At 63.4% G+C, this 229,120-nt stretch carries 206 protein-coding genes, 1 tRNA gene, 10 pseudogenes and 1 riboswitch (1 of these 218 only partly in view); of the genes and pseudogenes, 108 read left to right on the forward strand and 109 right to left on the reverse strand.

Translation table 11 applies throughout. The features are described 5' to 3' along the window. From X738_RS45860 to X738_RS45910, 11 genes are all read right to left on the reverse strand, one after another. Positions 1-337, reverse strand: the 5' portion of a protein-coding gene (locus X738_RS45860) for a hypothetical protein (RefSeq protein WP_023796760.1). The gene continues 149 nt to the left of window position 1, outside the view; the window shows 337 of its 486 coding nt (coding positions 1-337); it begins with the start codon at positions 335-337; its stop codon lies beyond the left edge, outside the window. A 91-nt stretch (positions 338-428) separates the two neighbouring features. Further along, on the reverse strand, positions 429-3,155 hold the full coding sequence (locus tag X738_RS45865) for a nitrate reductase (RefSeq protein WP_023796761.1): 2,727 nt from the start codon (positions 3,153-3,155) through the stop codon (positions 429-431). A 3-nt stretch (positions 3,156-3,158) separates the two neighbouring features. Continuing rightward, on the reverse strand, positions 3,159-3,494 hold the full coding sequence (gene nirD, locus X738_RS45870) for a nitrite reductase small subunit NirD (RefSeq protein ID WP_031253998.1): 336 nt from the start codon (positions 3,492-3,494) through the stop codon (positions 3,159-3,161). Beyond that, on the reverse strand, positions 3,494-5,944 hold the full coding sequence (gene nirB, locus X738_RS45875) for a nitrite reductase large subunit NirB (RefSeq protein ID WP_023796763.1): 2,451 nt from the start codon (positions 5,942-5,944) through the stop codon (positions 3,494-3,496). Before nirB ends, nirD begins: the two co-directional genes overlap by 1 nt. A gap of 19 nt (positions 5,945-5,963) precedes the next feature. Then, a complete protein-coding gene (locus tag X738_RS45880) occupies positions 5,964-7,205 on the reverse strand; it encodes an MFS transporter (RefSeq protein WP_198032767.1) in 1,242 nt (413 codons plus the stop codon). A 115-nt stretch (positions 7,206-7,320) separates the two neighbouring features. Continuing rightward, positions 7,321-7,512, reverse strand: a complete 192-nt coding sequence (locus X738_RS45885) for a hypothetical protein (protein ID WP_023796765.1) — start codon at positions 7,510-7,512, stop codon at positions 7,321-7,323. A 398-nt stretch (positions 7,513-7,910) separates the two neighbouring features. Continuing rightward, a complete protein-coding gene (locus X738_RS45890; RefSeq protein WP_023796767.1) occupies positions 7,911-8,708 on the reverse strand; it encodes an ABC transporter ATP-binding protein in 798 nt (265 codons plus the stop codon). 11 nt (positions 8,709-8,719) lie between these two features. After that, positions 8,720-9,616: a nitrate ABC transporter permease gene (gene ntrB / locus X738_RS45895; protein ID WP_023796768.1), complete on the reverse strand. Its 897-nt coding sequence runs from the start codon at positions 9,614-9,616 to the stop codon at positions 8,720-8,722. A gap of 60 nt (positions 9,617-9,676) precedes the next feature. After that, entirely contained in the window at positions 9,677-10,993 is a 1,317-nt protein-coding gene (locus tag X738_RS45900) for a CmpA/NrtA family ABC transporter substrate-binding protein (protein WP_023796769.1), read from the reverse strand. 361 nt (positions 10,994-11,354) lie between these two features. Beyond that, positions 11,355-12,593 (reverse strand): CmpA/NrtA family ABC transporter substrate-binding protein, encoded by a 1,239-nt coding sequence (locus X738_RS45905; RefSeq protein ID WP_031254001.1) that lies wholly within the window; start codon positions 12,591-12,593, stop codon positions 11,355-11,357. Positions 12,594-12,595: 2 nt separating this feature from the next. Then, positions 12,596-13,195 (reverse strand): ANTAR domain-containing response regulator, encoded by a 600-nt coding sequence (locus X738_RS45910; RefSeq protein ID WP_023796771.1) that lies wholly within the window; start codon positions 13,193-13,195, stop codon positions 12,596-12,598. 422 nt (positions 13,196-13,617) lie between these two features. On the opposite strand from X738_RS45910, the gene X738_RS86655 reads away from it, so the two are divergent. Further along, positions 13,618-13,842 (forward strand): hypothetical protein, encoded by a 225-nt coding sequence (locus X738_RS86655; protein ID WP_210163887.1) that lies wholly within the window; start codon positions 13,618-13,620, stop codon positions 13,840-13,842. Between the two features lie 18 nt (positions 13,843-13,860). Here X738_RS86655 and X738_RS45920 read toward each other — a convergent pair. Both X738_RS45920 and X738_RS45925 read right to left on the reverse strand, forming a co-directional pair. After that, positions 13,861-13,936: transfer RNA gene (locus X738_RS45920), tRNA-Ala, on the reverse strand. Positions 13,937-14,106: 170 nt separating this feature from the next. After that, positions 14,107-14,493: a TIGR02300 family protein gene (locus tag X738_RS45925; RefSeq protein WP_023796772.1), complete on the reverse strand. Its 387-nt coding sequence runs from the start codon at positions 14,491-14,493 to the stop codon at positions 14,107-14,109. A gap of 196 nt (positions 14,494-14,689) precedes the next feature. Between X738_RS45925 and aroA the strand changes: the two genes are divergently transcribed. The 4 genes from aroA to rpsA all read left to right on the forward strand — a co-directional run bounded on the left by aroA (position 14,690) and on the right by rpsA (position 18,923). Next, entirely contained in the window at positions 14,690-16,048 is a 1,359-nt protein-coding gene (gene aroA / locus X738_RS45930) for a 3-phosphoshikimate 1-carboxyvinyltransferase (protein WP_023796773.1), read from the forward strand. After that, positions 16,048-16,374 carry a hypothetical protein gene (locus X738_RS45935; protein ID WP_023796774.1) on the forward strand — a complete coding sequence of 109 codons (327 nt, stop codon included), beginning with the start codon at positions 16,048-16,050 and terminating at the stop codon, positions 16,372-16,374. Before aroA ends, X738_RS45935 begins: the two co-directional genes overlap by 1 nt. Continuing rightward, the gene (gene cmk, locus X738_RS45940; protein WP_023796775.1) at positions 16,371-17,021 is read left to right on the forward strand and encodes a (d)CMP kinase; all 651 of its coding nucleotides are present in this window, start codon (positions 16,371-16,373) and stop codon (positions 17,019-17,021) included. The genes X738_RS45935 and cmk overlap by 4 nt, the downstream gene beginning before the upstream one ends. A gap of 204 nt (positions 17,022-17,225) precedes the next feature. After that, the gene (rpsA, locus tag X738_RS45945; protein ID WP_023796776.1) at positions 17,226-18,923 is read left to right on the forward strand and encodes a 30S ribosomal protein S1; all 1,698 of its coding nucleotides are present in this window, start codon (positions 17,226-17,228) and stop codon (positions 18,921-18,923) included. Between the two features lie 147 nt (positions 18,924-19,070). Here rpsA and X738_RS45950 read toward each other — a convergent pair whose 3' ends face one another. The 3 genes and pseudogenes from X738_RS45950 to X738_RS45960 all read right to left on the reverse strand — a co-directional run. Continuing rightward, positions 19,071-19,778 (reverse strand): SDR family NAD(P)-dependent oxidoreductase, encoded by a 708-nt coding sequence (locus X738_RS45950; protein ID WP_023796777.1) that lies wholly within the window; start codon positions 19,776-19,778, stop codon positions 19,071-19,073. Between the two features lie 161 nt (positions 19,779-19,939). Beyond that, complete coding sequence (locus X738_RS45955) at positions 19,940-21,520, reverse strand: 5-guanidino-2-oxopentanoate decarboxylase (protein WP_023796778.1); 1,581 nt, start codon at positions 21,518-21,520, stop codon at positions 19,940-19,942. Beyond that, positions 21,517-21,894, reverse strand: a pseudogene (locus X738_RS45960) (amidinotransferase); the annotation flags it as partial. The gene X738_RS45955 and the pseudogene X738_RS45960, both read right to left, overlap by 4 nt. A 263-nt stretch (positions 21,895-22,157) precedes the next feature. Here X738_RS45960 and X738_RS45965 point away from each other — a divergent pair. From X738_RS45965 to X738_RS45995, 7 genes are all read left to right on the forward strand, one after another. Next, positions 22,158-22,970, forward strand: a complete 813-nt coding sequence (locus tag X738_RS45965) for an ABC transporter ATP-binding protein (protein ID WP_036261459.1) — start codon at positions 22,158-22,160, stop codon at positions 22,968-22,970. A gap of 49 nt (positions 22,971-23,019) precedes the next feature. Then, positions 23,020-23,814, forward strand: coding sequence for a transporter substrate-binding domain-containing protein (locus X738_RS45970; protein ID WP_023796781.1), 795 nt, complete (start codon positions 23,020-23,022; stop codon positions 23,812-23,814). Positions 23,815-24,106: 292 nt separating this feature from the next. After that, on the forward strand, positions 24,107-24,772 hold the full coding sequence (locus tag X738_RS45975; protein ID WP_023796782.1) for an ABC transporter permease: 666 nt from the start codon (positions 24,107-24,109) through the stop codon (positions 24,770-24,772). After that, positions 24,772-25,581, forward strand: coding sequence for an ABC transporter permease (locus tag X738_RS45980; RefSeq protein ID WP_023796783.1), 810 nt, complete (start codon positions 24,772-24,774; stop codon positions 25,579-25,581). The genes X738_RS45975 and X738_RS45980 overlap by 1 nt, the downstream gene beginning before the upstream one ends. Positions 25,582-25,673: 92 nt before the next feature. Continuing rightward, the gene (locus X738_RS45985; RefSeq protein ID WP_023796784.1) at positions 25,674-26,675 is read left to right on the forward strand and encodes an Ldh family oxidoreductase; all 1,002 of its coding nucleotides are present in this window, start codon (positions 25,674-25,676) and stop codon (positions 26,673-26,675) included. A 214-nt stretch (positions 26,676-26,889) separates the two neighbouring features. Further along, complete coding sequence (locus X738_RS45990) at positions 26,890-27,342, forward strand: DoxX family protein (RefSeq protein ID WP_023796785.1); 453 nt, start codon at positions 26,890-26,892, stop codon at positions 27,340-27,342. Between the two features lie 117 nt (positions 27,343-27,459). Then, positions 27,460-28,434, forward strand: coding sequence for a complex I NDUFA9 subunit family protein (locus tag X738_RS45995; protein WP_023796786.1), 975 nt, complete (start codon positions 27,460-27,462; stop codon positions 28,432-28,434). Between the two features lie 144 nt (positions 28,435-28,578). Here the strand turns inward: X738_RS45995 and X738_RS46000 are convergent, their stop codons facing one another. Next, on the reverse strand, positions 28,579-29,949 hold the full coding sequence (locus tag X738_RS46000) for a cytochrome P450 (protein WP_023796787.1): 1,371 nt from the start codon (positions 29,947-29,949) through the stop codon (positions 28,579-28,581). A gap of 94 nt (positions 29,950-30,043) precedes the next feature. Then, a complete protein-coding gene (locus tag X738_RS84455; RefSeq protein ID WP_128172917.1) occupies positions 30,044-30,298 on the reverse strand; it encodes a hypothetical protein in 255 nt (84 codons plus the stop codon). Here X738_RS84455 and gyrB point away from each other — a divergent pair. Together gyrB and X738_RS46010 are read left to right on the forward strand one after the other, a co-directional pair. Then, positions 30,297-32,768: a DNA topoisomerase (ATP-hydrolyzing) subunit B gene (gyrB, locus tag X738_RS46005; protein WP_023796788.1), complete on the forward strand. Its 2,472-nt coding sequence runs from the start codon at positions 30,297-30,299 to the stop codon at positions 32,766-32,768. The genes X738_RS84455 and gyrB overlap by 2 nt on opposite strands. A gap of 246 nt (positions 32,769-33,014) precedes the next feature. After that, positions 33,015-33,932, forward strand: a complete 918-nt coding sequence (locus tag X738_RS46010) for a membrane protein (protein WP_023796789.1) — start codon at positions 33,015-33,017, stop codon at positions 33,930-33,932. A gap of 312 nt (positions 33,933-34,244) precedes the next feature. Here the strand turns inward: X738_RS46010 and X738_RS46015 are convergent, their stop codons facing one another. Continuing rightward, positions 34,245-35,900 (reverse strand): SDR family oxidoreductase, encoded by a 1,656-nt coding sequence (locus tag X738_RS46015; protein ID WP_023796791.1) that lies wholly within the window; start codon positions 35,898-35,900, stop codon positions 34,245-34,247. A gap of 193 nt (positions 35,901-36,093) precedes the next feature. After that, positions 36,094-37,593 carry a hypothetical protein gene (locus X738_RS46020; RefSeq protein ID WP_023796792.1) on the reverse strand — a complete coding sequence of 500 codons (1,500 nt, stop codon included), beginning with the start codon at positions 37,591-37,593 and terminating at the stop codon, positions 36,094-36,096. 349 nt (positions 37,594-37,942) lie between these two features. On the opposite strand from X738_RS46020, the gene X738_RS46025 reads away from it, so the two are divergent. Next, entirely contained in the window at positions 37,943-38,521 is a 579-nt protein-coding gene (locus X738_RS46025) for a biotin transporter BioY (protein ID WP_023796793.1), read from the forward strand. Further along, complete coding sequence (locus tag X738_RS46030; RefSeq protein ID WP_023796794.1) at positions 38,518-38,937, forward strand: DUF1284 domain-containing protein; 420 nt, start codon at positions 38,518-38,520, stop codon at positions 38,935-38,937. Before X738_RS46025 ends, X738_RS46030 begins: the two co-directional genes overlap by 4 nt. 46 nt (positions 38,938-38,983) lie before the next feature. Here the strand turns inward: X738_RS46030 and X738_RS46035 are convergent, their stop codons facing one another. The 10 genes from X738_RS46035 to X738_RS46075 all read right to left on the reverse strand — a co-directional run bounded on the left by X738_RS46035 (position 38,984) and on the right by X738_RS46075 (position 51,085). Further along, on the reverse strand, positions 38,984-40,381 hold the full coding sequence (locus X738_RS46035) for an NAD(P)(+) transhydrogenase (Re/Si-specific) subunit beta (RefSeq protein ID WP_023796795.1): 1,398 nt from the start codon (positions 40,379-40,381) through the stop codon (positions 38,984-38,986). Between the two features lie 6 nt (positions 40,382-40,387). Further along, on the reverse strand, positions 40,388-40,813 hold the full coding sequence (locus X738_RS46040) for an NAD(P) transhydrogenase subunit alpha (RefSeq protein WP_029347614.1): 426 nt from the start codon (positions 40,811-40,813) through the stop codon (positions 40,388-40,390). Next, on the reverse strand, positions 40,813-42,084 hold the full coding sequence (locus tag X738_RS46045) for a Re/Si-specific NAD(P)(+) transhydrogenase subunit alpha (RefSeq protein WP_023796797.1): 1,272 nt from the start codon (positions 42,082-42,084) through the stop codon (positions 40,813-40,815). The genes X738_RS46040 and X738_RS46045 overlap by 1 nt, the downstream gene beginning before the upstream one ends. An 86-nt stretch (positions 42,085-42,170) precedes the next feature. Then, a complete protein-coding gene (locus X738_RS46050) occupies positions 42,171-42,395 on the reverse strand; it encodes an aa3-type cytochrome c oxidase subunit IV (RefSeq protein ID WP_023796798.1) in 225 nt (74 codons plus the stop codon). 199 nt (positions 42,396-42,594) lie between these two features. Beyond that, positions 42,595-42,744 (reverse strand): DUF3096 domain-containing protein, encoded by a 150-nt coding sequence (locus X738_RS81970; protein ID WP_023796799.1) that lies wholly within the window; start codon positions 42,742-42,744, stop codon positions 42,595-42,597. A 125-nt stretch (positions 42,745-42,869) separates the two neighbouring features. Beyond that, positions 42,870-43,649 (reverse strand): N-acyl amino acid synthase FeeM domain-containing protein, encoded by a 780-nt coding sequence (locus X738_RS46055; RefSeq protein ID WP_023796800.1) that lies wholly within the window; start codon positions 43,647-43,649, stop codon positions 42,870-42,872. Between the two features lie 147 nt (positions 43,650-43,796). Beyond that, the gene (locus X738_RS46060) at positions 43,797-46,109 is read right to left on the reverse strand and encodes a putative bifunctional diguanylate cyclase/phosphodiesterase (protein ID WP_023796801.1); all 2,313 of its coding nucleotides are present in this window, start codon (positions 46,107-46,109) and stop codon (positions 43,797-43,799) included. A 134-nt stretch (positions 46,110-46,243) separates the two neighbouring features. Next, the gene (locus tag X738_RS46065; protein WP_023796802.1) at positions 46,244-49,723 is read right to left on the reverse strand and encodes an indolepyruvate ferredoxin oxidoreductase family protein; all 3,480 of its coding nucleotides are present in this window, start codon (positions 49,721-49,723) and stop codon (positions 46,244-46,246) included. Between the two features lie 221 nt (positions 49,724-49,944). Next, a complete protein-coding gene (locus tag X738_RS46070) occupies positions 49,945-50,484 on the reverse strand; it encodes a hypothetical protein (protein ID WP_023796803.1) in 540 nt (179 codons plus the stop codon). Continuing rightward, a complete protein-coding gene (locus tag X738_RS46075; RefSeq protein WP_023796804.1) occupies positions 50,477-51,085 on the reverse strand; it encodes a CGNR zinc finger domain-containing protein in 609 nt (202 codons plus the stop codon). The genes X738_RS46070 and X738_RS46075 overlap by 8 nt, the downstream gene beginning before the upstream one ends. A 100-nt stretch (positions 51,086-51,185) precedes the next feature. Here X738_RS46075 and X738_RS46080 point away from each other — a divergent pair, with 100 nt between their 5' ends. The 4 genes from X738_RS46080 (at position 51,186) to X738_RS46095 (ending at position 55,760) form a co-directional block, all read left to right on the forward strand. Then, positions 51,186-52,091, forward strand: coding sequence for a branched-chain amino acid ABC transporter permease (locus X738_RS46080; RefSeq protein ID WP_023796805.1), 906 nt, complete (start codon positions 51,186-51,188; stop codon positions 52,089-52,091). Between the two features lie 273 nt (positions 52,092-52,364). Next, complete coding sequence (locus tag X738_RS46085; protein ID WP_023796806.1) at positions 52,365-52,949, forward strand: TRAP transporter small permease subunit; 585 nt, start codon at positions 52,365-52,367, stop codon at positions 52,947-52,949. Continuing rightward, positions 52,946-54,718: a TRAP transporter large permease gene (locus tag X738_RS46090; RefSeq protein WP_023796807.1), complete on the forward strand. Its 1,773-nt coding sequence runs from the start codon at positions 52,946-52,948 to the stop codon at positions 54,716-54,718. The genes X738_RS46085 and X738_RS46090 overlap by 4 nt, the downstream gene beginning before the upstream one ends. 19 nt (positions 54,719-54,737) lie before the next feature. Next, positions 54,738-55,760, forward strand: a complete 1,023-nt coding sequence (locus X738_RS46095) for a zinc-dependent alcohol dehydrogenase family protein (protein ID WP_023796808.1) — start codon at positions 54,738-54,740, stop codon at positions 55,758-55,760. Between the two features lie 61 nt (positions 55,761-55,821). Here the strand turns inward: X738_RS46095 and X738_RS46100 are convergent, their stop codons facing one another. Then, the gene (locus X738_RS46100) at positions 55,822-56,931 is read right to left on the reverse strand and encodes a TRAP transporter substrate-binding protein (protein ID WP_023796809.1); all 1,110 of its coding nucleotides are present in this window, start codon (positions 56,929-56,931) and stop codon (positions 55,822-55,824) included. Positions 56,932-57,221: 290 nt separating this feature from the next. Between X738_RS46100 and X738_RS46105 the strand changes: the two genes are divergently transcribed. Then, positions 57,222-57,995, forward strand: a complete 774-nt coding sequence (locus X738_RS46105) for a gamma-glutamyl-gamma-aminobutyrate hydrolase family protein (protein ID WP_023796810.1) — start codon at positions 57,222-57,224, stop codon at positions 57,993-57,995. A gap of 17 nt (positions 57,996-58,012) precedes the next feature. On the opposite strand, the gene X738_RS0140325 is transcribed toward X738_RS46105, so the two are convergent. The 5 genes and pseudogenes from X738_RS0140325 to X738_RS46120 all read right to left on the reverse strand — a co-directional run bounded on the left by X738_RS0140325 (position 58,013) and on the right by X738_RS46120 (position 61,182). Further along, complete coding sequence (locus tag X738_RS0140325) at positions 58,013-58,408, reverse strand: hypothetical protein (protein ID WP_031254017.1); 396 nt, start codon at positions 58,406-58,408, stop codon at positions 58,013-58,015. Positions 58,409-58,490: 82 nt separating this feature from the next. Beyond that, positions 58,491-59,474 (reverse strand): 2-hydroxyacid dehydrogenase, encoded by a 984-nt coding sequence (locus tag X738_RS46110; protein WP_023796811.1) that lies wholly within the window; start codon positions 59,472-59,474, stop codon positions 58,491-58,493. After that, positions 59,471-60,493, reverse strand: coding sequence for a LacI family DNA-binding transcriptional regulator (locus tag X738_RS46115; protein ID WP_023796812.1), 1,023 nt, complete (start codon positions 60,491-60,493; stop codon positions 59,471-59,473). The genes X738_RS46110 and X738_RS46115 overlap by 4 nt, the downstream gene beginning before the upstream one ends. Before the next feature lie 122 nt (positions 60,494-60,615). Beyond that, a pseudogene (locus X738_RS86730) lies at positions 60,616-60,726 on the reverse strand (EamA/RhaT family transporter); the annotation flags it as partial. Positions 60,727-60,774: 48 nt separating this feature from the next. Beyond that, on the reverse strand, positions 60,775-61,182 hold the full coding sequence (locus tag X738_RS46120; protein WP_023796813.1) for a DUF2000 family protein: 408 nt from the start codon (positions 61,180-61,182) through the stop codon (positions 60,775-60,777). A gap of 35 nt (positions 61,183-61,217) precedes the next feature. On the opposite strand from X738_RS46120, the gene X738_RS46125 reads away from it, so the two are divergent. Further along, positions 61,218-62,096 (forward strand): AraC family transcriptional regulator, encoded by an 879-nt coding sequence (locus tag X738_RS46125; RefSeq protein ID WP_023796814.1) that lies wholly within the window; start codon positions 61,218-61,220, stop codon positions 62,094-62,096. 16 nt (positions 62,097-62,112) lie between these two features. Here X738_RS46125 and X738_RS46130 read toward each other — a convergent pair whose 3' ends face one another. Both X738_RS46130 and X738_RS46135 read right to left on the reverse strand, forming a co-directional pair. Further along, positions 62,113-62,583 (reverse strand): MarR family winged helix-turn-helix transcriptional regulator, encoded by a 471-nt coding sequence (locus X738_RS46130; protein WP_023796815.1) that lies wholly within the window; start codon positions 62,581-62,583, stop codon positions 62,113-62,115. Between the two features lie 220 nt (positions 62,584-62,803). Continuing rightward, positions 62,804-63,535: an intradiol ring-cleavage dioxygenase gene (locus X738_RS46135; RefSeq protein WP_023796816.1), complete on the reverse strand. Its 732-nt coding sequence runs from the start codon at positions 63,533-63,535 to the stop codon at positions 62,804-62,806. Between the two features lie 197 nt (positions 63,536-63,732). Here X738_RS46135 and X738_RS88275 point away from each other — a divergent pair. The 6 genes and pseudogenes from X738_RS88275 to X738_RS46155 all read left to right on the forward strand — a co-directional run. Continuing rightward, positions 63,733-64,194, forward strand: a pseudogene (locus X738_RS88275) (CobW family GTP-binding protein); the annotation flags it as partial. 14 nt (positions 64,195-64,208) lie between these two features. Further along, positions 64,209-64,937: pseudogene (locus X738_RS88280) on the forward strand (CobW family GTP-binding protein); the annotation flags it as partial. A 262-nt stretch (positions 64,938-65,199) separates the two neighbouring features. After that, positions 65,200-66,174: a WD40 repeat domain-containing protein gene (locus X738_RS46140; protein ID WP_023796817.1), complete on the forward strand. Its 975-nt coding sequence runs from the start codon at positions 65,200-65,202 to the stop codon at positions 66,172-66,174. A 126-nt stretch (positions 66,175-66,300) separates the two neighbouring features. Further along, positions 66,301-67,683: an aspartate aminotransferase family protein gene (locus X738_RS46145; protein ID WP_023796818.1), complete on the forward strand. Its 1,383-nt coding sequence runs from the start codon at positions 66,301-66,303 to the stop codon at positions 67,681-67,683. Between the two features lie 13 nt (positions 67,684-67,696). Beyond that, positions 67,697-69,118, forward strand: coding sequence for a glutamine synthetase family protein (locus X738_RS46150; protein ID WP_051407679.1), 1,422 nt, complete (start codon positions 67,697-67,699; stop codon positions 69,116-69,118). Between the two features lie 86 nt (positions 69,119-69,204). Then, positions 69,205-69,927 carry a UdgX family uracil-DNA binding protein gene (locus X738_RS46155; protein ID WP_280806757.1) on the forward strand — a complete coding sequence of 241 codons (723 nt, stop codon included), beginning with the start codon at positions 69,205-69,207 and terminating at the stop codon, positions 69,925-69,927. 3 nt (positions 69,928-69,930) lie between these two features. Here the strand turns inward: X738_RS46155 and X738_RS46160 are convergent, their stop codons facing one another. The 4 genes from X738_RS46160 to X738_RS46175 form a co-directional block, all read right to left on the reverse strand. Next, entirely contained in the window at positions 69,931-71,196 is a 1,266-nt protein-coding gene (locus X738_RS46160) for a glycerate kinase type-2 family protein (RefSeq protein ID WP_023796821.1), read from the reverse strand. Then, a complete protein-coding gene (locus X738_RS46165; RefSeq protein WP_023796822.1) occupies positions 71,193-71,696 on the reverse strand; it encodes a heme-degrading domain-containing protein in 504 nt (167 codons plus the stop codon). Before X738_RS46165 ends, X738_RS46160 begins: the two co-directional genes overlap by 4 nt. Before the next feature lie 74 nt (positions 71,697-71,770). Next, complete coding sequence (guaD, locus tag X738_RS46170) at positions 71,771-73,084, reverse strand: guanine deaminase (protein WP_023796823.1); 1,314 nt, start codon at positions 73,082-73,084, stop codon at positions 71,771-71,773. Positions 73,085-73,086: 2 nt separating this feature from the next. Continuing rightward, positions 73,087-74,304 carry a urate hydroxylase PuuD gene (locus X738_RS46175; RefSeq protein WP_023796824.1) on the reverse strand — a complete coding sequence of 406 codons (1,218 nt, stop codon included), beginning with the start codon at positions 74,302-74,304 and terminating at the stop codon, positions 73,087-73,089. A gap of 243 nt (positions 74,305-74,547) precedes the next feature. Here X738_RS46175 and X738_RS46180 point away from each other — a divergent pair, with 243 nt between their 5' ends. Further along, on the forward strand, positions 74,548-75,468 hold the full coding sequence (locus tag X738_RS46180) for a LysR family transcriptional regulator (RefSeq protein WP_023796825.1): 921 nt from the start codon (positions 74,548-74,550) through the stop codon (positions 75,466-75,468). A 21-nt stretch (positions 75,469-75,489) separates the two neighbouring features. On the opposite strand, the gene xdhC is transcribed toward X738_RS46180, so the two are convergent. The 4 genes from xdhC to uraH all read right to left on the reverse strand — a co-directional run bounded on the left by xdhC (position 75,490) and on the right by uraH (position 80,985). Continuing rightward, on the reverse strand, positions 75,490-76,485 hold the full coding sequence (gene xdhC, locus X738_RS46185; RefSeq protein ID WP_023796826.1) for a xanthine dehydrogenase accessory protein XdhC: 996 nt from the start codon (positions 76,483-76,485) through the stop codon (positions 75,490-75,492). 77 nt (positions 76,486-76,562) lie between these two features. Then, positions 76,563-78,911 carry a xanthine dehydrogenase molybdopterin binding subunit gene (gene xdhB / locus X738_RS46190; RefSeq protein WP_023796827.1) on the reverse strand — a complete coding sequence of 783 codons (2,349 nt, stop codon included), beginning with the start codon at positions 78,909-78,911 and terminating at the stop codon, positions 76,563-76,565. Between the two features lie 214 nt (positions 78,912-79,125). After that, entirely contained in the window at positions 79,126-80,607 is a 1,482-nt protein-coding gene (gene xdhA, locus X738_RS46195) for a xanthine dehydrogenase small subunit (protein ID WP_023796828.1), read from the reverse strand. A 3-nt stretch (positions 80,608-80,610) separates the two neighbouring features. Continuing rightward, positions 80,611-80,985, reverse strand: a complete 375-nt coding sequence (uraH, locus tag X738_RS46200; RefSeq protein ID WP_023796829.1) for a hydroxyisourate hydrolase — start codon at positions 80,983-80,985, stop codon at positions 80,611-80,613. A 175-nt stretch (positions 80,986-81,160) separates the two neighbouring features. Between uraH and puuE the strand changes: the two genes are divergently transcribed. The 13 genes from puuE to X738_RS46265 all read left to right on the forward strand — a co-directional run bounded on the left by puuE (position 81,161) and on the right by X738_RS46265 (position 95,734). Further along, entirely contained in the window at positions 81,161-82,594 is a 1,434-nt protein-coding gene (gene puuE / locus X738_RS46205; RefSeq protein WP_023796830.1) for an allantoinase PuuE, read from the forward strand. 44 nt (positions 82,595-82,638) lie between these two features. Continuing rightward, the gene (locus X738_RS46210; protein ID WP_023796831.1) at positions 82,639-83,487 is read left to right on the forward strand and encodes a bifunctional allantoicase/(S)-ureidoglycine aminohydrolase; all 849 of its coding nucleotides are present in this window, start codon (positions 82,639-82,641) and stop codon (positions 83,485-83,487) included. Continuing rightward, the gene (locus tag X738_RS46215; protein WP_023796832.1) at positions 83,484-83,987 is read left to right on the forward strand and encodes an ureidoglycolate lyase; all 504 of its coding nucleotides are present in this window, start codon (positions 83,484-83,486) and stop codon (positions 83,985-83,987) included. The genes X738_RS46210 and X738_RS46215 overlap by 4 nt, the downstream gene beginning before the upstream one ends. Continuing rightward, positions 83,987-84,580 carry a nucleoside deaminase gene (locus tag X738_RS46220; RefSeq protein WP_023796833.1) on the forward strand — a complete coding sequence of 198 codons (594 nt, stop codon included), beginning with the start codon at positions 83,987-83,989 and terminating at the stop codon, positions 84,578-84,580. Before X738_RS46215 ends, X738_RS46220 begins: the two co-directional genes overlap by 1 nt. 84 nt (positions 84,581-84,664) lie before the next feature. Then, a complete protein-coding gene (locus tag X738_RS46225) occupies positions 84,665-86,650 on the forward strand; it encodes a CocE/NonD family hydrolase (RefSeq protein WP_023796834.1) in 1,986 nt (661 codons plus the stop codon). A 156-nt stretch (positions 86,651-86,806) separates the two neighbouring features. Beyond that, a complete protein-coding gene (locus tag X738_RS46230) occupies positions 86,807-88,396 on the forward strand; it encodes an ABC transporter substrate-binding protein (RefSeq protein WP_023796835.1) in 1,590 nt (529 codons plus the stop codon). Between the two features lie 16 nt (positions 88,397-88,412). Further along, positions 88,413-89,372, forward strand: coding sequence for an ABC transporter permease (locus X738_RS46235; protein WP_023796836.1), 960 nt, complete (start codon positions 88,413-88,415; stop codon positions 89,370-89,372). 11 nt (positions 89,373-89,383) lie between these two features. Next, positions 89,384-90,208, forward strand: coding sequence for an ABC transporter permease (locus X738_RS46240; protein WP_023796837.1), 825 nt, complete (start codon positions 89,384-89,386; stop codon positions 90,206-90,208). Beyond that, positions 90,208-91,860, forward strand: a complete 1,653-nt coding sequence (locus X738_RS46245; protein ID WP_023796838.1) for an ABC transporter ATP-binding protein — start codon at positions 90,208-90,210, stop codon at positions 91,858-91,860. Before X738_RS46240 ends, X738_RS46245 begins: the two co-directional genes overlap by 1 nt. A gap of 8 nt (positions 91,861-91,868) precedes the next feature. Beyond that, complete coding sequence (locus tag X738_RS46250; RefSeq protein ID WP_023796839.1) at positions 91,869-92,708, forward strand: alkaline phosphatase family protein; 840 nt, start codon at positions 91,869-91,871, stop codon at positions 92,706-92,708. Between the two features lie 326 nt (positions 92,709-93,034). Then, positions 93,035-93,601, forward strand: coding sequence for a sigma-70 family RNA polymerase sigma factor (locus tag X738_RS46255; RefSeq protein ID WP_023796840.1), 567 nt, complete (start codon positions 93,035-93,037; stop codon positions 93,599-93,601). Then, positions 93,598-94,263, forward strand: coding sequence for a hypothetical protein (locus tag X738_RS46260; RefSeq protein ID WP_023796841.1), 666 nt, complete (start codon positions 93,598-93,600; stop codon positions 94,261-94,263). Before X738_RS46255 ends, X738_RS46260 begins: the two co-directional genes overlap by 4 nt. Then, positions 94,253-95,734: a S8 family serine peptidase gene (locus X738_RS46265; RefSeq protein WP_023796842.1), complete on the forward strand. Its 1,482-nt coding sequence runs from the start codon at positions 94,253-94,255 to the stop codon at positions 95,732-95,734. Before X738_RS46260 ends, X738_RS46265 begins: the two co-directional genes overlap by 11 nt. A gap of 85 nt (positions 95,735-95,819) precedes the next feature. On the opposite strand, the gene X738_RS46270 is transcribed toward X738_RS46265, so the two are convergent. The 3 genes from X738_RS46270 to X738_RS46280 all read right to left on the reverse strand — a co-directional run bounded on the left by X738_RS46270 (position 95,820) and on the right by X738_RS46280 (position 98,464). Next, a complete protein-coding gene (locus X738_RS46270) occupies positions 95,820-96,359 on the reverse strand; it encodes an imm11 family protein (protein ID WP_156942539.1) in 540 nt (179 codons plus the stop codon). A 307-nt stretch (positions 96,360-96,666) separates the two neighbouring features. Continuing rightward, the gene (locus X738_RS0140340) at positions 96,667-97,089 is read right to left on the reverse strand and encodes a GFA family protein (RefSeq protein ID WP_031254029.1); all 423 of its coding nucleotides are present in this window, start codon (positions 97,087-97,089) and stop codon (positions 96,667-96,669) included. 352 nt (positions 97,090-97,441) lie between these two features. Then, on the reverse strand, positions 97,442-98,464 hold the full coding sequence (locus X738_RS46280) for a substrate-binding domain-containing protein (RefSeq protein WP_023796846.1): 1,023 nt from the start codon (positions 98,462-98,464) through the stop codon (positions 97,442-97,444). A 361-nt stretch (positions 98,465-98,825) separates the two neighbouring features. Between X738_RS46280 and X738_RS46285 the strand changes: the two genes are divergently transcribed. The 5 genes from X738_RS46285 (at position 98,826) to X738_RS46305 (ending at position 105,380) form a co-directional block, all read left to right on the forward strand. Beyond that, positions 98,826-100,181, forward strand: coding sequence for an ABC transporter substrate-binding protein (locus X738_RS46285; RefSeq protein WP_023796847.1), 1,356 nt, complete (start codon positions 98,826-98,828; stop codon positions 100,179-100,181). A gap of 229 nt (positions 100,182-100,410) precedes the next feature. Next, complete coding sequence (locus X738_RS46290; RefSeq protein ID WP_023796848.1) at positions 100,411-101,424, forward strand: carbohydrate ABC transporter permease; 1,014 nt, start codon at positions 100,411-100,413, stop codon at positions 101,422-101,424. Position 101,425: 1 nt separating this feature from the next. Continuing rightward, positions 101,426-102,580, forward strand: a complete 1,155-nt coding sequence (locus X738_RS46295; protein WP_023796849.1) for a carbohydrate ABC transporter permease — start codon at positions 101,426-101,428, stop codon at positions 102,578-102,580. Between the two features lie 4 nt (positions 102,581-102,584). After that, a complete protein-coding gene (bglA, locus tag X738_RS46300) occupies positions 102,585-104,249 on the forward strand; it encodes a beta-galactosidase BglA (RefSeq protein WP_023796850.1) in 1,665 nt (554 codons plus the stop codon). Between the two features lie 18 nt (positions 104,250-104,267). Continuing rightward, positions 104,268-105,380 (forward strand): ABC transporter ATP-binding protein, encoded by a 1,113-nt coding sequence (locus X738_RS46305; protein ID WP_023796851.1) that lies wholly within the window; start codon positions 104,268-104,270, stop codon positions 105,378-105,380. Positions 105,381-105,570: 190 nt separating this feature from the next. Here X738_RS46305 and X738_RS46310 read toward each other — a convergent pair whose 3' ends face one another. From X738_RS46310 to X738_RS46320, 3 genes are all read right to left on the reverse strand, one after another. Continuing rightward, complete coding sequence (locus tag X738_RS46310; RefSeq protein ID WP_023796852.1) at positions 105,571-105,807, reverse strand: DUF680 domain-containing protein; 237 nt, start codon at positions 105,805-105,807, stop codon at positions 105,571-105,573. Positions 105,808-105,881: 74 nt separating this feature from the next. Beyond that, positions 105,882-106,106: a DUF680 domain-containing protein gene (locus X738_RS46315; RefSeq protein WP_023796853.1), complete on the reverse strand. Its 225-nt coding sequence runs from the start codon at positions 106,104-106,106 to the stop codon at positions 105,882-105,884. A 67-nt stretch (positions 106,107-106,173) separates the two neighbouring features. Next, entirely contained in the window at positions 106,174-106,380 is a 207-nt protein-coding gene (locus X738_RS46320; protein WP_023796854.1) for a DUF680 domain-containing protein, read from the reverse strand. Between the two features lie 507 nt (positions 106,381-106,887). After that, a riboswitch (cobalamin riboswitch) is annotated at positions 106,888-107,090 on the forward strand. 113 nt (positions 107,091-107,203) lie between these two features. On the opposite strand from X738_RS46320, the gene X738_RS46325 reads away from it, so the two are divergent. Then, positions 107,204-108,451, forward strand: coding sequence for an aromatic ring-hydroxylating oxygenase subunit alpha (locus X738_RS46325; protein WP_023796856.1), 1,248 nt, complete (start codon positions 107,204-107,206; stop codon positions 108,449-108,451). Between the two features lie 23 nt (positions 108,452-108,474). Further along, positions 108,475-109,605: a hybrid-cluster NAD(P)-dependent oxidoreductase gene (locus tag X738_RS46330; RefSeq protein WP_023796857.1), complete on the forward strand. Its 1,131-nt coding sequence runs from the start codon at positions 108,475-108,477 to the stop codon at positions 109,603-109,605. 116 nt (positions 109,606-109,721) lie between these two features. Here the strand turns inward: X738_RS46330 and X738_RS46335 are convergent, their stop codons facing one another. The 5 genes and pseudogenes from X738_RS46335 to X738_RS46355 all read right to left on the reverse strand — a co-directional run bounded on the left by X738_RS46335 (position 109,722) and on the right by X738_RS46355 (position 113,973). Beyond that, positions 109,722-110,468 (reverse strand): FAD-binding oxidoreductase, encoded by a 747-nt coding sequence (locus X738_RS46335; RefSeq protein WP_023796858.1) that lies wholly within the window; start codon positions 110,466-110,468, stop codon positions 109,722-109,724. Then, on the reverse strand, positions 110,465-111,076 hold the full coding sequence (locus X738_RS46340; protein ID WP_023796859.1) for a molybdopterin-dependent oxidoreductase: 612 nt from the start codon (positions 111,074-111,076) through the stop codon (positions 110,465-110,467). Before X738_RS46340 ends, X738_RS46335 begins: the two co-directional genes overlap by 4 nt. A gap of 84 nt (positions 111,077-111,160) precedes the next feature. Next, positions 111,161-111,880: an MBL fold metallo-hydrolase gene (locus X738_RS46345; protein WP_023796860.1), complete on the reverse strand. Its 720-nt coding sequence runs from the start codon at positions 111,878-111,880 to the stop codon at positions 111,161-111,163. Positions 111,881-111,912: 32 nt separating this feature from the next. After that, positions 111,913-113,086 (reverse strand): annotated as a pseudogene (locus X738_RS46350) (diphosphate--fructose-6-phosphate 1-phosphotransferase). Positions 113,087-113,205: 119 nt separating this feature from the next. Continuing rightward, positions 113,206-113,973 (reverse strand): L,D-transpeptidase, encoded by a 768-nt coding sequence (locus X738_RS46355; protein ID WP_023796861.1) that lies wholly within the window; start codon positions 113,971-113,973, stop codon positions 113,206-113,208. Between the two features lie 187 nt (positions 113,974-114,160). Here X738_RS46355 and X738_RS46360 point away from each other — a divergent pair, with 187 nt between their 5' ends. The 3 genes from X738_RS46360 to xylB all read left to right on the forward strand — a co-directional run bounded on the left by X738_RS46360 (position 114,161) and on the right by xylB (position 117,652). Continuing rightward, entirely contained in the window at positions 114,161-114,784 is a 624-nt protein-coding gene (locus X738_RS46360) for a LysE family translocator (RefSeq protein ID WP_023796862.1), read from the forward strand. Positions 114,785-114,793: 9 nt separating this feature from the next. Beyond that, positions 114,794-116,116: a tetratricopeptide repeat protein gene (locus tag X738_RS46365; RefSeq protein ID WP_023796863.1), complete on the forward strand. Its 1,323-nt coding sequence runs from the start codon at positions 114,794-114,796 to the stop codon at positions 116,114-116,116. Positions 116,117-116,197: 81 nt separating this feature from the next. Beyond that, positions 116,198-117,652: a xylulokinase gene (gene xylB, locus X738_RS46370; protein WP_023796864.1), complete on the forward strand. Its 1,455-nt coding sequence runs from the start codon at positions 116,198-116,200 to the stop codon at positions 117,650-117,652. A gap of 35 nt (positions 117,653-117,687) precedes the next feature. On the opposite strand, the gene X738_RS46375 is transcribed toward xylB, so the two are convergent. Then, complete coding sequence (locus X738_RS46375) at positions 117,688-118,050, reverse strand: nuclear transport factor 2 family protein (protein WP_023796865.1); 363 nt, start codon at positions 118,048-118,050, stop codon at positions 117,688-117,690. A gap of 113 nt (positions 118,051-118,163) precedes the next feature. Between X738_RS46375 and xylA the strand changes: the two genes are divergently transcribed. Beyond that, the gene (xylA, locus tag X738_RS46380; RefSeq protein WP_023796866.1) at positions 118,164-119,489 is read left to right on the forward strand and encodes a xylose isomerase; all 1,326 of its coding nucleotides are present in this window, start codon (positions 118,164-118,166) and stop codon (positions 119,487-119,489) included. Between the two features lie 185 nt (positions 119,490-119,674). Next, complete coding sequence (locus X738_RS46385) at positions 119,675-119,881, forward strand: hypothetical protein (protein ID WP_023796867.1); 207 nt, start codon at positions 119,675-119,677, stop codon at positions 119,879-119,881. A gap of 6 nt (positions 119,882-119,887) precedes the next feature. On the opposite strand, the gene X738_RS46390 is transcribed toward X738_RS46385, so the two are convergent. Next, positions 119,888-120,868 (reverse strand): GlxA family transcriptional regulator, encoded by a 981-nt coding sequence (locus X738_RS46390; RefSeq protein ID WP_023796868.1) that lies wholly within the window; start codon positions 120,866-120,868, stop codon positions 119,888-119,890. Between the two features lie 111 nt (positions 120,869-120,979). Between X738_RS46390 and X738_RS46395 the strand changes: the two genes are divergently transcribed. The 7 genes from X738_RS46395 (at position 120,980) to X738_RS46425 (ending at position 128,823) form a co-directional block, all read left to right on the forward strand. Beyond that, on the forward strand, positions 120,980-121,891 hold the full coding sequence (locus X738_RS46395; RefSeq protein WP_023796869.1) for a 3-keto-5-aminohexanoate cleavage protein: 912 nt from the start codon (positions 120,980-120,982) through the stop codon (positions 121,889-121,891). A 28-nt stretch (positions 121,892-121,919) separates the two neighbouring features. Continuing rightward, positions 121,920-122,549 carry an HD domain-containing protein gene (locus X738_RS46400; RefSeq protein WP_023796870.1) on the forward strand — a complete coding sequence of 210 codons (630 nt, stop codon included), beginning with the start codon at positions 121,920-121,922 and terminating at the stop codon, positions 122,547-122,549. Beyond that, positions 122,546-123,619 carry a carnitine 3-dehydrogenase gene (locus X738_RS46405; protein WP_023796871.1) on the forward strand — a complete coding sequence of 358 codons (1,074 nt, stop codon included), beginning with the start codon at positions 122,546-122,548 and terminating at the stop codon, positions 123,617-123,619. The genes X738_RS46400 and X738_RS46405 overlap by 4 nt, the downstream gene beginning before the upstream one ends. Positions 123,620-123,623: 4 nt before the next feature. Further along, complete coding sequence (locus X738_RS46410; protein WP_023796872.1) at positions 123,624-124,787, forward strand: acyl-CoA dehydrogenase family protein; 1,164 nt, start codon at positions 123,624-123,626, stop codon at positions 124,785-124,787. 3 nt (positions 124,788-124,790) lie between these two features. Then, positions 124,791-126,860, forward strand: coding sequence for an acetate--CoA ligase family protein (locus tag X738_RS46415; protein WP_023796873.1), 2,070 nt, complete (start codon positions 124,791-124,793; stop codon positions 126,858-126,860). A gap of 1 nt (position 126,861) precedes the next feature. Continuing rightward, complete coding sequence (locus tag X738_RS46420; protein WP_023796874.1) at positions 126,862-127,644, forward strand: carnitinyl-CoA dehydratase; 783 nt, start codon at positions 126,862-126,864, stop codon at positions 127,642-127,644. 237 nt (positions 127,645-127,881) lie between these two features. Continuing rightward, positions 127,882-128,823: an alpha/beta hydrolase gene (locus X738_RS46425; protein WP_023796875.1), complete on the forward strand. Its 942-nt coding sequence runs from the start codon at positions 127,882-127,884 to the stop codon at positions 128,821-128,823. A 5-nt stretch (positions 128,824-128,828) separates the two neighbouring features. Here X738_RS46425 and X738_RS46430 read toward each other — a convergent pair. The 3 genes and pseudogenes from X738_RS46430 to X738_RS46440 form a co-directional block, all read right to left on the reverse strand. After that, positions 128,829-130,486, reverse strand: a pseudogene (locus tag X738_RS46430) (FAD-binding dehydrogenase). Between the two features lie 36 nt (positions 130,487-130,522). Then, on the reverse strand, positions 130,523-131,509 hold the full coding sequence (locus tag X738_RS46435; RefSeq protein ID WP_023796876.1) for a Gfo/Idh/MocA family protein: 987 nt from the start codon (positions 131,507-131,509) through the stop codon (positions 130,523-130,525). Positions 131,510-131,717: 208 nt separating this feature from the next. Continuing rightward, entirely contained in the window at positions 131,718-132,638 is a 921-nt protein-coding gene (locus X738_RS46440; RefSeq protein WP_023796877.1) for a LysR family transcriptional regulator, read from the reverse strand. A gap of 96 nt (positions 132,639-132,734) precedes the next feature. On the opposite strand from X738_RS46440, the gene X738_RS46445 reads away from it, so the two are divergent. Continuing rightward, positions 132,735-133,730, forward strand: a complete 996-nt coding sequence (locus X738_RS46445) for an aldo/keto reductase (RefSeq protein WP_023796878.1) — start codon at positions 132,735-132,737, stop codon at positions 133,728-133,730. 312 nt (positions 133,731-134,042) lie between these two features. Here X738_RS46445 and pheT read toward each other — a convergent pair whose 3' ends face one another. From pheT to infC, 8 genes are all read right to left on the reverse strand, one after another. Continuing rightward, positions 134,043-136,451, reverse strand: coding sequence for a phenylalanine--tRNA ligase subunit beta (pheT, locus tag X738_RS46450; RefSeq protein WP_023796879.1), 2,409 nt, complete (start codon positions 136,449-136,451; stop codon positions 134,043-134,045). Next, a complete protein-coding gene (locus tag X738_RS46455) occupies positions 136,448-136,870 on the reverse strand; it encodes a GFA family protein (protein WP_023796880.1) in 423 nt (140 codons plus the stop codon). The genes pheT and X738_RS46455 overlap by 4 nt, the downstream gene beginning before the upstream one ends. After that, positions 136,867-137,952: a phenylalanine--tRNA ligase subunit alpha gene (gene pheS, locus X738_RS46460; protein WP_023796881.1), complete on the reverse strand. Its 1,086-nt coding sequence runs from the start codon at positions 137,950-137,952 to the stop codon at positions 136,867-136,869. Before pheS ends, X738_RS46455 begins: the two co-directional genes overlap by 4 nt. 95 nt (positions 137,953-138,047) lie before the next feature. Beyond that, positions 138,048-138,449, reverse strand: a complete 402-nt coding sequence (gene rplT, locus X738_RS46465; RefSeq protein WP_023796882.1) for a 50S ribosomal protein L20 — start codon at positions 138,447-138,449, stop codon at positions 138,048-138,050. Positions 138,450-138,486: 37 nt separating this feature from the next. Beyond that, on the reverse strand, positions 138,487-138,690 hold the full coding sequence (gene rpmI / locus X738_RS46470) for a 50S ribosomal protein L35 (RefSeq protein ID WP_006201248.1): 204 nt from the start codon (positions 138,688-138,690) through the stop codon (positions 138,487-138,489). Positions 138,691-138,880: 190 nt separating this feature from the next. Beyond that, positions 138,881-139,537: a methyltransferase family protein gene (locus X738_RS46475; RefSeq protein ID WP_023796883.1), complete on the reverse strand. Its 657-nt coding sequence runs from the start codon at positions 139,535-139,537 to the stop codon at positions 138,881-138,883. A gap of 51 nt (positions 139,538-139,588) precedes the next feature. Further along, a complete protein-coding gene (locus X738_RS46480) occupies positions 139,589-140,233 on the reverse strand; it encodes a methyltransferase family protein (RefSeq protein WP_023796884.1) in 645 nt (214 codons plus the stop codon). A gap of 139 nt (positions 140,234-140,372) precedes the next feature. Continuing rightward, positions 140,373-140,909 (reverse strand): translation initiation factor IF-3, encoded by a 537-nt coding sequence (infC, locus tag X738_RS46485; RefSeq protein WP_077374810.1) that lies wholly within the window; start codon positions 140,907-140,909, stop codon positions 140,373-140,375. A gap of 211 nt (positions 140,910-141,120) precedes the next feature. Between infC and X738_RS46490 the strand changes: the two genes are divergently transcribed. The 4 genes and pseudogenes from X738_RS46490 (at position 141,121) to X738_RS46505 (ending at position 144,570) form a co-directional block, all read left to right on the forward strand. Next, positions 141,121-141,897, forward strand: a complete 777-nt coding sequence (locus X738_RS46490; RefSeq protein WP_023796886.1) for an alpha/beta hydrolase — start codon at positions 141,121-141,123, stop codon at positions 141,895-141,897. 3 nt (positions 141,898-141,900) lie between these two features. Beyond that, positions 141,901-143,043, forward strand: coding sequence for a benzoate/H(+) symporter BenE family transporter (locus X738_RS46495; protein ID WP_023796887.1), 1,143 nt, complete (start codon positions 141,901-141,903; stop codon positions 143,041-143,043). Between the two features lie 117 nt (positions 143,044-143,160). Beyond that, positions 143,161-143,631 (forward strand): DUF2852 domain-containing protein, encoded by a 471-nt coding sequence (locus tag X738_RS46500; protein ID WP_023796888.1) that lies wholly within the window; start codon positions 143,161-143,163, stop codon positions 143,629-143,631. Positions 143,632-143,735: 104 nt separating this feature from the next. Next, positions 143,736-144,570: pseudogene (locus X738_RS46505) on the forward strand (M48 family metallopeptidase). A gap of 9 nt (positions 144,571-144,579) precedes the next feature. Here X738_RS46505 and X738_RS46510 read toward each other — a convergent pair. Continuing rightward, positions 144,580-144,798, reverse strand: coding sequence for a hypothetical protein (locus X738_RS46510; RefSeq protein ID WP_023796889.1), 219 nt, complete (start codon positions 144,796-144,798; stop codon positions 144,580-144,582). 140 nt (positions 144,799-144,938) lie between these two features. Here X738_RS46510 and X738_RS46515 point away from each other — a divergent pair, with 140 nt between their 5' ends. From X738_RS46515 to X738_RS46540, 6 genes are all read left to right on the forward strand, one after another. Then, positions 144,939-145,598, forward strand: a complete 660-nt coding sequence (locus tag X738_RS46515; protein ID WP_023796890.1) for a phosphoribosylanthranilate isomerase — start codon at positions 144,939-144,941, stop codon at positions 145,596-145,598. 33 nt (positions 145,599-145,631) lie between these two features. After that, complete coding sequence (gene trpB / locus X738_RS46520; protein ID WP_023796891.1) at positions 145,632-146,882, forward strand: tryptophan synthase subunit beta; 1,251 nt, start codon at positions 145,632-145,634, stop codon at positions 146,880-146,882. A gap of 2 nt (positions 146,883-146,884) precedes the next feature. Further along, the gene (gene trpA, locus X738_RS46525; RefSeq protein WP_023796892.1) at positions 146,885-147,724 is read left to right on the forward strand and encodes a tryptophan synthase subunit alpha; all 840 of its coding nucleotides are present in this window, start codon (positions 146,885-146,887) and stop codon (positions 147,722-147,724) included. 95 nt (positions 147,725-147,819) lie between these two features. After that, positions 147,820-148,746 (forward strand): acetyl-CoA carboxylase, carboxyltransferase subunit beta, encoded by a 927-nt coding sequence (gene accD / locus X738_RS46530; protein ID WP_023796893.1) that lies wholly within the window; start codon positions 147,820-147,822, stop codon positions 148,744-148,746. 125 nt (positions 148,747-148,871) lie between these two features. Further along, on the forward strand, positions 148,872-150,197 hold the full coding sequence (locus tag X738_RS46535) for a bifunctional folylpolyglutamate synthase/dihydrofolate synthase (RefSeq protein WP_023796894.1): 1,326 nt from the start codon (positions 148,872-148,874) through the stop codon (positions 150,195-150,197). 59 nt (positions 150,198-150,256) lie between these two features. After that, the gene (locus tag X738_RS46540; RefSeq protein WP_023796895.1) at positions 150,257-150,676 is read left to right on the forward strand and encodes a VOC family protein; all 420 of its coding nucleotides are present in this window, start codon (positions 150,257-150,259) and stop codon (positions 150,674-150,676) included. A gap of 38 nt (positions 150,677-150,714) precedes the next feature. Here X738_RS46540 and X738_RS46545 read toward each other — a convergent pair whose 3' ends face one another. The 13 genes from X738_RS46545 to X738_RS46605 form a co-directional block, all read right to left on the reverse strand. After that, complete coding sequence (locus X738_RS46545; RefSeq protein ID WP_023796896.1) at positions 150,715-150,996, reverse strand: cupin domain-containing protein; 282 nt, start codon at positions 150,994-150,996, stop codon at positions 150,715-150,717. A gap of 214 nt (positions 150,997-151,210) precedes the next feature. Further along, the gene (gene trxA, locus X738_RS46550; protein ID WP_023796897.1) at positions 151,211-151,534 is read right to left on the reverse strand and encodes a thioredoxin; all 324 of its coding nucleotides are present in this window, start codon (positions 151,532-151,534) and stop codon (positions 151,211-151,213) included. Between the two features lie 74 nt (positions 151,535-151,608). Next, the gene (gene addA, locus X738_RS46555; RefSeq protein WP_023796898.1) at positions 151,609-155,118 is read right to left on the reverse strand and encodes a double-strand break repair helicase AddA; all 3,510 of its coding nucleotides are present in this window, start codon (positions 155,116-155,118) and stop codon (positions 151,609-151,611) included. Beyond that, complete coding sequence (gene addB / locus X738_RS46560; RefSeq protein WP_023796899.1) at positions 155,115-158,243, reverse strand: double-strand break repair protein AddB; 3,129 nt, start codon at positions 158,241-158,243, stop codon at positions 155,115-155,117. The genes addA and addB overlap by 4 nt, the downstream gene beginning before the upstream one ends. Next, positions 158,240-159,010 carry a nucleotidyltransferase family protein gene (locus X738_RS46565; RefSeq protein ID WP_023796900.1) on the reverse strand — a complete coding sequence of 257 codons (771 nt, stop codon included), beginning with the start codon at positions 159,008-159,010 and terminating at the stop codon, positions 158,240-158,242. Before X738_RS46565 ends, addB begins: the two co-directional genes overlap by 4 nt. Next, a complete protein-coding gene (tsaE, locus tag X738_RS46570) occupies positions 159,007-160,518 on the reverse strand; it encodes a tRNA (adenosine(37)-N6)-threonylcarbamoyltransferase complex ATPase subunit type 1 TsaE (protein WP_023796901.1) in 1,512 nt (503 codons plus the stop codon). The genes X738_RS46565 and tsaE overlap by 4 nt, the downstream gene beginning before the upstream one ends. An 8-nt stretch (positions 160,519-160,526) precedes the next feature. Continuing rightward, positions 160,527-163,106 (reverse strand): sensor histidine kinase, encoded by a 2,580-nt coding sequence (locus tag X738_RS46575; RefSeq protein ID WP_023796902.1) that lies wholly within the window; start codon positions 163,104-163,106, stop codon positions 160,527-160,529. 187 nt (positions 163,107-163,293) lie between these two features. Further along, positions 163,294-164,694, reverse strand: a complete 1,401-nt coding sequence (gene ahcY, locus X738_RS46580; protein ID WP_023796903.1) for an adenosylhomocysteinase — start codon at positions 164,692-164,694, stop codon at positions 163,294-163,296. Positions 164,695-164,885: 191 nt separating this feature from the next. Next, on the reverse strand, positions 164,886-165,182 hold the full coding sequence (locus X738_RS46585; protein ID WP_023796904.1) for an HPr family phosphocarrier protein: 297 nt from the start codon (positions 165,180-165,182) through the stop codon (positions 164,886-164,888). Continuing rightward, complete coding sequence (locus tag X738_RS46590) at positions 165,179-165,580, reverse strand: PTS sugar transporter subunit IIA (protein ID WP_023796905.1); 402 nt, start codon at positions 165,578-165,580, stop codon at positions 165,179-165,181. The genes X738_RS46585 and X738_RS46590 overlap by 4 nt, the downstream gene beginning before the upstream one ends. Before the next feature lie 164 nt (positions 165,581-165,744). Further along, the gene (locus X738_RS46595) at positions 165,745-166,191 is read right to left on the reverse strand and encodes an HPr kinase/phosphorylase (RefSeq protein WP_023796907.1); all 447 of its coding nucleotides are present in this window, start codon (positions 166,189-166,191) and stop codon (positions 165,745-165,747) included. 3 nt (positions 166,192-166,194) lie between these two features. Next, the gene (locus X738_RS46600) at positions 166,195-167,976 is read right to left on the reverse strand and encodes a sensor histidine kinase (protein ID WP_023796908.1); all 1,782 of its coding nucleotides are present in this window, start codon (positions 167,974-167,976) and stop codon (positions 166,195-166,197) included. A gap of 141 nt (positions 167,977-168,117) precedes the next feature. Then, the gene (locus X738_RS46605) at positions 168,118-168,819 is read right to left on the reverse strand and encodes a response regulator transcription factor (protein WP_023796909.1); all 702 of its coding nucleotides are present in this window, start codon (positions 168,817-168,819) and stop codon (positions 168,118-168,120) included. A 344-nt stretch (positions 168,820-169,163) separates the two neighbouring features. On the opposite strand from X738_RS46605, the gene X738_RS46610 reads away from it, so the two are divergent. The 4 genes from X738_RS46610 to X738_RS46625 all read left to right on the forward strand — a co-directional run bounded on the left by X738_RS46610 (position 169,164) and on the right by X738_RS46625 (position 172,871). After that, complete coding sequence (locus X738_RS46610; RefSeq protein WP_023796910.1) at positions 169,164-170,774, forward strand: phosphoenolpyruvate carboxykinase; 1,611 nt, start codon at positions 169,164-169,166, stop codon at positions 170,772-170,774. 140 nt (positions 170,775-170,914) lie between these two features. Next, a complete protein-coding gene (gene arfB, locus X738_RS46615; RefSeq protein ID WP_023796911.1) occupies positions 170,915-171,352 on the forward strand; it encodes an alternative ribosome rescue aminoacyl-tRNA hydrolase ArfB in 438 nt (145 codons plus the stop codon). A 180-nt stretch (positions 171,353-171,532) separates the two neighbouring features. Then, complete coding sequence (lysM, locus tag X738_RS46620) at positions 171,533-172,006, forward strand: peptidoglycan-binding protein LysM (protein ID WP_023796912.1); 474 nt, start codon at positions 171,533-171,535, stop codon at positions 172,004-172,006. A 247-nt stretch (positions 172,007-172,253) separates the two neighbouring features. Beyond that, positions 172,254-172,871 carry an alpha-ketoglutarate-dependent dioxygenase AlkB gene (locus tag X738_RS46625; protein ID WP_023796913.1) on the forward strand — a complete coding sequence of 206 codons (618 nt, stop codon included), beginning with the start codon at positions 172,254-172,256 and terminating at the stop codon, positions 172,869-172,871. Positions 172,872-173,305: 434 nt separating this feature from the next. Here X738_RS46625 and coaA read toward each other — a convergent pair whose 3' ends face one another. From coaA to hisB, 9 genes are all read right to left on the reverse strand, one after another. Further along, entirely contained in the window at positions 173,306-174,265 is a 960-nt protein-coding gene (gene coaA, locus X738_RS46630; protein WP_023796914.1) for a type I pantothenate kinase, read from the reverse strand. Between the two features lie 24 nt (positions 174,266-174,289). Then, entirely contained in the window at positions 174,290-174,616 is a 327-nt protein-coding gene (locus X738_RS46635; protein ID WP_023796915.1) for a phosphoribosyl-ATP diphosphatase, read from the reverse strand. Positions 174,617-174,708: 92 nt separating this feature from the next. After that, positions 174,709-175,503 carry an imidazole glycerol phosphate synthase subunit HisF gene (gene hisF, locus X738_RS46640; protein ID WP_023796916.1) on the reverse strand — a complete coding sequence of 265 codons (795 nt, stop codon included), beginning with the start codon at positions 175,501-175,503 and terminating at the stop codon, positions 174,709-174,711. Then, positions 175,500-176,336 carry an arginase family protein gene (locus X738_RS46645; RefSeq protein ID WP_023796917.1) on the reverse strand — a complete coding sequence of 279 codons (837 nt, stop codon included), beginning with the start codon at positions 176,334-176,336 and terminating at the stop codon, positions 175,500-175,502. Before X738_RS46645 ends, hisF begins: the two co-directional genes overlap by 4 nt. Beyond that, positions 176,333-177,082: a 1-(5-phosphoribosyl)-5-[(5-phosphoribosylamino)methylideneamino]imidazole-4-carboxamide isomerase gene (gene hisA, locus X738_RS46650; RefSeq protein ID WP_023796918.1), complete on the reverse strand. Its 750-nt coding sequence runs from the start codon at positions 177,080-177,082 to the stop codon at positions 176,333-176,335. Before hisA ends, X738_RS46645 begins: the two co-directional genes overlap by 4 nt. A 3-nt stretch (positions 177,083-177,085) precedes the next feature. Beyond that, complete coding sequence (locus X738_RS46655) at positions 177,086-177,376, reverse strand: DUF1330 domain-containing protein (protein WP_023796919.1); 291 nt, start codon at positions 177,374-177,376, stop codon at positions 177,086-177,088. Positions 177,377-177,380: 4 nt separating this feature from the next. After that, the gene (hisH, locus tag X738_RS46660) at positions 177,381-178,031 is read right to left on the reverse strand and encodes an imidazole glycerol phosphate synthase subunit HisH (protein ID WP_023796920.1); all 651 of its coding nucleotides are present in this window, start codon (positions 178,029-178,031) and stop codon (positions 177,381-177,383) included. 1 nt (position 178,032) lies between these two features. Beyond that, the gene (locus X738_RS46665; protein WP_023796921.1) at positions 178,033-178,509 is read right to left on the reverse strand and encodes a DUF2628 domain-containing protein; all 477 of its coding nucleotides are present in this window, start codon (positions 178,507-178,509) and stop codon (positions 178,033-178,035) included. A gap of 3 nt (positions 178,510-178,512) precedes the next feature. Further along, positions 178,513-179,112 carry an imidazoleglycerol-phosphate dehydratase HisB gene (gene hisB / locus X738_RS46670; RefSeq protein WP_023796922.1) on the reverse strand — a complete coding sequence of 200 codons (600 nt, stop codon included), beginning with the start codon at positions 179,110-179,112 and terminating at the stop codon, positions 178,513-178,515. Positions 179,113-179,334: 222 nt separating this feature from the next. Between hisB and hslV the strand changes: the two genes are divergently transcribed. From hslV to X738_RS46695, 5 genes are all read left to right on the forward strand, one after another. Continuing rightward, positions 179,335-179,886, forward strand: a complete 552-nt coding sequence (gene hslV, locus X738_RS46675) for an ATP-dependent protease subunit HslV (protein WP_023796923.1) — start codon at positions 179,335-179,337, stop codon at positions 179,884-179,886. Between the two features lie 73 nt (positions 179,887-179,959). Continuing rightward, positions 179,960-180,490, forward strand: coding sequence for a GNAT family N-acetyltransferase (locus tag X738_RS46680; RefSeq protein WP_023796924.1), 531 nt, complete (start codon positions 179,960-179,962; stop codon positions 180,488-180,490). A 40-nt stretch (positions 180,491-180,530) separates the two neighbouring features. Further along, complete coding sequence (locus tag X738_RS46685; protein ID WP_023796925.1) at positions 180,531-181,130, forward strand: DUF2585 domain-containing protein; 600 nt, start codon at positions 180,531-180,533, stop codon at positions 181,128-181,130. Positions 181,131-181,134: 4 nt separating this feature from the next. After that, the gene (gene hslU, locus X738_RS46690) at positions 181,135-182,448 is read left to right on the forward strand and encodes an ATP-dependent protease ATPase subunit HslU (protein WP_023796926.1); all 1,314 of its coding nucleotides are present in this window, start codon (positions 181,135-181,137) and stop codon (positions 182,446-182,448) included. A 245-nt stretch (positions 182,449-182,693) separates the two neighbouring features. After that, the gene (locus X738_RS46695) at positions 182,694-183,653 is read left to right on the forward strand and encodes a DUF1402 family protein (protein WP_023796927.1); all 960 of its coding nucleotides are present in this window, start codon (positions 182,694-182,696) and stop codon (positions 183,651-183,653) included. A 261-nt stretch (positions 183,654-183,914) separates the two neighbouring features. On the opposite strand, the gene X738_RS46700 is transcribed toward X738_RS46695, so the two are convergent. The 3 genes and pseudogenes from X738_RS46700 to X738_RS46710 form a co-directional block, all read right to left on the reverse strand. Then, positions 183,915-185,144, reverse strand: a complete 1,230-nt coding sequence (locus X738_RS46700; RefSeq protein ID WP_023796928.1) for an NAD(P)/FAD-dependent oxidoreductase — start codon at positions 185,142-185,144, stop codon at positions 183,915-183,917. Between the two features lie 5 nt (positions 185,145-185,149). Next, positions 185,150-185,464, reverse strand: a complete 315-nt coding sequence (locus tag X738_RS46705) for a MocE family 2Fe-2S type ferredoxin (protein WP_023796929.1) — start codon at positions 185,462-185,464, stop codon at positions 185,150-185,152. Positions 185,465-185,519: 55 nt separating this feature from the next. Continuing rightward, a pseudogene (locus X738_RS46710) lies at positions 185,520-186,640 on the reverse strand (fatty acid desaturase family protein). Between the two features lie 165 nt (positions 186,641-186,805). Between X738_RS46710 and X738_RS46715 the strand changes: the two are divergent. The 7 genes and pseudogenes from X738_RS46715 to X738_RS46745 all read left to right on the forward strand — a co-directional run bounded on the left by X738_RS46715 (position 186,806) and on the right by X738_RS46745 (position 194,573). Continuing rightward, the gene (locus X738_RS46715; RefSeq protein ID WP_023796930.1) at positions 186,806-187,837 is read left to right on the forward strand and encodes a LacI family DNA-binding transcriptional regulator; all 1,032 of its coding nucleotides are present in this window, start codon (positions 186,806-186,808) and stop codon (positions 187,835-187,837) included. Positions 187,838-188,209: 372 nt separating this feature from the next. After that, positions 188,210-189,151 carry a sugar ABC transporter substrate-binding protein gene (locus X738_RS46720; protein WP_023796931.1) on the forward strand — a complete coding sequence of 314 codons (942 nt, stop codon included), beginning with the start codon at positions 188,210-188,212 and terminating at the stop codon, positions 189,149-189,151. A gap of 158 nt (positions 189,152-189,309) precedes the next feature. Continuing rightward, entirely contained in the window at positions 189,310-190,461 is a 1,152-nt protein-coding gene (locus X738_RS46725; RefSeq protein WP_023796932.1) for an ABC transporter permease, read from the forward strand. Positions 190,462-190,463: 2 nt separating this feature from the next. Beyond that, positions 190,464-191,231, forward strand: coding sequence for an ATP-binding cassette domain-containing protein (locus X738_RS46730; protein ID WP_023796933.1), 768 nt, complete (start codon positions 190,464-190,466; stop codon positions 191,229-191,231). A gap of 127 nt (positions 191,232-191,358) precedes the next feature. Continuing rightward, positions 191,359-192,436 (forward strand): annotated as a pseudogene (locus tag X738_RS46735) (inositol 2-dehydrogenase). 23 nt (positions 192,437-192,459) lie between these two features. Continuing rightward, the gene (locus X738_RS46740; RefSeq protein ID WP_023796934.1) at positions 192,460-193,254 is read left to right on the forward strand and encodes an SDR family oxidoreductase; all 795 of its coding nucleotides are present in this window, start codon (positions 192,460-192,462) and stop codon (positions 193,252-193,254) included. Positions 193,255-193,481: 227 nt separating this feature from the next. Further along, complete coding sequence (locus X738_RS46745; protein WP_023796935.1) at positions 193,482-194,573, forward strand: 3-deoxy-7-phosphoheptulonate synthase; 1,092 nt, start codon at positions 193,482-193,484, stop codon at positions 194,571-194,573. 56 nt (positions 194,574-194,629) lie between these two features. On the opposite strand, the gene X738_RS46750 is transcribed toward X738_RS46745, so the two are convergent. Next, entirely contained in the window at positions 194,630-195,739 is a 1,110-nt protein-coding gene (locus tag X738_RS46750) for a Gfo/Idh/MocA family protein (protein WP_023796936.1), read from the reverse strand. 154 nt (positions 195,740-195,893) lie between these two features. On the opposite strand from X738_RS46750, the gene X738_RS46755 reads away from it, so the two are divergent. The 9 genes from X738_RS46755 (at position 195,894) to phnN (ending at position 205,471) form a co-directional block, all read left to right on the forward strand. Further along, a complete protein-coding gene (locus X738_RS46755; protein ID WP_023796937.1) occupies positions 195,894-196,739 on the forward strand; it encodes a MurR/RpiR family transcriptional regulator in 846 nt (281 codons plus the stop codon). A 145-nt stretch (positions 196,740-196,884) separates the two neighbouring features. After that, positions 196,885-198,819 carry a bifunctional 5-dehydro-2-deoxygluconokinase/5-dehydro-2-deoxyphosphogluconate aldolase gene (locus tag X738_RS46760; RefSeq protein ID WP_023796938.1) on the forward strand — a complete coding sequence of 645 codons (1,935 nt, stop codon included), beginning with the start codon at positions 196,885-196,887 and terminating at the stop codon, positions 198,817-198,819. Between the two features lie 35 nt (positions 198,820-198,854). Then, positions 198,855-200,705: a 3D-(3,5/4)-trihydroxycyclohexane-1,2-dione acylhydrolase (decyclizing) gene (iolD, locus tag X738_RS46765; RefSeq protein WP_023796939.1), complete on the forward strand. Its 1,851-nt coding sequence runs from the start codon at positions 198,855-198,857 to the stop codon at positions 200,703-200,705. A 44-nt stretch (positions 200,706-200,749) separates the two neighbouring features. After that, positions 200,750-201,667 carry a myo-inosose-2 dehydratase gene (gene iolE / locus X738_RS46770; RefSeq protein ID WP_023796940.1) on the forward strand — a complete coding sequence of 306 codons (918 nt, stop codon included), beginning with the start codon at positions 200,750-200,752 and terminating at the stop codon, positions 201,665-201,667. Positions 201,668-201,715: 48 nt separating this feature from the next. After that, positions 201,716-201,934, forward strand: coding sequence for a DUF3329 domain-containing protein (locus X738_RS46775; protein WP_023796941.1), 219 nt, complete (start codon positions 201,716-201,718; stop codon positions 201,932-201,934). 6 nt (positions 201,935-201,940) lie between these two features. Further along, a complete protein-coding gene (gene iolB, locus X738_RS46780) occupies positions 201,941-202,753 on the forward strand; it encodes a 5-deoxy-glucuronate isomerase (protein ID WP_023796942.1) in 813 nt (270 codons plus the stop codon). 153 nt (positions 202,754-202,906) lie between these two features. Beyond that, positions 202,907-203,614, forward strand: coding sequence for a DUF1045 domain-containing protein (locus X738_RS46785; RefSeq protein WP_023796943.1), 708 nt, complete (start codon positions 202,907-202,909; stop codon positions 203,612-203,614). 91 nt (positions 203,615-203,705) lie between these two features. Further along, on the forward strand, positions 203,706-204,845 hold the full coding sequence (locus X738_RS46790) for an alpha-D-ribose 1-methylphosphonate 5-triphosphate diphosphatase (protein WP_023796944.1): 1,140 nt from the start codon (positions 203,706-203,708) through the stop codon (positions 204,843-204,845). Further along, positions 204,842-205,471 (forward strand): phosphonate metabolism protein/1,5-bisphosphokinase (PRPP-forming) PhnN, encoded by a 630-nt coding sequence (phnN, locus tag X738_RS46795; RefSeq protein ID WP_023796945.1) that lies wholly within the window; start codon positions 204,842-204,844, stop codon positions 205,469-205,471. The genes X738_RS46790 and phnN overlap by 4 nt, the downstream gene beginning before the upstream one ends. 48 nt (positions 205,472-205,519) lie before the next feature. On the opposite strand, the gene X738_RS46800 is transcribed toward phnN, so the two are convergent. The 3 genes from X738_RS46800 to X738_RS46810 all read right to left on the reverse strand — a co-directional run bounded on the left by X738_RS46800 (position 205,520) and on the right by X738_RS46810 (position 209,327). Further along, positions 205,520-206,515: an ABC transporter permease gene (locus X738_RS46800; RefSeq protein ID WP_023796946.1), complete on the reverse strand. Its 996-nt coding sequence runs from the start codon at positions 206,513-206,515 to the stop codon at positions 205,520-205,522. An 82-nt stretch (positions 206,516-206,597) separates the two neighbouring features. Continuing rightward, entirely contained in the window at positions 206,598-208,142 is a 1,545-nt protein-coding gene (locus tag X738_RS46805; protein ID WP_023796947.1) for a sugar ABC transporter ATP-binding protein, read from the reverse strand. 222 nt (positions 208,143-208,364) lie between these two features. Continuing rightward, complete coding sequence (locus tag X738_RS46810) at positions 208,365-209,327, reverse strand: sugar-binding protein (protein WP_023796948.1); 963 nt, start codon at positions 209,325-209,327, stop codon at positions 208,365-208,367. Between the two features lie 592 nt (positions 209,328-209,919). Between X738_RS46810 and X738_RS46815 the strand changes: the two genes are divergently transcribed. Continuing rightward, positions 209,920-211,059, forward strand: a complete 1,140-nt coding sequence (locus X738_RS46815) for a LacI family DNA-binding transcriptional regulator (RefSeq protein WP_023796950.1) — start codon at positions 209,920-209,922, stop codon at positions 211,057-211,059. A 426-nt stretch (positions 211,060-211,485) separates the two neighbouring features. On the opposite strand, the gene X738_RS46820 is transcribed toward X738_RS46815, so the two are convergent. Further along, complete coding sequence (locus X738_RS46820; protein ID WP_023796951.1) at positions 211,486-211,809, reverse strand: winged helix-turn-helix transcriptional regulator; 324 nt, start codon at positions 211,807-211,809, stop codon at positions 211,486-211,488. A gap of 94 nt (positions 211,810-211,903) precedes the next feature. Between X738_RS46820 and X738_RS46825 the strand changes: the two genes are divergently transcribed. Continuing rightward, entirely contained in the window at positions 211,904-212,707 is an 804-nt protein-coding gene (locus X738_RS46825; RefSeq protein ID WP_245277570.1) for an NAD(P)-dependent oxidoreductase, read from the forward strand. A 604-nt stretch (positions 212,708-213,311) separates the two neighbouring features. Here X738_RS46825 and X738_RS84475 read toward each other — a convergent pair. After that, positions 213,312-213,458: a hypothetical protein gene (locus tag X738_RS84475; protein WP_156942541.1), complete on the reverse strand. Its 147-nt coding sequence runs from the start codon at positions 213,456-213,458 to the stop codon at positions 213,312-213,314. Positions 213,459-213,503: 45 nt separating this feature from the next. On the opposite strand from X738_RS84475, the gene X738_RS46830 reads away from it, so the two are divergent. From X738_RS46830 to X738_RS46845, 3 genes and pseudogenes are all read left to right on the forward strand, one after another. Beyond that, positions 213,504-213,761, forward strand: a complete 258-nt coding sequence (locus X738_RS46830) for an SRPBCC domain-containing protein (protein ID WP_023796954.1) — start codon at positions 213,504-213,506, stop codon at positions 213,759-213,761. Between the two features lie 706 nt (positions 213,762-214,467). Continuing rightward, positions 214,468-217,097: pseudogene (gene secD, locus X738_RS46840) on the forward strand (protein translocase subunit SecD). A gap of 188 nt (positions 217,098-217,285) precedes the next feature. Then, a complete protein-coding gene (locus tag X738_RS46845; protein ID WP_023796956.1) occupies positions 217,286-218,242 on the forward strand; it encodes a LysR family transcriptional regulator in 957 nt (318 codons plus the stop codon). A 110-nt stretch (positions 218,243-218,352) separates the two neighbouring features. Here the strand turns inward: X738_RS46845 and X738_RS46850 are convergent, their stop codons facing one another. Continuing rightward, positions 218,353-218,961 carry an ArsR/SmtB family transcription factor gene (locus tag X738_RS46850; RefSeq protein WP_023796957.1) on the reverse strand — a complete coding sequence of 203 codons (609 nt, stop codon included), beginning with the start codon at positions 218,959-218,961 and terminating at the stop codon, positions 218,353-218,355. Between the two features lie 235 nt (positions 218,962-219,196). Between X738_RS46850 and X738_RS46855 the strand changes: the two genes are divergently transcribed. Further along, a complete protein-coding gene (locus X738_RS46855) occupies positions 219,197-219,589 on the forward strand; it encodes a GFA family protein (RefSeq protein ID WP_023796958.1) in 393 nt (130 codons plus the stop codon). 39 nt (positions 219,590-219,628) lie between these two features. Here the strand turns inward: X738_RS46855 and X738_RS46860 are convergent, their stop codons facing one another. Further along, positions 219,629-221,146, reverse strand: coding sequence for a winged helix-turn-helix domain-containing tetratricopeptide repeat protein (locus tag X738_RS46860; protein WP_023796959.1), 1,518 nt, complete (start codon positions 221,144-221,146; stop codon positions 219,629-219,631). Positions 221,147-221,280: 134 nt separating this feature from the next. Here X738_RS46860 and X738_RS0140385 point away from each other — a divergent pair, with 134 nt between their 5' ends. Beyond that, entirely contained in the window at positions 221,281-221,526 is a 246-nt protein-coding gene (locus tag X738_RS0140385; protein WP_023796960.1) for a DUF1127 domain-containing protein, read from the forward strand. A gap of 148 nt (positions 221,527-221,674) precedes the next feature. On the opposite strand, the gene X738_RS46865 is transcribed toward X738_RS0140385, so the two are convergent. Next, complete coding sequence (locus X738_RS46865; protein WP_245277571.1) at positions 221,675-221,941, reverse strand: hypothetical protein; 267 nt, start codon at positions 221,939-221,941, stop codon at positions 221,675-221,677. Positions 221,942-222,208: 267 nt separating this feature from the next. Then, entirely contained in the window at positions 222,209-222,601 is a 393-nt protein-coding gene (locus X738_RS46870) for a winged helix-turn-helix transcriptional regulator (protein ID WP_245277572.1), read from the reverse strand. A 116-nt stretch (positions 222,602-222,717) separates the two neighbouring features. On the opposite strand from X738_RS46870, the gene X738_RS85870 reads away from it, so the two are divergent. The 4 genes from X738_RS85870 (at position 222,718) to X738_RS46880 (ending at position 226,312) form a co-directional block, all read left to right on the forward strand. Then, the gene (locus X738_RS85870; RefSeq protein WP_198032765.1) at positions 222,718-223,509 is read left to right on the forward strand and encodes an NADP-dependent oxidoreductase; all 792 of its coding nucleotides are present in this window, start codon (positions 222,718-222,720) and stop codon (positions 223,507-223,509) included. A gap of 4 nt (positions 223,510-223,513) precedes the next feature. Next, positions 223,514-223,912, forward strand: a complete 399-nt coding sequence (locus X738_RS85875; RefSeq protein ID WP_198032766.1) for a zinc-binding dehydrogenase — start codon at positions 223,514-223,516, stop codon at positions 223,910-223,912. Positions 223,913-223,966: 54 nt separating this feature from the next. Beyond that, positions 223,967-224,095 carry a hypothetical protein gene (locus tag X738_RS88285; protein ID WP_023796963.1) on the forward strand — a complete coding sequence of 43 codons (129 nt, stop codon included), beginning with the start codon at positions 223,967-223,969 and terminating at the stop codon, positions 224,093-224,095. Positions 224,096-224,488: 393 nt separating this feature from the next. Beyond that, the gene (locus tag X738_RS46880; protein WP_280806759.1) at positions 224,489-226,312 is read left to right on the forward strand and encodes an adenylate/guanylate cyclase domain-containing protein; all 1,824 of its coding nucleotides are present in this window, start codon (positions 224,489-224,491) and stop codon (positions 226,310-226,312) included. Between the two features lie 339 nt (positions 226,313-226,651). On the opposite strand, the gene X738_RS46885 is transcribed toward X738_RS46880, so the two are convergent. The 3 genes from X738_RS46885 to X738_RS46895 all read right to left on the reverse strand — a co-directional run bounded on the left by X738_RS46885 (position 226,652) and on the right by X738_RS46895 (position 229,074). After that, the gene (locus X738_RS46885; protein WP_023796965.1) at positions 226,652-227,656 is read right to left on the reverse strand and encodes an S-adenosylmethionine:tRNA ribosyltransferase-isomerase; all 1,005 of its coding nucleotides are present in this window, start codon (positions 227,654-227,656) and stop codon (positions 226,652-226,654) included. Continuing rightward, positions 227,653-228,375, reverse strand: a complete 723-nt coding sequence (locus X738_RS46890) for an SDR family NAD(P)-dependent oxidoreductase (protein ID WP_023796966.1) — start codon at positions 228,373-228,375, stop codon at positions 227,653-227,655. The genes X738_RS46885 and X738_RS46890 overlap by 4 nt, the downstream gene beginning before the upstream one ends. 303 nt (positions 228,376-228,678) lie before the next feature. Then, positions 228,679-229,074: a (R)-mandelonitrile lyase gene (locus X738_RS46895; protein WP_023796967.1), complete on the reverse strand. Its 396-nt coding sequence runs from the start codon at positions 229,072-229,074 to the stop codon at positions 228,679-228,681. Positions 229,075-229,120: the final 46 nt, after the last annotated feature.

The following is a 229,120-nucleotide window of genomic DNA, read 5'->3' on the forward strand; positions in this document are numbered from 1 at the left end:
GCAGTGCCGGCAGGACATTGCTTCGATCGAAAGCCCATCTGGCGGCGAGGCCGCCAATGATGGCCGCGAACAACACGATGACTGTCCAGAAGATCGCATCCGCAGCATGTGTCAGGACGATGCCGGCGACCCTGATCGGCAGGATCATCATCAGCAGCGCGCTGAAGAAGTACACGCCCGCGAGTGGGATAAACGTCCCGGCATCGGCGACGTCGTCCAGGCGTTCTGCGCCAATCGCACCAAAGGGATAGCCATGCCTGGCCACCGCCAGGCTGAGAGCCATCAGCAAAGCCGTCAATATGGCCACCAATGCGAATGAAGTGAGGGCTTTGCTCATAATGGTCCTGCTCGGAACGAATCGGATAAGGACGTTGGTAGCCCACGGTTTGTAAATTGCTGGTAAGCGTCGCGACGCGCTTTGGACGCCCTCACTCCGCCGCGTGAAGGCGCCGCGCCTCGATGATGGTCCTGATCTCGGCGCGGCAGGAGCCGCAATTGGTGCCGGCATGCAAGGTTGCGCCGATCGCTTCGACGCTTACGCAGCCTCCGCGCACGGCTTCGGCGATCTGATTGACGCCGACCCCGAAACAGGAGCAGACGATGGCGCCGCGATCGACGCTGTTGCCGCCCGGCCGCCCCGCCACGATCGCCAGTCGCCCGCGCCGATCAGCATGGTCCGCGCTCAACTGCTCGACCGCCCAGCCGCGCGACACCGCGACCGGCCTGGGCGCAAGATAGAGCGCGCCAGTCAGCCGGCTGCCGGCAAAGCGGGCGAAGCGATAGTGCCCGCCGGCGACATCATGATAGGCGAGCGTCTCGCCTGGCGCGTCCGCCCCGAAAAGCGAGGCCGCGAAACCCGGCCAGTCCCGGTCGGCTTCCAGCGCAAGCTCGAGACGCCAGCCGGCGGCGCAGCGGGCGAGGCTCCAATAGTCGGCGTCGATCGAGGCTGGCCGTTCGGCAAGCACCGCGAAGCCGAACGCGACGGCAGCGAAGCGTTCCACCCGGGCGGCAACATTCTTCGAGGCCGGCTGTCCTGAAATCGGATCGGTGATGGGCGCCACCAGCGCATCGACACGAGCCCGCGCGGAAAACTGGTCCGTCCAATGCATCGGCACGAAGACCGAGCCTGGCCGCTGCCGCGCCGTCACCAGCGCACGAAGCAGCACCTCGCCATGCTCGGTTGAGACGCGGACGATGTCGGCATCGCCGATGCCGAAGTGCTGCGCGTCCGCCGGGTGGATTTCGGCGAACGGCTCGGCCAGGTGCTGCGACAGCCGCTGGCTTTTTCCCGTCCGCGTCATGGTGTGCCAGTGGTCGCGAACCCGCCCGGTGTTGAGCACCAGCGGGAATTTTTCGTTCGTGCGGGTTTGCGGAACTGGACGGATCGGGATGAAGCGCGCCTTGCCGTCGGGTGTGTAGAAGTTGCCGTTGGCGAAGAAGCGGGTGCTGGCTGAGCTATGTCCAGCTTGAACACCCCCCTCTGGCCTGCCGGCCTGGCCGGCAGGCCAGAGGGGGGTGCCTTGGCTCGGCGCTGGCCACTGGAAAGGCGCCAGCGCGTCGTAGTCTTCTCCATCGACCCCGGCATACGCACCGATGTCGAAATCGCGGGCGCCGTCATTCTCGAACGCCGACAGCGCGGCGTGCTCGGCGAAGATATCGGCTGGCGACGGATGCGAAAACGCTTCGTCAAAACCCATCTGCTTGGCGACTTCGGCGACGATCCACCAGTCGGCCCTTGCCTCTCCGGGCGTGGCCAAAAAGGCGCGCTGGCGCGAGATGCGGCGCTCCGAATTGGTGACCGAGCCGTCCTTCTCGCCCCATGCGGCGGCGGGCAGCCGGACGTGGGCGTGGCGGACCGTGTCGGTCTTGGCCAACACGTCCGACACCACGACAAACGGGCAGGCCTTGATCGCCGCCTCGACGGCATCTGCGTCCGGCATCGAGTCGACCGGGTTGGTAGCCATGATCCACAGCGCCTTGATGCGCCCATCGGCTACCGCCTGAAACATCTCGACCGCCTTCAGACCGGGCTTTTCGGCGACGGCCGGCGCACTCCAGAACCGCTGCACGCGGTCGCGGTGCTCGGGGTTTTCGATCTCCATATGGGCGGCCAGCATGTTGGCCAGGCCGCCGACCTCCCGACCGCCCATGGCGTTGGGCTGGCCGGTCACCGAAAACGGTCCGGCGCCGGGCTTGCCGATGCGGCCGGTAGCGAGATGACAGTTGATGATGGCGTTGACCTTGTCGGTGCCCGAGGACGACTGGTTAACGCCCTGGCTGTAGACGGTCACGGTATTCGCCGTCGCGGCGAACAGGCTGTAGAAGCGGACAAGCTCGTCCTCGCCGAGGTCCGTGGCAGCGGCGATGCCGGCAAGGTCGAGCGCGGAAGCGGCAAAAAGGGCTTGCCCGAAGCCGGTTGTGTGCGCCGTGATATAGGTGCGGTCCAGCGCGTTGTGCTGGCCGAGATAGGCGAGCAGCCCTGTGAACAGCGCGACGTCGCCATCGGGCGCGATCGCCAGATGCATGTCGGCAATGTCTGATGTCATCGTGCGGCGCGGGTCGACCAGTACCACCTTCATGTCGGGCCGTTTTTCCCGGGCAGCGGCAATGCGCTGGTAGAGCACCGGATGGCACCAGGCGAGATTGGAGCCGACCAGCACGATCAGATCGGCGAGTTCCAGATCCTCGTAGCTGCCCGGCACCGTGTCAGAGCCGAAGGCGCGGCGGTGGCCGGCAACCGACGAGGCCATGCACAGGCGCGAATTGGTGTCGATATTGGCCGAGCCGATGAAGCCTTTCATCAGCTTGTTGGCGACATAATAATCCTCGGTCAGCAACTGACCGGAGACGTAGAAGGCGACCGCGTCGCGACCGTGCTCGGCGATGGTCCGCGAAAAAGTCGAGGCGACGAGGTCGAGCGCTTCGTCCCAGTCGGTGTGGCGACCGTGGATCTCCGGATAGAGCAGCCGTCCGTCTAGGTCGATCGTCTCGGCCAGCGCCGAGCCCTTGGAACAGAGCCGGCCGAAATTCGCCGGATGGTCAGGGTCGCCGCGAACGGTTACCTCACCGTTCGCGGCGACCTTCGCCAGCACGCCGCAGCCCACCCCGCAGTAGGGGCAGGTGGTCCTCACCTCGCGCGCTTCGTCGATCTTCATAATTCAAGCCGCGCGACTGGCCAGCGCTTCCAGCGCAATGAACAGGCGCTCGCCCTCGATCCGCACCGGAATGGTGCGCACCGCACCTTCGTCGGCGCCGAGCGCCTTGCCGGTTTCCAGCGAGATCATCCAATTGTGCAGAGGACAGGTCACCGCCGCGCCATGGACGATCCCCTGCGAGAGCGGCCCGCCCTTGTGCGGGCAATGGTCCTCGATGGCGAAGACCTGATCGTCAGCGGTGCGGAAGACAGCAATCTTGCCTTGAGGCGCGGCGACGCAGCGCGCGCCGCGGCGCGGAATGTCTGAGAGCGTGCCGACAGCAATCCAATTCATCATCATCACTCCGCCGCCTGCGCGAAGCCGACCGAAGCCATCGGCCGGAATTCGTGCTTGTCCTTGCCGGAAACGCGTTCCGACCACGGGTCGACCTGGGCGAATTTCTGCGAAAAGACGAAGCGGTCGAAATAAGCCTTGCGCTTCTCGCCATCGTCCATGATCTGGCGCTTGATCTCGGCGATGCCGATGCGCTTGGCCCATTTGTAGATGCGCTCGAGATAGCGGCCCTGCTCGCGATACATCTGCGTCAGCGCCCCGATATGCTCCAGTGCCTCGTCCTCGGTCTTGACCAGGCCGAGTACCTCGGTGCCCTTGATGTCGAGGCCGGCTGCCCCGGCGAAATGGATCTCGTAGCCTGAATCGACGCAGATCACGCCGACATCCTTGCAGGTTGCCTCGGCGCAGTTCCGCGGGCAGCCCGACACCGCCATCTTGACCTTGGCCGGCGTCCACGAGCCCCACATGAATTTCTCGATGCGGACGCCGAACCCCGTCGAATCCTGCGTGCCGAAGCGGCACCAGTCCGAACCGACGCAGGTCTTTACGGTGCGCAGTCCCTTGGCATAGGCGTGGCCGGAGACGAAGCCGGCCTGGCCGAGATCGGCCCACACCGCCGGCAGATCCTCCTTGCGGATGCCGAGCATGTCGATGCGCTGGCCACCGGTGACCTTGACCATTGGAATTTCGAATTTGTCGACGACGTCGGCAATGGCGCGCAGTTCGGCGGCATTGGTGACGCCGCCCCACATGCGCGGCACCACCGAATAGGTGCCGTCCTTCTGGATGTTGGCGTGTACGCGTTCGTTGATGAAGCGCGACTGGTAGTCGTCTGCATACTCGTCCGGCCAGTCGCAGACGAGATAGTAATTGAGCGCCGGCCGGCATTTGGCGCAGCCGCAGGAGGTGGTCCATTCCAGTTCCTGCATGACGGCGGGAATGGTCTTCAGGCCCTTGGCCTTGATCAGCCGGCGGACCTCATCATGGCCGAGCGTGGTGCAGCCGCACATCGGCTGCACCGCCGCCGGATTATATTTGTCGCCGATGGTAAGTACCATCAGCTTCTCGACCAGCCCGGTGCAGGAGCCGCAGGAGGCGGACGCCTTGGTGTGAGCGCGCACGTCGTCGAGCGAGGTCAGGCTTTTGGCCGTGATCGCGCCAGTGATCTTTCCCTTGCAAACGCCGTTGCAGCCGCAGATTTCCGCATCATCCGGCAAGGCTGCAACGGCCGCCATAGGGTCCAAGGAGGCGCCTCCCTGGTATGACTGGCCGAAGATAAGCGTGTCGCGCATTTCCGATATGTCGGTCTGCTTCTTCTTGAGGTCGTTGAACCAGGCGCCGTCCGCCGTCTCGCCGTAAAGCACGGTGCCGATGATGCGGTCATCCCTGAGCACCAGGCGCTTGTAGACGCCGGCCGCGGCATCGCGCAGCACGATCTCCTGGCGGTCCTCGCCCTCGGCAAAGTCGCCAAGCGAGAACAGCTCGATGCCGGTAACCTTGAGCTTGGTCGGCGTGTCCGAATGGACGAAGGCGGCGGCCTCGTCGCCGGCCAACTGGCTGGCGGCGACACGCGCCATCTCATAGAGCGGTGCGACCAGGCCGTAGACCATGCCGTTGACCTCGGCGCATTCGCCGAGCGCGAAGATGTCGGGGTCGTTGCTGCGCATGCCGGCATCGACAACGATGCCGCGATTGACGGCAATACCGGCCTCTTTGGCGAGAGCGGCGTTCGGCCTGATGCCGACCGCCATCACCACCAGCGTCGCCGGGATGATGGTTCCGTCGGCGAGTTCCACCTGCTCGACCTTACCCTTGCCTGTGATCGCCTGGGTGTTGGCCTTGGTGATGACCTTGATGCCGCGCTGCTCGACGGCCCGCTGCAGGAGATAGCCGGCGGCCGGATCGAGCTGTCGTTCCATCAGCGTCGGCATGACATGCAGCACGGTGACGTCCATGCCCTGCGCGTTCAGGCCCGCAGCCGCCTCCAGCCCTAGCAGGCCGCCGCCGATGACCACGGCCTTGGCCCGTGACTGCGCGGCCAGCATCATCGCCCGAACGTCGTCGAGATCGCGATAGGTCAGCACGCCCGGCAGATCGTGGCCGGGCACCGGGATGATGAACGGCACCGAGCCGGTGGCGATGACGAGCTTGTCGTAGGGCTCGGTGACGCCGTGGTCGGAGGTGACGGTCTTCGCCTGCCGGTCGATGGCGACGATCTTGTGGCCCTTGTAGAGGGTGATCCCGTGCTTGATGTACCAGCCATCGCCATGAATGATGATCTCTTCATAATCCTTTTCGCCGGACAGAACCGGCGACAGCATGATGCGGTCGTAGTTCACGCGCGGCTCGGCATTGAAGATCGTGACCTGGTAGAGGTCCGGCGCCTTTTCCAGCAGGTGCTCCAGCATGCGCCCAGGGGCCATGCCGTTGCCGATGATGACGAGTTTTTCGGTCATGTCCTGATTCACTCCGGTCTCACTCAGCCGCGTAGGAAAGGCCTGAAGCTTCGGCGGCGGCCGCGCGCTCCATCCGCCGGATGCTGAAGTGCATCCAGGCAAAGCAGGTGGCGACGATGACGAAGAGCAGCATGAAGCAGCTCGACCAGACGCCGGTGAGGTCGTTGAGTGCGCCGAAGGCGATTGGCAGGACAAAGCCGCCGAGCCCGCCAATCATGCCGACGACGCCGCCGACCGCGCCGACACTCTGCGGGTAGTAAGCCGGGATGTGCTTGTAGACGGCGGCCTTGCCAAGGCTCATGAAGAAGCCGAGCACGCAGGCAACGGCTATGAAGGCGAGCGGGCCGATCTCGAAATGGAAGGCGATCGGCCCGCTGATGCCGTGCACGACGTAGTCTGCCGAGGGGAGAGACAGAACGAGAGTCGCGACGGCACTGACCGCGAAGGTCCAGTAGAGCACGGTGCGGGCGCCGATCCGGTCGGAAAGCACGCCGCCATAGGCGCGGAAGATACTTGCAGGGATCGAATAGGCCGCGCCGATCATGCCGGCGGTCGCGATGCCAAAGCCGTAGACGCCGATCAGGTAGCGCGGCAACCACAGCGACAGCGCCACGAATGCTCCGAAGGCGAAGAAATAATAGAAGGCGAAGCGCCAGACCTGCAGGTTCTTGAGCGGCGCGAATTCCTGCAAGAAGCTTCTCGCAGGCGCTGCCTTGCCGGCGCGGCGCTCGCGGATGACCGGATCGTCGCCGGTCGTGAACCAGAAGACGGCGGCCATGACGACGAGTGCTGCCGCCCAGATCAGCGCGACCGACTGCCAGCCCCAGGAGAGAAGCACGAACGGTGCCAGGAACTTGGTGACCGCGGCGCCGACATTGCCGACACCGAAAATGCCAAGCGCCGTGCCCTGCTTGCCGGCCGGGAAGAAGCGCGAGACATAGGCGACACCGACGGCGAAGGAACCACCGGCGAGCCCAACGCCTAACGCGGCGACCAGCATCTGTCCGTAGGTATGCGCAAAAGCGAGCAGGAAGGTCGCGACCGCCGCCGCAAGCATGGTCGCGGTGTATACCAGCCGCCCGCCAAAACGGTCGGTCCAGACACCGAGCACCATGCGCACGAGCGAACCGGTGAGGATCGGCGTGCCGACCAGCAGGCCGAACTCCGTCTCGTTCAGCCCAAGGTCCTGCTTTATGCGCACGCCGATGATTGAAAATATCGTCCACACCGCGAAGCAGACGGTGAAGGCGATGGTGGACATCACAAGCGCCTGGCGGGGAGCATTGTCCTGGCTGGGCGCGGCTGGGAGATTTGCGGTCAACGTCTGGCTCCGGTTTGCGGCGTGGGAGGCACCGCGGATGTTTGTGGGTGAATGATCAGCGGCGCGGCATCAGTGCGTGCAACGAGACCGGGCTCGCCACGGCCAGGTCCTTGTTTTCCGTCTTGGCGCCGACGGGAAACAGCAGGAGCGCGGCGGTGAACAGTGCCGCCGTCAGCGCGCTGCTGGCCAGAAAATCGCGGCGCGTGTAGTCCGCGAGGGACGCGCCAGTTCCGATCCGTTTCGTCATCGTCGTCTCCGGTTGGGCGCCGCTTGGGACCAGCGCCGTCGATCGCGTAAAAACAAAAAAGCCGCCGGTCAGGTCTTTGCGCGTCCGTCCATCCGGGATCGCGTATTGACCTGAGCGGCAGCTTTGCCTGTGGCGCCCGCCATTGGACGCCGTGTCACTTGGCCCTTTCGGACCTACAATCTGAAAAGCAGGAAGCGTGCCAATTTGACAGCGCTCCAGATTATCGAATTAAATCAATGTGAACCGCAGCCGCGCGATTTTTGACCAAGCCCGGCAGCGGATCAAAGATTAGTCAGAATGCCTTGCACAGCAGCATAATATTTGTGCAATGCGGTAGATTGCCCATTGCCGATGCAGATTGCCAATTGTAGATGATGACGCGTTTTTCGCTCATGGCCTTACTCCGCGGCTTCCACGAAGCGGTGGCGTTCGTAGAGGAACTTCAGCACCGCCTCGCGGCAGCGCAGGAAGGTCCGGTCGGAGGAAAGCTCGATGCGCCGGCGCGGCCGGGCCAGCGGCACCGCAAGCACCTCGCCGATGGTCGCCGCTGGACCGTTGGTCATCATGACGATGCGATCGGACAACAGCACCGCCTCGTCGACATCGTGCGTGATCATGATCGTCGTCGAGCCAAGCCTCGAATGGATATCCATCACCGCATCCTGCAGATGGGCGCGCGTCAGAGCGTCCAGCGCACCGAAGGGCTCGTCGAGCAGCAGGATCTTCGGCTCCATGGCCAGCGCGCGGGCGATGCCGACGCGCTGCTTCATGCCGCCCGATATCTCGGCGGGCCGCTTGTCCCTGGCATGCGCCATCTGCACGAGGTCGAGATTGCGCATGATCCAGTCATGCCGCTCGGCCTTGGTCCTGGTCGAACCGAACACCTTCGACACCGCCAGATTGATGTTCTCGTAGACGGTGAGCCACGGCAAAAGGCTGTGGTTCTGGAATACCACGGCGCGCTCGGGTCCGGGGCTGTCGACCTCCTTGTCCTCGAGCAGGACCGCGCCGGCGGAGACTCTGGTCAGCCCGGCGATCAGGTTGAGCAAGGTCGACTTGCCGCAGCCGGAATGGCCGATGATGGAGACGAATTCACCTTTGTCGATGGTCAGCCGGATGTCTTTCAGCACCTCGCTGACCTGGCCGCCGCGGGCAAAGGATTTGTCGATATGGTCGAGTTTCAGATAGGCCGTCATCGCCCCTCTCCTCACTTTGCCGTTGTGCCGCGGGTGACGAAGGCGCCGACCGCCGCGACCAAGCGGTCGAGGCAGAAGCCGGTGACGCCGATATAGGCGAGCGCGACGATGATGTCGGGCAGCCGCGACGAGTTCCAGGCGTCCCAGATGAAGAAGCCGATGCCGACGCCGCCTGTCAGCATTTCGGCGGCGACGATGGCGAGCCAGGACAGGCCGATGCCGATGCGCAGGCCGGTGAAGATGTAAGGTGCCGCGGCCGGCACCATGATCTTTACGAAGAATTCGAGCTGGTTGAGCCTGAGGATGCGGGAGACGTTTCGATAATCCTCTGGAATGTTGCGGACGCCGACGGCAGTGTTGATGATCACCGGCCAGATCGAGGTGATGAAGATGACGAAGATCGCCGACGGGCTGGAATCGCGGAAGGCAGCCAGCGACAGCGGCAGCCAGGCGAGCGGCGGCACGGTGCGCAGAATCTGGAACACCGGATCGAGGCCGCGCATCGCCCAGATCGACTGGCCGACCAGCGCACCGAGCGCGACGCCGACGATGGCAGCCAGGCCGAAGCCGATGGCGACCCGCTGCAGCGAGATCAGCACCCGCCAGGCCAGTCCGATATCCTGCGGACCATAGTCGAAGAACGGATGGGCGATCAGATCGTAGGCCTCGTTCCATACCTGGCTAGGTGGCGGCAAGCTGGCATTGGGCGACGAGCAGGCGACCTGCCAGACGACGAGCATGACGATGATGACTACGGCCGGCGGCACCAGCGTGCTCGCCAGCTTGCCGGCGATCGCGGCGGGATCGAAGCGGCGCCTCACCTTGGCGGTGAAAGCTAGGACCTCTGCAGGCTTGGCAGGCGCGGGGAACGCCTTCACCTTGGTGTCCTCGATGGCTTGAATAGACATTTTCGCAAAAAGCTCCTTGAGCACTGGCAAGCGGCGCAGCGGCGGCGCTTGCCGTCGACGTCAGGCCGATGCCTTGATCTTGAGGCTGTCGAGATAGGCGGACGGGTTGGCCGGATCGAAAATCTTGCCGTCAAAGAAGGTCTCGACGCCGCGCGATGGAGACGCCGGGATATCGGCCGCAGCAACGCCAAGATCCTTGGCCGCCTCGCGCCACAGATCTTCGCGGTTGACTTGATCGACCAGCGCCTTGATGTCGGTGGTCGCCGCGAATTTGCCCCAGCGGATGTTTTCGGCGAGAAACCAGCTGTCGTGGCTCTTGAACGGATAGGACACACCGCCCTTCCAGAACTTCATGTAGAGGTCGGTGCCGGTGGCGACGCGGTCATTGCCGTAATTGATGTCGCCCTTGAGGCGGCCGATGATGTCGGCTGTCGGCACGTTCATCCATTGCCGCTTGCCGATGATGGCCGCCATCTCGTCCTTGTTTTCCATGGCTTCGCACCATTGCTGGGCTTCCATGACGGCCATCAGGATCGCCTTGGTGGCGTTCGGGTTCTTGTCGATGAAGGCGGCGCGCAGGCCGAGCGCCTTTTCCGGATGGCCTTTCCACAACTCGCCCGTGGTGGCGGCGGTAAAGCCGACGCCCTGATGGACGAGTTGCTCGTTCCATGGCTCGCCGACGCAGAACACGTCCATGTTGCCGACCTTCATGTTGGCGACCATCTGCGGTGGCGGCACGACGATGGTCGAGACATCCTTGTCGGGATCGATGCCGCCAGCGGCCAGCCAATAGCGCAACCAGAGATCATGAGTGCCGCCAGGGAAGGTCATGGCGGCCTTCACCTCCTTGCCTTCGGCCTTCTTGGCCGCGAAGGCGTCCTTCAGCTTGGAGGCGTCGAGGCCGACGCCGGTGCCGGCATATTCCTGCGCGACGGAAATCGCCTGGCAGTCGTAATTCAGCCGCGCGACGATCGCCATCGGCATCGGCTGGTTGTTCTGCGTCACCTTGCCGGTATGCATCAGGTAAGGCATCGGCGTCAGGATATGGGCGCCGTCGATGCCGTTGGCTTCGCCGCCGAGCATCAGATTGTCGCGCGTCGCGCCCCAGGAGGCCTGCTTGAGCACCTCGACATCGGGCATGCCGAATTTTTCGAACAGGCCCTTCTCCTTGGCGATCATCAGCGGCGCCGCGTCGGTCAGCGCGATGAAGCCGAGCTTGGCGCCGGTGACTTCCGGTGCCGCGGGCGCCGCATAGGCGCCAGCCGGCAACAGCGCGCGCGCCGCTGCCAGGGTTGCCGCGGTGGCAGCACTTGCCATCAGAAAATTGCGGCGGGTCATGCCCTCGAGAGGGGCTTCAGTCTTGATGCGTTTCGTCATCGTCGTCTCCCGTTGGGCACTGCTTGGGATCAGCGCCGTCGATTGCCGTGCTCGGTCAAAACAAAAAAAGCCGCCGGCCAGGCCGCGCGCGTTCCGTCCATCCGGGATCGCGTGTTGACCTGAGCGGCAGCTTTGCCTGTAGCGCCCGCCATTGGACGCCTGTTCCGTGACCCGAAAAGAGTCTGCTTATTGCGATGCAGGAACCGTGCCAGTTTCGGAATGGATGACAAACATCAATGAGATCAACGGCATACCACAATCATCGGCGCGCTGGCCCGTTGGGCGAGCAAGCCAAAGATTGTTCATTAGCGCCGTTGCACGCATAATTTTTGTGCAATGCACAAGAATGGCGCGAAAATGATCAGGCTTCGGCGCGCGCCAATTTCTGCCCGGCAATGTAGGCGTCGACCTCGTCGGGATCGAATATCTGGCCATCGAAGAAACCATCGGGGCCGAGCACCAGACTGGCGCCGGCGGAGCCGACAGGTGTGGCAGACGCCAGCGCGCCCTCCACCTTAGAATTGGCGCCGGGAAGTGCGACGCCGAGCGGCTTCAGCGCTGCGCGATAGAGGTCGGGCCGGTAGGTGTCCCGCGCGAGCGCCATGTGGGCAGCGCTGTGCTTGACCTGCCCCCAACGGACCATCTGCGTGTAGAACCACAGCGCGTGGCTTTTCCACGGAAAATTTGCCGCCTTGCCGAAAGCCAGAAAGAAGTCCTCGACGGTCAGTTCCGCGCCGCCGCCCAGCGCAAGATGTCCGGTCAGGATCGGCATCTGTAGCGCCGGCGAAAGGCCGAGGAAGGAAGGCTGCGCCATCAGGGCGGCCAGTTCGCCGCGGTTTGCCGGATCCTGGCACCAGCGCGCGGCGTGATGGAGCGCGCGCAGCAGCGCCGAAAGCGCTTGCGGGTGTTTTTCGGCCCAGGCCTTGCGCACGCCGACGACTTTCTCGGGGCTGGTCTTCCAGATGGTGGCCTTGACCGTGGCGATATGGCCGGTGCCGGCGACGACCGAGGCGCTGTTCCACGGTTCGCCGGCGCAGTAGCCGTCGATCCTGCCGGCGGCGAGTGCGTCGGCCATGAAGGGCGGCGGCACGATGACGATTTCTATTTCGCGCGACGGATCGATGCCGCAGGCGGCGAGCCAGTAGCGCAGTTCGTAATTGTGTCCGGAGTGCGGATGCACGACCGCAAAGCGCAGGGGGTCGAGACCGGCATTTGCCCGTTCACGGATCAGCGCTCCCAAGGCCTTGCCGGCCCGCGCCGGATTGAGATCGGGCAAGGCGCCATGCGCGGCCATGCCCGCCCAGAGCGTGTTCGAAACCGTTACGCAGTTACCGCCCAGTCCAAGCGAGAACGGCACGATCGTGTCGGAGGCGAGCGGGGTGAGCCCCAGATTGCAGGCGATCGGCATCGGCCCCAGCATATGCGCCAAATCGAAATGCCCGATCGCGATGCGGTCGCGGATGTTGGCCCAAGAGGTTTCGCGGCTGAGCGTCAGGTCGACGCCTTCGCGTGCGGCAAAGCCGATCTCCCTCGCTGCGACAAGGACGGCGCTGTCGAAGAGCGGTATGAAACCTGCGTTGATCTGGTGTTCGGCCGCCATGCTCAACTCTCTCCGGGATCCAGAAGGCCTGCCGCCGTCACCAGGCTCTGCGCGATTTCGCTGATCTTGCGGTTCTGGTTCATGGCGGTCTTGCGCAGAAGCGTATAGGCCGCGTCCTCCGACAGGCCGCGTGATCGCATCAGGATGCCCTTGGCGCGGTCGATGACCTTGCGGTCCTCCAATTCACTGCGGGCTTCCTCAAGTTCGCGCGCCATCCGCGAGAACGCGTTGAAGCGGCTGATCGCCATGTCGAGGATCGGCTTGACGCGCTCCTGGCGCAGCCCGTCGACGACATAGGCGGAGACCCCCGCTTCCACCGCAGCTTCGATTGAAGCCTGATCCGACCGGTCCACGAACATGGCGATCGGCCGCTTCACCACGCGCGAAAGCTGGAACATGTTTTCAAGCATATCGCGGTTGGGATTTTCGAGATCGATGACGATTACGTCCGGTTCGATCTCGGCAATGCGCCGCGCTATTCCCGCAACATCGTGAACGACCGTGACCTGCTCATGCCCGGCCTCCCGCAATCCCGCCTCGATGATGGAGGCGCGGATGTGGTTTTCGTCGATCACCAGGACGGTGAGGGATTTCCGGATCATGCCGCATTTTGCGCACGCAGCGTGATTGTGCAATGCGGCATGGCGAGAATTGACGAAGTCATCGCTTCGGGCACCGTAACATGTTCGCGGAACCGACCGTTAAGCCTCTCTAAACGCATCTGACTTTGCTTTTGTATCCACCGCGCTATTTCCCAATTGCGACCTTGTCTCGCTGGCTTTGAAATTGGAGGTTCCATGGATCGGCGATTATTTTTGACAGGAGTGTTGGGCGTTGCTGGGGCAGCAGCCCTTGCAAGCGCAGTTCGGCCAATCAACGCGGTGGCCGGCGTACCGAGCGCCAGAAGTGGCATCCTCGATGAACTCGACGCGCTGGAGACAGAGCCGTTCGAAGATGAGGATACTCAGGCGGAGCCGGTCCGACATCGGAGCTGGCACCGCAGGCGGCGGCGCCGGCGGCGGGCTTGGAGAAGGGCCTGTCGTCGTGCCTGGCGATATGGCCGTCTGCGCAGACGGTGTTTTCGCAGGCGTGTTTGGGTCTGGGGCTGGTATTATTAGCAGTTAGTGTGCTGAAAACCCCGGTGGTTGCCGGGGTTTTCAGTCTCGGACTAGCCGAATACGGCGAATTTTTCAGGGATCTGCGCGAGTTGTCGGGCCTGCCAGTTATAGGCAGGCCAAAATCAGACTGATTTTCCCAAAGAGAAAACTGGTGGAGCCAATCGGAATCGAACCGACGACCTCTTGAATGCCATTCAAGCGCTCTCCCAACTGAGCTATGGCCCCACTCCGGCAGTCAACCGGCGCCGTTGCCGGCGAAGAGATCCGGCGCGGGTTGAGACCGCGCCGTTAGTGCAGGCGGCTTCTAACCCCGCCTTCCGTCAATATCAAGCCTTTAAGAGCCGCTTTTTATCAAGACCCCGCGAAAGTCGGCGGGCGCTGTGTGAGAGGCCGGATCAGACTTCGTCGTCGTCATCGCCGACGCCGATCATGTCGGCGACATCGTCGTCCTCTTCCTCTTCGTCGGCGAGGAAGGTATCGTCGTCGTCGCCGAGGTCCACATCGTCCTCGTCATCGCCGAGATCGGGAAGATCGTCGGGCTTCGTATCCTCGTCCGCCTCTTCGAGCGAGACGACCTCGACGCCCTCTTCCTCCTCGGCGTCGACTTCCTTCTCGGCAACTTCCTCTTCCTCCTCAAGGGCGGCAATCTTGCCTTCCTCGAAATAAGAGCGGGGATAGTTCTTGCCGGTATAGGGCGAGACGATCGGATCCTTGTTCAGATCGTAGAATTTTTGACCCGTCTCGGGGTCGATGCGTTTGGTGCCAAGTTCGGGTTTTGCCACAGCAAGCCTCGTCGATGAAAGTTTGGTCCCCATAACCACAGTTTACGGCGCTGTCAAAGCCTAAAGCCAGCGTCACAAATCCCCGCGTTGAGCGACCTCTTGCAAGGGGATGACCATTTCCGCCCGCCGTGATACGAGACCGCGCAAACCAGAAGAAAAAGGCCAGCCACCGGCTTTTTTCACCCAAGGAAAACCCATGTCGCATACTGCCGCCCCGAAACCGGCCACCGCCCGCAAATCGCCAGCGCTTTCAGGCACAGCACGGGTGCCCGGCGACAAGTCGATCTCGCACCGCTCGTTCATGTTCGGCGGCCTCGCCTCCGGCGAAACCCGCATCACCGGCCTGCTGGAAGGCGAGGACGTGATGCGCACGGGCGCCGCGATGAAGGCAATGGGCGCGCATATAGAGAAGCGCGGCGCTGAATGGGTGATCCGCGGCACCGGCAACGGCGCGCTGCTGCAGCCGGAAGGCCCGCTCGATTTCGGCAACGCCGGCACCGGCTCGCGCCTCACCATGGGCCTGGTCGGCACCTACGACATGGAGACGACCTTCATCGGCGACGCCTCGCTGTCCGGCCGGCCGATGGGCCGCGTGCTCGAGCCGCTGCGCCAGATGGGCGTGCAGGTGCTGAAGGCGACGCCCGGCGACCGCATGCCGATCACGCTGCGCGGCCCCAAACACGCCGCGCCGATCACCTACCGCGTGCCGATGGCCTCGGCCCAGGTGAAGTCGGCGGTGCTGCTCGCCGGGCTGAACACGCCCGGCATCACCACCGTCATCGAGCCAGTGATGACGCGCGACCACACCGAAAAGATGCTGCAGGGATTCGGCGCCAATCTGTCGGTCGAGACCGACGAGCGCGGCGTGCGCCACATCTTCATCGAGGGCCAGGGCAAGCTCACCGGCCAGACAATCGCTGTGCCGGGCGACCCGTCATCGGCCGGATTCCCGCTGGTGGCGGCGCTGATCGTGCCGGGCTCGGACATTACAATCGAAAACGTGCTGATGAACCCGACCCGCACCGGTCTTTTGTTGACGCTACAGGAAATGGGCGCCCGGATCGACGTTCTCGAGCCGCGCAATGAAGGCGGCGAGGATGTCGCCGATCTGCGGGTGCGCTACTCCGAGCTGAAGGGCGTCACCGTGCCGCCCGAACGGGCGCCGACGATGATCGATGAATATCCGGTGCTTGCTGTCGCGGCGAGCTTTGCCGAGGGCGAGACGCTGATGCAGGGACTGGAAGAGCTGCGGGTGAAGGAATCGGACCGGCTGTCGGCGGTCGCCGAAGGGCTGAAGCTCAACGGCGTCGACTGTACCGAGGGCGAAGCCACACTGGCGGTGCGTGGAAAACCCGGCGGCAAGGGGCTTGGCCAACATCCGAACGGAAAGAGCACCATCGTCCAGACCCATCTCGACCACCGCATTGCTATGAGCTTTCTCGTCATGGGACTGGCAACGGAAAAGCCTGTCACCATCGACGACCAGGCGATGATCGCGACCAGCTTTCCGGAGTTCATGGGGTTGATGAAGGGGCTGGGCGCGGAGATTGATTGATGCTGCGAGACTGGCCAGTGTTAGCGGGCTGTCTTGGGGCCGCGTTGATCCATTATCTGATCGAACGCGTCGTTTTCAAAAAGCGTGTCGGCATTTTTGCTGTTCTTTTTTGGCTTTTGGCCCTGCAATTTTTGACCATGTACCTGTTCGCCTATGCAGGCGAGTTTCTAGAGAATAACGACTGGGTCTTTCTTGCAGTAATTTTCAAAGCGTTTGGAGCAATGGCCTTTATGACAATTGGCGTAATACCTTTCATTGCGTTGCCATTATCGGTTTTGATCGCCTTGGCGGTACTGGCGTTCCGTCTGTTTAAGCAAGCTAGATGAGTCCAACCTTCACCATCGCCATCGACGGCCCAGCAGGCGCGGGCAAAGGCACCCTTGCCCGCCGACTGGCCGACCATTACCGGCTGAACCTGCTCGACACCGGCCTCACCTATCGCGCGGTGGCGCATGCGCTGCTTCGGCTCGGCCTGCCGCTCGACAATGTCTCGGCCGCCGAGACCGCTGCCCGGCAGGTCGACCTGGCCAAGCTCGACCGGTCGGTGCTGACGGCGCATGCGGTCGGCGAAGCGGCTTCGAAAGTGGCTGTCATCCCTTCGGTGCGGCGCATACTGGTCGAAAAGCAGCGCGAATTCGCCAAGGCGCCGCCGGGCGCCGTGCTCGACGGCCGCGACATCGGCACCGTGGTCTGTCCCGACGCCGACATAAAACTTTATGTGACGGCGAGCGCCGAGGTGCGGGCACAACGCAGGCTGGCCGAGATCGAGAGCATCGGCGGCACCGCCGATTTCGACGATATCCTCGCCGATATCCTGCGCCGCGACGAGCGCGACATGGGTCGCGCCGACTCGCCGCTGAGGCCGGCCGCCGACGCGCACTTGCTCGACACGTCGGAAATGGCTATAGAAGCCGCGTTCCTGGCGGCCAAGGCGATCATCGACGACGTTCTGGCCAAGAGAAACAAAGCCTGAGCCGGGTTTCCTGCCGTTGCCGATTGCCGGCGGCGAAAAGATACCCATATCGGGCACGAACCAGCCTGCCAGCATTCTTCATGCGCCGGAATTGCCGCTTAGGCGGCCAAGGGCTTTTTTGAGGCCCGGAACGCCGGCAGGCCAACGCAACGCTAACCCACGGCGCCCGCCCCGCTTGAGATGCGGGGCATTCCAGGAGAAACTATGTCAGTTGCAAATCCCACTCGCGATGATTTCGCGAGCCTGCTCGAAGAATCTTTTTCCGCCGGCCATTCCGGCGAAGGCCAAGTCGTCAAGGGCACGATCACTGCGATCGAAAAGGACATGGCAATCATCGACGTCGGCCTCAAGGTCGAAGGTCGCGTGCCGCTGAAGGAATTCGGCGTCAAGGGCAAGGATTCGACGCTCAAGGTCGGCGACACGGTCGAAGTCTATGTCGAGCGCATCGAGAACGCGCTTGGCGAAGCGATGCTTTCGCGTGAGAAGGCCCGCCGCGAAGAGAGCTGGGTCCGTCTCGAAGAGAAGTTCACCAAGGGCGAGCGCGTCGAAGGCGTCATCTTCAACCAGGTCAAGGGCGGCTTCACCGTCGATCTCGACGGCGCCGTGGCCTTCCTGCCGCGCAGCCAGGTCGACATCCGTCCGATCCGCGACGTCTCGCCGCTGATGCACAATCCGCAGCCTTTCGAGATCCTCAAGATGGATCGCCGCCGCGGCAACATCGTGGTGTCGCGCCGCACCGTGCTCGAGGAGAGCCGCGCCGAACAGCGTTCGGAAATCGTGCAGAACCTCGAAGAGGGCCAGGTGGTCGAAGGCGTCGTCAAGAACATCACCGACTATGGTGCGTTCGTCGACCTCGGCGGCATCGACGGCCTGTTGCATGTCACCGATATGGCATGGCGCCGCGTCAACCATCCGACCGAAATCCTCAACATCGGCCAGACGGTCAAGGTGCAGATCATCCGCATCAACCAGGAAACCCACCGCATCTCGCTCGGCATGAAGCAGCTCGAGAGCGATCCGTGGTCCGAGATCGGAACGAAATTCCCGATCGGCAAGAAGATCAAGGGCACCGTCACCAACATCACTGACTACGGCGCGTTCGTCGAGCTGGAGCCGGGCATCGAGGGTCTCATCCACGTTTCGGAAATGTCGTGGACGAAGAAGAATGTACATCCCGGCAAGATCCTGTCGACGACGCAGGAAGTCGACGTGGTGGTGCTCGAGGTCGATCCGGCCAAGCGCCGCATCTCGCTCGGCCTCAAGCAGACGCTCGAGAACCCGTGGCAGGCTTTCGCCAGCAGCCATCCGGTCGGCAGCCAGGTCGAGGGCGAGGTCAAGAACAAGACCGAGTTCGGCTTGTTCATCGGCCTCGAAGGCGATGTCGACGGCATGGTCCATCTTTCCGACCTCGACTGGACCCGTCCGGGCGAGCAGGTGATCGAGGAGTACAATCGCGGCGACATCGTCAAGGCGCAGGTGCTCGACGTCGACATCGACAAGGAGCGCATCTCGCTCGGCATCAAGCAGCTGGCCAAGGATACGGCCGGCGAGGCGGCGACTTCAGGCGAACTGCGCAAGAACGCGGTCGTCACCTGCGAGGTTACCGGCGTCAAGGATGGCGGCCTGGAAGTGCGGCTGGTCGACAGCGGCATCGAGTCCTTCATCAAGCGCTCCGACCTCAGCCGTGACCGCGACGAGCAGCGCCCCGAGCGCTTCACGGTCGGCCAGAAGGTCGATGCCCGCGTCATCGCCTTCGACAAGAAGACCCGCAAGCTGCAGGTCTCGATCAAGGCGCTGGAAATCGCCGAAGAGAAGGAAGCGGTCGCCCAGTACGGCTCGACCGACTCCGGCGCTTCGCTGGGCGACATCCTGGGCGCCGCGCTGAAGAAGCAGGGTAGCTAGGTCCACTAACGCCGCGCCTCGCGCGGCCTGTTAAAAAACCCCGCCGGAGCGATCCGGCGGGGTTTTTGTTTGACCATGGTCAGAGCATCGTAACCCCAAACGTGGCAAACCGATTTTGGGAAATCCGCGCTCAAACAAAGAGATAGATCAGGCCCTGCCGTAGAGCGGCACCAGTGTGCCGCTCATCGCCAGATTGGCCGGCGAAGCGAGGTAGGCGATCGCTTCCGCCGCCGCTTCGAGGCTGACCCATTTGCCGAAATCGGCGGCCGGCATGTCAGCCCGGTTGGCCGGCGTATCGAGGGTCGAGGGCGCGACCGCATTGACCAGGATGCCCTTGCCCTTGAGTTCTTCCGCCATCGCCACCGTCATTGCCGCGACCGCTGCCTTGCTGGCGGCATAGGCGATCATGCCGGAACCGCGCCGCAGGTCGAGCCCGGCACGCGCCGTGATATTGACGATGCGGCCCGACACGGAAGATTCCAGCATTGAGCGGATCGCCGCGCGGCAGCACAGGAAGGTGGTGCGGGCGTTGGTGTCCATCATTTCGGCAAAAGACGCGGGCTCGATCTTCTCGACCGGCGCGGCGGTGAAGCCGCCGGCCAGATGGATGGATGCCCACAAATCCGTAACACTGACGAAGAACGCATCGACCTTGGCGGGATCGGCGAGATCGACATTGTGCGCCAGCCTGACGCGCTCATGTGCCGGGAAGGGAAAATGCGCGGGCGCGGCGGCATGGGCGTTCGGCACATGGCAGATCGCGCCCTGCTCCAGCAGTTTGCCGACAACCGCGCCACCGAGCGCTCCGGTGCCGCCGGTCACCACAACATGCCTGCCGTCCAGTGTATCCGTCATCTACGACCGCTCCTGTCACTCTTATGCCGCACCGCCGCCGAAGGTCGCGCCTTTCGCGCAATCACTCAACCGAAATCTTGATGACGCAGCGCCGCTTGTGCGCGTCGGAACGTCGGCCATCCGACGCGGATCGCATCCCCAGGCAGACGCTGCCACAGCACTCAATCGATGGTGATCTCGATGACATACGGCAGTCCGGTCGCCCGCGCGCGCTTGAGTGCGTCTGCCAGATGACCGATGCCGGCGAGCCGCTCGGCGGCAATGCCGTAGGCCTCGGCCAGCTTGCAGAAATCAGGCGGCGCCGGCGAGACGCCGACCGGCTCGACGCCGACATCGAGCATCGAGGTTTCGATTTCGCGATAGCCGAGATTGTTCCAGACGACGAAGATCACCGGCGCCGCAGCGTCGAGCGCGGCGCCCAGTTCCGGCAGCGTGAACTGGAAACCGCCGTCGCCGGTGAGACAAACGACCGGCGCATCAGGCACGGCAAGGGCTGCGCCGATCGCCGCCGGCGGACCATAGCCCAGCGCGCCGAAGCCGGTGGCGGCGTTGAACCAGCCGCCCGGACGGTCGTGATCGTAATAGAGGTTGGCGGCATAGACCGGCTGGGTCGAATCGCCGACGATGATCGAGCCCGGCAATGCATCGCGGATCATCTCGACGGCGCGGGTTTGCGCCTGGAGGGCCGGGGCCATTTCGGCAAAGGCTGCTTGCCTTGTCGCAGCGGCGCGAGACTGGCCGTCGCCCGATGGCGGCTGGTCCGTACCAATCTCGACAAGCAGCGCCTCGAGTGCTGCGCCGCAATCGGCATGGATCGAAATCCGGGCGGGCCGGCGGGCAAGCTGGTCGGCGCCGATGTCGACGCGGATCAGATTGGACGGCAGGACAAAGCCACCGTCGCTATATCCGTCGTAGTCGGTCGGGCCGAATTCGGTGCCGGCGGCAATGACCAGATCGGCCTCGGCCATCAATGCACGCACCGCCTTCAGACTGGGGCTGGCCGGCACGCCGAGCGGATGGCGGTGCAGCAGGCCGCGGGCATTGGCCGTCTGGACAACCGGCGCTCCCAGCCTTTCGGCAAGGCGCTGTAACGGCGCTTCGGCTCTCTTGGCGCCGCCGCCGGCAAGGACCAGCGGGCGGCGGGCAGCCGCGCAAAGTTTTGCCGCCTCTGCTATCGCCGCCGGATTCGGCTCGGGCGGCGCGACATTCGTCAGCAAAGCGGCGATGCCGCCGGCCGGCTTGACCATGATATCGGTCGGGATCTCGATGTGCACCGGGCCCGGACGCGACGACGAAAACAGGGCGAAGGCGCGGGCAAGAACGCCCGGCAGTTCGTCGGCGTCGGTAACACGGTGCGAAAACAGCGCGACCTTTTCCATCATGCCGCGCTGGTCGGGCAGTTCGTGCAGATGGCCAAGGCCCTTGCCCAGTGTCGGCGTGGCGTTGACGCCCGAGATCACCAGCATCGGAACCGAATCGGCACGGGCCTGGCCCATGGCGGTGATGGTGTTGGTCAGCCCCGGTCCGGTAATGACGAAGGCGATGCCGGGCCTGCCGCCGGCGCGCGCATAGCCGTCGGCCATGAACCCGGCGCCCTGTTCATGACGCGGGGTGACGTGGCGAATCTTCGAGCGCGCCAAGCCGCGATAGAGTTCGACCGTATGCACACCCGGAATGCCGAAGACCGTATCGACATCATGGGCTTCGAGCAAAGTGATGAGCGCTTCGCCGACTGTCGTCATTGCCTGAGCACCGGACGTGTGAGGCAGGTCGGTCCGCCCTCGCAGGCGATGCACAGTGCGTCCGCCTCGAAGGTTGAAACCCTGCAGCCGGCGGCCGCCATGGCCGCCGCCGTCTTCGGGAAGCCGGCAACGGCGATCACCTCGCGCGGCGCGGTCGGCAGCACATTGAGGCTGAGGCCGTTGGAGGCGAAGAACTCCCCGGCGTCGCCTTCGACCAGGCGAATGCTTCGCGCCCGCAGCATCTGGTAGAAGGCAGCCGGCAAAAGCGGTGCATAGACCAGCGCCAGATCGTCGGCCAGCGGACTGATCACCGACATCAGATGCAGGCAGGCGTCCTCGCCATGCCAGAGCGGCAGGTCGTAGCCGTAGACCTCGCTTGCGGCGGACCGCATCAGCACGCGCTGCAGGGGCCCGGCCATGGACTGCGACCCGTATGCTTTACCCACCAAGTGCTCCTGAACCATCCCATCCAGCCAATAGCCACTCAGCGAGCAGTGATCAATGGTCCAAAAAGCATGGTTGACGGAGGCAAGCGGAACGGTACATCTTGAGAATGAGAAGTCTGTCCAGTGATGGTAATGGGTAAAAAATTCCAGCAGCGACGGGTCCGGCCATTTCGTGAGGCACCGCAAAGGTGATAGCGCAAGGCACCGCCCCCGCCCTGAAGTACACGGCGCAGAACGACGCCGCCGAAGCCATCCATGTCGAGAACCTGCATAAACGATTCGGCGAACTGCATGTGCTGAAAGGCGTTTCGCTGTCGGCGCGCGACGGCGAGGTCATCGCCATCATTGGCGGCAGCGGCTCGGGAAAATCGACCCTGCTGCGCTGCATCAATTGCCTGGAGAACCCGACCAGCGGGATCGTTCGCGTCAATGGCGAGGAGATCCGGATGAAGGCCGACAGTCACGGCCACACCGTTCCCGCCGACCGCAAGCAGATCGAGCGCATCCGCTCCAAGCTCGGCATGGTTTTCCAGAATTTCAATCTGTGGAGCCACATGACACTGATCGAGAACGTCATCGAGGTTCCCGTGCATGTTCTGGGCGTCAAGCGCGATGTGGCCATCGCCGAGGCGGAAAAGCTGCTTGCCCGCGTCGGCCTGGCCGAAAAGCGCGATGTCTATCCGGCCTATCTGTCAGGCGGCCAGCAGCAGCGTGCGGCCATCGCCCGGGCGCTGGCCATCAATCCGCGCGTCATGCTGTTTGACGAGCCGACCTCGGCGCTCGACCCGGAACTGATCGGCGAGGTGCTGAAGGTGATCGGCGACCTGGCACGCGAAGGCCGCACCATGGTGCTGGTCACCCATGAGATGAAGTTCGCCCGCGAGGTCGCGACGCATGTCGTCTACCTCTACAACGGACTGGTCGAGGAAGAAGGGCCGCCGGAGCAGATCTTCGGCGCACCGAAATCCGAAAGGCTGAAGCAATTCATCCGCAACATCGGTTAAGCCGAGGCGGACGAAAAACGGGAACAACAACAAACTGGGAGTTTTTGGCATGAAGACCGTTCTGAAAACATTTGCCGCAGCACTTCTGCTCGGCGTCGCCGCGATGAGCATGGCAAAGGCCGAGCCGGTCAAGATCGGCGTCGCTGCCGAACCCTATCCGCCGTTCACCTCGCCGGATGCTTCCGGCAAATGGGTTGGCTGGGAGATCGAATTCATCGACGCGGTCTGCGCCGAGCAGAAACTCGATTGCGTCATCACCCCCGTCGCCTGGGACGGAATCATCCCGGCGCTGACGACCAAGAAGATCGACGTCATCGCCAGTTCCATGTCGATCACCGACGAGCGCAAGAAGACGATCGACTTCTCCGACAAATATTACAACACCCCGACAGCCATCATCGGACCGAAGGACCAGAAGTTCGGCGCTAGCCCGGAAGATCTCAAGGGCAAGGTCATCGGCGTGCAAGTTTCGACCGTGCATGCCGACTACGTCAAGAAGCACTTCACCGAAGCCGCGGAAATCAAGGAATATCAGACCCAGGACGAAGCCAATCAGGATCTTGCCGCCGGCCGTGTCGATGCCGTGCAGGCCGATTCCATCGCGCTCGATGCCTTCCTGAAATCGGATCAGGGCAAGCAATGCTGCGATCTGAAGGGCACGGTCGCGCCGGATCTGGCGATCCTCGGGCCCGGCGTCGGCGCCGGTGTCCGCAAGGAGGACACCGAGTTGAAGGAGAAGATCAACGCCGGCATCAAGGCGATCCGCGCCAACGGCAAATATGACGAGATTTCGAAGAAATACTTCGATTTCGACATCTATGGCGCCGACCCACAGTCGAATTGACGGCGTGCATCCCCGAGCGAACAACCACGCGGCGCAGCCAGCGTGCCGTGTGGCTTCGTCGAACTCTACCTATGCAAGCTTTCCGCTGACGGCATCGCCGGTGGTTTTGGCGCCAGCAATTCGGGGGCGACGCTGATCGACGCATTTCTTCCGGCCTCTGTGGCCCGCATCATCGAACTGCTTTCGCCGACGCCACCCGGTTGGGGCGGAACGCTTCTGGTCGGACTGCTCCACTCGGTCGAGATCGCTGCCGGTGCGTTCGGTCTCGGCCTCGTCATCGGNCGGAACGCTTCTGGTCGGACTGCTCCACTCGGTCGAGATCGCTGCCGGTGCGTTCGGTCTCGGCCTCGTCATCGGCATTTGCGGTGCGTATGGCAAGCTCTATGGCGGGCCTGTGGTGCGCGATCTGCTGGCAGTCTATACGACGATCGTCCGCGCCGTGCCGGAGCTAGTGCTGATCCTGCTGCTCTATTATGCCGGCACCGATTTGATCAACCAGTTGCTGACGGCAATGGGATATCAGCGCATCGATATCAGCGGGCTGGTGGCCGGCATTGCCGTGCTCGGCTTCGTCCAGGGCGCATATTCGACCGAGGTGATGCGCGGCGCGATCCTTGCCATCCCGCAGGGACAGATCGAAGCCGCGCGCGCCTATGGCATGTCTCCCGGCCTGCTGCTGCGACGCATCACCCTGCCGGCGATGCTGCCTTTCGCCATACCGGGCCTTGCCAATCTCTGGCTGATCGCCACCAAGGACACCGCCCTGCTGGCGGTCGTCGGCTTCTTCGAACTGACATTGGCGACGCGGCAAGCAGCGGGCGTAACCAAAGCCTATCTTACCTTCTTCCTCGCCGCGGGCGTGATCTATCTTCTGTTGACGCTGGTCTCCAATCTAATCATCGGCCGCATCGAGGTCTGGGCTCGGCGCGGCATGCCCTCGCTCAAGGAGGCGCGTTGATGGCTGTCGAAACGACCATCGTCAACGTAGCCGCCCGCGCGTCGCTGTGGTTGCAGCCGCACCGCATCGTGCTGATTGTGACTGGACTGGCGCTGGTTTTCGCGGCCGCTTTTTTCATGCGCTGGGACTGGCTGCCGCAATATTACGAAATGGCGCTTGTCGGCCTCTGGCGTACGCTCTGGATCCTCGCCGTCACCTGCACACTGGGCTTCCTGCTCGCCGTGCCGCTCGGATTGGCGCAGGCTGCCGGCCCGTTCTGGCTCGCGGCGCCTGCAAAGGCCTTCTGCACCGTCATCAGGGGAACGCCACTGCTGCTGCAGCTCTGGCTGCTCTACTATGGGCTCGGCTCGCTGTTTCCACAGTACCCATGGGTACGCGAGTCCTGGATGTGGCCGTATCTCAGGCAAGCATGGCCCTACGGCGTCCTGGCGCTGACCTTGTCCTTCGCCGGTTACGAGGGGGAAGTGATGCGGGGTGCCTTCGCCGGGGTGCCGAAAGGACAGTTGGAAGCGGCGCGCGCCTTCGGCATGAGCCGCTGGAAGATCCTGCGGCGGATCTGGCTGCCACAAGCCTTCTACCGGGCGCTGCCGACGCTGACCGGCGAAACCGTGCTGCAACTGAAATCGACGCCGCTGGTGGCGACCATCAGCGTGATCGACATATTCGCCGTCTCGTCAAAGGTGCGGCAGAGCACGTTCCTCACCTATGAACCCTTGCTGCTCCTGGCGTTGATCTATATGGCGATCACCGGCATCCTGGTCTTCGCCCTCGGCAAGATCGAGGCGCGGATCCCGAACAAAATTGGTTAGGGAGGAGCGAATAGGAGTAGCGAATAGCGAATAGTTCGCTGATTTCCTCTACTCCCTATTCGCTACTCGCTAGAGCTTCAGGGCAGCTAAAGATGCAACTCAGTCTCGACCAGGCGACAGGGCTGTGCCGGATGGCGGCGCTCGGCGCCGGCGCCAATGAGGAAGCGGCGCAGTCGCTTGCAGCCTCCGTCGTGGCGGCCGAGGCAGAAGGTCTGTCGACGGTCGGACTGTCGCATTTCATCGACTATCTCGAAGCGCTGGAGGCCGGCCGCATCGATGGCAAGGCCGAGCCGGTCATCACCAGGCCGGCTTTGGCGATCTATCTCTCCGACGCGCGCGGCGGTCTGGCGCATACCGGCTTCGACCGCACCATCGACGATCTCGCCAAGGCGGCGCGCCTGTTCGGCGTTGCCATCCTTTCGCAGAAGAACGCCTATACATGCGGCGCGCTCGGCTATTTCACAGGACGGCTGGCCGCGCAGGGGCTGGTATCCTTCGCCGCGACCAATGGACCGGCCGTGCTTGCCGGCTCCGGCTCGGTCAAGCCGGTCTATTGCACCAACCCGATGTCCTTCGCTGCGCCCGCCGCCGACGGTGCGCCGCTGGTGATCGACCAGTCGTCGAGCGCCACTGCCTTTGTCAACATCCGCAAGGCGGCTGACGACGGCAAGAGAATTCCAGAAGGCTGGGCCTTGGACGCGAGCGGCAACCCGACCACCGATCCCGCCGCCGCCATGAAAGGCGCGATGCTTGCATTCGGCGGCCAGCGTGGCGCCAACATCGCGCTGATGGTCGAAGTGCTGGCGGCGGGCCTGTCGGGCGCCAACTGGTCACTCGATGCGCCATGGTTCACCGACGGACCGGACAGTCCCGGAACCGGCCTCTTCGTGCTGGCCGTCGAGCCCAAGCTGCTCGATCCAAATTTCGAGAAGCGCATGAAAGATCAACTCGACCGGTTGCACCGCCGCTACGGCGTGCATGTCCCCGGCCGTGCCCGGGCCGAAGCGGCGGAGAAGGCAGCGGCACGGGGCATAACGGCTCCGAAAGCCGTGGTGCAGCGCATCTCCGAATTCGCCGCCCGGTATTCTTCCTGAAGACGTCCACACCTTCGGATAGTTGATCGCGCGACAGCGGGCGTACTTGCTCGTCGAACCACGTTTCGGAAACAGCCGGAAACCCTCGCGTCGGCTGGGTTTATCCGGGCTCTCCGCATCTGACCCGTAACATGCATTTCCCGGTCAACTTTTGTTCATTTGACTTTGACTGGGGTGGCGGCTGTTTGCGTGGATCAGCAGAAGAGGAACCCCAATGGCCGCAAGCACCCACAATCCCAGCACCAATCTTGTCGTTCCGGCCCTTGGCAGCCTCTATGCGGCGCTGAACACTACCTCTGAAACCATCCTGCGCGCCGTGGCCGGCATCTTCCTCACCATCCATGGCTCTGGCAAGATCATCGACCCGCTCGGCGCCGCCGAGATGGTCGAAGGCCTCGGCTTCTATCCTGGCGCGTTCTGGTCGGTGCTGCTGGCCTGCACCGAGTTCTTCGGCGGCATTTTCATCGCCATCGGTCTCTTGACCCGCCCGGCCGCCTTCGCCGGAATGTTCGTGCTCCTGGTCACCGTCTGGTTCCACTGGGTCACCCTGGGCGAGGGCTTTTCGGGTGCCGAAAAATCGCTGCTGTGGGCGGCGATACTGTTCTTCTTCGTCATCCGCGGCGGCAACCGCCAATCGGTCGACGCGCGCATCGGCAGGGCGTTCTGAACCAGCCGACACCGCGGCAAACGGCGACAAAGGATCGCCCTTTGCCTTCGGCGCGAAACGGATTATGAACGGCTTCAGCCAAGCCCAGTAGATCTGGAAAGCGCGCCGGAGCCAGCCATGACCGAAATCCTGCAGACCCCAAAGCTCGTTGTCGTGTTCGGCGGCTCCGGCTTTGTCGGCCGCCATGTGGTGCGGGCGCTGGCCCGGCGTGGCTATCGCATCAGGGTCGCCTGCCGCCGGCCCGATCTCGCCGGCCATCTGCAACCGCTCGGCAATGTCGGCCAGATCCAGCCGGTGCAGGCCAATATTCGCGTGCGCTGGTCGGTCGACCGCGCCGTGCAGGGCGCCGACCATGTCGTCAATTTGGTAGCCATCCTGCATGAGAGCGGCCGGCAGAAGTTCACGCCCGTCCACGAGTTCGGCGCCCACGCGATCGCCGAAGCGGCGCGCGCCGTCGACGCCGGGCTCACCCATATCTCGGCGCTGGGCGCCGATCTGAACGCGCAATCCGAGTATGCGCGCACCAAGGCGCTCGGTGAAAAAGCGGTCCTGGAGACGATCGAGGATGCGGTCATCTTGCGGCCCTCGATCAATTTCGGCCCCGAGGACAGCTTCTTCAACCGCTTCGCCGGCATGGCGCGCTATTCGCCGGTCCTGCCTCTGATCGGCGGCGGGCGGACCAAATTCCAGCCGGTCTATGTCGGCGATGTCGCCGAAGCGGTGGCGCGCTCGGTCGACGGCAAAGTCCAGGGTGGCCGGATCTACGAGCTAGGCGGACCTCAGGTGCTCACCTTCAAGCAATGCATGCAGGAAATGCTTGCCATGATCGACCGCAAGCGGTTGCTGGTGTCGGTGCCGTGGTGGGTGGCGAACATACAGGCATCGATCCTTGGGCTTTTGCCCAATCCGCTGCTGACCAAGGATCAGGTCCTGCAGTTGCGCGGGGACAACATCGTCTCGGAAGCGGCCATCAGGGAAAACCGGACGCTCGCCGGTCTCGATATCCAGCCACAGTCGATCGGCAGCATCCTGCCGAGCTATCTCTGGCGCTACCGGCCCGCCGGCCAGTTCCAGCGCAAGACGGCGGAATAGCCAATCAGGCGGCTCGCTAAAGCGCGTCGCGTTTGACCGGCCTCATGCGACGCGCTTTAGGTTATTGTCTCATGCATGTCGTTTTCGCAAAACCGCTGCACACCCTCGGTTCAAGCCCGAGGGCATGCTTTTGCGCGACATGCATTAAAGCCGCCGCGTGACCTGCATCGGCAAGCCGCCCTGTGGTTGCGTCGTCAGTTTCTGCACCGGCCACGGTTTGGTCTCGGCGGTGGTATCGAAGCGGAAGCGCGACAGCATGATCGCCAGAGCGATGATCGCCTCCTGCATGGCAAAGCTGGCGCCGATGCAGACGCGAGGACCGGCGCCGAACGGTAAATACTGAAAACGGTCGATCTTCTCGCGATTTCCCGGATGGAAACGTTCGGGCATGAAGGCGTCGGGCCTGTCCCACAACTTGCGATGGCGGTGGACGACCCAGGGCATGACCAGCACCGCGGCACGCCTCGGTATGTAGAGGCCGTTCCAGGTTTCGGGCTCGATCGGCTCGCGGTTGATCGACGGCGCCGGCGGATAGAGCCTGAGCGCCTCGTCGAAGGCGGCGCGGGTGAACGGCATGGCGTCGAGCCACTTTGTCGGGTCGGGCTCGCGCGCCAGCACGGCGTCGATCTCGCGCTCGACCTTTTCGCGCTCCCAATGTGCTTCGGCCAGGCAATAGAGCGTCCAGACGAGCGCACGCGCGGTGGTCTCGTGACCGGCGCCGATGAAGGTGATGATGTTGTCCTCGACCTCGGCGCGCGTCAGCCCGTCCGGTCCCTCCGCCTTGAGCAAAAGCGTGAGGAAATCCTGCGGCACCTTGTCCGGATCGTGCTTGACCCGCTCTTCGCGCATCTTGACGGTGTCGGTGACGATCTTGCGGAAGTAGGCCATGGTTTTGCGGCCGCGAATGCGGGTCAGGCGCGGCAGCCAGTGTGGCGCCCGCAACAGGTCGAGCGGATCGACGCGGCCCATGGTTTCGAACAGCCGGTCGATCTCCTTGGCGAAGCTGCCCGGCTCACCCGATATCTCACCGGAAAACAGTGTCTCGGCCAGGATGTCAAAGGTAAGCAGCGTCATGTCGTGGGCGATGTCCGACGTGCCGCCGCCCTCGTAGCGGGTGACGAACTCCCGCGTACGCCTCAGCATCGGCTCGGCAAAACCGAAGATGTGGCGCGGCGTGAACACCGGCGCCATCGCCTTGCGTGAACGCCGCCAGACCTCACCCTCGGCGGTCAGCAGGCCGTCGCGCAGGATCGGCCGCAGGATCATCTGGCGCACCGTCGCCATCTTGTAGTTTTTGGCATTGTCGACCAGCACGTGGCGAATGAGGCCGGGATCGTTGGCGATGACCAGCGGCCCGCCGATGCCGGTCACCGAAATCCAAGGCTGGTTGTAGGTCGGCTCGCCCCACAGTTCGAGCGGATTGCGATAGACGATGCGGATCATCTCCAGCGTCGAAGGCGGCGACGTGCGCGGCTTCGGCGCCGGTGGGACAAAGGGGGCGGGCTGACTGTCCATGGCGTGCTCCGCTGGTGAACTTAATGTAGTGGCTGGCAAGCCAAGCGTCCATGTTGCTGAACGGCAAGGGCGAAGGGCCCGCTCTCCGGAAATGTCACCGGGGCACAGGAGAGTAGATGATCGTCGGGAACAGGTCGGCCCGCTCTTGTGCGGCCGCTCTGTTCCCAAAACCGGTTCCACTTTTTGGGTCCGATGCCGTGGCCCGCCAGGCGTGCTCTTCTTCCATTCGGAAATGCTTGCAAACCTTGGAAAAACCGCCTTTTGCACCTATATCTGGGCCATCAAGGACGCGCGATTCGGAGCCGATTTTTTGCGCTGGATGTGCGGCATCAATCAGACAGGTTTTCATGAGCGATCAGATCGACAACGCCAGCGGCGCTGAGGCCGAGTACGGCGCCGATTCCATCAAGGTTTTGAAGGGCTTGGACGCCGTCCGCAAGCGGCCCGGCATGTATATCGGCGATACCGACGACGGCTCGGGCCTGCATCACATGGTCTATGAGGTCGTCGACAACGCTATCGACGAGGCGCTGGCCGGCCATGCCGACCTCGTCACGGTGACGCTTAATCCCGACGGTTCGGTGACGGTCATCGACAATGGCCGTGGCATTCCGACCGATATCCACACCGGCGAAGGCATTTCGGCGGCCGAAGTGATCATGACGCAGCTGCATGCCGGCGGCAAGTTCGACCAGAACTCCTACAAGGTGTCCGGTGGCCTCCACGGCGTCGGCGTCTCGGTCGTCAACGCGCTGTCGGCCTGGCTGAAGCTGAAAATCCGCCGCAACGGCCAGATCTACGAGATGAGCTTCTCGCATGGCAATGCCGACGGACCGCTGAGGGTCACCGGCAGCTATGAGCAGCGCAAGGTTGCCGGCACCTATGAGGGGCGCAGCGGCAGCGAGATCACCTTCTTTCCGTCGACCGAGACCTTCACCATGGTCGAGTTCGACTTCGGCACGCTGGAGCACCGGCTGCGCGAACTCGCCTTCCTGAATTCTGGCGTGCGCATCATTTTGACCGATGCCCGCCATGCCGACGTCGTGCGCCATGAGCTGCACTATGATGGCGGGCTCGAGGAGTTCGTCAGATATCTCGACCGCGTCAAGAAGCCGCTGATCGACAAGCCGATTGCGATCAAGGCCGAGCGCGACGGTATCACCGTCGAAGTCGCCATGTGGTGGAACGACAGCTACCACGAGAACGTGCTGGCCTTCACCAACAACATTCCGCAGCGCGACGGCGGCACGCATCTTGCCGGTTTCCGCGGCGCGCTGACGCGCCAGATTACCGGCTATGGCGAATCCACGGGCCTCACCAAAAAGGAGAAGGTGACGCTGATCGGCGACGATTGCCGCGAAGGACTGACGGCCGTGCTGTCGGTCAAGGTTCCCGACCCGAAATTCTCCTCGCAGACCAAGGACAAGCTGGTCTCGTCCGAAGTCCGTCCGGTGGTGGAAGGGCTCGTCAACGAGGCGCTCGGCACCTGGCTCGAAGAGCACCCGACCGAGGGCAAGGTGGTCATCGAGAAGGTCATCCAGGCGGCAGCGGCGCGCGAAGCCGCGCGCAAGGCGCGCGACATCACCCGCAAGAGCTCGCTCGGCGTCACTTCGCTGCCCGGCAAACTGGCCGACTGCCAGGAACGCGACCCGGCGAAGTCCGAAATCTTCATCGTCGAGGGCGACAGCGCCGGCGGCTCGGCCAAGGGCGGCCGTTCGCGCCAGAACCAGGCCATTCTTCCGCTGCGCGGCAAGATCCTCAACGTCGAGCGGGCCCGATTCGACCGTATGCTCGGCTCCGACATGATCGGCACGCTGATCACCGCGCTCGGCACCTCGATCGGCAAGGACGAGTTCAACGCAGACAAATTGCGCTACCACAAGATCATCCTGATGACCGACGCCGACGTCGACGGCGCCCACATCCGCACCTTGCTGCTGACCTTCTTCTTCCGGCAGATGCCAGAGCTGATCGAGCGCGGGCATCTCTACATCGCCCAGCCGCCGCTCTACAAAGTGACGCGCGGCAAGAGCTCGCAATACATCAAGGACGAAAGCGCCTTCGAGGAATTCCTGATCGGCTCAGGGCTGGAAGAGGCGTCGCTTGCGCTCAGCACCGGCGAGGTGCGGGCCGGGCAGGACCTGCGCAGCGCCATCGACGATGCACTGGCGGTGCGCCAGCTCATCAACGGGCTGCACACCCGCTATAACAGAGGCGTGGTCGAGCAGGCGGCGATCGCCGGCGCGCTCAATCCGGATGTCTTCGTCGATCTCGGCCGGGCCAACGCGATGGCCGAGCGTGTCGCCCGGCGCCTCGACATCATCGCCGAGGACACCGAACGCGGCTGGACCGGCCGCATGTCGACCTCAAACGAAGGGGTCGGCGGTTATGTGTTCGAGCGCACGGTGCGCAGCGTCAAGGAGTTCGCGCATCTCGATCTGGCGCTGATCAATTCGGCCGACGCCCGCCAACTCGACCGCTATGCGCCGCGCCTCGCAGAAGTCTACGGCGAGCCGCCGGTGCTGCGCCGCAAGGATGTATCGGAAACTATCTCTGGACCGCTGGCGCTGCTCAATGCCGTGTTTGCCACCGGCCGCAAGGGCCTGACCATGCAGCGCTACAAGGGCCTTGGCGAAATGAACGCCGAGCAGCTCTGGGAGACCACGCTCGACCCGAATGTGCGCTCGCTGCTGCAGGTCAAGGTCAATGACGCAACGGACGCCGACTCCCTGTTTTCGCGGCTGATGGGCGACGAAGTCGAGCCCAGGCGCGAGTTCATCCAGGAAAACGCGCTGTCGGTCGCCAACCTGGACATTTAAAGCCCAAGCAGCTGCTCAGCTTCGGACACTTAAGGCATTGGTAGGCCCAGGCCCACCAACGATCCCTGCTGCGTCGCAACAAAAGGATCATGAGGACCGGTCGGAACGGAAGAGCATCCAAGGCATTGTAATCGATCACAATCGCCGCAGGAGGCACTCATGGGACGTGGCATTTTGCTCTGGCTTCTCGGAGTCCCGATTCCGATCATTATTCTCATCATGCTTTTCGCACGTTAGGGGGCTGACATGCAGTCAACCTTAACAGCTGTCGACGTTTCCGCACCGACGGAATCCTCTTCTACCGCTGTCAGCTGGGGGCCAATCGTGGCCGGCGCCTTTGCTGCCTCGGCGCTAACATTGATCCTGATGCTGCTCGGCTCCGGGCTCGGGCTGACGATGGTTTCGCCGTGGTCCGGCTTGAGCACCTCAGTCACAACTTTCGCGGCCTCCACGGCTGCGTGGCTGATCATCGTGCAGTGGCTGTCGTCGGCCGTAGGCGGTTATCTTGCCGGGCGCCTACGCACCAAATGGGTCGGCGTCCACACCGATGAGGTCTTTTTCCGCGATACCGCACACGGCTTCCTCGCCTGGGCGCTTGCAACGTTGCTCGTCGCCGGTGTGCTCGGCTCGGCGCTCTCCGCAGCTGTCGGAACCGGCGTCCACGCCGCTTCGACAGTCGCGTCGGGCGCGGCAATGGGCGCTTCGGCAGGTGCTACTGCAAACGCCGGAGACGCCGCGACCGACACCGCAACGTCGTACTTCGTCGATGCGTTGTTCCGCCCGGCCGATGCGGCCAGGCTTGCGGCCGCCAACCCGGAGAGCGATGCGGCGGCGACGGCGCAGGCCTCGCGCATTTTGATCGCGAGCGCAGCAGCAGGCGAAGTGTCAGCCGACGACAAGACCTATCTGTCGCAGTTGGTAGCCGCCCGCACCGGGCTGTCGGAACCCGATGCCAGGGCCCGTGTCGATGCCGTGCTTGCCAGGGTCGAAGAGGCGAAGGTCCAGGCCCAGCAGGCTGCCGATACCGCCAGGAAAGCCGGTGCCACCTTCGCGCTGCTTGGCGCGCTGTCCCTGGTCGTCGGCGCTTTCATCGCAAGCGCCGCGGCAGCACTTGGGGGCAGGCAGCGCGACGATGAGGAGGCGGTCTTCCTGACCAACCGTTGATCGGTGCTTGAGGGGTTCCATCGACGCCGAGACTTTCCCCGGCATCGACCGGTTGTTTTGACGACGTCATCGCCATGAACTGCGCGCTGATTCGCCCAAACGAGCGTGCCCTATCTTCCGGCAGAAGTCGTCGGTGCCGGCTGGCTTGGCTCCAGTTTGCGGCCGAGATCGACGGTGTCACGCAGCACGTCGATATGCGAGCGCCGCGGGGTGCCGGCGGCAGGCTGCTGGTCCTCCACACCGAATCCAGGATTTTTTTGCCCAGGTGCGGGTGGCACACCGTTACCGTTACCTGTCTTTGGCTCAACCTATTCAGGTTGGGCTGAGCCTCCCCCGATACGCCACGATCAGGCCGATCAACGGCATCGAAATTTCCACATCGAAGCAGAATTGCCCGTCCCGTTCCGTTTCGAAGCTCGAGCCTTTGGGAAGGAGGAAGCCGGGCATTGGAATACCCAGCAGCGACCATCGTCTCGGAACCAGGGTCAGACAATCGCCGTCCACCACCACAGCCAACGCGAAGGACGCGATCCCAAACCGTTCCACCAGAAGATGCTGGTCCCTCCCAGTGCCGGCCGACTGAATCGAAGAAAAACACTTGCCGTCGAAACTACGGATCCAGTGTTCAGAGCGGTTCTCGGGCGAAAATGTCACCGTGACCGGCACCCGTGGCGCAGCTTTCGGGAAGCCGACAAGCGCCGCCACGAACGCGGCCGCCGGGCGGCGACCGCGTCGTACCTCGGCGAAGCCCGTCCATTGGCGGGTGGCGGTGCTGCCATGCAGATCCTGAAGGCGCGGAGCAAGTGAGGAGAAGGCGGATCCGAGAATCCCGCAGTACAGGGGCGCAACGATCTCGTGTCCCCGAAACCCGGTGAATATCTTCCGGCTTTGGAACAGCGCCTCATAGTCTGCAAGCTCAAGGGCGCGAACCCCGGACCGTGCTCCGGCCTCCGGACGAGTGCCCGCCAGCAATTTACGGATGATCGCTTCGATGGCCATCGATGGGATGTATGGTCCGTCATCCCCTTCGGCCAAAAGATGCCAGCTCCGTTCGGCGTTCTGCCCATCCGTGGTGCCGTACGCGCTGACGAACATACCGCCGCGATGCTCGCCAAAACGCATTCGGTTGAGCACCGCGTAGAAGAGACGCGAGAAAGGTTCCAGCGACGAGAGCCTGAACCTCGCGCGCGCCTTCGCCAGGAGGTTGAGTGTCCGGTGCAAGATTTCCGGGACTGGCCCGGCTCCCATCCAGATATCGGTCATTGAGGGATGCTCGGGCGGGATGACCTGCAAGTCCGGTACGTCCACCAGCGAGAAACGGATGTTCCGGAGCGGCAGCCGGCCCGGCACCGCGATGGTGAAGCGCATGCTTTCAGCCAGAGCGATGCCATGCGATTGCACCCCATGTCGTCGCAGCTTCACCGGAGCGCCGGCATAGCCCACCACCGCACGCATGACGTTGAGGCCGATTCCGGCATAGGGCGAAGGGGCGATGCCGCCTTTCACAGAGACGATGTCCATCGTCTTCGCCATCTCGCGCAGGACGGCGGCGGTCAGCACAGGAAAGCTGCTGATGCCCGATAGAATGAATATGCCTGCGTCCTTTGCTTGCGCGTCGAACTGAGGCACGCCGAACACAAAGTCGGCGGCGTCGGCAAAGTCGAGATAGTCGATGCCAGCGTCGATGCAGGCCGAAATCACACGATAGCGATTGGTCCCATAATGTTGGAACGGCCCGGACGCGTCGACGACCAGATTGGGCCGTTGCGCGCGCAGGCCGGCCACAATTTCTGCGCGATCAAGCGCAAGCGGCCGAACCCGGGCCCGCCCTCTGTAACGCGCGCAGAACGCCTCGGCGCGAGAGAAGTCGCGGCCGCAGATGATGAGTTCAATCTCCGGTATGTCGGATAGGAGCTCCACCAGGCGCCCGCCGAAAACGCCGTATCCGCCCAGGATCAGGATCCTCATGCGTGCTTTCAAACGTTTCCGCTTTTCAGCGACAGAACCGTCGCAATTTTCGGTTTGCGGTAGGGCAATTTTCGAAAGCCGCTTGACATTGATCGCACCAGCTTATCGAGGTTATTGAGAACTCTTTCGGTTTTTTGTGAGACTGCGCACCGGATATTTGCGGTATTGGCATGCTCCGGCGCGCCAATCCGCTTTATGCTTCGGGTCGTTCCAGTTTTCGGCCGAGATCGACGGCGTCACGCAGCACGCCGATATGCGAGCGCGGCGGGGTGCCGGCGGCTGCCGCGACCTCGACGCCGGTCGCCTCCAGCGACCAGTAGAGCCTGTGCGTGAAGATGCGGCCAAGCGAACTGCGCAGTTCGACCTGAATGTTCTCCACGCCGGGGCCGAAATTTTCGGCCATCGGTCCTGAGATCGGGTCGCCGGTCAGCCAGCCATTACCCCTGTCGAAGATGTTGGTCCAGCGCGTCGCGGCAAACACCGCACCATGATGCACCGCCCGCTGCGGCTTGCCCGAACGGCTGCGCCCTTCCTGATAGAGGACGGTTCCACCGGCCGCCGTCTCGGCGATCGGCGGGCATGCCGAGAACAGCCGCTCAGCGATGCCGCGCCTGAATTCGGCGAGATTGTAGGTCACCAGAAATTCGCTGTGGGTCAGCGGACTGCCGAGCGTGACGAAATCGCTGATCTTCCAAGGCAATGGATGATCGGCGTCGCCGGCGCGGAGGTGGCGGTAGAGCTCCCATTGGGCGCGCCGGAATCCGGCAAAATCATCCAATTTGTCGGGCCACGCAGAACCATCTGACTTGAGCGTAGCCTTGTCGACGGCGCGGATCGCTTTCAGTCTCGCCTTGTCGCGGAGGGCTTCCAGCTTTCGTGGCCTGAAATCGGCCCACAATATCTGCAGCAGATCATAGGCGATGATTGACCCCAGGCTGTGCGAGACCAGCACGATGCGGTCGTAGCCGTCGTCCACCATGAGGCGCCTCAACAGTGTCAGGCCACGGTCGCGGACAAGCGCGCGCTTCTCGACCGTTGCCGCTTCAGCCCGCACATAGGCGGCCACATCACCGAAATAAGGAAGACCAAACCGGTCAACCGCCCAGACGACGAACGAGGCCAGGATCGTGGCGAGCATGCCCGTGATCCAGGAAATATACCCTTGCAAGGCCGACGTCGCGAGCACGAACGCCGCGACCAAGACTGTTATGACTGCCAGAAGCGTAACGACATAGAGCCCGCGGGCGTCGCGCGGAATGTCGGCGGGCTTGCGCCAGAGCAGATTTGTCACCCAGGCCGCAAGCCGGCCCCGCGTCGTGCCTTGCGTGATGTCGGCCCAGTAAAGCTCGTAGAAATCAGTGCGGCGGCCATCGACATCATAAGGGGTGGTGATCCGGCGAAGTTCGTGCGAGTTCGTCCGGCTGTCAGGCGTGATCCAGCTCTGGTTGATCTTGTCGCCGCCTGGGTTGGCCGGATCCGCGACATGGGCATAAAACGGCGCGCGGGCGGAATCATGGCTCCAAACAGCCTGAACAAATTCCCTCAGCGTGCCCATCGGTCGCTGTTCGCCCATGCCATGCACGATGACCACGGCCTGGCTGAGCTTGCGCGGCGCCTTTCCGGGGGCAGGCAGGTTGGCCTTCGCGGGCGAGCCGGACTTGGTCGGCGAAGCGACAGGCTGGGGGCCAGACACCGGTGCCTCCGTTGGTGACAAATCCGTCCATCGGAACAGAACTTGCCCATCGTAGTGCTGAATCCGAAGCAAGTGCAAAAAGCGTCGCAGATATCTGTCGCAAATCGCCGACTTTTTGCGGGAGGGTTTTGCGACAGGAATTTGTTGAAGAGTTCAACGCTGGCGATTTTGTCGCGAAACTTAGGACTGTGACATCCGGCGCCGTTTGTCGCGCCGCCATGAAGCATCGGCAAGCCGCCGTTGCCGACAGCCGCCTGATCCGCTACTCCGTCCTCCCGGGCAGCACGTCGTTCAATCCCGCAAGTCAGGTATAGCGCCTGCTTCACAGCCAGTACGAAAGAGAACACATATGCCTCATAACCCCACCTCCGCCAGCCACGCGGCTTCAAGCGCGCCGCGCATCCGCGACTGGTCGCTGTCCTGGCAGATCGGGGCGGTCGGCCTGGGAACCGTATTTCTGGCATTGGCGTCTTACATCGAAGTGCCTATGGTTCCGGTGCCCGTGACCATGCAGACCTTTGCGGTCACCCTGATCGGCGCGGTCTATGGCTGGAGACTCGGCGCGGCCACGATCGTTGCATGGTTGGTCGAAGGCGCGATCGGGTTGCCGGTTCTATCTGGGGGCGCTGCCGGTGCGCATCACTTTGTCGGCCCGACCGCCGGATACCTCTTTGCTTTCCCCGTGGTCGGCGCGCTCACGGGATGGCTGGCGGAGCGCGGCTGGAACGGCAACCGCCCCTGGCTGGCGTTCGTCTCCATGCTCCTGGGCAACGCGCTTTGCCTCGTGCTGGGCGCAGCATGGCTTTCCATCGCCATTGGCATCGAACAGGCAATTGTCCACGGCGTCACGCCGTTCCTGATCGGCGGGGCGCTCAAGTCGGCATTGGCCGCGGTGACGCTCAAGCTCATGACCCGCGCGCAAAAATGACCGTCCGGCTGCGGCCGCACCATCTCCTTTGCCTGCTGACTTACGCAGGCAAGGGTTACAGCGCTGCGTTCGTCGCCAATTTCGACGCGATCGCGGCTCGGCTCTCCGCAGGCGAACACATCCTGATCGTCTCCGGGCCTGACGATATTTGCGCGCCCCTGCTCGGTGAGGCGGAGCCGCACTGCCTTCGCGACAGCGTGACGGAGCGCGACCGTCAGGCGGCGGCCAGTGTTGGTACGCTTCTGGGGTACTCGATTGCCGAGGACATGGAACTTCAGCTCCATCCCTCGCTTCTGCGAACTATGCGCGATGCGTTCTCTTCGGGCCGCACCCGGGGTGCTTGCGGCGGGTGCGAGTGGTTTGACCTTTGCAGTTCAATCGCCGCTTCAGACTATGGAACGGTGGCACTCCGGTGAAAGGCAACGCTCGCAGTGCGACGATTGTCGGGGTCGCCAACCCGGATCAGTGATCCATCGCCTTGACGATCTCTTCGGTCATCTTCTTGGCGTCGCCGAGCAGCATCATGGTGCCGTCCTTGTAGAACAGCGTGTTGTCAATGCCGGCATAGCCGGAGCCGAGCGAGCGCTTGACGAACAGACAGGTGCGAGCCTTGTCGACATCGAGGATCGGCATGCCGTAGATCGGCGACGACTTGTCGTCGCGGGCGGACGGGTTGGTGACGTCGTTGGCGCCGATGACATAGGCGACGTCGGCCTGCGCGAATTCGGAGTTGATGTCCTCGAGCTCAAACACTTCGTCGTAAGGCACGTTGGCTTCGGCCAGGAGCACGTTCATGTGGCCGGGCATGCGGCCGGCGACCGGATGAATGGCGTATTTCACGTCGACGCCATTGGCCTTGAGCTTGTCGGCCATCTCGCGCAGCGCGTGCTGCGCCTGGGCGACCGCCATGCCGTAACCAGGCACGATGACGACCTTCTGCGCGTTCATCATCAGATAGGCGGCATCGTCGGCCGAACCCTGCTTGACCGTGCGCTCGATGCCATCGTCGGCAGTGGCGGACGTCTCGCCGCCGAAGCCGCCGAGGATGACCGAGATGAACGACCGGTTCATGCCCTTGCACATGATGTAGGACAGGATCGCTCCGGACGAGCCGACCAGCGCGCCGGTGATGATCAGCGCCAGATTGCCGAGCGTGAAGCCGAGTGCCGCAGCCGCCCAGCCCGAATAGGAATTCAGCATCGAGACGACCACCGGCATGTCGGCGCCGCCGATCGGGATGATGAGAAGGACGCCAAGGACAAGAGATGCCGCCACGATCAGCCAGAACACCAGCTTGGACTCGGTGGTGACCAGCAGCACGATCAGCACGATCAGTCCGATGCCGAGGGCGGCGTTGATGAAATGACGGCCGCCGATCATGATCGGCTTGCCCGACATGCGGCCGTCGAGCTTGAGGAAGGCGATGACCGAGCCGGTGAAGGTGATGGCGCCGATGGCGACGCCGAGGCTCATCTCGATCAGCGCCTGGGCGTGGATGTCGGCGACCGTGCCGATGTCAAAACTTTCCGGCGCATAGACGGCGGCAGCCGCCACCATGACGGCGGCAAGGCCAACCAGCGAATGGAAGGCGGCGACCAGCTGCGGCATCGAGGTCATGGCGATGCGCCGTGCGGTGACCGCGCCGACCGAGCCGCCGATCAAAAGGCCGAGCACGATGAGGCCGAAGCCTCCCGCCGAAGGGGTCGCCAGCGCCAGCGTGGTGGCAATGGCGATGCCCATGCCGATCATGCCGTACATGTTGCCCTGGCGGCTCGTGGTCGGGTGCGACAGGCCGCGCAATGCCAGGATGAACAGGATGCCGGAGACCAGATAGAGGAAGGAGGCGAAGTTGGCGTTCATGGCGCTCTACTTGTCCTTCTTCTTGTACATCGCCAGCATGCGCTGGGTGACGAGAAAGCCGCCGAAGATGTTGACCGAGACCAGCATCAGCGCGACGAAACCGAAGCCGGTGGCGATGCCGGACGCCGAGATGCCGACGGCAAGCAGCGCGCCGACGACGATGACCGAGGAAATGGCGTTGGTGACGGCCATCAGCGGCGTGTGCAGCGCCGGCGTCACCGACCAGACGACGTAATAGCCGACAAAGATCGCCAGCACGAAAATGGCGAAGCGGAAGACGAACGGATCGATTGCCCCGCCGGACAGCGCGTGCGCGGCGTCGCCCGCCGCATCGGTGCCGCCTGGAGCGGTGGCCAGATCCTGCACAGCGAGCCGGACGGCGGCGGTGGCCTGGTCGAGCTGGTCGAGGGCTTTCTGCAAGGTCTGGTCCATCACGCGATCCCTTTCGACTTATTAGCGGGCGATTTGGGTGCGGCAGCTTTCCTGGATGCGGCAGCTTTCTTTGGCAGGGCTGGATCTTTTGCAGCGGCGGGCTTCGCAGGCTCAGCCGAGGCGATCATCACCGCCGGCTTGCCGGCGAAAGCCGGATGCACGACCTGGCCACCATCGGTCAGCATCGTCGCCTTGACCAATTCGTCGTCGCGGTTGATGGCAAGCGTCTTCGCGGTCTTGTCGACCAGCGTCTCGAGGAACGCAAACAGGTTCCTGGCATAGAGCAGCGAGGCGGAGGCAGCGACGCGGCCCGGCACGTTGAGATGGCCGACGATTTTCACGCCGTTGGCCGTGGTCACCACCTGCCCGGGCACGGCGCCCTCGACATTGCCGCCGCGCTCGACCGCTAGGTCTACGATCACCGAGCCCGGCTTCATCGAGGCGACCATCGCGGCCGAAACCAGCTTCGGCGCCGGACGGCCCGGAATCAGCGCCGTGGTGATGACGATGTCCTGCTTGGCGATGTGCTCGGCAGTCAGCGCGGCCTGCTTGGCCTGGTATTCCCTGGACATTTCCTTGGCGTAGCCGCCAGCCGTCTCGGCCGCCTTGAACTCCTCATCCTCGACCGCCAGGAACTTTGCCCCCAGCGAGGCGACCTGTTCCTTGGCGGCGGGACGCACGTCGGTGGCGGTGACCACGGCACCGAGACGACGCGCAGTAGCGATCGCCTGCAGGCCGGCGACGCCGACGCCCATGACGAAAGCTTTCGCCGCCGGCACCGTGCCCGCCGCCGTCATCATCATCGGCAGCGCCCGGTCATATTCGGCAGCCGCGTCGATCACCGCCTGATAGCCGGCGAGGTTGGCCTGGCTGGACAGGACATCCATCGATTGGGCGCGCGTGATGCGCGGCATGAACTCCATCGAGAAGGCGGTGACGCCGGCCCTTGCCAGAGCATCGACCGCAGCATCGTTGCCATAGGGATCGATGATGGCGATGACGGCACTGCCCGGGCGATAGGCCTTCAGCTCCGCCTCATCAGGCCGGCGCACCTTCAGCACCACATCAGCCTTGGCGACATCGCCGGCCTTACCGATCGCAGCGCCGGCCTTGGCGAACTCCTCGTCGGGAATGCGCGATGCCGTGCCGGCGCCGCTTTCGACGATGACGTCAAACCCCAGCCCCGCCAGCCGCTTCACCGTGTCGGGCGAGGCAGCAACGCGCGGCTCGTTCGCATCGAGCTCACGAGGGATGAAAACCGTCTGTCCCACCGCATGATCCTTTCGGCTGGAACCTGTCTGCGCAGGACGCCGACCGAACTTCCGGCGATGTCGCGGGCAAGGGAGTTTTGAAGAATTTACCGGAGAATGAAAGCGCCGACGGCGAGGATCAGAACGAACAGGACAAAGCCCGAGAAGAAGCCGCCCGCAAAGAAACCGAAAGCCATTGCCAGAAGCACGGCGGCGCAAAACAGCGACCCGTATTTGGCGAGCATGATAAAGCCGGCATAGGTGCGGTCGTGCTCGGCATAGTCCATCTTCGCGCCTAGTTCGACAGGACCGGTCGGCGAGTGATCAGCCATAGGAATACCCCTTCGAAGACATCTTTCAGGCACATAGCGAAAAGCCAGGCCGAGGGCAATGGCGCTATTGCCGCATCGCTGAAGACAACAGCCTCAAAAGAAAATTGGAGCCGCCAGATGCACGATGTCGTTTCGGAGGCGCTCGCGGCTGCCGCCTCGCGCTTGCTTTCCGGCTAACGCGCCGCGCCTGCCGACATTTTCAGCCGGCGAGTTGCGGAAACAGCCCAAGCAGCCCGACGACGATCAGGTAGAGCGCGACGATGTAGTTGAGGAGTCGCGGCATCACCAGGATCAGCACGCCGGCAATCAGCGAGATCAACGGAGTGAGTGCGAGCGTGGGAATGGTCATGTCGGGTTCCTTTCGGTAGAATTTCCGCCGAAGCGATCCAGATTGACGTCGTCCGCGCCACCGGCGCGCCTCCAGAACGCCGAAGCGGCCTGAAAGCTCCAGCCGCGCTCTAAATTTGCCATTTGTCAGGCGGCTTCGCGGTAGTATTTGGCGGTCGGCAGAATGGTCAGCGGCGCGAGTTCACCGGCACTGGGTGTCTCAAACAGCATGCGCTGCTCCATCGGCGTCGACCGAAAGAATGGGAACCGGGAGAAAGACCGTTCGCGAATGGCGCTGACGTCGGCTCGGTAGAGCACGACCTTGTAATTCAGGCCCGGATAATTGCGTAACTCGCCAATTTGTTCGGAACAGTAAATGCGACGATAGAAGCCTGCATGTTCCGGGCGGATGGTGGAGAGACAATAAGGCGCGTCGAAGTAGAAGCATGCCATGCCAGCGAGGCGCAGCGTCAGATACGGAATTTGCGGATAGACCCGCGACCAGTCCGGATCGGCGGCAAAGCGGCTGGGATCGGCAAAATGCAGACCAGACGCCAGCATAGGGCGCAATATGTCGCCATAAACCGTCGTGGAAGGCGACTGCGGCGTGGCGCTGCAGGCATGGTGAATACGCAGCGTACTGACCAGAACGCCGTCGATATAGATTCCGAACTTGGAGCAATTGGCCGCTTCGTCGAGCTCGTCATGCACAATATGGTCGGGATTCTCCGGGACCATATCGCTCAGACGGTAAGATTTGTAGCGCAACCTGTAAATGTCTTCGAGATCTTCGCCCTTGTCGCAGCGGCGATATTCCGTCCGCTCGAGCATCGCCGAGACGTTCCTGGCAAAGCCTGACATATCGTCAGACGCATTAGTCCCGTCCGCACCCGCCGCCTGGCGAGGCGAAGTCAACTCGACAATCATCAACTCGTTCCCCGCAACTGCCGCCGCGATCAACACTACGGCAGGGCCGTATGATGTAAAGATGAAAATAAGATAGAGATCATTTACCAGCTATTAAGGTTAACAATTGGCGTAATTATACTAAAGTACCAGTTTTTTCGGTAGAATTCAGCGATGCGTCGCCTTGCTGGCCGTCTTGATGTCCTTGGCGAAGGGCCAGACCGTGCTCGCCATCGTTTCGATGCCGGATGCGCTGAGCGCCGAGCCGAACAGGAATCCCTGAACCAGGTCCGGCTTGACCTGCAAGGCCAGGATCTTGAGCTGCTCGAAAGTCTCGACGCCCTCGACAGTCACCGAAAGCCCCAGCGGCCGTGACAGATTGACGATGCCCTTGAGCAGTTCGAGCGAACGGCTGTTCTGGGTGACGTCCATCAGGAATGAACGGTCGATCTTGATCTTGTCGAGCGGCAGCTTGTGGAGATAGCTCAGGCTCGAATAGCCGGTGCCGAAATCGTCGAGCGCGATGCGCACGCCAAGCCGCTTCAATTCCTCGATATACTGACGCGTCAGCGACTTGTCGTCGAGCAGCGCCGTCTCGGTGACCTCGATCTCCAGGCGGCCGGCGGCGAGGCCGGAGCTGGCGAGCGCATCGCGAACCTTTTGCACAACGTCGCGGTTGCGAAAGTCCTTGGCCGAGAGATTGACCGAGACACTGGTCCGTGCTGGCCATTTGGCGCATTCGACGCACGCCGCATGCAGGACGAAGGTGCTGATCTCGGAGATGATGCCCATTTCCTCCGCCAGCGGAATGAAGATGCTGGGCGAGATCGGTCCGAGATCGGGGTGGTCCCAACGGCACAGCGCCTCGCAACTGGCTATGCGCATCGTACTCATCGCCACGATCGGCTGGTAAACCACCCGCAACCCCTTGCTTTCCACCGCAGTGCGCAGATCCGCCTTCATCAGCTGACGGTTGCGGAAAGCGGCATCCATCGATGCCTCGAACAGCCGCCAGGTGTTCTTGCCGAGTTCCTTGGCTTTGTAGAGCGCCAGGTCCGCCTTGACGATCATGGCGTCGACATCGGTATCCCTGACCCGCGACAGCACCGCGCCACCGCTGGCCTGGATACGCAGTCCGTGGCCGGCCACGTCGACCTCGCCCTGCAGTTCAATGAAAATCCCGTCGATTTGGCTGGTCAGGTGGCTCTCGTCCTCAACGCGGTCGAAGAAGGCCATGAACTCGTCGCCGCCGAAACGGCTGATGGTGACGCCTGGTCCGGCGATCGCTGCCAGCCGCTCCGCGACGGCGTAGATCAATCCGTCGCCGACCGGGTGGCCAAGCGTGTCGTTGACGCTCTTGAAGTCGTCGAGGTCGAGCACGGCGAGCCCGCAGAGACGCTCGAGGTCACCGGATGCCATGGCCTCTTCGATCAGCTCGTGGAAATAGGCGCGGTTGGGCAGGCCGGTGAGGCTGTCGTAGCGCGCCATGAAGCGGATCTTGCCTTCTGCCTCGACGCGGGCCGTCACATCCTCGAAGGTGATGACGCCCAGTTCCTGGCTGCCCTCACGCGCCGAGAACTCATAGTGCTGCCCGTTCGCGAGCGAGACGAGAACCTTGCGGTCGCGGCCCTCGCGCAGGGCGCGCGTAAGCTGGGCTTCGATGTAGCGGCAGTCCTTCGGCGCCAGCATGCCGCCGGCAACGCCGCGCATCAGCAGGCCGTGGATCGATCGCCCGAGCAGCGCGTCGGGCGACTTGAGCGACATCAGATGCGCGGCTTCGGCGTTGGCCACCACCACCCGGCCGTCAGGGCCGAGCATGACAAGCCCGTGAGACATGGTGTTCAGCGCCCGATTGAAGCGCTGGGCGAGGCGGTTCGCCTTCTTCTCTTCGGACAAAGCGGCGAAAAGCACTTCCCTGACCACATCGGCGAAGCGTTTGATCGCGAATAGGAAGGGAGCCGACATCAGACCGAGGATCACATGGTAGACATCGCCACGCAGGATAAAGCCCAGCGAGATCGACCACGTCATGGTCATGATGAAGATCATGACCATCCTCGGGGAGCCGTAATTGCGGCCGGCGATCGCCGTGGCGGACGCCAGCGTAACGCAGACAGCGGCGATTTCGGCATAGTTGTCATGCGCCAAGTAGATGCCGGCGAAACAGAAGGCGCCCAGCATGAAACCATGCATGGAGCCGTAGAAAATGTAATCATTTTCGCGGCGGCGCGCCTCCTCCCAATTCCTGGGTGACGGGGCGTGGCGGTATTTTCTGATGTTACGCAGGCGCAGAAATGCGACGATCAGAAATCCGGCGACCACCGCAATGTAGATCGGATCCCTGGTCTTCCAGTAGACCAGGGCGACCAGCAGGGTTTGGGCAAAGAATCCAATCGAAAGCGTCAGGCTGTCGCGGAACAGAGTTTCCACGAACGGAATGTAGACGTCGACCGGGATCTCGTTTTTTCTTTTCAGATTCACGCCTGAGTCCCACCCTGGGGAGGCAAGCTGTGTCACATCAGCCTTAAGAAAGATTTAGAGAGGCGGTTCCGGGCCTCACCATCAGGTCGGCTAACGCCAGGGAAGCTACCCTTCAGGTAAACAAGACATATCGATCACTCGGCGGCCTGGAGTTCCGGCCGAGCCGGTGTCTTCGCCAGGCGATCGAGCAGCCTCAGGCGCTCGCCGGCGGCCTTTTCGGCGCTGGCCCGCCTGACGTGACCATAGCCGCGAATGAGTCCCGGCACCGAGGCAAGCGCTGCCGCGGCCTCGACCTTGCCTGGCGCCAGCGCGCCGGCGACAAGCTCCAGGTCGGCCTCGTACTGCGCAAGAAGCTGCCGTTCCATACGCCTTTCGGAGCTGTAGCCGAACACATCAAAGACCGTGCCGCGCAAGCCTTTCATCGCTGCCAGCAGGCGGAATCCCTTCATCATCCAGGGACCGAAGTTCGACTTCCTCGGCTTGCCGTCCTTGCCGCGCCTGGCCATGATCGGCGGCGCGAGATGGAATTCGAGTTTGTCGTAGCTCTGGAACTGCTTGCCCAGTTCAGCGGCAAAGGAGCCATCGGTGTAGAGCCTTGCCACCTCGTATTCGTCCTTGATCGCCATCAGCTTGAACAGGTTCCTCGCGGCGGCTTCGGTCACATCAGTCGAACCGGGCGCCACGCTGGCTTCGGCCTTGCGCAGCACGGCCACTCTGTCGGCATAGCGCTTGCCATAAGCGGCGTTCTGATAGGCGGTGAGGAAGGCGACGCGGCGGGCGATGACGTCATCGAGCGTCTCGGCGACAGCGGTGTTCTGTGCAGCCGTGCCCGGCTGAACGACGAGGGCGCGCACGAAATCCGGCTGGTGGGAGGCGCGGCGGCCCCAGCGGAAGGCTGAGACGTTCATCGCCACCGACTGGCCGTTGAGCTCGATCGCCTTTTCGACTGCCTCGGCAGACAGCGGCAAGCCACCATGCTGAAAGGCGAAGCCGAGCATGAACATGTTGGCGCCGAGCGAGCTGCCGAACAGCGCGGTGGCGGTGCGGGTGGCATCGAAAAAATGCGTCTTGTCGTCGCCGGCGGCAGTGCGGATCGCCTTTTTCAGCCGCTCAACGGGCAGCGAGAAATCGGCCGACCGGGTAAACTCGCCGGGCATGATCTCCGCGGTGTTGGCGAGGAAGATCGTGTGGCCTTCGCGCACCGCGGCGAGCACCTTTTGGGCGCCCGACACGACGAGGTCGCAGCCAAGCACAAGGTCTGCCTTGCCGGCCGAAACGCGGATGGCATGGATATCGTCCGGGCTGCGCGCGATGCGGACGTGGGTGAACACCGAGCCGCCCTTCTGGGCAAGGCCGGCCATGTCGATCATGCCGCAGCCCTTGTCTTCGAGATGAGCCGCCATGCCAAGCACCGCGCCGATGGTGACGACGCCGGTGCCGCCGACGCCGTCGATGATCGCCGCCCAGCCTTGGTCGCCGAGCGGGAATTCCGCGGGCGCGGGCACGCCGTCGAGCGGATCGGTGGTGCCGGCCATACCCTCGGCCTTCCTGATCTTGGCGCCATGCACGGTGACGAAGGACGGACAGAAGCCGTTGATGCAGGAGAAATCCTTGTTGCAGCTCGACTGATCGATCTTGCGCTTGCGGCCGAATTCGGTCTCGACCGGCTGGATCGACACACAATTCGACTGCACCCCACAATCGCCGCAGCCTTCGCAGACCAGTTCGTTAATGAAGACGCGCTTGTCGGGATCGGGGAAAGTGCCGCGCTTGCGGCGGCGGCGCTTTTCGGCGGCGCAGGTCTGGTCGTAGATCAGCACGGATGTGCCCCTGACCGCGCGCAACTCGCGCTGCACGAGGTCGAGGTCGTCGCGATGATGGATGGTGGCGACTGCAGGGAATTCGACCTTGCCGGTATATTTGGCCGGCTCGTCGGTGACGATGGCGATCCGCTCGACGCCCTCGGCCCGCACCTGCCTGGCGATCATGTCCACGGTCAGGCCACCCTCGTGCGGCTGGCCGCCGGTCATGGCGACGGCGTCGTTGTAGAGGATCTTGTAGGTGATGTTGGCGTCGGTCGACAGCGCGAAGCGGATCGCCAGCGCGCCGGAGTGGTTGTAGGTGCCGTCGCCGAGATTCTGAAAGATGTGGTCGCGCTTCGAGAACGGCGCCTGGCCGACCCATTGCGCGCCCTCACCGCCCATGGCGGTGAAACCTACGGTGTTGCGATCCATCCACAGCGCCATGAAATGGCAACCGATGCCAGCGGCGGCGAGCGAGCCGTCGGGCACCTTGGTCGAGGAATTGTGCGGACAGCCGGAGCAGAAGAAGGGCGTGCGCGAGGCAATGTCTGTTGTCTCGGCGAGCATCGCCTGGAACTGGCGAAGTTTCGCCACCCGCGCGGCGATCTCGTCCGACGGACCAATCGTCCGCAAGATTCTCTCCCCGAGCGCGATGGCGATGTCGTTGGGATCGAGCGCGCCCTTGGCCGGGAACAGCCCGTCGCCGCGCTCGTCCTTCTTGCCGACGATGATCGGCTGCATGGCGGTGCCGTAAAGGTTCTCGCGCAGTTGCACCTCGATCAGCGAGCGTTTCTCCTCGACGACGACGATGGTGTCGAGGCCGCGAGCGAAGTCGGCGATGTGCTGCAGGTCGAGCGGCCACGGGCAGCCAACCTTGAACAGCCTGATGCCGATGCGGTTGGCGGCGGCTTCGTCGACGCCGATGTCTTCCAGCGCCTGGCGAACGTCAAGATAGCTCTTGCCGACGGTGACGATGCCAAGCTTCGGGCCACTGCCGCCGGAATAGACGATCCGATTCAGCCCGTTGGCGTGGATAAAGGCCGAAGCGGCGGCGCGTTTGTATTCATGCAGTCGCTCCTCCTGGCCGAGCATATCGATCTCGTTGCGGATGTTGAGGCCGCCGGGCGGCATGTCGAAGTCCGGGACGACGATATCAAGCCGTTCGAGCGCGGCATCGACCGAAGCCGTCGATTCGATGTTGTCCTTGACGCATTTGATCGCCGCCCAGGTGCCGGCGAAGCGCGACATGGCAATGCCATAGAGCCCATAGTCGATGATCTCCTGGACCCCGGCCGGATTGAGGATCGGCACCATGGTGTCGACAAACAGGAACTCGGTCGCGTGCGCGTTGGTCGAGGATTCGGCCATGTGGTCGTCGCCCATCAGGGCGAGCACGCCGCCATGTCTTGACGAGCCGGCAAGATTGGCATGGCGGAAGACGTCGCCGGAGCGGTCGACGCCCGGTCCCTTGCCGTACCAGACCGAAAAGACGCCGTCATGCGTGCCCTCGCCCAGCAATTCGGCCTGCTGCGATCCCCAGCAGGCGGTGGCCGCGAGTTCCTCGTTGAGGCCGGGCTGGAAGACGATGTCCGACTGGGCGAGCTGCTTCCTGGCCTTCCAAAGCTGCATGTCGAGGCCGCCGAGCGGCGAGCCGCGATAGCCGGAGACGAAGCCAGCGGTATTCAGGCCAACCCGGCGGTCGCGCTCGCGCTGCATCAAAAGCATGCGGATGACCGCCTGCGCGCCGGAAAGGAAGATGCGCTCCTTTCGCAGGTCGAACTTGTCGTCGAGCGCGACATCATGCAGCGTCATCAGGCATTTCCTCTGCGGAGGCCGCAGTTCGAGCGCAGCCAACGTCGGAGTTGGAGGCTGCAGTGTTTCTCCCCTTGCCGGGCAGGTCAAACAAAATCGAAGATGCCAGGCGAGGCGCAACAAACGATCCGTTCCACGCCCGATTCTGTATGAAACGCGCGCCAATTGGTCCGTCAGCGCCAAGAAAATTCCGGCCGCGACCGATACCGGCGATGTTTGCGTCAGCCGGCCTTCGAACAGTCGGGCTTCGGCGCGCCCGGCAGCTTGCCGTCCGGATGACCGAGAAGCTCTGGATTGGGCGTATAGAGCTGATCGATGACCAGCGGCCGGTCGGGCAGGACCGATTGGTCCTGCGTCGACATCAGCGTGGTGTCGATCTTCTGGAGGATTGCACCGTTGGCATCCTTGATGCTGATCGAGATCGCATAGGGCTTGTCCTTGACGATGCAGGAAAGCGCCGGGCTCTCCAGCGACACCTTGCCGAGCTTCGGCCAGATTTTCTGTTCGACGATCAGTGGCTCGCCGCCTGCTGGGTTCTGGAAGCTGGCGACCCCAACCTGTCCTTCCTCCATAGGCTGCAGCGGCCTCAGCGTGACGACAAAGGTTGCCCTTGCGAGGCGATAATTGAAGACGACCAGCCTGCCGGAAATCTCGAACAATCTGCCTTCGCCGTCCTTGCCGGTATCGCGGCAGGCGCCGAGCGTTGCCGCGGCCACGAGCATGGCGCCGACAACGATCAGGCGCAAGATTTTCCTAGACATTGGCGGTCCCTCTGGCTGCCGTTCGGCGGCGATAGTGGCGACTTGCCTTCTGGCGGTTGCCGCACACCGCCATGTCGCACCAACGACGGCTGGAATTGCGGCTTCGGTCGAGAAACAACCAACTGCAATTGGGGCAGATCCTCAGCCTTGCGACGGTGTCAGCGTGCAGCAGCGACAGTGCGGAAACCGCCAGTGCCGCCTCGAAGGCGATGGGCGTCGCCGGCTCGCCGAACGGCCGTCCCGGCGCACCGATCTCGGTGCGGCCGTCCGCGAGACCGTCGGCGCAGGCCTTCAGGAAGCCCGGTAGATCGCCTGTAGTGACCGCGCCCTTCGACACCGCACGACGAAACAGCCGGTCGGTCGTCTCGCGGATCGCCAGCACGACCGGCGCGATCTTGTCCGGGAACGGCGCTTCGAGCCGCCTGCCGCCAAGCTCGGCGGCGCGAAAGACGCTCGCCGTGTCGGCGAAACGGGCGATCTCCGCCGGATCTTTGAACCGGTCGAAGGTTTTCCGGGGATCGCCGCGCAGCACGACGGTGTTCGCCGTGTCGAGCGCAAGAAGGCCGCCAGTGAAGCGGTGCGGGGTCCAGGAAACCGTCATGGGCGCCATTTCTAACCGATAAGCTGCGTTTGACAAGTTAGATTGCCGATGCAAATCTGCTCCGCACGGACGCGGTTCTCCGCGATCCAAGGACATTGGCATGCTCTATTTCTTCCAGCAGGTGCTGAACGGGCTGCATTCCGGCGCGCTCTATGCCCTGCTCGCCTTCGGCTATGTGCTGACCAACGGCATCCTGCACCGGACGAACCTCGCCTATGGGGCGCTGTTCGCCTTTTGCGGACAGACGATGATCCTCACCGCGGCCTTCGGCTATCAGGCCCTGTGGCTGACCCTGTTCGCGGCCGTCGCGCTCGGTATTGTCGCGGCGTTCCTGTATGCGGGGCTGATCAGCCATGTCCTGTCGCGCAGCATCTTCGAGCCGCTGGCCGACCGCACGCCCAATGCGATCGTGGTGACGACGCTGGGCATATTGCTGCTGCTGTCGGAGGCAAGCCGCATCGCCGCTGACACGCATGATCTGTGGCTGCCGCCAATGCTGGCCCAGCCCATCATTTTTGCGAACGGGGCCAACTTCAATGCCACCCTGACGCTTATCCAATTGCTCGACTGCGGGATCGTCGTGGCAACCATTGTGCTCGCCTCCTGGGCGTTCGCCCGCTCGAGTTTCGGCCGGCGCTGGCGCGCCGTGTCCGACGACCCCAAAGCCGCCGCCATGTGCGGCGTCGACGTGCGCGCGGTGTTTCGGCACGCGGTGCTCGCCGGCGGCCTTTGCGCGGCGCTGGCCGGTGTCCTCGCCGGCCTCTACTATGGCAACATCAGCTTCGGCTCCGGCCTGGTCTACGGGCTGAAAATCCTGTTCGTGACGGCGGTGGGCGGCTATCTCTCGCCGTTGCGGGCAGCACTTGGCGCTGCCGCTTTCGGCATGGCCGAATCGCTGTGGGCCGGCTATTTTCCGGTCGAGTGGCGCGACGCCTGGATGTATCTGTTCCTCGTCGCCATGCTGGTGCTGATCGGCGCCGGGCGAGACCAGAGCAAGATCGTCTGACTGCGCCAACCTGGGTAGCGTTGGCTGCAGACGTCACTTTGATTTTTGCGCATGATCCCTTCCGCGGCTGTTTCGCCCCTTCCCCATCCCACAAGATTGTTTTACTCGGTCTGCCCTCTGTTGACCCGCCGGGCCACGCACGGCATACCGTTGGGCCACATTGAAGCGGCAGAAAACAAGCGGGAATCGGCGCGCCCGTAATTCTTTGAGTCACGCACCGTGCTTTCCGAAATCGACACCGATTTTCGGGCCGATGCGTAAAGGGAGGAATGTATGGCAGGGCTTCTCACTCTATCCAGAACCATTGACCGTGTGAACGAGTTCATCGGCAAATGGGTGTCGTGGCTGATCCTGCTGGCAGTCCTGGTCAGTGCCGCCAATGCGGTCATCCGAAAGACGTTCGACATGTCGTCGAACGCCTGGCTGGAACTGCAGTGGTATTTGTTCGGCGCCGCCTTCATGCTGGCCGCCGCCTACACGCTCAAGCAGAACGACCATATCCGCATCGACGTCGTCTACGGCATGTTCTCGCGCCGCGTGCAGCACTGGATCGACCTCTTCGGTCACCTCTTTTTCCTGATGCCGTTCGTCACGCTGATGGTGATCTATTTCGTTCCCTATGTGTCGCTGTCGTTTCGCAGCGGCGAAATGTCGAACAATTCGGGCGGGCTGATCATCTGGCCGGCGAAGGCGATCCTGCTGGCCGGCTTTTTCCTGCTCGCGCTGCAGGGCGTCTCGGAGATCATCAAGAAGATCGCCATCATGCGCGGCGACATGGACGATCCCACCCCGTTCATATCGGTGCATGAGCAGGCCGAACTCGAAGCCAAGGCGCTTGCCGAAGAGGTGCGCTCGTGATCGAGTTCATCGCCCAGAACATGGCGCCGATCATGTTCGCCTCGCTGGTCATCTTCCTGCTGATCGGCTACCCGGTCGCCTTCTCACTCGCCGCCAACGGCCTGCTGTTCTTCTTCATCGGTGTTGTGCTGTCACCCTATTCGGGCGGATCGATCAATCTCGCCTGGCCGCTGCTGCACGCGCTGCCGGACAATTTCTACGGCAGCCGGGTAATGTCGAACGACACGCTGCTGGCCATCCCGTTCTTCACCTTCATGGGCATCGTGCTCGAACGATCGGGCATGGCCGAGGACCTGCTCGATACGATCGGCCAATTGTTCGGGCCGATCCGCGGCGGCCTCGCCTATGCCGTGATCTTCGTCGGCGCGCTGCTTGCCGCAACCACGGGGGTGGTGGCTGCCTCCGTCATCGCCATGGGCCTGATCTCGCTGCCGATCATGCTGCGCTACGGCTATGACCGCCGTGTGGCATCCGGCGTCATCGCCGCGTCGGGCACGCTCGCCCAGATCATTCCGCCGTCGCTGGTGCTGATCGTTCTGGCCGACCAGCTCGGCCGCTCGGTCGGCGACATGTATGCGGGTGCGCTGATCCCGGGGATGGTGCTGACCGGCCTTTATATGATGTATATCGTGATCATGTCGATCATTCGGCCGAACTCGATGCCGGCGCTGCCACTTGAGGCCCGCACCCTCGGCCACGGTGTCCTGTCGCTGCTGGTCGCGGTGCTGGCGGCAATCGTGGTTTCCTACGCGGCCTATCGCTATCTGGCGCCCTCGCAGGGCCAAAACGCCGACATCCTTGGCGCCACCATCGGCGTGATCTCCATCTATGTCGTGGCAATCGCCGACCAGCGCCTGAAGATCAACATGATGTCGCGGCTGGCTCAGCAGGTGATCATCGTGCTGATCCCGCCACTGGCGCTCATCTTCCTGGTGTTGGGCACCATCTTCCTCGGCATCGCCACGCCGACCGAAGGCGGCGCCATGGGCGCTGTCGGCGCGCTGATCATGGCAGCGATGAAGGGGCGGCTGTCGCTGGACGTGATCAAGCAGGCGCTGGCGTCGACGACGCGGCTATCCTCCTTCGTGCTGTTCATCCTGATCGGCGCGCGAGTGTTCTCGCTCACTTTCTACGGTGTCAACGGCCATATCTGGGTCGAACACCTCCTGACATCGCTGCCGGGCGGCGAGATCGGTTTCCTGATCGGCGTCAACATCCTCGTCTTCCTGCTCGCCTTCTTCCTCGATTTCTTCGAGCTCGCCTTCATCATCGTGCCGCTTTTGGCGCCGGCCGCCGACAAGCTCGGAATCGACCTGATCTGGTTCGGCGTGCTGCTCGGCGTCAACATGCAGACCAGCTTCATGCACCCGCCATTCGGCTTCGCGCTGTTCTACCTGCGTTCGGTCGCCGCCCGGGTGCCCTATCTCGATCGCCTCACCGGCAAAAAGATCGCGCCGGTAACCACCGGTCAGATCTATTGGGGGGCGGTGCCCTTCGTTTGCATCCAGGTGATCATGATCGGCTTGACCATCGCCTTCCCGCAAATGGTGATGCACTACAAGGGCACGGCAGCGGACCCGGGCACGATCGACTACCAGGTGCCGGAAACGCCGAGCCTGTCGCCGCTCGGCGTTCCGCCTGCGGATGGCGGCACGGCGCCGACTGCGCCTGCACCGGATCTGTCGCAGCCGCCGAATTTCGGTGAAACGCCGGCTGCCAAGCCGGCAGCGCCAGCGCCCAATCTGTCCCAACCACCGAGTTTCAATTGACGCCGGAGGCTCTACAGACATGAAAGCGGTGCGGCTGGAGGGCGTCGGCAGCATCGCCCTTCGGGAGGTCGACAAGCCCGTGGCCGGGCCGGACGATCTCCTGGTACGGATCGAGGCCTGCGGCGTCTGCGGCACCGACCGGCATCTTTCCCATGGCGAATTTCCCTGTACGCCGCCGGTGACGCTCGGACATGAATTCTCCGGGATCGTCGAGGCGATTGGAACCGCCGTGTCCGGCTTTTCGGTCGGCGATCGCGTCACCGGCGATCCCAACATCGCCTGCGGGCACTGTCCGCACTGCCACGCCGGTCGCATCAATCTGTGCCATAATCTGGTTGCCATCGGCATCCGCCGCGACGGTGGCTTCGCCGAATATGTCGTGCTGCCTCACAAGCAGGCCTTCCTCCTCCCGAAAGACCTGAGGCCGACGCATGGCGCGTTCTGCGAGCCGCTTGGCTGCTGCCTGCATGGCGTGGACCTGGCGCAGATCAGACCCGGCTCCTCGGTCGCCGTGCTTGGCGGCGGCGTGATCGGCCTGCTCACCGTGCAACTGGCGAGGCTTGCCGGCGCGACGACAATCATCGTGTCGACGCGCCAGGCCTCGCGGCGTGCCCTTGCAGAAGAATTGGGCGCAACAGCGACGGTCGATCCAACCGCTTGCGACATCATCGACACGGTCGTCGGTCCGTCGGGCCTCCTGCCGGGTGGTGTCGATGTGGTGTTCGAATGTGCCGGCGTAAGGGACACGGTCGAGCAATCGATGCGGCTCGCCAGGGCCGGTGGCACGGTTGTCGTCGTCGGCGTGATGCCTCAAGGCATGAAGGCCGAATTCGAGCCTTTCGACCTGTTGTTCCGGGAATTGAGGGTGCTGGGGTCGTTCCTCAATCCGTTTACGCATCGCCGGGCTGCCAATCTCATCGCCTCGGGTGCGATCGAGATCGACAAGCTCATCTCCCGGCAGGTGACGCTTGAGGATGCGGCTGCGGTGATCGCCAATCCGCCTGCGCCAGGCGAGGTCAAGGTGCTGGTGGTACCGGGCTGATCAGCAAATAGAATCGCTTCGGCGCCACGCGTCCGAAGAACGCGTGGCGCCGAAACTGTTGTCAGAGTTTGCCGCTGCGCTGCTGGACCATCATGAAGGTGTCGTAGTTGTACTCGGCCACCTGCGCCCAGAGATAGTGCTCCTTGCGGAACGCCTTGATCGAGTCCCATATCTTCTTGAACGGCGCGTTCGAGGCTTCCATCTCGGCATAGACCTCGTTTGCCTTTTCGGAGCAAGCTGCCAGGATTTCCGGGCTGAACGGGCGCAATTTGGCGCCCGCGGACACCAGTCGCCTCACGGCCGCCGGATTCAGAAAGTCGTATTTCTGCAGCATGTTGGCGTCGGCGGCCTGCGCGGCGGTGCGCACCAGCGCCTTGTAGGCCGGCGAAAGCTCCTCGTATTTCGCCTTGTTGAACATCAGATGGACGGTCGGCCCGCCTTCCCACCAGCCGGGATAATAGTAATTGGGCGCGACCTTGTAGAAGCCGAGCTTCTCATCGTCATAAGGGCCGACCCATTCGGCAGCGTCGATGGTGCCTTTTTCCAGCGCCGGATAGATGTCGCCGCCGGCGATCTGCTGCGGCACGACGCCGAGCCTTTCCACCACTTTGCCGGCAAAGCCACCGATGCGCATCTTGAGGCCCGAAAGGTCGGCGACGGTGTTGATCTCCTTGCGGAACCAGCCGCCCATCTGCACGCCCGTATTGCCGCCAGGCAGGCCAAAAAGGCCCTGCGTGGCGAGAAACTCGTTGAACAGGTCGATGCCGCCGCCATGATAATGCCAGGCATTGATGCCGCGCGCATTGAGCGAGAACGGAACCGCGGCACCCAGCGCCCATGTCGGGTCCTTGCCCCAATAATAATATGCCACCGTATGGCAGGCCTCGACGGTGCCGGCGGTGGTGGCGTCCGCGGCCTGCAGGCCGGGCACCAGTTCACCGGCAGCGAAGACCTGCACCTGGAAGTTGCCGTCGGTCGCCTCCGAGAGCATCCTGGAAAAGACCTCGGCGCCGCCATAGATCGTATCGAGAGACTTCGGGAAGGACGACGCCAGGCGCCATGTCACTTTCGGGTTGGTTTGGGCGATAGCCGGCGCGGCAAGCGCCGCCGTAGCCGCCGCAGCGCCGACACTGGTGACGCCGGCCTTGCGGATGAATGATCGACGATCCATGAAGTCCTCCCTATTGGATCAACAGACCGACGTTCGGGAGATGCTCTGTGCCCCGGATCGGCTTCGCGGCAAACAATACACGGGCAAGAAGTCGAGTCCAGCCATGGGAGCCGGTTTTGCCGGCGGCGTTTTCGCGAAATACGCGGGCGCGAACACGCCTCCTGCAACTTAAGTCTAACGCCCTTTCCGTGGCTCATGCGAGATGCCGAACTTGTCATGGCAAAGCGCCGTCGGATCGCCTATTTTAAAAGGCAGAACATATCCTTGCACTGAATGGACCCGGATCAAAAATGCAGCAGCCGCTAGTCGCCATATCGACCGATGTCCGCCAGTTCGACAACTACACCTGGCATGCCGCTCCGCAGCAATATCTGGAGGCGGCGCTTTCGGCGGCCGGCGTGTTCCCGGTGCTGGTGCCGTCCTTCGGCGACCGGCTCGATTTCGATGAACTCCTGTCATCGGTCGACGGCGTCATGATCACTGGCTCGAAGTCCAATGTTCATCCCTCGCTCTATGGCGGCGATGCCAGCGAAGCCAACGGCCCCTACGATCCTGCCCGCGACGCCACGACGCTGCCGCTGATCCGCAAGGCAGTGGAGCGCGGCGTGCCGCTGCTCGCCATCTGCCGCGGCATCCAGGAGATGAATGTGGCGCTGGGCGGCACGCTGGCCACAGAAATCCAGGAGCGCGAGGGATCGCTGGATCATCGCGCACCGGCGAGCGACAATCAAGACGAACGCTTCGCCATCCGCCAGACCATTTCGATCAAGCCCGGAAGCTGCCTCGCCGACGTGTTCGGGGCAGGCGACATCATGGTCAATTCGGTGCACCGCCAGGCCATCGACCGGCTCGGCCCGAAGCTGCAGATAGAGGCGGTAGCCAGCGACGGCACGGTCGAGGCGGTTTCGGTGCGCGACGCCCGCGCTTTCGCCGTCGGCGTCCAGTGGCATCCCGAATACTGGGTCAAGTCGGACAGCGTCTCAGCAAGGATATTCCGCGCCTTCGGCGACGCGGTGCGCCTGCACGCCGCGGCGAAATCCGGCGCGTGGGCCGCCGCGGAATAGTTCGTCGGACGTCAACGTCAATCGCTGCCGGCCGCCAGCGACAGCAGCGGCAGGGCTGGTGCGTAGGATTCATAACCGTCGCCGTCGGCGACGCCGAAAGTGACGATCGGGTCGATGCCGTTCGCGCTGAAGGTGACCGTGCCGTCATCCTGCTCACGCCAGAATTTCGCGCGCTCGATGCCGGGCAAGACACGGTGGCAATTCGCAGTGACCGTCAACAGCGACAGGCCATGCGCAACCTCAGTGCCGCGCTTGACCGCGCAGGACGCTTCGTCGCCATTGGCCACCAGCCGGTAGTCGCCGGGCGACTGCGCTGACTCATCGGCTGTGCGGCCTTCGCCTCCGCCACTGTGAAACAGCTGAACGCTGCCGAACAGCGCGACCACCGCTATCAATGCAGCAAGTGCTTTCATCTGCGTTCTCCGGGTGTTTGGCGATAGATAAAGATGATTTCAAAGCGTTAAACCGTGGTTAACAAATAGGAAAGCGTGCCGCTCAGCTGCGCGCCTTGAGCTTTTCCGTTTCCGGCACCGGCGTCAACGCCCTCCCCTTCGAAAACCAGGAAATCAGATTGTCGACGCACAGATCGGCCATGGCGCGGCGGGTATGTTCCGAAGCCGAGCCGACATGCGGCAAAAGTGAAGTGTTGGGGGCGGCGAGCAGCGCCAGCGGCACGTTCGGCTCGTCAGCGAAGACGTCGAGCCCGGCAGCGGCGATGGTGCCGCCGGCAAGCGCCGCGGCAAGAGCTGCCTCGTCGACCGTGCTGCCGCGACCGATGTTGACGAAGACGCCATTCGGGCCGAGCGCCGACAGGATCTCGGCGTTGACCGCCTTTTCCGTCGAGGCGCCGCCGGGCGCCACCGAGATCAGCGTATCGACCGCCTCGGCAAGGCCTTTCAGCGTGCCGTGGTATTCGTAGGGCAAGCCTTCGACCTGGCGCCGGTTATGGTAGGCGATCGGCAGCCCAAAGGCCTCCAGCCGGCGCGCAATGGCGAGACCGATGCGGCCCATGCCGAAAATACCGACACGACGGCCGCGCAAGGTCAGCCGGCTTAGCGGATAGTTGCCATTGCGTACCCAACTGCCGTCGCGCAGCCAGGTCTCGGCGCGCGGCAGCTCGCGGACGGTGTTGATCAAAAGCCCGATCGCCGTATCGGCGACCTCCTCGGTCAGCACATCCGGCGTGTTGGTGACCATGACGCCGCGCTGCGCTGCGTGACGGGCATCGACCGAATCATAGCCGACGCCGAAATTGGCGACGATCTCGAGATTCGGCAGCGCGTCGATGAGGGCTGCGTTGATCCCGCCAAAGGCGGCAATGCCGCGCACCGTCCGGCGCATCTCGTCGGTGACCAGCGACGCATCAGGCCGTTCGATCCAGGCACGGCTGAACGTCCGGTCGATGCGGCCGACCGCGTGGTCGTTGAATTGGCCCGGCACCAGAATGGCGACTGCTTGCTGCTGTTCGGCTTTTGTCATGCACGTTCCACTGGTTTGCCGGTCGACTGGCGCACATGCAGTTCCGGCTTGATCAGTTCCTGCGACGGTCGCACCATCTGCCCATTGAGCTTGTCGAGCAGCGCGCTGGCGGCGCGGCGGCCAACTTCACGCTGGCCATTCCACACGGTGGTCAGCGCCGGCGTCGCGATCGCTGCTTCCTCGAGATCGTCGTAGCCGGTCACGGATATGTCAATGCCCGGCACGAGTCCGGCGCGTGCAATGCCGTTCATCAGGCCGATGGCGACGAGGTCGTTCCAGCAGCAGGCCGCGGTCGGCTTGTCCTTCAGCGCCAGGAACTGCCCGGCGGCCTCGAAGCCAGCCTGTTTGGTGCGCGGGCCGGGAATGCGCCAGGACGGCCTGACCTCCAGCCCTGCCGCCTCCATGGCGTTGAGATAGCCTTGGTAGCGGTCGCGGCCGGTCGAGGTCTGGTCGGTGCCGCCGATCATGGCGATGCGTTTATGGCCGAGCGAGATCAGATGGTTGGTGGCTAGCCCGGTGCCATAGGCATCGTCGCCACGAAACACCGGCACGTCAGCGCCTTCGACGGTGCGTGCGATCAGCACCGCCGGCAGGCCGTTTTCCTCGGCCATGAAGATGTCTTCGGGCGGCGTGCCGATGGCCGGCGACATGATGACGCCGTCGGCGCCAAGCTGCAGCAGCGTGTCGATGAAGGTGCGCTGCTTTTCGAGCTGGTCGTAATGGTTCGACAGGATGAAGGTCTGCCGGCTGCGGTCGAGCTCGCTTTCGATCGAGCGCAGGATCTCGGCGAAGAAAGGATTCATGATGTCGTGGACGACGACGCCGACGATGCCCGAACGCGAGGTGCGCAGGCTGGCGGCGCGGCGATTGTAGATATAGCCGATGGCGCGGGCATGTTCCTTGATGCGATCGCGGGTGTTTCCAGCAACCAGCGGGCTGTCGCGCAGGGCCAGCGAGACCGTGGCCGTGGACACACCGAGCGCATCCGCGATCGTCGAAAGCTTGATCTTCTGTGCCAGCGCCTTGCGCTCCCCCGACGATCCAGAGCTGATCCATGATCTCCAGCGAAACCGGATGCCCGTTTTCGGGATCATGGTCTAAACAGTTTAAACGCGGCCTTATGCCACCCTTCCGAAACAAATCAAAGTTTTTTTGCCAGCGCATCCACCTCGACGTCGAGGGCAGCGCGGTTGCGCACGCGAAGCCGGTGCTCGCGATGAATGATATAAAAGCCGCTGGCGACGATGACCGAGCACCTAGGACACCGAGCGTCAACAGGATGAACCAGTGTCGATATGCATCAGGGATGCATGCGGGCACCTTTGGTGATCTTGTCGACAAGCTTCTTTTCGGCGTGCAGCGCGATTCCGACGACCTTGGCATCGTCGGGTGCGAATTCGGCAAAGACGGCGCGGTTCGCCGCGTCGTGGCCGGTCGAAAACATTTCGTCGACGTAGAGCGAGGTCGTCACACCGCGCTCCAGCGCCCGCCGGTGGATCGCAGTGAGCGTCGAGCGTTCGGCCGAAAGCACGATGATCGGCTGGATCGAGAGCGGATTATAGATATTGCCGGCGCGGTCGCGATAGGGTTCGCCGATGATGTCGCTATACTGCGCGACGATACCGCTGGTCAGGAACGCGGTTACGTTGAGCTTTTGCCAGACGGGAAGGTTATCCTGCAGCACGATTGCAAATTTCGTGTCGAACATGAGACATTTGCCATTCGAGGTTTGTGAATGAAGCGATGTCACACGGTCTAGATGGCGAGGCCTTTCAGGGTCTTGGACGTTTGTGCGTTGACGCGGCTGAGAACTGCGTCATCTCGGCGCCCGATTGCGTCGGAATGGAGCGTATCGAGGCCCGGTTCCACGGCAGCGCGTTCGATCTCCATCGTCACGATACCTACGCCATCGGCGTGACGCTGCATGGCGTCCAGACTTTCCGGTATCGCGGCGCCACGCATCACAGCCTGCCCGGCCAGATTATCGTGCTCCATCCGGACGAATTGCACGATGGCGGCGCCGGCACTGAAGACGGTTTGCGTTACAGGATGCTTTATCTGGAGCCGTCCATCGTGCTGGACTGCCTCGATCAAACAGGCGCATCGCTGCCTTTCGTCAGGAATGCCGTGGTGACGGATCCTGTTTTCCGCACGCGGCTGCTTTCGGCGCTGGGGCCGTTGGACCAGAAGCTGGACGATCTGTTTGTCGCCGACTTCGTTGCGCAATTGATGCAAAGCCTGGCACGGCATTCAGGCCTGCCGGCGAAACCGATCCCAAGGACAGCGTGGCGGGCTGTCAGCCTGGCACGCGACTATCTGGAAGAAAATGTTTTCCGTACCGTCCGTTCCGAGGAGCTGGAAGCGATCACCGGGCTCGATCGCTGTGCCCTGTCGCGGCATTTCCGTGCCGCTTTCTCCACCAGTCCGCACCGCTTTCTCTTGATGCGCCGGCTTCAGCGAGCACGCCGCATGATCGAGGCGAGCGAGTCATTGGCGCAGATCGCAATAGCGGCCGGTTTCAACGACCAAAGTCATTTCAGCAGGCACTTCAAGAAGGCGTTCGGTGTCACGCCGGGCCGCTGGTCGGCATTGGTGCATGGATTGTCAGCAGCCGCTGCCTGATGGCGTCAGCCGCGGATCATTCGTCGGCGTCGATCTCGTCATCGACGAGAACCATCTCTCCGTTCGAGAGGTTCGCCTCGACGCGGGCGAGCAGCTTGAACAGCGCCTTCTGGTCCTTTTTATCGAGCCCCTTCAGCGCCTGCTTCTCGGTCTTCTTCACCGATTTCTCGATGGCGTGAATGATTTCGCGGCCAGTATCAGTCAGAAAGATATGGGCCTGGCGGGCATCGGCGGAAGAAGCGCGCTTTTCCAGAAAGCCCTGCGCCTGCAGCCGGTTGATGGTCTTGGTGATGGTCGGCGGGCGAACACCGAGGCGACCGGCAAGATTGCCGGGCGTCTGCCCGTCCTCACGGTCGAGCGCCAGCATGATCTGGTCCTGGCCGGCATAGAAGCCGTGCGCCAAAAGCCGCGCGGCGAGTGCCGTACGCGCCAGCCGCGCCGCCGAATGCAGCCGGCTCATTGTCGCAGTCTTGTCCGCCTTGGCCATGGCTATCCCTCTTCGGCCGAACCGGTGTGGACAGCATAGAGGCAGCCGCCCGGTTGGCAATGGACGATCAAAAAGATCCGGCTTTGCAAAACAGCTTTGCCGGCAAGCAATGCGGTGTCCGCCGTGGCTAATGCCAGATGTTTATTTCAGTTAGATGACAAACGACTTTTCAGCGCAGGTGGTCGCGTTGGGCAGGAACGCCACACACCCGGTGCGGGACTCAATCAGCCCTCACCGCGACGATCATCAAGGCCTGGTAGGCGTCCGCCACCTCGCGCAGCGCCGCCTGCGAAAGCGGCCCGGCGCGCCGCGCGATACCGTCCCTGGCGTTCGACGTATCCCGCTTGCCGGACCGGTCGGTATAGGGCGCGACAGTGGTGAATATCTGTTCGCTCAGGCCGTCTGGGAAAAACAGCTGGCCGGTCATCACCGAATTGTCGTTGGGGAAGACTTTGAAATGGATGTGGGTGGTGCGGCCGCGATACCAGCCGGGATAGATGGTGGCGAACGAGACGATACCGCTGTCATCGGTCTTTTGCCAACCGCGCAGAAAACTCTGGCCTGACGTATCGACATCCTGGCCGTCGCCTTGTCCCGGATAGCCTGAATAATGGCCTTGCGCGTCGCAATGCCAGATATCGACCCGCGCGCCGGCAAGCGGCCGGCAGCCTGCGTCGATGACCTGCAGCCGCAGATTGAGGGCAATGCCCGCTTTGCCTTCGGTGATATCGGCGCGTTCGAGCTTCGGGTCAAAATAGAACGGCCCCTCGGTCGCTTCCGGTGTGATCGCGCAGACGCCGGCGCCGCTATCGAACAGGGCAAGCCCGGCATAGGGCGAGGCCTGCTGCGCCAGCGCGATGCCCGTCAGAAAGACACCGCCGCCCGCGCTAACGGCAATGAGGCCAAGCGCCTGGCGCCGGCTCAACGGCAAGGAGGACGGTTTGTCGGACATCCGGCGCCTCTTTTTGGTTTCTGTCGAGCAAGCTGGCTTGGTCTTATCTAGTCAGTGAGGCCAGCCAACGCCAATGAAAACCCAGCAATGTTGGGAAAACCCGGCAATGTTGGCGAACTGTTTGGCCCATCGGTTGCCACGTGCAAAAGCACGGCGTGCATCCTATATGGAGCCAACAATCCTTTTCGAGGCCCAACATGAGCGATGCACAGACGATACAAATCCCCGTAACCGTTCTCACCGGCTATCTTGGCGCCGGCAAAACGACGCTGCTAAACCGCATCCTTTCGGAAAGCCACGGCAAGCGCTACGCCGTCATCGTCAATGAGTTCGGTGAGATCGGCATCGACAACGAGTTGATCGTGGAATCCGACGAGGAAATCTACGAGATGAACAATGGTTGCGTCTGCTGCACGGTGCGCGGCGACCTGATCCGCGTCGTCGAGGGCCTGATGCGCCGGCCAGGCCGCTTCGACGCCATCGTGATCGAGACGACCGGCCTCGCCGATCCGGTGCCGGTGGCGCAGACCTTCTTCATGGACGACGACGTGCGCTCCAAGACCAGGCTCGACGCGGTGGTGGCGCTGGTCGACGCCAAGCACCTGCCGTTGCGGCTGAAGGATTCCCGCGAAGCCGAGGACCAGATCGCCTTTGCCGATGTCGTCGTGCTCNCTTCTTCATGGACGACGACGTGCGCTCCAAGACCAGGCTCGACGCGGTGGTGGCGCTGGTCGACGCCAAGCCCCTGCCGTTGCGGCTGAAGGATTCCCGCGAAGCCGAGGACCAGATCGCCTTTGCCGATGTCGTCGTGCTCAACAAGACCGATCTCGTCACGCCGGACGAACTGAGCAAGGTCGAGGCGACGATCCGCGCGATCAACCCGGCGGCCCGGATCCATCGCACCACGCGCGCCGGCGTGGCGCTGTCCGAGGTGCTCGACCGCGGCGCCTTCGACCTTTCCCGCGCGCTGGAGAACGATCCGCACTTCCTCGAGGCGCGTGACGACCACGACCATCATGACCATGGCCATGACCATGACCATGATCATCACGATCATGACGGGCATCATCACCATGATCACGCGCACCCGTCCGATATCCATGACGTGACGGTGCAGTCGGTGTCGTTGCGGGGCGGCGAGATGGACCCGAAAAAATTCTTCCCGTGGATCGAGAAGATCACCCAGATGGAAGGCCCGAACATCCTGCGCCTGAAAGGGATCATCGCGCTTAAAGGCGATGACGAGCGCTACGTCATCCAGGGCGTGCACATGATCATCGAGGGCGACCATCAGCGCGCCTGGAAGGACGGCGAGAAGCACGAGAGCCGGCTGGTGTTCATCGGCCGCGAGCTCGACGCCGAGCGGCTGAAGAAGAGTTTTGATGCCTGCCAGGCGGCTTGATTTCTAGGCCTTATAACGCTAGCGCTGCCGCTTCTCTCCTTCTCCCCTTGTGGGAGAGGGTGGCCGAGCGAAGCTCGGTCGGATGAGGGGTGTTGGACGGATCGCGACGTCATTCCGGTTTCCTCCNCAGCACCCCTCAACCGTCTTGGCGCTGCGCGCCAATCCACCTTCTCCCACAAGGGGAGAGGGAGAGCTGCACATACCGGCGCTGGCCGCTCCCGCGCGGGTAGACCACCAGCCGAAATCTCGAATGGAATCTCCCATGCCGACAGTCGCCCCGCTTGATCTCCAGGGACATTGCATCGCCGCCGTCTTCCTTGGCGACGTGCCGCATTTCGCGCTGGCCGACGGCACGATCCATCGGCTGGACCATGGCCACAAGACGGCGCTGGCCAATGACGGGCTTCTCGCCGCCTTCCACGATGCGGCCAACGACAGGCTGATCACCGGCGGCGAGGACGGCAAGATTTTTTCCGTTACCGCCGGCGGCAATGCGGCAGAATTGGCAAGCGCCGGGAAGAAATGGATCACCAGCGTCGCCGCCGGACCACAAGGCGCTGTCGCCTATGCCTCGGGCAAGATCGCCTTCGTGCGTTTCTCCGACGGCAAGACCAAGGAATTCCTGCATCCGCGTTCGGTCGAGGGGCTGGCGTTCTCGCCCAAGGGGATGCGCTTCGGCCTCGCCCGCTACAATGGCGCGACGCTGCATTTCCCGGCGGCGAACGGCAAGCCGGTCGAGCTGGAATGGGCCGGCGCCCATACCGGCATCACCTTCTCGCCGGATGGCGCCTTCCTCGTCACCACCATGCAGGAGAACGCGCTGCATGGCTGGAAGCTCGCCGATGGCAAGCACATGCGGATGAGCGGCTATCCCGGCAAAGTTAAAAGCCTGTCGTGGAGCGCCAAGGGAAAATGGCTGGCCAGTTCCGGAGCCCCGGCGGCGATCGTCTGGCCGTTTTCGGGCAAGGACGGGCCGATGGGCAAGGCGCCGCTGGAACTCGGCACGCGCGGCAACGCCATGGTGACCTCGGTCGCCTGCCATCCGAGCCAGGATGTCGTCGCCGTCGGCTATGACGACGGCATGGTGATGGCGGTGCGTTTCGCGGACGCCAAGGAGGTGCTTCTGCGCCGACCGGGCAAGGGCGCCATTACCTCGATGATGTGGGACAAGGAGGAACGCCGCGTCGCCTTCGGCAGCGCCGCCGGCGACTGCGGCGTCATCGATATTTCGGCCTAGGGCCGTAGGGGAGTAGGGCAGTAAGGGAGTAGGAACACATTCCCCTATTGCCCTCTGTCACTGAACCGCGCGGCCAATTGCGGTTCCGGCCGCCGATTGGCTAGAGTGACGCATGAGGGGGCATTCATGCATACAATCGACCATTCAAAGATGGCGATCGGTGGCATCAGCACTGCTCGCATCGCGGATCTGCGCGAGACCGAGGCCGAAGCCTTCCGCACGGGAAGGCCGAAATCGGCAGCCAAGGTCGGCAACGGCCTGCCGGGTTTCTTCGGCGGCGTGCCGATGCACTGGATGAACGACTGGCCGACGCCGTTCGCGATAATGGTCGACAGCGCCAGAGGCGCCACTATCACTGACATCGACGGCAATCGGCTCGATGATTTCTGCCTCGGCGACACCGGCTCGATGTTCGGCCACTCGCCGCCGCCGGTCGCCCACGCCATCCGTAGGCAGGCCGGACGCGGCCTGACCTACATGCTGCCTTCGGAAGATGCATTCGCCATCGGCCCGCTGCTGCAACAGCACTTCGGCCTGCCGTTCTGGCAGATTGCGACAACGGCGACCGATGCCAACCGCTTCGCGCTGCGCGTCGCCCGCGCCATCACCGGCCGGGGCAAGATCCTGGTCTTCAACGGCTGCTATCACGGCTCGGTCGACGAGACGATGGTGCGCCTGGTCGACGGCAGACCGGCCAACCGGCCAGGACTGGCCGGCGAATTCCGCGACCTGACCGGGGCGACCCATGTCGTCGAGTTCAACGATGTGCCGGCGCTTGAGACAGCACTCCGGGACCAGCAAATCGCCTGTGTCGTCACCGAGCCGGTGCTGACCAATTCCTGCATGGTGCTGCCCGATCCCGGCTTCCACAACGCGCTGCGGCGTCTCACCCGCGCCGCTGGCACCCTGCTTCTGATCGACGAGACGCACACGATCTCGACCCGTCCCGGCGGCTACACCAGGAAACACGGCCTGGAGCCGGACCTGTTCGTGCTTGGCAAGCCAATCGCCGGCGGCGTTCCAGCCAGCGTCTGGGGCATGAGCGATGGCGTCGCCACCCGCTATGCCGACTATGTCAGGACCAAGGAACCAGGCTGTTCCGGCATGGGCACGACGCTCTCGGCCAATCCGCTGCAGTTCGCAGCGATGCGCGCCACGCTCGAAGAGGTGATGACCGACGAGAACTATAGCCATATGGACCATCTGGCGCGGCGGCTCGACGCCGGGCTGACCGCCGTCATCGACCGTTACCGCCTGCCTTGGCATGTTGCCCGAGTCGGCGCCCGCGTCGAGTTCATCTGCGCACCCGGCCCGCTGAGGAATGGCGGCGAGGCGGAAGCAGCGCACGCACCGGCGCTCGAAGCGGCTGTCCATGTCGCGCTGGTCAATCGCGGCGTGCTGATCGCGCCGTTCCACAACATGATGCTGATCTCGCCGGCGACCAGCGCTGCCCAAGTGAACCGCCTGATCACCGCCTTCGGCGCGGTTGCGGCAAGGCTCGCGGCATGAGACAAGCTTGCACATGAGAGAAGCGCACAAGCAAACTTTGAACGCCATCATCGCCTCCCCTTCGGGCTCAACGCCCGCCGAGGCGCATACCTTTCTCGACGCCCATCCCGAGATCGAAGCGTTCGACATCGTGCTGACCGATGCCAATGGCGTCGGGCGTGGCAAGATCGTGCGCCGGCACGAGTTGATGAGCATCTTCGAGGGCGGCAGGCATATGCCGATCTCGATCCTCGGCCTCGACATCACCGGCGAGGACGTGCACGAGACCGGACTGATCTGGACGACGGGCGACGGCGACCTGCGGGCATGGCCGATCCCCGGCACGCTGGTGCCGCTGTTCGGCACACAGCCGCCGCGCGGCCAGGTGCTGATGGCGATGTACCATCTCGATGGCCAGCCGATGTCCTCCGACCCGCGCCTGGCGTTGGGCCGTCAGGTGGAGATACTGGCGGCCAAGGGCCTGCATCCGGCCGGCGCCTTCGAGCTCGAATTCTTCCTGCTTGCCAACGAGCGCGACGCCGACGGCAAGGTGCAGCCGGCGCACGCGGTGCTCGACGGCCGCCGCTCGGCCAAGACAGAGGTCTATTCCGTCGACCATCTGCACGGCATGGAGCCGCTGTTTTCCGATATCTATGCCGCGGCCAGGGTGCAAGGCATCCCGGCCGAGACGGTCATTTCCGAATATGCGCCCGGCCAGTACGAACTGACGCTTAACTATCGCAAGGACGTGATGCGGGCCGCCGACGACCTCGTCATGCTGAAGCGGCTGGTGCGGGCGCAGGCGCGCCGCCACGGCGTCACTGCCTGCTTCATGGCCAAGCCGATCGAGAAATACGCCGGCTCCGGCATGCATTTCCATGTCTCGCTGCAGGACAAGGCCGGCAACAACGTCTTTGCCGAAGCCAGCGGCGAGACCTGGTCCTTGCCGCTGCTGCGCGGACTGGGCGGCCTCATCCAGACCATGGCCGAATCGATGCTGGTGTTTGCACCGCACGCCAATTCATGGCGGCGTTTCGTTTCGCAATCCTATGCGCCGGTGGCGCCGACCTGGGGCGTCAACAACCGCTCGGTGGCATTGCGCGTGCCGGCTGGCGACGCGAAAAACCGGCGCATCGAGCACCGGCCGTCGGGCGTCGACGCCAACCCCTATCTGGTGGCGGCAACCGTGCTGGCCGGCATCGTCAAGGGTCTCGATGAGGGCCTCGATCCAGGCCCCGAAACCACCGGCAATGGCTACGAATCAGCAATCACGCGCACCACCATGCCGGTGGACTGGCGCGCCGCGATCGAGGCGGCAAGGGCCTCGACATTCCTCAAAGGGGCGCTGGGGGAAGACCTGCACCGAACATTCGTGGCGATCAAGCAATCCGAATATCTGCGGGTGGCGCGCACGGTCAGCGAACTGGATTATCATCTCTATCTGCACGAGGTGTGAGGCATCGCATCGCCGGTCATTCGCCCAGCGAAAGCCGGGTCCCGGCTATTTGAAGGAACCTTTCTGGGGCTTCGCTCATTCCGCATCTGATCGCAGCAGCGGGCAAGGCCGCATCAGCCATGATCGCCAGGATGCAGACAAATTCTCCACACCACGCCAAGGTGCAGGCAAGACGCTGGCCCAAGCCTGAATTGCCTGAGACGGCAGAAGACGATGGCGCAAGCACCATTCCCGAACTCAGCGAAGTGGCGAAGGCCTGTCGCCGCTGCCCGCTGTGGCGCAACGCAACGCAGACCGTGTTCGGCGAAGGGCCTGACAAGGCCAAGGTGGTTTTCGTCGGTGAACAGCCAGGCGACCAGGAGGATCTGGCCGGCAAACCTTTCGTCGGTCCGGCGGGAAAAGTCTTCGACGCCATCCTGGACGATGCCGGCGTCGACCGGCTGAAAGTCTATGTCACCAATGCGGTCAAGCATTTCAAGTTCGAGCCGCGCGGCAAGCGGCGCATCCACTCGAAGCCGAATACCGGCGAGGTACAGGCCTGCCGCTGGTGGCTCGACAGGGAGCTCGATCTGATCAAGCCCAATCTGGCGGTGGCGCTCGGCGCAACGGCGGCGCAGTCACTGCTCGGCAAGGTCGTGCCGATCATGAAGATGCGCGGCGCGGTCGTGGATCGGGACGATGGCTTGCCTGTGTTCGTCACCATCCACCCGTCCTTCATCCTGCGTATTCGCGAGCCGGCGGACAAGCAGGCCGAACGCGAGCGGTTCCTGCAGGACATGAAGGCAGTGAAAAAGCTGATGGCCGCCTGACCCCTATCTGATCAGGATTGCCCTCAAATCATTGACGTTCGTCCCGGTCGGGCCGGGCACGAAGAGATCGCCGACGGCGTTGAATGCCGTCCAGGCATTGTTGCCGGCAAGCATCGCCTTGGCATCGACGCCTGCCGCCCGCATCCGCGACACCGTCGAGCCGTCGGCAAAGGCGCCGGCATTGTCCTGCGAACCGTCGATGCCATCGGTGTCAGCGGCCAGTGCATGGGCGCCCTCCATGCCGCTGATGCCGATGGCGAAGGCAAGCAGAAACTCGGTGTTACGACCGCCCTTGCCCTTCGCCCGCACGGTCACCGTCGTCTCGCCGCCTGATAGAATCAGCACGGGCTTCGGGAAAGGCCGGTTGCGCGTCGCGACTTCACGGGCGATTGCCGCATGGACACCCCCAACTTCGCGCGCTTCGCCCTCGATGGAATCGGAGAGGATGGCCGCCTCAATACCATGGCGCCTGGCTTCGGCCGCAGCCGCTTCCAGCGAGACGCCGGCCGAGGCGATCAGATGCACTTCGTTGCGCGAAAAACGCGGATCATCGACGCGCGGCGCATCGGCGGCCGGCGAATTGATATGCGCCATCACGGCAGCCGGCAGTTTCATGCCATAGGCGGCGATCGATGCCAGCGCCTCTTGGCGGTTGCCGGAATCGGGAACGGTCGGGCCGGAAGCGACAAGCGCCGGATTGTCGCCGGGAATGTCGGAGACTACCAAAGATACCAGCTTTGCCGGATAGGCAGCTGCCGCCAGCCTGCCGCCCTTGATGGTGGAAACATGCTTACGGATGGTGTTCATGGCGGCGATCGGCGCGCCGCAGGCGAGCAGCGCCTCGTTGACGGCGATCTCGTCGGCCAGCGTCAGACCTTCGGCGGGCGCCGGCAGCAGCGCCGAGCCACCGCCGGAGATGAGCGCCACGACCAGATCGTCCGCGGTCAGCCCCTGCACCTTTTCGAGCAGCCGGCGCGACGCTTCGAGCCCTGCGGCATCCGGCACCGGATGCGCCGCCTCGATGATCTCGATGCGCTGGCATGCCGCGCCATAGCCGTAGCGGGTGACGACCAGCCCTTCGATCGGCCCGTCCCACACTTCTTCGAAAGCCGCCGCCATCTGCGCCGAGCCTTTTCCTGCACCAATGACGATGGTGCGCCCCTTCGGCATTGCCGGCAGATGATCCCTAATCGTCCTCTGCGGATCAGCGGCGGCAACGGCGGCATTGAAGATGGCGGCGAGGAAGGATTTGGGATCGAGCGCCGTCATTTTGCTTCCGGCGGCAGTGCCAGCTCGCGCCCGTCGACGCCGAGGTGGCCGCACAGCGCATCGACGACGACGCCGTGATCCTCACGCTCCGGCAGGCCCGAGACCGCGATCACACCGATGACGCCGGCACCTTTGACCGTTATGGGAAAGCCACCACCGGCCAGCACATAGTCCGATATGTCGAGCCCCTCGCCCGGCTTGAAGCTGCGGTCGGGACGCTGCTGCTCCAGCACCATGCGGTAGGTGCTTTTCAGGAACCGCTGCACCACGTTGATCTTGCGCCGCGCCCAATCCGGATTGGAGGCGTTCGAGCCCGGCATTGCCGCGTAGAACAGCGGCCGGTCGAAGGTCCTGATGTCGACGATGATCGGCAAGCCCTGGGCCAGTGCCCGGTCGCGGATCGTCGAGCCGATCTTGAAGGCGACAGCTTCATCGAAGACCGAGAAGACAAGCTCGGCTTCCTGTTTCTGGATCAGAGCGATATCGTCTGCAACGGCCATGTCGTTCCCCTATCAACGTCGCGGCACGCTTTGACCGATGGCTGCCGCTGGGTCAAGCGGGACGTGTGGGATAGCTAAACCGCCATATCGGTCTTCATCGCCCGCCCGGCTACGTAGACCTCGCGCACGGCGCGGTCGTCGCCCAGCGTCTGCAGCAGAAACAGCTCCTCCGCCAGCGTGTCCGCCGTCTCCATCCGCAGCCGCATGGCCGGCGTGGCGCGGGCATCGAGGACGACGATGTCGGCATCGCTGCCTTGGTCGAGCGTGCCGATCTTTTCCCCGATCGACAGCGCCTCGGCATTGCCGCGGGTGAGCTGCCAGAACGACTGGAACGGATTGAGCTTCTCGCCGTTCAGCGCGATCACCTTGTAGCCCTCATCCATGGTGCGCAGCATCGAATAGTTAGTGCCGCCGCCGACATCGGTGGCGGTGGCGATGCGGAGTGCTTTTTCGCGGCGGCGGTAACGCTGATAGTCGAACAGGCCCGAGCCGAGGAACAGGTTCGAGGTCGGACAGAACACGGCGACCGAGCCCGTTTCCGAAAGCGCATCCGCCTCGCGTTCCGAAAGATGGATGCAGTGGCCGAACAGACTTTTGCGCCCGAGCAGCCCATGGTGCTCGTAGACATCGGTATAGTCGCGTGCCCGCGGGTAGAGTTGCAGCGTAAAGGCAATCTCGGCGTGGTTTTCCGACAGATGCGTCTGCATGTGCAGATCAGGATGTTCGCGGCAGAGCGCGCCCGCCATTTCCAACTGTTCGGGCGAGGAGGTGATGGCGAAGCGCGGCGTGATGGCATAGTGCTGGCGCCCCTTGCCATGCCACTCCTTAATCAGCGCCTTGCTGTCGTCATAGGCCGATTGCGGCGTGTCGAGCACGCCCTCCGGTGCGTTGCGATCCATCATCACCTTGCCGGCGATGTTGAGCATGTTGCGGTGATGCGACTCGGCGAAGAACGCCTCGGCCGATTCCTTGTGCACCGAGCAATAGGCGGCGACGGTCGTCGTGCCGTGGCGCAGCATCTCGTCGAGGAACAGCCTGGCGATGCGGCGGCCATGCTGGGCGTTCTGGAATTTGGTTTCCTCGGGAAAGGTGTAAGTATTCAGCCAGTCGAGCAGTTCGGCGCCGTAGGAGGCGATGACCTGCATCTGCGGAAAATGCGCATGCGGGTCGATGAAACCAGGCAGCAGCAAATGCGGACGGTGGTCGATCTTTTTTGCGCCTTCATCAGCCTTTTTCTCGACGTCGGCATAGGCGCCCGCGGCAACGATCCTGCCGTTGCGAAGCAGCAGGCCGCCGTCGTCCTCGTAGCGCCAGGCGGAATGGTCGTCGACGGTCTCAGGCCAGCGCAGGAAGGACAGCGTGCGGCCGCGCAGGAGGGTGCCGGTCATGCTTATTTCCCCGCCTCCTCGAACCATGCCACCAGCAGCGTCCGCTCCTTGTCGGTGATATGGGTGACGTTGGCGGGCGGCATCGCGTGGCTGCGGCCGGCCTGCAGGTAGATCTCGCGGGCCTGCCCGGCGATACCGGCGTCCGTGTCGAGCATCACACCTTTCGGCGCGTGATAGATGCCCTCGTAGGACGGCTCCTGCGCATGGCACATCGAGCAACGGCCAAGCACCGTATCGCGCACTGCGGGAAAATGCGCCGAGGCGATATAGACCTGTGCCGTCGAGGACGCCTTGACGTCGCCGGTCAGCACTTTCGGCGCCGTTGACAGCCAGATAATGACGACGAACAGGACGGCGGCAGCCAGCCAGATCCAGGTCGGGTTGCCCTTGCGCGCATGCATGGTGTTGAAATAGTGCCGGATCAGCACGCCGATGATGAAAACCAACGAGGCGATCACCCAGTTGAACTGGGTAGCAAACGCCAGCGGGTAGTGGTTCGACAGCATCAGGAAGAGAACGGGCAGCGTCAGGTAATTGTTGTGCAGCGAGCGCTGCTTGGCGATCTTGCCGTATTTCGGATCTGGCTTCCTGCCGGCGATCAGGTCGGCGACGACGATCTTCTGGTTCGGAATGATGACCATGAAGACATTGGCCGACATGATCGTCGCGGTGATGGCGCCAAGATGCAGGAAAGCGGCGCGGCCGGTGAACAGATGGGTAAGACCCCAGGCGATGAACACCAGCACGCCATAGAGCACCAGCATCAGGCCGGTGTCGCTCCTGCCAAGCGGCGAACGGCATAAGAGATCGTAGACCACCCAGCCGACGCCGATCGTCGCCAGCGACAGCAAGATGCCTGTAGGCACCGACATGGCCAGCACGTTGGGATCGATCAGGAAGAGGTCCGCGCCGGCATAGTAGACGACGCACAGCATGGCAAAGCCCGACAGCCAGGTAGCGTAGGATTCCCATTTGAACCAGGTCAGGTGCTCAGGCATTTCGGTCGGCGCCACGAGATATTTCTGGATGTGGTAGAAGCCGCCGCCATGCACCTGCCATTCTTCGCCGAAGGCGCCGACAGGCATGCCCGGACGCTGGCGCAAGCCGAGATCGAGCGCGACGAAATAGAAGGACGAGCCGATCCAGGCTATGCTGGTGACGACATGCAGCCAGCGCACGGCGAAACTCAGCCAGTCCCAGAAAATCGCAAAATCGATCATTGAAAAGTCGTCCCTGCCGATTGGGTGACTTTACGGACTGGAGCGCAAACGGAAAGGGCCGAGCGGCACGATGACTTTCAAAAAAAAATGGAAAATACTACAGCGCCGCGCGTCCCTTCGACGCGCAAAGGACGCTGTAGAACTTTTATCTGGTGCATGATCCTTTCCGAAAATCGATTCCGATTTTTCGGGGTCATGCACTAGGGTTATCCCTGCGCAGCCGCATGAGAGCCCCAAAGCCGCATGGCCTATCTCGACAACATCTCCGTCTTCGTTCGCGTCGTCGAGCTCGGCAATCTGTCGGCGGCGGGGCGCGACATGCGCATTTCGCCAGCGGTCGCCTCCAACCGCATCAAGGAGCTCGAAAAACATCTCGGTGTCAGGCTGTTCAATCGCACGACGCGGCAATTGATGCCGACCGAGCACGGCACGGTGTTCTACTCCGGCGCCAAGCAGGTGCTTGAGGCGGTCACCGAGGCGGAAGCCGCTGTCAGCGCTTTGTCCGGCCAGCCGCGTGGCACCATCAAGGTGACAGCGCCGCTTGGCCTCGGCCGGCGGCTGGTGGCGTCGGGAATCCCCGATTTCCACGACAAATATCCTGACATCGAGGTTCGGCTGAGGCTTTCGGACCACAATGTCGACATCATGAAGGAAGGCATCGACGTCGCGTTCAGACTGGGTATCATCGAGGATTCCAGCCTGAGAATGCGCGGCATCATGGAGTGCGAGCGGGTGCTGGTGGCGGCGCCGAAATATCTGGAGACGCGCGGCGAACCGACCGAGCCGCAGGAACTGATCGCCAGCAAACACGACTGCCTGATGCTGCGCTACGCCGGCGCGCGCGAATATGTGTGGACGCTGCAGACGGCCGACGGTCCGCGGAAATTCGAGGTGCACGGACCCTATGACACCGACGATGGCGACGTGCTGACCGGCTGGGCGCTGTCGGGCCGCGGCATCATCAACAAGCCGCGCTTCGAGGTCGAGCCATTCATCCGCGACCGGCGTCTGAAGGTGATCCTGCCCGACACTCCACCGACGCCGGTGCAGTTCGCCGCCGTCTACCCGCACAAGAAGCTGCAGGACCCGAAGGTGCGGCTGCTGCTCGATTTCATGGCCGAGCGCTGCCAACGGCTGATCAAGGAAATTCTGGCCGGCAAATGAGCGTTGCTCGAATTCTGGCCGTCAGCCGGCCATTGCCTTGCCACGAGAGACGGGGTGCGGCGCGGCTCGCGCGCCAGCATGGGCGGCCAGTGCCATCATGATCTCGGCCGCCGCCAAGGCCGCAATGACTTGCGGACGCTTGTCCTTGACCGCATCGCCGCCGATCGGCGAGACGAGGCCGGCAAATTGCGCCTCGCTGCCGTCCGCCGCCTTCAGGAACCAGTTCCTGAATGTCGCCTTCTTGGTCTTCGAGCCGATCATGCCGACATAGGCGGCATCCCGGCGTTTCAGTGCCTCGGCGACGATCAGGAAATCCAGTGCGTGGTCGTGAGTGAGGACGACGAATGCGGCGCCAGCCGGAGCCTTGCGCACCATTGCCTCGGGCATTGGCGTCAGGCTGGTTTCGACCGTGTCCGGCATGCCCTCCAGCGCCTCGGCCCTCGTCTCGACAACGACGACACGGACCGGCAGCAAGGCCACCGCCGAGGCCAGCGCCTGGCCGACATGGCCGCCGCCGAAGATGTAGACATGCGGCAGCTGCGCCTGCTCGGCGTCCGCCGCCGCGACCAGCTCTTGCGCCAACGCCGTGTCGACCAGCCGGATCAGCACCTCGACCCTGCCGCCGCAGCACTGCCCGATCGCGGGCCCGAGCGGGACATCGAGGGTAGCGCGGACATCCCTCCCCCTTAAGGGGAGGGTGGCGGCGAAGCCGTCGGGTGGGGTCGCCGCGCCAGTGCTCGACATTTTCTTAGGTCGCGTGCTTCCTCTACCGACCCCCTCTGGCCGCTCCGCGGCCATCTCCCCCTCAAGGGGGGAGAAAAGCAGCTGCCGTGCCTTATCGATCGCGATGAATTCGAGCTGGCCGCCGCCGATCGTGCCAAAAATCGCCGCGCCCGAGACGAGCATGAAGGCGCCCTTCTCGCGGGGCGTCGAGCCTTTGGTCCCGGCCACCTCGACCAGCGCGACACGGCCGGCGCCGCCAAGAAATGCTTTCAGGGTTTGCACTTTCGAGGTCATGTTTTTGCTTTCCCTATCGGGAAACATAGGGTTTTTCGGCCCGGATTGCACGCCTTGTACGAACCCCGGGACCGAGTTCAAGCACCAGCCTTGGCTTCCCTCTTCAGCCGTTCGATCGCCATCAGCACCCGCTCCGGCGTCGCCGGTGGGTCGAGGCGCGGGCAGATCCGGTGGTCGGCAACGCTTGCCACCGCATCCGACAGCGCATGCAGCACCGAGATGCCGAGCGGCAGCGGCGGCTCGCCGACCGCCTTGGAGCGGTGCACCGTCGGCTCGCTCGCTTCCGGCCAATCGGCCAGCGTCACATTGAAGATCTTCGGTCGGTCCGAGGCGAGCGGAATCTTGTAGGTCGACGGCGCATGGGTGCGCAGCCGGCCGTTTTCGTCCCACCAAAGCTCCTCCGTCGTCAGCCATCCCATGCCCTGGATGAAGCCGCCTTCGACCTGGCCAAGGTCGATGGCGCGGTTCAGCGAGCGTCCGGTCTCGTGCAGGATGTCGGTGCGCTCGACGACATATTCGCCGGTCAGCGTGTCGACCGAGACTTCCGAGCACGCGGCGCCATAGGCGAAATAATAGAAGGGACGACCCTCGCCCTTGTCGCGATCCCAGTGGATTTTCGGCGTCTTGTAGAAGCCCGCCGCCGAAAGCTGGATGCGCGCCATATAGGCCTGCCTGACGAGATCGGCGAAGGCGATCTCCTGGTTGCCGATGCGCACCCGGTTGGGCAGGAACAGCACCTGGTCGCGCGGCACCTGGTATTTTTCGGCGGCGAAGTTGGTCAACCGCTCCTTGATCTGCCGGGCCGCGTTCTGCGCCGCCATACCGTTGAGGTCGGAACCGGACGATGCGGCGGTCGCCGAGGTGTTCGGGACCTTGCCGGTCGTGGTCGCGGTGATCTTCACCTGGTCGAGGTCGATCTGGAATTCTTCCGCCACCACCTGCGCCACCTTGACGTAGAGACCCTGCCCCATCTCGGTGCCGCCATGGTTCAGATGCACCGAACCATCGGTGTAGACATGCACCAGCGCGCCGGCCTGATTGTAGTGGGTGGCGGTAAACGAGATGCCGAACTTGACCGGCGTCAGCGCCAATCCACGCTTGATGAAGCGGCTGTTGGCGTTGAAAGCTTCGATGGTGCGGCGACGCCTTGCATAGTCGCAACTCGCCTCCAACTCGGCGACGATGCGGTGGACGATGTTGTCCTCGACCGTCTGGTGGTAGGGCGTGACGTTGCGGTCGCTGGTGCCATAAAAGTTCTTCTTGCGAATCTCGAGCGGGTCCTTGCCGACGGCAAAGGCGACCTCTTCGATGACACGCTCGGCGCCGACCATGCCTTGCGGACCGCCGAAGCCACGGAAGGCGGTGTTCGACACGGTGTTGGTGTAAAGCGGCGCCGATTGCGCATGCACCGCCGGCCAGAAATAGGTGTTGTCGCAGTGGAACAGCGCGCGGTCGGTGACCGGGCCTGAAAGGTCCGCCGAGAAGCCGCAGCGCGCCGCGAACATGAAATCGACGCCGAGAATATTGCCGTCGTCGTCGAAGCCGACCTCATAATCGACGAGGAAGTCGTGGCGCTTGCCGGTGGCGATCATGTCGTCGTCACGGTCGGGCCGGATTTTCACCGCGCGATGGTGTTTTTTCGCAGCAATCGCCGCGAGCGCGGCAAACTGGTTGCCTTGCGTTTCCTTGCCGCCAAAGCCGCCGCCCATGCGGCGGATCTCGACCGTGACGGCATGGCTCGGCACGCCGAGCGCATGGCTGACCATGTGCTGGATTTCGCTCGGATGCTGGGTCGACGAATAAATCGTGACGTCCTGATCCTCGCCGGGAATGGCCATGGCGATCTGGCCTTCGAGATAAAAATGGTCCTGGCCGCCGATGCGCATTTTTCCTTTCAGCCGGCGCGGCGCCGCCCTGATCGCAGCCGCGGCATCGCCGCGCCTCAGGGTCAGCGGCGGCGTGACCAGCTTGTCCTTCCTGGGATCGAGGACGCCGATGTCGGTGACGAAAGGCAATTCCTTGTATTCGACCTTGGCCTGCCTTGTGGCGCGGCGCGCCTGCTCGCGGGTTTCGGCGATGACGCAAAAGATCGGTTGGCCGAAGAACTGCACCTTGCCGTCGGCCAGCACCGGTTCGTCGTGGCGGCCGGTCGGCGAAATGTCGTTTTCGCCCGGCACGTCGCTCGCCGTCAGCACGTCGACGACGCCGGGTGCTGCGCGCACCGCCGCCAGGTCCATGCTGCTGATGGTGGCATGCGTGGCCGTCGAAAGCCCGAGGCAGCCATGCAGCATGCCGGATGATTCCGGCATGTCATCGATATAGACGGCCGTGCCGCGGACATGCTTGTGCGCGGAATCATGGCGCTGGTCGGTGGCAACGCCACCAGCGATTTTCTGTGCCCTGAGGTTGGGAGCGTGGCGAGTCATGGCGAGCCTCTCTTCCCTTCTCCCCGTTCACGGGGAGAAGGTGGCCCGAAGGGCCGGATGAGGGGCAGCGTTGACGTTGACGAGCTTGCGAATATCGATCGAGGACGGCGCCGCCCCTCATCTGCCTGCCGGCATCTTCTCCCCGTAAACGGGGAGAAGGACGCTACTCGCGATCGTTCGGCTGTTTGTTTAGAGGAGGTAATGTGCAAGTTCATCACGCTGCCTCGTGGCGCGATATCTGGATCGGTGCTTTGGTGCCGCTGGTCTCGGCGAAGAACCGCAACAGCAGGTTGCGCGCCGCCAGCACCCGGTATTCGGCGCTCGCCCGCATGTCGGTCAGCGGGGTAAAGTCTTTGGCGTACTCGGCCATGGCGGTCTCGACCGTCGGTTCCGTCCAGGGCCTGCCGAGCAGCGCCTTTTCCACGCCGAAAGCCCGCTTCGGCGTTGCCGCCATGCCGCCATAGGCGATGCGCACCTCCGCCACCGTGCCGTCCTTGGCCAGGGCCAGCAGGAATGCGCCAAGTGCGGCGGTGATGTCCTCGTCACGGCGCTTGGTGATCTTGTAGACGGCGAATTTGGTATCCCTGCCCGGCACTGGGACATGCACGGCCTCGACGAATTCGCCCGGCTGTCGGTCCTGCTTGCCATAGGCGATGAAGAAGTCTTCAAGCGAGATCGTCCGCCGCTTGTTGCCGCGGCGCAGCGTCAGCCGCGCGCCGAGTGCGATCAGCGGCGGCGGCGTGTCGCCGATCGGCGAGCCATTGGCGATGTTGCCGCCGATCGTGCCCATGTTGCGCACCTGGTCGCCGCCGATGCGATCGAACAGCGGGCCCAGCGCCGGGATGCGTTTCGCCAGCATTGAGAAAGCCTCGGTGTAGGTGACAGCAGAGCCGATCGAGATGATGCCCTTGTCTTCGGAAATCCGGCACAGCCCGTCGAGATTGCCGATGAAGATCGCCGGCGCAATCTCGCGCATGTGCTTGGTCACCCACAGGCCGACATCGGTCGAACCGGCAACGATGGTGGCGCCCGGCTCCTTGTCGAGCACGGCGGCGAGGTCGTCGGCATCGGCCGGGACGACCAGGCGCTGCTTGCCGGCGCCGATCTCGATGCGCGAACCGTCTTTCATCGCTTCGAGCTTGCTCGTGATCGCCTCGCGCTCCGCTGCCAGCGGATCCTTTGCCGCCTTGCCGTAGCTGGAGATGGCACGTGCCGCCCGCATGATCGCCTCGTAGCCGGTGCAGCGGCAGAGATTGCCCTGAAGCGCCTTTTCGATGGCTGCATCCGACGGCTCCGGTGACCGCATCCACAGGGCATAAAGCGACATGACGAAGCCCGGCGTGCAGAAGCCGCATTGCGAGCCGTGGAAATCGACCATCGCCTGCTGCACCGGATGCAGTTTTTCGCCGTCGCCGCGCAGATGCTCGACTGTTACGACATGCGTGCGATCGAGCGAGCCAAGGAAGCGGATGCAGGCATTGACGCTTTCATAGACGAGCCGGCCGCCTGACAGCCTTCCGACCAGCACGGTGCAAGCGCCGCAGTCGCCCTCGGCGCAGCCTTCCTTGGTGCCGCGTAGCGAGCGCTCGAGCCGCAGCCAGTCGAGCAGGGTCTCGTCGGGCGCGACCGTGGTCAGCGCAACATCCTCGCCATTGAGGATAAAGCGTATCTCATTGCGTATCTTGAGCCTCGTCATGTCTCAACTCCCCCGATAGGTCGAATAGCCGTAGGGCGATATGAGCAGCGGCACGTGATAGTGCATCGGCTCGGCCATGCCGAAGCGGATCGGCACGCTGTCGAGGAAGGCCGGTTCCGGGAGTCTCAACCCCTGCCGGCGCAGATAGTCGCCGGCGGCGAAGACCAGCTCGTATTCGCCGGTGCGGAATTCCGCGTCGGCAAGCAGCGGCGCGTCACACCGGCCGTCGGCATTGGTGACCGCTGTCTTCAGATGCGTCCGCATGTCGTCGTTGATGCGGTAAAGCTCGATCGACAGGCCGGCCGCCGGCCGGCCGGTCGCGGTGTCGAGGACATGGGTCGTCAGACGTCCGCCTCCGGCTTTCGACGTTTCCGCCACTGGCTGCTCCCATTCCGGTACACTCAAAACGTGCTTGACGAATTGTGCGCCCATTAAAGGCGATGCATAAGTCCCGGTCGAGTGAAGTGCTGCAAAAACACTTTCAAAAATTTTCGGGGGAATGCGCAAGCAATCCTTTCGACTATCCTGATCACACTATCCGGCAGGAGCGACAATGCGTTACGAACGAGACATGCGCGGCTACGGCGCCAATCCGCCGGATCCGAAATGGCCCGGCAGGGCGCATGTCGCGGTGCAGTTCGTCGTCAATTACGAGGAAGGCGGCGAAAATTGCGTCCTGCACGGCGACAAGGCTTCGGAAGCCTTCCTGTCCGAGATCGTCGGCGCCGCACCCTGGCCCGGGCAGCGCCACCGGAACATGGAATCGATCTACGAATATGGCGCCCGCGCCGGCTTCTGGCGATTGCTGCGCCTGTTCACCGAGGCTGAGGTGCCGATCACATGCTACGGCGTCGCCACAGCACTGGCGCGTTCGCCCGACCAGGTCGTGGCGATGCAGGAGGCCGGCTGGGAGATCGCCTCGCACGGGCTGAGATGGATCGACTATCGCGACCATGCGCCGGAGGACGAGCGCCGCGACATGGACGAGGCAATCCGGCTGCACTACGAGGTGACCGGGGCACGGCCGACCGGCTGGTACACCGGCCGCACGTCGATCAACACCGTGCGGCTGGCGGCGGAAGAGGGCGGCTTCGACTATGTGTCGGACACCTATGACGACGAGCTGCCGTACTGGTTCGAGCATGGTGGGCCGGACGGGTCGGCAAAGCCGCAGCTCATCATCCCCTATACGCTCGACGCCAACGACATGCGTTTCGCCACGCCGCAGGGCTTCAACTCGGGCGACCAGTTCTTCGCCTATCTCAGGGATAGTTTCGACACGCTCTATGCCGAGGGCAAGGCAGGGCGGCCGCGCATGATGAATATCGGCCTCCACTGCCGCCTCGTCGGCAGGCCGGGCCGGGTCGCGGCGCTGAAGCGCTTCGTCAACTACGTCAAATCGCACGACAGGGTCTGGCTGGCGCGACGCATCGACATTGCAAGGCACTGGCAAGAGAACCATCCGTTCCGGCCGCCGACGCTGCGCCCGTCGAAGATGGAATTCGAGCCTTTCGTCCAGGCATTCGGCGGCGCATTCGAGCATTCGCCGTGGATCGCCGAGCGCGCCTATGAGCTGGAGCTCGGTCCGGCGCATGACAGTGCCGGCGGTCTGCACAATGCGCTGTGCCGTGTCTTTCGCGGCGCCAGCGAGACCGAGCGGCTCTCCGTGCTCAACGCCCATCCCGACCTTGCCGGAAAACTGGCTCAGGCCAAGCGGCTGACAACGGAATCGGCCAGGGAACAGGCTTCCGCCGGGCTCGAGGCGCTGACCGATAAAGAGCGCGAGCTGTTCTCCAAGCTCAATGCCGCCTACGTCACCAGTTTCGGCTTCCCCTTCATCATCGCGGTGAAAGGCAAGACCAAGGAAGAAATCCTGGCGGAGTTCGAGGCGCGCATCGGCAACAGCCGCGGCGTTGAATTCGAAACCGCCTGCAAACAGGTCGAGCGTATCGCACTGCTCCGCCTCAAGGACATGCTTCCGCAATAGGCCTGGCTTCCGCAACAGGCTCTGAACTGATGGATACGATGAAAATGGCCGACCGAACCTATTACGCGCCGCAGGGCGGCCACTCCGGCCAGAGTGAGCTGCTGACCGGCCGGGCCGTCTTCACCGAGGCCTATGCCGTCATTCCACGGGGCGTGATGCAGGACATCGTCACCAGCGCCTTGCCGTTCTGGGACAAGACCCGCGTCTGGGTGCTGTCGCGCCCGCTCTCGGGTTTTGCCGAGACGTTCTCGCAATATATCGTCGAGGTGGCGCCCGGCGGCGGCAGCGACCGGCCGGAACCGGATGCCGGCGCCGAGGCCGCCCTGTTCGTGGTCGAGGGCGAACTGACCGTTTTGCTGGCTGGCGAGAAACATGTCCTGCAGCCGGGCGGCTTTGCTTTCCTGCCGCCGACCAGCGGATGGAGCGTTCGCAACGAGAGCAGCGCTGCTGTCCGCTTCCACTGGATCCGCAAGGCTTACGACGCCGTCGAAGGCATTGATGTCCCGCAAGCCTTCTTTGCCAACGAACAGGACATTGCGCCGACGCCGATGCCCGGCACCGAGGGCCGTTGGGCGACGACGCGCTTCGTCGACCCTGAAGACATGCGCCACGACATGCATGTCACCATCGTCACGCTCGAACCGGGTGCGGTCATCCCCTTCGCCGAGACGCATGTCATGGAGCACGGTCTCTACGTGCTGGAGGGCAAGGCCGTCTACCGCCTCAACCAGGACTGGGTCGAGGTCGAGGCCGGCGACTATATGTGGCTGCGCGCCTTCTGTCCGCAGGCCTGCTATGCTGGCGGCCCCGGAAAATTCCGCTATTTGCTCTACAAGGATGTCAACCGGCACGCCAAGCTTGGTGGCGCCGGCGTCGGGTGGCGCGCGCCATGACCCGCATCGTGGCGCGGCCGCTGACCCGTGAAAATTTTGCCGAGTTCGGCGACGTCATCGATATGGGCGGCGGCAATCACTACCCGATCAATGGCGGCAAGGCCGAGCGCTATCACGATCTCGCCACCGCCGAAGCGCAGGGACCGAATGGGCACGTGCTGATCTCCATGGTGCGCGGCACGCCTTACGATTTTCCGCTGAAGCTCACCATGGTCGAGCGTCACCCGTTCGGCAGCCAGGCTTTCATCCCGCTGTCGCCACGGCCGTTCCTGGTCGTCGTCTGCCATGATGGCGACGACGGCCCGGGCGAGCCGCATGCCTTCCTCACCGCGCCCGGGCAGGGCGTCAATTATCCGCGCAATCGCTGGCACGGCGTGCTGACGCCGATCGGCGAGGCCCAGGATTTCCTCGTCGTCGACCGCGGTGGCGACGGCGCCAACCTCGACGAGTGCCATTTCTCGCACGCTTACGAGATCCATCTTCCCGATGGGAGCCAGTGATGGCCGACGTCTCGCTGATCGACCGCCTGCTCGACGTCATCGAGCATGACATCGTGCCGAAGACGGCCGAAGGCGTCGCCCATGGCAACAAGCTTTTCGGCGCGGCGATCTTGCGCAAGGACGACCGCTCGCTGGTGCTCGCCGAGACCAACAACGAGACTGAGAACCCGCTCTGGCATGGCGAAGTTCACTGCCTGAAGCGGTTCTACGAAATGCCCAAGGCTGAGCGCGTCGACACCAGGGACGCGATTTTTCTCGCCACGCATGAACCCTGCTCGCTCTGCCTGTCGGCGATCACCTGGACCGGCTTCGACAATTTCTACTATTTGTTTTCGCATGAGGATTCGCGCGACAGCTTCGCCATCCCGCACGACCTGAAGATCCTGAAGGAGGTCTTCACCCTCGACCCCGGCGGCTACAATGCCGAGAACGCCTACTGGAAGAGTTTTTCGATCCGAAAACTGGTGTGTTCGCTGCCCGAGACCGAGCGGCTGCGACTGGAACCGCGGATCGGCAAAATCTCCGCACGCTATGACGAATTGTCCAGCGCTTACCAGGCGAGCAAGGACGAAAACGACATTCCGTTGAGTTGACGCGGATTGACCAGCCGAATTCGTTGGCTGGCCCACGACGACGTCCCACGGGCTCCATCATTTGGCGGTCCTGGAGTCGCCCGCATGAAAACCGTCACTGAATTTCCCCGCAAGGTCGTCGAGTTTCCGGACATGGGCATCGTCATGCCGGATGGCTGCCGGCTGTCGGCGCGGGTGTGGATGCCGGCCGATGCCGCTGACGATCCGGTGCCGGCGATCCTCGAGCACCTGCCCTACCGCAAGCGCGACGGCACGATCTTTCGCGATCAGCTGACGCATCCCTATTTCGCCGGCTATGGCTATGCATCGATCCGCGTCGACATGCGCGGCAATGGCGATTCCGAAGGGCTGATGGACGACGAATATTCCGAGCAGGAATTGCAGGACGCCTGCGATGTGATCGCCTGGGCGGCCGCCCAGCCCTGGTGCAACGGCAATGTCGGCATGATGGGCATCTCCTGGGGCGGCTTCAACTGCCTGCAGGTTGCAGCCAAGCAGCCGCCGGCGTTGAAGGCAGTCATCAGCCTGTGCTCGACCGTCGACCGCTATGCCGACGACATCCACTACAAGGGCGGCTGCCTGCTGATCGAGAATTTCGGCTGGGCCTCGACCATGCTGTCCTATTCGTCGCGGCCACCGGACCCGCTGCTGGCCGGCGACAACAGATGGCGCGACCTATGGCTGACCCGGCTGGAGAACCAGCCCTTCCTGGCGCCGCTGTGGCTGAGACACCAGCACCGCGACGCCTATTGGAAGCGCGGTTCGATCTGCGAGGACTATTCCGCCATCCAAGCCGCCGTGCTGTCGATCGGCGGCTGGCATGACGGCTATCGCAATACGATTTCCTACCTCGCGGCCAATATCGAGGCGCCGGTCAAGGGCATCGTCGGCCCGTGGATCCACAAGTACCCGCATTACGCCGCACCGAAACCAGCGATCGGCTTCCTGCAGGAGGCCTTGCGCTGGTGGGACCGCTGGTTGAAAGGCATCGACACCGGCGTCGAGGCCGACCCGGCCTACCGCGCCTATGTGATGGACAGCGTGCGCCCCGCGCGTTGGCATCCCGAGCGGCCCGGCCGCTGGGTTGCCGAAGCAGACTGGCCATCGCCCAACATCAAGGCTGAGGCGATCGAACTGATCCCGGAAGGCGCCAGGCCTGCAATCGTGGCTTCGCCACAAAGCTGCGGCCTCGCCGGCGGCGAATATTTCCCCTTCACCTTCGGGCCGGAACTGCCCGGCGACCAGCGCCCCGACGATGCGCTGTCGGTGTGTTTCGACCAGCCCCCGCTCGGCGAGGCGATCGACATTGTCGGCGCGCCGGAGGTTTTGATCCAGGTCGCCTCGGATCGACCGCAGGCGAACATCGCGGTGCGGCTGTGCGACGTGCATCCTGACGGCGCATCCGAATTGATCTCCTACGGCGTGCTCAACCTGACGCACCGCAACTCGCATGAATTCCCCGAGGCGCTGGTGCCGGAAGAGACCGTTTTGGCGCGGGTGGTGCTCGACCAATGCGCCTATCGCGTGCCATCAGGCCATCGCCTGCGTATTGCCGTTTCGAACGCCTACTGGCCGATGATCTGGCCATCGCCGGAACCGGTTCGGCTCGACCTGTCGGCGGCTACGCTGAAGCTGCCGCTGCGTCCGCCGGCGCAAGGCGACGAAGTCACGTTCCCTACGTCCGAGGCAGCCGTGCCCTGGGCAACCGAAACGGTCCGTGCCGCCAATTCCGAGCGTCATGTTGATCGCGACGAGAAGACCGGAATCGTCACGCTTTCCATTGTCGACGATTTCGGCGAGGTGCGCGACTTGGAGCATGGCCTCGCCAATGGCAGCGTCGCCCGCGAGACATGGGCGATCCATCCTGACAATCCGCTGTCAGCGTCGGGCAAGACGCACTGGACGCAGACGCTGTCGCGAAATGGATGGTCGGTGCGCACCGAAACGTCAGCCGAAATGCGGTCCGACGCGCAAAGCTTCATGGTTAGCGCCAGAATCGAAGCCTATGAAGGCGAGAAACTGGTTTTCGAGCGCAATTTCGAAGAGAAAATCCCGCGCGCGCTGCTTTGAGCGCTTACGCGGGTTGGTCCAATTGCGACGTACGATTTACGCCACGGCATGTCGCATTCGGTCTTGCTTACGGCGTTCCCTTGCGGTCATTATTCTCCTCACAAGAAATGATAAAAAACGACCACAAGGTCGAACCAACAGAGTGAGGAACTCAACATGTCAAACGAACTGGAATTTCTCAGCCGGCGCGTCGCGTCCGGCAAACTGAGCCGTCGTGATTTTCTCGGCCGGGCGGCAGCGCTCGGCGTCACCGCGACCTTCGCCAACTCGCTGCTTTCGAGTGCGGCGCGCGCCGCGGGTCCGGTCAAGGGGGGCACGCTGAAGGCCGGCCTGGTCGGCGGCGAGTCCACCAACAGCCTCGATCCGGCCCTGTTCATGACGCAGGTGCCGTTCGCCTTCGGCAAGATGTGGGGCGAACTGATCGTCGAGCTTTCCCCGGAAGGCACGCTCGAGAACCGCATCGCCGAGGAGATCGGCTCGTCTGACGACGCCAAGGTCTGGACGCTGAAGATTCGCGACGGCGTCGAATTCCATAACGGCAAGACGGTAACCGCCGAGGACGTCGCCGCCACACTCGAACGCCATTCGGACGAGAAGTCGAAGTCGGGCGCGCTCGGCTACATGAAAGGCATCGAGAGCATCAAGGCCAGCGGCAAGGAAGTCGTGCTGACGCTGAAGGAAGCCAATGCCGACCTGCCCTATCTGCTTAGCGATTACCATTTGATCATCCAGCCCAATGGCGGCAAGGACAAGGCCGACGCCGGCATCTCGGCCGGACCCTACAAGATCACCACCAACGAGCCCGGCGTGCGCCATGGCGGCGAGCGGTTCGCCAATTACTGGCAGGCCGACAAGATGGGCCATGCCGACCAGATCGAGATCATCGTCATCAACGACGCCACGGCGCGCACTTCGGCCTTGCAGGGCGGCCAGGTCAACATGATCAACCGCGTCGAGCCGAAGATCGTCGACCTGATCAAGCGGCTGCCCGGCGTCACCATCCGCAACCATGCGGGTCCTGGCCACTACGTCTTCATCATGCATTGCAACACGGCGCCGTTCGACAACAACGATTTGCGCATGGCGCTGAAGCTGGCGATCGACCGCGAGGAGATGCTCGACAAGATCCTCAGAGGCTATGGCTCGCTCGGCAACGACTTCCCGATCAACTCGGCCTATCCGCTGTTTTCCGAGGACATCGAGCAGCGCAAATACGATCCCGACAAGGCGAAGTTTCATTTCAAGAAGTCGGGCCATGACGGCGCCGTCCTGCTCAGGACATCGGACGTCGCCTTCCCCGGCGCCGTCGATGCCGCGCAGCTGTTCCAGCAAAGCGCGGCCAAGGCCGGCATCACGCTGGAGATCAAGCGCGAGCCGGGCGACGGCTACTGGTCGGAAGTATGGAACAAGCAGCCCTTCTGCGCCTCCTACTGGGGCGGACGCTCGACGCAGGACCAGATGTACTCGACTGCGTACCTGTCGACGGCCGACTGGAACGACACGCGTTTCAAGCGTCCCGAGTTCGACAAGATGGTGCTGGCGGCGCGTGCCGAGCTCGACGAAGCCAAGCGCAAGGCGATGTATCGCGACATGGCGATGCTCGTCCGCGACGAAGGTGGCCTGATCCTGCCGATGTTCAATCAGTTCATCGACGCGACAGGCGCCAAGGTCGCCGGCTGGGTCGACGATCCGCATCAGGAGCTGATGAACGGGTACGCTCTGGCAAAGTGCTGGCTCGAAGCCTGAGCCCGGCCTTGCGGATATGTCCTCACCCATCGTGAAACTGGTGGCCCAGCGCATTGCGCTGGGCATCCTCCTGCTGTTGGCCGTATCGGTCCTGATCTTCGCCGGCACCCAGATCCTGCCCGGCGACGTCGCGCAAGCCATCCTCGGACAGTCGGCGACACCGGAGTCGCTTGCCAATCTGCGCGAGCAGCTCGGCCTCAACGATCCGGCCTTTATCCGCTATTTCCGCTGGCTCGGCGGCGTCGTGACCGGTGATCTCGGCACCGCCATGTCCAGCGGGCAGGATATTGCGACGTCGATCAAGGGGCGGTTGTGGAACACGCTGTTCCTCGCCTTCTGGGCGGCGGTCGTTGCCGTGCCGCTGGCGATCATCCTCGGCCTGATTGCGGTGCGTTACCGCAATGGCTGGGTCGACAAGCTGATCTCCGGACTGGCGCTTGCCTCGACCTCGTTTCCCGAATTCTTCATCGGCTATGTGCTCGTCTATTTCTTTGCCGTGAAATACCAGATCTTCCCCGGCATCTCGACGGTCTATGACGGGATGCCGTTCGGCGAGCGCATGCAGGCGATCATGCTGCCAGCGGCGGCACTGACGCTGGTGGTGCTCGCCCACATGATGCGCATGACGCGCGCCGCGATCCTCAATGTCATGCAATCGGCTTATGTCGAGACGGCGGAGCTCAAGGGGCTTTCGGCATTCGCCGTCATTCGCAGGCATGCCTTCCCCAATGCGATTGCGCCGATCATCAACGTCGTCATGCTCAACCTCGCCTACCTGATCGTCGGCGTCGTCGTTGTCGAAGTGATCTTCGTCTATCCGGGCATGGGGCAGTATCTCGTCGACCACGTCACCAAGCGTGACGTACCGGTGGTGCAGGCGGTCGGCCTGATCTTCGCCGCGGTTTATATCAGCCTGAACATCATTGCGGACATAGCGGCGATCGTCGCCAATCCGCGTCTCAGACATCCGAAGTGAGGGGCGGCGCTGTGCTCGACATAAAACGCATCCCCATCCCTGCGCTGATCGGCCTGGTGCTGACGGCATTGTTCGTGCTGGCGGCGATCTTCGCGCCCTGGATCGCGCCTTACGGCAATGGCGAGATCGTCGGCGACGTCTGGGCACCGATGTCGGCGACACATTTGCTGGGCACCGACAATCTCGGCCGCGACCTTCTTTCGCGCATGATCTACGGCGCCCGCGTCACGCTGTTCATCGCGGTGCTGGCCACCGCGCTGTCCTTCTCGCTCGGCGCCATCCTTGGCTTCTCGGCGGCGGTTTTCGGCGGCTGGTTCGACACGCTTATGTCGCGCCTTGTCGATCTCCTGATGTCTATTCCGACGCTGATCATGGGCCTCGTCGTGCTCTCCGTGCTGCCAACCAATCTGGTGACGCTGATCCTGGTCATGGGCATTCTCGACTCGACCCGTGTCTACCGCCTGTCGCGGGCGGTCGCCGTCGACATCAACGTCATGGATTTCGTCGAGGCGGCCAAGCTGCGCGGCGAAGGCAGCGTGTGGATCATCTTCCGCGAGATCCTGCCCAATGCGTTGTCGCCGCTGGTTTCGGAACTCGGCCTGCGCTTCATCTATGCCGTGCTGTTCCTGTCGACGCTGTCCTTTCTCGGCCTCGGCGTGCAGCCGCCTAGCGCCGACTGGGGCGGCATGGTCAAGGAAAACAAGGACGGCATCGTCTTCGGCATCGCGGCGGCGCTCATCCCTGCCGCGGCGATCGCCATGCTGGCGATTTCCGTCAACCTTGTCGCCGACTGGGTGCTCAACCGCACGGCGAGCCTGAAGGGAGGACGCGGGTAATGGCTGACCAGCGAGCAAAGAACGTGTTGCTCGATATCCGCAACCTGCGCATCGAGGCGACAGTGTTCCCGCCGGGCGAGGCGCCGAAAAACATCGTGCTGGTCCACGACGTCTCGCTGGCGCTCGAGAAGGGCAAGGTGCTCGGCCTGATCGGCGAGTCCGGAGCCGGCAAGTCGACCATCGGCTTGGCGTCGATGGGCTATGGCCGCGGCGGCGTGCGCATCACCGGCGGCGAAGTCATGCTCAACGGCCGCGACATTCTCAAGGGCGGCAAGGAGGGTTTTCGCAAGCTGCGCGGCCGCGAGGTCTGCTATGTCGCGCAATCGGCTGCCGCCGCCTTCAACCCGGCGCACAGACTGATGGACCAGGTGGTCGAGGCGACGCTGCTGCATGGCACGGCAACGCGGGCCGCGGCCGAAAAACGCGCCATCGCGTTGTTCAAGAAGCTCAGCCTTCCGAACCCCGAAAGCATTGGCGAGCGCTTTCCGCACCAGGTGTCCGGCGGCCAGCTGCAGCGTGTGATGACGGCGATGGCGCTGTGTTCCGAGCCCGACCTGATCGTCTTCGACGAGCCTACCACGGCGCTTGACGTGACGACGCAGATCGACGTGCTGGCGGCGATCAAGGACGCCATCCGCGACACGCATGTCGCGGCGCTGTACATCACCCATGACCTTGCCGTCGTCGCTCAGGTCTCGGACGAGATCATGGTCCTGCGCCATGGCCGGCTGGTCGAATGGGGCGGCACCCGCCAGATCATCAAGGAACCGCGCCAGGAATACACCAATGCGCTGGTCTCGGTGCATGAGATCGAGCACCAGGAGCAAAAGCCCGGCACGACGCCGTTCCTGTCGGTCAAGAACATCACCGCCGCCTATGGCCGCAGCCATATCAAGGTGCTGAAGAACGTCTCGGTCGACATCTATCCGGGCCAGACGCTGGCGGTGGTCGGCGAGTCCGGCTCGGGCAAGTCGACGCTGGCGCGCGCCATCACCGGCCTGTTGCCGCCCGAACAAGGCACCGTCACCTTCGACGGGCGGCCGCTCGCCAACCGGCTTGCCGATCGGACGAAAGAGGATCTGCGCCAGTTGCAGATGATCTACCAGATGGCCGACGTGGCGATGAACCCGCGCCAGACCGTCGGCACCATCATCGGCCGGCCGCTCGAATTCTATTTTGGTCTGCGCGGCCGCGAGCGCGACAAGCGCGTCGCCGAACTGCTCGACAAGATCGAGATGGGCAAGGGTTTCATCGACCGCTACCCGGCCGAGCTTTCCGGCGGCCAGAAGCAGCGCGTCTGCATCGCCCGCTCGCTCGCCGCCAAGCCGAAGCTGATCATCTGCGACGAGGTGACCTCGGCGCTCGACCCGCTGGTCGCCAACGGCATCCTGAAGCTGCTGCTCGAGCTGCAGAAGGAGGAAAACGTCGCCTATCTGTTCATCACCCACGATCTCGCCACGGTGAAGTCGATCGCCGATTCGATCGCGGTGATGTATCGCGGCGAGGTGGTGCGCTACGGTGCCAAGAGCCAGGTGTTGGCGCCGCCCTTCGACGCCTACACCGACCTTCTCTTGTCCTCAGTCCCCGAAATGGAGATCGGCTGGCTGGAGAAGGCGATCAAGGGACGACGCATGGCCAGCGCCGGCAATTAGACACCCCGGTGGCGCTCGAGACAAAACTTCTGCTGATCATCCTCGACGGCGTGCCTTATCGCAATTGGCGCCGGCTGATGGGCAATCTCGAAGGCTGGGTGCAATCGGGCGAAGCGCGCGTCTGGAAGATGCGCTCCGTTCTGCCGTCGACCTCGGCCTGCTGCTATGCGTCGATCCATACTGGCGTGGCGCCGCAAGTGCACGGCATCCTGACCAACGAGAACCGGTTCCGCGTTGAGCAACCCGACATATTCTCCGAGGTCAGCAAGGCCGGCGGCAAGACCGGCGCGGTCACCCATTCCTACTGGTCCGAATTCTTCCGGGCCTATCCGTTCGATCTGGTCGAGGACATGGAGTTCGACGAGCCCGGCGCGCCGATCACCCATGGCCGGTTCCACACCATGACCGGCTACAACGCCCGCAACCAGATGACGCCGAGCGACGTCGACCTGTTCGCGACGCTGACCATGCTGACCAGACGCCACGGCATCGACTACGGCATCCTGCACACCTGCACGCTGGACTCGATGGGCCACCGCTTCGGCCATGACTGCCATGAGATGGACCATGCCGTCTATGCGATGGACGGCATGCTCGCCGCCTTCCTGCCGCGCTGGCGGAAAGCCGGCTACGAGGTCATCGTGACCGCCGATCACGGCCAGACCGATCGCGGCCATCATGGCGGCCATGACGACGAGATGCAGGATTTTGCTCTGTATTATTTCGGACAGGGCAACGGGCCGGAGGCCGACACGCTGCTAGACCAGCTGCAGCTTGCGCCGACGGTGCTTGCGCGCCTCGGCGTCCCGGTGCCCGCGACAATGAAGGCCAGGCCGTTCCTCGACTGAGCGCGCGTCTTCCCTTCTCCCCCTTGTGGGAGAAGGTGGATTGTCGCGAAGCGGCAAGACGGATGAGGGGTGTTGGAAGAAACTCGGCGTGAAAATATTGAGGGATTTGAAGCGCTTATTTCTTCGGTGTAGCGATCCGTCCAGCACCCCTCATCCGACCGAGCTTCGCTCGGCCACCTTCTCCCACAGGGGGAGAAGGGAAGAACCTCCCTCTGGCAACACTGCCGCTCTTCGGCTAGCTTTCAGGGAATTCTGGGCGGAAAGCGGTGAACCTTTTTGGGCCGATCAGCGACAGAGCAGACAGGAGCCAGGCGGCTCGATCGGCCGTGACGGCAGCGACGGAAACCGATCGTGCGCTTGTCGGCCGGGTCGCGAAGGGCGACCGCGCCGCCGTGCGGCTCCTGTTCATGCGCCACCACGCGCGGGTCTACCGTTTCGTGGTGCGCCAGACCGGATCGGAAATGATGGCCGACGATATCGCCAACGAGGTGTTTCTCGAACTCTGGCGCCAGGCGCCCGGCTTCGAGGGGCGCTCGGAAGTCTCGACGTGGCTGCTCGGCATCGCCCGCTTCAAGGCGCTGTCGTCGTTGCGCAAGGAAAAGGAAGACTGGATCGACGACGATGACGCCGCCCAGATCGCCGACGGCGCCGATACGCCGGAAGTCGTCACCATGAAGGAAGACAAGGGCGCCGCGTTGCGGCGCTTCGTCGATGCCTTGCCGGAAGAACACCGAACGGTGATCGACCTTGCCTATTACCACGGACAGTCGGTGACCGAGATCGGCGAGGTGCTCGGCATCCCGGTCGCCACCGTCAAGACCAGGATGTTCTACGCCCGCAAGAAACTCGGCGAGGCCCTCAAGGCCGCCGGTTACGACAGGGGGTGGCCATGAGCGCCGCTGAAAAGATGTCGCGTCGCGATGAAATGGAAACGCTGCTGCCGTTCTATCTGAACGGCTCGCTTGAAGGTGCGGAGCTCGAAGCCGTCGAGGAATGGCTGGCGACCGACCCGGCAGCGCTTGCCGCACTCGGCGAGGCCGAAGCCGAATTCTCCGGCACCGCTGCATCCAATGAAGCGATCCGTCCGCCGGCCGATGCGCTCAGCCGCTTCGCCCGGGCGCTCGACGCCGAGGCCGGTCCAGCGCGCGCGCCGGCGGCGTCCTGGCTGGCGCAAGCGTGGGGCCGCTTCACGGCAGTTCCCGCCGGCGTCGCCTGGGCTGCGGCCGCGGCTCTGCTGGCGCTTGTTGTGGTGCAGTCGTTTGAGCAGCCTGGCGGCATCGACAGCGATTTCGAAATTGCCGGCCAGCAAGGCGATCTTGCGAAAATGCCGTTCGCGCTGGTCACGTTCAAGCCGGATGCGAAGATGGCCGACATTGTCGCTTTTCTTGGCGAGCACCAGCTGAAGATTGCCGCCGGCCCAACCGCCGAAGGTGTCTTCCGTCTTGGCATCCCGGCCGCGACCGCAGCCGACTATGAAAAAGTGCTCGGCCTGATTGCCGCCCAGCCTTTCGCGGAGGCTGTGGTCGAGGGAAGGAAACCGGTCGATGGCGGCTAGGGCGGTCATCCGATTTGCGGCGCTGCTCGTGGCGGCGATGATAATCGGCGCTGTGCCGGCCTTGGCGCAGACCAATGATCCGAACCTTACGCAGACTGAAATCGACTGCCTCAACCGAGGGGCGACGGCGGCCGACTGCATCAAGCGCGACACAAAGGATGGCAGCGGCGAAAGGCCCGGCGCAGGTCCTGCCGCGACAAATGCGGTGCTTCTTCCCGCGCTAATCGTCGACCTGTTCCCCAATCCGATCGGCGGCGGCCAAGCGCCGCTGCCGACGCCCGATCCGCGCCGCGATCCGGCCAGCGGTGCGTTGCCGCCGCCGGTCCCGCCTGCCGGTGCGACAGCGATACAAGCCGCTGCGGCGGGCGGCCCGATCGTTTCGCCCAGCGATCTCGTCGCGGCCGAGCCGCCGCGCGCCGTCGTCGGTGATTTCGTGCCGGACGAGGTGCTGGTGACGGTGGAGGGCGATGCCGTCCAGCAGATCGCCGCCTCCTTTGGCCTCGAGGTGCGCTCGCAGCGCCAGTCTCAGTTGCTCGGCTCCACGCTGGTGCGCTTCGGCATTCCCGATGGCCGCCCGCTCGGCGTCGNCGTGCTGGCGCAGCTTGCCGCCGACGGCCGTACTTTGCGGCGCGAGCCCAACCATATCTACTCGCTGCAGCAGGCAGCCACCATCGTCAACTATGCCTTCGAGCGCATTGCGCTCGATGCGAAAGGGGCGAGCGGCGAGAACGTGCGGATTGCCGTCGTCGACACCGCCATCGACGACACCAACCCGGCTCTAAGCGGCGTCATCGCCGATCAGTTCGACGCCATGCCCGACGTGCCGATCGAGGCGCGCGATCACGGCACCTCGATCGACGGCCTGATCGCCGGCGTCGGCGCGCTCAAAGGCATGGCGCCGGGCGCCAGGATCTACCACGCCCGCGCCTTCGAGGGCGGCAAATCGACGATGGACGTCATCCTTGCGGCGCTCGACTGGGCGGCGGAGCAGGACGTCCGCATCATCAATATGAGCTTCGTCGGCCCGAAGAACGACCTGCTCGGCGTCGCCTGCCGCAATGCTCGCGCCTTGGGCATCGTGCTGGTCGCCGCCGCCGGCAACAACGGACCGAAGGCGCCCTACGGCTATCCGGCCGCCTTCGACGGCGTCATCGCGGTGACCGCCACCGATGCCAAGGACGGGCTGATGCAGCAGGCCAATCGCGGCGCCTACGTCTTCCTCTCCGCTCCCGGCGTCGAGATGGTGGCGCCGAGCGGCGCCGGTTCGGATGTCGTCACCGGCACCTCGTTTGCCGCAGCGATCGTCACCGGCGCGATCGCCAATCTGCTGCATACCGCACCCGACCGTTCCGCCGACTGGATCGAGAAAGCGCTGGCCGCCACGGCAAGGGATCTCGGCCCCAAGGGACGAGACAATGATTTCGGCTATGGCCTGCTCAATACCAAGGCGGCCGAGGCGGCGAAAGAATAAGTCTCGGGCTTGAAGCATCTGCTTTTATGCACGTCGTTTTCCCAGCCGCTGCATAATTTTCGGCAACAGATATTGGGGTCAAAACTCAATCAGCCGGTTGCCGCAAATGACCGAGATGGGTGGAGTGCGGCCTTGCGCTATGTCGTCTCCATCGCGTGTTAGCCGATGCCTCTGACACGGCCTCTGACATTGCCAGCTTGAAGGTTTCTGACACGAAAGGAAGATCAAACCCGCTCATGCGCGGGTCGATCCAGACGTTGCGCCCGCCGACCCGCTGCAGATTGACGACGTAGGAACCACCGGGTCTGTTCATCCAGAGTCCCGACTTTTCGCGGAACTCATGCGTCGTTTGCTCTCTATCCATGCCGTCGATGCGGTTGCATGGGTAAAACCAGAAATAGGAGGCGGCATGGCTGCCGTCCTTCCACAGCAGCTCGACTGGAACGAATTGATGCAGGCCGGGCTCCAGTTTCTCGACCACCTCACGGAATTTGCCACTGACGAAGAAGGAGTTGTGCATCATCAGGTCCGCCGGCATGATCTTCCCCCTCCCACCTTTATCTTCGTGGGCAGGTGGGTGGGATCGATCGGGACGCCCTGGTAGGTGGCCGATTTGTCCACCCACGTTCCATCTTCCAGCCTCGCCGAATTCGTGACCGGATGGAATTCGAACCCGGCCGGGAACACCTTCCGGCGATCGCCATCGACTGGATCGCCGCGACGTCCGAAGGCCGCGCCCTGGTCGGCGCCGGCGATTTCGGAATAGTTAGAAATTGCTGGCAAGCAAGGTTAGCAACTGCTGGTAATCGTCGGAAGGTCCGCAACCGGGTCGAACTCGGTCGCTCAGAGTGATTGAGTTTGACCACTAGGCCGGTGCGCCGGCGACCGATCCCCTGACCACCAGATCGACCGGCCAGGCTTCGCCGCGGGTGTCAGATATCAGGCGAGTACTCTTGTATCAGACTTGCCTGGAAGCGCTCGACCTCTTCCGCAAGAGTTACCCAATGATGTTGATATCGCTCGAAGATCGACACGGTTGGGGCCGGGAAGTTTGGATCGGCCAATGCGCCAACGGCTACGCCGATCATCGTAGGCAGAGCATCAGGCTTCCAATAGACTGTCGAACCACAGGTCGGGCAAAAATACATGCGTACATTGCGGCCGCTATCGGCAACGCGAATGAACTCCCTTGCAGCTCCCGAAATCGCGACGGTATCAGTCGCATAGAACGCGTTGACGCTGAATGATGTACCGGTTCGCCGTTGGCAAGCTAAACAATGACACGCGGCAACCAATTTTGTTGGCTCTCGCATCATAAGTCTGAGTGCGCCGCATACGCATTGGGCATCGGCCATGGAGAATCCTCCGTCTTTCTCGGTGAAACAACTTTGCGGTGTAGGGGTGAGGCGCAGTTCGAACCGCTGTTGCACACAGGCAACGCGTAGGACGTGACCCTATCGAGGATCGGGATGCGCAACGCCAACAATGATGCGGCTCACGGAAGCTGTCAACCGCAGCGCATTTCCCGGGCCTTTCTGATGCGTCTCTCGACTACACGGCGATCGCGGTCGATCAGTTCCAGTTCGACCAGGCGAGGCAGATAGCGGGAAGATCGACGCCGTCGCGCGCATTCGCGAGCGACCTTGTCATACTCCCGCAAGACCGCGCAGGTCCCAAGAGGGTCGAACTCAGTCGATCGAGTGATCCTTAGCCAGGTGCGCCGGCGACCGATCCCCTGATGACCAGGTCGACCGGCCAGACTTCGCCGCGGGCGCCCTCCTCCAACCCCGAAATCCGCGCCGCCAGCCGCTCGGCGATACGAGCGCCGGCCAAACGGATCGACGAACGCGTCGTCGATAACGGCACCGAAAAATTCTCCGGCTTCAGCCAAGGGAAGACGTCGTCATGGGCGATCAGCGACAGGTCGCCCGGAATGGTCAGGCCGAGATCGCGCACCGCTCGCACGACGCCGAGCGCCATGATCAGGCTGGAGCAGGCGATCGCGGTCGGCGCATCGCTTTGCTCAAGTAAGCGCCTGGCGGCGCGGTAGCCGTTCTCCTCGGTCATGGCGAGGGAACAGACATCGCCTTCGCCAAGCGCCAGACCGCTTGCCGCCAGCGCTCGGCGCACACCGCGCTCGCGGTGAATGGCGAAGGTCTCGCGGCCGTCGCCGTTGATCAGCGCCAGCCGCCGGTGACCGAGTTGGACGAGCAACCGTGCCGCCTCGTGGAAGGCGCCCTCATTGTCGATGTCGGTGAAAGGGTAATCGAAATCGAGCCCTTCACTGCGGCCATGGACGATAAAGGGAATGCCGAGCGTGTTGACCAGCGCCACCCGCCGGTCGGCCGGCCTCGGCGAGGAGATGTAGACGGCGTCGACCTGCCGGTTGGCGACGATACGCCGATAGGTCGTCTCCTGGTCGTCGGCATCGGCCGGGGACAACACCAGGTCGAGTTCGTGCGAACGGGCGTAGTCGCCGAGACCGGAGAGGAATTCCACGAAATGCGGGTCGATGTCAACGGCCGCCCCGGTCGGCAAGACATAACCGATCATCCCGGTCTTGCCGGTAGCCAGCCGACGCGCGCTCGGGTTGGGACGGTACCCGTGGCGCTTGGCGGCGTCGATCACCCGCCGGCGCGTTTCCTCGTTGACTTCCGGGTAGCCGTTCAGCGCGCGGCTTACCGTCGTCTGCGAAAGCGCCAGCATATGGGAAAGCTGTTTGAGGTTCACCGGAGGCCTCCAAGCCTCAAAGCGCTTTAACTATGGGTCGCTCGCGCCACGGCGGCGAGCGCTACCGATGCGACGATCATAAGCACCCTTTTTAACCGGTTTGAAGCAAAATTTGCTGTTGCAGCGCCCAAAATGGTGCTGCAGCGCACTTTGTTTGCTCTTGTGGCCGTGAAATTAAATCGATTAGTTTACCAGCCTCTTGACTTCTGATTAATTCAGTGGCGTGATTGCGAAGACCAAAGCGCTTTGGAAGATTCTCCGAAAGGTTGCGGTTCCTTTCCGAGTGAGTCACAGTCCTGCAGCGTCGGCGGACGGAATGGAGGTTCCGTCCGGTGTCTGTCACCACTGGGAGGGAATACCAATGAGGAAAATGCTTCTGCTGAGCGCCGCCTTTGTCGCGCTCGCCCTGGGCGCACCGGCGCAAGCCGAACTGAAGTTCAAGCCGGGCGAAGACCCCCGCTTCAACTGGGCGAATTACGAAGAGCTCAAGAAAGTCGACCTCAAGGGCGAGACGCTGTCGATCTTCGGGCCATGGCGCGGCGAAGACGAGGGCCTCATCCGCACCGTTCTCGACTATTTCTCGGAAGCCACCGGCGCCGAGGTCAAGTACTCCTCGTCGGAAAATTACGAACAGCAGATCGTCATCGACACGCAGGCCGGCAGCCCGCCCAACATCGCCGTGCTGCCGCAGCCGGGCCTGATCCAGGACCTGGCGTCCAAGGGCCTGCTGACGCCGCTCGGCGACGACACCGCCAACTGGATCAAGGACAATTACGGCGCCGGCCAGTCATGGGTCGATCTCGGCACCTTCAAGGACAAGGATGGCAAGGAGGGCTTTTTCGCCTTCCCCTACAAGGCCGACGTGAAATCGCTGGTCTGGTACTCGCCGGACAATTTCGAGGAAGCCGACTACGAGGTGCCGAAGACGCAGGAAGAGCTCGCCGAGCTCGAAAAGCAGATCATCGCCGACGGCGGCACGCCATGGTGCATCGGGCTCGGTTCGGGCGGCGCCACAGGCTGGCCAGCGACCGACTGGGTCGAGGACATCATGCTGCGCACCCAGACGCCCGAGACCTACGACAAGTGGGTAAAGAACGAGATTCCGTTCAACGACCCGGCGGTGGTCAACGCCATCGACATTTTCGGCAAGATCGCGACCGACGACAAGATGGTCGACGGCGGCGCCAAGGCGGTGGCGGCGACCGATTTTCGCGATAGCCCGAAGGGCCTGTTCTCGGTGCCGCCGAAATGCTATTTGCACCACCAGGCGTCGTTCATCCCGACCTTCTTCCCGGAAGGCACCGAGATCGGCCAGGACGCCGACTTCTTCTACTTCCCAGCTTACGCTGCCAAACCCGACCTCGGCACCCCGGTGCTCGGCGCCGGTACGCTGGCCATGATCACCAAGGATAGCAAGAGTGCCCGCGCGTTCATCGAATTCCTGAAGATGCCGCTCGCCCATGAGATCTGGATGGCCCAGGGCGGCTTCGTGACGCCGTTCAAGTCGGTCAACAAGGACGCCTATGCCAGCGACGCGCTGAAGAAGCAGGGCGAAATCCTCGCCGAAGCCTCGACCTTCCGCTTCGACGGGTCCGACCTGATGCCGGGCAAGATCGGCGCCGGCGCCTTCTGGACCGGTATGATCGATCTCGTCGGCGGCAAGTCCGCCCAGGATGTCGCCACCGATATCCAGAAGAGCTGGGACGCGATCAAGTAGGCGTCCCGGCTGAACGTCCGATCCTGCATGGACCCGGGCCTCGGTGGCCCGGATCCGACCAGCGGCCCCACACCGCAGCAATTTTTATGAGCACATTCCGGCATGACGCGCGACCAGCAAAAGCAAACCCTGCCTTGCATCCGGTCGCGTTCCAAATAACTGAATCGGCCTGTGATCGCGTCGCCAAAGTCATTCCCGACTGGCGGATCATGCGCAGAGGGAGGGACCCGTGGCGGCTCAGATTTTCTCGGCCATATTCGTCATCGTCGTCGGCGTCGGCGGCTGCGTCGCCTATTTCTGGGGCGCCAACAAGCTGGTGGACATCATCTTCCCGTCGCGCGGCGTTGCAGGTGCGGCGGCCATCGACAATCTGCGCCGGCAGGGGATGATCCGGCCGTGGCTGTTCGTCGGCCCGGCCATGATCATCCTCACCATCTATCTGATCTACCCGGTCGTGGAGACGCTGAGGCTGTCGTTCCTCGATCGCGGTGGCGCCAATTTCGTCGGCTTCGCCAATTATGAATGGGCGTTCGGCGACCGCGAATTCCGCACCTCCATCCTCAACAACATCATCTGGCTGGCGGTCGTGCCTGCCGCCTGCACCTTCCTCGGGCTGATCATCGCCGTCCTCACCGACAAGATCTGGTGGGGCACTATCGCCAAGAGCCTCATCTTCCTGCCGCTGGCCATCTCGTTCGTCGGCGCCAGCGTCATCTGGAAATTCATCTACGAGTATCGTGGTGCTGGCCAGACGCAGATCGGCCTGCTCAACGCCATCATCCAATATTTCGGCGGCCAGCCGCAGGTCTGGATATCGCTGCCGTTCTGGAACAATTTCTTCCTGATGATCATCCTGATCTGGATCCAGACCGGCTTTGCCATGGTCATCCTGTCCTCTGCCTTGCGGGGCATTCCCGAGGAGACGCTGGAGGCGGCCGTCATCGACGGCGCCAATCCGTTCCAGATCTTCTGGAAGATCATGGTGCCGCAGATCTGGGGAACGATCGCCGTCGTCTGGACCACCATCACCATCCTGGTGCTGAAGGTTTTCGACATCGTGCTGACGATGACCAACGGCCAATGGAACAGCCAGGTGCTGGCCAATCTGATGTTCGACTGGATGTTCCGCGGCGGCGGCGATTTCGGCCGTGGCGCCACCATCGCCATCATCATCATGATCGCGGTCATTCCGATCATGATCTGGAACATCCGCCAGGCCAACAAAGAGACGGGAGGACATTGAGATGGCCGTCTCGACCGGAAAGTCCTTTGCCAGCCGTTTCGGCGTCCATATCGCGGTCTTCCTCTTCGTCGCGATCTGGACGATCCCGATGCTCGGCATTCTCGTCTCGTCGCTGCGCGACAAGGACCAGATCATCGCCTCGGGCTGGTGGAACTCGTTCGCCAGTTCCACGCAGACGGAAGCGGGGCGGCTGCCACCCGCCTCGGCGCAAGTCGAGAAGGACGGCAAGTTCGTCCTCGAGGGCAACATCTTCGGCGATGATCCGGCCCGCGACATCAGCGCCTTTGGCGTCAAGTCGTCGGCGCCGACGCAATATCCCGCCGGCACCACCGCCGATCTCGGTGACGGCGAGACCTTGCAGCTCAACCCCGACGGCAGTTTCGTCATGACCTCGACCAAGCCGTTCGAGGGCGAGCGTGGCCAGCGCGTCTACTACGCCTCGTCGGCGCCGCCGAAATTCACCACCGACAATTACAATACGGTGCTGTTTTCGGAAGGCATCGGCCGCTCCTTCATGAATTCGCTGACCGTCACCATTCCGGCGACCGTCATCCCGATCCTGATCGCGGCGTTCGCGGCCTATGCGCTGGCCTGGATGCGCTTTCCCGGCCGGGCGTTGCTCATCGCGGTGATCATCGGGCTCCTGGTCGTGCCGCTGCAGATGTCGTTGATCCCGCTGCTGAAGCTTTACAACGGCGTCGGCAGCTTCTTCGGCGTGCCGTCGAAAACCTATCTCGGCATCTGGCTGGCGCATACCGGCTTCGGCCTGCCCTTCGCCATCTATCTCTTGAGAAGCTACATTGCCGGCCTGCCACGAGAAATCATGGAATCGGCGCGCATCGACGGCGCCAGCGATTTCGAGATCTTCGTCAAGATCGTGCTGCCGCTGTCGTTCCCGGTGCTGGCCTCTTTCGCCATCTTCCAGTTCCTGTGGGTGTGGAACGATCTGCTGGTCGCGATGGTTTTCCTCGGCACCGAGGGCGACCAGATCGTGCTGACCGCTAAGCTCAACGCGTTGCTCGGCTCGCGCGGCGGCGACTGGGAGATCCTGACGACATCGGCCTTCATCACCATTGTCGTGCCGCTGATCGTGTTCTTCTCGCTGCAGCGCTATTTCGTCCGCGGGCTTCTCGCCGGCTCGGTGAAGGGAGGCTGAGATCATGCAATCCGCTGTGAAAGCGACGTTGAGTCCCGACTTCGCCGTCGACCGCGACTGGTGGCGAGGTGCCGTGATCTACCAGATCTATCCGCGCAGCTATCAGGACTCGAACGGCGACGGCATCGGCGACCTCAGGGGCATCATCGGCAGGCTGCCCTATATCGCGGCGCTCGGCGTCGATGCCATCTGGATCTCGCCGTTCTTCAAGTCGCCGATGAAGGATTTCGGCTACGACGTGTCCGACTATTGCGACGTCGATCCGATGTTCGGCACGCTGGCCGATTTCGACGCTCTGACCGCCGAGGCGCACAGGCTCGGGCTCAAGGTGATGATCGACGAGGTGCTGTCGCATACCGCCGACATCCATCCGTGGTTCAAGGAAAGCCGCTCGAGCCGCACCAACCCGAAGGCCGACTGGTATGTCTGGGCCGACGCCAGGCCCGACGGCACGCCACCCAACAACTGGCTGTCGATCTTCGGCGGTTCGGCCTGGCAGTGGGACACCAGCCGCCAGCAATATTACCTGCATAATTTCCTGGCCGAGCAGCCCGATCTCAACTTCCACAGCCGCGCAGTCCAGGACGCGCTGCTCGATGTCACCCGCTTCTGGCTGGAGCGCGGCGTCGACGGTTTCCGCCTCGACACCATCAATTTCTACTTCCACAGCCAGGGCCTCGAGGACAATCCGCCGCTGCCGCCCGAACAGCGCAACGACCAGACCGCTCCTTCCGTCAATCCCTACAACTACCAGGACCATCTCTACGACAAGAGCCGCCCCGAAAACCTTGGCTTCCTCGAACGCTTCCGCGCCCTGCTCGACGAATATCCGGCGACGGCGGCGGTTGGCGAAGTCGGCGATTCGCAGCGCGGACTGGAGGTGGTGGCGGCCTATACCGCCGGCCGCAAGCGCGTGCACATGTGCTATTCATTCGACTTCCTGGCGCCCGAAAAGATCAGCGCGGCAAAGGTGCGTTCGGTGCTGGAAGCCTTTGGCGAGGTCGCCAGCGACGGCTGGTCGTGCTGGGCCTTCTCCAACCACGACGTGATGCGCACTGCCTCGCGCTGGGCGGCCGGCGAGGCCGACCAGACCGCTTATCTCAAGGTGATCTCGGCGCTGCTGATGTCGCTGCGCGGCTCGGTCTGCATCTACCAGGGCGAGGAACTCGGTCTTGGCGAAGCGGAATTGCAATTCGAGGATCTGCAGGACCCCTACGGCATCCGGTTCTGGCCGGAATTCAAGGGCCGCGACGGCTGCCGCACGCCGATGGTCTGGAATGGCGCCGACGGCAATGGCGGCTTCTCCACGGCAAAGCCCTGGCTGCCCGTGCCTGCCAAGCACCTTTCGCAGGCGGTCGATGTGCAGCAGGGCGACGACAACTCGCTGCTCGAACACTACCGGCGCTTTCTCGCTTTCCGCCGCCTGTATCCGGCGCTGGCCAAGGGCGAGATCGAGTTCATGGAAAGCCAGGGCGATACGGTCGCCTTCACGCGCCGCGAGGGCAATGAGCAGATCGTCTGCGCCTTCAATCTCGGCAGCCGACCGGCCGAAGTCAATCTCGGCGGACGCTCGCTGCAGCCCTTGCCGGGGCACGGGTTTTCGGGACAGACTAACGCCGGCTTTATCCGCCTCGGCGGCTACGGCGCCTGGTTCGGGCGTATCGACTGAATTTGCTGGAGGGAACCCATGGCCGATGTCACGCTAAGGCAAGTGAAGAAATCATACGGCAATCTCAACATTCTCCATGGCATCGACCTCGACATAAAGTCGGGCGAGTTCATCGTCTTCGTCGGCCCTTCGGGCTGTGGCAAGTCGACCTTGCTGCGGTCGATCGCCGGGCTTGAGGAAATCACCTCCGGCGAGCTCAAGATCGACGGCGAGGTGGTGAACGACGTGCCGCCGTCGAAGCGCGGCATCGCCATGGTGTTCCAGTCCTATGCGCTCTATCCGCACATGACTGTCTACGACAACATGGCGTTCTCGATGAAGATCGGCAAGGAGAGCAAGGCCGAGATCGACAAGCGGGTGCGCCAGGCGGCGGAAATCCTGCAGCTGACCAAATATCTCGACCGCCTGCCCAAGGCGATGTCGGGCGGCCAGCGCCAGCGCGTCGCCATCGGCCGCGCCATCGTGCGCAACCCCAAGGTCTTCCTGTTCGACGAGCCGCTGTCGAACCTCGACGCGGCGCTGCGCGTCGCCACCCGCATCGAGATCGCCAAGCTCAAGGAATCGATGCCTGCTACAACGATGATCTACGTCACCCACGACCAGGTCGAGGCGATGACGCTGGCCGACCGCATCGTGGTGCTCAAGGAGGGCCATATCGAGCAGGTCGGCACGCCGATGGAGCTCTACAAGAGACCCGGCAATCTGTTCGTCGCCCAGTTCATCGGCTCGCCGGCCATGAACATCCTGCCGGCGACGATCGACAAATCAGGCGACCCGACCATCGTCAGTCATGTCGGCGGGCGCAAGGCGACGGTGCCGATCGCCACGCCGGCGTCGGTGAAGGGCGCTTCGGTGAGCTTCGGCGTGCGGCCGGAAGATCTGACGATCGCCACCGGTGCGGATTATCTTTTCGAGGGAACGGTGGATTATGTCGAGCAACTCGGCGAGGTCCAGCTCGTCTATGTCGACATCGGCCGCGCCGACCTGCCGCTGGTCACCAAGCTGCCAGGCAATGTCGGGGTCAAGCGCGGCGCTGCGCTGCGGTTGAATGCCGATGCCGGCGACCTGCATATTTTCGATGCCGACGGACATTCATTCACGCTCCACAAAGCGGAAGCAAAGGCAGCCTGAGAGCAGCAGCCGAACTGATGGATGTTTGGTGACCCAAAAACGAGAGCGGCGGGCAAAGCCGCCACTCTTGTGCGTTCCGGTCGCTGTTAGAGCGACGTGCGTCCAAGTGGACGCACAAAGGTACGCTCCAACACTTTAACCCTGCGCATCGTGCTTTCCGAAAATCGGAACCGATTTTCGGGCCGATGCGCTAGCGGCCGAACAGGTTCCGGTCGCTGCCCTGCGGGGCGGACTTCTGTACGTCGCCCGACGAGTTGAGCAGCTTGTAGACCGGCGAGCCGGTATTGCGTACCGAAGAAGTCTGCGTGTTGTCGACGTTGATGGTCGCCTGCTTGTTGATGTCGGTTCTGCCAAAGTTGTCGCTACCGGCAAAAGCGCCGCCCGCAGCAATCAAAAGCGCGGCGGCGGTAAGAACGATCTTCTTCATTTTCAAAACTCCTGGATTTTCTTGGTTCCGCCAGCCCGGCGGGCAAATGCCGCCGCCGCTGTTGGAACGAACTGTTAGTTGTTGCCGAACAGGTTACGGTCGCTGCCGTTGACGGGTTTCTCGTCAGCCGGAACCGGATTCTGCGCCGAAGCCGAATTCCGAATCGAAGCCGTGTACGAGTTGCTGTCGACCGCAGCGGCCGGCTGGTTGGCGCCGTTCGATCCAAAGTTGTCGCTGCCGGCAAAAGCGCTGCCGGAGATGGCCACAATGGCGGCGGTGGCAAGAATGAGCTTCTTCATTTCAAATACTCCTGAGTTCCTCAGATCCCGAGCGGCGGACCGCCACTTTGCTGTTTGGGACCAGCTGTTAATTGTTGCCGAAAAGGTTGCGGTCGGCGCCCTGGCCAACGGGCTGCTTTTCAGCGTGAGCCGGCGTCTGGACAGAGGCCGTATACGAGCTGTCGACCGCGACGGCCGGCTGGTTGGCGGCGTTGGACCCATAATGGTCGCTGCCGGCAAAGGCGCTGCCGGTGATGGCCAGAGCGGCGACGGCAGCAAGAGCGATCTTTTTCATTTTAGTACTCCAGTATCTTGGTCTTCAGTCCGTCTAGCGGCGTGTCTTGGGAGGATGCGCGCGTCGTTCGGATAGCCCCGATGTGGGAAGGCCATTCGGCGGATTCCAATCACGAAGTTGTTCTGTGTGGACCAAGAATCTACACCTTGAAATTGTACCAGAGGCATCTACCACTATGGTTTTATGGTTCGTTTTCAATATTTTATGCCAAATTTGCCGTTCGACGATTTGACGGATTGGCGGATCTGCGTTCACTGCGTGCTGCACGCATTGTCAACAGAAACGAACCGTTCGGTTCGATTTTAGAAGCGGCTAATAGTCACTTTTGTAAACTGTTAACCTTCCTGGTCTCCGCCGCGGGTCGGATTCGATGTCACGGCAGCCGACAATGGCCGCCGACAAAGCGGGTTTCAGCCCTGCAGATATAAACCTGCAGGTTTCGCCGGCGGTGTCGCGCCGCATGGATACGATGTCGCTTTCATGCCGGCAGTCAGCCGGCCGGCATGATTAGATCACGCCATCTCAGGTGCCGCTTGGTGACGACGAAGCGGAGAATTGGGAAGCCGGTCAGAACCCGGCGCTGCCCCCGCAACGGTGGTGGAGTTCAAGTCGCAACGGGAGACCACTGGGCCACAAGCCTGGGAAGGTGTCGCGACGAGTCCGCAAGGACACTCCAGAGCCCGGAAACCAGCCCGAGATTTTCAGACTCGACTGATCGCGGTGGGCGGTCAAGAGGTGGATGATGCACGTCCGGCCCTGTCGCCGGCGTGCAAACGGTCCTCCCTCCATCACCACCAGTTCAGTCCTTACACGAGGACAGGACATGGACGCGCGCAACGACATGCTGAGGCTCTTGCACGGCCGCAGGCAAGGCTATTCGCTCGAGCAGCCCTTCTACACCGATCCAGATTTCTTCAAGCTCGACATGGAGCTGATCTGGTATCGCGACTGGCTGTTCATCGGCCACGATTGCGAGTTGCCGAAAGCTGGCAGCTATATCACCGCCCAGATCGGCGACTATCCGGTCGTGCTGGTCCGCGACCAGCAAGGCAAGATCAATGCCTTCCACAATTCCTGCCGGCATCGCGGCAGCCGTGTCTGCAATGCCGACAAGGGCACTGCGGCGAAGCTGGTCTGCCCCTATCACCAGTGGACCTACGAGCTGGACGGCCGGCTGTTGTTTGCTCGCCAGATGGCAGACGGCTTCGACAAAAGCCAGTTCAGCCTGAAGCCGGTGGCTTGCGAAAGCGTTGGCGGCTACATCTTCATCTGCCTGGCCAACGAGCCGGCCGACTTCGCGCCGATGCGCGCCATGATCGAGCCTTACCTCCTGCCGCACCGGCTGCGCGAGGCAAAAATCGCCTTCGAATCGACCATCGTCGAGAAGGGCAACTGGAAGCTCGTCTGGGAGAACAACCGCGAGTGCTACCATTGCGCCGGCAACCATCCGGAACTCTGCAAGACATTCCCGGAAGCGCCGACCGTGACCGGCGTGCAGGGCGCCGACAGCGATCCAGAGATGCTCGCGCACTGGGCGAAATGCGAGGCGGCGGGCTTGCCGAGCAAGTTCCGCATCGATCCGGCCGGGCAGTATCGCGCCACCCGCGCGCCGCTGCTGCGCGACGCCGTCAGCTACACGATGACGGGAAGACGCGCGGTGAAGAAGAAACTTTCCGACAGCGTTTCGACCGACCGTATCGGCTCGCTGCTGCTCTATCACTATCCGACGAGTTGGAACCATATCCTCGGCGATCATGCCGTCACCTTCCGCGTGCTGCCGATCAGTGTCACGGAAACGGCCGTCACCACCAAATGGCTTGTCCACAAGGACGCGGTCGAAGGCGTCGATTACGACCTCGCCGAACTCACCCATGTCTGGACCGAGACCAACGACCAGGACCGTCGCATTGTCGAGGAAAACGCCTTCGGCATCCTGTCGCCGGCCTATGAGCCCGGCCCCTATTCGGAACTGCATGAGGGCGGCGTCATCCAGTTCGTCGAATGGTACGCCTCCTTCATCGGGCCGCGCCTTGCCGAGGCCGGGCGGCCGGCGCTGCGCAGCGTCGCCTGAGCGAGGTCAAGGGGATGAATGCGATGACGGACCTTGGCCTCTACCGCCATCTCGACGAGATGGCGCCCTGGAACGACAGGCTCCAGGTGCTGGAAGTCATCGGCGTCAGCGACGAGGCGCCTGACGTGAAGACCTTTACCTTCCGCTCTGACAACCAGACCTGGTTCCGCTACAGACCGGGGCAGTTCGTGACGCTGGAACTGCCGACCACCGAGGGCCTGATGATGCGGACCTATACGCTGTCGTCCTCGCCGTCGAGGCCGTTCTCGATCGCGGTGACGGTGAAAGCGCAGGCCGGCAGCCTCGGCACCCGCTGGATGTTCGACAATTTGAAGCCCGGCGTTCACGTGAAGGCCTATGGGCCGGCGGGCGACTTTTCGCTGCACAGCCATCCAGCGGCCAAGTATCTGTTCATTTCGGCCGGCTCAGGCGTGACGCCGATGATGTCGATGCTGCGCTGGCTGAACGACTGCGCGCCATGGACAGATGTCGGCTTCGTCAACTGCGCGCGAAAGCCCGAGGAGATCATCTTCCGCAAGGAGCTCGAGCTGCTCGGCAGCCGCATGCCGGGCCTGACGCTCGGCTTCATGATCGAGGAGCGGTCCAGCCGTGAGGGCTGGTTCGGCCATATGGGCCGGATCGACGCGATACGGCTGCCGCTGCTGGCGCCCGATTTTCGCGAGCGCGAAATTTTCTGCTGCGGCCCCGACCCGTTCATGCGCGCCGTGCGGCAGATGCTGGAGGCGGCCGGCTTCGACATGGCCAACTATCATCAGGAGAGCTTTGCGGCCCCGGCGGTGGAGGAAATTCCGGCCCCGTTCGGTTCGCCGGCAGAGGGTGGGCCGGCAAAAGGTGGGCCAGCAGAGGGCGGGATCGAGGTACCTGCCGAGGCCGCAACGCCGATCCGCTTTTCGCTTTCGGATATTGATGCCGAATGCGTTGCCGGCCAGACCGTGCTGCAGACGGCGCGCGCTTCGGGCGTACGCATCCCCGCAGCCTGCGAGTTCGGCCTGTGCGGAACCTGCAAGGTGAAAAAGGTCTCGGGCACGGTCGAGATGAGCCACAATGGCGGCATCCTCGATCACGAGATCGACGACGGCTTCATCCTTGCCTGCTGTTCGAAGCCGCTGACGGCGATCGAGATCGACGCCTGACCGGCGGGGAGCTTAAAGCGCGTCGCGGCTGAATGGATTCATGCGACGCGCTTTAAGTTATTGTTTTTATGCATGTCGTCATCGCAAAACCGCTGCACACTTTTGCGTGACATGCATTAAACCCCGTAGCGTTCGGTGCGGATGAGGCTTGCCGGCACACCGGCATCGATCAGCGCCTGGGCGGCGGCCGACACGAACGCATTCGAGCCGCAGACAAAGGCGAACCTTGGCGGCGCGGGCAGCCGCAGCATCGATTGCTCCATCATCGCGGCATCGACCCGCCGCGAATAGTCTGACGGGCGCCGGGCGGCCTCGCGGGTCAGCGCCAACACCAGATCGAAGCCGTCCCGGCGATCGTGGAAGTCGATCAGCTCGTCGCGAAAGATCACCTCGTCCCAGGCCCGTGCGGAAAATACCAATGCCACGGGCACCGCCGATCTGCGCGCGGCGCGATGGCGGATCATCGCCATCAGCGGTACCACGCCGGACCCGCCGCCGACCAGCAGAAGCGGGCCGCCGTCGCTGTCGGACCAGACGAAATGGCCACCGAGCGGTCCGCGCAACTCGACCTCGTCGCCAACCGCCGCGATATCGTGGAAGAAGGGCGAGATCTCGCCATCATCGAGCCTTTCGATCGCCAGCTCGATCGTCTCGCCGGCTTCCGGCGCCGAGGCGATTGAGTAGGAGCGGCGCGCCTGATAGCCGTCCGGCGCCGTCAGCCTGACATCGACATGCTGCCCGGCACGATAGGCGAAGGGCCGCGACGGCTGGAGGAAAAAGCTGGTGACGCGGGGCGTGCGCTTTTCGATGCGGGCCATGGTCACCGTCTGCCAGGGCGACTGCGCCGCCGGCGCGTCGCTCATGGATCGCCCGTATAGCGCTGCTCGCGCCACGGGTCGCCATAGATGTGATAGCCGCGCAGCTCCCAGAAGCCGGGCTCGTCGCGCTCGGTGAACTGCAGGCCGTTCAGCCATTTGGCCGACTTCCAGAAATAGAGATGCGGAACCAGCAGCCGCGCCGGGCCGCCATGGGCCGGCGTGATCGGCTTGCCTTCGTAAAGCAGCGCCACCATTGCCTTGCCGGCAGTGAGATCCTGCGTCGGCACGTTGGTTGTATAGCCGTCGAAGGACAGCGCCAGCGTGAAGGCGGTCGGTGGCTCGATGCCGGCATCCGCCAGAATATCGTCGACCAGCACACCCTGCCACGCCGTGTCGAACTTGGTCCACGCGGTGACACAATGGATGTCGCGCGTCATCTTGGTCAAAGGCAGCGCGTTGAACTCTGTCCAGTTCCACGTCTTGATCGGCCGCGGTCCGTGCTTGAGCGTGAACGACCAGTCCTCGGTGCGCACAGGCGGCGTCGGCCCGGCCGACAGCACCGGAAACCCTTGCTCGAGATACTGCCCCGGCGGGATACGCGCATCCGCATCCGTCGGGGGCTTTCGTCCTGAAGAGAAGCCCCGGGTGACCATCGAGACAATCCGTTTGCATCAGGCCGCCTGTCGGCCTTCACCAATGTTGTCAAAGATACTCTGGCGGGCAACCAGATTCTTGGCTTATGCGCCGTCTGTTCGCCTGAGATAACCGGTGGCGATCTCGCGCATCCGTTTGGCGTCGAAGTTTGGTCCATGGCCACCATGGCCGATGCTGACAGGCAGATCGAGCAGCCGCTGCATGGTTCGGCGATAGGCTGATCGGTCGGAATCCGGCAGGTCGTCGATCAGCAAGGCGTCGTAGATGGCGTCGCCGGCGAAGAACAGGCCGTCGGCCTCATCGAACAGCGCGATCGAATCCGGCGAATGGCCGGGCAGATGCAGCACCCGGAATTGCCGGTCGCCAAGGTCGACCAGATCGCCCTCGTCAAGCGTCCGCGTCAGCGGCGCCGGCTGGATTCTGTATTCGGCCGCTCTCCAGCCCGGTGCCGGCAGCTTCGAGACGGCGCCGTCGAGATCATGAAACATGTGGGCGTAGGTGACGGCGTCATCCATGCTGTCGAATTGCGCAGCACTCATCCTGGGCCCGGCTCGCAGCGGGAATTCGTGCAGCGAGCCGACATGGTCGAGGTGGATATGGGTGGCGACGACGAGCGGCGGCTTGCCATCAGGCGTGTCGATCTCCGGCGCCAGCGGGCGAATCCCCATGCCGGTGTCGACAAGCAGGTCGACGTCGCGGCCGCGCAGATGCCAGATGTTGGCGCGCACGAAATCATGCACGAACGGCTCGGTCAGCATCGTCGTATCGGCGTCGATGACGGTCTTGCTGAACCAGTCCCGCATCACGAAGATTCCGGCATCAGAAGCGAGCCGGCTCAGACGAACGGCTTTCCGACCTTGTACTTTTCGGGAACCAGCCGCTTCNCGCTTCAGATAGGCCATTCCTGCGTCGGAGAGCTGGTTGGCATCCGGCAGCATGAAATCGTCGGGCATGTGACGGGTCTTGCCGGCAACGTTTTTCAGCGGCACCTTGTTCAGCACGGTTTTCTCGCCGTCATATTGCAGTGCCACCGAGCCGCCGCCCTGTTCGGCGACAGCGACCGCAAAGACGCCGGCATCGAAGGCTTCCTGCGCATCGACGGCGTTGATGGCGCCGACATAGCCGCGCGGCATGTAGCCGAGCGCATCGACGCGTGCCCGCTTGCCCGGCAATCCTTCGGCCAGCGCGCGCTCGAGGGCGGCCGGCAGGTCGCTGCCCGACAGCTTGACGTTGCCATGCGCATCGCGCTCCAGTTTGTCTGGCGGGACAAGACTTTCGACCAGCGCCTTGCCGTCGGCTGTGCTAACGCCTTCGGAGACTGCGACGATGCAGCGCTTGTGGCGATCGAGCGTGGCGCGCACGTCGTCGATAAAGGCTGAAGCCGAGAACGGTCGCTCCGGCACATAAACGAGGTGCGGGCCGCTGTCGGGATCAAGCTGCCATGCGGCGGCGGCGGCGGTGAGGAAACCGGCGTGCCGGCCCATGACGATACCGACATAGATGCCCGGCAGAGCACGGAAATCGAGGTCGACCGAGAGAAAGGCGCCGGCGACGAACTCGGCTGCCGAAATGAAGCCCGGCGTGTGGTCGTTCTCCTCGAGATCATTGTCGATGGTTTTCGGCGCATGGACGAAAGCCATCTTGCCGCCGGCGGCGTCGGTCAGGATCTGCTGCGTGCCGGATGTGTCGTTGCCGCCTATATAGATGAAGGCATCGGCGCCCGCCTTGTTCAGGCCGTTGAGGATGATCTCGCAATAGGCCTCGTCCGGCTTGTCGCGGGTCGAGCCAAGCGCGGCGCTCGGCGTCGCAGCAATCAACCGCAACCGGTCCTCAGGGATAGCCGAAAGATCGACATAGTTGCCGTCGCGGATGCCGCGCACCCCATGGATGGAGCCCAACACCTTGGCGCCGGGATACCGCCTGCGGATCTCGAGTGTGGCGCCCACCACCGTCTGGTTGATGACGGCGGTCGGGCCGCCGCCTTGTGCGATGACAAAAGTTCCGGACATGCTTCACGTCTCCCGAGCAGTGACTTTGCAGGGCACATTCGCCTGTCTTGCGAGATCGCGCAACGGGAGAGTCGAGCGGCCGCGTCAGCCGCCTCGAGTTCAGACGATGACCGGGAGGGTCAGACGACGACGACCGGGTTCTTCCTGGAGACGCGGCTGTAGAGGTCGATGATGTCCTGGTTGATCAGGCGAACGCAGCCCGACGACATCGCCTGGCCGATGCTCCACCATTCGGGCGAACCGTGGATGCGGTAGCCGGTGTCCTGGCCGTTCTGGTAGATGTACAGCGCACGCGCGCCGAGCGGGTTGTCGAGGCTGCCGGGCTGCCCGGCCTGCCATTTCACCAGTTCCGGCTTGCGGGCGATCATCTCGGCCGGCGGCCTCCAGGTCGGCCATTCCTTGCCGTACTGGATGTTGGCGCGGCCGGACCAGCGGAAGCCATCCTTGCCGATGCCGACGCCGTAACGAATCGCGTCACCGCCGGGCTGCACCAGGTAGAGCAGCCGCTCCTGCGAATGGACGACGATGGTGCCGGGCTGCTCGCCGGTCGGGTCGACGACGATCTGGCGGCGGAACTCCGGCTTGACCTTGAGGTAGGGCACTTCCGGCAGCGTGAAGCCGCCGTCGGTGACGGAGGCATACATCACACCAGGGCTGGTGATGTTCTTGTCGACGCTGATGCTCGGGCGGACAGGGGTGATCGCGCCGGTGGTGACGGCGTCGAGTTGCAGCGCCGACAGGTCGAGCGTCTGGCTGCAGCCGGCGACGCCGAGCAGCGCCAGCGCACCGGCGCCGGACAACATTGCGCGGCGGGAAAGCTGGATTTCGGAAATTTCGATTTCGTCGCCATTGTGCGGCGGCGTCAGACCTTGCGGCAACTCACGCATCTACCCAAACCCTACGCTGTCGGCGGGAAACACGGTCCGGCCGGATAGAGTGCATTTTCACCAATCATGGTTGAAAAAGCGTGAAGAACCGTTGCCGATGTTAACCTAGGGGCATTTTCGATTTTTGCCCTTTACATCTTCGCGAGCCCAAGGATTTATCCTTTTCTTTGAGCTCAAGGAGACGAGCATGTCCTTCGAAAACTGGGCTGCCTTTGCCGCCGCCTCGACGATCCTTCTTGTAATTCCCGGCCCGACCATCCTTCTGGTCGTGTCCTATGCGCTCGGCCAGGGCTGGCGCACCGCGCTGCCGATGGCGGTTGGCGTGGCGTTTGGCGATTTTACCGCGATGACGCTGTCGATGCTTGGCATCGGCGCGCTGCTGGCGGCGTCGGCCACCGTGTTCACGGTGCTGAAGGTGGTCGGCGCCGGCTATCTGATCTATCTCGGCATAAAGCTGTTTCGCGCCGGTGGCACGCTCAAGGCCGAGCCGCGCCTGGATGCGGTGTCCTCGGCCAAGATGACGGCGCATGCCTGGCTGGTCACCGCGCTCAATCCGAAAAGCATCACCTTCTTCGTCGCCTTCCTGCCGCAGTTCCTCGACCGGCATGCCGATTTCTGGACGCAGATGCTGATCTTCGAGACGACTTTCCTGGCGCTCGCCTTCGCCAATGCCTTCGGTTACGCGCTGATCGCCGCAAGGGCACGCAACGTCGTTCGCAACCCGAAGGCGATCCGCATCTTCAATCGCACCGGCGGCACGCTGCTGGTCGGCGCCGGTATCGCCACAGTGGCGATGCGCTCGGGCAATTGAGGACATGACGTGGCAGTCAGGGACGCATTCGGGCTGACGTTTTCGGGCGCGACTGAGGCCGGGTTCTCGTCTTACAGCCAGGCCGTGCGCGAACTGCAATGCTTCATCGGCGATCCGGTCGGCTCGGTCGATCGCGCCATCGCCGAGGATCCCGGCTTCGTCATGGCGCATGTGTTCAAGGGCTATCTCTTCGGCCTCGCCACCGAGCGCGAGGCGGCAGCCGTGGCCAGGACATGCCACGAGGCGGCACTGCCGCTTGCCGCCACGCCGCGCGAGCAGGCGCATGTCGCAGCACTTGGCCATCTTGCCGCAGGATGCTGGCATGAAGCCGCTCGTCTGCTCGAGAATATCGCCATCGAGTTTCCGCTCGATGCGCTGGCGCTGCAGACCGGGCACCAGATCGATTTCTTCACCGGCAATGCCCGCATGCTGCGCGACCGCATCGGCCGCGCGCTGCCGTCGTGGCAGAGCGGCATGCCGGGCTACCACGCCGTACTCGGCATGCAGGCCTTCGGGCTGGAGGAAATGGGCGACTATGCGCGCGCCGAAAAGCTTGGCCGCATGGCAGTCGACATCGAGCCGCGCGACGGCTGGGCGCAGCACGCCGTCGCCCATGTCATGGAAATGCAGAGCCGGCAAAGGGACGGCATCGCTTGGATGCGCGCCAACCCCGACGCGTGGACGCGTGAAAGCTTCCTGAAAGTGCATAATTGGTGGCATCTGGCGCTGTTCCACTACGATCTCGGCGAAACCGACGAGGCGTTGGCGCTCTATGACGGCCCAATCTACGGCGAACGCTCGACGCTGGCGCTCAACATGGTCGATGCTTCGGCGATCCTGTGGCGGCTGCATCTCGGCGGCGTCGATGTCGGCGGCCGCTGGGCGGCGCTCGCCGCCAACTGGGCGAAGGCCAGCGCCGGCAACTATGCCTTCAACGATGCCCACGCAATGATGGCCCTCGTCGGCGCCGGCCAAGAGACGCCGGCTCGCACCTTGCTCGAGGCGCAGCACGAGGCCATGCACGCCAACGACGACAACGCCGCCTTTACCCGGGATGTCGGCCATCCCGTGACGCTCGCCATCAAGGCGTTCGGCGAAGGCAATTATGCCGAGACGGTCCGCCTGATCCGGCCCATCCGGGCGATCGCCCACCGCTTCGGCGGCAGTCATGCACAACGCGACGTCGTCGACCTGACGCTGATCGAGGCAGCGCTGCGGTCGGGCGACCGTGCATTGGCAAGGGCACTTGCCGCGGAACGCGCGCTGGCGCGGCCCGACAGCCCGCTGTCGGCGCTGCTTTCGCGGCGGGCTGCCGATTTGTCGGAGAATTGACCGGAGGCGGATCTTGTCTTAAAAACTGCCAAGGCAGATTTTTTCGAGATCCGAAAAAATTAATGACAATGGGAGGACACCATGTATCTCGGCCTCGATCTGGGCACGTCGGGCGTCAAGGCGCTGTTGATCGATGCCGGGCAGAGCATCATCGGCTCCGGCCACGCGTCACTCGACGTGTCTCGGCCGCACCCCGGCTGGTCGGAGCAGAACCCCGCCGAGTGGATCCGCGCCTGCGAGGGAGCGATCGCCGAGCTCAAGGTTTCTCATCCAGAACAGCTCGCCGCCGTCAAAGGAATCGGCCTCTCCGGCCAGATGCATGGCGCTACATTGCTCGATGCCGGCGACCAGGTGCTGCGCCCCTGCATCCTGTGGAACGACACGCGCAGCCATGCCGAGGCCGCCAAGCTCGACGCCGACCCGCGCTTTCGCGAGCTGACCGGCAACATCGTGTTTCCCGGTTTCACCGCGCCAAAGCTGGTCTGGGTGAGAAACAATGAGCCGGATATTTTCGCCAAACTGGCAAAGGTCTTGCTGCCAAAGGATTTTCTGCGGCTCTGGCTCACCGGCGAGCATATTTCGGAGATGTCGGACTCGGCCGGCACGTCCTGGCTCGATGTCGGCAAGCGAGGCTGGTCATCCGACCTGCTTTCCGCCACGTCGCTCGACGAGAAGCAGATGCCGTCACTGGTCGAAGGCACTGAGAAGGCTGGCGCGTTGCGCAGCGAACTGGCCTCGAAATGGGGGATGCAGGCGGGCATCCCGATCGCTGGTGGCGCCGGCGACAATGCGGCGTCGGCTTGCGGCATGGGCACGGTCGCCGCCGGCCAGGCCTTTGTCTCGCTTGGCACGTCAGGCGTGCTGTTTGCCGCCAATGCGTCCTATCTGCCCAACCCGGAAAGCGCGGTGCACACATTCTGCCACGCGTTGCCCGACACCTGGCACCAGATGGGCGTCATCCTGTCGGCAACCGATTCGCTCAACTGGCTGTCCGAGATTTCAGGCAAAGGCGCCGGCGAGCTGACCGCCGAGCTCGGCGATACGCTGAAGGCGCCGACCGGCGTGTCCTTCCTGCCCTATCTCTCGGGCGAGCGCACCCCGCACAATGATGCGGCCATTCGCGGCTCGTTTACCGGGCTTGCGCATGAATCGAGCCGCGCCGTGTTGACCCAGGCCGTGCTGGAGGGCGTGGCTTTCGCCTTCCGCGACAGTCTCGAAGCCCTGGCCAAAGCCGGCACGACGCTGACGCGGGTGACGGCGATCGGCGGCGGCTCGCGCTCGCACTACTGGCTAAAGGCAATCGCCACCGCGCTCGGCCAGCCCGTCGACATTCCCGCCGACGGCGATTTCGGCGCCGCCTTCGGTGCAGCGAGGCTTGGCCTGATCGCGGCGACGGGCGCCGATCCGCTCAGAGTGTGCACGGCGCCGGCCACCGATGCCACAATCGAGCCGGTCGCCGCGCTAAGCAACGCCTATGCGGATGCCTATCAGCGCTACCGCTTGCTTTACCCGGCTATCAAGGCGGCCACGGCGTGAGTGGTTTCCCACCCACGCCGCGGCCCGAGATCACCTCACTGTGCCGGGACCTTGTCGAGAAAGCCGGTGACGCTTTTCAGGCGGCCATTCTCGATGACGCCGATGTCGGTGCCTTCGATGACGGAATCGGTGCCTTCCGGCCCGAGATTCCACGAGAAGCGGATCGTGTCGCCAAACCCGTCCGGCTTGCCCTTCAGCGAGAACCGGAAGCCGGCAAATCGTTTTTGGACACCATCGATCAGTGCGGCGAGGCCATTGTGGCCGTCTCCCTGCATGATCGGATCGCGGTAGCTGACGTCATCGGTGAAGGCCGCCTTGAGCAAGGCTTGCCGGCGCGCGGCATCGCTCTCGTTCCAGGCGGCGATGTAGTTTTCGGCGATCGTGTTGAGGTCGGTCATGGTCTGTCTCCGTGGTTGATTGGCTTTGACATGACCCTTTTCATCCAGCGCCAGCGCGAAACCAATTACGCCTGAGGTAATCAGGACCGAACCCTGCGAGAGGACAGACAGACATGACCAGCGGCTTTTTCGGCGACATCCAGAAGATCAAATACGAGGGGCCGGATTCGACCAATCCGCTGGCCTACCGGTTCTACAATCCCGATGAGGTTGTCGCCGGCAAGCGGCTGGAAGACCATTTGCGCTTTGCCGTCGCCTACTGGCATTCCTTCGCCTGGCCAGGCGGCGATCCGTTCGGCGGCCAGACCTTCGAGCGGCCGTGGTTCGCCGAGGCCGGTGGCACCGACACGATGGAACTGGCCAAGCTCAAGGCCGATGTCGCCTTCGACATGTTTTCGCTGCTGGGTGTTCCCTATTTCTGCTTCCACGATGCCGATGTGCGGCCGGAGGGAAAAGATTTTTCTGAAAGTGCCGCGCGGCTCGACGAGATATCAGACTATTTTGCGGCGAAGATGAAGAAGACCGGGGTCAAGCTGCTTTGGGGCACGGCCAACCTGTTCTCCAATCGCCGCTTCATGGCGGGAGCCGCCACCAATCCCGACCCGGACGTCTTTGCCTATGCGGCAGCGACGGTCAAACACTGCATCGACGTCACCAAGCGGCTGAAGGGCGAGAATTATGTGCTGTGGGGCGGCCGCGAGGGCTATGAGACGCTGCTCAACACCGACCTTGCCCGCGAACAGGAACAGGCCGGCCGCTTCCTCAACCTGGTCGTCGACTACAAGCACCGGATCGGCTTCAAGGGCACCATCCTGATCGAGCCGAAGCCGCAGGAGCCGACAAAGCACCAGTACGACTATGACGTCGCCACGGTCTACGGCTTCCTGAAGCGCTTCGGGCTGGAGAAGGAGGTCAAACTCAACATCGAGCAGGGCCATGCGATCCTGGCCGGCCATTCCTTCGAGCATGAACTGGCGCTGGCCAATGCGCTCGGCATCTTCGGCTCGATCGACATGAACCGCAACGACTACCAGTCGGGCTGGGACACCGACCAGTTCCCCAACAACGTGCCGGAGATGGCATTGGCCTATTATCAGGTCCTGCAGGCCGGTGGCTTCAAGACCGGCGGCACCAATTTCGACGCCAAGCTTCGGCGACAGTCGCTCGATCCGCAGGATCTGCTGATTGGCCATATCGGCGGCATGGATTGCTGTGCACGCGGCCTCAAGGCCGCCGCTCGCATGGTCGGGGACAAGGCGCTGTCGGGACCGTTGGCCGAGCGCTATGCCGGCTGGAACTCGGCCGAGGCCAAGGCGATGCTTGCCGGCAAGCGGACGCTGGAGGAGATCACCGAGCGCGTCGTCAAGAAGAAGATCGAGCCGCAGCCGAAATCCGGCCGCCAGGAACTGCTCGAGAATATCGTCAACCGATACGTCTGAGGTGCCGCACCGGCGGGTCTGTTGACCGACCCGCCGGCCCGGAACAGCTTTGCGCGAGGGCGGAACCGACGACAAGGTTTTGCCTCGCACCGCCCCTCAATCGGCTCGCTCTTGCCTTCAAACAGCCGTCACGAATCTTGTATATGTGGTTCGTGGCGGGAACAGAAAGAAGGAGGCGAACCGATATGCAGCACGAACGCGAAATCGACGCCCTGCTCTCATCTGGCGAGGGATCGATCATCGACCGGCTGATGGCGCTGCCGCATCCGAAGGATGGCGCGCGCGGTGCAAACGAATGGGACCGCGCGGTCGCCAGCCGCTTCGAGACCCACCTTGCGAGACAGATGCGCTCGCAGATCGACGGCAAAAGCGACCGCCAGGACGCTGCCTGATCCCGACTATCTCCTGCGCAGCCTGACCGGCGCTTCGCCGAAAGCTCTTGAGAACGCCCTGGAAAATGCCGCGGCGGACGAGAACCCCGTTCGCCCGGCAATATCGGCCATGGCCACGCGCGTGTCGACCACCAGCCGGCGCGCTGCACCCAGCCGCAGCCTGAGATAATAGGCGCCCGGCGTCTCGCCGATCGACTTGCGAAAGATGCTTTCCAGCGTACGTGCCGTCACCCCGGCACGCTTTGCCACCGCGGCGATGGTCAAGGGCTGGTCGACGTGGGCTTCCATCAGCCGGATGGCTTGCGCAAGCCGCGGATCGTAGCCGTCGAGGCGGCCGAGCGAGACCAAAGGCTGCGCGTCGGTCGCGGCGCGTGCCTGGTCGTAGATGAAGACGCTTGCCACATCGAGCGCGACCGCCATGCCGAGCCGCGTGCGGATTAGATGCAGCATCAGGTCGAAGGTCGGCGAAGCGCCACCGGAGGTGAAGACCGGCCCGTCGATGACATAGCGGTCGGGGCGAACGTCGACCTCGGGAAAGGCCGAGGAGAAATCCTCCATGTCCTCCCAATGGGTGGTGGCGCTGCGCCCTTCCAGCAGACCGGCGCGGGCGACCAGCCAGGTACCGGCTTCGACGCCGCCGCAGGCGCGTGCGGCGCGCCCCGCTCGGCGCAGGCCGGCAAGCAGGGCCGACGTGGCATAGTTCTGCGTGCCGAAACCGGCGACGACGACAAGCACATCCGTCGTATCCGCCGCATCGAAGCGGCCGCTGACCGCAACCGGCAGGCCGCATGTGGTGACCGGCGCTTCGCCGGTCACCGAAACCAGCCTAAAATCGAACAGCGTCTCGCCGGCAATACGGTTGGCGGCGCGCAGCGGATCGACGGCCGAGGCCACGCACATGATCGACGACCCGGAAAACACCAGCAGCGTCACCTTGAGCGGCAACCGTTCGGCGCGAAAGATCGACGACTTTTCGTTTTTCATCATACGCACTTCGTAAAATGCAAAACAGTTTCCGGCAAGTCAGGCATTGTTGCCATCTGTTCGATTGGGTCCATGTTTGATCGGGACCATCTGTGCTGATTGGGAGAAAAGTCGATGCCGCTTGCGATGAACCGTGAGGTCTTCATTACCTGTGCCATAACCGGGTCCGGCAGCTCGCAAGACCGCAGCCCGCATGTGCCGCGCTCGCCCAAGCAGATCGCCGATTCGGCCATCGACGCGGCAAAGGCGGGTGCGGCGATCGTCCACTGCCATGTGCGCGACCCCGAAACCGGCAGGCCGCGCCGCGACGTGCAGCTTTATCGCGAAGTGACCGAGCGCATCCGTGCGGCAGACGTCGACGTGGTGCTGAACCTGACCGCCGGCATGGGCGGCGACATGGTGTTCGGCTCGCCGGAAAACCCGCTGCCGCTGAACGAGAAAGCCACCGATATGGGCGGCGCCACCAACCGCGTGGAACATGTGCGCCAGTGCCTGCCGGAGATATGCACGCTCGACTGCGGCACCATGAATTTCGCCGAGGCCGACTATGTCATGACCAACACGCCAGGCATGCTGCGCGCCATGGGCGGCATGATGACGGCGCTTGGCGTCAAGCCGGAGATCGAGGCCTTCGACACCGGCCATCTGTGGTTTGCCAAGCAACTGGTAGAGGAAAAGGTGCTGGACCCGGATGCTCTCGTGCAATTGTGCATGGGCGTGCCATGGGGCGCGCCGGACGATCTCAACACTTTTATGGCGATGGTCAACAATGTGCCGTCAGGTTGGACCTGGTCGGCGTTCTCCATCGGCCGCAACCAGATGGCCTATGCCGCCGCCGCGGTGCTGGCCGGCGGCAATGTCCGCGTCGGGCTCGAGGACAATCTCTGGCTCGACAAGGGCGTGCTGGCAACCAATGCGCAGCTGGTCGAGCGGGCGGTCAGCATCGTGTCGAACATGGGCGCAAGGGTCATCGGCCCCGATGAAGTGCGCAAGAAGCTCAATTTGACGAAGCGCGCACCGCTTTGAACAAGCAATCGGTAGGGAGGAGCCGCCGATGAAGACCGTGAAATTCACCGCAATGAAGGATGGCGACCGCGACGATTACGCGTTCCTCACCGAGCACGAGATCGACTATGCGGCGAAGACCGGCGAACGGCTGCTTGACGCGCTTGTCCAACTCGACGAAGGCCTGTCCGGCTACAAGATCACCCGGCTCGGCCATTCGCTGCAGGCGGCGACGCGCGCATGGCGCGACGGCGCCGACACCGACTGGATCGTCTGCGCCCTGCTGCACGACATCGGCGACGTCTACGCACCGTACAATCACGACGAATATGCAGCTTCGGTCCTAAAACCTTTCGTGCGCGAGCAGTGCACCTGGGTTGTGGAAAAGCACGGCGACTTCCAGCGCCTCTATTACGCCCACCATCTCGGCGGCAATCCGCATGCGCGCGACCGTTTCGCCGGCCACCTTTATTTCGACGATTGCGACCAGTTCTGTGAGCGCTGGGACCAGTCGAGCTTCGACCCCGACTACGAGACGTTGCCGATCGACTTCTACCGGCCCTTCGTGCTCGAGGTGTTTGCGCGCAGGGCCTATGACCCCACCGTGATCCGCGCCGGCGAGCGCGTGCCTCTCATCGACCTGGAAAAAGCCAGGACAAGAACCGGAGCCTCCGCATGAGCATCATCACCAAGGCAGCTGTAATCGGCGGCGGCGTCATCGGCGCCGGCTGGGTGGCGCGACTGCTCTTGAACGGCATCGACGTGTCGATTTTCGATCCCGACCCCGAAGCCGCGCGCAAGGTCGGCGAAGTGATGAAAGGCGCGCGCCGCGCCTACAAGCAGATGCTGCCCGACGGCCTGCCAAAAGAAGGCAAATTGACCTTTGCCAAGACCATTGCCGACGCCGTCGCCGATGCCGATTTCATCCAGGAAAGCGTGCCGGAACGGCTCGACCTGAAACACCGCGTGCTGGCCGAGATCGACCTCTATGCGCCGGCCAATGCCATCGTCGGCTCCTCGACCTCCGGCATCAAGCCGACCGACATGCAGGTGGCGATGAAGAAGCATCCGGAACGGCTGGTCGTCGGCCATCCATTCAACCCGGTCTATTTGCTTCCGCTGGTCGAGATCGTCGGCGGCGAGCAGACCTTTCCCGAGGCGATCGAGGTCGCCAAGGAGATGTACGCCTCGATCGGCATGAAACCGGTGGTGATCCGCAAGGAGATCGAGGCGTTCGTCGGCGACCGCCTGCTGGAGGCGGCATGGCGCGAGGCGCTGTGGCTGATCAAGGACGGCATCTGCACGGTCGAGGAACTCGACGACATCATGCGCTATGGCTTCGGCCTGCGCTGGGCGCAGATGGGCATGTTCCAGGTCTACCGCGTCGCCGGCGGCGAGGCCGGCATGCGCCATTTCATGGCGCAGTTCGGGCCGTGCCTGAAATGGCCGTGGACCAAGCTGATGGATGTGCCGGAGTTCAACGACGAACTGGTCGACCTGATCGCCACGCAGTCGGACGATCAGGCGGATGGCCTGTCGATCCGCGAGCTCGAAAAGATCCGCGACGACAATCTGGTCGCCATCATGGATGCGCTCTCGAAGCAGAACAAAGGCAGGGGCTGGGGCGCCGGCGCTTTGCACAAGGACTATACCAAGCAGCTCGCCAAGCTTGCGGCGAAGAAGCCCACCGCCTCCAAGGCGGCCGAGAAGGCCAAGGCCGAAAAGCCGAAGAAAAAGAAGAAAGGCTGAGACCATGGATTTTGGCCTCTCCGAGGAACAGAAACTGATCGTCGAGACGACGCGCGCCTTCGTCGAGAACGAGCTTTACCCGCATGAGCGCGAGGTCGAGCGCACCGGCGTGCTGCGCCGCGAGCTGATCGAGGAGATCAAGGCCAAGGCGATCGAAGCCGGGCTCTATGCCGCCAACATGCCTGCGGAGGTCGGTGGCGCCGGCCTCGATACGGTGACCTGGCTGCTTTACGAGAAGGAACTCGGCCGCGCCAATTACGCACTGCACTGGACCTGCGTGGCGCGGCCATCCAACATCCTCTTGGCCGGCACGCCGGAGCAGCGCGAAAAGTATCTCTATCCCTGCATTCGCGGCGAGAAATGGGATTGCCTGGCGATGACCGAGCCGGGTGCCGGCTCCGATCTGCGCGGCATGAAGGCGACCGCGGTTCAGGACGGCGACGACTGGGTGCTGAACGGCACCAAACACTTCATCAGCCATGCCGATCTTGCCGATTTCGCCATCGTCTTTATGGCTTCGGGCGAAGAGGAGACGCCGCGTGGAAAACGCAAGAAGATCACCGCCTTCTTCGTCGACAAGGGCACCAAGGGTTTTACGGTGCGTGACGGCTACCGCAACGTCTCGCACCGCGGTTACACCAACGCCATCCTCGAATTCGACGATTGCCGGCTACCCGGAGCCCAGGTTCTGGGCGAGGTCCACAAGGGTTTCGACGTCGCCAATTCGTGGCTTGGCGCGACCCGCCTGCAGGTCGGCGCGACCTGTCTCGGCCGGGCCGAGCGGGCGCTTGGCCATGCGATCGAATACGCCGCGCAGCGCCAGCAGTTCGGCCAGCAGATCGGCAAGTTCCAAGGCGTTTCATTCAAGCTTGCCGATATGGCGACAGAACTGAAAGCGGCCGACCTGATGGTGTTCGAAGCCGGCTGGAAGTACGATCAGGGCACCGTCACCGATCAGGACATGGCCATGGCCAAGCTGAAGGCCACCGAAATGCTTGCCTTCGTCGCCGACGAGGCGATCCAGATCCATGGCGGCATGGGGCTGATGGACGATCTGCCGCTGGAACGCATCTGGCGCGACGCCCGCGTCGAGCGCATCTGGGAAGGCACGTCGGAAATCCAGCGCCACATCATTTCACGGGCGCTGCTGCGCCCGTTCGGGGGCTGATAAATGCACAAACTTGAGCGCCTCTTGCGCCCGCGAACGATCGCCGTGTTCGGTGGCGCACAGGCCGCCGCCGTCGTCGCGCAGTCGATCAAGATGGGCTTTGCCGGCGAGATCTGGCCGGTGCACCCGACCAAGGACGAAGTCGCCGGCCGCAAGTCCTACCGTTCGGTGGCTGATCTACCCGGCGCCCCGGACGCCGCCTTTGTTGGCGTCAACCGGCATTTGACCATCGAGGTGGTCAAGGCGCTGGCCGAGCGCGGTGCCGGCGGCGCCGTCTGCTTTGCCGCCGGCTTTCTCGAGACCGAGGCTTATGACGAGCATGGCGAGCGATTGCAGGCGGAACTGGTCGCTGCGGCGGGCCAGATGCCGATCATCGGGCCGAACTGCTACGGCCTGATCAATTATGCCGACGGCGCGCTTTTATGGCCCGACCAGCATGGCGGCATCAGGCTGGCAGAGGGTGGCCGCGGGGTCGCCATCATCACCCAGTCGTCGAACATCGCCATCAACATGACGATGCAGAAGCGCGGCCTGCCGATCGCCTTTCTGATGACCGCCGGCAACCAGGCACAGACTGGCCTTTCGGAAATGGCGCTCGGCCTGATCGAGGACGATCGGGTCACTTCGCTCGGCCTGCATATCGAGGCGTTCGATTCGGTAGCCGGCTTCGAAAGGCTGGCCGCGCGGGCGCGAGAGCTGAAGAAACCGATCATCGCCATGAAGGTTGGCCGCTCCGAGCAGGCGCGGCTAGCAACGGTGTCGCATACCGCGTCGCTGGCCGGCTCGGACGCTGCCTCGGGCGCCTTCCTGAAGCGGCTCGGCATCGCCCGCGTCGATTCCATCCCGGCCTTCATCGAGGCGCTGAAGCTGCTGCACGTCACCGGTCCCCTGCCCGGCTACCGGCTGTCGTCGATGAGCTGTTCGGGCGGCGAGGCGTCTGTCATGGCCGACAGCGCCGAAGGCCGCTGGGTGAATTTCCCGGCGCTGACCGACACCCACCGCGCCCACGTCAAATCGACGCTCGGGCCGCTGGTTGCGGTGGCCAACCCGCTCGACTACCACACCTTCATCTGGAACAACGAGCCGGCGATGACCGCCACCTTCACCGCCATGGTGTCGGGCGGCTTCGACCTCAACATGCTGGTGCTCGATTTCCCGCGCCCCGACCGCTGCTCCGACACCGACTGGTGGACGACGCTGCGCGCCTTCGAATCGGCGCTGAAGACCAACAAGGCGCAGGGCGCGATCGTCTCCTCGCTGCCGGAGAACCTGCCCGAGGAATACACCGCCGGGCTGATGGGACGCGGCATGGTGCCGTTGTTCGGCATTTCCGAAGCCATGGACGCCGCCCAGGCGGCCGCCTTCATCGGCTGGGCCTGGCGCGAGCCGCAGGCGCAGCCGATCGACACCTCCGCTTCCGGGGCGCCGGCCGGCGAGCATGTCACGCCTGATGAGGCCGAGGCGAAAGCGCGGCTGATCGAGGCCGGGCTCCCCGTGCCGAGGGGTGAACGCGCCGGCAATGCGGTCGAGGCGGTCATCTCATCGATGGCGCTCGGTTTTCCGGTTGCGCTGAAGGCTTTGGGCGTCACCCACAAATCCGAGCTTGACGCGGTTCGGCTCAACCTCAGGGACGCCGAATCCGTCAGCACGGCCGCCCATGATCTCGATGCGCTCGGCACCGGCCTCTATGTCGAGCGCATGGTGCGCGACGGCGTCGCCGAACTGCTCGTCGGCTTCACCCGTGACCCGATGTTCGGCGCGGTGATGACGCTGGGCACCGGCGGTGTGCTGGTCGAGCTGCTGCGCGACAGCGTCACGCTGATGCTGCCGGCGACCCGCGACGACATCGAGGCGGCATTGCGCCGGCTCAAATTGTTCCCGCTGCTCGAAGGCTATCGCGGCCGGCCCAAGGCCGATCTCGCGGCGGCCATCGAGGCGATATCAGGCATCGCCGCCTTCGTGCAGAAAAATGCCGGCGAGATCGAGGAGCTCGACATCAACCCGCTGATCGTCTGCGCGCAAGGCAAAGGCGCCTGGATCGCCGACGCGCTGCTGGTGCTTGGAGAAAACTAGAATGTCTGACGTCATCACCACCCGCCGCGAGGGCACGATCCTCGAAGTCACGCTCGATCGGCCCAAGGCCAACGCTATCGACCTCAACACCTCGCGGCTGATGGGCGAGACCTTCAAGGCGTTCCGCGACGATCCGGATCTGCGGGTCGCCATCGTCAAGACCGCCGGCGACAAGTTCTTCTGCGCCGGCTGGGACCTGAAAGCCGCGGCCGGCGGCGATGCTGTCGACGGCGACTATGGCGTCGGCGGGTTCGGCGGGCTGCAGGAGCTGCGCGATTTCAACAAGCCGGTCATCGCCTGCGTCAACGGCATGGCGGTCGGCGGCGGCTTCGAGCTGGCGCTGTCTTGCGACCTCATCTACGCGTCGGATCACTCCTCCTTTGCGCTGCCGGAAATTCGCGCCGGCACGCTGGCCGATGCAGCGACGATCAAGCTGCCGAAGCGCATTCCCTATCATGTCGCCATGGACCTTTTGTTCACCGGCCGCTGGATGGATGTCGCCGAAGCGCATCGCTGGGGTCTGGTCAACGAGGTTCTGCCCAAGGAGAAGCTCGAGGATCGCGTCTGGGAGATCGCACGACTGCTCGCCGGCGGTCCGCCGCTGGTCTTTGCCGCGATCAAGGAGACGGCGCGGGTCGCCGAAGCACTCACCTTCCAGGACGCGATGAACCGGGTGACGCGCCGCCAATTGCCGACGGTTGACGCACTGTACGGCTCGGAGGACAATCTCGAGGGTTTTCGCGCCTTTGCCGAAAAGCGCGACCCAGTGTGGAAGGGGAAGTGAAGGTATTGTTGAAATGACGGCACTCCGTCACACCCCCCTCTGGCCTGCCGGCCATCTCCCCCTCAAGGGGGGAGATCGGATGTCGCTTCGATTTTCGCCAATCTCCAACGTTGCAAGATGGGCTGCAAGGCCGAAGCTGCCAATCTCCCCCCTTGAGGGGGAGATGCCAAATTCTGTCAAACAGGGCAGGCCAGAGGGGGGTGTCCAGGCGAATTCGTTGCGATCCGGTCAGCGTCCATGACCGACTACAAAAAACTGATCGACGCCGAGACCTGGGCCTTCATCGAGCGGACCAATTCCTACTATCCGCCTGATGCGATCGACTACACGATCGATCAGCAGCGCGACATCTACGACCGCATGTGCCGTGAATTCTCTGCCGGCCACCCAGACAACGTTACGGCGGAGACCACCGCCATTGCCACGCCTTCGCATCCCATCCCGATCCGCATCTACCGCACACCCGCGCCGGAAGCGGCGGCGATGGTGCTTTATTTCCATGGCGGCGGTTATATCCTCGGCGGGCTCGACAGCCATGACGACCTCTGCGCCGAGCTTTGCAGCCGCACCGGCTATGAGCTGGTTTCGGTCGATTACCGGCTGGCGCCGGAACATCTGCATCCGGCCGGCTTCGACGATGCCATCAGCGCCTTCGAATGGGCGGCAACGACCTACAAGCGCCCGATCCTGCTTTGCGGCGACAGCGCCGGCGGCAATCTTGCCGCCGCGGTCAGCCATGCGACGCGCGGCCATGCACGAAGGCCGATCGGCCAGGTGCTGATCTATCCCGGCCTTGGCGGCGACCGCTCGCAAAGCTCTTACGTGACCCATGCCGAGGCGCCGATGCTGACGGTCCGCGACCTCGATTTCTACACGAATATCAGGACCGGCGGCGAAGACCGCACCGGCGATCTCACGCTGTCGCCGCTGGCCGATGCCGATTTTGCCAATCTGCCGCCGACTGTGCTGATCACCGCCCAATGCGACCCGCTGTCGTCAGACGGCGAGGCCTATCGCGACCGCCTCGTCGCGGAGGAGGGTCACGCCTACTGGTTCGAAGAGCCGGGGCTGGTGCATGGCTATCTCAGAGGCCGGCACACGGTCGGTCGTGCGCGCTCGAGCTTTACCCGGATCGTTGACGCGGTATCGGCTCTGGGACGCGGCGAATGGATCTGGTGAGGGTCCTACCCCACTGCCCGCGACGCCGCCCGGCCGGCGCTGCGGCCTGAAAAAATGCAGCCGCCAAGAAACGTCCCTTCCAGCGCCGCATAGCCATGCATGCCGCCGCCGCCGAAACCGGCGGCTTCGCCAACCGCGTACAATCCTTCGACCGGTTGGCCATCGGTACCCAGGACGCAGCTGTCGAGATCGGTCTGCAAACCGCCCAGCGTCTTGCGGGTCAGGATGTTGAGCCTGACCGCGATCAGCGGCCCATTGGCAGGGTCGAGCATCTTGTGCGGCTTGGCCGTGCGGATCAGCCGGTCGCCGAGATAGGCTCGGGCGCCGCGCAAGGCGGTGATCTGCATATCCTTGGAGAACGGATTGTCGAGCTGCCGGTCACGGGCGCGGATTTCGTGCTTGACCTGCGCCAGTTCGAGCAGCGGCTCGCCGCCGACAAGCGCGTTCATGCGGGCGACCAGCGCCGGCAAATCAGGCTCGACGATGAAATCCTCGCCCTTCTCCATGAACGCCTTTACCGGACCGGGAACGCCCGATGTGGCGCGGCCAAGCACTTGGCGCCAGCTTTTTCCGGTGAGGTCGGGGTTCTGCTCGGAGCCCGACAGCGCGAACTCCTTCTGGATGATCTTTTTGGTCAGGATGAACCAGGAATAATCGAAGCCGGTGCTCATGATGTGGCTGAGCGTGCCCAGCGTGTCGAAGCCGGGATAGAGCGGCACCGGCAGGCGCTTGCCGCGGGCGTCGAGCCACAGCGACGACGGGCCGGGCAGGATGCGGATTGCATGGTCGGTCCAGAGCGGCGCCCAGTTCCTGATGCCTTCGACATAGTGCCACATGCGGTCGCGGTTGATGATGCTGCCGCCGGCCTGTTCGGTGATCGCCAGCATGCGGCCGTCGACATGGTCGGGAACGCCAGAGATCATGCACTTGGGCGGCGTGCCGAGCCGCTGCGGCCAGTTTTTGCGGACAAGCTCGGGATTGCCGCCGATGCCGCCGGAGGCGACGATGACCGCTTGCGCCTTGAGCTCGAATCGCCGGCGATATCGCGCGAACTCCTGCGGCCGCGCTCGACATCGCTCGGCTCAAGCATGTCGCCGCGCACGCCATTCACGGCGGCGCCTGTCTGCGTCAGTTCGTTGACCCGGTGGCGGAATTTGAATCGGATCAGCCCGCTATTCTCGGCCTCGCGCACGCGCCGTACGAACGGGTCGAGCACGCCCGGCCCGGTGCCCCAGGTGACGTGAAAGCGCGGCACCGAATTGCCGTGGCCGACGGCGTTGCCGCCGCCGCGCTCGGCCCAGCCGACGATTGGGAAGAACTTCATGCCGCGCTGCGTCAGCCAGGAGCGCTTCTCGCCGGCGGCGAAGCCGACATAGGCCTCGGCCCAGCGGCGCGGCCAAAAATCTTCCGCACGGTCGAAGGCGGCGGTGCCAAGCCAGTCCTCGAGCGCCCGATCATGCGAATCGCGGATGCGCATGCGCCGCTGCTCGGGCGAATGGACGAGGAAGATGCCGCCAAGCGACCAGAACGCCTGGCCCCCGAGCGACTGTTCAGGCTCCTGGTCGACAACGATGGTCTTCTTGCCGGCCTCGGCCAGCTCGGCCGCCGCGACGAGCCCGGCAAGGCCGGCGCCGACAATGATCACATCCGCATCGTCAGCCACCTTCTCCCCCCGGCTCTCCTCCCCGGCTGACGATTGTCAGACCGTCTCCCAGCCTTCCTTCTCGCCGGCGCGGAAGATGGCGTCGATGACCTTCTGGTTGAGCACGGACTCTTCCAGCGTGAAGACGCGGTCGGTGCCGCCCTGTGCCGCCCGCGCGAAGGCCTCGACCTCCAGCCGGTATTGCTGCATGCCGGGGAAGCGGAACACTTGCGCATCGCTGTGGTTCTGGTTGTGCAGCTCGATGCGATGGTGGTCGTAGATGCCGGCGTTGAACGGCGAAAGCACCTCGATGAAGCCCTTCTCGCCGTGGAACACCATCACCTGCCGCGCCGCCATCTGCGTCGACAGATAGAACGACAATTCGAAGTCGCCGAAATCGGCGCGGATCGAGGAGTAGATGTCGGTGCCGAATGTCTTGTCGCGCTCGATCGTCGCCTGGACGCGCAGCGGCTCCTTGCCCGTCGAAAAGCGCGTCGACACCGTCGGGTAGACGCCGATGTCGGGCAGCGCGCCGCCACCGAGGTCGAGCTGGTTGCGCATGTTATTGGGATCGACATTGTAGTAGGAGAACGCGCCCTGGACATGGCGCAGCCGGCCGATGGCGCCGTTGGCGATCAGCTCGCGCACCTTGACCCATTGCGGGTGGTAGACGACCATGAAGGCTTCGCAGACCAGCACGTTTTTCGCGTCGCGCAGCTTGATCAGCGGCGGAATGTCCCTGGCGTCGAGCGCCAGCGGCTTTTCGACCAGAACATGCTTGCCGGCCTCGATCGCCTTGGCGGTCCATTCGACATGCTGGGCGGTCGGCAGCGGGATGTAGACGCCGTCGACATCCCTGGATGCGAGCAGCTCGTCATAGGAGCCGAAGGCATGGGGGGCGCCGAACCGATCGGCCAGGGCACGGGCTTTCGACAGGTCGCGGCTGGCGATCGCCGACAGCACGCCGTTCTCCGCCTCGACCATTGCAGGCAAAAGATGCTCGCGGCCGATCTTGGCCGTCGACAAAACACCCCATCGGAACATCAGGCTTCTCCCTCTTCAAATTGCAGGCGTGGAGGTTTGCCTGAAATCGGCAAAAAAGCCAATGCGAAGCATGGCAGCGAGCAAGGCGATCGTCTGCGGCTTGTTCGGATGCTGGCGCTGCTCTCCGCAGAGCTTGGGTTCCTCGTCCCCGCAAAGGGGGGCGAGGAAACCAGGTCCTGCAAAGGCTATCCCCTTCTACCTGTATGTGTCATGTCGAAGCCGACGACGCTCCTACAAGCCGGCTTTCTATCTTGAAGAAATCGACAAAGGCTCGCAGCGCCGGCCGCATCTGGCGGCGGCTCGGGTAGTAGGCGAAGAAACCGTCGAAGGGCGGGCACCAGTCTTCCAGCACGCGAATGAGCCGGCCGGTGGCCAACGCCTCGCGGACATAGTCCTCGAACAGGAAGGCAAGCCCAGCGCCGTCGGCCGCCGCATTGGCGATCAGATGGTCCTCGTCGAGGATCAGCGGCCCTTGCACCGCCAGCTCGATCTCCTCGCCGTCCTTCTCGAATTCCCAGCGGTAGAGGATGCCGCTGGAGAAACGGAAGCGGATGCAACGGTGACCGACGAGATCGTGTGGATGGCGCGGCCTGGGCATGGTCGCGAAATAGGATGGCGCGCCGACGACGGCGCCGCGAAGGTTTGGACCGATGCGCACAGCGATCATGTCGCGTTGCAGGCTCTCGCCGAGCCGGACGCCGGCGTCGAAGCCGCCTTCGACCACATCGGTGAAGCGGTCTTCGATGACGATCTCCAGCACGATGTCGGGATAGGCCGATGCAAAGGCACCGAGCCGCGGCGTCAGCGCCAGGTGGGCGGCGGTGCGCGGCACGGTCAGCCGGAGATTGCCAGCCGGCCGGTCGCGCGCCTCGACCGCCGATTCCAGCGCCAGATCGATTTCCGACAGCGCCGGCCTCAGCCGCTCGAGCAGCTGCGCGCCTTCCTCGGTCGGGGCGACGCTGCGCGTGCTGCGCGCCAGGAGCCGCACGCCAAGACGCGCCTCCAGGCTGGAAACCGCATGGCTGACTGCGGAGGGCGCTATGCCGAGCTCCTTGGCCGCACCGCGAAAGCTGCCGCACTGGGCGACGGTTGCCAGCACCGCAAGTTGGGAGAGATGCGTTCGGTTCATTGATCTATTTTTTAGAACAGCCCGTGCGAGTAAGAGCCGATTATAGAACGCGGTGCAAGGCGCTATCTCTGTCGCATCACAACAAGGAGACGCGTGATGCAAACCCGCAAGCTTGGAAATGAACTTGACGTCTATCCGGTCGGCCTCGGCTGCATGGGGATGAGCTTCGGCTATGGCGGCCAGCCGGAGGTAGACGCGATCGCCACACTGCGCCGCGCCGTCGATATCGGCGTCAATTTCTTCGACACGGCCGAGGTCTATGGCCCGTACGAGAATGAGATCCTGCTCGGCAAGGCGCTGAAGCCGGTGCGTGACCAGGTGACGATCGCGACGAAATTCGGTTTCAAAATCCTTGAAGAAGGCAACGGCGTCGAGCGCATGGCGGGTGTCGACAGCCGCCCCGAACACGTCAAGGCGGTGGCCGAAGCGTCACTGAAGCGGCTGGGCACCGAGGTGATCGACCTGTACTACCAGCATCGCGTCGATCCCAATGTGCCGATCGAGGATACGGTCGGCGCCATGGCCGAGCTGGTGCGCGAGGGCAAGGTGCGCGCGCTCGGCCTGTCGGAGGCGAGTGCCGCGACCATTCGCCGGGCGCATGCGGTGCATCCGATATCAGGCGTGCAGAGCGAATATTCGCTGTGGAGCCGCGATCCGGAGGAAGAGGTGTTCGCCGTCTGCCGCGAACTCGGCATCGGCTTTGTCCCCTACAGCCCGCTCGGCCGCGGCCTGCTGACCGGAACGATCGCCAAGCCAGAGGTGCTCGGTGCCGATGACTGGCGGCGTGGACTACCGCGCTTCCAGGCCGACGCCATGGCCGCCAATGCGGCCGTTGTCGCGACGCTGGAGACAATGGCGGCGGGCAAAGGTGTGACGCCGGCGCAGCTGGCGCTCGCCTGGGTGCTGCATCAGGGCGATTTCATCGTGCCGATTCCCGGTGCGCGAAAAATCCGCCATCTCGAGCAGAATGCGGCAGCAGCACAGATTGCGCTGAGCCAGGCGGAAGTGGCGGCCATTGGCGACGCCCTGTCGCCGGAGAAGGTCGTCGGCAAGCGCTACACCGAAGAAATGCTGGCGCTGGTCAATGGATGAACGGTGATCTACGGAGTAATCGAAACGGGGCGTTTCGATGCGCCTTTTTCGAGCCCCGCGCAACAATTGCGAGACGTGGGCACGAGACACGCCCCTCTGTCCTGCCGGACATCTCCCCCTCAAGTGGGGAGATTGGATCTCTCCCACTTTCGCCAACTGCCAACGCCGTAAGATGGCGGGACGGCGAAACAGCCACTCTCACCCCTGTCGGAGGAGATGTCCGACAGGACAGAGAGGGCGCTGTCCCGCCAACTTCTGCGGAGAATACTCGGCTCACCACGGCACGACAGTGATCGCCATGTGCTCGCAGCGTCAGGCTCTGAGCACGCCACCGGTCTGCTTATGCACATTCTCGACGATGCGCTTGGCCAGCGCCTCGAAATCCTCGTCGGTCAGCGTCCTTTCGACCGGCTGGATCGACACTTCAATGGCGATCGATTTCTTGGCTGCGCCGAGTGACGCCCCTTCGAAAACATCGAAGACCGAGACGTTGGTGATCAGCTTCCTGTCGGTGGCAAGGGCTGCGCGGGTCAGCGTGCCGGCTTCGACCGCCTTGTCGACAACGAAGGCGAAATCGCGCTTGACCGCCTGGAAGGCGGACAGTTCCAGTCTCGGTTTTGTCCGCGTCGGCTTGGCCTTCGGCTCGGGCACGGCATCGATGAAAACCTCGAAGCCGCAGAGCGGCCCGGAGACGTCGAGTTCCTCCAGCGTCTTCGGGTGGAACTCGCCGAACGTGCCCAAAATGACCTTGGGCCCGAGCTTGATCGTGCCGGAGCGGCCGGGATGATACCAGGCCGGGCCGCCGGCCTCGATCTGCAGCCGCTCGACCGGCGCACCGCAGGCTTCAAGTGCTGCGATCGCGTCGGCCTTGGCGTCGAACACGCCGACCGGATCGGCATTGCCGGCCCAGTGGCGGCTGGAGCCTTCGAGCTTGGCCGTGCCGCGCCGCACGCCGGCGGCGACGCGCCGCTGCTGGTCGGCCGCGTCACCCTCGTAGGTGCCGGACACTTCGAACAGCGCTACATCGCCGATGCCCTTGTCGGCATTGCGCTGCGCGGCGGCGATCAGGCCTGGCAGCAGCGACGGCCGCATGTCGGACATGTCGGCAGCGATCGGATTGGCGAGCCTGAGTGCGGTCTGGCCGCCGCCGAACAGTTCGGCATGTTTTGTCGGAATGAACGACCAGGTGACCGCCTCCATCATGCCGCGCACCGCCAGCGCCCGCTTGGCGGCGCGGGTGCGGACCTGCAGGACAGTCAGGATCTTGGCGTTGACGGCATCGTGCGCGCCGAGCGGCTGCGGCGCGATGTTGTCGACGCCATGGATGCGCATGACCTCCTCGACGAGGTCGGCCTTGCCGTCGACATCCGGCCGCCAGGACGGCACCGCCACATCGACGACATCGCCCGCGCCGTCCGGCTTGAAGCCGAGGCGCGAAAGAATGGCGAGGCTCTCCTCCATGGGCACCTCTGTGCCGGTCAGCCGCCTCACTTCCGACAGCGGGAAGGAAACGATCTTCGGCGCGTGACCGGCATAGCCGAGGACTTCGGTTTCGGTCGGCGTCCCGCCGCAGAAGTCCAGCACCAGCTTGGTCGCCAGTTCCACGCCGGGCACCATGAATTCCGGATCGACGCCGCGCTCGAACCGGTAGCGCGCATCGCTGATGATGCCGAGCGTGCGGCCGGTGCGGGCCGTGGTGATCGGATCCCACAGCGCCGATTCGATCAGCACGTCGGTGGTGTTCTCGTCGCAGCCGGAATGTTCGCCGCCCATGATGCCGGCGATCGATTCGACGCCGTCCTGGTCTGCTATCACGCACATGTCAGGCGTCAGCGTGTATTCGCGGCCGTCAAGCGCCAGCACCTTTTCACCGTCACGCGCCCGGCGCACGGTAAGATTGCCGGCGACCTTGTTCGCGTCGAACACATGCAGCGGCCGGCCGCGATCGAAGGTGACGAAATTGGTGATATCGACCAGCGCGCTGATCGGCCGAAGCCCAATGGCGATCAGCCGCTGCTGCAGCCATTTCGGCGACGGACCGTTATTCACGCCTTTCACCAATCTCAGGGCGAAGCCGGGGCAGAGCTCCGGGGCTTCGATCGTCACCTTCACTGGGCACATGCCGCTGCCGGCATGCGGCATGATCGCGCCGCCGACGAGGCGGCCGAGCCCGCTCGCCGCCAGATCGCGGGCAATGCCGTAGACGCTGGTCGCGTCCGGACGGTTCGGCGTCAAATTGATCTCTATGACCGGATCGTCGAGATGCGCATAGGCGGCGAAGCTGGTGCCGACCGGCGCATCGGCCGGCAGATCGATGATGCCGTCATGCTCTTCGGAAAGCTCAAGCTCGCGCTCGGAGCACATCATGCCGTGGCTTTCGACGCCCCTGATCTTGCCGACCGTCAGCGTCACGTCGATGCCCGGAATATAGGTGCCGGGTGCTGCAAAGGCGCCTATCAGGCCCGCGCGGGCGTTCGGCGCTCCGCACACAACCTGCACGGGTGCCTTGCCGTCGCCGGTATCGACCGTCAGCACGCGCAACCGATCGGCGTCGGGGTGCTGCACCGCCGCCAGCACCTTGGCGATGACGAAGCGTTTTAGGCTCGATCTGTCGTCGACATGCTCGACTTCGAGGCCGATCGAGGTCAGCCGCTCGACGATCTCGTTGAGCGAGGCGTCGGTCTCGAGGTGGTCCTTGAGCCAGGAGAGGGTGAATTTCATGACTGTGTTCCGTCTGGTCTGGGCACGCTGGTCTTCAGATGTCTCGGCAAGTCATCCGGCATGTGCACGAAGGGAAGCTGCTCGCGCACATGGGCGTGGTGCGTCGGCTTGAAATAGGCCGGCATGTCCATGGCGCCGAGCATGAAATAGATATGGTCGGCCAGCCGCTCATCGACATAGGCGATCGGCGAGCCGCAGATGCCGCAAAAGGAGCGCGTCACCGGCCCGTTCTCGAACATCTTCAGCGCCTTACCCGTGAAGGCGACCTGCTCGGTGATGAAGCCGACGAAGGCCGATACCGGCGCGCCGCTGGCCCGCCGGCAATCGCCGCAATGGCAATAGCTGACATGGTGCGGTTCGGCCGAAGCCTCGAACCGCACGGCGCCGCAGCGGCAGCCGCCGGGGTGGGCCGCTGTCATGTGCTCAAGCCTGCGAAAAGCGTCGGCATGTCGAGCGGCCGGAAGCCGTAATGCGACAGCCAGCGCACATCGGCGTCGAAGAAGGCGCGCAGGTCCGGCATACCGTATTTCAGCATGGCGATGCGATCGATGCCCATGCCCCAGGCAAAGCCCTGATATTCGTCGGGATCGAGCCCGCCATATCTCAGCACATTGGGGTGGACCATGCCGCAACCGAGGATCTCCATCCAGTCGGAGCCTTCGCCGAAGCGCACCTCGCCCGGCCGCGAACGGTCGCACTGGATGTCGACCTCCATGCTGGGTTCGGTGAACGGGAAGAAGCTCGGCCGGAAGCGCATCTTGACCTGGCGTACCTCGAAGAAGGCCTTGCAGAACTCCTCCAGCACCCATTTCATGTTGGCGACGTTGGCTGATCTGTCGATCACCAGCCCTTCGACCTGATGGAACATCGGCGAGTGCGTGGCATCGGAATCCTGGCGGTAGGTTTTTCCGGGAATGACGATGCGGATCGGCGGCTTCTGCATCTCCATGGTGCGGATCTGCACCGGCGAGGTGTGGGTGCGCAAAAGCTTGCGCTCGCCCTTCTCGTCCGGCTGGAAAAAGAAGGTGTCATGCATCTCGCGCGCCGGGTGGCCTTCCGGGAAGTTCAGCGCAGTGAAATTGTAGTAATCGGTCTCGATATCGGGACCTTCGGCGATGGCAAAGCCGAGGTCGCCGAAGATCGCGGCAATCTCGTCGCTGACCTGGCTGATCGGATGGATGCGGCCGCGCTCGGCCGGCGATTGCCGCACCGGCAGTGTGACGTCGACCTTTTCCGCCGCGAGCCGTGCCGCGATCGCTGCGTCCTTGAGTTCGGCGCGGCGCGCGGTAAGCGCCTCGGTGATGCGGTTCTTGAGACCGTTGATCGCCGGGCCTTTTATCTGGCGCTCTTCTGCGCTCATCGAGCCGAGCGTCTTCAGCATTTCGGAGACCGAGCCCTTCTTGCCGAGCGCTGAAATACGCACGGCTTCGATCGCCTGCTCGTCGGCGGCCGACGCAATGTCGCTCATCAGGGAATTTTCGAGAGTTTCCATGTCACTCATGTTTCAGACTCGATTGAAGGCAAAGAAAAACCCGCGCCAGCCCTGCCAGCGCGGGTTTCCCAAATCAAGTGTCGATGTGCTTGGGAAGGCGCTGGTTAGGCTACAGCGCTTTCAAAAGCGTTCGGCGTGGTGTTCTTGAGGTACTCGAGCGCGACCTTGGCCTTGGCCACAAGGGCGGCAAATGCCTGCGGCTCGTGGATGGCCATGTCCGACAGGACCTTGCGATCGATCTCAATGCCGGCCTTGTTGAGACCGTCGATGAACCGGCCATAGGTCAGGCCATGCTCGTGGGTCGCGGCATTGATGCGCTGGATCCACAGAGCGCGGAACGAACGCTTACGGTTCTTGCGGTCGCGGTAGGCATACTGCAGCGACTTTTCCACCGCCTGCTTGGCGATGCGAATGGTGTTCTTGCGGCGGCCGTAGAAACCCTTGGCGGCTTTCAGGACCTTTTTGTGCTTGGCGTGCGAGGTGACGCCTCTTTTTACGCGTGCCATGTCATGATCTCCTTAAAACTTGTCCAGACCGAATGCCTTAGAGGCCGTTCGGCAGAAAATTCTTGATGACCTTCTTGCCATCCGGTTCAGCCAGAACCATCGTGCCGCGGGCATTTCGAATGAACTTGTTGGAACGCTTGATCATGCCGTGACGCTTGCCGGCCGCAGCCGACAGGACTTTACCCGTACCTGTGATCTTGAACCGCTTCTTGGCGGCTGACTTGGTCTTCATCTTGGGCATTTTGCTACTCCGTTTATGTGCGCATCATCGCGCTTTTTGTTCGCTTCAGGCCGACCAAAGCCCGAAAAGCAAATGAAACCGCCACGGCATGCCCTGCCGGGCGGTTTTTGGGAACGGCGGTGCTATACGTCAAAGCGGGCCGGCGTGCAACACCCTGTGCCGACACACCCTTTGCCGACACACAATGGGCCTATGGGAAACGGAACAGCACCGGCAGTATGCCCGATTGCTGGGCGGCGTCGATCGATTCGAAAAACGGCATGGCGACGAGGAACACCAGTCCGTCCAGCAGCGTCGTCCTCAGCAGGCGCGGCTTGAAGCTGCCGGTGTCGCCTTCCTGATACAGCGAAAGCTTCGGGAAAAAGCGCGGCACTCGCGCCATATAGGCCTGGAATGGCGTTCCGAAGGCCTCCTTCAGGAACGTCTCTTCGCGCTGGATGACGACATGAAAGGCGGCGGCGCAAATCACCGCGAAGCCGATCGCCGCAGTGATCGAGCCCATCTGTGCGCCGACGCCGGCGGCAGCTATCGAGGAGAAGACATAGAGCGGATTGCGGGTGATCGAATAGGGTCCGCCGGTAACCACCTCGGAGGATTTGCGTCCGCCGATATAGAGCGTCGACCACAAGCGCCCGACAATACCGAGAAAGATCAGCAGGACGCCGACCATTTCGATCGTTTCGTGCGGCACGCTTTCGGGAGGAAAAGCAGACTGGCCAAACAGCAGCGCTGCGAACATGACGACCACGAGGGCGGCAAGCACCATCCTGCGCGCGTGCTGATACCTGCCCAACGCACGCCTGGCCTGCGCTTGTTCGGCCTGCGCAGATTTAACTTCATTGAGCATGTCGGGAATCCAATCGTCGAGGAACTTGCCGGCGATCGCGGCATCCGCAGCTCAATACAGCCAGAAGAGGACGGGAATTACACCGCTTTCCTGTCCGGACTCGATGAGTTCGAAAAACGGTACGGAAGCCACGAACATCAAGCCGTCGCGCAGCGTGTGATTAAAAATGCGCGGTGTAAAGGTGACCTCGGCCTGATCGCGATAAAGCCGGGGATTGGGAAAAAACCGCGGCACCCGTGCGATGTAGTCCTTGTACGGCGCCCCGAGCACGGTCGTCAAATGCCGTTCCTCGCGCAGCGTGACGATGTAGAATGCGGCGGCGCACAAAACCGCCGACGCCACCGAGACGATCACGCTGCCGGTCTGGGCGCCGATGCCGGCGGCCCCTATGGTGGAGAAAAAATACAGCGGGTTGCGCATTACCGAATATGGGCCGGTAGCAACCAGTTCGGCCGACTTGCGGCCGCCGATATAGAGGATCGACCAGAGCCGGCCGCCGATCCCGATCAGTATCAGGGCGATGCCGTACTGCCCCTCTATGCGTTCGTGGCCTAGTTCATCGTGCGTGGAGCCGCCGAAGATCAGCAAAGCGCAAAAAGCACCGATCAGCAGCGCCAGCAGGACGCGCCGGCGCCGCTGATAGCGGCCCATTTCGTCGAACGATCTTTCAATCGGGGAACGTGCCGCAGCGGCCATGGACAATCCTTTCGCCGCGAGGACCGGCAACCTGAATCCTTGTCGATGCAACTTGCGGAGAAATCATGGCGAAGACAAAAACAAACAAAAGGCCGCCGAAGCGGCCTTTGCTTTGACGGGACCGCTTTAGCGGAATCGCCTAGCGGGGCGCCAGCACCATCATCATCTGGCGGCCTTCGAGCTTCGGTTCGGCTTCGACCTTGGCGATCGGTGCAACTTCCTCGCGAACCTTGTTCAAAAGCTGCATGCCGAGTTCCATATGCGCCATCTCGCGGCCGCGAAAGCGCAATGTCAGCTTGACCTTGTCACCTTCCTCGAAAAACCGCCGGACCGCTTTCATCTTGGTCTCGTAGTCATGGCTGTCGATGTTCGGGCGCATCTTGATCTCTTTGATCTCGATGACCTTCTGGTTCTTGCGCGCCTCGGCCGCCTTCTTCTGGTTGGCGTATTTCAGCTTGCCGAGATCGAGAATTTTTACGACGGGCGGCACTGCGTTGGGCGATATCTCGACCAGATCGAGCCCAGCCTCTTCGGCGAGCAGCAATGCGTCGTTGATGGAGACATCGCCATGGTTGTGGCCTTCGGCGTCGATAAGCTGGACCCGGGGAACCCGGATGTCACGGTTGGAGCGCGGGCCCTCCTTGGTGGGCGCCGTTGCTTTGAAAGGTCTGCGAATGGTCGTGGTCTCCTTGAGCCGTTTCGTTCGGGGTTTTCAATTCAGAATTGCGAACGCGCCAATGTGGTGAGCGCGCGGCCGGAGTCAATAGCACAGCGCTCACAGGAAATCACCTGTTCCCTGACTTCTGCCTGCACCAAACGAAGAAAGTTGCCGAGCACTTTTCGTTGAACCGTCCGCTGTGTCAAAAGACCTGCGTGAGGAGTGAGCAATGACCGCACCGGTTTTTCTCGACGTCGACGGAACCAGCATCGCTGTCAGGCGCGCTGCGGGTGCCGAGCCAGGCATTGTCTGGCTCGGCGGCTACAAGTCGGACATGCTGGGCACCAAGGCCGAGAAGCTGGCGGAATGGGCGAGCGGGCAAGGCCGGGCTTTCCTACGCCACGACTATTCCGGTCACGGCGAATCGGGCGGCGCCGTTGCGGACGGCACCGTCTCGAACTGGCTTTCGCAAAGTCTCGCCGTCTTCAATCATTTCACGCAAGGCAGGCAAATCCTGGTCGGCTCCTCGATGGGCGCATGGATCGCGCTGCGCATGGTCCAGGAATTGCGCCAGGAATTGCACACGCCAGGCGAGAACCGCATCGCCGGTCTGGTGCTTCTAGCGCCGGCGCCGGATTTCACCGCCGAGTTGGTCGAGCCGGCGCTGACCAAAGCGCAGAAGCGCGATCTTGCCAAGAAAGGTTTTTTCGAGGAGCCGTCGGACTATTCGGCCGAGCCTTACATCTACACCCGAGCGCTGATCGAGGACGGCCGCAACAACCGGGTGCTGACCGGGCCGATCGACACCCACTGCCCCGTCCACATATTGCAAGGGCTGGCCGATGCCGACGTGCCGCCGAGCCATGCGCTGAAACTGGTCGGCCTGCTGCCGGCCGACGACGTCACGCTGTCGCTGATCCCCGACGGCGACCATCGCCTGTCGCGGCCTCAGGATCTCGACATGCTGGTGCGGGCGGTCAATGCCATCGTGCGGCAGGCAGGCTAGGACATGCGCATTTCCATTCCGGTATCCGCCTTCGTTGCAGCGATTGTCGGCTTCGGCGGCACGTTGGCCATCGTCATCGCCGCCGCCAAGGCAGTCGGCGCGACGCAAGTCGAAACCGCGAGCTGGGTGACGGCGATCTGCCTCGCGATGGCGATCGAGAGCCTGTGGCTGTCGTGGCGCACCAGGATGCCGGTCATCGCCGCATGGTCGACGCCGGGGGTGGCGCTGATCGCGGCATCGAGTGGCTTTTCGATCAACGAGGCCGTCGGCGCCTTCATCGTCACCGGGATTTTGCTGATTGCCACCGGCCTGTTCAGGCCCTTGACCAAGCTGATCGCCAGGATACCGGCCTCGGTCGCGTCGGGGATGCTCGCCGGCATCGTCGTCACCTTCGCCGTCAATGCGGTGAAGGCGATTCCCGTCGACCCGTGGCTGATCCTGCCGCTGATCGCCGCCTTCTTTGTCATCCGCCTGTTCAATCCGGCGCTCTCGGTGCTGGCGGTGCTGATCGGCGGCGGCGCTGCCGCGTTCCTCACCGGCCGGGTCGGTGGTCTGCCGACCCCGGAACTTTCGACATTGACGCTGATTGCGCCGCAGTTCACCGTCACAGCGATCATCGGCCTGGCGCTGCCGCTTTATCTCGTCACCATGGCCTCGCAGAACCTGTCCGGCCTCGCCGTGCTGAGGGCGGCGGGCTACCACCCGGAACCCGGCCCGCTGATCGGCGTCACCGGCCTGCTTTCGTTGCTGTCGGCGCCATTCGGGGCCTCGACCACCAACCTGGCGGCGATCTCGGCGGCGATCTGCACCGGCCCCGACGTGCATCCCGATCCGGGCGAGCGCTGGAAGACCGGTCCCTTCTACGCGCTTGCCTACCTCGTCTTCGCCATTTTCGGCGCCTCGCTGGTGGCGATCTTTGCCGTGCTGCCGCAGAGCCTGATCGTGCTTGTCGCCGGACTGGCGCTGATGGCGCCGCTCGCCAACGCGCTGTCGATCGCCTTGAAGGAAGACGGCGAACGCATGGCCGCTACCGTCACCTTTGCCGTCACCGCCTCGGGGCTGACGCTATTCGGCGTCGGTGCGGCGTTCTGGGGCCTGATTGCGGGCCTGGTCGTCCTTTTCCTTGAAACGCTCAAAAAGCGATAATCATTTCAAACGCTTGTCCGGTTTTGGCCGACACTGTCTTGAATCGCCGTTTTTCTCATCCCATTTCGATTCCACGCAGCCGGGATTGGCTGTCTCCAACTGAAGGATTGGGAGAAAATGAACACATCTGCATTGATCCGTCCGGCCTGGACGCCGGCGACCATCGCTCTGATGGTGATCGGTTTTATGGTGTTCTGGCCGCTCGGCCTCGCCATGCTCGCCTACATCATTTGGGGCGACCGGCTTGACGGCTTCAAGCGCGACGTCAACCGCGCGACCGACGGCATCTTCGCCGGCTGCCGCCGCGGTTCCGACAAAGCGGCGCGCTGGGGCCACGGCTCTGCCCGCACCGGCAACGTCGCTTTCGACGACTGGCGCGAAAAAGAACTCGAGCGGCTCAATGAAGAGCGCCGCAAGCTCGACGAGATGCTGAGCGAGTTCGACGAATACGCCAGGGAATTGCGTCGCGCCAAGGACCAGGAAGAGTTCGACCGCTTCATGGCGAACCGCAACAAGTCGACGTCGCCCACAACCGGCGGGCCCACAACCGGCGGTGGCAAATCCACGCCAGGCCTGCTTGACGAGTAAGGCACTTGCCTCGACATAAATAATAATCAAAAACGGCGTCGCGTCAGCGGCGCCGTTTCTTTTTTGTTCTATTCGTTTTCCTCGAATCACGTATCGTCCTGGCCATGTCATTCGGCTTCTTCCGCAACCTGACCAAACCCAGGCCCGCCCCCGTCGTGGAGCGGGAGCATTGTGTTGCCGGCCGCACGCTGCCGCTCAAGATCGTCGAGAGCGACCGGGCGCGGCGATTGACGCTGCGCATCGATTCCGGTGGCCGGGGCCTACGCATCACCGTGCCACCGGGCCTGCGGCGAGGCGAGGTGGAAAAATTCCTTGACCGCCATCAGGACTGGCTGGAGCAGCGGCTGGCCAAAGTGCCCAACCGGCCGCAGGTGCGGCCCGGTATCAAAATTCCGNCATCAGGACTGGCTGGAGCAGCGGCTGGCCAAAGTGCCCAACCGGCCGCAGGTGCGGCCCGGTATCAAAATTCCGGTGCGCGGCGTGCCGCATCGCATCGTTCATGAGCCCTCGAAACGCGGTACCGTCACGCTGTCGTGCGACGAACGCGGTCCGCTGATGATCGTGCATGGCGAGCGCGTGCACCTGCCGCGCCGCATCGCCGATTTCCTCAAGCGCGAGGCCAAGCGCGAGATCGAGCGGTTGGTGGTCAGGCACACTGGGACGATCGGCAAGCGCGCCAAGGCAATCCGCTTCAAGGACACGTCGAGCCGCTGGGGGTCATGCACGTCGGACGGCAACCTGTCGTTCTCCTGGCGCATCATGATGGCGCCGCGACCGGTCATAAACTATCTCGTCGCGCATGAGGTGGCGCATCTCAAGGAGATGAACCACGGCCCGAAATTCTGGAAGCTGTGCGAGCAGCTCTGCCCCGACACCGAGCGCTGCAAGGACTGGCTCAAGCGCAATGGCGGCGCGCTACAAGCGATCATGTTCGAATAGATCGCCCGGTCAATCATCATTCGCCGCGTTCAACTCCTCTGGGCGCAGCCCCTCGTCGGTATGGCGCGGCCATGGCAGGAAGTCCTTCTTGAAGGCGTTGCTGCCGAAATAGTCGAGCGCGCGGTGTGCCTCGGCGCCGTTGAAGGCGGCCTTGTCCATCAGATGGGCGATGACCTCGCGAGCCTGCGCGACTTTTTGCCTGAGTTGGGCGACGGTATCGTCTGCCATGCTTGTTTGCTCCCGTCGGTATTATCTTTAGTAAGTAGCCCGTTCCGCTCTCTTGTCTTAGGAAGGTAGCGCGTTCCGCGCCGGTGGCAAACATGCGCTTTTTCTCGACTCTTTTGCCGTTTCGTGCCAATCCCCGCGTCATGGCGCTCGACATCAAGATATGCGGACTGAAGACCGACAAGGCATTGGCTGCGGCATTGGCCGGCGGCGCCAGTCATGTCGGCTTTATTTTCTTTGCCAAAAGCCCGCGCTATGTCGAGCCGGCGGAAGCCGGCCGCTTGCGCGAAGCGGCAATCGGCAAGGCCAGGGCGGTTGCCGTGACAGTCGACGCCGGCGATGCGTTTCTGGATGAAATCGTCGAAAAAATGCAGCCCAACATGCTGCAGCTGCATGGCTCGGAAACGCCGGAGCGGGTGGCCGAGATCAAGGCCCGCTATGGCCTGCCGGTGATGAAGGCGCTGCCGGTCAGCAAGGCTGCCGACCTGGAGCGGACAAGACCGTTCGTCGGCATTGCCGACCGTTTCCTGTTCGACGCCAAGCCGCCGAAGGGTTCGCAACTGCCGGGCGGCAACGGCGTTGCCTTCGACTGGCGCGTTCTGGCCGGCCTTGACGCAGGCGTCGATTACATGCTTTCCGGTGGGCTCAACGCCGCCAACATCGGCGATGCCTTTCGGCTTGCCAACCCGCCCGGACTAGACATTTCCTCGGGCGTGGAAAGCGCGCCGGGCGTCAAGGATCCGGCGCTGATCGAACAGTTTTTCCGGGCCGTCAGGGCAGCACACGCCAACCGCGCCGCCTGACCGTGCTTCAAACCACAAGCTAGGAGATCGGCGATGAACAAGCCGGCGATACCCAATTCCTTCCGCACCGGACCCGATGAGCAGGGCATGTTCGGCATCTTCGGCGGTCGTTTCGTTGCCGAAACGTTGATGCCGCTGATCCTCGACCTTGAACGGCACTGGAACGAGGTCAAGGACGGTGCGGATTTCAAGGCCGAACTGACTGACCTTTCGACCCACTATGCCGGGCGGCCGTCGAAGCTTTATTTCGCCGAAGGTCTGACCAGGCATCTTCGCGAGGCTTCCGCGGCGAAAGGCGTTGGGGGCGGCGCAAAGGTCTATTTCAAGCGCGAGGATCTGAACCACACCGGCTCGCACAAGATCAACAACTGCCTCGGCCAGATCCTGCTAGCCAAGCGCATGGGCAAGAAGCGCATCATCGCCGAGACCGGCGCCGGCCAGCACGGCGTGGCGTCGGCCACCGTGGCGGCGCGTTTCGGCTTTCCGTGCGTCGTCTATATGGGCGCCACCGACGTCGCCCGGCAAAGCCCGAACGTCTTCCGCATGAAGCTGCTCGGCGCCGAGGTGCGGCCGGTGACTGCCGGCCACGGCACGTTGAAGGACGCCATGAACGAAGCTCTTCGGGATTGGGTGACCAATGTCGAGGACACCTACTACCTGATCGGCACCGCCGCCGGCCCGCACCCCTATCCGGAGCTGGTGCGCGACTTCCAGTCGGTGATCGGCATCGAGGCGCGCGCCCAGATCCTCGAGCAGGAAGGCCGGCTGCCGGACACCATCATCGCCGCCGTCGGCGGCGGCTCCAACGCCATCGGCCTTTTTCACCCGTTCCTCGACGACCGCAGCGTAAAGATCATCGGCATCGAGGCCGGTGGCCGCGGCCTCGACGGCATCGAGCATTGCGCCTCAATGAACGCCGGCGCGCCCGGCGTGCTGCACGGCAACCGCACCTATCTCCTGCAGAACGCCGACGGGCAGATCATGGACGGGCATTCGATTTCGGCCGGCCTCGACTATCCCGGCGTCGGGCCGGAGCATTCCTGGCTGCGCGACAGTGGCCGCGTCGACTATGTGCCTGTTCTCGACGACGAGGCGCTGGAGGCGTTTCAGTTGACGACACGCGTCGAAGGCATCATTCCGGCGCTCGAATCCGCCCATGCCATCGCGCATGCGGTGAAGATCGTGCCCGCCATGGACAAGGACCAGATCGTCATCGTCAACCTGTCCGGCCGCGGCGACAAGGACGTGCATACGGTGGCCAATATGCTGGGCATGGAGATCTGATCATGACCACCCGCATCGACCGCCGTATGGCCAAACTGAAGGCCGAAGGGCGCCCGGCACTCGTCACCTATTTCATGGGCGGCGACCCGGACTACGACACCTCCCTGTCGATCATGAAGGCGCTGCCCGGCGCCGGCAGCGACATCATCGAGCTCGGCATGCCGTTTTCCGATCCGATGGCCGACGGCCCGGCGATCCAGGCGGCCGGCCTGCGCGCGCTGAAAGGCGGGCAGACGCTGGTCAAGACGCTGAAGATGGCTTCGGAATTTCGTGCCACCGACAATGAAACGCCGATCGTTTTGATGGGCTACTACAATCCGATCTACATCCACGGCGTCGACCGCTTCCTCGGGGATGCGCTGGCCAGCGGCATAGACGGGCTGATCGTCGTCGACCTGCCGCCGGAAATGGATGAGGAGCTTTGCATTCCAGCGCTGAGGGCCGGCATCAATTTCATCCGGCTGGCGACGCCGACCACCGACGACAAGCGCCTGCCCAAGGTGCTGCAGAACACCTCCGGCTTCGTCTATTACGTGTCGATGACCGGCATCACCGGCTCAGCACTTGCCGACACCGGCAAGGTGGCGGCGGCGGTCGGGCGCATCAAGGGCCATACCGACCTGCCGGTCTGCGTCGGCTTCGGCGTCAAGACCGCCGAGCAGGCGCGTATCATCGGAGCGTCGGCCGACGGCGTCGTCGTCGGCACTGCGATCGTCAATGCGGTCGCCAATGTTCTGGGGCCGAAGGGCGAAAAGACCGCCGACCCGGCCGAGGCGGTCGCCACGCTGGTCAGCGGGCTTTCGCAAGGCGTGCGCGCGGCCCGCCTTGCTGCCGCCGAATAGTCTTGATCTTCTGGTTGACCATGATCTCCACCGAAAACCGGTTTCCACTTTTCGGGATCATGGTCTAACTCTTCGTCAGGACAGGAGCCGAAGCGATGAACTGGATCACCAACTACGTTCGACCGAAGATCAATTCGATGCTCGGCCGGCGCACCGACATGCCTGAAAACCTCTGGATCAAGGATCCGGAGACCGGCGAGATGGTCTTCCACAAGGATCTGGAGCAGAACCAGTTCGTCATCCCGTCCTCCGGCCATCACATGAAGATCTCGGCCAGGGAGCGGCTGAGATTCTTCATGGACGACGGCAAGTACGAGATGCTCGAAAACCCCAAGGTGGTGCAGGATCCGCTGAAATTCCGCGACGAGAAGCGCTACACCGACCGGCTGAAGGACGCCAAGGCCAAGACCGGGCTGGAGGACGCGATCATCAATGCGCTGGGCACCGTCGAAGGCCTGCCGGTGGTGGTGACCGTGCAGGACTTCGCCTTCATGGGCGGCTCGCTTGGCATGGCCGCCGGCGACGCCATCGTTCGTGGCTTCGAGGTCGCAGTGCAACGCAAGCGGCCGCTGATCCTGTTCGCGGCCTCCGGCGGCGCCCGCATGCAGGAGGGCATCCTGTCGCTCATGCAATTGCCGAGAACCACGATCGGCGTCGATCGGCTGAAGGAAGCCGGTCTTCCCTATATCGTCGTTCTGACCAATCCGACTACCGGCGGCGTCACTGCCTCCTACGCCATGCTGGGCGACGTGCACATCGCCGAGCCCGGCGCGCTGATCGGCTTTGCCGGGCCGCGCGTCATCGAGCAGACGATCAGGGAAAAGCTGCCCGACGGCTTCCAGCGCTCCGAGTATCTGATGGAGCATGGCATGGTCGACATGGTGGTGTCGCGGCTGGAGATGCGCCAGACGATCGCACGGCTCCTGAAAATGCTGCTCAAGCTGCCGGAAGAAGAAAAGCCGCTGGAACCGGAAATCCTGCCGCCGGTGGCGGTCCCGGCGGAAGCACGCCCGCAAGCCTGACGCGACATCCGTCGTCGCGAACCGCGATTGCGCGCCATCTGTGGCGCTGTAGCATCTTGATTCACGCATGATTCCTTTCCGAAAATCGATTTCGATTTTTCGGGGTCATGCGCTAGGATTCTCCCATGAGCACGCTTGCCGCCGACCGCGAAATCGAAAGCCTGATGTCGCTTCATCCGAAGGGCTTTGATCTTTCGCTCGACCGTATTTCGCGGCTGCTGGAGCGGCTTGGCAATCCGCAGGACCATCTGCCGCCGGTCATCCACATCGCCGGCACCAACGGCAAGGGCTCCTGCGCCGCGTTTTCGCGGGCGCTGCTCGAAGCGGCCGGCCACCGCGTCCATGTCCACACATCGCCACATCTGGTGAACTGGCATGAGCGCTACCGGCTGGCCGCCGACGGCGGCGGCAGGCTGGTCGAGGACGAGGTCTTCGCCGATGCCATCGCCCGCGTCGCCAAGGCCAATGAAGGCCAGAAGATCACCGTCTTCGAGATCCTCACCGCCGTCACCTTCCTGCTGTTTTCCGAACATCCGGCAGATGCCGTCATCATCGAGGTCGGCCTTGGCGGCCGCTTTGATGCCACCAATGTCATCACCGAGCCGGCGGTGTCGGTGATCATGCCGGTCTCGCTCGACCACGAATCCTTTCTCGGCGACCGTGTCGAACTGATCGCAGCCGAAAAGGCCGGCATCATCAAGAGCGGTTGCCCGGTGGTCATTGGCGCGCAGGAAAGCGAAACGGCGCTTCAGGTGCTTATCGAAACCGCCGAGCGGCTCGACTGTCCCGCCTTCGTCTATGGCCAGGATTTCCTCGCCTTCGAGGAAAACGGCCGGATGGTCTATCAGGACGAAGACGGGCTGATGGACCTGTCGCCACCGCGCCTGCCAGGGCGCCACCAGTTCGCCAATGCGGCGGCGGCGATTGCGGCGGTCAAGTCGGCAGGTTTCGAGATCAGCCATCGCGTCGCCGACAAGGCGATGGCCAATGTCACCTGGCCGGGGCGGATGCAGAAATTGCCGCAAGGCAGGCTGACGGAACTGGCGCCAAAGGGCGCCGACATCTGGCTCGACGGCGGCCACAATCCCGGCGCCGGCGTGGTCGTTGCCGAGGCATTGGCCGAGCAGGAGGAAAAAAACCCGCGGCCGCTGTTCTTGATTTGCGGCATGATCAACACCAAGGACCAGAGCGGCTATTTCCGCGCCTTCAAGGGCCTGGTGCGGCATGTCTACACGGTGCCGGTGAGCCTCAGCGAGGCCAGTGTGCCGAATGACGAACTGGCGATCCGCGCCGTCGAAGCCGGCCTGTCGGCCGAACCGGTGAGCTCCGTCGCCAATGCGCTGATGCTGCTGCGCGACACATGGGACGGACCGCCACCGCGCATCCTGATCAGCGGCTCGCTCTATCTGGCCGGCGCGGTGCTGGCCGAAAACGGCACGCCGCCGGTTTGAGCGGCCGTTCATCAGACCACGATGACCTGACTTTGTCAGATCATCGCGAGGAGCCAGTCATGATCACGGTAAAGCAGCTCGCTCACGTTTGCATCTTCGCGGATGATCTCGAAGTGACGCGAAGCTTCTATCGGGACGTCCTCGGCATGGACATCCAGTTCAACTTCCTGCGCGACGGCAAGATTTTCGGTTTTTACCTCAATTGCGGCAGCCGCAGCCACGTCGAGGTGTTCCAGAAAGACGGGGCCAGCTATAGCGACTTGAACCAGATCAACCACTTCTGCCTTGAAGTGGAAAACCTTGACGCCGCGATCGCCCACGTAAGAGCGAAAGGCGTTGAAGTCACGTCAAAGAAACACGCATGCGATGATACCTACCAGGCGTGGATTCGCGATCCTAACAACGTGAAGATAGAACTGTTTGAGTACACAGAGAAAAGTGCGCAGTTCGTCGGAGGCGATCGTATCGCGGATTGGTGATCGCCTCACGCCTATGGCGGAGACGGCCTCGGTGGGGACTACTTCAGCTCAATCTCGATGAAGGCATACTCGCCCTCATTGGCATTGATGACGTCATGCTCCACGCCCTCCTTGCGGAAATAGGGCGCCCCCTTCTTCATTTCGGCGAAGGATTCGCCGTCCTTGGTCAGGAGCTTGAGCTTGCCGTCCATCAGCGGCACGACGACATAATCATGGCCATGGCGGTGCCAGCCGGTATTGTCGCCCGGCGCGAAGCGGTATTCGGTGACGATGACGCGCTCATTGTCGATGAAGACGGTGGCCTTGGCGGATCCGGTCATGTCGTTCTCCTGCTTTAAGCCAGACAAGAACATGGGCCGGCAAGTGGCGAGTGCCACGGCGGACCAGCCGCATGACCCAGAAAATCCGAGCCGATCTTCGGTCAGATCAAGTGCTGCAGCGTCCTTCGCGCGTCCAGGGGGAGGCGCGGCACATTAGATGACGCAGCAAAAAGCCCGGCGCGAGGGCCGGGCTTGTCTGCGGATTTCCGCCGGATCAGGCGAGATTGCCGTTGATCCAGTGCGACAGCGCCGTCTTCGGCGCGGCGCCGACCTTCATGTCGGCCATTTCGCCGCCCTTGAAGATCATCAGCGTCGGGATCGAGCGCACGCCGAACTGCGCGGCCAGCTCGGGATTGTCGTCGATGTTGAGCTTGGCGATCTTGACCTTGCCGCCGAGTTCGATGGCGATGTCTTCCAGCGCCGGCGCGATCATCTTGCACGGGCCGCACCATTCCGCCCAGAAATCGACGACGACCGGTTCCTTGGCGTCAAGCACATCGGTCTGGAAATTGCTCTTGTCGACCTTGACGGTGGCCATGCGAAAATCCTTTCGAGAGTTATTGTCGCACCAAATGTGGTGGTGATCGCGCCCTTCTTCAAGCAGCTGTTGTGTCACGCTCCCGTGAGTCGGGCAAGGGCGTCGTCCATCGCCGCCGGCGGCAGCTCGATCAACCGCGGCGCTTCAGTGAACAGCAGCGCCGCCGAGACCTCATGCCCGGGATAAAGCGGCTGGAGCAGTGCGCGATAGAGCGCGAGTTGCAAGACATAGGCCGGTGGAACGTCCGCCAGCGCTGCAGGCGCTGGCCGGTTGGTCTTGTAGTCGACGATCGACACCCTGCCTGATGTGACCGCCAGCCGGTCGATCTTGCCGGAGATCGAGCGCAGCTTGCCCTTGACCTCCAGGCTGCCCATGACCGCGACCTCAGCGCGTGAATTCGGCGCAAACAGCTGATCGAAGCGGCTGTCGGCAAGGATCGTCGCCACCGAAGCCAAGGCCTTGTCGCGCTCGGTTTCAGGCCATTGCGCGCCAGCGCGCTTGAGGTAGCGCTCCGCGGCATCGCGGCGTTCGGTCTCGGCAATGCCGGGCAGCATCTGCAGCAATTTGTGCAGCGCCAGCCCCCGCATCACCGCAAAGCCAGGTTCTGCCTCGGTGTCCAGCACCGGCGAGCTGGTGTCGACTACGGCTTGCCTGGCCTCATCGATCAGCGCCGAGGCGCCGGACGGCGATAGCGGCCGCGGCAGATCCTCGAAGGGCGGCAAGGGCTGGAACAGGCTCTTCGGCAACGGCTCGAACTGTTGCGCCTGCCGCGCCGCTTCGGCGGCCGCCTGTGCGACCGGCGGCAATTTTGTCACGTGAAAGCGATGCACGGTCTCGCCGGTGGCGGGATGCTGCCGCTCGATGCTTTCGGGCGCGCCGACCAGCGCGCGGCTGACGATCGAGTGCCAGGTGCCGGCATTCGGCACCCGCTTGCCGTGATAGCCGCAGACGATCAGCCGGTCCTCGGCGCGGGTCATGCCGACATAGAGCAGCCGGCGGTATTCGTCGTCGGCCAGTTCGCGCGCGCGGACCGAAGCGGCCCGCGAAAAGCCATTGGCGACATCGCCGGCCGAACGCCAGAGATAGCCCTTGCCGTCCCAGTGTTGGCCCGAGCCATCGAACGGCATCAGTCGCGGCAGATGCTGATCGCTGAACGGCGCCGAGCCACCATCGACCAGGAACACGACAGGCGCCTCGAGGCCCTTGGCGGCATGCACGGTCATGACGCGAACCTCGTCGCGGGTCTGGTCCATTTCGCGCTTGATCTCGGGGCCGGCATTCTCCAGCGTCGACAGGAAGGATTCCAGCCCCGGCAGGCCGGTCCGCTCCTCAGCCAGGCAGAAGCTCAGGAATTCGTCGAGGATGTCGCCGGCTTCCGGCCCGAGCCGCGCGATCATTTTCTTGCGCAGGCCGTCGCGGGCGAGAGCCCCGGCATAGAATTCGAACACTGGCCTGAATGCGGCTTCATCGGACCATGTGTCGAGCTGGGCAGCGATTGCGGCCAAGGCGGCGCTTTCGCCGGCTTGCTGCCTGAGCGAAGCGATCAACGAGAGGCCGGACGGCCGCTCGCCGGCGAGCGCGAAAAGCGTCTCTTCCGAAACATCGAAAATCGGGCTGCGCAGCACGGCGGCAAGCGACAGATCGTCCTCGGGCTGGACAAGAAAGTGGCCGAGCGCGATCAGGTCCTTGACCGCGATATGACCAGGCAGGCTGAGGCGGTCGGCGCCGGCGACCGGGATGTCGCGGCGCTTCAGTGCGCGCGTCAGCGCATGGACGAAACGATCGCGCTTGCGCACCAGCACCAGCACGTCGCCGGGCCGAAGCTTCTTGCCGCGGCCTTCGATGATCTCGCCGGCGCCGATCCAGCCGGCAATGGTTGCCGCCACGTTTTCGGCAATACGCACCGCCGGCGCATGGGCGTGGTCGACGGCTTGCGTCCAGTCGTCGGGTTCGTCGACGACGTCGGCGCCGATCGACGGCCAGACCTCGACATAGCCCGGCGCATCGCTGCGGATCGCCTTGTGGGTCAGCGGGTCGGGATCGTGGCTGATGCCGCGCCGCACGAGCGGGTCGGCAAAGACACGGTCCACCGCCGCAAGCACGTCTTCGGTCGAGCGGAACGACCAGGTCAGCTTGAGATCGGCGAAGGCGGCTTTGGCGTCGCGCACTTTTGCGGAAAACAGCAGCCTTGAGTCGGCGAAGGAGTCGGGCGCCGCTCCTTGAAAGGAATAGATCGACTGTTTTTCGTCGCCGACCGCAAACACCGTGCGGTGAACATTGTCGCGTGCGCCGAGCCCGGCAAAGAATTCCTCGGCCAGTCGCTTCACCACCTCCCACTGGTCGGGACTGGTGTCCTGCGCCTCGTCGAGCAGGATATGGTCGATGCCCTGGTCGAGCTTGTATTGCACCCAGGGGCCGGCGTCGGGCCGTGCCAGAAGATTGACAGTTCGGGTGATGAGGTCGTTGAAATCGAGGAAGCCGCGGGCGCGCTTCAAGTGCTCGTAGCGGGCGATCAGCCAGTCGGCGATGGTCAGCGCCGCACGTGTGCCCTCCAGCATCCTGAACAAGGCCAATCGGTCGGAGATTTCGAGAATGGCATCGACCGCTGACAGATAGCGCTCGGCAAGATCCGGCAGCCGGTCGAGCAACGCCTTCTTGAACATTGCCGGCTCATAAGGCTCGCCATCGCCTCGCAGGAAGGCTTTTGCCAGCAGATGCAGCCGGCGAACCGGATCATCCTCGGCGAAGGCAAGGCGCGCATAGGGCAGAAGGTTGTTGAGTACGGTGCGGGCATCGGCGGCTTCTGCAGCACGGGCGAAGGTGATGAAATAGTCCGGCAGGAAGCCCGGCAGCGGCCAGACGGACGCCGCCAGGCCATCGGCGGTCTGGCCGGCGGGAAACCTGAACTCGTCGAACAGCGCCTGAAAACCATCGCCGCCAGCCGCGCTGATGAAGGCGCGCAGACCTTCGCGCTTGCGCACGATCTCGGCCAGCAAGGCGTCAAGCCCGTGTTCGCCGCCGCGTTCCAGAATGGTGGCGAAAGCCTCGGCCAGCTCCGCATCGCCGGCCGCCGTGCCCGAGATCATGTCGCGGCGGGCGGCGGCGAAGAGCGACGCCTCCATCTGCGGATCGAGCATTTCGAAATGGGCCGGTATGTTGGCTTCCAGCGGGAACTGGTGCAGCACCGATTCGCAGAAGGCGTGGATGGTCTGGATCTTCAGCCCGCCGGGCGTCTCCAGCGCCTCGGCGAACAGGCGGCGGGCGCGGCGCATGGCTTCGCGATTGGGCTGGCGACCGTCCAGCGCCTCTATCCTTGTCGCCAGTTCTGCGTCGCCAAGCGCCGTCCATTCCGACAATGTCGAAAACACCCTGTTCGACATGTTGGCGGCGGCGGCGCGGGTGTAGGTCAGGCACAGGATCTTCGACGGATCGGTGCCACGCAGCAGAAGTCGGATGACACGCTGGGCCAGCACATGGGTCTTGCCCGATCCGGCGTTGGCCGACACCCAGGCGGAATTTTGCGGATCTGAGGCGCTTGCCTGGCTGACGGCGGTATCGGTCGGGATGGGATAGGCCTTCTTCATGCCTCCCCTCCCTCGTCGTCGGCGTCGCCGCCGGCAGACCATTCGAGCACGCGGGCGAGATGGTCGTAGTCGCCGTCGGTCTCGCCCTCGCGGAACGGCAACGCCCGCGACAGGTATCCGGTCGCCGGGTTGGCATAGTGGATCAGCAGTTTTTCGAGCCGCGCCCAGGCTTCCTCGGCGAGGTCTGCGGCGGTTCGCGGCTTGCGGTTGTATTCGAGGATGGATTCCTCGAACACCTCGCCATTCGGCTTCAGCCTGATGAAGGCCAGCTGCGACGGCTCGCGCGCGCCTAGCCCCTTGAAGGCGCCGCGCCTGAGCAGCGCGCCTTCGAGCGCCAGTTGCGGCGAAAGCAGCGTATGGGCCTGCGCCTTCGACGGCGAAGAGCCGGTCTTGTAATCCAGGATGTCGGCCATGCCGCCGGCCAGGAGATCGACACGATCGGCATAGCCGGACAGCGTCACGCCGGACTGGCCGACGCCTGTTTTCTCGGCGTGCTCCTCGGCATGCCGCATTGTCACGGCGAAGGCGCGGCCGCGCTCCCATTCGATGATGCCGGCGGCGAGCTTTTCGAAGCGCGGCCACCACACCGCCTCGACATCGGGAGGAAGGGCCGCCTCGGCAAAGCATTCGCGGCCGGCGGCAATGAGACCGTCCAGCGCCTCCGGCACAAGCGGATCGGCCACGGTCCGCGAAAAGAGATGCAGGATGGCGTGAAACAGCGTGCCGCGTTCGGCAGCACCCGGGTCGCGGATGACCGGGTCGAGCGGCATCAGGCGGAGGATCCTCCTGGCATAGATCGCGTAAGGATCGCGGCGCAGCGTTTCGATCTCGGTGACCGAGAAATGTTGCGGCCGCACATCCAGCGGTGGCTTCGGCTGCGGCCGCGGCGCGAAGTCTCTTCGTTCGCCGGCATCGAGCGCACGGGCCCAGGACAGGAATTCATCACCACGCCGGCGAAGCACCGCCGCATGGTCCTTGCCTATGAAGGTCAGCAGGCGCTGCAGCCAGCGCGACGGCACCGCCGGTGCGTCGCCGGAGCGGGCGGAGCGCGCCAGCACCACTTTCCTCGCCCCCATCGCCATCTGGAAATCATGGGCGGCCAGGCCGATGCGCCGTTCGGGCGGCTCGAGGTCGATGCCGGTCTTCATCAGCCGGGACATGAAGCGGTCGCTTTCCGGTTTGCGCGGCCACACGCCTTCGTTGAGCCCGCCGACGACCAGCGTGTCGACGTTCTGCAACCGGGCTTCCAGCGCACCCCAGATGGCGATGTTCCTGTCGGTGCCTTGTGCCGGCTTGACTGTCTCCGGTGCGATCAGCGCCTCCATCACATCGGGCCATTCGTCGGCTCCGAAGGAGAACGACGCCGAGGCAGCGACCAGCCCGCGCAAGAGCTCGGTGAGCTTTTCGCCGGCGTCGTCGGCATAGAGTTCGCTCAGACAGCCACCCGCGGAGCGGCCGAGACCTTCGAGCGCGACGACGCTGGCCCGCACAAGCGTGGCAAGATCGGCATTCTCCTCGTCGCGATAGGCAACCAGCGGCGCAAGCGCGGCGGTTAACCGGATCAGCAGGTCTCGGGCTTCTTCGATGCGCCTGACCGAAAGTCGCGATCGCCAGAAGGGCGGGCGGCGATTCCCGCGATCGTCGAATTCGAGGAGCCGGGCATCGAAGAGCTCCGGCAGCGAGGCGACGTCGGGGCGGCCGGTGCCGCCGCGCAGCGCCACCAATTCGACGATCTCCACCGCGCGACGGACGCTTGTGCGTTCCAGACCGAGGCCAAGCAGCGGGTGTTTGAGCAGCGACAGCAGGGCCACGGGATCGCCGGGGCGGAACGCCGCCTGAAGCGCCAGTCTGAGCAGGCCGGCGGCTGGCGTGTTGATGAGCGGTGTGCCGCCCGAATCGTCGGCGATGACACCAAAGCGCAACAGCTCGACCGAGACGCGCCGCGCCAGGGCGCGGTCGCCGGTGACGAGCGCGGCGCGCTGGCCGGGCTGTTCGACGGCGCGTTTCAGCGCGACGGCGATCGCCACCGCTTCGTCGCGCTCGCCGGCGGCTTCGAGCAGCGTCACGTCGGCGAAGGCTTCGGTGATATCGCCGGCCGTAAAGCGGGCGCGCGTCTCGACCCACAGCTCGGTGGTCTCCGCCGGCCGCAGCGCCTCGCCGACAAGTGCGGCGCGCAGCGCGAGCGGCCCTTCGGCAACGGCGATCTCCTCGACATCGCCGCGCAGCACGCCGATCTTGCCGATCAGTTTTGCCAGGCCGTATTGCGGGTGGCCAAGCAAGGCCGGCCGCGCGCCGGGCACCGCAATTGCCTGGAATGACGGCTCATCCAGCATCCGGTCGAGGCCGGGCAGCACGACCGCGCCGCTGGGCAGGCCGGCGATCACCGCAAGCAATTCAGCGGTGGCGGGAATGGACCCGGTGGAGCCGGCGGCGATCACCGGCCCGGTCGGCGGATTGCGCTTCAGCCGCGCTGCTTCCAGCCTTATCAGCGCATTGCGATGCGCAGCCGGGTTGGAGCGATTGCGTTCTTCGAGGAGATTCGGCCAGTTTTCGGTGACGATGCTCAGGAAGTCGAGCGTCACTTGCCACCAGCCGGCGAGGTTGCCGGTCACCAGATCGGCGAGCCTGGTCCAGTCCGTGCCTTCCGTCTCGATCTCGTCCATCAGCCGGGCCAGGTCGCGCGCCAGCCAGATGGCATCGGCGGCCGACGCCGGCACAACGATCTCCTCGTCGAAAAGTGCCGCGACATGCGCCGGCAGGCGGCGTTTCCAGGCGCGCACCAGCGGCGCCAGCAGCAGCAGGCGCTCGATCGCGGCGATCGGCGGCGCGAGGTCGATGGCGGCCGATGCATCGGCCTCGAACACGGCCTCGTCCTCGTCGAACTCGCCGAGCGGGCGGATGACCGGCAGTATCGCCGAGCGGCCACCCAGACAGTCGACGAAGACGCCGCGCAGCGCCCGCGCGGCGCGGCGCGTCGGCACGTAGATGGTGGCGTCGGCCAGCGCCAGCGGGTCGCCGTCGAAGCGGAAACCGGAAACGAGGCGCCCTGACAGCAGGGCCTCGGCCAGCGTCGGCAGAAACGGCGCTCCGGGCGGGATCGAGAAAACGCGGCGGGAGCCGCTCATTTCAACTCGGTGAGAGCGCTGGTCAACTCGGTAAGAGTGCCGGGCGACTCAGCAAGAGCGGTGGCAACGACCGCTTCCGCAAGCGGAATGGCGTCGGGCGTGCCAACGGTGATCCAATGGCCGTGCATCACCATGCCGTACAGGCGGCCGGCTGCGATGGCCGCATCGAAATAGGCGTTGAGCGAGTGTGGGCCGGCCGGCGCATCCTTGAAAAGCCTGGGATGGACGATCGCCGCGCCGGCATAGATCAGGCCTGTCGGGTCGCCTTTCGAACGCCGCAAGGCGCCGTCAGGCGCCATCAGGAAATCGGTGCCGCCGCTGTGTCCGGTTGCTGACTGGGAATCCGCGAGCATCAGCAGAATATCCATTTTCGCCGCGTCCCATGCAAGGGCGAGGCGGGCAAGGTTGGGCACGCTGCTGTCGATCCAGAAGGTGTCGGCGTTGACGATGTAAAAGGGAGCCCCTCCCAGTTCCGGCAAAGCATGGACGATACCGCCGGCGGAATCGAGCAGTCTTTGGCTTTCGTCGGAAATGACGACGCGCGGCGCGCGGCGCGCGGCGACGTGGGCGACGATCTGCTCGGGAAAGTAATGGACGTTGACGATGGCCTTGTCGACGCCGGCACGGGCCAGGCTGTCCAGGCTCCAGTCGAGCAACGTCTTGCCTGATATTCTGACCAGCGGTTTCGGCATTGTGTCGGTGATTGGCCGCATGCGCTTTCCCAGCCCGGCGGCAAGCACCATTGCGGTTTTGGGGCGTGTCGTCACAGCGGCCGCTCCTCCAGCAGCCCGTGGGCGGTGTAGAAATCCCGCAGGCCGGCCAGTGCCGGATGCGCCAGCGCCCGCCGAAGATAATCGCGGATGCGCGGCAGGTGTTTCAGATAATAGGGCTTGCCGTCGCGCTTTTCGAGCCGGACGAAAATGCCGAGGATCTTCGAATTGCGCTGCGCCGCCATGATCGCATAGGCCTCGACGAATTCGTCTTCGTTAAAAGCGCCAGCCTTATGGCGCGCAGCGATATAGGCATCGAGCGTCCGTCGCTCGATCTCAGGCGAGATTGTAACCCGGGCATCCATGGCGAGCGAGGCGAGATCATAGGCCGAGGGGCCGATCAGCGCGTCCTGGACATCGACGATGCCAAGGCGATCGTGACCGGAACGATTGCCGCGCCAGATGACGTTGGGCGAATGAAAGTCGCGCAGCATGAGCGTGTATTCGCGCCCCTCCAGCCGGTCGAGAGCCGCGTTCCATTGCTTGGTATAGCCGGCGCGCAAGGCATCGCTTGCCGGGCCGCCTGTGATCGCCGGCACATACCAGTCGAGCAGCAATTCGGCTTCGATCATCATGGCGTCGCGGTCGAAAGGCGGCACGTCGTGAAAGACGCCGGGCGCGGCCTCGATGCGATCGGGCCACGTCTTGCCGTGCATCATCGCAAGCAGTTCGGCCGCCGCCGCGTAGCGCTCCGCCAGCGGCTGACCGTGCTGGCCGAGAAATCCCTCCGAGCCGAGATGCTCCATGAGAAGAAAGCCCTGGTCCAGGTCCTGCGCGTGGATTTCCGGGGCGCAGACGCCGCCGGCCCGCAATGCCCGATCGATGGCGACGAAGGCCGCGACGGATTGTGCGGTGTGGGCGATCACCGCATAGGGCTTGCCGTCGCGGACCGGCGGCCCGAGCACCAGCCGCGGCGAGTTCATCAACACGCGCGGCGGCAGGCCGGCCAGCGAGACGACCTCATAGGAGCGGGCCGAGGCGTCGCCGATAAAATAGCGTCTCTGCGCTTCACCCCAGCCGGCTCTTTCAAGAAAATTGCGCATGGCCAGCGAGCGCGCCGCGCGCTCGAAGGCAACGCCTTGTCCCGACAATCTCGCCAGGCGTCCGTCGTCCTGATGGACGAGTTCGATCAGCACCGAAGTCTTTGGCAAATAGGCCTCTGCCCGCTCCGGCCATTCGACCAGGGCAGCGCCTTGCGCCAGCGCCTCGTCGAAACCCAGTTCGTCCAGTTCGGACGCCGCGGACAGGCGATAGAGGTCGAAATGATGGACGGGGACACGCGCCTCATAGCTCTGGACGAGCGTGAAGGTCGGGCTCGGCACGTCGAGACCGGCATCGTCGGTCATTGCCCTGATCAGCGCCCGCGCCAAACTCGACTTGCCGGCGCCGAGATCGCCTCTGAGAGCCAGCACGTCGCCGGGGCGCAGCGACATGGCCAGATCCTCGCCCAGCCTTGCGGTCGCAGCCTCGTCGGCGAGAAAACGCTCCAGCACCATGCCTGCCATCGAACGCGCTACTCGGCCGCCGCGCGGATGCCGGACGGCGTGTCGGGAAAGGCACAAATGACGGTGGTGCCCATGTCCTTGCCGGTTTCGATGCGGACACTGCCGCCATGCAGCTCGACAAAGCTCTTGACGATCGACAGGCCGAGGCCGGGGCCGCGCCGGCGGCCGCCATTGGTGCGCGGTTCGAAACGGCGGAACACGGAATCGAGCAGGTCCGGCGGCATGCCGGGACCATCGTCGTGAACGGAGAATTCCACGCCTTCGGCAAGCGAGCGGCAGGCGAGCGTGATGGTGCTCGCCTCCGGTGCGTAGTTCGCGGCATTGCTCAGCAGGTTGTAGAGGATCTGGCGGATGCGGATTTCGTCGCCGTGGAACGTCTTTGGCGCAGTGGCCGCATCGATCTTGAGCCTGATCGCATGCTCCTCCAGCCGGTCGGCAACAAGCTCGGCAGCGGCAGCGATGGTCCGGTCGACGTGAACTTCGGAGATATCGAGTTCCATGATGCCGGCATCCACGGTCGCCAGGTCGAGGATGTCGTTGACGATGGTGAGCAGGACCGAGGAAGACGAGCTGACATGCTCGACATATTCGCTCTGCTTCTGGTTCAATGGCCCGGTCGAGGGCAGCGAAAGCAGCTCGGTGAAGCCGATGATGTTGGTCAGCGGCGAGCGCAGCTCGTAGGAGACATGCTGCACAAACTCGTTCTTGAGCTGGTCGGATTTTTCCAGTGCCTCATTCTTGTCCTTCAGCGCCCGCTCGACATTGACGCTGTCGGTGACGTCGACGAAGGTCATCATCACCTGACCGTTGGGCAGCGGGATCATCGCGTAGCGCAGCACGGTGCCGTTGTTCAGCTCAGTCTGGCCGTGGCGGTCGCGGCGCTCGTCGTCGAAACCGGTGACGGCGGCAACGAACCCGCGCCAGGGGCTGTCGGCGGCCCGCCGGTCGCACAGATCACGGATCGTGGAGACGTGAACGTTGGGCTTGGCGGCGTCGGCGTCGAGCCCCCAAAGTGCTGCGAATGCCGGGTTCGACAATCTGAGCCTGCCGTCGGGGCCGAACACGGCTACGCCTTCGGCAAGATTGTCGAGCGTTTCGCCCTGGACCCGCACCGCGGTCTGGTAGCGGCTTTCAAGGTCCATCTTCTCGGTCAGGTTCTCGAACACCCAGGTGACGCCACCTTTGGGCTGCGGATTGGCGACGACGCGGATGGTCTTGCCGTCCGGCAAATGCCACCAATGTTCCTGCGACTCGACCGCGCGATAGGCGCCAAGCAGGCTTTCCTTCCAGCGCCGCCATTCGGGCTGCTCGGCGATCTTGCCTTCGCTGCGCAGCCGGTCGAGCAACAAGGCGTTGTCCGGAGCGCTGTGCAGGAAGCCGCTGTCGAGACCCCATAGTTTCTGAAACGCCTGGTTGAAAAACCGCAGTTTTTCGTCGGTATCGAAAATCGCCACGGCGGTGTTGAGCTGGTCGAGCGTGTCGGCATGGCTGCGCACGGTCCGCTCATATTCGCTACGGATCGTTTCGATGGCGCTGGTGTCGTAGGCGAGACCCGCCGAGCCGTCCGCGCCGGCGAAGTCGGTCACGGCGAACATGCGGCGGTCGCCTTCGATCACGGTGGAAAGCGCCTGCTCGAAGACGGGATGCGACTTGTGCTGCGCAGCGATTGCATCGCGCGCCTGGCCGCCCAGGAACTCCTTCGCGTCGCGAACCGCAGCTTCGGCGTTTTCCGCCTCGACCGCCCTGGCATAGGCGCGGTTGACCCATTTCAGCCGCCCGTCCGCCGAGCGCAGCCAGGCTGGCATGCTGAGTGCGTTGAAAAGACCGAGCATGGTGTCATAGTCGGCGGCAAGGCGCTGGTTCTCAATTCTTAGCCTGGCCTCGCTTCGCTGCGTTTCAGAAAGCGAGACGAAGCGGACGAGCACGTGTGCTGCGCTCTTGCGGCCGTGCACTTCGAGCGGCGCCCCCGCCTGCGATTCGATGACGAGATCGAACGGCTTCGCCTTTTCCCGCAGTCCCGCCACGGCATTCTCGAGCGCCGCCGCCGAGCGCGGCATCAGCCAACGGCCAAAGGCGAGGAAGGCGGCACGGTCTTCCGGAGCCCCGCTTTCAACCGGCAATGTCCCGACGAGCTCGGGCTTTTTGTTTTCCGATGCCCACACGACGACACGCTGGCCGCGCAGGTTGAGCAGCGCCTCGGAGCGCTGCAGCGCAGCGTTGACGTCGGCCAGGCGGGCTCTGAGTTCGCCATTCTGGGCCGAGGTGCGCGCCCGTTCGCGGATCAGGAAAATGGCCGAGACAAGTGCCGCGCCCATGACGCCGACAAACATGGCGAGTTGCATGACCTCGACCGTGCTGACCGACAGCCCGGCTTTGGGCGCAGCCGCGTGGGATGCAGCAGCCGGTCCAGCGTGTGCCGAAAGGCCAAGCAGCGGGCCGGCGAGCGCGGAAGAAGCAAGCAATTTTCCGACGCGGGCGCCAGCGCGCCATAAGAGGCTTCCGCCTCTGGCAGCGGAACCCGTGGTCGCCATATCGTTGTGGCCGCCGGAAACGGCCTGTCCCGCGCAAGGCGGGTAATCCCCCGGCATGTCCTGGTCCTCTTCGCCGCCTGAATGCAAGACCGCCCTGATGCGGGCCTCGGCCCTCGTCCCCGGGCCCGCGAATCAGCACCATAGCGCTTGCGCGAATCGGCGTGAAGAATCAATCAGCGCAAAAATAAAGCCGGGCGAAAGTCAATCGCCCGGCCTCAATATCTAGTGGTAATTTCCGCTGTGGTTAATAGCGGTAGTGTTCCGGCTTGAACGGTCCCTGCGGGGTCACGCCGATATAGGCGGCCTGTTCGCCGGACAGTTCGGTAAGCCGGGCGCCGAGCTTGTCGAGATGCAGGCGCGCGACCTTTTCATCGAGATGCTTCGGCAGGACATAGACCTGGTTCTGATACTGGCCGGGCTTGCTGTACAGCTCGATCTGGGCCAGCACCTGGTTTGTGAAGGACGCCGACATAACGAAGCTCGGGTGGCCGGTGGCGTTGCCGAGATTGAGCAGGCGGCCTTCCGACAAAAGGATCATCCGCTTGCCGTCCGGGAAGGTGATCATGTCGACCTGCGGCTTGATGTTGGTCCACTTCAGATTGCGCAGCGACGCCACCTGGATCTCGTTGTCGAAGTGGCCGATATTGCCGACGATCACCATGTCCTTCATCGCCCGCATATGGTCGATGGTGACGACATCCTTGTTGCCGGTGGTGGTGATGATGATGTCGGCGGTCGGGGCGGCATCTTCGAGGGTGACGACTTCGAAGCCGTCCATTGCCGCCTGCAATGCGCAGATCGGATCGACCTCGGTGACCTTGACGCGGGCGCCGGCGCCCTTGAGCGACGCCGAAGAGCCCTTGCCGACGTCGCCATAGCCGCAAACGACCGCAACCTTGCCGGCCATCATCGTGTCGGTGCCGCGGCGAATGCCGTCGACCAGCGATTCCTTGCAGCCATATTTATTGTCGAATTTCGACTTGGTCACGCTGTCGTTGACGTTGATCGCCGGGAACGGCAGCAGGCCCTTCTTCTGCAACTGATAGAGCCGGTTGACGCCGGTCGTCGTCTCTTCGGTGACGCCGCGGATCGCCTCCTTCTGCTTGGCGAAGAAGCCGGGCGATGCCGCCATACGCTTCTTGATCTGGGCAAACAGGATTTCTTCCTCCTCGCTGCCCGGATTGGAGAGCACATCCTCGCCGGCTTCGGCGCGCGCGCCGATCAGGATGTACATGGTGGCGTCGCCGCCATCGTCGAGGATCATATTGGAGGTGCCGCCATCGGCCCACTGGAATATCTTGTCGGTGTAGACCCAGTAGTCCTCGAGCGACTCGCCCTTGACGGCGAAGACCGGAATGCCGGCCTCGGCGATGGCCGCGGCCGCATGGTCCTGGGTCGAGAAGATGTTGCAGGAGGCCCAGCGGATCTCGGCGCCGAGCGCCTTCAGCGTTTCGATCAGCACCGCCGTCTGGATGGTCATGTGCAGCGAGCCGGTGATGCGCGCGCCCTTGAGCGGCTGCGCCTTGCCGAATTCTTCGCGGCAGGCTATCAGGCCCGGCATTTCGGTTTCGGCGATCTCGATCTCCTTGCGGCCCCAGCCGGCAAGCGAGATGTCGGCGACCACATAGTCATTGCTACCCGTCATGGCAGTGCTCCGATCAAGAATTGTCTTCGGGATGCGCCCGCGCCGGAAGGCGTGTCGAAGGGCGCGAGTTGCCGGCCTGACTAGCAGATCGTCGGTCGGACGACAATGGGATATAAAGAAATCTTTATCCGTGCATGTCTTCGCAGGCGCACCGGCGCGAGATCGGGTTCAGCCGCGACGCGCTCCAGGCGTCAGGACTCTTCGCCGAAGCGGGAGGCGACCAGCTGCTCCAGCGCGTCGATCACCTGCTCGGCCTCCGGGCCGCTGGCGGTGACGCGGATCGAATAGCCGGGGCTTGCCGCCAGCATCATGAGGCCCATGATCGAGGTGCCACCAACCGTGACGCCGTCCTTCTCGACCTGGACGGAGGCGTCGAAACCGCTGGCGACCTGAACGAACTTTGCCGAGGCGCGGGCATGCAGGCCACGCTGGTTGACGATTGGAAATTCCCGGACGATGTCACCCTTGTTGGCCGACAGCGCGCTCATTTGCTGCTCAGAAGCTGGCTAGCGACATTGATGTATTTGCGGCCGGCCGCCTGCGCCTCGTCCAGCGCTGCGCTCATATTGTCGCCCTTGCGAATGCTGGACAGCTTGATCAGCATCGGCAGGTTCATGCCGGCAATGACCTCGGTACGACCGGATTCCATCACCGAAATGGCGAGATTGGAGGGCGTGCCGCCGAACATGTCGGTCAAGACGATGACGCCCGCCCCCGTGTCGACACGGGCAACGGCGTCGACGATGTCGCTGCGGCGCTGCTCCATATCGTCGTCGGCGCCGATCGCCACGGTCTCGAAATTGTCTTGTGGCCCGACGACATGTTCCACGGCATGGCGGAACTCGGCGGCCAGTTGACCGTGCGTTACAAGCACGAGTCCGATCATTCTTTGGTGGCTCCCGTCATCGCCGCTTCACAGCCGCATTTTATGCTCGCCGGCCATTCCAGGCGGCGGGAGCGCTATCTTGTCGACGCGAGACGCGTTGACAAGCCCAAAATTGCACAGGCCCAGGCCATTTTGACGCATTGCAGCAAAAAACCGGAACCGGATCATAAAAAGGGCGCGATCGACAGCCGCGCCATCACCGCCGGCAAGGCCGTGGCGGCGTTGCGCTCGGCAAGGTCGATACGCCACACCGGACAGCCTGCCACCGGCTCGCTGATTTCCTCCTGGAAACGGGCCATTTCTGCCTTCGGCACCAGCCGGACATGCAGGTCGATCACTCCACCCGGCTCGAACGGCAGCGGGCGCGGCATGAAGCCAGGCACTTCGGCGAGACCGGCGATGGTCGCCGGCACGCGACAGACCAGCCGCCCGGCGTGGGCCGTGGCGAGCAGCCTGTCGTCGCCGATAAGCCGCGAAAACAGCCCGCGCGCGCGGCAATGATCCAGGAGTGTCAGCGCCAGCGTCGTCTTGCCGGCGCCGGACGGTCCGGTGATGAGGACGCCGCGCTCGCCGATCAGCAGCGCCGTTCCATGAATGTTTTCAGCACGCACAGATCAGCCTTCCGCCGGCAGTGTCACGACGAAACGCGCGCCCTTGATCTCGCCGGGTTTGGTGCCCGGGATGTTCTCGGCGGTCAGCGTGCCGCCATGGGCTTCGACGATCTGCCTGCTGATCGACAGGCCAAGACCCGAGTTCTGGCCGAACGCCTCGCCGGCCGGCCGGTCGGTGTAGAAGCGCTCGAAGATGCGGTCGATGTTGTCGGCCCTTATACCGGGACCATTGTCGTCGACGGTGATGATGTTGACCTTGCCGGCGCGCGCCAGCGATATGGCGATGTGGCCGCGCTCCTCAGGAACGAAGGAGCGGGCATTCTCGATCAGGTTGGTGATGACCTGGCCGATCCTCAGGTCATGGCCGGCGACAAAATAGCCTTTGACGCCCTGCGGCAGTTTGGCGACCTTGAACTCGATGTCGACCGTCTTCTTGTTGCGCGTGGCCGTGCGCGAAACGTCGACCAGATCCGTGATGAATTTCTTGAGATCCACGGTTCCTGCGTCTTCGCGCGCGAGCTCGGCGTCAAGGCGGGAGGCATCGGAAATGTCGGTGATGAGACGGTCCAGCCGCCTGACGTCGTGCTGGATGATCTCCATCAGCCGGGCGCGCGACGCCTCGTTCTTGGCCAGAGGCAGGGTCTCTACCGCGCTGCGCAGCGAGGTCAGCGGGTTCTTCAACTCGTGCGATACGTCGGCCGCGAAACTTTCGATCGCCTCGATGCGGGCGTAGAGCGCATTGGTCATGTCGCGCACGGCGATCGACAGATTGCCGATCTCGTCCTGCCGATCGGAGAAGTCCGGGATTTCCTCGCGATTCTTGACACCGCGCCGCACCCTGACCGCCGCCGCCGACAGCCGGCGCAGCGGGTTGGCGATGGTCGAGGCAAGCAGCATCGACAGGATGGCGGTGACAAGGGCGGCGATGCCGAAGACGCGCAGGATCGCCTTGCGCTCAGCCGCGACGATCTTGTCGATGTCGCCGCCTTCCGTCGACAGCATCAGCACGCCGAGGACGGCGCGGAAGCGCTGGATCGGCACGGCGACCGAAACAATCTGCTCGCCCTGTTCGGAGATCCGGACGATGGTCGACGGGCTGCCGGTAAGCGCCTTGACCACCTCCGGAAATGCAGCGCCGTTGCCACCCGGCTGCTCATGGTAGACCGGCAGCGCGGTGTTGCGGAAGAAGTCGAAGACGAATTTCTGGATTCGCTCGAGAAGATCGGGCTCTTCCTTGTCGGTCGGCGGCAGATCGTAGCGAAGGATCTGGCCGCGCGAATAGAGGTGGCGCGAATCGAGCAGCAGATTGGCGTCGCGGTCATAGATCCGGGCGCGCGTCCGCGTCGGCGAAATCAAGCGCCTGAGCACCGGCGCGACGCGTTCCGGATTGATCGGAAAGTCCAGATTGTCGAGTTGATCGGAGCCGGGGCCCAGGCTTTCGCCGGCCTGCAGTTCAAGCAGCTTTTCCGGATCGATGCTGATCGAATCGGTCTCGACCGTCGCCGATGCCGCGATCGCGCCGGCGATGATCTCGCCCTGGGTCATCAGGCTCTCGACGCGGGCATCGATCAGCCCGTCGCGAAACGTGTTGAGGTAGAGAATGCCGGTGACCAGGACGGCCAGGCCGGCGAGGTTGAGGAAGAGAATGCGGCGCGTCAGGCTGGAAAAGATATGGTGGCCGAGGAAGCGGCGCATCGGCACCGTGATCCTCGACAGGAATGCGGGCAGAATCCGCGACGGGCGCCGGGCGCCCGTCCGTCTCACTCGCTCTACGTCCACTGCCATCGAATAGCAGCCCCCGCTTAGTAATTAGTGAGTAGGCAGTAGGGAATAGAGAAATGGTTGGCTGAGGTCGCGGCGATGCTGAGTGGCCGTTCGCACCATTCAAAACTGACTACCGACTATTCCCTACTGCCTATTGCCTATTTACGCTTCGCGAAACCGATATCCGACTCCGTAAAGCGTTTCGATCATCTCGAAGTCATCATCGACGGCCTTGAACTTCTTGCGAAGCCGCTTGATGTGACTGTCGATGGTGCGGTCATCGACATAGACCTGCTCATCATAGGCCGAATCCATCAGCGCATCACGGCTTTTTACCACACCGGGGCGTTGGGCCAGTGAATGCAGGATCAGGAATTCGGTGACGGTAAGCGTCACCGGCTCGCCTTTCCAGGTGCAGGTGTGGCGCTCCTGGTCCATGACAAGCTGGCCGCGCTCAAGCGAACGGGCCTGCTGGTTGGGCGTCTTGGCCGACGCCTCGCGGGCGCTGGCACGGCGCAGCACGGCGCGAACCCGCTCGACCAGAAGACGCTGCGAGAAGGGTTTGCGGATAAAGTCGTCGGCGCCCATCTTGAGGCCGAAAAGCTCATCGATCTCGTCGTCCTTGGAGGTCAGGAAGATCACCGGCAGGTCGGATTTCTGGCGCATCCGGCGCAGAAGCTCCATGCCGTCCATGCGCGGCATCTTGATGTCGAGGATGGCGAGATTCGGCGGGCGCGCCGCCAGACCTTCCAGCGCCGACGCCCCATCCGTATAGGTTTCGACGCGATACCCCTCCGATTCGAGGGCGATCGACACCGACGTCAGAATGTTGCGGTCGTCGTCGACAAGCGCGATTGTTGCCATTTCAAGTGGCTCCCTCATGAGCTGTCCCTTCTTTGGTCGAGAAGGGGCTTTTGCAGGACAAATTAGGTACAAAATGTGGCACAGGCTTCGTCCGCTGTCACGAGCGGCATGCCGGCGGCCACAATCTCACCTCAACATGGATTGGACCGATACAGACCGCCAATCCTTTGGGCACCCGCCTGATTTTTCGCACATATAAACGATTTAAACAACTTTCAAAATATTTAAATCGATTAAATATTTGATATCATTTGGCTTTTCTGGTTCTGACCGTTACAGTCTCCATCGTTGGGGGCTCCGGAAGTTCGCCGGCCAGGATGCTGCAATCGAAGAAGGAACCCCTCATGTCGGAAGCCGGCAAACGCAATCCCGCATGGGCGATCGACCGGATCGGCCTGAAAACCACCGGCGCGGTGCGCTATAATTTCGGCGAGGCGGTCCTTTACGAGGAGGCGATCCGCCGCGGCGAGGCCCGGCTTACCGCGCATGGCGCACTGGTCGCCGAGACCGGGCAGCACACCGGCCGCTCGCCCAAGGACAAATTCGTCGTCCGCGACGAGACCACCGGGCCGCATGTCTGGTGGGACAACAACAAGTCGATTTCGCCGGTCCAGTTCGACACGCTGCTCGCCGATTTTCGCGCCCACGCGGCGGACAAGGATCTTTATGTGCAGGACCTGGTCGGCGGCGCCGATGAGGACTTGAAGCTGACGACCCGGGTCGTCACGGAGCTTGCCTGGCACTCCTTGTTCATCCGCAATCTGCTCATTCGCCCGGAAGCCGCCGAGCTCGAGAATTTCGTGCCCGAGTTGACGATCATCGACCTGCCGTCGTTCCGTGCCGATCCCGTCCGCCACGGCACCCGAACCGGAACGGTGATCGCCGTCGATCTGACGCGCATGATCGTGCTGATCGGCGGCACCTCCTATGCCGGCGAAATGAAAAAATCGGTGTTCACCGTGCTCAACTATCTGTTGCCGGCGAAGGGCGTGATGCCGATGCACTGCTCGGCCAATGAAGGCGCCGGCGGAGACGCGGCGATCTTCTTCGGCCTCTCGGGAACCGGCAAGACGACGCTGTCGGCCGATCCGTCGCGCACGCTGGTCGGCGACGACGAGCACGGCTGGGGTCCGCATGGTATCTTCAACTTCGAAGGCGGCTGCTATGCCAAGACGATAAAGCTCTCGGCCGCAGCCGAGCCGGAGATCTTCGCCACCACCCAACGCTTCGGCACGGTGCTGGAGAATGTGGTGCTCGACGCCGGCCGCGTGCCGGATTTCAACGACGGCAATCTCACTGAAAACACGCGCTGCGCCTATCCGCTCCACTTCATCCCCAACGCCAGCAAGACGGGCCGCGCCGGTCACCCGAAAAACATCATCATGCTGACCGCCGACGCATTCGGCGTGATGCCGCCGATCGCCCGGCTGACCCCGGCGCAGGCGATGTATCATTTCCTCTCCGGCTACACCGCCAAGGTGGCAGGGACCGAAAAGGGCGTCACCGAACCCGAAGCGACGTTTTCGACCTGTTTCGGCGCACCGTTCATGCCGCGCCATCCGTCGGAATACGGCAATCTGCTGCGCGAGCTGATCGCCCATCACAGTGTCGATTGCTGGCTGGTCAACACCGGCTGGACCGGCGGTGCCTACGGCACCGGCAAGCGGATGCCGATCAAGGCAACGCGGGCGCTGCTCGCCGCGGCGCTCGACGGCTCGCTGAAAGGGGCCGATTACCGGACCGACGCCAATTTTGGTTTCGAGGTGCCGGTGGCGGTCGCGGGCGTCGACCGTGCCATTCTCGATCCAAGATCGACATGGGCCGATACCTCAGCCTATGACCTGCAGGCGGCGAGGCTGGTCGGCATGTTCGCCGTCAATTTCGAAAAATTCGAACCGCATGTCGACGCCATCGTGCTCGGCGCCGCGCCGCGCATGCGCGAAGCCGCGGAATAGTCGCCGCTGCATCTCGAGGCGCCGGACCGGGGTCGGGAACGCCCGACCCGGGACCGGGATCGGGAAGGCCCGACCCGGGGGAAGGTCCGATCCGGGGATCGGGCCTTTTCTTTTTTCGTTCGCCGCGCCATGACTGCGGCATGAACGCCGACGACAAGATCATCATTGCCGACGATGCGGTGATCCATCCGGATGACCTGCACGAGGACTTCATCCGCTCGTCCGGCCCCGGCGGCCAGAACGTCAACAAGGTGGCGACGGCGGTGCAATTGCGCTTCGATGCAGCGAATGCGCCGGGCCTGTCGGAGCGCGTCCGCGAGCGAACCATAAGGCTGGCCGGCCAGCGCGCCACCAAGGACGGCGTCATCGTCATCGAGGCCGGTCGCTTCCGCACGCAAGAGCAGAACCGGGCGGACGCCCGGGCGCGGCTTGCGGAACTGGTCGCCAAGGCCGCCGAACCGCCGCCGCCGCCGCGCAAGAAGACGAGGCCTTCGAAAGGCGCGGTCGAAAGGCGGCTGAAGACCAAGGCTGGGCGCGGCACGATCAAGAAGCTGCGCGGTCGCGTGGACGACGATTGACACGCGTCCACCCGGACGCAAAGGGTGCGCGCTCTGGCAGCCACGCATGGTGCTTTTCCAAAAATCGATTCCGAGTTTTGGGCCGATGCGGCGGGCGCGACATCGATCGCGGTCGAGACCGCTTCCAATTCGAGGTTGCAGGTGGCAAGTTCGGTATTCGTCACAGCAAGGAGACCCCAGATGGGCATGTTTGATTTCGTCAAGGACGTCGGCAAGAAGCTCGGCTTCGGCGACGATGAGCCGGAGCCGACCGCCGATACGCTGAAGAAGGAACTCGATTCGCACGCGCTCGGCACCGACAATGTGGAAGTCGACGTCAAGGGCGATACGGCTGTGCTGAAAGGCGTGGTCAAGGATCAGTCGATCTTCGAAAAAGCCATCATCGCCGTCGGCAACACGCTCGGCGTGTCCAAGGTGCAGGCGGATGAATTGCAGGTCGCCGCACCCGAGGCCGGCACGCCCGCAGCCCCGGCCAAGCAACCGACCTTCTACACGGTCAAGAAAGGCGACAATCTCTGGAAGATCGCGGAAAAGAGCTATGGCAAGGGCAAGGGTGCGAAGAACACGATCATTTTCGAGGCCAACAAGCCGATGCTGACCGACCCGGACAGGATCTATCCGGGGCAGGTTCTGCGCATCCCGGATCTCGACTAAGGTATGTTGATATTCAGGTGATGCCGGCCTGCAAACGGCGGTTTCCTGCGCTTCCGGTGCTCACGTACTGAAGTACGCTCCGCTCCGGTTCTCTGAAACCACCATTTTCGGCTCGGCCTGACCTGAATCTCACCACACCTTAAGCTGGCGATTGCCATCCAAGGACAAGAACGGCGACTTTCGGGTCGCCGTTCTTGTTTGTTGGTGGCATTGTCCGCCAGATGAACCCGATGAAGCGACCAAGCTGATGCTCGTTCTGCCCAGAGGCGTCCGCCACATGTCCGGCTACCTATCCCGCGCGGTGCAGGAAGCGCTGGTCGAGGATGTGAGGCAGGTCGTGCAGGAAGCGCCGCTGTTCGTGCCGGCGATGCCGCGCACCGGCAAGGAGATGAGCGTGCGCATGACCAATTGCGGTTCGCTTGGCTGGGTCACCGACAAGCAGCACGGCTATCGCTACCAGCCGACGCACCCGGTGACCGGGACGCCCTGGCCGCCGATCCCGGACGTGCTGCTGGAGCTGTGGCGCGAGGTGTCTGCCTATCCCCATCCGCCGGAGGCCTGCCTGGTCAATTTCTATTCGCCCGACGCGAAGATGGGCCTTCATCAGGACCGCGACGAGATCGATTTCTCCGCGCCGGTCGTCTCCGTTTCACTGGGCGACGATTGCCTGTTCAGGGTCAGCCAGAGCACGCGCGAACGCGGCACCAAATCGTTCAGGCTGAAAAGCGGCGACGTCGTCGTGCTTGGCGGCGAAGGCCGCCTGTGTTTCCACGGCGTCGACCGTATCTATCCATCGACCTCGGCACTGCTCAGGAACGGCGGGCGGATCAATCTGACGCTGCGGCGGGTGACCTATCCTGGCTAATGCTGTCGCGCAAAAGCGCGGACTTTCAAGTCGAGCCGTATCGCCGTTCATCACTTTTTTCAGGCATCGGATTTTCCCAAAACCGGCACCCGCTTCGTGTCACGGCCGAGGCCCGCGACTGAGCGACCGGAAAAGATTGCCGCGACCGCATAGGCGGCGACGGAGGCTGTGGCCGGTGACAGGTATGTTGACCCGGCACTGGTGAAGGGGCAGGCACAAAGCGCATAGAGCACTGTGGCCGCAAGTCCGACCGAGGCGAATTTGAGAAGCCGGCGCGGAGCGAGCGTTCCGCGCCAGGTGGAAATGTCAGGCCGGCGCTATGCAGTGACCGGCCTCATGCGACGCGCTTCAGGTTATTGTTTTATGCACGTCGTTATCGCAAAACCGCTGCACACTTTTGCGCGACATGCATTAAAGCGCCGTTAACCGCTTCGTTACAGCTTCCTGAGCGCCACTTCCTCGACCAGATGATTGGCGCCCTTGCGCAGGATGAGATCGGCGCGGGCTCGCGTCGGCAGGATGTTCTCACGCAGATTCTTCAGGTTGATGTTGGCCCACAGGCCTTCCGCGATGGCGCGGGCCGCTGCGTGCGAAAGGTGCGAATAGCGGTGGAAGAAGGAGTCCGGATCGCGGAAGGCGGTCTCGCGCAGCCGCATGAAGCGGGCGATGTACCATTGATGGATCAGCTCCTCTTCGGCATCGATATAGATGGCGAAGTCGAAGAAATCCGACAGGAAAGGCACGATCTTGCCGTCCTTTGGCAGCTTGCCCGGCTGCAGGACGTTGATGCCTTCGAAGATCAATATGTCCGGCCGGTCGATGGTCTGGAACGCGCCGGGAACGACGTCGTAGGTCAGGTGCGAATAGACTGGCGCGCGGACATTGCGCTGCCCCGATTTGATGCCCGACAGGAAACGCAGCAGGGCGCCGACATCGTAGCTGTCGGGAAAGCCCTTGCGCTCCATCAAATTGTTGCGGCGCAGGATTTCGTTGGGAAGCAGGAAGCCGTCGGTGGTGATCAGATCGACCTTGGGGCTCGACGGCCAGCGCGCCAGCAATTCCTTGAGGACGCGCGCCGTGGTCGATTTTCCGACCGCGACGGAGCCGGCAATGCCGATGATGAAGGGCGTCTTGACGACATCCGCCGCGTTGAAGAAGGCCTGGCGCTGCCTGAACAGCAGTTGACTGGCCTCGACATGGGCCGACAACAGCCGAGATAGCGAAAGATAGATGCGCTTGACCTCTTCGAGGTCGACCGGATCGTTGAGCGAACGCAGGCGACGAATCTCGTCCTCGCCGAGCGTCATTGGCGTGTCGGCGCGGAACTGCGACCATTCTTCCGCCGAGAAAAAACGGAAGGGCGAATATTTCTCGGTGGGGGCGAGCTGGTCCATCGAGTTTCCTGCCCTCCGCAGCGATCAGCCCCGGTCCTGCCGAGACGCCTTTTCGGCGATGCCCGACCGACCGGTGCGGCGCTCGAGTTCGGTCAGGACATCGGCAAGCGGAACGCCGGCGACACCCAGAACGACGAGCCAATGATAGATGAGATCGGCGCTTTCCGAAACGAGGGCTTGTCTGTCACCGCCAACGGCCGCGATCACCGTTTCGACCGCCTCTTCGCCGAGCTTCTGCGCCGCCTTGTCGATGCCGCGCGCGAACAGCTTTGCCGTCCACGAATCCGGATCGCCGGAATGCGCGCGTTCCCTGATGATTGTCTCCAGATCGGAGAGCGAAAACTCAGCCATGGCGCCATCTATCTGCTTGTTTAAGCATGATCTTTTCCGAAACCGGTTCCCCCTTTTGGCTGGCGCACGGACCTTCGGTTCGGGATCATGCTTTAGAGCCGATCCCCTGACGAGTCCAGTCGCATCGGCAGGCCGGCTCGGGCCATGTGCGACTTGGCTTCAGCAATGCTGTACGTGCCGAAATGGAAAATCGATGCCGCCAGCACCGCGCCGGCATGGCCGTCGCGAATGCCCTCGACCAAGTGATCGAGCGTGCCGACGCCGCCGGAGGCGATGACCGGCGCACGCACGGCGTCGGCGACCGCGCGGGTGAGCGCGATGTCGTAGCCGGCCTTGGTGCCATCGCGGTCCATCGACGTCAGCAGGATCTCGCCGGCGCCGCGATCGACCATCTGCCGAGCGAATTCGACCGCGTCGATGCCGGTCTTTTCGCGTCCGCCATGGGTGAAAATCTCCCAGCGGTCGGCCTCGCATTCGGCCGACACTTTCTTGGCGTCGATGGCGACGACGATGCACTGGTTGCCGAACTTGTCGGCCGCCTCGACGATGAAATCGGGATCTCTCACCGCCGCCGTGTTGATCGACACTTTGTCGGCGCCGGCCAAAAGCAGCTTTCTTATGTCGGCGACCTGGCGCACGCCGCCGCCGACGGTCAGCGGCATGAAGCATTGCTCGGCGGTGCGGGCGACGATGTCGAAGATGGTCTCGCGATTTTCGGACGAGGCGGTGATGTCGAGGAAGCAGAGCTCGTCGGCGCCGGCGGCATCATAGGCCTTGGCCGCTTCGACCGGATCGCCGGCATCGATCAGGTCGACGAAATTGACGCCTTTGACGACGCGGCCGTTCTTGACGTCGAGACAGGGGATGACGCGGGCTTTCAGCATCAGATCCTCGCATGCGCGGCAAGAAAATCGCCAAGCAATTGCCCAACGACAGGCGGAACCTCGCCTTTGGCGTCAAAGGCAGGATCGTAGGCGGACAGGGTGATGCCGACGATCGGGATCGACTTGGCCAGCCCGCAAACCAGTTGCCGCAGCTGCTCCGGATTTGGACCTCCCGGCAGCGCATAGCGGTTCACTTGCAGCACATCCGGATCGTGAACATCAAGATCAAGATGCAAATGCGCTTGGGCCGCGCCGGCCGCCTTGAGCTTTCCGACATTGTCGAGTGCATCGGTCCACTGGGCGCGAATGATCGGCAATGTCTCGAGAAGCCGCCTTTCATCTGGATCGAGGTCGCGCGCGTCGACCAGCATGCAGCGCGACGGGTCGATCGCCTGGAAGCCGGGAATCGCTGACGTCATCGGCCGCCAGCAGAGCCCCAGCGTCGTCGCCAGCGCCATGCCGTCGAGAAAGCCGTAGGCGGACGTCTCGGGCGTGTTGAGATCGCCATGCTGATCGATCCAGATGATCGAATCAGCGGCGTCGCCAGCCACCGCACCGGCGGCGGTCAGGCAATTTCCGGCGAGCACGACGGGAAAACGCTCATCGTCGCGCGCCATGTCGACCTTGGTGGCGACTGCCCGACAAACCGCGAAACCTGTCGCGATTTCGCGTCTCTGGGCATCGCCGACCTCGCCGATGTCCTCGACGATGACATCATGGCCGCGCAAGGCAAGTTCATCGACAAGGCCGCCGGCAATGATGGCGTCGGGGCCCTGGCCAAAGCCGGCGTGGTAAAGGCCGCTGTCATAGGGTGCGAGGATGATCGAGAGTTTCATCGCGCCCTCGCCCTCTCCGGTCCGGCCGCCAGGATCGCCAACGCCTCGGCCGGGTCGATACGTCCGTCATAAAGTGCACGCCCTGAGATGGCGCCTTCGAGCATTTGCGCATCGGGCATCGTCATGCGCACGATGTCGGCGATCGACGCCAGCCCGCCGGAGGCGATGACCGGGATGGACACGGCGTCGGCAAGATCGATGGTGGCGTCCCAGTTGATGCCGGTCAGCACACCGTCGCGGTCGATGTCGGTGTAGATGATGGCGGCAACGCCGGCGCCCTCGAACTTCTTCGCCAGTTCGATGACGCCGAGACTAGAGGCCTCGGCCCAGCCCTCGACCGCCACCTTGCCGCCCTTGGCGTCGATGCCGACGGCGATCTTGCCGGGGAATGCCTTGCAGGCCTGCCTGACCAGATCCGGATCGCGCACCGCCACCGTGCCGAGAATGATGCGGGCCAGGCCGCGATCGAGCCAGTCCTCGACCTGCGCCAGGGTGCGGATGCCGCCGCCGAGCTGCACCGGGTTTTTCGATGCCTTGAGAATGGCGCCGACCGCCGCGCCGTTGACGCTCTGGCCCTTGAAGGCGCCGTTGAGGTCGACGACATGCAGCCATTCAAAGCCTTGTTGCTCGAAAGCCCTGGCCTGCGCGGCCGGGTCGTCATTGTAAATCGTCGCGGTCGCCATATCGCCGTGCTTCAGGCGCACGCACTTGCCGTCCTTGAGGTCGATGGCCGGGAACAGGATCACCGTTCAGGCGCCTTCAACAATGACGAAGTGACCGGTCGAGGCGGCAAGCCTGTACTTCAATGCCTCCCGGTATTCAGGCGATTCGTAGCATTCTATCGCCTTGTCGTAGGACTCGAACTCGACCAGGACGTGGCGGTTGCCTGTCGGCCCTTCCGGGTTCGCATAACGCCCCGCCCGCACGGGAAACTTCGCGCCATATTTCGCAAAAGCCGCCGCGTTCGCCTCGATATACTGCTTGTAGCCCTCGGGATCGCGGACATCGACCATCGCCATCCAGTAGCCTTTCTTGCTCATTTTCTTAGGGCCTCCAGCGCAGGAAATTGGTGATCAGCGCCAGGCCAAGCGCCTGGCTCTTTTCGGGATGAAACTGCGTGCCGGCGAGATTGTCGCTGATAACAGCAGCTGTAACCGGACCACCATAGTCGGCAATCGCCAGCACCTCGTCCGGCTTCTGCGCGTCGAGATGGTAGGAATGAACGAAATAGGCGTGCAGCCCCTTGCTGCCGGTCGGAATGCCGGAAAACAGCGGATGCTTGCGCGTGAGCTCGATCGTGTTCCAGCCGATCTGCGGGATTTTTAGCGCAGGATCGGCCGGAGTGATCTCCTTGACGTCGCCGGCGATCCAGCCAAAGCCTTTTGTGACAGTCTTTTCCAGGCCCCGCTCCGACATCAGCTGCATGCCGACGCAGATGCCGAGGAACGGCCGCGCCTTGACGATCGCGACCTCCTCGACCGCCTCCCACATGCCGGCCACAGCGCGCAGCCCGGCCGCGCAATCGGCATAGGCGCCGACGCCAGGCAGGACGATGCGGTCGGCGGTTCTGACACGCTCGGCATCGGCGGTCAGGTCGATGGCGGCGGCGATGCCGGCTTCGTGCGCGGCGCGCTCGAAGGCCTTGGTGGCCGAGCGCAGGTTGCCCGAGCCATAATCGATGATCGCGACCCGCATGTCAGGGTCTTCCCGGCGTGTGGGTCAGTCCGAGCACCATGCCAGTCTGTGCCGGCCGGGCTTGGGCAGCGTCCGGAACGATGCGCGGCACTGGCGCTGGCTCATCCGCATGCGCTTCGGCTTCCAGCACATAGCGCGTATCGGCATCGTCGAGCCTGTCGGCCTCGACGACGCCCCATTCGTGCCAGCCACGACGGCGCAGTGCGGCGATCCGCAAGGCCTGCCCTTCCAGCCCGACATAGAGCGATACCAGCAGCGACAGCAGCCGACCGGCTAGCCCAAGGCTCAGCCCTTCGGCAAGCATCGAAAGCAGAGCCATGGCGACAAACGCCATTGCTGCCTCGATCCACAACCGGTGCCAGAGCAGCCATAGCGGCGGCACGAGGAAGCCAAGCCAGGAAAACCCATCACGGACAAAGGCCGTTGTGTCAGGCTTTTCGCCGCGGCCCGGCGGTTCCATCACGACATAGACGGCCATGGCCTATCCCTTCAGAGATCCCTTGGTGGAAGGAACCGCGTCAGGCTGGCGCGGGTCGCTTTCAAGCGCGAAACGCAGCGCACGCGCCACCGCCTTGAAGCAGGTCTCGGCGATGTGGTGATTGTTGGCGCCGTAGTGGTTGGTGACATGCAGCGTGATGCCGGCATTCTGCGCCAGGGCCTGGAAGAATTCGCGCACCAGTTCGGTGTCGAACGTGCCGATCTTCGGCGATGAGAACGCAACGTTCCAGACAAGGAAAGGACGGCCGGAGACGTCGATCGCCGCGCGCGTCAGCGTCTCGTCCATGGCGAGATCGACCGAGGCATAGCGCATGATGCCGCGCCGCTCGCCCAACGCCTTGGCCAGCGCCTGGCCGAGCGCGATGCCGGTGTCCTCGACCGTGTGGTGGTCGTCTATGTGCAGGTCGCCCTTGGCCTTGACCGTCATGTCGATCAGCGAATGGCGCGACAGCTGGTCCAGCATGTGATCGAAGAAGCCGACGCCCGTCGAAATATCGGATTTTCCGGAGCCGTCGACCTGGACCGATACGGAGATGTCGGTTTCTTTGGTCTTGCGGCTTGCGTTGGCGGAACGGGGCGGCATGCTCATCCTTGTCCAGAGTTCAGGCGTTCCAAGCGTCCACATGCTTGAAAACGAGAGCCTTCTAGCAGCATGATCCGGCGATTGCCAGTTGCCGTGCCAAGCAGTATCGAGCCTGGCCGATGAACGGTTGGCAATCATCGGACCTATGCATACATAGGGTCGATCAAGTCACTCGTAATGCGCCAAATCGCCTTGTCGGGACCGGTGCTGATCGGAGCAGAGATGTCGAACGAACTGACCATGCACGCCACGACTATCCTGACCGTGCGCAGGGGCGGCAAGGTGGTGATCGCCGGTGATGGCCAGGTCAGCCTTGGCCAGACGATCATGAAAGGCAACGCCAAGAAGGTGCGCCGAATCGGCAAAAGCGGCAATGTCATTGCCGGTTTCGCCGGCGCCACCGCTGACGCCTTCACGCTTCTGGAGCGGCTGGAGGCCAAGCTCGAACAATATCCTGAGCAATTGACGCGGGCCTGCGTCGAACTCGCCAAGGACTGGCGCACCGACCGCTATCTGCGCCGGCTGGAAGCGATGATGCTGGTTGCCGACAAGTCGGTCTCGCTGGCGCTGACCGGCACCGGCGACGTGCTCGAACCCGAACATGGCGTCATGGCGATCGGCTCGGGCGGCAATTATGCGCTGGCCGCGGCGCGCGCGCTGATGGACACCGACAAGGATGCCGAAGAAATCGCCCGCAAGGCGATGCAGATCGCATCCGACATTTGCGTCTACACCAACAACAATTTTGTCATCGAAATCCTCGATGCCGGCTGAGCCGGCCGCTGGCCATGATCCCGAAAAGTGGAAACCGGTTTTTGCTTCGCTGACCTTCGGTTCGCAGGAGATCATGGCCAAACGAGAAAATAGATATGATTTTCGACCGGTGACCGAGGCGGACCTGCCGATGATCGCGGCATGGCTGGCCGAGCCGCATGTCGCCGAGTGGTGGGACGATCCCGAGACGGAGATCGCCCAGATCCGTGAGCACATCGACAGCATTTCCGTCGAGCCGCTGATCATCGAGCTCGACGGCGAGCCGATCGGCTACATGCAGAGCTACGATCCGCATCTGGAGGACGGCCACCCCTACAGCGACCAGCCTTTCGGCACGCTCGGCATCGATCTGTCGATCGGCAGGCCCGAGCTTGTCGGACGCGGCCACGGCTCGGCAATTGTCCGGCAGTTCGTGGAACAGCTGTTCGAGGAAGGGGCACCGCGTGTCATCATCGACCCGGATCCATCCAACGGACGAGCGATCCGTGCCTATCAAAAGGCCGGGTTCAGAGCTATCGATCGCAGGCAATCGGAATATGGCGACGCCGTGCTGATGGCGATCGATGCCGAAGAGGGCGACGCCGAAGCGGGCAATATCGAATAGCGCGACGCCGAATAAGGCGCCGAAGAGGGGCAGTAACAGCATGAGCACAAGCGGCGCCGACAAGACCGTCTCGGCCTATGAAGACAGCTGGCGGATGGGACTTCTGCTCGTCCTCGGCCTGATTATATTCCAGGCTGGAGCCCTTTACGGCATGGGCCGAACGCCGATCTGCGAATGCGGCTATGTCAAGCTGTGGCACGGCATCGTGCAGAGCTCGGAGAATTCCCAGCATATTTCCGACTGGTACACATTCTCGCACCTCATCCACGGCTTCCTGTTCTACGCGCTGGCGTGGGCTCTGTTCCCGCGCTCGCCGATCGGGCTCAGGCTGGCTTTTGCCGTCGTCATCGAGGGCGGTTGGGAGCTTCTCGAGAACAGCCCGTTGATCATCGAGCGCTACCGCGCCGGCACGATCTCGCTCGACTATTACGGCGACAGCATCATCAATTCGGTGGCGGACACGCTGGCGATGGTGCTGGGATTTGTGATGGCGCGCAGGCTTCCTATATGGGTGATCGTGACCCTCGCTCTCATCTTCGAATTCGGTGTCGGCTACATCATCAGGGACAATCTGACACTCAACGTGATCATGCTGCTGCATCCGTTCGAGTCCATCCGGCAGTGGCAAAGTGGAATTTAGCGATATGACCACATTCTCGCCCCGCGAAATCGTTTCGGAACTCGATCGCTTCATCATCGGCCAGAAGGACGCCAAGCGCGCCGTGGCCATCGCCTTGCGCAACCGCTGGCGCCGCCAGCAGCTCGAAGGCCAGATGCGTGAAGAGGTGATGCCGAAGAACATCCTGATGATCGGCCCAACCGGCGTCGGCAAGACCGAGATCTCGCGCCGCCTGGCGCGCCTTGCCGGTGCGCCGTTCGTCAAGGTCGAGGCGACCAAGTTCACCGAGGTCGGCTATGTCGGCCGCGACGTCGAGCAGATCATCCGCGACCTGGTCGAGATCGCCATCGGCCTGGTGCGCGAGAAGATGCGCGAGGACGTCAAGGCGCGCGCCCATATCAATGCCGAGGAACGCGTGCTGGAGGCGCTCGTCGGCAAGACGGCGAGCCCGGCGACGCGCGACAGTTTCCGCAAAAAGCTGCGCGACGGCGAGCTCGACGACAAGGAGATCGAGATCGAAGTGAGCGATACCGGCACCGGCGGCATGCCCGGCTTCGAGATCCCCGGCATGCCGGGCGCCAATATCGGCGTGTTGAACATCAACGACATGCTGTCGAAAGCGATGGGCGGCCAGAAGACCAAGACCCGCAAGACGACGGTGAAGGAATCCTACGCGGTGCTGGTCGGCGACGAGTCCGACAAGCTGCTCGACCAGGACGAGGTGGTGCGCAGGGCGCTCGAATCGACCGAAAACGACGGCATCGTCTTCCTCGACGAGATCGACAAGATCGCCTCGCGCGAAGGCGGCATGGGCGCCGGTGTTTCCCGCGAAGGCGTGCAGCGCGACCTGCTGCCGCTTGTCGAAGGCACCACGGTCGCGACCAAATACGGACCGGTGAAGACGGATCACATCCTGTTCATCGCATCGGGCGCGTTCCACGTTGCCAAGCCATCCGACCTGCTGCCCGAACTGCAGGGCCGTCTGCCGATCCGCGTCGAGCTGCGTGCGCTGGAGAAGGACGATTTCGTCCGCATCCTGACCGAGACCGAGGCCAGCCTGATCAAGCAGTACATCGCGCTGATGAAGACCGAGGGCGTCGATCTCGTCTTCACCGACGACGCCATCGATTCACTGGCCGGCATCGCCGTCGATCTCAACGCCAGCGTCGAGAACATCGGCGCCAGGCGGCTGCAGACGGTGATGGAGCGGGTGCTGGACGAGATCTCCTATGACGCGCCGGACCGCCACGGCACGTCGGTGACAGTCGACGCCGCCTATGTGGAGAAGCATGTCGGCGATCTGTCGAGAAACACGGATCTGTCGCGATTCATCCTGTAGCAGGCGATCCATCCGCAAGAGTCGGACCGGCGGAGCCGGCACGTGTGGCCAAATGGAAGCATCTGGCCAGCTTTTGTCTTGCCGGGCGACGGGGCTCTCGACTCCCGTTGCAGCTTTACCTAGTTTGCCGGCAACACCAGCGCCGCGCAGCTTTTTGGATGCGCAAAGGACGCTGTACAGTTGGTTCTGCGCATGACCCCCGAAAATCGGTTCCGAGGGTCATGCGTTGTTGCAGGCGGCGGCGCATGAAAAAAACGATCCTCGTCACTCTCGGGCTGACGCTGGCGACAGCCATGTTCGCCGCCGAAGCGGCGACCATGGTGCCGCCGGGCAACAGTCATGTCGAGCAGCCCAACATACCGGGCGCCTCAAGCCGGCGCACCCAGGCCACCAACACCACCTTCCAGTCGAAATACCGCAAGGTCTATGCGCTGCTGCAGCACGACGCCGGTCTCCGCGGCAAAATCGAGCAGGCAGCAGCGACCTATGGCATCGATCCTATGCATATCGTCGGCGCCATCGTCGGCGAGCACACCTATAATGTCGACGCCTACGACCGGCTGCAGACCTACTACGTCAAGGCGATCTCCTATCTGTCGAGCAAGCTGTCCTTCGCCTACGAAGGCGAGGACATCACCGATTTCGTGCAACGGCCGCAATTCCAGGAATGCGTCGGCAAATCGGATAGTTACGAGCTCTGGGAATGCCGCGAGCAGGTGTGGAACCTTTCCTTTCGCGGCAAGACTGTCGGCGGTGAGAGCTTCCCCGACGACCGCTTCGGCGCGACTTTCTTCCAGCCCTATTATGCCGGCCAGACTTTTGGCCTGGGCCAGCTCAATCCGCTGACCGCCTTGCAGATGAGCGATCTCGTGCACCAGGTGTCCGGCCTGCCGAAGCTCGACGTCGGCGATCCGAACGCGGTCTACAAGACCATCATGGATCCGGACCTGACCTTGGACTATGTCGCGGCGACGATCCGGAAATCGATCGATGCCTATCAGAGCATTGCCGGCTTCGACATATCGGGCAATCCCGGCATCACATCGACGCTCTACAATGTCGGCAATCCTGAGCAGCGCGCCCATGCGCTGAAGGCCGAAAACGACAGGCGCCGCGCCGCGGGCGAACCGGAGAAGCTGCCTGAGGAAAATTACTATGGCTGGCTGGTCAACGACAAACTGCCGGAGCTCAACGCGCTGTTTTAGTGGGTGTTGAGATCTGGCCTTCGAGCTGAAATCGAAGTCGCCTCTTCGGCGTTTGCGCTGCCCCTCATCGCCCTGCCGGGCACGTCTCCCCGTATAGCGACGGGGAGAAGGACGCCTTCGCAAAGGATTTCGCCAATCGCCCAGGGTTGCAGAAAGAACGCCAGGGTCGCGGCCAGCTTCTTTCTCCCCGTTTACGGGGAGAAATGCCCGGCAGGGCAATGAGGGGCGGCGCCTGCTTTCGACAATCGGCACGCACCGGGCTCACGCCGCCAGCAGCGACTTCAGCTTGATCGTTTGCGAACCGAGCGCCTCAGGCGCCGGCTTTGCCTTTTTTGCGATCAGCATCTCGGCCAGCCTGATGTCGCGGGCGACAGAATTGCCCGGACCGATTCCGCTCGCCGCGACCAGCCTGCCGTCCTGCGCCAGGTGAAACAGGATGAAGGCGCCGTCGTCGAGATCGCGGCGCACGACCTTGCTGCCCTCGTCCGACAGCCCAGATATCTGCAAGGTCAGGCCGTACTGATCCGACCAGAACCATGGCACAGCCGAGTGGGCCTCACCGGCGCTAAGCATGTTGTTGGCCGCAAGCGCGCCCTGCTCCTGCGCGTTGCGCCAGGCCTCCAGCCGCACGCGCCGGCCGCCATAGACGGCAAGCGGAAACGAGCAGCAATCGCCGGCGGCAAAGATATCCGGATCGCTGGTGCGAAGCTCGGCATCGACGGCTATGCCGTTGTCGATCGTCAGGCCCGCTTCTGCGGCAAGTCCGGTCACCGGCACAGCGCCGATACCGATCACCGCAAGGTCGGCGACGATGTCCTGCCCGCCGGCAAGCGCGATGCTCACCTCGGCGCCGTCATCGGCAATCGCGGCGATTGCGTCGCCGCACAGGATTTTGACGCCTTCGGCTTCATGCGCCTCGTGGACGATCTTGGCGATCTCGGCCGGCACGCCGCGCATCAGGATGCGCGGCTGCGCCTCGATGACGGTGACAACTGCGCCCAGTCTGCGTGCTGCGGCGGCGAGCTCAAGACCGATGAAGCCGCCGCCAACGATGGCGATGCGGTTGCCGGGGCTGAGATGGGCGCGAATGGCCAGCGCGTCGTTGAAGGTCCGGAGATAGACACAACGCGGCCCGAGGCCCGGCATTGGCAGTCTGCGTGGCACCGAACCGATCGCCAGCAGCAGCTTGTCGTATAGCAGCGCCGAGCCGTCCGACAGGCGCACGCCATGCGCAGCGCGGTCGATCGCCACCGCCTGAACCGAATGGATATGCCTTATCGATCTCTCGGCCAGGATCTCATCGCTGGCGATCGCCTTGATCACGGGCGCATCGCCTGCCATCGCGTCCTTCGACAGCGGCGGCCGCTCATAGGGCAGATGCGGCTCGTCGCCGACCAGCGTCACCGGGCCATCATAGCCGAGATCGCGCAGCGCCAGGGCAGCCCGCCCGCCGCATTCGCCGGCGCCGATGATGAGCATTCCCTTCGCCATCACCGTCACCCGATCTGAATGAGGATTTTGCCGGCGTCGAGCTTGACCGGATAGGTCCTGAGATTGACGCAGACCGGCGCGCCCCTGGCTGCACCGGTCTTGTAGTTGAAGCGGCCATTGTGCTTCGGGCATTCGATGATGTCGTCCATCACCAACCCGTCGGCCAGATGCACCTTCTCATGCGTGCAAAGGCCGTCCGTCGCGAAATATTCGTCGTCGGGACTGCGATAGATGGCGAAGGTGCGGCCGTCATGGTCGAACCGCATCACGTCCTCTTCGTCGATGTCATCGGCACCACAGGCCTCGACCCAGTCGCTCATTGGTCCTCCCGGCAGAATTTTTCTTGGTCAACATGCCCCGGCACAGGCGCGCAAATCATTCGGCTGCTGCCGCGACGGCGTTGTTATCGTTGTGGAATTCCTCGCGATAAGGCTTGGCGGTCGGCGGCAGTTCGCGCTTGAGGAAATAGTCTTCATTGCGCAGCTGGCGCAGGAAGGCAGGCACCATCTCGCGATAGCCGGCCAGGATCGATGGCGTCGGCGCCGGCAGGTCGTGCTTGATCAGCTCATGCAGCCTCGGCAGCGCGTGGTAGGGCACCATCGGGAACATGTGGTGCTCGACGTGGTAGTTCATGTTCCAGTAGATGAAGCGGCTGATCGGGTTCATGTGGACCGTGCGGCTGTTGAGGCGATGGTCGATGACATTTTCGGCGAGGCCGCCGTGCTGCAGCAGGCCGGTCATGACATGATGCCAGGCGCCGTAAAGCCTGGGCAGACCGACCAGCATCAAGGGCAGGAACGAGCCGCCATAAAGCGCCAGCGCGATTGTCGCGGCATAGATCGCGGTCCAGATGCGGGCAATGCGGATCGCCTTTGGCTGCTCCTGCTCGGGAATGAAGGTCTTTTCCGCCGGGCTGATGATACCGGCCGCGTTGCGCACCATGTCGGCCATGGCATGCCAGGCATCGACAATGCCGAAGAAATTGAGCACGACGCGCAACAGGTCCGGCGGGCGCATCACCGCGATCTCCGGATCGCGGCCGACGATGATCGTGTCAGTGTGATGCCGCGTATGGCTCCAGCGCCAGGTCACCGGGTTGCGCATGATCATGAAGCAGGCGATCTGATAGACCGCATCATTCATCCACTGCGTCCTGAAGGCGGTGCCGTGGCCGCATTCGTGCCAGCGTGAATCGGTGGAAGAGCCGTAGAGCACGCCATAGACGAAGAAGAACGGCNGAAGAACGGCACGCACCACCATGTGCCCCAGAACCAGGCGCCGCCGGCGCCGCTCAGGACCAGGGCGGAGAGCCAGATGATGGTGTCGCGGATCGCCGGCCCATCGGAGCGCTGCATCAGCTCCTTCATCTGCTTGCGGGGCACGTCGGTATGATACCATTCGGCCGCCGCCAGCCCGGTCTCGACGGCGCGCTTCGCGTCGCGGCCGAGCAGGCTGTAATCTCGCCGGGACGGCATTACGGATAGTGTCGCTTCCATTGAGGCTGCCTCCGTCGGCATCCGTCGGAACGGGTGCCTCTGCCACAGGTGCTTATGCCCTAAAATAACGCCAAGCCGTGATGGGCTCAACATCATGAAGATAGTTTCTATCATTTCCCATCAGAATGATGTATAGCCTATGCCAGGCAATCAGGCAGGAAGCGTATGGCAAAACGGCCGACCATCACCGATCTGGCGCGTATTTCGGGGGTCAGTGTCGCCACCGTCGATCGGGTGCTGAACAATCGCCTGCCGGTGCGCGAGGAAACCGCGCGCCGCGTCTATGAGGCCGCCACCAGCATCGGCTACCACGCCGCCGGGCTGATCAAGCAGCGGATGCGCCAGGAACTGCCGGAATACCGGCTCGGCTTTCTGCTGCTGAGGGGCAATGATGTTTTCTACAGCGATTTCGCCCGCGAGATCGAACTGGCAGTTTCGCAATCGCAGCGCTTCCGCGGCGTCGCAACCATCGATTTCGCCAGTTCGCTGGCCCCCGACGAGATCGCCGCGCAGATGCGCAAGCTGGCGGCGAAATCCAGGGCAGTCGCCCTTGTCGGTCCGGACCATCCGACGCTGACGGCAGCCGTCGAGACCCTGAAGGCGAGGGGGCAACCCGTCTTCTCCCTGCTATCCGACTTTGCAGCCGGCATCCGCGAGGGCTATGTCGGCCTCGACAACCGCAAGGTCGGTCGTACCGCGGCCTGGATGATCGCCAGAGCGGCGAGAAAGCCCGGCAAGGTCGCCCTTTTCGTCGGCAGCCATCGCTTCCATGGCCATGAGCTGCGCGAGATCGGCTTCAGATCGTTTTTCCGCGAGCATGCGCCGGAATTCACGGTGATGGAGACGCTGGTCAACCTGGAAGCCAACCAGGTGACCCATGATGCAATGATCGATCTTCTGGCGCGGTACCCGGATCTGGCCGGCTGCTATGTCGCTGGCGGCGGCATGGAAGGCGCGGTTTCCGCGCTAAGGGCGGCCAGGCCGGCAAACATGCCAGTGGTCGTCTGCAACGAGATCAACGCCGAATCGCGCGCGGCGCTCGCCGACAACATCCTGACCATGGTGATTTCGACGCCGCTGGCAGCACTATGCCGCGAACTTGTCGGGCTGATGGTGCATGCCATCGAGGCAGGCGCCGCCAATGCGCCGGGCCAGACCTTCCTTCCCTTCGACATCTATCTGCCGGAAAACATCTAGGCTCCGGCAGAAGATCTGGGCTCAGCCAAGACATCCTGTTTAGATCGGGGCGTCGGCAGTGATGTGAACCATCAGCCTGATGGATTCTTGCAGAAGGTTTGCCGGCCCTCAGCCGCGTTGTCCGAAAAAACCGGCAGCCGCTCTCGGAATCTCCTTGACGCCCGCCAGTAGAATGGAATAAATATTTCACCAACTAGGTATTTTGGTTCTTTCGTTCCGGAGCATCTGTTTCAACGGAGGGCTTGGCGTTTCCAGCCAACGCGGAAATCGCCATCGGAAAACGGAGAAGCAATCGGGAGAGATTCCCCGGGAGATCGGGGATTCCGGGTAGATCGGTGCAGCCGGACACCAATTCTGTGGAGGAGAGATAGAATGAAAAAGCTGCTGTTGGGCGCCGCATTCCTGGCGCTGATGAGCTCGTCCGCCCTCGCTGCCAAAATCGGCGTGTCGATGGCGCTGTTCGACGACAATTTTCTCACCGTGCTGCGCAACGGCATGATTGAGCAGGCCAAAGGCATGGAAGGCGTCGAACTGCAGGTCGAGGACGCGCAGAACGACGTCGCCAAGCAACTCGACCAGATCAAGAACTTCGTCGCCTCGGGCGTCGACGCGATTGTCGTCAATCCAGTCGACACCTCGGCCACCCAGGCAATGTCGGATGCCGCCGCTGCGGCCAACGTTCCGCTGGTCTATGTCAACCGCGAGCCGATCAATGTCGACACGCTGCCGGACAACCAGGCTTTCGTTGCCTCGAACGAGGTTGAGTCAGGCACTCTCGAGACCCAGGAAGTCTGCCGGCTGTTCAAGGAAGCCGGCAAGACCGAGGCCAATGTCTATGTGATCATGGGCGAACTGTCGAACCAGGCCGCGGTGCAGCGCACCAAGGACATCGACGATGTGATCGCCACTCCCGAATGCAGCTTCATCAAGATCATCGACAAGCAGACGTCGAACTGGAAACGCGAGGAAGCACAGAACCTGATGACCAACTGGCTGTCGACCGGCGCGCCGTTCGATGGCGTGATCGCCAACAATGACGAGAGCGCCATCGGCGCCATCCAGGCCATGAAAGCTGCCAACATCGACATGAAGTCGGTTGTTGTCGGCGGCGTGGACGCCACCCAGGACGCGCTTGCCGCGATGCAGGCGGGCGATCTCGACGTCACCGTGTTCCAGGACGCGGCCGGCCAAGGCGCCGGGGCGCTGGACGCGGCGCTCAAGCTTTCCAAGGGCGAGGCGGTCGAGCAGAAGGTCTACATCCCCTTCCAGCTGGTCACGCCGGCAAACATCGACAAGTTCCTGCAGAAGAATTGAGCAGAGGAGCGTTCTCGATAGGAGCGGCGCGGCAGAGGATCGGACCGGTTTTTGGAAATCCGACGCTTTAAGAACAAAAAGCAGCGCCGCTCCCTCTTTTCCCTCATCGCCGAAACAAGCGGCGGGAGGGCGACTGCAGCTGATGGAGGAAGCAAAAGTTGACACAGACAACCCATGGCGTCGGTGGACTGAGCTATGATGCGAAAAAGCGGACATGGCCTGCCGAATTCAACGTTTTCCTGGCGCTCATCATCCTGGTCNGACTGAGCTATGATGCGAAAAAGCGGACATGGCCTGCCGAATTCAACGTTTTCCTGGCGCTCATCATCCTGGTCGGCGCCTTCGAGCTGATAGGCCGCGTCTTTCTTGGCGACAGCTTCCTGTTCAACACCCGCCCCAATGTCGATACGATCTTCAACGAGGCGCGCCTGCAGATCATCATCCTGCAGGTGTCGATCGTCGGCATCATCGCCATTGGCGTGACGCAGGTGATCATTTCCGGCGGCATCGACCTTTCCTCTGGTTCGATCGTCGGCGCCACGGCGATGATCGCCATGAGTTTCGCCCAGGTGGCGACGGTCAACGGCAACCCTAATCCCAAGGCGGTGTTCCTCGCGCAAGGCTGGACCGACCTGCCGGTGATCGTGCCGGTGCTGGTCGCGATCGGCTGCGGCCTGCTGGCGGGCCTGGTCAACGGCTCGTTGATCGCCTACACGCGCATTCCGCCGTTCATCGCCACGCTCGGCATGATGGTCACGGCGCGCGGCATCGCCAAATGGTGGTCCAAGGGGCAGCCGATCTCGTTTCCCACCGAAAGTTTCGCCGCCATCGGCAAGGGGCTAATGCCGGTCATCATCTTCATATCGCTGGCGATTCTGTTCCAGCTGATCCTGTCATACACCAGGTACGGCAAGCACTGTTATGCCATCGGCTCCAACGAGGACGCCGCCCGCATGTCCGGCATAAATGTCCAGAACCACAAGATCCTCGTCTTTGTCATTGCCGGCATCCTCGCCTCGCTCGCCGCCGTGGTGCTGAGCTCCAAGAACCTCACCGCTCAGGCCGGCATGGGCGTGATGTACGAACTGGACGCGATCGCCATGGCGGTCATCGGCGGCGTCTCGCTGTCGGGCGGCCGCGGCTCGATCATCGGAACGGTGATCGGTGCGCTGATCTTCGGTGTCATCATCTCCGGCTTCACCTTCCTGCGCCTCGACGCCTACTACCAGGAGATGGTCAAGGGCGTGATCATCATCGGCGCAGTCGTTCTCGACCAGTGGCGCCAGCGCCTGCGGGCAATGAGGGCTTGATCATGTCAGACATCGTCCTGAAGACCGAAAACCTGACCAAATACTATGGCGGCGTGCATGCGCTCGAAAGCGCGAATTTCGAACTGCGCAAGGGCGAGCATGTCGCCATCATGGGTGACAACGGCGCCGGCAAATCGACCTTCGTGCGCCAGATCACCGCCGTCGAGCAGCGCACCAGCGGCAAGGTCTGGTTCGACGGCAAGGAAGTGAACTTCGCCGGCCCGATCGCGGCGCGCGAGGCGGGCATCGAAACGGTGTTCCAGAACCTGGCGCTTGCCGACGATCTCGACGTGCCGTCGAACCTGTTTCTCGGCCGCGAGAAGGTGCTTTTCAATCTCGGGCCTTTCTCGATTCTCGATCGCAAGTTCATGCGCAAGGCGACCGAGGCAGCGTTGATCCGCACGGCGGTCAAGATTCCCAACCTTTCCAACACCATCCGACACATGTCGGGCGGCCAGCGTCAGTGCGTGGCGATCGCCAGAACCGCTACCTTTGCGTCCAAGCTCATCATCATGGACGAGCCGACGGCAGCACTTGGTGTGCAGGAGACGATGCAGGTCGAAAACATCATCCGCACGCTGAAAGCCAATGGCGAGCCGCTGATCCTGATCAGCCACAACATGCGCCAGGTGTTCGACCTCGTCGACCGCATCGTCGTCTTCCGGCGCGGCCGCATCGTCGCCAATCTGCGCAAGCAGGACACCGACGGCAACGACATCGTCTCATACATCACCGGCGCCAAGACCGGGGAGGCCGAACTTGCGGCCTAGGGCGGATGCCGGCGCGGTCATCGACCCGTCGCCGATCTGCCGCGATAAGAAAATCTACTGCGCCTCGCGCTGAACGGTGCAGGAAAGACGTAATTCCATTTTCGAACAATCCTCAAAGGAAATTCCCATGCCTCTCCGCTTCGCTCTTCTCGGTGCCGGCCGCATCGGCAAGGTCCACGCCCGCGCCGTCGGTTCCAATCCGCAGGCCAGGCTGGTCGCAGTTGCCGATGCCTTCGAGAAGGCGGCGACCGATCTGGCGTCGGCCTATGGCGCGGAAGTGCGCAGCATCGACGCCATCGAAAAAGCCGGGGATATCGATGCGGTCATTATCTGCACGCCGACCGACACCCATGCCGATCTGATCGAGCGGTTCGCCAAGGCCGGCAAGGCGATNTGCGGTCATTATCTGCACGCCGACCGACACCCATGCCGATCTGATCGAGCGGTTCGCCAAGGCCGGCAAGGCGATCTTCTGTGAGAAGCCGATCGACCTCGACGCCGGCCGAGTGGAAGAATGCCTGGCCGTGGTCGACAAGGCCGGCGCCACTTTGATGGTCGGCTTCAACCGCCGCTTCGATCCGCATTTCGCCGCCGTGCGCAAGGCGATCGACGACGGCGCCATCGGCACGGTCGAGATGGTGACCATCACCTCGCGCGATCCCGGCCCGCCGCCGCTCGACTACATCGGCCGCTCGGGCGGCATCTTCCGCGACATGACCATCCATGATTTCGACATGGCGCGCTTCCTGCTCGGCGAGGAGCCGGTGGCGGTCAGCGCCCACGCCTCGGTGCTGGTCGACAAAAAGATCGGCGAGGCCGGCGACTTCGACAGCGTCAGCGTCATCCTCGAAACCGCCTCCGGCAAGCAGTGCATCATCTCCAATTCGCGACGCGCCACCTATGGCTACGACCAGCGCATCGAGGTGCATGGCTCGAAAGGCATGGTTGCGGCCGAGAACCAGCGGCCGGTGTCGATCGAGCTGGCCAATGAAAAGGGCTATACGCGCCCGCCGCTGCACGACTTCTTCATGACCCGCTACCTCGACGCCTATGCCAACGAGATCGCCGCCTTCATCGCGGCGGCGACGTCGGGCAACAAGGCGGCGCCGAGCGGTGGGGACGGGCTCGTCGCGCTGCGGCTGGCGGACGCGGCGCTGAAGTCGGCGACGGAAGGCAAGACCGTCCGCCTCGACAAGACAGTCTGACCATCAAGCACAGGAGCAAGGCGATGAACGGTTCCGCCGGTCGAAATTCACAAACACGCGCCATCGTCACCGGCGGCGCGCAAGGCATCGGCTTCGCCGTCGCCGAGGCGCTGGCCGACGAGGGCTGCCGCGCCCTGGCGCTGGTCGGCCGTTCCAGGGAGAAGGGCGATAAGGCGGTCGCCGCACTTGCGAAAGACGGCGTCGAGGCCATTTTCATCAGCGCCGACGTCTCGGTGGTGGCCGATTGCAAGCGGGTCGTCGAAACCGCGATCGCTCATTTCGGCACCGTCAATGCGCTGGTCAACGCCGCCGCCACCTCGGCCCGCGGCTCACTGGTTGAGACCTCCGAGGATCTTTTTGACCAGATCTTCCAGACCAATGTGCGCGGCCCCTTCTTCCTGATGCAGGGTGTGGTGGCGCATCTGCTCGACCGCAAGGCGCTTGGCTCGATCGTCAACGTGCTTTCGATGTCGGCGCATTGCGGCCAGTCGTTCCTGGCGCCCTACTCGTCGAGCAAGGGCGCACTGGCGACGCTGACCAAGAATGTCGCCAATGCCTATCGCAGCAATCGCATCCGCTGCAACGCCGTGCTGCCCGGCTGGATGGATACCGAGGGCGAGGCGATCGTGCAGAAGAAATGGCACGACGCGCCGGACGACTGGCTGGAAAAGGCCGAGGCAGCGCAGCCGATGGGCCAGTTGGTGAAGCCGGCGCAGCTTGCCCGGCTGATCAGCTATATGATCAGCTCGCAGTCCGGCGTCATGACCGGCTCGCTGGTCGACTACGACCAAACCATTGCAGGGTCTTCGCCGGAATAGCGTCATCTGAGTAGCGTCATCTGAACGTGACAAGCACCCTGGCTTCGGCTATAGGGCTGGCATGATCCACCTGACCGCCTCGTTCTGGTACTTTAGCTACGGCAGCTCGCTGGCGGCGGGAGGATTGCGCTCGATCTGAAGATTGCAGCAACAACATCCGAACAGCCGCCAGACCTGGCGGCTTTTTTGTTTCAGCCGGCAGGTCTCCCAACCAGGAGCAGAAAGCCGTGTTGACCACCACAGATGATCTTCGGGTTAAGGAAATCCGAGAGCTGAGTACGCCGGACGACGTGATGCGGGAGATACCGCGCACGCTGACGGCGACGCGCACCGTTGCTGCGTCACGCAACGCTATCCATGCCGTGCTGACCGGCGCCGACGATCGGCTGGTCGTCGTCGTCGGCCCCTGTTCGATCCACGACCCGATCGCTGCCGTCGACTATGCCAGCCGGCTGGTGGCGCTGCGCGAGAGCCTGTCGGACCGGCTGGAGATCGTGATGCGCGTGTATTTCGAGAAACCGCGCACGACCGTCGGCTGGAAGGGCCTGATCAACGATCCCGACCTCGACGGCAGCTTCAACATCGACAAAGGCCTGCGGATGGCCCGCAACGTGCTCTCCGCGGTCAACAATCTTGGCCTTCCGGCGGCGACCGAATTCCTCGACATGGCCACCCCGCAATACATTGCCGACCTCGTCGCCTGGGGCGCTATCGGCGCGCGCACGACGGAGAGCCAGATCCATCGCGAACTCGCATCCGGCCTGTCCTGCCCGGTCGGCTTCAAGAACGGCACCGACGGCAATTTGCGGATCGCCGCCGAGGCGGTGAAGTCCGCCGCCCAGCCGCATCATTTCATGGCGGTGACGAAGGGCGGGCGCAGCGCCATCGCGACGACCACCGGCAATGAGGACTGCCACGTCATCCTTCGCGGCGGCATTCAGCCCAATTATGACGCGGCAAGCGTCGCCGCCGCCAGTGCGGAACTCGCCCGGATCGGTGTCGCGCCACGGTTGATGATCGATGTCAGCCACGCCAACAGCAACAAGAAGCCCGAGAACCAGCCGAAGGTCGCCGCCGACGTGGCGGGCCAGGTCGCGGCAGGCGACGAGCGCATCATCGGCGTCATGATCGAGAGCAATCTCGTCGCCGGCCGGCAGGAAGTCACGCCCGGCAAGCCGCTCATCTATGGCAAGAGCATCACCGATGGCTGCATCGACTGGGCGACCACCGAGACGGTGCTGTACGGCCTTGCCGACGCCGTCGAGCAGCGCCGATCGGCGCGACGCGCCCTGGTCGCCAGCCGTCCAGGCGCCGCTTGAGACAGCTGACGCCGTTGGCCGCGAAAGCGCGGCCGGCGGCCGGCTGGAAGCAGCCTCTACCGCACCGCCACCCAGCGCTGTTCCTCGAACGAGCGCGCCATGGCATGCACCGTGCGCTCGATCTCAAGGCCTTCGTCAAAATCGATGATCCGCGCCGGCTTGCCGGCCAGCCGCATCAAAAGCTCGCGGCATTCGATGATCTTGAGGTCGTTGAAGCCGAGGCCGTGGCCGGGCGCCGGCAGGAAGGCGTCGTAGGGCTTGTGGTGCGGCGCCACCAGGATGGTGCGATAGCCTTGCTCGGTCGGGCGGTCGGCTGTCAGGTAAAGCTGGAACTCGTTCATCTGCTCCTGGTCGTACAGGATCGAGCCCTTCGAGCCGAAGATCTGAATGGCGATCCGGCCCTTGCGGCCCCAGGCCGAACGGTTGACCAGCAGCGTGCCGGCAATGCCGTTTTCGAGATGCATCAGCACGCTGGCGATGTCGTAGGTCTCGACCGCGCGACGCCCGCCTGATGCGACGCGGCGATCGGCATAGGGTTTTGCCATGTCGCACATGACGCGGGCGACGCGGCCGAACAGCACCGAGACCAGCGACAGCGGATGCACGGCGAAATCGTCGAGGGCGCCGTAACCGGACGCCGCCTCGTGCTTCCAGAAGAACAGCGCCTCCGGGTCGGCCATGAAATCCTCGTCCATCTCGATGCGCAGATGATTGACTTCACCGATGATCTTTTCGTCGAGCAGCGCACCGATATGGCGGATGACCGGATTCTGGATGTAGTTGTAGCCGAGCGCGGCCACCTTGCCGGACTTTTTGGCCGCGGCCGCCATGGCTTGCGCCTCGGAAAAACTCGGCGCCATCGGTTTTTCGCACCACAGATGCTTGCCGGCTTCGAGGATGGCGATGGCCATCTCCGGGTGGAACTGGTTCGGCGTGGTCAGCGAGACGATATCGACGTCCGGGTCATCGACGACGGCGCGCCAGTCGCCGGAGCCCTTGGCGAAGCCGAACTCGGCCGCCCGGCGCTTGGCAAGGTCGTCATCGACCTCGCCGAGATGGACCAGCCTTGGCTTGGCCACGTCGGGAAAGACGGTGCCGACCGCGTTCCAGGCAATGGAATGGCACTTGCCCATGAACCCCGTGCCGATAAGACCGACTCCGACCATTTCCTTGTCTCCGCTGCCAGAAAGGTTGTGTGGATGAATTAGTCCATTTTTTCCAGAAATGGAACGCATGGCTCATTTTTTATGGCCTTCTTGCACAGGCTCGCTATGATGGGGCATCACACGGCATCGACTGATGGACCTGGGCGGAGCGACTATGGACGAACGGGTGCCCCGCGATTTCGAGACGCTGCGTACGACGATCCTGGAACGGCGCCAGAGCCTGCCCAAGCGCATCGCGCAGATCGCCGCCTATGCGCTCGACAATCCCGACGATATTGCCTTCGGCACAGCCGCCAGCATCGCCGCCTCCGCCGGCGTCCAGCCTTCGACCTTGATCCGCTTCGCCCAGCAGCTCGGCTTCGACGGCTTCACCAGCCTGCAACTGGTGTTTCGTGAGCGCCTGCGCGAGCGCAATTCGTCTTATGATGAAAGACTGGCGGCATTGCGCGCCAAGGCCGAGGAAGGCGCCGGTCACCGGGCGATTTTCGACGGCTTCGTCGCCGCGGCGAGCACCTCGCTCAACGATATTTCAGGCAGGTTGAACGAAGACCATTTCGAAGCTGCCATCGCCTTGCTGGCGAAGGCGGAGACGATTTATGTGCTGGCCAAGCGCCGCTCCTATCCGGTCGCCTCCTACATCGCCTATGCGCTGGGCAAGCTCAAGATCCGCAACCAGCTGATCGAATCAGCCGCCGGCCTCAACGCCGAGATGATCAGCTTTGCCTCGCCCAGGGATGCCGTCATCGCCATCAGTTTCTCGCCTTATGCCCCGGCGACCATTGAGGAGGCGCGCGTCATCTCGGAGCAAGGCGTTCCGATCGTAGCGATCACCGACAGTTCCTTTTCCCCGCTCGCCCAGTTCGCCAGAGTCTGGTTCGAGGTCGCCGAGGCCGATTTCGCCGGCTTCCGCTCGCTGTCGGCGACGATGGCGCTGGCCATGGCGCTGACCGTTGCGGTCGGCGAAAAGCGGCGCGACACCGGCGGGAAGCACAAGGCCTGACAGGCTACTTTTCGGCAAAGGAACGCGCGTTCCATATTGACTATCGATTGGAATTATTATTTCATATTGCCGGCGCCACGCTGCCGCTCGCGCGTGTTACCCAAACAATGTGTTACCAAGACAACAAGGCTGATGGGAGGTTCGAATGAGCGAAGCCGTGGACGCGAAACATGCGCCGCTCGACGTCATCACCATCGGCCGCGCCTCGGTCGATCTTTATGGCCAGCAGATCGGCTCGCGCCTGGAGGACATCACCTCCTTTGCCAAGTCGGTCGGCGGCTGTCCGGCCAACATTTCGGTCGGCACGGCGAGGCTCGGCCTGCGCTCGGCGCTGCTCACCCGCGTCGGCGACGAGCAGATGGGCCGCTTCATCCGCGAGCAGTTGACGCGCGAAGGGGTTTCGGTTGACGGCCTCAGGACCGATCCGGACCGGCTGACCGCGCTGGTGCTGCTGTCGGTCGAGGACGAGGGCGTGTCGCCGATGATCTTCTATCGCACCGACTGCGCCGACATGGCGCTTTCGGAAGACGACATCGATGAGACGTTCATCGCTTCGGCACGCGCGATCGTCGTCACCGGCACGCATTTTTCGCGGCCCAACAGCGACGCCGCGCAGCGCAAGGCGATCCGTGCCATCAAGGCCACGGGCGGCAAAGTGGTGTTCGACATCGACTACCGCCCTAATCTGTGGGGCCTTGCCGGCCATGCCGAAGGCTTCGAGCGCTATGTGAAATCCGACCGGGTCTCCGCCCAGCTGAAGACAGTGCTGCCCGACTGCGACCTGATCGTCGGCACCGAAGAAGAGATCATGATCGCCTCCGGTGCCGATGATTGCCTGAGCGCGTTGAAGACGATCCGCTCGCTATCCAAGGCCACGATCGTCTTGAAGCGCGGCGCCATGGGCTGCATCGTCTATGACGGGCCGATCAGCGACGACCTCGAGGACGGGATCGTTGGCAAGGGCTTTCCGATCGAGGTCTACAATGTGCTCGGCGCCGGCGATGCCTTCATGTCGGGTTTTTTGCGCGGCTGGCTCGGCGGCGAGAGCCTGGAGACGGCAGCGACCTGGGCCAACGCCTGCGGCGCCTTCGCCGTGTCGCGGCTGCTCTGTGCGCCGGAATATCCGACCTTCGAGGAATTGCAGTTCTTCCTGAAGAACGGCAGCAGGCAGCTGGCGCTGCGCAAGGACGAGGCGATCAACCATATCCATTGGGCGACGACGCGCCGGCGCGACATTCCATCGCTGATGGCGCTGGCCTGCGATCACCGTATCCAGCTCGACGATGTCGCCGCGAAGGCAGGCGCCGACCCGTCGCGCATCCATGATTTCAAGGTGCTGACGGTCAAGGCGGCGGCAAAGGTTGCCGCCGGCCGCGCTGGCTACGGCATGCTGCTCGACGAAAAATACGGCCGCGAGGCGATGTTCGAATTCGCCCGCCATTCCTTCGCCTGGCTCGGCCGGCCGGTCGAACTGCCGGGATCGCGGCCACTTCGTTTCGAATTCTCGCAGGATATCGGCTCGCAACTGATCGAGTGGCCGGTCGACCATTGCATCAAGTGCCTGTGCTTCTACCACCCCGACGACCCGGAGGCGCTGAAGACCGAGCAGCAGCAGAAGCTCAAAAGCCTGTTCGAGGCCGCGCGGAAAGTAGGCAGAGAACTTCTCATCGAGATCATCGCCGGCAAGCACGGGGAACTCGACGACACGACGATCCCGCGGGCGCTGCAGGAACTCTATGCGCTTGATATCAAGCCCGACTGGTGGAAGCTTGAACCGCAGGCCTCAGCCGGGGCCTGGGTGAAGATCGAAGCGGTGATCCTGAAGAACGATCCGTGGTGCCGCGGGGTTGTGCTGCTCGGCCTCGAAGCGCCACAGGACGAACTGGAAGTGGCCTTTGCCGCCACCGCCAAGGCACCGATCGTCAAGGGCTTCGCCGTCGGTCGCACCATCTTCATCAACGCGGCCGAACAATGGCTTGCCGGCAAGATGTCGGACGAGGAGGCGGTGGCCGACATGGCGTCGCGCTTCGAGGGGCTGACCGAGGCATGGCTTGCCGCGCGCGGCCGCAAAGCAGCATAAGAAGGCGCGGCACAAGGACTGCGGAGGAAAACAACATGACCAAGACAATACGCCTGACGATGGCGCAGGCGCTGACCCGCTTTCTCGGCTGCCAGATGACCGAGATCGACGGCAGGAAAATGCCGATCTTCGGCGGCGTCTGGGCGATCTTCGGCCACGGCAATGTCGCCGGCATCGGCGAGGCGCTTTATCAGGTGCGCGACGAATTGCCGACTTTTCGCGCCCACAACGAACAGGCCATGGCGCATGCGGCGATCGCCTATGCCAAGGCCAATTTCCGCCGCCGGTTCATGGCGGCGACCAGTTCGATCGGCCCCGGCGCGCTCAACATGGTGACGGCGGCGGCACTTGCGCATGTAAACCGGTTGCCCGTCCTGTTTCTCCCCGGCGACGTCTTCGCCAATCGTATCCCCGATCCCGTGCTGCAGCAGGCAGAGGATTTCTCCGACGGTACCGCGACGGTCAATGACTGCTTCCGGCCGGTGTCGCGCTATTTCGACCGCATCACCCGGCCCGAGCAGATCATCCCGGCGCTCAACCGTGCCATGCAGGTGCTGACCGATCCGGCCGAATGCGGACCGGTGACTTTGGCGCTCTGCCAGGACGTGCAGGCCGAGGCCTTTGATTACCCCGAGAGCTTCTTTGCCGAACGGGTCTGGCATCAGCGCCGGCCGCGTCCGGACCGTGGGGAATTGGCGTCCGCCGTGGCGGCGCTGAAGGCGGCAACAAAGCCCTTGGTGATTGCCGGCGGCGGCGTGCTTTATTCGCAGGCTTCCGGCGAACTGGCGAAGCTGGCGCAAGGCGCCGGCATCCCGGTCTGCGAGACGCAGGGCGGCAAATCCTCGCTGCCGGACGATCATCCGCTCAACATGGCGGCGGTCGGCGTCACCGGCACTTTGGCGGCCAACCGGCTGGCTGAAGAAGCCGATGTCGTGCTTGCCGTCGGCACCAGGCTGCAGGATTTCACCACCGGCTCGTGGGCGCTGTTCAAGAATTCCGGCAAGACCATCATCGGGCTGAACGTCCAGCCTTTTGACGCGGGCAAGCACCAGGCGTTGCCGCTGGTCGCCGATGCGGCGGAAGGGCTGGCCGAACTCGGCGCGGCGCTGAATGGCTGGCAGGCGCCGGCTGCCTGGACCGATAATGCGGCCAGCGGGAAGAAAGAATGGCAGGCCGAAGCCGGCAAGGTGACGGCCTCGACCAATGCCGCCTACCCGTCGGACGCGCAGGTGATCGGCGCCGTGCAGCGCGCCATGGGCTCCGACGTGATATTGCTTCATGCCGCCGGCGGCCTGCCCGGCGAATTGCACAAGCTCTGGCAGGCGGGCGCGCCCGGCTCCTACCACGCCGAATACGGCTTCTCGACCATGGGCTACGAGATCGCTGGCGGGCTCGGCGTCAAGATGGCGAAGCCCGACGAAGAGGTCGTCGTCATGATCGGCGACGGCTCCTATCTGATGCTCAATTCCGAGATCGCAACCTCGGTCATGCTCGGCCTCAAGCTGACCATCGTGCTGCTCGACAACAGGGGCTACGGCTGCATCAACCGGCTGCAGATGGCAACCGGCGGCGCCAACTTCAACAATCTGCTGAAGGACGCCCGCCACGAGATTTTGCCCGACATCGACTTCGCGGCGCATGCGGCAAGCCTCGGCGCCATCGCCGAGAAGGTTTCGTCGATCGCCGGGTTGGAAACGGCGCTGGCAAAGGCGAAAGGCGATAGCAAGACGACGGTACTGGTCATCGACACCGATCCACTGGTGTCTACCGATGTCGGCGGCCATTGGTGGGACGTCGCCGTGCCGGAAGTTTCTTCGCGGCCGCAGGTCAACGCCGCACGCAAAGCCTATGAAGAAAAGCGGCGGATGCAGAGTGTTGGTGATTGATGTCGGCGAATGAAAATTGAACGAACTGACATTGGAGTGACGACTTGAAAGCCAAACTGGGCATGTCCCCCATTGCATGGTGGAACGACGATCTTGCGGAACTCAGCGATGATGTGTCGCTGGAGGAATGCTTGGCGCAGTCGCGATCGGCGGGCTTCACCGGCATGGAAATGGGCCGCCGTTTTCCCAGTGATCCGAAAATCATGCTGCCGATCCTGAAGGAGGCCGACGTGACGCTCTGCGGCGGCTGGTTCTCCGGTACGCTGGTCGACGACGACATGGCCAGGAATAAGGATCGCATCCAACCGATGATCGATCTGTTCAAGGCGGTGAACGCGCCCTGCATCGTCTATGGCGAGGTCGGCCGCTCCATCCAGGGTGACCGCTCAAAGCCGCTCGCCACCAAGCCGAGGCTTTCGGACGACGAGATGAAAGCCTATGCGAGGCGTCTCACCCAGTTCGGCGAATGGTGCGCCGAGCAGGGCATGCCGCTCTCCTACCACCATCATATGGCGGCGGTCGTCGAGACCGAGCCGGAGCTCGACGCCTTCATGCGCTATTCGGGAGAAGGCATTCCACTGCTGCTCGACGCCGGTCATCTGGCCTTTGCCGGCGGCGATGTGCTGCGCGCCATCGACAACCATCACCGGCGCATCAATCATGTCCATGTCAAGGACGTTCGCATGGACGTGATCGAAAAACTCGATCGCCAAAAGCAATCCTTCCTCGATGCCGTGGCGCTCGGCGCCTTCACGGTGCCGGGCGATGGCTCGCTGGATTTTGGTGCCATTGTGGAAAGGCTGGCGAACTACGGCTATGAAGGCTGGTTCGTGGTCGAGGCCGAGCAGGATCCCAAGAAGAATCCGCCGCTCAGGATGGCGCAAGTCGGCTACAAGGAATTGATGCGGGTGATGACGGCCGCCGGCTACACGGTTGAAACGCAGGGCTTCCCCAATGCTTGAGCGACTCTATTCCCGGCGACGGGGCGATCCGATGCGGGGGCTGATCCGATGAAGGACTCCGAGCATCCGTTCTTCAGGCCCCTGTGGCGGCGCGTTGCCATCGTCGCCGTCTGCCTGGGCTGGGCCGTGGTCGAGTTTGCCACCGGCGTGCCGTTCTGGGGCACGATCGCGCTCGGCTTCGCCGGCTATGCCGTCTGGCAATTCTTCTATCTCTACAAGCCGGCCGACGGCGGCAAGGATTCGGCCGACACCGAACCAAAGGAGTGAGGCTGGATGTCGAAACTGCTCGTCAAAGCCGATAAGGGCCATGGCCGCGTCGCCCATGTGACGCCGCAAAACGCCGGCTGGACCTATGTCGGTTTCGATCTGCATCGATTGCGGCCCGGCGAGACCGTCTCCGGACAAACCGCGAGCCGTGAAGTCTGCCTGGTGTTCGTCACCGGCGAGGGCAAGGCCAAGGCCGGCGGCAACGATCTCGGCCTGCTCGGCGAACGCATGTCGCCCTTCGAAGGCAAGCCGTGGTCGATCTATGTGCCGCAGGGCTCTGACTGGTCGGTGACCGCCGACACCGGTCTCGAACTCGCGGTCTGCTCAGCGCCGGGGCTTGGCGGCGGCCTGCCGGTCCGCGTCATTGCGCCAAAAGATCTCGGCCAGGAGGTTCGCGGCAAGGGCACCAACACGCGCTATGTCACCAACATCCTGCCGGAAGGCAAGCCGGCCGATTCATTGCTGGTGGTCGAGGTCATCACGCCTGGCGGCCACACGTCGAGCTACCCACCGCACAAGCATGACCAGGACAATCTGCCGGCCGAGTCCTATCTCGAGGAGACCTATTACCACCGCCTCAATCCGCCGCAGGGCTTTGCCTTCCAGCGCGTCTACACCGATGCCGACCGGAACGGGGCTCGTTCGCTCGACGAGGCGATGGCGATCGAGGACGGCGACGTCGTGCTGGTGCCCAAGGGTTATCACCCTTGCGCCGCCTGCCATGGCTACGACCTCTACTACCTCAACGTCATGGCCGGGCCGAAGCGGACGTGGAAGTTCCACAACGCGCCCGAGCACGAATGGCTGATGAAGGCCTGAGGCGCTGCCCGTCCGGGTCGGCAACTGGCCCAAGGCGAAAAAAATCGTCGGCTAATGACCCGCCTGAACAAGTTTGTTATCAGGAGCGATCATCAGCTTCGTCATTTCGTCATGCAAATCGCCTATGGCAGCGGGAGTTGACGAGGACTTTCGATGCGCTACGCTATCTATTTCACCCCCCGGCAGGACGAACCGCTGGCGCGGATCGCCGCCAATTGGCTCGGCCGTGACCCGTTCGGCGCCGCCACGAGGCCGGTCGAGGCCGTGGGCGAACTGTCGGCGGCGGAAGTCGCCTTCCATACCGCTTCGGCGCGCCGCTACGGTTTTCATGCGACGCTGAAGGCGCCCTTCCGGCTGGCTTCGAACGAAACGGAAGCCGCGCTTCGCGCGGCACTGGACGATTTCGCCGAAACGACGCCGGTGGTGACGATCCCACGGCTGGTCGTCAGCCAGATCGACGGCTTCTTCGCGCTGGTGCCGGAAGGGCCGCTGCCGGCGCTCAACCGCTTCGCCGACGACGTCGTGCGCGACTTCGACCGTTTTCGCGCGCCGCTGAGCGAGGCTGAGATCGAACGGCGCAGCCCTGACTCGCTGAAGCCGGCTGAATTCCGCAATCTCTGCCAGTGGGGTTACCCCTATGTCTTCGAGACCTTCCGTTTTCACATGACGCTGTCCGGCCGGGCCTCGTCACAGGAAGGCCCTCGTCTTCGCGCAGCAATCGACAGCCTGTTTGCGGGAGTCCTGCAACGGCCGGTGCCGGTGGACGCACTGACCCTGTTTGTCGAAACCGAACCTGGCGCCCCGTTCATGGTGCTCTCCCATCACGCGCTCGGGCGCCGCCCGGCGAGAAAAACCGCCTGAAATACAATTTGTTCAACCGCTTTTGTGCGACGCCAACTCATCCCAATCGGTGATTCAATTGGCTGCAAAAATGCTCCAAGGACTGCCTGAAATGACCGTCGAGACCGTTCTCAACAATGCCCGCATCGTGCTTGCCGACGAGATCGTCGAAGGCTCGATCGTGCTGCGCGACGGCTTGATCGCCGGGATCGATGCCGGCGCCGGCCGAAGCGGCGAGGACATGGGCGGCGATTTCATCATTCCCGGGCTGGTCGAGCTTCACACCGACCACCTCGAAGGCCATTACGCGCCGCGGCCGAAGGTGCGCTGGAACCCGATCGCCGCCGTTCTCGCCCACGACGCGCAGGTGGCGACCGCCGGCATCACCACCGTGCTCGATGCCTTGCGCGTCGGCATGGACGACGACGCCGACATGAATTCGGCCGACATGCGCAAGCTGGCCGATGCGATCGAGGACAGCGTCCAGCAGGACCGGCTGCGGGCCGACCATTTCATCCATCTGCGCTGCGAGGTTTCGGCGCCGGATTGCCTCGCAGCCTTCGCGCATTTTGACGGCGATGACAGGATCAAGCTGGCGTCGCTGATGGACCATGCGCCGGGACAGCGCCAGTTCGTCGATTTGGAAACCTATGCCTATTACTACCGGCGCAAGCTGAAGCTGACGGACCGCGAATTCCAGCAATTCTGCGAGAAGCGGATGGCGGAGTCGGCGACGAATTCGGGGCCGAACCGCGCCTTCATCGCTGCCGCCTGCCATCAGCGCGGCATCGTGCTGGCCAGCCATGACGACGCCACGACCGGCCATGTCGACGAGGCGATCGAACAAGGCGTCCGCGTCGCCGAATTCCCGACCACCAAAGAGGCCGCAAAAGCTTCGAAGGCCGCCGGGCTCGGGGTGCTGATGGGCGCCCCGAACGTCATGCGCGGCGCCTCGCATTCGGGCAATGTTTCGGCCCGGACACTCGCCGGCGAAGGCCTGCTCGACATATTGTCGTCCGACTACATCCCCTTCAGCCTGATCCAGTCGGCGTTTTTCCTCGGCGACGTTGTCGATGGCATCTCCCTGCCGCAGGCGGTGGCGATGGTTTCGAAGAACCCGGCCGAGGCAGTCGGCCTTGCCGACCGTGGTGTCATCGAGCAAGGCCGGCGCGCCGATCTGGTTCGCGTCCGTCTTGACGATCATGTCCCGGTTGTCCGCACGGTCTGGCGGCAGGGACGTCGGGTCGCGTGATGGTGTCGGCGTCGATCGAGCGTGAATTGTCCGCCGCGGCGTTTCCGATCCGCGACGGGGTGTTCGTCGCTGTCGTCGGGCCGAGCGGCGCCGGCAAGGACACGGTGATCGGCTATGCCCGGTCGCTGTTTGCCGACGAGACCCGGCTGGAGTTCGTGCGCCGGGTCATCACCCGGCCGAGCGACACGGCAAGCGAGGATCACGACACGCTGGCCGATGCGGCCTTCGTCGAGGCGGAAGCGGACGGCGCCTTCGCCATCTCCTGGGAGGCGCATGGCTTGCGCTACGGCATCCCGGCTGAAGTCGACCGGTCGGTGGCCAATGGCCGCGTCGCCATCGCCAATGTCTCCCGCGCCATCATCCCGGCGCTGCGTGATCGCTATGCCAATCTGGCTGTCGTCGAGATCACCGCATCGCCGCAGATCCTGGCCGAACGACTGGCGATGCGCGGCCGCGAGTCGCGCGGCGAAGTGCTGGCGCGGCTGGCGCGCAGCGCCAATGTGGCGTTGTCCGGGCCAGGCGTCACCCCGATCGACAATAGCGGCCAGCGCGAGGCGGCCGGCGAGCGTTTTGTCGAAGTGCTGCGCAAGGCAATGGCCTTCTCCGACCGGTCGGGCACGATTTAAGCCGCCTCTTACCTTCTCCCTCTGTGGGAGAAGGGAGAGGCGGAGCCGCTACTCCGCTGCCGCGCCGGCCGCGCCCTTGCGGGTTGCCTCCAGCATCAGCCGCCGCTCCCGGTACACGCCCCATTGCTGGTCGACCAGCACGCCGATCAAAATCACGCCGCCCATCACCGCGAAATTGAGCGAGGACGGGATGCCGAGCAGGTTGACGAGGTTTTGCAGTTCCTGCAGCAGAACCGTGCCCAGGATCACGCCGAGCAGCGAGCCTTCGCCGCCGCGCAGCGAGAAGCCGCCGAGCACGGCTGCGGCAATGGCGTAGAGTTCGTAGAACTGGCCGTGGCTGGCCGGCGAGATCGAGCGCGTGTACATGGCGAAATAGATCGCCGACAGCGCCGTCAGCACACCGCAGATGACATAGGCCGCCATGACGACGCGGCCGGTGCGGATGCCCGAATATTTCGCCGCCTCCTCGTTCTTGCCGATGGCGTAGAGGTAGCGGCCGAACACCGAACGGTGCAGCACCACCCACATCACGATGGCGATGACGATCAGCGCGATGAAGCTGTTCGGCACGCCATAGGATCGCCCGGCGGTCAGGAATTCGAGCTCCGGAAAGTTCTGCCCGAAGGCAAAGCCCGCCGTGCCGTCGGCTGTGTAGAACCGCGCCACGCCGCGATAGATCAACAGGCCGCACAGCGTCACCACGAAAGGCTGCAATTTGAGCCGCGTGATCAGCCAGCCATGTGCCAGCCCGATGATGCCGCCAAGCACCAGGATCAGCGGCAGTGCCACCGGCCATGCCATGCCGCGCGTGGCGATGAAATCGACGAACAGGACGCCGAGCAGCGCAACCACCGAGCCGACCGACAATTCGATGCCGCCGGTGATGATGACGAAGGCTTGGCCGATCGCCAGGATGCCGAACAGCCCGATCAGGTTCGAGGTGTTGGCGAGGTTGATCGGCAGCAGGAAGCGCGGATTGATGATCGCCACCACCGCTCCGACCACGAGGATCAGGATCAGCAGGCCGAGATCTTTCTTGCTCATCGTCTTCTCCCCAATGCCTGCCTAAGCAGGTTCCGCAAAAGTGTTGCGCGGTTTTGCGACCGGAACCTGCGCCAAACAAAAGCTATTTCGGCTGCTTGCCGACGGCCAGCAGCAGCACGTTTTCCTGGCTGAACTGATCCTTGTCGAGAATGCCTGAGATCTGGCCCTCATGCATGACTGCGATGCGGTCGGAGACGCCGATCACCTCCTCCATGTCGCTCGATATCATCAGCACGGCGACGCCGGCATCGGCCAGCGCCCGCATCAGCCCGTAGATCTCCGCCTTGGCGCCGATGTCGATGCCGCGGGTCGGCTCGTCGAGGATCATCACCTTGGGGCTCATGGCCAGCCACTTGGCCAGCACCACCTTTTGCTGGTTGCCGCCCGACAGCGTGCCGGTGCGAGTCGCCACCGAGGGTGCCTTGATGCCGAGATTGCGTTTCTGCTTCTCGGCGGTGACGGCTTCGGCGCGGGCAGAAACCAGGGATCGCCGGGCATGCGCCGGCAGATTGGGAAGCGAAATATTCTGGGCAATCGACAGGTCAAGCAGGATGCCGGTCAGCTTGCGATCCTCGGGGACGAGGAAGATCCCGTTGGCCACAGCGTCGGCCGCCGAACCAAGAACCAGATCTTTTGCATCAAGCTGGAGCGCGCCGCCAAGGCTCTTCTCGATGCCGAAAAGCACGCGCGCCAGCTCCGTGCGGCCGGAGCCGACAAGACCCGCCAGGCCAAGGATTTCGCCGCGCCTGACGCCGAGATCGACCGGTCGGTCTGGATAGGCGCTGGTGCGAACGGCCTTGGCCGACAGTGCGACGGCGCCGGGCGGGCGGGCCGATTCTGCGGCCTTCTCCCGCTCCTTCAGCATGCGGCCGATCATCAGCTTGACCATAGAGTCGTGGTTGATGGCGTTCTTCGGCAGCGTGCCGGCAAGCATGCCGTCCCTCAGCACGACGACGCGATCGGCAACCCGCTCGACCTCGTGAAGGCGATGCGAGATGAAGATGACGCTGATGCCGTCGGCCTTCAGCGCCTTGATGACATCGAGCAGCTTGTCGGTTTCGGCAAGGGGCAGGCTCGACGTCGGCTCGTCGAGGATGACCAGCCGCGCCTCGATCGACAGCGCCTTGGCGATTTCGACCATCTGCTGCTGGGCAAGCGACAGCGCCGATACCGGGGTGTTTGCCGAGAAATTGGCGCCCACGCGTTTGAGCAGCGGCGCCGCCAGCGTGCGCAGCCTGGTGCGGTCGACAAGCCTGAGCGGACCGGCGCGCAACGGCTCGCGGCCGAAAAAGATGTTGGCGGCAACGTCGAGGTTTTCGAACAGGTTGAGTTCCTGGTGGACGAAGGCGATGCCGGAACCGATGCTGGCCTCGACCGTCAGCCCCTCATGGGCGACGCCGTCGACGGTGATCGTACCGGTGTCGGGTGTGGTCACGCCGCCGAGGATCTTCATCAGCGTCGACTTGCCGGCGCCGTTTTCGCCGACGAGGCCGATAACCTCGCCAGGCCTGACCTCCAGCGAAAACCCGTCCAGCGCGACCACGCCGGGATAGGTCTTGCGCACGCCCTCGAGACTGAGGAACGGGGCAATCGTGGATGCGCCGATGGATGCGTCGGAATAGTTCATCATGCCTGACAGCAGTTGGCGGGCCGGCCTCCCCGCAGATTGACGAGCCTGATCAGGTCCGTCAATAACAAGCGGAGCCAGTCACGCCAGCGTCGCGCTGCCCCTCACCCCTAACCTCTCCCCGTAAAGAACGGGGAGAGGGATTCGCCAGCGTTGCAACCACTGCCCTTCTCCCCGTTCTGCACGCGGAGAAGGTGGATGAGGGGCCAGCGCCGACGACGCTCAATTTCCGGACATCGCTTTCAGATTGGCGGCATAGGCGTCGACGTCGTCCTTGCCGATGATCTTGGTCGGGATGATGATCAGGCCGTTCTCCGGAATGCCCGACTTGTCGCCCTCGAGATAGGCCGCCATCAGCTTCATGCCCTGGTAGGCCCATTCGAAGGGCTGCTGCACGACGGTGGCGGCAACGGTGCCTTCCTTCACGCCGCCGAGCGTGATCGGATCGTCGTCGAAGCCGACGACCGTGATCTGGCCGAGCTTGCCGGCGTCGCGCAGCGCTTCATAGATGCGCGGGGTGTTGTAGGAATAGAAGCCGACCATGCAGGTGACGTCGGGGCTGGCGACCAGCGCGTCCTCGACGTTCTTCTTGGCGCGGGCCTGGTCGATGTCGTCGCCACGCACGTCGATCAGCTCGATCTTGGTGCCGGCGAGCCCTTCCTTCATGCCTTCGATGCGCTCTTTGGCATTGTCGGCGCCGAGCAGGCCGACGAAGCCGAGGCATTTGCCGCCGTCGGGCATCGCCTTCTTGGCGATCTCGGCCGCCTGCTTGCCGGCATCGATGTTGGACGAGCCGATATAGGCGATACGCTTGGTCTGCGGCGCGTCGCTGTCGGTGGTGAACAGCGCCGTCTCCGAGGCGATCTTGTTGAGCCCGTCGGTCGAGGTCTTGGGATCGACGGCCGAAACCATGATCGCCTTGACGCCGGCCGTCACCAGATCATCCATCAGCCGCTGCTGGATGGCGACCGACGACTGTTCCGGATATTTGAGCTCGAGATTGTAGTTGGGCAATTCGGCCTGGGCCTTCTTGACGCCGGCTTCGGCCGCCTTCCAGAAATCGGAAGCGCCGTTGACGACGAAGGCCAGCGTCGGTTTGTCCTGGGCACCGGCGATCGCCGTGAAGGACAGACCGAGAGCCAGGGCCGCTGCGGCGACGGACACATTTCGTATCGCAGATTTCATGTTCAACCTCCCGTTTGATCCAGTCATTTTCGCTGATCTGAACTTTGTCGAATGCGGCTTGGACGCCCTCCTCCTCAAGGGTGCTGGCAGCGAAAGAACGGCGCCATCCCAGCCGCGATTTTGGACTTTAGAGACTCATTGGCAGTTCGTATAGTCGGATTTGTCTGACATTTCAGTAATTGCGTGGCGTTGCTTTGCCGGCCCAAGAGCCCGGATGCCGCGCCACACGCCTGCTTCCCGTCATGGCCCGTTCGGTCCCGAGCCGGGCATGACGAATTGAGAATAGAACGCTTACTGCTATTAGTAAATAGTATTAGTCTCTGGTTGGAAACCTGGTTGTCGCTGGCGAATGGCTGCCTGCCGTGTGGTGAGAAAGGGAACCTTGAAATTGGATCACGTTCCCAGCAATCGATCTTCCAGAACCGCGTATCGCTGTCTCCGTGCTGCTAGCCATTCGGCTGCCAGGATGATAATAATGATTAATCGAGTGCCTGTTTTATAAATGCGAAGCGCCGTCGGCCGTCTTGCCGTCTTTAATGATGTCCCAGGACGACCGCTGGTTAGCCAAGCCGGGAATATGGAATACAATGCCATGAGCGAACCAACGGATCTGCGCGATCCTGCCCTCGAAGCCTCCCGGCGCCGAAAGCCATCGGCCAAGAATCCCAAGAGTCGCGTCACCATGACCGATATCGCCAGGGCCGCCGGCTGCTCGCAGGCAACGGTTTCGTTCGTCCTCAACAACACGCCGGGCATAAGGCTCTCGCAGCAGACCCGCGATCGGGTGATTGAGGCCGCGCGGGGTCTCGGCTATGCGCCACCAGCCTTCTCTGCTCTTCGCAGCCCTATCGCCTCGTTCGAAGGGCTGGACGGGGTGATCGGCTTCGCAGTCGATCAACTGGCGACCAGTCCCGAGGCAGTCGTCGCCATAGAAGGAGCGCGCCAAGCCTCGTGGAATGCCGGGAACGTCGTGCTGGTCGCTCAGACTTTGGGTGATTCCGTCATGGAGCCGCGCGCGATTGCGGCACTGACCAAGCGAGGCATTTCGGCGCTGATCTACATGACCATCTTCACGCGCGAGATCGCCGCGCCCGACTATCTCTACGACCTCGATATCCCGGTCATCCTGCTCAATTGCTATACCGCCGACTACGCCTTCCCCGCCGTGGTGCCGAGCGAAATCGCCGGCGGGCAGAGTTCCACCCGCCACCTGATCAGCCATGGCCACCGACGCATCGCCACCATCACCGGCGAGCCGTGGATGCAGGCGGCGCAGGATCGGCTGAAGGGCTACCGCCGGGCGCTGGCGACGGCCGACATCCCGTTCGATGCGGAGCTGGTGGTCGAGGGCGACTGGTCAGCGAGCGCCGGCTACGCCGCGACCGTCAAGCTTCTGGCGCTCAAGGACCGCCCAACCGCAATCTTCTGCCAGAACGACCGAACCGCGATCGGCTGCTACGAAGCGCTGAAGGAAGCCGGCCTGCACATCCCTGGGGATATTTCCGTGATCGGCTATGACGACGAGGAAATCGCCCGGCATCTGTTCCCGCCTTTGACGACGTCGATCCTGCCGCATATGGCGATGGGGCAATGGGCGATCGAGCAATTGGAAGTCCCTGCACCGCCCGGCCGCGGCCGCTACCCCATTACCAAGCTTGAATGCCCGCTGGTCGAGCGGGAATCAGTCAGTGCTGTGGCGCCTGGGCGCACACACGGGCTGACAGCCAGCTGAGCACCTCCAGACTTCCGTCAATGCAAACGCCGTACTGATGCCGCTCCAAGCCGGACAAGCGCCCCGCAAAGGGCAGTGGCCCGAATTGTCGCCTGGCATGGTGGATCGGGATTCTTGTATTACGAGTTCTGCGGATTGACATACGGTTGCTGCAGTCTGGTTGGATCCAAGGGTAAATCTGATCTGGTTCGCCGTTCCGCGCCGGCCTTCGAGCCCGATCTCCTCGCTGACTCGTCCATGCGGGTCGGCAACCCGCCAGAAGTTGTACTGCCATGAAGCTCCAGCATCGCCATGGCCCGCAGCGCGATTTCGTCGGTTACGGCCGGCGGCCGCCGCAGATCATCTGGCCGGACGGACGTCTGGCTGTTTCCGGCCGAGGGCGAAGCGCCATGAGCCAACTTCCAACTCGCATGGCGAACGGCATCCTTAAGCATCGGTGCGGGAAGGGAATTGCTCACCCCAACGGCATAACGCCTCTGCTCCAGCATTGAGCGCCGCTCCGCTTTCTGTCAACGAATAGACGACCTTGGTCGGCGATCCCGGATAGACTTCTCGGTTCACAAGCCCGTCAGCCTCCAGTTCGCGTAATTGCTGCGTCAGCATCTTTTCACTGATCGCCGGAATGGACTGCCTCAATCGGCCGAACCTGCGAGACGCCGTTCCAAGCTCACAAAGAATGTCCACTTTCCACTTCCCTTCGATCGCCTTGATCGCCGTTGCGAAGCCGCAATTGCCCGTCGGCTCATTCATGATGCTCTCCTTACCCTTGGGTAACCACTTACCTCCAGGTGCGTATTGTGCGCGCCATTCACTCCGACATACCTCTGCCCTTGACGGCAAAACCATGGCGCCGCTCGCCTATCGGCGTCTATTGGCATGGAGTGTTGCAATGAAGCTTTCAATCAGCGTTGTCGGGACGGGTCGTATGGGATCGGCGCTCGCCCGCGCCCTGCTCCGGTCGGGATATCGGACGACGGTCTGGAACAGGACGAAACAGAAGGCCGAACCGCTGGCCACGCTCGGCGCCACTGTCGCGGGGTCCGTCCTGGAAGCTGTCAATGCGGCTGAAATTGTCATTGTGAACGTAAGCGACTACCAGGCAACCGCTGCAGTTCTGCACGACGATGCTGTTGCTTCAGCTATTCGCGGCAAGCTGGTCGTGGAACTCACTTCGGGAACGCCGCATGGCGCACGTGAATCCGCTGAATGGTTTGCCGAGCACGGAGCCAGCTATCTCGATGGCGCAATCATGGCCACGCCGGATTTCATCGGCACAGATGCCGGGACGATACTGATCTCGGGGCCAAGGCAGGCTTTCGACGCGAACGAGGAGATGTTTCGTGCCTTGGGCGGCAATGTCCAGCATATCGGGGAAGAGCCGGGACGTGCGAACGCACTTGATAGCGCGCTGCTTGCTCTCATGTGGGGCGCGCTGTTCGGCACGCTGCATGCGATCGCCGTGAGTCAGGCCGAAGAGATCGACCTCGGCGAGTTGGCTCGGCAGTGGACCGCAACAGCACCTGTTGTTGACGGGCTTGTCGCCGACCTGATCAAGCGAACGGATGCTGGCCGTTTTGCCAGCGACGATGAGACGCTTTCGTCGATCTCCCCGCGCATTACGGCGCATTCCAGCATCTTTTGGAGCTGATGGAGGCGCGCAAGATCGACCGCTCTGTGGCCGACGGTTACGACGCGATCTTCCAACGGGCGATTGCAGCTGGCCACTTACATGATGATTTCGCAGCGTTGTCGCAATTTCTGGGATGTCCGGATAAGAGATCTCTCCGATCTGGAGTGCGAGGCGGATCCCTTCTGACTGGCTGAGCGGATTTGGTCTCCGGCCTTATTGAGGCGGACCACGCTTTGCCGTCAGCCAGCGGGATCGGGCTTTGTTGTCCGAGCATGGGCCGGTCAGACCAGTGACCTACCTGGGGGAATAGAATGCCTTTGACGCTTCTCATCGATTCGTACTGTGCTGCTTGGTCCGATCAGAACGCCGAGCAGCGGCGGGCATTGCTGTTACCGATCTGGAGCGATGGCGCGACATACACAGACCCTACAGTCCATGCGACTGGCGCGGAAGAACTGCTCGCGCACATCGCAAGAGTTCTGGCCAAGCGTCCCGGTGCCCGCATCCTACGGACAAGTGACGTGGATGTTCATCATGGGATCGGACGCTTTGCGTGGAAGTTTGTGATGCCTGATCGATCGTCCTTCCCTGAGGGTTTGGACATAGCCTTCCTCGACCCTGGTCATAAGCGAATAACGCGTATCATCGGCTTTTTTGGGCCGTTGGCACGGTCAAGCTGATCGACCAGCGCGTGCCTGCCCGTGCGCCACCAGCCGATCGATAATCTCGCAATAGCGACGCCGCTTGCCGCCATCGCCTTGGAATACATGCTGATATCGGTGGCGAGGATGGGACGGAATGCGACTGGGGCGAAGTGCTGGCCTGGGAACCGCCAAACCGCATCGTCCTGGCATGGCGGATTCGCGCCGACTGGCAATATGATCCGTCGCTGCTGACCGAAGTCGAGGTCAAGTTCTCCGAGGCCGGCGAGAACGCGACTCGCGTCGAGCTCGAGCATCGTCAGCTTGAGAACATGGGCGCGGCCGGTGAAGCGGTGCGTGAGATCTTCGAATCCGATCGTGGCTGGAGCTGTATCCTGCAAAACTATGTCCGGTTGATCGAGAAGCGGTAGGCTGCCAACCGATCGGCCAACTGACTTACCCTTTGAGTACGTGAAAGCTGCGCTTCAATTCGCAACGCAAGTGCTATAGTGAGACCAGGAAAGCGGCTCGCCGCTTACCGAGGCAACGAAAGCGAAAGCGTATTGGTCGCAGTGTATGCAAGCCGTAGCGATGGGATGAGACGAGGCGGCCGAGGACGGGACGGGCCTGGCGTCCTGCTCAGCCTGGGTGCCGGTCTGCGGCTGCTGGCTTCGCTGCTCTTTTTGCTCTGGACCATTCCTGCGGCAACAGCCGACCAGGTTGCGCATGACCTTGCCGAAGGCCAAATCGGCGAGACCGAACCGGTCACACACCCGACTGTCCTTGCCCGCAGTATTGCGCGCCACGTCGGTGCTGAGACTTCCCGTGTCAAGACACCTGTCATTGCGAGAGATGGCAAGCCGTTTTGCATTATCGCGGATTTGCGGCTGCCGCTCGAAACTGCGTCAGCCGCACCGTTTGGCATATGGTCTGACGGCCGGCCGGAACTGTCGCCGATCCGCGCCTTTGATGCGCGCGCGCCTCCGCTTCTCACGGCGTGAACCTGGCCGCGCGACCGCGGCTCTAGACTCGCAAAACTTCACATCGCGTTCCGTTCGTCGAGTTGCTCGCCGATCGGAACGCCAAAGCTCTTGTCGGAGGCGGTTTGCGCCCGATATGGGCTGAACGGACAAGAACATGCTGCATTTTTCGCGCTGGAAGACCATTCTCATCTGGCTGACGGTCCTGGCCGGTATTCTTTACGCAGCTCCCAATCTGGTTCCCGCCTCCACTCTGGCATCGCTGCCGAATTGGCTGCCCAAGCAGCAGCTGACGCTGGGGCTCGACCTGCAGGGCGGCTCGCACATCCTGCTCCAGATCGATCGGCAGGACCTTGCCAACGAACGTCTCGAAGCGGCACGCGACGAGGTCCGCACATCGCTGCGCGATGCCCAGATCGGCTATACCGGGCTTGCCGGCACCGCCAATTCCATCCAGGTCCGCATTCGCGACCAAGGCCAGATCGAAGCGGCGAAGAGCGCGCTCGAAAGGTTGGCGCAGCCGATCTCGACGGGCATGTTCATGAGCGGCTCGGTGACCGAGATGGAGATGACCGAGCCGGAACCGGGCCTGCTNCGATCTCGACGGGCATGTTCATGAGCGGCTCGGTGACCGAGATGGAGATGACCGAGCCGGAACCGGGCCTGCTGCGCTTCACGCTGACCGAAGCCGGGATCGACTACCGGATCGCCGCGGCGCTGACCCAATCGATCGAGGTGGTGAGCCGGCGCGTCAACGAACTCGGCACGACCGAGCCGATCATCCAGCGCCAAGGATCGGACCGCATCATGGTCCAGGTGCCGGGCCTGCAGGATCCGCAGCGGCTGAAGGATATCCTCGGACAGACGGCTAAGCTGACCTTCCAGATGGTCGACCAGTCGATCCCGGTCGAGGAGGCGATCTCCGGCCGCCCGCCGGCGGGCTCGACGGTGATGTATTCGACGGAAGAACCGCGGGTTCCGCATCTGATCGAGAACCGGATCATCGTTTCCGGCGAAAACCTTGTCGATGCGCAGGCAACCTTCGACCAGCGCACCAACGAGCCGGTGGTCTCGTTTCGCTTCGACAGCCGCGGCGCCACCCGCTTCGGTCAGGCTACCCAGGCCAATGTCGGGCGCCTGTTCGCGATCATCCTCGACAACGAGGTGATCTCCGCGCCGCAGATCCGCGAACCGATCCTGGGCGGCACCGGGCAGATATCCGGCAGTTTCACGGTGGAGAGCGCGAACGATCTTGCGGTCCTGCTGCGCGCCGGTGCACTGCCTGCCGACCTCACCATCGTCGAGGAGCGCACCGTCGGTCCGAGCCTCGGCAGCGATTCGATCGAGGCGGGCCAGTTCGCGGCAATCATCGCCGGGGTCCTCGTCGTCGGCTTCATGCTGTTCGCCTATGGGCGACTGGGGTTGATCGCGAATATCGCGCTCCTCGCGAATGTCGCACTGATCATCGCCGTCCTGTCCGTGCTCGGGGCGACGCTGACGCTGCCTGGCATCGCCGGCATCGTGCTGACGATGGGCATGGCGGTCGATTCCAACGTCATCATCTTCGAGCGCGTCCGCGAAGAGAACCGCCAAGGGCGCTCGATCGTGCAGTCGATGGATTCCGGGTTCAAACAGGCGCTGGCGACTGTGGTCGACGCCAACGTGACGACGCTGATCGCCGCCGTCATCCTGTTCTTCCTCGGCTCGGGGCCGATCAAGGGGTTTGCCGTCACCCTCGCCATCGGTATCGTCACCACCGTGTTCACGGCGTTCACGCTGACGCGTTGGCTGGTCGCGTTCTGGCTTCGCCGGCAGCGGCCGAAAACCATGCCCGCCGGTGTCATGCGGCTGGTGCCCGACGACACGCGCGTGCCGTTCATGGCCTTCAGAAAATACGCCTTCACGCTGTCCGTGCTGTTGTCGATCGCTTCGGCGGTGCTGTTCTTCACTGTCGGCATGAACTACGGCATCGACTTCCGCGGTGGTTCGAGCATCGAGGTGCAGGCAAAGGGCCAGCAGGCCGACATCGGCGACATCCGTGAGCGGCTGACGGGTCTCGAACTGGGCGAGGTGCAGGTGCAGGAGTTCGGCTCGGCCCGGGATGTGCTGATCCGCATTGGCACACAGGGGGGCGGCGACGTTGCCGAACAGTCCGCCGTCGAGAAGGTAAGAAGCGCGCTCGAAACCGACTACGAGTTCCGCCGCATCGAGGTTGTCGGTCCGACAGTGTCCTCCGAACTCGCGTTCAACGGCACAATGGGCGTGCTCGCCTCGCTGCTGGCGATGCTCGTCTACATCTGGATCAGGTTCGAGTGGCAGTTCGGGCTCGGCGCCATCATTTCGACGTTCCACGACGTGATCCTGATGGTCGGCTTCTACGTCGTCGCCGGCATAGAGTTCAATTTGACCTCGATTGCCGCGATCCTGACTATTGTCGGCTATTCCATCAACGATACGGTTGTTGTCTATGACCGGGTCCGCGAGAATCTGCGCCGCTATAAAAGGATGCCGATTGCCGAGCTGCTCGACCTGTCGATGAACCAGACGCTGGCGCGAACGGTCCTGACCGGCGTGACCACGCTGTTTGCGCTGGCGGCGCTTTCGATCTGGGGCGGCGAGGTGATCCAGTCCTTCACGGTCGCAATGATCTTCGGCATCCTCGCCGGGACCTATTCCTCCATCTTCGTCGCCGGGCCGCTGCTGATCCTGTTCAAGCTCCGGCCGGGCGCCCTCAGCCAGGAGGAAGCCGCAGTGGCGAAAGAGCCGCCGGCGCAACAGGCCTTGTAATGGGCGGTGCCATCTCTTTGGGTCCGCTGTAGCTCCAGCGCGGCCGCCTGCTCAAGGCTGACACCCGGGACGAGCGGGTCCGCGTGACGGTGCTCGAGCCGCCATTCGCGTTCGTCCGAGCGATGCACCGCTCAGCCGGCAGAATTGCATGTTGATCTTGCTGATGCCAATGATATGATTTCAGGATTATGCTGAATGAAATTGATCTTTCGCGCACCGATCTCAATCTCCTCGTCCTCTTCGAGGCCGTGCTCGGAGAGGGCCACGTGGGCCGGGCGGCGGACCGGCTTAACCTGACGCCATCGGCAGTCAGTCACGGACTCGGCCGGCTGCGCCGGCTCCTCAACGATCCGCTGTTCCTGAGAACGCCCAAGGGCGTGGTGCCGACGGCTCGTGCAACGGAACTGGCCGCGTCGATCGCCGACGTTCTGGCGCGCGTGCGCAGCGTGATGGCGACTGCCGCGCCCTTCGATCCCGCCACGGCCATGCGCCGGTTCGCAATCGGCGCACCGGACGGTGTCTCAGCCGTGATCCTGCGCCCGCTCCTCGCCGAACTCAGCCGGATTGCGCCACACATCGACGTCGGCGTGCGTCAGATCTTGCCCTCGCCAGCCCGCGTCTGGCGGAGCGCGATTGTCGATCTCGAGGCGCACGCCATCGATATCGCGATCATTCCGTCCGACGACATCCCGCCTCGCTTCGAAAAGCGCTGCATCTACGAAGAGGACTTTGTCATTGCCATGCGCCCTGGACATCCGTTCGCGCGTGATCCGAGCCTGGAGCGATACTGCAGCATGCAGCATCTGGTCGTCTCGGACAGCGGCGATCCTTACGGCTTCGTCGATGAACAACTGGCCAAGCAAGACCGGGCGCGACGGGTTGCGTTGACGGTTCCGAACTTCATGTTCGCGCTTGCCGTCATCGCCGAGACCGACCTCATCTCGGCCCTGCCGCGGCGGTTCGTTGCCATGCATGCGGGGCGTTTCGGCGTGCTGAGCCTCGATGCCCCGTTGCCGTTGCCCGGCTTCCGGCTCAACGCCGTCGCTCCCAAGGTCGCGATGATGGATGCGGGCGTGGCATGGCTCTTCGATCTGCTTGCAGGAGTGGAGCAGACTGCGCAGAAGCACCACAGCGGGCGATCATAGCTCGGAAAGCTTCTCGGCGCCGCCCGCGTGGATGAAATTGACAATTGCGTTTCCGCTACCGGGGACGTCCACTTGCGCCTCGACCGAGCGATTGCCGGCAGCATCTCTTCTTATTGGCATTGACCCTCCTTTGCTTGCCGATTGGCTGGTGAGGGGTGCGCCGTCACGACAAGGCGGTGCGACCGTCCCTGCGGCGCGGTTTCGTCGTGATAGCGTGCCGCCAGCGTGGTGATGGCCTCAGTCAATTCACGCGTGAACGAGGCGCGGTCGGCGGCGGAGCGGAAGCGGATTTCGGTGTCGATCGCCAAGGTCGCCAGGCGCTTGCCGGCATCGGTGGCGGCGCGCTGGAGAGCGCCAATCTCCCGCACCAGCCGAGCGCCGAGTGCGATGAGGTAGCTTGCCGACAGGCGGTCCGGGGTGCGGTTCGGATCGGCGCCGACCGGACCCAGCGCGCTCGTCGAGACGACATAGCTTGTGGCGCTCGCCACCATCAGCCGCTCGGTCAGGCCACCCCACTTGCGCGTGTCTGCAACCTGGACAAGCCCGTGCTCCTCCAGAGCATGCAGGTGGTAATTGATCTTCTGCCGCTTGAGGCCGAGGCGTGTGGCGAGGGTAGCGGCCGAGGCCGGCTCCCGCAGTTCTGAAAGGAGTTGACTCCGAACGGGCTCCAACGCGGCGGCGGCCGCGCTCGGCCGATCTATGACTTCGATATCGAGCATGCAGCCCTCACATTGACAATCATTCCTGTCAATGCGCGTTGACGAGTGTAATTGTCAAGAGCGAAAGGGCCGCTTCGTCCGAACTTTCCAGCTGGCTGCGGCTGCAGCAAGCGAGCCAGCTATCGCCCACTGCGGAAGTCGATGCGTCCCGCAGACGGCCCCGCACGGGGCAATTGCAATGACGGTGCCGTTCGTTGTAGCCATTGCGACCGCTTGATTTTGGAGGAGACGCAGCATGGACCGATTCACTGGCAGTTGCCTGTGCGGCAGCGTCCGGATTGTGGCGTCGGGGCTCCCATACCGGGTCGGCATCTGTCATTGTCTCGACTGCCGCAAGCACCATGGCGCCCTTTTTAACGCTTCGGCGGTGTTCCCCCAGGATGCGGTGACGATCGAAGGCGAGACGCGCGACTACGCCGGGCGGTTTTTCTGCCCCCGCTGCGGCTCGACAATTTTCGGACGCACCGCAGACGAAATCGAAGTGAACCTGGGATCACTGGATGCCCCTGACCAACTGATGCCAACCTACGAAAGCTGGATAATCCGTCGCGAGTCCTGGTTGCCGCCGTTTCCGCTCACGGGGCGGTACGAGCGCGATCGTGACGCCACGAGTCGCTTTGAGGAATAGTCGCACGAACGGTGCGAAAGCGTTTGGGAGGCCGGCACGTCACTCCGGAAGACCGGCCTTGCGGAAGCCATCGACGAAATGCTCGAGCGTCACAGCGTCGCGGAATGGCTCCGTCGCGGCCCAGTGCCGGGTGGTGAAATGCGGGTTGCCGACGAGGAACAGTTCGGCCTCTGCGCGCGCCTCGTCGACTTGGCCCAGTTGGGCAAGGCTTGCCGCCAGGAAGCGGCGCGAGCTTGTACGATAAGTCTCGTCCCTGCGCAGTGTTTCGACAGCCGCTTCGTATTGGCCGGCCGCATATTGCGCCTGGCCAAGCGTCAGATAGTACCAACTTGCCGGAAACGGGTTCAACCGGAACGCCTTGCGAATGTGCTCAAGGCCTTCCTTGACCCGTCCGGCCAGGACCGCGATGTCGGACAATGCCGCCCAGGCATCGGCCTCGTTCGGATCGAGCTCGATCGCCCTGGCGAATTCCGCATCCGCCTCGGCGAAGCTGCGCTCATAGGCAAGCAGGTAAGCCAGAACCCAGCGGCAGCCGGCATCGTTCGGATCGATCGCCACGGCTTTGCGCGCCAGTTCCAACGCAACGCTACGGGACGTTTCGGTTGGTCCGCCGGAATGCACCCATCCCATCCAGTGGTTCATGGCAAGCCAGCGATAGGCCTCGGCATATTCCGGATCGAGCGAAACCGCGCGGGTAAGCATCAGATGCGCTTCGCGCGCCGTCTGCGGCGTGTCATCCATCAGCTTGCGCGCCCGCACGCAGAGATCGTAGGCCTCAAGACTTTTGGGCCGGTTGCGCGGCGGCGGTGCGCGCAGCCTGCCGAGCAACGCCTCGACGATCTTGCCGGTGACCTCGTCCTGAACGGCAAAAATGTCTTCCAGGCTGCGATCGAAGCGTTCTGCCCACAAATGGTCGCCACTCACTGCGTCGACCAATTGGGCGTTGATGCGCACGCGCCCCGCAGCACGTCGTGCGCTCCCCTCCAGCAGGTAGCGCACGCCGAGATCCTGCGCGATATCGCGCACGTCCATCGCCTTGCCTTTGTAGGCGAAGGCCGAGTTGCGTGCGATGACGAACAGCCCGGAGATCCTAGACAGGTCGGTAATCAGGTCTTCGGTCAAGCCATCCGCGAAGGATTCCTGCTCGGGATCGTTGCTGACATTGACAAAGGGCAGCACCGCTATCGATGGCTTGCCGGGCAGCGGCAAAGGTTTTCGCTTCGCGCCGAGCTGTTCGACGGCCCCCGTGAAGCGGTAGCCGACGCGCGGGACCGTGGCGATCCATTCGCCGCCCCCATTACCGGCATCGGCGGCCGGGCCAAGCAGCTTTCGCAGCAGCGCGATCTGCACGGTGAGGTTGCCTTCCTCGACGGCCGTGCCCGGCCACGCCGCGTCCATCAACTCGGCCTTCTCGAGGATCTCGCCGGCTCGTCCAACGAGCGCCGCAAGCAGCTTTAGCCCGCGGTAGCCTAAGGCAACGGGGACATCGTTGCGAAGCAGCGTTCCCGCACCGGAATCAAGCACGAACGGACCAAAGGCAAAGCGCGATCCCTGCATGCGGCGTATCTTTAGCCCGTTTGGAAGTTTTGAGAACTATTTGGCAGAGCTTAATTACGACGCTGTTCGTATCCTGCAGAATTCAGCCTCTTTCAGGTCGAAGGTCCCTGGACCTCAAACCTATGGAGGTTGCTATGAACGATACTCTTGCATCGGCCCCGCATCAGGCAGGGGGAACGCCGGTGGAGCCGGCGGGAATATTGCGTCGGCAACACAGCCTGGCGACCCTGAGAAGCATTATCGCGGCGTGGGACGAGCGGAAACGCTTTCGCTGGGAACTTGAGCAAATGGCGAAGGACAATCCCCATTTGATCGACGACATCGGTCTGACGAGACGGCAGGTCGAGGCAGAGATCGCCAAGCCCTTCTGGCGACGATGATCCTCGTCGCCGCAAGGTCGCGAAGCCGATAACCGTCATCCTCGCCCCTGGTGCGCCAAAAGCATTTCGGAACGGTGGGAGAAGCTGGGCCGCCGATCCGGTCCCAAAATCGAGCGTTCGCGTGCGTCAGCGGGGCGGCCTTTTTCCCCTAGTCGTCGTCGTCATCATCCGTGTAGCGGTCGCGATAGCGGCGACGATCATAGTCCTGGTAACGACGGGAGGATCGGTCCTCCTGGTAAACCCTGCGCTTGACGTAGGTCTCACAATAGTCGTCTTCACAGTAGGTCTCGACAATCCGCTCACGCACAACGCCGTTGTTCGACGAGCTATTCGAGCTTGTGTTCGAGGACTGACTGTCCGCGTGGGCAACGACTGTCGCCATCATCGTCGCTGATGTCACCAGTAGGAACTTCATACGCATGGCTGCCTCCATTTTTGGCTAGATGGCGCAACGCAAAGCCAAATCGAGGTGAAACTCAACGGCTGGGCATGCAGAGCGTGCACCGCAGTCCAGCCCAAAGAAGTTCGCCGGACAGGATGAAACTGGGAACTCATATATTGTTGTTGCGCCTTTTCTGAGATCACCGCTCGGAGCGGTCCGCCTTGCGCTTCATAAACTGCCCTTGCCGCCCCGGCTGAACAGCCAAAATCGGACCCAACCGGTCATTGGTCAAGGGGAAGGTCACTCCGGCTTACCCGAGCAATGGAACTGTTCACCCCAGCGGCATAAGCCCTCTGCCCCGGCACAGAGCGTCGATCCGCTTTCCGTCAACGAATAGACGGCCTTCGCCGGAGAACCCGGATGGACTTTTCGGTTCACAAGCCCGTCTGCCTCGAGTTCTCGCAGCTGCTGCGTCAGCATCTTTTCGCTGATCGCCGGAATTGACTGCCGCAGCCGGCCGAACCTGCGTGGTGTCGCGCCGAGTTCGCAGATGATGTCCAGCTTCCATTTGCCGGAGACCATCTTTATCGCGGTTGCAAAACCATTCTCGGTGGGTTTGTTCACCTTGCCCTCCTTACCGGCAGGTAACCACTTACGCATCCGTGCGTATTGGTGTCGCGCTTCCCAAATCATAGCTCTTCCTCGGAACGACAAGCGAGCCGAGCGTTGCGCCAATCAAAATATGGATGTCGGAATGATGCCTGCAATCGGTGCCCTGGACACTGGACGTATGGGATCGGAACTCGCCCGTGCGCTGCCTGGAGCGGGATATCCCACGACCGTCCGGGACAGGACAGCAGAAGAGCCAGGAGGCGATCCAAGCCTTCATCATCAACCAATCATGGAACGCCTACAAAAAGCGAACTCCTGCTTCGCCGGCGCAAAACAGCAAATCACGTCGGCGAGGCTCGATTGACGACCGCTGGAAGCGGTGGCCGTTTCATGACCAACAGGTTCCCAGGAGAAAAAGCATGACGAATGCAAAACCGGATACAATGCAGGCCGCCGCCATCGACCGGTTCGGTGGAGCCGAGTTGGTTACTGTGCGAGCCGTGCCAGTGCCCGAGGTCGGGCCGAGCGATGTCCTAATCCGGGTCGAAGTGGCGGGCGTGGCCTCGTGGGACGCGCTCGAGCGTGAGGGTCTCTACGACGGGGCTTTCGGAATGCCGTCGACATTCCCCTATGTGCTCGGCTGGGACTGCGCGGGCGCAGTCGTCGCCGTTGGCAGCCAGGTTAGCCGCTTCAAGGAAGGCGACCGGGTGTACGCTGCATCCATGCCGCTTCCCAATGGTGGAACCTATGCCACCTACGCAGTGACGGATGCGGACAACGTTTCGCTCATCCCCGCCAAGCTCACGATCGAGCAAGCGGGCGTCATGGGCTGGGATGCGTTGACCGCGCTCAGCGGCCTGGAAGAGAGCGGCCTAAAGCAGGGCGATACAATGATGATCTTCGGCGCCAGCGGCGGTATCGGGCACATGGCCATCCGACTCGCAAAACGATTGGGCGCCCGCGTATTGGCGGTGGCTTTCGGGCGATGACGGCGTGGCGCTATCGCAGCGGCTGGGTGCCGACGCCATCGTCAACGGGCGCAAGGACGACGTGGTGGCGGCCGCTCGTGAATTCGCCGCCGGCGGCCTCGGCGCTGCCCTTGTCACAGTAAGCGGTGAGGCGGCCAACCGCGCGCTGACGTCAGTGCGCGACGGCGGTCGGGTCGCCTGCCCGCACGGCGCGATGCCCGATCCAACTGTCCGGCGCGGCGTGGAGCTCATTCGCTACAACGGCGCCCGCAGCAAGGACGCGACCGACAAGCTTAACCGCCTGATCGACTCTGGCCCGTTCGACGTCCATGTCGCCCGTACATTCCCGTTCGACAGGGTTGTCGATGCGCACCGAGCGCTTGCCACCCACTACGTCGGCAAGCTCGCCTTGCGGGTGAGTTGAGCAAAGGGTGGATCCATCAGACATCACCAGGCGTTGCGACGGCGGAACAGGATTATGACAGCCATGGAAATGTGCTGGCGCTTTCCCATCCGCCGATCGCCGCTGATCTGCCAGAAACAAAAAAATGTGCTGCCGTTTGCGGTCACCGACTATCGGCTGCAAATGGCGCGTCGGAGAGGATGAAACTGGGCACCGCTATGTAACCGGTTGACGCCACCGTTGCGGTGCTTTGTCACCGCGATGTAACAGCGAGATGCCCTACGAACGCCCGCATCACACCAGACGTTCGCGCTTGGAGGTGCTGAGGTCGGCAAGTGGCGCAAAGCCGCCCCTCCGCTCCGAGAAGTGATCCTAGAAATCTATGGGCGCAGCAACGATACACAGAGCAGGAAATATTTCCGGCCTTCTGGGAGAGTGGTCAGCGTCCCAGAGGCTGCGTGGGCGTGTCGTCGGTTGGCTGTTAGCGCGGCGACTGGAACGCTCCACGTCTCGCAAGCGGGATAGCGAAGTCTCGTGAAGGCAAGGTCAGCTGCGTTCTCCGTTCTGTATCGGCGACGACTGGGAGAGATGGGCACCATGCATACAGGGCGTCCGGAAGTTAGCAGGACATGGACGCGGGGCGGCCCGCGTGCAGGCGCTTGGCTGAGCGGTGCAATAACCACGCAGCGCCGCCTCGCAGCGATCCTGGCTTGCGACGTGGTCGGCTATTCGCGCCTGACGGAGCGCGACGAGCGCGGCACGCTCGAGCGGCTGAAGATCTACCGCAAGCACCTCCTCGAACCGCTGGTCTCCGAGCACCAGGGTCGGATCGTCAAGCTCACCGGCGACGGCATGCTGTGCGAGTTCGCGAGCGTCGTTTACGCGGTGACCTCGGCGATGGCGATCCAGCAGGCCCTGGCAGAACACGAGGCGGAGACGCCCGAGGAAGAGCGGATTCGCTTCCGCATCGGCGTCAATCTCGGCGACGTGGTCTGCGAGGAGGACGGCGACCTCTACGGCGACGGGGTCAACATCGCCGCCCGCCTCGAAAGCATCGCCGATCCCGGCACCGTGGTCGTCTCGGGCACCGCCTACGACCACCTTCAGGGCAAGCTCGACTGCGGCTTCACGCCGCTCGGCGACCTGCGCCTCAAGAACATCGAGCGGCCTGTGCGCGCCTACCGCGTCGAGACCGACGCCAGCGCCTCGGTGGCTGCACTGCCTCCCCTGCCCGAGAAACCCTCGATCGCGGTTCTGCCTTTCACCAACATGAGCGGCGACCCCGACCAGGAATACTTCGCCGACGGGCTGGTGGAGGACATCATCACGGGATTGAGCCGGGTGAACTCCTTCTTCGTGATCGCCCGCAATTCGTCCTTCACCTACAAGGGCCGGGCGGTGGACCTGCGCCAGGTCGGACGCGAGCTGGGCGTCCGCTACGTGCTCGAAGGCAGCATCCGCAGAGCAGGATCGCGGGTGCGCATCAGTGGGCAGTTGGTGGACGCGATCAGCGGACACCATGTCTGGGCCGACCGCTTCGAGGGCGACGTGAGCGACATCTTCGACCTGCAGGACAAGGTGACCGAGAGCGTCGTCGGCGCCGTCGAGCCGAGCATCCGGCTGCAGGAGATCAAGCAGGCGCGCATGAAGCCGACCGACTACATCAGCGCCTACGACCTCTACCTTCGCGCGCTGCCGCGCTTCTACAGCATGACGCGCGAAGGCTTTGCCGACGTGCGCCGGCTCACCAACGAGGCGCTCAGCATCGACCCCAGCTTCAACTTGGCGAAGGCACTCGGCGCCTATATCCGCAGCCTATCCGTGAGCCAGTGCTGGCACGAGCCCGACGATATCCGAGTCGCCGCGCGCATGGCGCGCGAGGTATTGGCGGAAGCGCGCGACGACCCCACGAGCCTACGCTTCGCCGCGCAGGTGATCGCCTACAGCGCGAAGGACTACGAGATGGCGCTGGGCACGATCGAACGATCCCTGCTGCTCAACCCCAATTCGGCGCAGGGCCATACGGGCAGCGGCTGGGTGAACGCACATTCCAGTCGCCCGCTCGTCGCGATCGAGCACTTTCACAGGGCAATGCGGCTGAGCCCGGTCGACCCCGAGAAGGGCATCGCGCTCTCCGGCATCGGGATGAGCTACCTGATGCTCGAGCGCTACGAAGAAGCGCTGGCATGGGGAGAACGCGCGCTGCACGAGATGCCGAACTACGGCTCCTCGCACCGGGTGGTGATCATGGCGCTGGTCAAACTCAACCGGCTGGACGAGGCGCAGGAGGCGGCGCGGCGGCTGATGGAGGCGTTCCCGACCTACACGCTCACCCTGCAGAGGCAGATCAACCCGTGGAGGGACAAGGTGTTCGCCGAGAGTTACGTCGAGGCGCTGGGCGTCTCCGGCGTGCCGGAGTGATCGTCGCGGTTGCAAAGATGCCCTCTCCTGCGCGTCACGTCCGGCCAGGCGACGTCCCTTGATCCCGCGTCGCTTCTGGAAGGACAGTTCTCTGGCCGTACTCCGGTTTCCACCCTGACGAGACCTACCGACGGTCCAGACAAAAGTCGAGGTTGGGTCAGAACTGGACGTCGCGACACGATTTTGGAATGTACTGCCGATTGGCGCGCCCGAAGAGATTCGAACTCCTGACCCCGATTCGTAGCTACTAAGGTCAAAATAGTTATTTTAAATCAATTACCTGTCAAAAATTGTTTCCGGAAGCCCTGGGAAACCAAGATCTCGGAACGCCTATAGAGTCTATAGAGTAGAGGCTGCGTCTCGCGCACGGTTCGGTTCGTGCGATCGATCCAGCAGTTGCCGATTGAGCAGCATGGAATCGCCGAATTCATGCGTCCGGTATCGGTGCGCGGCGAAGGCTGCGGAGGCCTTGGCGAGCAGGGCATCGTCGGCAAAGGCGCGCAGGAGCTCGAAATGGCTTTCGCCCGGCTGGTGGACGCCGGTCAGAATCGCATCGACGACGCGAAGCGGCGTCTCCCGCGCGACGCGGCCCGTCGCAATGCCATTTTTTGCACGCACGCTGCCATCGGGATTAGCGGCCGCCTCAATCGCGCGCACGACGCTCGTGCCGACCGCGATGATGCGGCTGCCGCGCAGCTTCGCCCGCGCGACTTTTACCGCGGTGTGCTCGGGGATGCGGTATGGCTCATCGAAGGGAAGGCGCGAGTCGAGCGCGCGATCCCCGGTGGAGGAAACGCCCGTGGCATGCGTGAGTGTGGCGAAGCCGACGTCGTGCCGCCGCCAGCTTTGAAGCGTGCGCCAGTCGAGCGCAAAGCCTGCCGATGGCGCCTCGAACGCGACCGGCCGGGCGGCAATCTTCGTCCAAACATCCCAAAGTGCCAACGGCTCGGGAACATGCGCGTATTGGATTGGCCGGCCGTGCTGCGCCAGTCCTGCAAGCACAGCTGCGCGGTTGCCTAAGAAGCGCAGCTCGAGAAGGCGAGGATGGTCGAGAAGGCGCTCCACAACGGCTTCAAGCGGGCCGAGCCGGAGGCGATTGCCCGGTGACAGCGGACGCGGAGGCAGCCGATCTTCGGTGCGCGTGCGGNTCTCGATCGCTTCACTGCTGGGGACATGCGTGCCGCGCAGGCTGGCAGGCAAGGTCGCGGCGTCATTGGCGACGACCAGGTCGTCGGGCTCGAACAGCTTCGCGAGGTCAGCGCGCGGCAGGTCGGTCATCGCGCCGTCCGCCATGACGACCAACAGCCTGGCGGAGCGCCGATCCGGATGGTCGGCGGCAATCATCCACGTGCCACGGCGCGGGGTGCTGCGCCAGCCGGCAACGCGTCAAGCAGCTTATCGATGATCTCGGCAGCCGCCAGATCGGGGTGCTTCAAGGTGGCCGGATCGGCGTCAGGAAGCGCCAGCGCGTGCAGCGGGGTGTCCATATCGCCAGGGTCGAGCGCGAGGAACCTTATGCCATCGTCTTTCGCCTCCTCGTCCCAGATCGCCGTCAGATGGGCAAGAGCGGCCTTGCTCGCACCATACGCGCCCCAGCCAGGATAGGCGTTCACCGCCGCGTCGCTGGAGATGTTGATCACCAGCGCGCCACGGCTCTCGCGCGCCGACGTGGCAAGCGCACCGAACAGCGCTCTGGTCAGCCGAAACGCGCCGACGAGATTGACCGCAAGCGCCTTTTCCAGATCCTCGCACTCGGTGTCGGCAAGCAGCACAAGAGGCACCGGCCCGAGGCTCGATGCATTGTTGATCAGGACATCGAGCCCGCCGAGGCTGGCGGTGACCTGCAACGCGATCGGGTAGATGTCGTGCTTCTTGCCGAGGTCGCCGACAATGCCGTGTGCGCCCGTCTCGTCAGCGATGCGCTCGACGTCCGCGGCAGTGCGTGCGACGAAGGCGACGCTCGCACCCTGCGCGGCGAGCTGCCGCACAAGCGCCAGCCCGAGACCGGACGTGCCACCCGTGACCGCTACGCGAAGGCCGTGGAAATCCATATTCGTCAGCATTGCCGATGCTCCTTCGATCCGTGCAAGCCAATGCTACAAGCTCAAGTTAACTTGAGGTCAAGCACTCATTGCGTGGATCTTTCCTTCTCCCCTTGTGGGAGAAGGTGGATTGGCGCGCAGCGCCAAGACGGTTGAGGGGTGTTGGACGGAGTGCGGCGGCGCCAAGCTGGAACACCCCTCATCCGGCCGCTTCGCGGCCACCTTCTCCCACAAGGGGAGAAGGGAGAGCCGCGCTCGGACGCCCCCGCGGGCGCTGGCGCGTTCGATGCCGAGGCGGCGCGAGACGCCGGGTGCCGCCAGCGTTCAGCTGCGGTATTGTTCGTCGCTGACTTTCTCCAGCCATTCGACCGGCTTGCCATGAAGGGATTCCTGGATAGCGAGATGCGTCATCGCCGTCGTCGCAGACGCGCCGTGCCAATGCTTCACGCCAGGCGGAATCCAGACGACGTCACCTGGCCGGATTTCTTCTACTGGCGCGCCTTCGCGCTGGACCCGGCCGAGACCGGCCGTGACGATCAGCGTCTGGCCGAGTGGGTGCGTGTGCCAAGCGGTGCGGGCGCCAGGCTCGAACGTGACGCTGGCGCCACCGACGCGCGCCGGCTCGGGCGCCTGGAAGAGCGGATCGATGCGCACGGTCCCGGTAAAGTAATCGGCCGGCCCGGGGCCGGACGGCTGTGATCCAACTCGCGTGATCTTCATTGTCTCATTCCTTCCTTGGACAGAAGCTGCGCCAACCTGGCCTGCT

It is taken from the genome of Mesorhizobium sp. L48C026A00, assembly GCF_000502375.1.
GTDB classification, from domain to species: Bacteria; Pseudomonadota; Alphaproteobacteria; order Rhizobiales; family Rhizobiaceae; genus Mesorhizobium; species Mesorhizobium muleiense.

What these genes read in the sequence shown, in the direction of transcription:
- accD (WP_023796893.1), top strand. Translation starts at nt 147,820, where the DNA reads ATGAACTGGATCACCAACTACGTTCGACCGAAGATCAATTCGATGCTC.
- X738_RS46025 (WP_023796793.1), top strand. Translation starts at nt 37,943, where the DNA reads ATGCCTCATAACCCCACCTCCGCCAGCCACGCGGCTTCAAGCGCGCCG.
- X738_RS46015 (WP_023796791.1), bottom strand. Translation starts at nt 35,900, where the DNA reads ATGAGGATCCTGATCCTGGGCGGATACGGCGTTTTCGGCGGGCGCCTG.
- X738_RS46665 (WP_023796921.1), bottom strand. Translation starts at nt 178,509, where the DNA reads ATGGCCGTCTATGTCGTGATGGAACCGCCGGGCCGCGGCGAAAAGCCT.
- X738_RS46030 (WP_023796794.1), top strand. Translation starts at nt 38,518, where the DNA reads ATGACCGTCCGGCTGCGGCCGCACCATCTCCTTTGCCTGCTGACTTAC.
- iolD (WP_023796939.1), top strand. Translation starts at nt 198,855, where the DNA reads ATGACCAAGACAATACGCCTGACGATGGCGCAGGCGCTGACCCGCTTT.
- gyrB (WP_023796788.1), top strand. Translation starts at nt 30,297, where the DNA reads ATGAGCGATCAGATCGACAACGCCAGCGGCGCTGAGGCCGAGTACGGC.
- X738_RS46145 (WP_023796818.1), top strand. Translation starts at nt 66,301, where the DNA reads ATGCATACAATCGACCATTCAAAGATGGCGATCGGTGGCATCAGCACT.
- X738_RS46475 (WP_023796883.1), bottom strand. Translation starts at nt 139,537, where the DNA reads ATGCTCAATGAAGTTAAATCTGCGCAGGCCGAACAAGCGCAGGCCAGG.
- X738_RS46120 (WP_023796813.1), bottom strand. Translation starts at nt 61,182, where the DNA reads ATGTTCGACACGAAATTTGCAATCGTGCTGCAGGATAACCTTCCCGTC.
- X738_RS45900 (WP_023796769.1), bottom strand. Translation starts at nt 10,993, where the DNA reads ATGACGAAACGCATCAAGACTGAAGCCCCTCTCGAGGGCATGACCCGC.
- X738_RS81970 (WP_023796799.1), bottom strand. Translation starts at nt 42,744, where the DNA reads ATGACCATTCCCACGCTCGCACTCACTCCGTTGATCTCGCTGATTGCC.
- X738_RS46065 (WP_023796802.1), bottom strand. Translation starts at nt 49,723, where the DNA reads ATGACGCTGCATGATGTCGCGCTCGACGACAAGTTCGACCTGCGAAAG.
- X738_RS46865 (WP_245277571.1), bottom strand. Translation starts at nt 221,941, where the DNA reads ATGAAGTTCCTACTGGTGACATCAGCGACGATGATGGCGACAGTCGTT.
- pheT (WP_023796879.1), bottom strand. Translation starts at nt 136,451, where the DNA reads ATGAAATTCACCCTCTCCTGGCTCAAGGACCACCTCGAGACCGACGCC.
- nirB (WP_023796763.1), bottom strand. Translation starts at nt 5,944, where the DNA reads ATGACCGAAAAACTCGTCATCATCGGCAACGGCATGGCCCCTGGGCGC.
- X738_RS0140340 (WP_031254029.1), bottom strand. Translation starts at nt 97,089, where the DNA reads ATGGCCGATGCCCAATGCGTATGCGGCGCACTCAGACTTATGATGCGA.
- X738_RS46355 (WP_023796861.1), bottom strand. Translation starts at nt 113,973, where the DNA reads ATGCGTGAGTTGCCGCAAGGTCTGACGCCGCCGCACAATGGCGACGAA.
- iolB (WP_023796942.1), top strand. Translation starts at nt 201,941, where the DNA reads ATGTCGAAACTGCTCGTCAAAGCCGATAAGGGCCATGGCCGCGTCGCC.
- X738_RS46160 (WP_023796821.1), bottom strand. Translation starts at nt 71,196, where the DNA reads ATGACGGCGCTCGATCCCAAATCCTTCCTCGCCGCCATCTTCAATGCC.
- X738_RS46390 (WP_023796868.1), bottom strand. Translation starts at nt 120,868, where the DNA reads ATGATGAAAAACGAAAAGTCGTCGATCTTTCGCGCCGAACGGTTGCCG.
- X738_RS46775 (WP_023796941.1), top strand. Translation starts at nt 201,716, where the DNA reads ATGAAGGACTCCGAGCATCCGTTCTTCAGGCCCCTGTGGCGGCGCGTT.
- rpsA (WP_023796776.1), top strand. Translation starts at nt 17,226, where the DNA reads ATGTCAGTTGCAAATCCCACTCGCGATGATTTCGCGAGCCTGCTCGAA.
- X738_RS46645 (WP_023796917.1), bottom strand. Translation starts at nt 176,336, where the DNA reads ATGAAACTCTCGATCATCCTCGCACCCTATGACAGCGGCCTTTACCAC.
- X738_RS46575 (WP_023796902.1), bottom strand. Translation starts at nt 163,106, where the DNA reads ATGCCGGGGGATTACCCGCCTTGCGCGGGACAGGCCGTTTCCGGCGGC.
- X738_RS46480 (WP_023796884.1), bottom strand. Translation starts at nt 140,233, where the DNA reads ATGGCCGCTGCGGCACGTTCCCCGATTGAAAGATCGTTCGACGAAATG.
- X738_RS46635 (WP_023796915.1), bottom strand. Translation starts at nt 174,616, where the DNA reads ATGGCTGAGTTTTCGCTCTCCGATCTGGAGACAATCATCAGGGAACGC.
- lysM (WP_023796912.1), top strand. Translation starts at nt 171,533, where the DNA reads ATGGGCATGTTTGATTTCGTCAAGGACGTCGGCAAGAAGCTCGGCTTC.
- X738_RS46330 (WP_023796857.1), top strand. Translation starts at nt 108,475, where the DNA reads ATGACGGACCTTGGCCTCTACCGCCATCTCGACGAGATGGCGCCCTGG.
- X738_RS46260 (WP_023796841.1), top strand. Translation starts at nt 93,598, where the DNA reads ATGAGCGCCGCTGAAAAGATGTCGCGTCGCGATGAAATGGAAACGCTG.
- X738_RS46000 (WP_023796787.1), bottom strand. Translation starts at nt 29,949, where the DNA reads ATGGACAGTCAGCCCGCCCCCTTTGTCCCACCGGCGCCGAAGCCGCGC.
- X738_RS46345 (WP_023796860.1), bottom strand. Translation starts at nt 111,880, where the DNA reads ATGCGGGACTGGTTCAGCAAGACCGTCATCGACGCCGATACGACGATG.
- X738_RS46455 (WP_023796880.1), bottom strand. Translation starts at nt 136,870, where the DNA reads ATGACAGCGGCCCACCCCGGCGGCTGCCGCTGCGGCGCCGTGCGGTTC.
- X738_RS46070 (WP_023796803.1), bottom strand. Translation starts at nt 50,484, where the DNA reads ATGTCTAGGAAAATCTTGCGCCTGATCGTTGTCGGCGCCATGCTCGTG.
- X738_RS46150 (WP_051407679.1), top strand. Translation starts at nt 67,697, where the DNA reads ATGAGAGAAGCGCACAAGCAAACTTTGAACGCCATCATCGCCTCCCCT.
- hisH (WP_023796920.1), bottom strand. Translation starts at nt 178,031, where the DNA reads ATGCGGGTCGCGATCATCGATTATGGCTCGGGCAACCTGCGCTCGGCC.
- X738_RS46340 (WP_023796859.1), bottom strand. Translation starts at nt 111,076, where the DNA reads ATGGTCACCCGGGGCTTCTCTTCAGGACGAAAGCCCCCGACGGATGCG.
- addA (WP_023796898.1), bottom strand. Translation starts at nt 155,118, where the DNA reads ATGAAGAAGGCCTATCCCATCCCGACCGATACCGCCGTCAGCCAGGCA.
- bglA (WP_023796850.1), top strand. Translation starts at nt 102,585, where the DNA reads ATGCAATCCGCTGTGAAAGCGACGTTGAGTCCCGACTTCGCCGTCGAC.
- X738_RS46860 (WP_023796959.1), bottom strand. Translation starts at nt 221,146, where the DNA reads ATGCAGGGATCGCGCTTTGCCTTTGGTCCGTTCGTGCTTGATTCCGGT.
- X738_RS46055 (WP_023796800.1), bottom strand. Translation starts at nt 43,649, where the DNA reads ATGATTGTCGAGTTGACTTCGCCTCGCCAGGCGGCGGGTGCGGACGGG.
- X738_RS0140385 (WP_023796960.1), top strand. Translation starts at nt 221,281, where the DNA reads ATGAACGATACTCTTGCATCGGCCCCGCATCAGGCAGGGGGAACGCCG.
- X738_RS45910 (WP_023796771.1), bottom strand. Translation starts at nt 13,195, where the DNA reads ATGATCCGGAAATCCCTCACCGTCCTGGTGATCGACGAAAACCACATC.
- cmk (WP_023796775.1), top strand. Translation starts at nt 16,371, where the DNA reads ATGAGTCCAACCTTCACCATCGCCATCGACGGCCCAGCAGGCGCGGGC.
- X738_RS46610 (WP_023796910.1), top strand. Translation starts at nt 169,164, where the DNA reads ATGTCGGAAGCCGGCAAACGCAATCCCGCATGGGCGATCGACCGGATC.
- hslU (WP_023796926.1), top strand. Translation starts at nt 181,135, where the DNA reads ATGACCACATTCTCGCCCCGCGAAATCGTTTCGGAACTCGATCGCTTC.
- X738_RS46785 (WP_023796943.1), top strand. Translation starts at nt 202,907, where the DNA reads ATGCGCTACGCTATCTATTTCACCCCCCGGCAGGACGAACCGCTGGCG.
- addB (WP_023796899.1), bottom strand. Translation starts at nt 158,243, where the DNA reads ATGAGCGGCTCCCGCCGCGTTTTCTCGATCCCGCCCGGAGCGCCGTTT.
- X738_RS45880 (WP_198032767.1), bottom strand. Translation starts at nt 7,205, where the DNA reads ATGTCCACCATCGCCTTCACCGTCTGCTTCGCGGTGTGGACGATATTT.
- X738_RS0140325 (WP_031254017.1), bottom strand. Translation starts at nt 58,408, where the DNA reads ATGAAAGCACTTGCTGCATTGATAGCGGTGGTCGCGCTGTTCGGCAGC.
- X738_RS46545 (WP_023796896.1), bottom strand. Translation starts at nt 150,996, where the DNA reads ATGACCGGATCCGCCAAGGCCACCGTCTTCATCGACAATGAGCGCGTC.
- X738_RS45995 (WP_023796786.1), top strand. Translation starts at nt 27,460, where the DNA reads ATGACCGAAATCCTGCAGACCCCAAAGCTCGTTGTCGTGTTCGGCGGC.
- X738_RS46515 (WP_023796890.1), top strand. Translation starts at nt 144,939, where the DNA reads ATGGCGCTCGACATCAAGATATGCGGACTGAAGACCGACAAGGCATTG.
- X738_RS46510 (WP_023796889.1), bottom strand. Translation starts at nt 144,798, where the DNA reads ATGGCAGACGATACCGTCGCCCAACTCAGGCAAAAAGTCGCGCAGGCT.
- guaD (WP_023796823.1), bottom strand. Translation starts at nt 73,084, where the DNA reads ATGACCGGCACCCTCCTGCGCGGCCGCACGCTGTCCTTCCTGCGCTGG.
- X738_RS46445 (WP_023796878.1), top strand. Translation starts at nt 132,735, where the DNA reads ATGCAAACCCGCAAGCTTGGAAATGAACTTGACGTCTATCCGGTCGGC.
- X738_RS46235 (WP_023796836.1), top strand. Translation starts at nt 88,413, where the DNA reads ATGTCCTCACCCATCGTGAAACTGGTGGCCCAGCGCATTGCGCTGGGC.
- X738_RS46095 (WP_023796808.1), top strand. Translation starts at nt 54,738, where the DNA reads ATGAAAGCGGTGCGGCTGGAGGGCGTCGGCAGCATCGCCCTTCGGGAG.
- X738_RS46415 (WP_023796873.1), top strand. Translation starts at nt 124,791, where the DNA reads ATGCACAAACTTGAGCGCCTCTTGCGCCCGCGAACGATCGCCGTGTTC.
- trpA (WP_023796892.1), top strand. Translation starts at nt 146,885, where the DNA reads ATGACCACCCGCATCGACCGCCGTATGGCCAAACTGAAGGCCGAAGGG.
- X738_RS46225 (WP_023796834.1), top strand. Translation starts at nt 84,665, where the DNA reads ATGAAAACCGTCACTGAATTTCCCCGCAAGGTCGTCGAGTTTCCGGAC.
- aroA (WP_023796773.1), top strand. Translation starts at nt 14,690, where the DNA reads ATGTCGCATACTGCCGCCCCGAAACCGGCCACCGCCCGCAAATCGCCA.
- X738_RS46220 (WP_023796833.1), top strand. Translation starts at nt 83,987, where the DNA reads ATGGCCGACGTCTCGCTGATCGACCGCCTGCTCGACGTCATCGAGCAT.
- X738_RS46820 (WP_023796951.1), bottom strand. Translation starts at nt 211,809, where the DNA reads ATGAATGAGCCGACGGGCAATTGCGGCTTCGCAACGGCGATCAAGGCG.
- X738_RS46740 (WP_023796934.1), top strand. Translation starts at nt 192,460, where the DNA reads ATGAACGGTTCCGCCGGTCGAAATTCACAAACACGCGCCATCGTCACC.
- X738_RS46590 (WP_023796905.1), bottom strand. Translation starts at nt 165,580, where the DNA reads ATGATCGGACTCGTGCTTGTAACGCACGGTCAACTGGCCGCCGAGTTC.
- X738_RS46400 (WP_023796870.1), top strand. Translation starts at nt 121,920, where the DNA reads ATGAAGACCGTGAAATTCACCGCAATGAAGGATGGCGACCGCGACGAT.
- X738_RS46800 (WP_023796946.1), bottom strand. Translation starts at nt 206,515, where the DNA reads ATGAGCAAGAAAGATCTCGGCCTGCTGATCCTGATCCTCGTGGTCGGA.
- X738_RS46760 (WP_023796938.1), top strand. Translation starts at nt 196,885, where the DNA reads ATGAGCGAAGCCGTGGACGCGAAACATGCGCCGCTCGACGTCATCACC.
- X738_RS46010 (WP_023796789.1), top strand. Translation starts at nt 33,015, where the DNA reads ATGCAGTCAACCTTAACAGCTGTCGACGTTTCCGCACCGACGGAATCC.
- X738_RS46870 (WP_245277572.1), bottom strand. Translation starts at nt 222,601, where the DNA reads ATGATTTGGGAAGCGCGACACCAATACGCACGGATGCGTAAGTGGTTA.
- X738_RS46230 (WP_023796835.1), top strand. Translation starts at nt 86,807, where the DNA reads ATGTCAAACGAACTGGAATTTCTCAGCCGGCGCGTCGCGTCCGGCAAA.
- X738_RS46440 (WP_023796877.1), bottom strand. Translation starts at nt 132,638, where the DNA reads ATGAACCGAACGCATCTCTCCCAACTTGCGGTGCTGGCAACCGTCGCC.
- rpmI (WP_006201248.1), bottom strand. Translation starts at nt 138,690, where the DNA reads ATGCCCAAGATGAAGACCAAGTCAGCCGCCAAGAAGCGGTTCAAGATC.
- X738_RS45885 (WP_023796765.1), bottom strand. Translation starts at nt 7,512, where the DNA reads ATGACGAAACGGATCGGAACTGGCGCGTCCCTCGCGGACTACACGCGC.
- ahcY (WP_023796903.1), bottom strand. Translation starts at nt 164,694, where the DNA reads ATGACGGGTAGCAATGACTATGTGGTCGCCGACATCTCGCTTGCCGGC.
- X738_RS88285 (WP_023796963.1), top strand. Translation starts at nt 223,967, where the DNA reads ATGACAGCCATGGAAATGTGCTGGCGCTTTCCCATCCGCCGATCGCCG.
- X738_RS46750 (WP_023796936.1), bottom strand. Translation starts at nt 195,739, where the DNA reads ATGGTCGGAGTCGGTCTTATCGGCACGGGGTTCATGGGCAAGTGCCAT.
- X738_RS46285 (WP_023796847.1), top strand. Translation starts at nt 98,826, where the DNA reads ATGAGGAAAATGCTTCTGCTGAGCGCCGCCTTTGTCGCGCTCGCCCTG.
- X738_RS46245 (WP_023796838.1), top strand. Translation starts at nt 90,208, where the DNA reads ATGGCTGACCAGCGAGCAAAGAACGTGTTGCTCGATATCCGCAACCTG.
- X738_RS46855 (WP_023796958.1), top strand. Translation starts at nt 219,197, where the DNA reads ATGGACCGATTCACTGGCAGTTGCCTGTGCGGCAGCGTCCGGATTGTG.
- ntrB (WP_023796768.1), bottom strand. Translation starts at nt 9,616, where the DNA reads ATGTCTATTCAAGCCATCGAGGACACCAAGGTGAAGGCGTTCCCCGCG.
- X738_RS46490 (WP_023796886.1), top strand. Translation starts at nt 141,121, where the DNA reads ATGACCGCACCGGTTTTTCTCGACGTCGACGGAACCAGCATCGCTGTC.
- X738_RS46805 (WP_023796947.1), bottom strand. Translation starts at nt 208,142, where the DNA reads ATGAACTATTCCGACGCATCCATCGGCGCATCCACGATTGCCCCGTTC.
- xylA (WP_023796866.1), top strand. Translation starts at nt 118,164, where the DNA reads ATGACCAGCGGCTTTTTCGGCGACATCCAGAAGATCAAATACGAGGGG.
- X738_RS46810 (WP_023796948.1), bottom strand. Translation starts at nt 209,327, where the DNA reads ATGAAATCTGCGATACGAAATGTGTCCGTCGCCGCAGCGGCCCTGGCT.
- X738_RS46335 (WP_023796858.1), bottom strand. Translation starts at nt 110,468, where the DNA reads ATGAGCGACGCGCCGGCGGCGCAGTCGCCCTGGCAGACGGTGACCATG.
- X738_RS46075 (WP_023796804.1), bottom strand. Translation starts at nt 51,085, where the DNA reads ATGACGGTTTCCTGGACCCCGCACCGCTTCACTGGCGGCCTTCTTGCG.
- X738_RS46845 (WP_023796956.1), top strand. Translation starts at nt 217,286, where the DNA reads ATGCTGAATGAAATTGATCTTTCGCGCACCGATCTCAATCTCCTCGTC.
- X738_RS46410 (WP_023796872.1), top strand. Translation starts at nt 123,624, where the DNA reads ATGGATTTTGGCCTCTCCGAGGAACAGAAACTGATCGTCGAGACGACG.
- X738_RS46420 (WP_023796874.1), top strand. Translation starts at nt 126,862, where the DNA reads ATGTCTGACGTCATCACCACCCGCCGCGAGGGCACGATCCTCGAAGTC.
- X738_RS46880 (WP_280806759.1), top strand. Translation starts at nt 224,489, where the DNA reads ATGCATACAGGGCGTCCGGAAGTTAGCAGGACATGGACGCGGGGCGGC.
- X738_RS46695 (WP_023796927.1), top strand. Translation starts at nt 182,694, where the DNA reads ATGAAAAAAACGATCCTCGTCACTCTCGGGCTGACGCTGGCGACAGCC.
- X738_RS46140 (WP_023796817.1), top strand. Translation starts at nt 65,200, where the DNA reads ATGCCGACAGTCGCCCCGCTTGATCTCCAGGGACATTGCATCGCCGCC.
- X738_RS84455 (WP_128172917.1), bottom strand. Translation starts at nt 30,298, where the DNA reads ATGAAAACCTGTCTGATTGATGCCGCACATCCAGCGCAAAAAATCGGC.
- X738_RS46215 (WP_023796832.1), top strand. Translation starts at nt 83,484, where the DNA reads ATGACCCGCATCGTGGCGCGGCCGCTGACCCGTGAAAATTTTGCCGAG.
- X738_RS46130 (WP_023796815.1), bottom strand. Translation starts at nt 62,583, where the DNA reads ATGGCCAAGGCGGACAAGACTGCGACAATGAGCCGGCTGCATTCGGCG.
- X738_RS46085 (WP_023796806.1), top strand. Translation starts at nt 52,365, where the DNA reads ATGGCAGGGCTTCTCACTCTATCCAGAACCATTGACCGTGTGAACGAG.
- X738_RS46600 (WP_023796908.1), bottom strand. Translation starts at nt 167,976, where the DNA reads ATGGCAGTGGACGTAGAGCGAGTGAGACGGACGGGCGCCCGGCGCCCG.
- X738_RS46540 (WP_023796895.1), top strand. Translation starts at nt 150,257, where the DNA reads ATGATCACGGTAAAGCAGCTCGCTCACGTTTGCATCTTCGCGGATGAT.
- trxA (WP_023796897.1), bottom strand. Translation starts at nt 151,534, where the DNA reads ATGGCCACCGTCAAGGTCGACAAGAGCAATTTCCAGACCGATGTGCTT.
- X738_RS46385 (WP_023796867.1), top strand. Translation starts at nt 119,675, where the DNA reads ATGCAGCACGAACGCGAAATCGACGCCCTGCTCTCATCTGGCGAGGGA.
- X738_RS46720 (WP_023796931.1), top strand. Translation starts at nt 188,210, where the DNA reads ATGAAAAAGCTGCTGTTGGGCGCCGCATTCCTGGCGCTGATGAGCTCG.
- X738_RS46080 (WP_023796805.1), top strand. Translation starts at nt 51,186, where the DNA reads ATGCTCTATTTCTTCCAGCAGGTGCTGAACGGGCTGCATTCCGGCGCG.
- rplT (WP_023796882.1), bottom strand. Translation starts at nt 138,449, where the DNA reads ATGGCACGCGTAAAAAGAGGCGTCACCTCGCACGCCAAGCACAAAAAG.
- xylB (WP_023796864.1), top strand. Translation starts at nt 116,198, where the DNA reads ATGTATCTCGGCCTCGATCTGGGCACGTCGGGCGTCAAGGCGCTGTTG.
- X738_RS45970 (WP_023796781.1), top strand. Translation starts at nt 23,020, where the DNA reads ATGAAGACCGTTCTGAAAACATTTGCCGCAGCACTTCTGCTCGGCGTC.
- X738_RS45890 (WP_023796767.1), bottom strand. Translation starts at nt 8,708, where the DNA reads ATGACGGCCTATCTGAAACTCGACCATATCGACAAATCCTTTGCCCGC.
- X738_RS46655 (WP_023796919.1), bottom strand. Translation starts at nt 177,376, where the DNA reads ATGAGCAAGAAAGGCTACTGGATGGCGATGGTCGATGTCCGCGATCCC.
- X738_RS46320 (WP_023796854.1), bottom strand. Translation starts at nt 106,380, where the DNA reads ATGAAAAAGATCGCTCTTGCTGCCGTCGCCGCTCTGGCCATCACCGGC.
- X738_RS46035 (WP_023796795.1), bottom strand. Translation starts at nt 40,381, where the DNA reads ATGAACGCCAACTTCGCCTCCTTCCTCTATCTGGTCTCCGGCATCCTG.
- X738_RS46815 (WP_023796950.1), top strand. Translation starts at nt 209,920, where the DNA reads ATGAGCGAACCAACGGATCTGCGCGATCCTGCCCTCGAAGCCTCCCGG.
- coaA (WP_023796914.1), bottom strand. Translation starts at nt 174,265, where the DNA reads ATGGACCAGCTCGCCCCCACCGAGAAATATTCGCCCTTCCGTTTTTTC.
- X738_RS46680 (WP_023796924.1), top strand. Translation starts at nt 179,960, where the DNA reads ATGGCCAAACGAGAAAATAGATATGATTTTCGACCGGTGACCGAGGCG.
- X738_RS46715 (WP_023796930.1), top strand. Translation starts at nt 186,806, where the DNA reads ATGGCAAAACGGCCGACCATCACCGATCTGGCGCGTATTTCGGGGGTC.
- X738_RS46315 (WP_023796853.1), bottom strand. Translation starts at nt 106,106, where the DNA reads ATGAAGAAGCTCATTCTTGCCACCGCCGCCATTGTGGCCATCTCCGGC.
- X738_RS46535 (WP_023796894.1), top strand. Translation starts at nt 148,872, where the DNA reads ATGAGCACGCTTGCCGCCGACCGCGAAATCGAAAGCCTGATGTCGCTT.
- X738_RS46295 (WP_023796849.1), top strand. Translation starts at nt 101,426, where the DNA reads ATGGCCGTCTCGACCGGAAAGTCCTTTGCCAGCCGTTTCGGCGTCCAT.
- X738_RS45905 (WP_031254001.1), bottom strand. Translation starts at nt 12,593, where the DNA reads ATGGCGGCCGAACACCAGATCAACGCAGGTTTCATACCGCTCTTCGAC.
- X738_RS46705 (WP_023796929.1), bottom strand. Translation starts at nt 185,464, where the DNA reads ATGAGCGACTGGGTCGAGGCCTGTGGTGCCGATGACATCGACGAAGAG.
- X738_RS46890 (WP_023796966.1), bottom strand. Translation starts at nt 228,375, where the DNA reads ATGCTGACGAATATGGATTTCCACGGCCTTCGCGTAGCGGTCACGGGT.
- X738_RS46850 (WP_023796957.1), bottom strand. Translation starts at nt 218,961, where the DNA reads ATGCTCGATATCGAAGTCATAGATCGGCCGAGCGCGGCCGCCGCCGCG.
- X738_RS84475 (WP_156942541.1), bottom strand. Translation starts at nt 213,458, where the DNA reads ATGTATTCCAAGGCGATGGCGGCAAGCGGCGTCGCTATTGCGAGATTA.
- X738_RS46585 (WP_023796904.1), bottom strand. Translation starts at nt 165,182, where the DNA reads ATGAGCGCGCTGTCGGCCAACAAGGGTGACATCGTCCGGGAATTTCCA.
- X738_RS46165 (WP_023796822.1), bottom strand. Translation starts at nt 71,696, where the DNA reads ATGGCCGTTGCAGACGATATCGCTCTGATCCAGAAACAGGAAGCCGAG.
- xdhB (WP_023796827.1), bottom strand. Translation starts at nt 78,911, where the DNA reads ATGACTCGCCACGCTCCCAACCTCAGGGCACAGAAAATCGCTGGTGGC.
- X738_RS45935 (WP_023796774.1), top strand. Translation starts at nt 16,048, where the DNA reads ATGCTGCGAGACTGGCCAGTGTTAGCGGGCTGTCTTGGGGCCGCGTTG.
- X738_RS46895 (WP_023796967.1), bottom strand. Translation starts at nt 229,074, where the DNA reads ATGAAGATCACGCGAGTTGGATCACAGCCGTCCGGCCCCGGGCCGGCC.
- X738_RS46730 (WP_023796933.1), top strand. Translation starts at nt 190,464, where the DNA reads ATGTCAGACATCGTCCTGAAGACCGAAAACCTGACCAAATACTATGGC.
- xdhC (WP_023796826.1), bottom strand. Translation starts at nt 76,485, where the DNA reads ATGACCTCGAAAGTGCAAACCCTGAAAGCATTTCTTGGCGGCGCCGGC.
- X738_RS45990 (WP_023796785.1), top strand. Translation starts at nt 26,890, where the DNA reads ATGGCCGCAAGCACCCACAATCCCAGCACCAATCTTGTCGTTCCGGCC.
- X738_RS46310 (WP_023796852.1), bottom strand. Translation starts at nt 105,807, where the DNA reads ATGAAGAAGATCGTTCTTACCGCCGCCGCGCTTTTGATTGCTGCGGGC.
- X738_RS46180 (WP_023796825.1), top strand. Translation starts at nt 74,548, where the DNA reads ATGGCCTATCTCGACAACATCTCCGTCTTCGTTCGCGTCGTCGAGCTC.
- X738_RS46425 (WP_023796875.1), top strand. Translation starts at nt 127,882, where the DNA reads ATGACCGACTACAAAAAACTGATCGACGCCGAGACCTGGGCCTTCATC.
- X738_RS46790 (WP_023796944.1), top strand. Translation starts at nt 203,706, where the DNA reads ATGACCGTCGAGACCGTTCTCAACAATGCCCGCATCGTGCTTGCCGAC.
- nirD (WP_031253998.1), bottom strand. Translation starts at nt 3,494, where the DNA reads ATGATGATGAATTGGATTGCTGTCGGCACGCTCTCAGACATTCCGCGC.
- X738_RS46605 (WP_023796909.1), bottom strand. Translation starts at nt 168,819, where the DNA reads ATGGCAACAATCGCGCTTGTCGACGACGACCGCAACATTCTGACGTCG.
- X738_RS46495 (WP_023796887.1), top strand. Translation starts at nt 141,901, where the DNA reads ATGCGCATTTCCATTCCGGTATCCGCCTTCGTTGCAGCGATTGTCGGC.
- X738_RS46755 (WP_023796937.1), top strand. Translation starts at nt 195,894, where the DNA reads ATGGACGAACGGGTGCCCCGCGATTTCGAGACGCTGCGTACGACGATC.
- X738_RS46175 (WP_023796824.1), bottom strand. Translation starts at nt 74,304, where the DNA reads ATGATCGATTTTGCGATTTTCTGGGACTGGCTGAGTTTCGCCGTGCGC.
- X738_RS46100 (WP_023796809.1), bottom strand. Translation starts at nt 56,931, where the DNA reads ATGGATCGTCGATCATTCATCCGCAAGGCCGGCGTCACCAGTGTCGGC.
- X738_RS45985 (WP_023796784.1), top strand. Translation starts at nt 25,674, where the DNA reads ATGCAACTCAGTCTCGACCAGGCGACAGGGCTGTGCCGGATGGCGGCG.
- X738_RS46325 (WP_023796856.1), top strand. Translation starts at nt 107,204, where the DNA reads ATGGACGCGCGCAACGACATGCTGAGGCTCTTGCACGGCCGCAGGCAA.
- pheS (WP_023796881.1), bottom strand. Translation starts at nt 137,952, where the DNA reads ATGAGTGACATGGAAACTCTCGAAAATTCCCTGATGAGCGACATTGCG.
- X738_RS46685 (WP_023796925.1), top strand. Translation starts at nt 180,531, where the DNA reads ATGAGCACAAGCGGCGCCGACAAGACCGTCTCGGCCTATGAAGACAGC.
- X738_RS46135 (WP_023796816.1), bottom strand. Translation starts at nt 63,535, where the DNA reads ATGTCCGACAAACCGTCCTCCTTGCCGTTGAGCCGGCGCCAGGCGCTT.
- X738_RS45980 (WP_023796783.1), top strand. Translation starts at nt 24,772, where the DNA reads ATGGCTGTCGAAACGACCATCGTCAACGTAGCCGCCCGCGCGTCGCTG.
- X738_RS46435 (WP_023796876.1), bottom strand. Translation starts at nt 131,509, where the DNA reads ATGTTCCGATGGGGTGTTTTGTCGACGGCCAAGATCGGCCGCGAGCAT.
- hslV (WP_023796923.1), top strand. Translation starts at nt 179,335, where the DNA reads ATGTCGAACGAACTGACCATGCACGCCACGACTATCCTGACCGTGCGC.
- puuE (WP_023796830.1), top strand. Translation starts at nt 81,161, where the DNA reads ATGCGTTACGAACGAGACATGCGCGGCTACGGCGCCAATCCGCCGGAT.
- X738_RS46105 (WP_023796810.1), top strand. Translation starts at nt 57,222, where the DNA reads ATGCAGCAGCCGCTAGTCGCCATATCGACCGATGTCCGCCAGTTCGAC.
- tsaE (WP_023796901.1), bottom strand. Translation starts at nt 160,518, where the DNA reads ATGGCAGGCATGGTGCTGGAGCGTTTTCTCGCCGACGAGGCTGCGACC.
- X738_RS46050 (WP_023796798.1), bottom strand. Translation starts at nt 42,395, where the DNA reads ATGGCTGATCACTCGCCGACCGGTCCTGTCGAACTAGGCGCGAAGATG.
- X738_RS46500 (WP_023796888.1), top strand. Translation starts at nt 143,161, where the DNA reads ATGAACACATCTGCATTGATCCGTCCGGCCTGGACGCCGGCGACCATC.
- X738_RS46825 (WP_245277570.1), top strand. Translation starts at nt 211,904, where the DNA reads ATGGCGCCGCTCGCCTATCGGCGTCTATTGGCATGGAGTGTTGCAATG.
- arfB (WP_023796911.1), top strand. Translation starts at nt 170,915, where the DNA reads ATGAACGCCGACGACAAGATCATCATTGCCGACGATGCGGTGATCCAT.
- trpB (WP_023796891.1), top strand. Translation starts at nt 145,632, where the DNA reads ATGAACAAGCCGGCGATACCCAATTCCTTCCGCACCGGACCCGATGAG.
- X738_RS46210 (WP_023796831.1), top strand. Translation starts at nt 82,639, where the DNA reads ATGGCCGACCGAACCTATTACGCGCCGCAGGGCGGCCACTCCGGCCAG.
- X738_RS46395 (WP_023796869.1), top strand. Translation starts at nt 120,980, where the DNA reads ATGCCGCTTGCGATGAACCGTGAGGTCTTCATTACCTGTGCCATAACC.
- hisB (WP_023796922.1), bottom strand. Translation starts at nt 179,112, where the DNA reads ATGCCGCCCCGTTCCGCCAACGCAAGCCGCAAGACCAAAGAAACCGAC.
- X738_RS46375 (WP_023796865.1), bottom strand. Translation starts at nt 118,050, where the DNA reads ATGACCGACCTCAACACGATCGCCGAAAACTACATCGCCGCCTGGAAC.
- X738_RS45950 (WP_023796777.1), bottom strand. Translation starts at nt 19,778, where the DNA reads ATGACGGATACACTGGACGGCAGGCATGTTGTGGTGACCGGCGGCACC.
- X738_RS46110 (WP_023796811.1), bottom strand. Translation starts at nt 59,474, where the DNA reads ATGACAAAAGCCGAACAGCAGCAAGCAGTCGCCATTCTGGTGCCGGGC.
- X738_RS45865 (WP_023796761.1), bottom strand. Translation starts at nt 3,155, where the DNA reads ATGAAGATCGACGAAGCGCGCGAGGTGAGGACCACCTGCCCCTACTGC.
- X738_RS46700 (WP_023796928.1), bottom strand. Translation starts at nt 185,144, where the DNA reads ATGGCGAAGGGAATGCTCATCATCGGCGCCGGCGAATGCGGCGGGCGG.
- X738_RS46405 (WP_023796871.1), top strand. Translation starts at nt 122,546, where the DNA reads ATGAGCATCATCACCAAGGCAGCTGTAATCGGCGGCGGCGTCATCGGC.
- xdhA (WP_023796828.1), bottom strand. Translation starts at nt 80,607, where the DNA reads ATGACGAGGCTCAAGATACGCAATGAGATACGCTTTATCCTCAATGGC.
- X738_RS45955 (WP_023796778.1), bottom strand. Translation starts at nt 21,520, where the DNA reads ATGACGACAGTCGGCGAAGCGCTCATCACTTTGCTCGAAGCCCATGAT.
- X738_RS46040 (WP_029347614.1), bottom strand. Translation starts at nt 40,813, where the DNA reads ATGGACCAGACCTTGCAGAAAGCCCTCGACCAGCTCGACCAGGCCACC.
- X738_RS46625 (WP_023796913.1), top strand. Translation starts at nt 172,254, where the DNA reads ATGCTCGTTCTGCCCAGAGGCGTCCGCCACATGTCCGGCTACCTATCC.
- X738_RS46360 (WP_023796862.1), top strand. Translation starts at nt 114,161, where the DNA reads ATGTCCTTCGAAAACTGGGCTGCCTTTGCCGCCGCCTCGACGATCCTT.
- X738_RS46125 (WP_023796814.1), top strand. Translation starts at nt 61,218, where the DNA reads ATGTCACACGGTCTAGATGGCGAGGCCTTTCAGGGTCTTGGACGTTTG.
- X738_RS46305 (WP_023796851.1), top strand. Translation starts at nt 104,268, where the DNA reads ATGGCCGATGTCACGCTAAGGCAAGTGAAGAAATCATACGGCAATCTC.